Source organism: Salisediminibacterium halotolerans, from assembly GCF_003814815.1.
Taxonomy (GTDB): Bacteria; Bacillota; Bacilli; order Bacillales; family Salisediminibacteriaceae; genus Salisediminibacterium; species Salisediminibacterium halotolerans.
The window spans coordinates 1-230686 of the sequence record NZ_RKQQ01000002.1 but is presented as its reverse complement, the minus strand read 5'-3'; the positions used below and the strand labels follow the sequence as shown (position 1 = coordinate 230686).

226 protein-coding genes, 1 other RNA gene, 1 pseudogene, 1 riboswitch and 2 other annotated features are annotated in these 230686 nt (G+C 47.1%); of the genes and pseudogenes, 60 read left to right on the top strand and 168 right to left on the bottom strand.

Features of this window, described 5'->3' with window-relative positions; translation table 11 throughout:
• Window positions 1–35 precede the first annotated feature (35 nt).
• The 10 genes from EDD67_RS04035 to EDD67_RS03990 all read right to left on the bottom strand — a co-directional run bounded on the left by EDD67_RS04035 (window position 36) and on the right by EDD67_RS03990 (window position 6565).
• Window positions 36–605 (bottom strand): ComE operon protein 2, encoded by a 570-nt coding sequence (locus tag EDD67_RS04035; RefSeq protein ID WP_093072340.1) that lies wholly within the window; start codon window positions 603–605, stop codon window positions 36–38.
• Window positions 606–685: 80 nt separating this feature from the next.
• On the bottom strand, window positions 686–1342 hold the full coding sequence (locus tag EDD67_RS14145) for a helix-hairpin-helix domain-containing protein (protein WP_277872112.1): 657 nt from the start codon (window positions 1340–1342) through the stop codon (window positions 686–688).
• 161 nt (window positions 1343–1503) lie between these two features.
• The gene (locus EDD67_RS04025) at window positions 1504–2232 is read right to left on the bottom strand and encodes a class I SAM-dependent DNA methyltransferase (protein ID WP_242005928.1); all 729 of its coding nucleotides are present in this window, start codon (window positions 2230–2232) and stop codon (window positions 1504–1506) included.
• 16 nt (window positions 2233–2248) lie between these two features.
• Entirely contained in the window at window positions 2249–2611 is a 363-nt protein-coding gene (rsfS, locus tag EDD67_RS04020; protein WP_121439000.1) for a ribosome silencing factor, read from the bottom strand.
• A 20-nt stretch (window positions 2612–2631) separates the two neighbouring features.
• Window positions 2632–3201: a bis(5'-nucleosyl)-tetraphosphatase (symmetrical) YqeK gene (gene yqeK / locus EDD67_RS04015; protein WP_121439001.1), complete on the bottom strand. Its 570-nt coding sequence runs from the start codon at window positions 3199–3201 to the stop codon at window positions 2632–2634.
• Window positions 3194–3769: a nicotinate-nucleotide adenylyltransferase gene (nadD, locus tag EDD67_RS04010; protein WP_121439002.1), complete on the bottom strand. Its 576-nt coding sequence runs from the start codon at window positions 3767–3769 to the stop codon at window positions 3194–3196. Before nadD ends, yqeK begins: the two co-directional genes overlap by 8 nt.
• 11 nt (window positions 3770–3780) lie before the next feature.
• Window positions 3781–4077 (bottom strand): ribosome assembly RNA-binding protein YhbY, encoded by a 297-nt coding sequence (gene yhbY, locus EDD67_RS04005; RefSeq protein ID WP_093072335.1) that lies wholly within the window; start codon window positions 4075–4077, stop codon window positions 3781–3783.
• Complete coding sequence (gene aroE, locus EDD67_RS04000; RefSeq protein WP_093072334.1) at window positions 4077–4913, bottom strand: shikimate dehydrogenase; 837 nt, start codon at window positions 4911–4913, stop codon at window positions 4077–4079. The genes yhbY and aroE overlap by 1 nt, the downstream gene beginning before the upstream one ends.
• A gap of 30 nt (window positions 4914–4943) precedes the next feature.
• Window positions 4944–6062, bottom strand: coding sequence for a ribosome biogenesis GTPase YqeH (gene yqeH / locus EDD67_RS03995; RefSeq protein ID WP_121439003.1), 1119 nt, complete (start codon window positions 6060–6062; stop codon window positions 4944–4946).
• Entirely contained in the window at window positions 6035–6565 is a 531-nt protein-coding gene (locus EDD67_RS03990; protein WP_093072332.1) for a YqeG family HAD IIIA-type phosphatase, read from the bottom strand. Before EDD67_RS03990 ends, yqeH begins: the two co-directional genes overlap by 28 nt.
• 329 nt (window positions 6566–6894) lie before the next feature.
• On the opposite strand from EDD67_RS03990, the gene EDD67_RS03985 reads away from it, so the two are divergent.
• Genes EDD67_RS03985 through mnhG form a run of 7 tightly spaced genes read left to right on the top strand, consistent with a single transcriptional unit; the run spans window position 6895 to window position 12652 of the window.
• The gene (locus tag EDD67_RS03985) at window positions 6895–9318 is read left to right on the top strand and encodes a Na+/H+ antiporter subunit A (protein WP_121439004.1); all 2424 of its coding nucleotides are present in this window, start codon (window positions 6895–6897) and stop codon (window positions 9316–9318) included.
• Entirely contained in the window at window positions 9315–9740 is a 426-nt protein-coding gene (locus tag EDD67_RS03980; RefSeq protein WP_093072330.1) for a Na(+)/H(+) antiporter subunit B, read from the top strand. Before EDD67_RS03985 ends, EDD67_RS03980 begins: the two co-directional genes overlap by 4 nt.
• A complete protein-coding gene (locus EDD67_RS03975; protein WP_093072329.1) occupies window positions 9740–10078 on the top strand; it encodes a Na(+)/H(+) antiporter subunit C in 339 nt (112 codons plus the stop codon). The genes EDD67_RS03980 and EDD67_RS03975 overlap by 1 nt, the downstream gene beginning before the upstream one ends.
• Window positions 10071–11561 (top strand): Na+/H+ antiporter subunit D, encoded by a 1491-nt coding sequence (locus EDD67_RS03970; protein WP_093072328.1) that lies wholly within the window; start codon window positions 10071–10073, stop codon window positions 11559–11561. The genes EDD67_RS03975 and EDD67_RS03970 overlap by 8 nt, the downstream gene beginning before the upstream one ends.
• Before the next feature lie 5 nt (window positions 11562–11566).
• Window positions 11567–12043, top strand: a complete 477-nt coding sequence (locus EDD67_RS03965) for a Na+/H+ antiporter subunit E (RefSeq protein WP_121439005.1) — start codon at window positions 11567–11569, stop codon at window positions 12041–12043.
• Complete coding sequence (locus EDD67_RS03960; protein ID WP_121439006.1) at window positions 12043–12324, top strand: Na(+)/H(+) antiporter subunit F1; 282 nt, start codon at window positions 12043–12045, stop codon at window positions 12322–12324. Before EDD67_RS03965 ends, EDD67_RS03960 begins: the two co-directional genes overlap by 1 nt.
• Window positions 12305–12652 (top strand): monovalent cation/H(+) antiporter subunit G, encoded by a 348-nt coding sequence (gene mnhG, locus EDD67_RS03955; RefSeq protein WP_121439007.1) that lies wholly within the window; start codon window positions 12305–12307, stop codon window positions 12650–12652. The genes EDD67_RS03960 and mnhG overlap by 20 nt, the downstream gene beginning before the upstream one ends.
• Before the next feature lie 202 nt (window positions 12653–12854).
• Here the strand turns inward: mnhG and EDD67_RS13805 are convergent, their stop codons facing one another.
• The 5 genes from EDD67_RS13805 to asd all read right to left on the bottom strand — a co-directional run bounded on the left by EDD67_RS13805 (window position 12855) and on the right by asd (window position 17887).
• Complete coding sequence (locus EDD67_RS13805) at window positions 12855–13004, bottom strand: hypothetical protein (protein WP_154718742.1); 150 nt, start codon at window positions 13002–13004, stop codon at window positions 12855–12857.
• A 66-nt stretch (window positions 13005–13070) separates the two neighbouring features.
• On the bottom strand, window positions 13071–14420 hold the full coding sequence (locus EDD67_RS03950) for a (Fe-S)-binding protein (protein WP_093072324.1): 1350 nt from the start codon (window positions 14418–14420) through the stop codon (window positions 13071–13073).
• Window positions 14417–15829: an FAD-linked oxidase C-terminal domain-containing protein gene (locus EDD67_RS03945; RefSeq protein WP_121439008.1), complete on the bottom strand. Its 1413-nt coding sequence runs from the start codon at window positions 15827–15829 to the stop codon at window positions 14417–14419. Before EDD67_RS03945 ends, EDD67_RS03950 begins: the two co-directional genes overlap by 4 nt.
• A 130-nt stretch (window positions 15830–15959) precedes the next feature.
• Window positions 15960–17096 carry a CdaR family transcriptional regulator gene (locus tag EDD67_RS03940; protein ID WP_121439009.1) on the bottom strand — a complete coding sequence of 379 codons (1137 nt, stop codon included), beginning with the start codon at window positions 17094–17096 and terminating at the stop codon, window positions 15960–15962.
• Window positions 17093–17887: an archaetidylserine decarboxylase gene (gene asd / locus EDD67_RS03935; protein WP_121439010.1), complete on the bottom strand. Its 795-nt coding sequence runs from the start codon at window positions 17885–17887 to the stop codon at window positions 17093–17095. Before asd ends, EDD67_RS03940 begins: the two co-directional genes overlap by 4 nt.
• 121 nt (window positions 17888–18008) lie before the next feature.
• Between asd and pssA the strand changes: the two genes are divergently transcribed.
• The 5 genes from pssA to EDD67_RS03910 all read left to right on the top strand — a co-directional run bounded on the left by pssA (window position 18009) and on the right by EDD67_RS03910 (window position 22971).
• A complete protein-coding gene (pssA, locus tag EDD67_RS03930; protein ID WP_121439011.1) occupies window positions 18009–18551 on the top strand; it encodes a CDP-diacylglycerol--serine O-phosphatidyltransferase in 543 nt (180 codons plus the stop codon).
• 65 nt (window positions 18552–18616) lie between these two features.
• Entirely contained in the window at window positions 18617–21229 is a 2613-nt protein-coding gene (locus EDD67_RS03925) for a CBS domain-containing protein (protein ID WP_123875799.1), read from the top strand.
• Between the two features lie 28 nt (window positions 21230–21257).
• On the top strand, window positions 21258–21803 hold the full coding sequence (locus EDD67_RS03920; protein ID WP_093072318.1) for a peroxiredoxin: 546 nt from the start codon (window positions 21258–21260) through the stop codon (window positions 21801–21803).
• Between the two features lie 140 nt (window positions 21804–21943).
• Window positions 21944–22660: a purine-nucleoside phosphorylase gene (gene deoD / locus EDD67_RS03915; RefSeq protein WP_093072317.1), complete on the top strand. Its 717-nt coding sequence runs from the start codon at window positions 21944–21946 to the stop codon at window positions 22658–22660.
• 53 nt (window positions 22661–22713) lie between these two features.
• Window positions 22714–22971 carry a hypothetical protein gene (locus EDD67_RS03910; protein ID WP_123875798.1) on the top strand — a complete coding sequence of 86 codons (258 nt, stop codon included), beginning with the start codon at window positions 22714–22716 and terminating at the stop codon, window positions 22969–22971.
• Between the two features lie 132 nt (window positions 22972–23103).
• Here EDD67_RS03910 and lplA read toward each other — a convergent pair whose 3' ends face one another.
• Together lplA and EDD67_RS03900 are read right to left on the bottom strand one after the other, a co-directional pair.
• Window positions 23104–24096: a lipoate--protein ligase gene (gene lplA, locus EDD67_RS03905; protein ID WP_121439014.1), complete on the bottom strand. Its 993-nt coding sequence runs from the start codon at window positions 24094–24096 to the stop codon at window positions 23104–23106.
• Between the two features lie 61 nt (window positions 24097–24157).
• Complete coding sequence (locus tag EDD67_RS03900) at window positions 24158–24808, bottom strand: hypothetical protein (protein WP_121439015.1); 651 nt, start codon at window positions 24806–24808, stop codon at window positions 24158–24160.
• Between the two features lie 146 nt (window positions 24809–24954).
• On the opposite strand from EDD67_RS03900, the gene EDD67_RS03895 reads away from it, so the two are divergent.
• Complete coding sequence (locus EDD67_RS03895) at window positions 24955–25779, top strand: aldo/keto reductase (RefSeq protein WP_121439016.1); 825 nt, start codon at window positions 24955–24957, stop codon at window positions 25777–25779.
• Window positions 25780–25829: 50 nt separating this feature from the next.
• Here EDD67_RS03895 and dapF read toward each other — a convergent pair whose 3' ends face one another.
• From dapF to EDD67_RS03880, 3 genes and pseudogenes are all read right to left on the bottom strand, one after another.
• Entirely contained in the window at window positions 25830–26804 is a 975-nt protein-coding gene (dapF, locus tag EDD67_RS03890) for a diaminopimelate epimerase (RefSeq protein WP_121439017.1), read from the bottom strand.
• A gap of 19 nt (window positions 26805–26823) precedes the next feature.
• Window positions 26824–27249, bottom strand: a complete 426-nt coding sequence (locus EDD67_RS03885) for a (2Fe-2S) ferredoxin domain-containing protein (protein ID WP_121439018.1) — start codon at window positions 27247–27249, stop codon at window positions 26824–26826.
• A 302-nt stretch (window positions 27250–27551) separates the two neighbouring features.
• Window positions 27552–29387 (bottom strand): annotated as a pseudogene (locus tag EDD67_RS03880) (molybdopterin-dependent oxidoreductase); the annotation flags it as partial.
• A 199-nt stretch (window positions 29388–29586) separates the two neighbouring features.
• Here EDD67_RS03880 and EDD67_RS03875 point away from each other — a divergent pair.
• Entirely contained in the window at window positions 29587–29769 is a 183-nt protein-coding gene (locus EDD67_RS03875) for a hypothetical protein (RefSeq protein ID WP_121439020.1), read from the top strand.
• Between the two features lie 188 nt (window positions 29770–29957).
• On the opposite strand, the gene EDD67_RS03870 is transcribed toward EDD67_RS03875, so the two are convergent.
• From EDD67_RS03870 to EDD67_RS03715, 32 genes are all read right to left on the bottom strand, one after another.
• On the bottom strand, window positions 29958–30518 hold the full coding sequence (locus tag EDD67_RS03870; protein WP_277872113.1) for a Crp/Fnr family transcriptional regulator: 561 nt from the start codon (window positions 30516–30518) through the stop codon (window positions 29958–29960).
• A 288-nt stretch (window positions 30519–30806) separates the two neighbouring features.
• Entirely contained in the window at window positions 30807–32459 is a 1653-nt protein-coding gene (gene hcp / locus EDD67_RS03865) for a hydroxylamine reductase (RefSeq protein ID WP_121439021.1), read from the bottom strand.
• 720 nt (window positions 32460–33179) lie between these two features.
• Entirely contained in the window at window positions 33180–34124 is a 945-nt protein-coding gene (locus tag EDD67_RS03860; protein WP_121439022.1) for an NAD(P)H-dependent flavin oxidoreductase, read from the bottom strand.
• Window positions 34125–34349: 225 nt separating this feature from the next.
• Window positions 34350–35084, bottom strand: a complete 735-nt coding sequence (gene aroD, locus EDD67_RS03855; RefSeq protein ID WP_093072301.1) for a type I 3-dehydroquinate dehydratase — start codon at window positions 35082–35084, stop codon at window positions 34350–34352.
• A 45-nt stretch (window positions 35085–35129) separates the two neighbouring features.
• Complete coding sequence (locus EDD67_RS03850; protein ID WP_093072300.1) at window positions 35130–35678, bottom strand: shikimate kinase; 549 nt, start codon at window positions 35676–35678, stop codon at window positions 35130–35132.
• A 99-nt stretch (window positions 35679–35777) separates the two neighbouring features.
• The gene (locus EDD67_RS03845; RefSeq protein WP_121439023.1) at window positions 35778–36263 is read right to left on the bottom strand and encodes a GNAT family N-acetyltransferase; all 486 of its coding nucleotides are present in this window, start codon (window positions 36261–36263) and stop codon (window positions 35778–35780) included.
• Window positions 36264–36403: 140 nt separating this feature from the next.
• Window positions 36404–37381, bottom strand: coding sequence for a sensor domain-containing diguanylate cyclase (locus EDD67_RS03840; protein ID WP_158638145.1), 978 nt, complete (start codon window positions 37379–37381; stop codon window positions 36404–36406).
• Between the two features lie 272 nt (window positions 37382–37653).
• Complete coding sequence (gene rpmA / locus EDD67_RS03835; protein WP_093072034.1) at window positions 37654–37953, bottom strand: 50S ribosomal protein L27; 300 nt, start codon at window positions 37951–37953, stop codon at window positions 37654–37656.
• Window positions 37954–37969: 16 nt separating this feature from the next.
• Window positions 37970–38302, bottom strand: coding sequence for a ribosomal-processing cysteine protease Prp (locus EDD67_RS03830; protein ID WP_093072035.1), 333 nt, complete (start codon window positions 38300–38302; stop codon window positions 37970–37972).
• A gap of 12 nt (window positions 38303–38314) precedes the next feature.
• Window positions 38315–38623: a 50S ribosomal protein L21 gene (gene rplU, locus EDD67_RS03825; protein WP_093072036.1), complete on the bottom strand. Its 309-nt coding sequence runs from the start codon at window positions 38621–38623 to the stop codon at window positions 38315–38317.
• A 12-nt stretch (window positions 38624–38635) separates the two neighbouring features.
• Window positions 38636–38711, bottom strand: a sequence feature (ribosomal protein L21 leader region).
• Between the two features lie 52 nt (window positions 38712–38763).
• A complete protein-coding gene (locus EDD67_RS03820) occupies window positions 38764–40248 on the bottom strand; it encodes an Rne/Rng family ribonuclease (RefSeq protein ID WP_121439025.1) in 1485 nt (494 codons plus the stop codon).
• Window positions 40249–40275: 27 nt separating this feature from the next.
• Window positions 40276–41583: an extracellular solute-binding protein gene (locus EDD67_RS03815; protein ID WP_121439026.1), complete on the bottom strand. Its 1308-nt coding sequence runs from the start codon at window positions 41581–41583 to the stop codon at window positions 40276–40278.
• 85 nt (window positions 41584–41668) lie between these two features.
• Window positions 41669–42472, bottom strand: coding sequence for a septum site-determining protein MinD (gene minD, locus EDD67_RS03810; RefSeq protein ID WP_093072039.1), 804 nt, complete (start codon window positions 42470–42472; stop codon window positions 41669–41671).
• Between the two features lie 45 nt (window positions 42473–42517).
• Window positions 42518–43198: a septum site-determining protein MinC gene (minC, locus tag EDD67_RS03805; RefSeq protein WP_158638146.1), complete on the bottom strand. Its 681-nt coding sequence runs from the start codon at window positions 43196–43198 to the stop codon at window positions 42518–42520.
• Window positions 43199–43248: 50 nt separating this feature from the next.
• Window positions 43249–43770, bottom strand: a complete 522-nt coding sequence (gene mreD, locus EDD67_RS03800) for a rod shape-determining protein MreD (RefSeq protein WP_093072041.1) — start codon at window positions 43768–43770, stop codon at window positions 43249–43251.
• Window positions 43767–44654 (bottom strand): rod shape-determining protein MreC, encoded by an 888-nt coding sequence (gene mreC / locus EDD67_RS03795; RefSeq protein ID WP_093072042.1) that lies wholly within the window; start codon window positions 44652–44654, stop codon window positions 43767–43769. Before mreC ends, mreD begins: the two co-directional genes overlap by 4 nt.
• An 18-nt stretch (window positions 44655–44672) precedes the next feature.
• Window positions 44673–45707, bottom strand: a complete 1035-nt coding sequence (locus tag EDD67_RS03790; protein ID WP_093072043.1) for a rod shape-determining protein — start codon at window positions 45705–45707, stop codon at window positions 44673–44675.
• Between the two features lie 193 nt (window positions 45708–45900).
• Window positions 45901–46572 carry a RadC family protein gene (gene radC / locus EDD67_RS03785; protein ID WP_121439175.1) on the bottom strand — a complete coding sequence of 224 codons (672 nt, stop codon included), beginning with the start codon at window positions 46570–46572 and terminating at the stop codon, window positions 45901–45903.
• A gap of 56 nt (window positions 46573–46628) precedes the next feature.
• Window positions 46629–47192 carry a Maf family protein gene (locus EDD67_RS03780; protein WP_121439027.1) on the bottom strand — a complete coding sequence of 188 codons (564 nt, stop codon included), beginning with the start codon at window positions 47190–47192 and terminating at the stop codon, window positions 46629–46631.
• 100 nt (window positions 47193–47292) lie between these two features.
• Window positions 47293–48738 (bottom strand): aspartate ammonia-lyase, encoded by a 1446-nt coding sequence (locus EDD67_RS03775; RefSeq protein ID WP_121439028.1) that lies wholly within the window; start codon window positions 48736–48738, stop codon window positions 47293–47295.
• 84 nt (window positions 48739–48822) lie between these two features.
• Window positions 48823–49533 carry a hypothetical protein gene (locus EDD67_RS03770; protein ID WP_123875797.1) on the bottom strand — a complete coding sequence of 237 codons (711 nt, stop codon included), beginning with the start codon at window positions 49531–49533 and terminating at the stop codon, window positions 48823–48825.
• A complete protein-coding gene (locus EDD67_RS03765; protein ID WP_121439030.1) occupies window positions 49526–50281 on the bottom strand; it encodes a hypothetical protein in 756 nt (251 codons plus the stop codon). Before EDD67_RS03765 ends, EDD67_RS03770 begins: the two co-directional genes overlap by 8 nt.
• Window positions 50282–50283: 2 nt before the next feature.
• A complete protein-coding gene (gene pilM / locus EDD67_RS03760; RefSeq protein ID WP_158638147.1) occupies window positions 50284–51225 on the bottom strand; it encodes a type IV pilus biogenesis protein PilM in 942 nt (313 codons plus the stop codon).
• Between the two features lie 59 nt (window positions 51226–51284).
• Window positions 51285–52052, bottom strand: coding sequence for a prepilin peptidase (locus tag EDD67_RS03755; protein WP_121439032.1), 768 nt, complete (start codon window positions 52050–52052; stop codon window positions 51285–51287).
• Between the two features lie 156 nt (window positions 52053–52208).
• The gene (locus tag EDD67_RS03750) at window positions 52209–52673 is read right to left on the bottom strand and encodes a type II secretion system protein (RefSeq protein ID WP_121439033.1); all 465 of its coding nucleotides are present in this window, start codon (window positions 52671–52673) and stop codon (window positions 52209–52211) included.
• A 118-nt stretch (window positions 52674–52791) separates the two neighbouring features.
• Window positions 52792–52875, bottom strand: a riboswitch (cyclic di-GMP riboswitch).
• A 31-nt stretch (window positions 52876–52906) separates the two neighbouring features.
• Complete coding sequence (locus tag EDD67_RS03745) at window positions 52907–54115, bottom strand: type II secretion system F family protein (RefSeq protein ID WP_121439034.1); 1209 nt, start codon at window positions 54113–54115, stop codon at window positions 52907–52909.
• Window positions 54115–55155: a type IV pilus twitching motility protein PilT gene (locus tag EDD67_RS03740; RefSeq protein ID WP_121439035.1), complete on the bottom strand. Its 1041-nt coding sequence runs from the start codon at window positions 55153–55155 to the stop codon at window positions 54115–54117. The genes EDD67_RS03745 and EDD67_RS03740 overlap by 1 nt, the downstream gene beginning before the upstream one ends.
• Window positions 55156–55188: 33 nt before the next feature.
• A complete protein-coding gene (locus EDD67_RS03735; RefSeq protein WP_121439036.1) occupies window positions 55189–56847 on the bottom strand; it encodes a GspE/PulE family protein in 1659 nt (552 codons plus the stop codon).
• 18 nt (window positions 56848–56865) lie between these two features.
• Entirely contained in the window at window positions 56866–58326 is a 1461-nt protein-coding gene (locus EDD67_RS03730) for a VanW family protein (protein WP_158638148.1), read from the bottom strand.
• 13 nt (window positions 58327–58339) lie between these two features.
• Window positions 58340–58981 (bottom strand): hypothetical protein, encoded by a 642-nt coding sequence (locus EDD67_RS03725; protein ID WP_121439038.1) that lies wholly within the window; start codon window positions 58979–58981, stop codon window positions 58340–58342.
• A gap of 116 nt (window positions 58982–59097) precedes the next feature.
• Window positions 59098–60801, bottom strand: a complete 1704-nt coding sequence (locus EDD67_RS03720) for a sensor domain-containing diguanylate cyclase (RefSeq protein WP_121439039.1) — start codon at window positions 60799–60801, stop codon at window positions 59098–59100.
• A gap of 122 nt (window positions 60802–60923) precedes the next feature.
• Window positions 60924–62153 carry a bifunctional folylpolyglutamate synthase/dihydrofolate synthase gene (locus EDD67_RS03715; protein ID WP_242005941.1) on the bottom strand — a complete coding sequence of 410 codons (1230 nt, stop codon included), beginning with the start codon at window positions 62151–62153 and terminating at the stop codon, window positions 60924–60926.
• A 105-nt stretch (window positions 62154–62258) separates the two neighbouring features.
• Here EDD67_RS03715 and EDD67_RS03710 point away from each other — a divergent pair, with 105 nt between their 5' ends.
• The 5 genes from EDD67_RS03710 (at window position 62259) to EDD67_RS03690 (ending at window position 65926) form a co-directional block, all read left to right on the top strand.
• Window positions 62259–63179: an ATP-grasp domain-containing protein gene (locus EDD67_RS03710; protein WP_121439041.1), complete on the top strand. Its 921-nt coding sequence runs from the start codon at window positions 62259–62261 to the stop codon at window positions 63177–63179.
• Window positions 63176–64030, top strand: a complete 855-nt coding sequence (locus EDD67_RS03705; RefSeq protein WP_121439042.1) for an ATP-grasp domain-containing protein — start codon at window positions 63176–63178, stop codon at window positions 64028–64030. The genes EDD67_RS03710 and EDD67_RS03705 overlap by 4 nt, the downstream gene beginning before the upstream one ends.
• 109 nt (window positions 64031–64139) lie before the next feature.
• Complete coding sequence (locus EDD67_RS03700) at window positions 64140–64979, top strand: squalene/phytoene synthase family protein (protein WP_242005930.1); 840 nt, start codon at window positions 64140–64142, stop codon at window positions 64977–64979.
• 144 nt (window positions 64980–65123) lie between these two features.
• On the top strand, window positions 65124–65663 hold the full coding sequence (locus EDD67_RS03695) for a hypothetical protein (protein WP_121439043.1): 540 nt from the start codon (window positions 65124–65126) through the stop codon (window positions 65661–65663).
• A gap of 83 nt (window positions 65664–65746) precedes the next feature.
• Window positions 65747–65926: a hypothetical protein gene (locus EDD67_RS03690; protein WP_093072059.1), complete on the top strand. Its 180-nt coding sequence runs from the start codon at window positions 65747–65749 to the stop codon at window positions 65924–65926.
• A 30-nt stretch (window positions 65927–65956) separates the two neighbouring features.
• On the opposite strand, the gene EDD67_RS03685 is transcribed toward EDD67_RS03690, so the two are convergent.
• The 6 genes from EDD67_RS03685 to EDD67_RS03660 all read right to left on the bottom strand — a co-directional run bounded on the left by EDD67_RS03685 (window position 65957) and on the right by EDD67_RS03660 (window position 71297).
• Complete coding sequence (locus EDD67_RS03685) at window positions 65957–66469, bottom strand: hypothetical protein (protein WP_121439044.1); 513 nt, start codon at window positions 66467–66469, stop codon at window positions 65957–65959.
• A gap of 168 nt (window positions 66470–66637) precedes the next feature.
• Window positions 66638–67063 (bottom strand): OsmC family protein, encoded by a 426-nt coding sequence (locus EDD67_RS03680; RefSeq protein WP_121439045.1) that lies wholly within the window; start codon window positions 67061–67063, stop codon window positions 66638–66640.
• 45 nt (window positions 67064–67108) lie between these two features.
• Complete coding sequence (locus EDD67_RS03675; RefSeq protein WP_121439046.1) at window positions 67109–67552, bottom strand: hypothetical protein; 444 nt, start codon at window positions 67550–67552, stop codon at window positions 67109–67111.
• Between the two features lie 83 nt (window positions 67553–67635).
• The gene (locus EDD67_RS03670) at window positions 67636–68457 is read right to left on the bottom strand and encodes a carbohydrate ABC transporter permease (protein WP_121439047.1); all 822 of its coding nucleotides are present in this window, start codon (window positions 68455–68457) and stop codon (window positions 67636–67638) included.
• Between the two features lie 16 nt (window positions 68458–68473).
• On the bottom strand, window positions 68474–69808 hold the full coding sequence (locus EDD67_RS03665) for a carbohydrate ABC transporter permease (protein WP_121439048.1): 1335 nt from the start codon (window positions 69806–69808) through the stop codon (window positions 68474–68476).
• Window positions 69809–69923: 115 nt separating this feature from the next.
• Window positions 69924–71297 (bottom strand): ABC transporter substrate-binding protein, encoded by a 1374-nt coding sequence (locus EDD67_RS03660; protein ID WP_307723693.1) that lies wholly within the window; start codon window positions 71295–71297, stop codon window positions 69924–69926.
• Window positions 71298–71677: 380 nt separating this feature from the next.
• On the opposite strand from EDD67_RS03660, the gene EDD67_RS03655 reads away from it, so the two are divergent.
• A complete protein-coding gene (locus EDD67_RS03655) occupies window positions 71678–72502 on the top strand; it encodes an SDR family oxidoreductase (protein ID WP_121439049.1) in 825 nt (274 codons plus the stop codon).
• Window positions 72503–72514: 12 nt separating this feature from the next.
• On the opposite strand, the gene EDD67_RS03650 is transcribed toward EDD67_RS03655, so the two are convergent.
• Window positions 72515–73468: an SDR family NAD(P)-dependent oxidoreductase gene (locus EDD67_RS03650; protein ID WP_121439050.1), complete on the bottom strand. Its 954-nt coding sequence runs from the start codon at window positions 73466–73468 to the stop codon at window positions 72515–72517.
• A 172-nt stretch (window positions 73469–73640) separates the two neighbouring features.
• On the opposite strand from EDD67_RS03650, the gene liaF reads away from it, so the two are divergent.
• Window positions 73641–74483: a cell wall-active antibiotics response protein LiaF gene (gene liaF, locus EDD67_RS03645; protein WP_093072075.1), complete on the top strand. Its 843-nt coding sequence runs from the start codon at window positions 73641–73643 to the stop codon at window positions 74481–74483.
• A gap of 45 nt (window positions 74484–74528) precedes the next feature.
• Here the strand turns inward: liaF and ric are convergent, their stop codons facing one another.
• The 4 genes from ric to EDD67_RS03625 all read right to left on the bottom strand — a co-directional run bounded on the left by ric (window position 74529) and on the right by EDD67_RS03625 (window position 77332).
• A complete protein-coding gene (gene ric, locus EDD67_RS03640; RefSeq protein ID WP_121439051.1) occupies window positions 74529–75242 on the bottom strand; it encodes an iron-sulfur cluster repair di-iron protein in 714 nt (237 codons plus the stop codon).
• Window positions 75243–75284: 42 nt separating this feature from the next.
• On the bottom strand, window positions 75285–76523 hold the full coding sequence (locus EDD67_RS03635) for a DUF438 domain-containing protein (RefSeq protein ID WP_121439052.1): 1239 nt from the start codon (window positions 76521–76523) through the stop codon (window positions 75285–75287).
• Between the two features lie 154 nt (window positions 76524–76677).
• Complete coding sequence (locus tag EDD67_RS03630) at window positions 76678–77130, bottom strand: DUF6773 family protein (protein ID WP_121439053.1); 453 nt, start codon at window positions 77128–77130, stop codon at window positions 76678–76680.
• Between the two features lie 4 nt (window positions 77131–77134).
• Window positions 77135–77332, bottom strand: a complete 198-nt coding sequence (locus EDD67_RS03625) for a helix-turn-helix transcriptional regulator (RefSeq protein ID WP_242005943.1) — start codon at window positions 77330–77332, stop codon at window positions 77135–77137.
• 138 nt (window positions 77333–77470) lie between these two features.
• Here EDD67_RS03625 and EDD67_RS14140 point away from each other — a divergent pair, with 138 nt between their 5' ends.
• Window positions 77471–77605, top strand: coding sequence for a hypothetical protein (locus EDD67_RS14140; RefSeq protein ID WP_277872108.1), 135 nt, complete (start codon window positions 77471–77473; stop codon window positions 77603–77605).
• 249 nt (window positions 77606–77854) lie between these two features.
• Here EDD67_RS14140 and iadA (EDD67_RS03620) read toward each other — a convergent pair whose 3' ends face one another.
• Window positions 77855–79018: a beta-aspartyl-peptidase gene (gene iadA / locus EDD67_RS03620; RefSeq protein WP_121439055.1), complete on the bottom strand. Its 1164-nt coding sequence runs from the start codon at window positions 79016–79018 to the stop codon at window positions 77855–77857.
• A 117-nt stretch (window positions 79019–79135) separates the two neighbouring features.
• Between iadA (EDD67_RS03620) and EDD67_RS03615 the strand changes: the two genes are divergently transcribed.
• Window positions 79136–79687, top strand: a complete 552-nt coding sequence (locus tag EDD67_RS03615; protein ID WP_121439056.1) for a maltose acetyltransferase domain-containing protein — start codon at window positions 79136–79138, stop codon at window positions 79685–79687.
• A 24-nt stretch (window positions 79688–79711) separates the two neighbouring features.
• Here EDD67_RS03615 and EDD67_RS03610 read toward each other — a convergent pair whose 3' ends face one another.
• Complete coding sequence (locus EDD67_RS03610; RefSeq protein ID WP_121439057.1) at window positions 79712–80170, bottom strand: Hsp20/alpha crystallin family protein; 459 nt, start codon at window positions 80168–80170, stop codon at window positions 79712–79714.
• Window positions 80171–80282: 112 nt separating this feature from the next.
• The gene (locus EDD67_RS03605) at window positions 80283–80744 is read right to left on the bottom strand and encodes an Hsp20/alpha crystallin family protein (RefSeq protein WP_093072083.1); all 462 of its coding nucleotides are present in this window, start codon (window positions 80742–80744) and stop codon (window positions 80283–80285) included.
• Between the two features lie 127 nt (window positions 80745–80871).
• Here EDD67_RS03605 and EDD67_RS03600 point away from each other — a divergent pair, with 127 nt between their 5' ends.
• A complete protein-coding gene (locus EDD67_RS03600) occupies window positions 80872–81846 on the top strand; it encodes a 3'-5' exoribonuclease YhaM family protein (protein ID WP_093072084.1) in 975 nt (324 codons plus the stop codon).
• A gap of 82 nt (window positions 81847–81928) precedes the next feature.
• On the opposite strand, the gene EDD67_RS03595 is transcribed toward EDD67_RS03600, so the two are convergent.
• From EDD67_RS03595 to EDD67_RS03585, 3 genes are all read right to left on the bottom strand, one after another.
• Window positions 81929–83302 (bottom strand): PcsB-like coiled-coil domain-containing protein, encoded by a 1374-nt coding sequence (locus tag EDD67_RS03595; protein ID WP_121439058.1) that lies wholly within the window; start codon window positions 83300–83302, stop codon window positions 81929–81931.
• Window positions 83303–83540: 238 nt separating this feature from the next.
• Window positions 83541–84383, bottom strand: coding sequence for a hypothetical protein (locus tag EDD67_RS03590; protein ID WP_123875796.1), 843 nt, complete (start codon window positions 84381–84383; stop codon window positions 83541–83543).
• Between the two features lie 129 nt (window positions 84384–84512).
• On the bottom strand, window positions 84513–85304 hold the full coding sequence (locus EDD67_RS03585) for an SDR family NAD(P)-dependent oxidoreductase (protein ID WP_121439059.1): 792 nt from the start codon (window positions 85302–85304) through the stop codon (window positions 84513–84515).
• Between the two features lie 148 nt (window positions 85305–85452).
• Between EDD67_RS03585 and EDD67_RS03580 the strand changes: the two genes are divergently transcribed.
• Window positions 85453–85956 (top strand): hypothetical protein, encoded by a 504-nt coding sequence (locus tag EDD67_RS03580; RefSeq protein ID WP_121439060.1) that lies wholly within the window; start codon window positions 85453–85455, stop codon window positions 85954–85956.
• Between the two features lie 39 nt (window positions 85957–85995).
• Here EDD67_RS03580 and EDD67_RS03575 read toward each other — a convergent pair whose 3' ends face one another.
• On the bottom strand, window positions 85996–86439 hold the full coding sequence (locus tag EDD67_RS03575; RefSeq protein ID WP_093072089.1) for an OsmC family protein: 444 nt from the start codon (window positions 86437–86439) through the stop codon (window positions 85996–85998).
• 178 nt (window positions 86440–86617) lie between these two features.
• Here EDD67_RS03575 and EDD67_RS03570 point away from each other — a divergent pair, with 178 nt between their 5' ends.
• A complete protein-coding gene (locus EDD67_RS03570; protein ID WP_121439061.1) occupies window positions 86618–86839 on the top strand; it encodes a hypothetical protein in 222 nt (73 codons plus the stop codon).
• A gap of 5 nt (window positions 86840–86844) precedes the next feature.
• Here EDD67_RS03570 and EDD67_RS03565 read toward each other — a convergent pair whose 3' ends face one another.
• Complete coding sequence (locus tag EDD67_RS03565; RefSeq protein WP_121439062.1) at window positions 86845–87699, bottom strand: hypothetical protein; 855 nt, start codon at window positions 87697–87699, stop codon at window positions 86845–86847.
• A 145-nt stretch (window positions 87700–87844) separates the two neighbouring features.
• On the opposite strand from EDD67_RS03565, the gene EDD67_RS03560 reads away from it, so the two are divergent.
• Window positions 87845–88651, top strand: a complete 807-nt coding sequence (locus tag EDD67_RS03560) for an alpha/beta hydrolase (protein ID WP_121439063.1) — start codon at window positions 87845–87847, stop codon at window positions 88649–88651.
• A 60-nt stretch (window positions 88652–88711) separates the two neighbouring features.
• Here the strand turns inward: EDD67_RS03560 and EDD67_RS03555 are convergent, their stop codons facing one another.
• Window positions 88712–89524, bottom strand: coding sequence for an ion transporter (locus EDD67_RS03555; RefSeq protein WP_093072093.1), 813 nt, complete (start codon window positions 89522–89524; stop codon window positions 88712–88714).
• Window positions 89525–90243: 719 nt separating this feature from the next.
• Between EDD67_RS03555 and EDD67_RS14210 the strand changes: the two genes are divergently transcribed.
• Window positions 90244–91125 (top strand): nuclease-related domain-containing protein, encoded by an 882-nt coding sequence (locus EDD67_RS14210; RefSeq protein WP_121439064.1) that lies wholly within the window; start codon window positions 90244–90246, stop codon window positions 91123–91125.
• A 604-nt stretch (window positions 91126–91729) separates the two neighbouring features.
• Here the strand turns inward: EDD67_RS14210 and EDD67_RS03545 are convergent.
• The 8 genes from EDD67_RS03545 to EDD67_RS03510 form a co-directional block, all read right to left on the bottom strand.
• Window positions 91730–92350 (bottom strand): YesL family protein, encoded by a 621-nt coding sequence (locus EDD67_RS03545; protein ID WP_121439065.1) that lies wholly within the window; start codon window positions 92348–92350, stop codon window positions 91730–91732.
• 28 nt (window positions 92351–92378) lie between these two features.
• Window positions 92379–93866 (bottom strand): glycoside hydrolase family 32 protein, encoded by a 1488-nt coding sequence (locus EDD67_RS03540; protein WP_121439066.1) that lies wholly within the window; start codon window positions 93864–93866, stop codon window positions 92379–92381.
• 35 nt (window positions 93867–93901) lie between these two features.
• Window positions 93902–94756, bottom strand: a complete 855-nt coding sequence (locus EDD67_RS03535) for a carbohydrate ABC transporter permease (RefSeq protein WP_121439067.1) — start codon at window positions 94754–94756, stop codon at window positions 93902–93904.
• A gap of 1 nt (window position 94757) precedes the next feature.
• A complete protein-coding gene (locus EDD67_RS03530; protein WP_121439178.1) occupies window positions 94758–95657 on the bottom strand; it encodes a carbohydrate ABC transporter permease in 900 nt (299 codons plus the stop codon).
• A gap of 62 nt (window positions 95658–95719) precedes the next feature.
• Window positions 95720–97096: a sugar ABC transporter substrate-binding protein gene (locus EDD67_RS03525; protein ID WP_121439068.1), complete on the bottom strand. Its 1377-nt coding sequence runs from the start codon at window positions 97094–97096 to the stop codon at window positions 95720–95722.
• 81 nt (window positions 97097–97177) lie between these two features.
• On the bottom strand, window positions 97178–98179 hold the full coding sequence (locus EDD67_RS03520; protein WP_121439069.1) for a LacI family DNA-binding transcriptional regulator: 1002 nt from the start codon (window positions 98177–98179) through the stop codon (window positions 97178–97180).
• Window positions 98180–98653: 474 nt separating this feature from the next.
• Window positions 98654–99394, bottom strand: coding sequence for an SDR family NAD(P)-dependent oxidoreductase (locus tag EDD67_RS03515; RefSeq protein WP_121439070.1), 741 nt, complete (start codon window positions 99392–99394; stop codon window positions 98654–98656).
• 97 nt (window positions 99395–99491) lie between these two features.
• Window positions 99492–101012 (bottom strand): cryptochrome/photolyase family protein, encoded by a 1521-nt coding sequence (locus EDD67_RS03510; protein WP_121439179.1) that lies wholly within the window; start codon window positions 101010–101012, stop codon window positions 99492–99494.
• A 172-nt stretch (window positions 101013–101184) separates the two neighbouring features.
• Here EDD67_RS03510 and EDD67_RS03505 point away from each other — a divergent pair, with 172 nt between their 5' ends.
• From EDD67_RS03505 to EDD67_RS03495, 3 genes are all read left to right on the top strand, one after another.
• Window positions 101185–101562, top strand: a complete 378-nt coding sequence (locus EDD67_RS03505; RefSeq protein WP_121439071.1) for a hypothetical protein — start codon at window positions 101185–101187, stop codon at window positions 101560–101562.
• A gap of 15 nt (window positions 101563–101577) precedes the next feature.
• On the top strand, window positions 101578–101847 hold the full coding sequence (gene rpsN, locus EDD67_RS03500) for a 30S ribosomal protein S14 (RefSeq protein WP_121439072.1): 270 nt from the start codon (window positions 101578–101580) through the stop codon (window positions 101845–101847).
• Window positions 101848–101911: 64 nt separating this feature from the next.
• Window positions 101912–103093 carry an FAD/NAD(P)-binding protein gene (locus tag EDD67_RS03495; RefSeq protein ID WP_121439073.1) on the top strand — a complete coding sequence of 394 codons (1182 nt, stop codon included), beginning with the start codon at window positions 101912–101914 and terminating at the stop codon, window positions 103091–103093.
• A gap of 25 nt (window positions 103094–103118) precedes the next feature.
• On the opposite strand, the gene EDD67_RS03490 is transcribed toward EDD67_RS03495, so the two are convergent.
• Complete coding sequence (locus EDD67_RS03490) at window positions 103119–104120, bottom strand: D-cysteine desulfhydrase family protein (RefSeq protein ID WP_121439074.1); 1002 nt, start codon at window positions 104118–104120, stop codon at window positions 103119–103121.
• A 201-nt stretch (window positions 104121–104321) separates the two neighbouring features.
• Between EDD67_RS03490 and EDD67_RS13800 the strand changes: the two genes are divergently transcribed.
• Window positions 104322–104495 (top strand): hypothetical protein, encoded by a 174-nt coding sequence (locus EDD67_RS13800; protein WP_154718743.1) that lies wholly within the window; start codon window positions 104322–104324, stop codon window positions 104493–104495.
• Window positions 104496–104575: 80 nt separating this feature from the next.
• Here the strand turns inward: EDD67_RS13800 and iadA (EDD67_RS03485) are convergent, their stop codons facing one another.
• Both iadA (EDD67_RS03485) and yfcC read right to left on the bottom strand, forming a co-directional pair.
• Window positions 104576–105745 (bottom strand): beta-aspartyl-peptidase, encoded by a 1170-nt coding sequence (iadA, locus tag EDD67_RS03485; protein ID WP_121439075.1) that lies wholly within the window; start codon window positions 105743–105745, stop codon window positions 104576–104578.
• An 18-nt stretch (window positions 105746–105763) separates the two neighbouring features.
• Entirely contained in the window at window positions 105764–107263 is a 1500-nt protein-coding gene (gene yfcC / locus EDD67_RS03480) for a putative basic amino acid antiporter YfcC (protein ID WP_121439076.1), read from the bottom strand.
• A 161-nt stretch (window positions 107264–107424) separates the two neighbouring features.
• Here yfcC and EDD67_RS03475 point away from each other — a divergent pair, with 161 nt between their 5' ends.
• The 3 genes from EDD67_RS03475 (at window position 107425) to katG (ending at window position 112796) form a co-directional block, all read left to right on the top strand.
• Complete coding sequence (locus EDD67_RS03475) at window positions 107425–109437, top strand: sigma 54-interacting transcriptional regulator (RefSeq protein ID WP_121439077.1); 2013 nt, start codon at window positions 107425–107427, stop codon at window positions 109435–109437.
• 103 nt (window positions 109438–109540) lie between these two features.
• Window positions 109541–110281, top strand: coding sequence for a glycine/sarcosine/betaine reductase selenoprotein B family protein (locus tag EDD67_RS14095; RefSeq protein WP_244922834.1), 741 nt, complete (start codon window positions 109541–109543; stop codon window positions 110279–110281).
• A gap of 331 nt (window positions 110282–110612) precedes the next feature.
• Window positions 110613–112796: a catalase/peroxidase HPI gene (gene katG, locus EDD67_RS03460; protein WP_121439079.1), complete on the top strand. Its 2184-nt coding sequence runs from the start codon at window positions 110613–110615 to the stop codon at window positions 112794–112796.
• Window positions 112797–113145: 349 nt separating this feature from the next.
• On the opposite strand, the gene EDD67_RS03455 is transcribed toward katG, so the two are convergent.
• Together EDD67_RS03455 and EDD67_RS03450 are read right to left on the bottom strand one after the other, a co-directional pair.
• Window positions 113146–114057 carry an ROK family protein gene (locus EDD67_RS03455; RefSeq protein WP_158638150.1) on the bottom strand — a complete coding sequence of 304 codons (912 nt, stop codon included), beginning with the start codon at window positions 114055–114057 and terminating at the stop codon, window positions 113146–113148.
• Between the two features lies 1 nt (window position 114058).
• Window positions 114059–115513: a glycoside hydrolase family 1 protein gene (locus tag EDD67_RS03450; RefSeq protein ID WP_121439080.1), complete on the bottom strand. Its 1455-nt coding sequence runs from the start codon at window positions 115511–115513 to the stop codon at window positions 114059–114061.
• A 254-nt stretch (window positions 115514–115767) separates the two neighbouring features.
• Between EDD67_RS03450 and EDD67_RS03445 the strand changes: the two genes are divergently transcribed.
• The 7 genes from EDD67_RS03445 (at window position 115768) to EDD67_RS03415 (ending at window position 124862) form a co-directional block, all read left to right on the top strand.
• Window positions 115768–116811 (top strand): LacI family DNA-binding transcriptional regulator, encoded by a 1044-nt coding sequence (locus EDD67_RS03445; protein ID WP_121439081.1) that lies wholly within the window; start codon window positions 115768–115770, stop codon window positions 116809–116811.
• Window positions 116808–117410: a YesL family protein gene (locus EDD67_RS03440; protein WP_121439082.1), complete on the top strand. Its 603-nt coding sequence runs from the start codon at window positions 116808–116810 to the stop codon at window positions 117408–117410. Before EDD67_RS03445 ends, EDD67_RS03440 begins: the two co-directional genes overlap by 4 nt.
• Before the next feature lie 209 nt (window positions 117411–117619).
• Entirely contained in the window at window positions 117620–118990 is a 1371-nt protein-coding gene (locus tag EDD67_RS03435; protein WP_121439083.1) for an ABC transporter substrate-binding protein, read from the top strand.
• Between the two features lie 195 nt (window positions 118991–119185).
• Window positions 119186–120061 carry a carbohydrate ABC transporter permease gene (locus tag EDD67_RS03430; protein ID WP_242005944.1) on the top strand — a complete coding sequence of 292 codons (876 nt, stop codon included), beginning with the start codon at window positions 119186–119188 and terminating at the stop codon, window positions 120059–120061.
• Window positions 120058–120897: a carbohydrate ABC transporter permease gene (locus EDD67_RS03425; protein ID WP_093072113.1), complete on the top strand. Its 840-nt coding sequence runs from the start codon at window positions 120058–120060 to the stop codon at window positions 120895–120897. The genes EDD67_RS03430 and EDD67_RS03425 overlap by 4 nt, the downstream gene beginning before the upstream one ends.
• Window positions 120897–124070 (top strand): hypothetical protein, encoded by a 3174-nt coding sequence (locus tag EDD67_RS03420; RefSeq protein WP_121439085.1) that lies wholly within the window; start codon window positions 120897–120899, stop codon window positions 124068–124070. The genes EDD67_RS03425 and EDD67_RS03420 overlap by 1 nt, the downstream gene beginning before the upstream one ends.
• 159 nt (window positions 124071–124229) lie before the next feature.
• Window positions 124230–124862 carry a hypothetical protein gene (locus tag EDD67_RS03415; protein ID WP_121439086.1) on the top strand — a complete coding sequence of 211 codons (633 nt, stop codon included), beginning with the start codon at window positions 124230–124232 and terminating at the stop codon, window positions 124860–124862.
• A 51-nt stretch (window positions 124863–124913) separates the two neighbouring features.
• On the opposite strand, the gene EDD67_RS03410 is transcribed toward EDD67_RS03415, so the two are convergent.
• The 6 genes from EDD67_RS03410 to EDD67_RS03385 form a co-directional block, all read right to left on the bottom strand.
• Window positions 124914–126572 carry an FAD-dependent oxidoreductase gene (locus EDD67_RS03410; protein WP_121439087.1) on the bottom strand — a complete coding sequence of 553 codons (1659 nt, stop codon included), beginning with the start codon at window positions 126570–126572 and terminating at the stop codon, window positions 124914–124916.
• Window positions 126573–126637: 65 nt separating this feature from the next.
• Window positions 126638–127969: an arsenic transporter gene (locus EDD67_RS03405; RefSeq protein WP_121439088.1), complete on the bottom strand. Its 1332-nt coding sequence runs from the start codon at window positions 127967–127969 to the stop codon at window positions 126638–126640.
• A gap of 328 nt (window positions 127970–128297) precedes the next feature.
• On the bottom strand, window positions 128298–130058 hold the full coding sequence (gene arsA, locus EDD67_RS03400) for an arsenical pump-driving ATPase (protein WP_121439089.1): 1761 nt from the start codon (window positions 130056–130058) through the stop codon (window positions 128298–128300).
• An 11-nt stretch (window positions 130059–130069) separates the two neighbouring features.
• Complete coding sequence (arsD, locus tag EDD67_RS03395) at window positions 130070–130441, bottom strand: arsenite efflux transporter metallochaperone ArsD (protein WP_121439090.1); 372 nt, start codon at window positions 130439–130441, stop codon at window positions 130070–130072.
• A 107-nt stretch (window positions 130442–130548) separates the two neighbouring features.
• On the bottom strand, window positions 130549–130935 hold the full coding sequence (locus EDD67_RS03390) for an ArsR/SmtB family transcription factor (RefSeq protein ID WP_158638151.1): 387 nt from the start codon (window positions 130933–130935) through the stop codon (window positions 130549–130551).
• Window positions 130936–131005: 70 nt separating this feature from the next.
• A complete protein-coding gene (locus EDD67_RS03385; RefSeq protein WP_121439092.1) occupies window positions 131006–131737 on the bottom strand; it encodes a MurR/RpiR family transcriptional regulator in 732 nt (243 codons plus the stop codon).
• Window positions 131738–131923: 186 nt separating this feature from the next.
• On the opposite strand from EDD67_RS03385, the gene EDD67_RS03380 reads away from it, so the two are divergent.
• A complete protein-coding gene (locus tag EDD67_RS03380; RefSeq protein WP_121439093.1) occupies window positions 131924–133252 on the top strand; it encodes a 6-phospho-beta-glucosidase in 1329 nt (442 codons plus the stop codon).
• Window positions 133253–133696: 444 nt separating this feature from the next.
• Here the strand turns inward: EDD67_RS03380 and EDD67_RS03375 are convergent, their stop codons facing one another.
• Genes EDD67_RS03375 through EDD67_RS03365 form a run of 3 tightly spaced genes read right to left on the bottom strand, consistent with a single transcriptional unit; the run spans window position 133697 to window position 137391 of the window.
• A complete protein-coding gene (locus tag EDD67_RS03375) occupies window positions 133697–134569 on the bottom strand; it encodes an alpha/beta fold hydrolase (protein WP_121439094.1) in 873 nt (290 codons plus the stop codon).
• Entirely contained in the window at window positions 134566–136992 is a 2427-nt protein-coding gene (locus tag EDD67_RS03370; RefSeq protein WP_121439095.1) for a DEAD/DEAH box helicase family protein, read from the bottom strand. Before EDD67_RS03370 ends, EDD67_RS03375 begins: the two co-directional genes overlap by 4 nt.
• A 27-nt stretch (window positions 136993–137019) precedes the next feature.
• The gene (locus EDD67_RS03365) at window positions 137020–137391 is read right to left on the bottom strand and encodes an HIT family protein (RefSeq protein WP_121439096.1); all 372 of its coding nucleotides are present in this window, start codon (window positions 137389–137391) and stop codon (window positions 137020–137022) included.
• 172 nt (window positions 137392–137563) lie between these two features.
• Here EDD67_RS03365 and EDD67_RS03360 point away from each other — a divergent pair, with 172 nt between their 5' ends.
• Window positions 137564–138004, top strand: a complete 441-nt coding sequence (locus EDD67_RS03360) for a hypothetical protein (RefSeq protein WP_186805989.1) — start codon at window positions 137564–137566, stop codon at window positions 138002–138004.
• Window positions 138005–138036: 32 nt separating this feature from the next.
• Here EDD67_RS03360 and EDD67_RS03355 read toward each other — a convergent pair whose 3' ends face one another.
• Complete coding sequence (locus EDD67_RS03355; protein ID WP_121439097.1) at window positions 138037–138750, bottom strand: Crp/Fnr family transcriptional regulator; 714 nt, start codon at window positions 138748–138750, stop codon at window positions 138037–138039.
• Window positions 138751–138861: 111 nt separating this feature from the next.
• Complete coding sequence (locus EDD67_RS03350; protein ID WP_121439098.1) at window positions 138862–139194, bottom strand: hypothetical protein; 333 nt, start codon at window positions 139192–139194, stop codon at window positions 138862–138864.
• 204 nt (window positions 139195–139398) lie between these two features.
• Here EDD67_RS03350 and EDD67_RS03345 point away from each other — a divergent pair, with 204 nt between their 5' ends.
• Window positions 139399–139578: a hypothetical protein gene (locus EDD67_RS03345; RefSeq protein ID WP_121439099.1), complete on the top strand. Its 180-nt coding sequence runs from the start codon at window positions 139399–139401 to the stop codon at window positions 139576–139578.
• Between the two features lie 74 nt (window positions 139579–139652).
• On the opposite strand, the gene EDD67_RS03340 is transcribed toward EDD67_RS03345, so the two are convergent.
• From EDD67_RS03340 to EDD67_RS03320, 6 genes are all read right to left on the bottom strand, one after another.
• Entirely contained in the window at window positions 139653–140327 is a 675-nt protein-coding gene (locus EDD67_RS03340; protein WP_121439100.1) for a reverse transcriptase-like protein, read from the bottom strand.
• A gap of 20 nt (window positions 140328–140347) precedes the next feature.
• Window positions 140348–143230, bottom strand: coding sequence for a DEAD/DEAH box helicase (locus EDD67_RS03335; RefSeq protein WP_121439101.1), 2883 nt, complete (start codon window positions 143228–143230; stop codon window positions 140348–140350).
• A gap of 13 nt (window positions 143231–143243) precedes the next feature.
• Complete coding sequence (locus tag EDD67_RS03330; protein WP_121439102.1) at window positions 143244–143636, bottom strand: (deoxy)nucleoside triphosphate pyrophosphohydrolase; 393 nt, start codon at window positions 143634–143636, stop codon at window positions 143244–143246.
• Between the two features lie 197 nt (window positions 143637–143833).
• Window positions 143834–143998 carry a hypothetical protein gene (locus EDD67_RS13795; protein ID WP_154718744.1) on the bottom strand — a complete coding sequence of 55 codons (165 nt, stop codon included), beginning with the start codon at window positions 143996–143998 and terminating at the stop codon, window positions 143834–143836.
• 45 nt (window positions 143999–144043) lie between these two features.
• On the bottom strand, window positions 144044–144244 hold the full coding sequence (locus EDD67_RS03325) for a hypothetical protein (protein ID WP_121439103.1): 201 nt from the start codon (window positions 144242–144244) through the stop codon (window positions 144044–144046).
• 148 nt (window positions 144245–144392) lie between these two features.
• Entirely contained in the window at window positions 144393–144593 is a 201-nt protein-coding gene (locus EDD67_RS03320; RefSeq protein ID WP_162843779.1) for a YqaE/Pmp3 family membrane protein, read from the bottom strand.
• Between the two features lie 273 nt (window positions 144594–144866).
• Between EDD67_RS03320 and EDD67_RS03315 the strand changes: the two genes are divergently transcribed.
• Window positions 144867–145568 carry a hypothetical protein gene (locus tag EDD67_RS03315; protein WP_121439104.1) on the top strand — a complete coding sequence of 234 codons (702 nt, stop codon included), beginning with the start codon at window positions 144867–144869 and terminating at the stop codon, window positions 145566–145568.
• 74 nt (window positions 145569–145642) lie between these two features.
• On the opposite strand, the gene chbG is transcribed toward EDD67_RS03315, so the two are convergent.
• The gene (chbG, locus tag EDD67_RS03310) at window positions 145643–146341 is read right to left on the bottom strand and encodes a chitin disaccharide deacetylase (protein WP_158638152.1); all 699 of its coding nucleotides are present in this window, start codon (window positions 146339–146341) and stop codon (window positions 145643–145645) included.
• 387 nt (window positions 146342–146728) lie between these two features.
• Here chbG and EDD67_RS03305 point away from each other — a divergent pair, with 387 nt between their 5' ends.
• On the top strand, window positions 146729–147502 hold the full coding sequence (locus EDD67_RS03305) for an acetoin reductase (protein ID WP_121439106.1): 774 nt from the start codon (window positions 146729–146731) through the stop codon (window positions 147500–147502).
• A gap of 205 nt (window positions 147503–147707) precedes the next feature.
• Here the strand turns inward: EDD67_RS03305 and EDD67_RS13790 are convergent, their stop codons facing one another.
• Genes EDD67_RS13790 through EDD67_RS03295 form a run of 3 tightly spaced genes read right to left on the bottom strand, consistent with a single transcriptional unit; the run spans window position 147708 to window position 149383 of the window.
• Complete coding sequence (locus tag EDD67_RS13790) at window positions 147708–147881, bottom strand: hypothetical protein (RefSeq protein WP_154718745.1); 174 nt, start codon at window positions 147879–147881, stop codon at window positions 147708–147710.
• 43 nt (window positions 147882–147924) lie between these two features.
• The gene (locus EDD67_RS03300) at window positions 147925–148719 is read right to left on the bottom strand and encodes an ABC transporter permease (protein ID WP_121439107.1); all 795 of its coding nucleotides are present in this window, start codon (window positions 148717–148719) and stop codon (window positions 147925–147927) included.
• Window positions 148712–149383, bottom strand: coding sequence for an ABC transporter ATP-binding protein (locus EDD67_RS03295; protein ID WP_244922833.1), 672 nt, complete (start codon window positions 149381–149383; stop codon window positions 148712–148714). The genes EDD67_RS03300 and EDD67_RS03295 overlap by 8 nt, the downstream gene beginning before the upstream one ends.
• A 232-nt stretch (window positions 149384–149615) precedes the next feature.
• Between EDD67_RS03295 and EDD67_RS03290 the strand changes: the two genes are divergently transcribed.
• Window positions 149616–150407: a formate dehydrogenase accessory protein FdhE gene (locus EDD67_RS03290; RefSeq protein ID WP_158638153.1), complete on the top strand. Its 792-nt coding sequence runs from the start codon at window positions 149616–149618 to the stop codon at window positions 150405–150407.
• A gap of 58 nt (window positions 150408–150465) precedes the next feature.
• Here the strand turns inward: EDD67_RS03290 and fabG are convergent, their stop codons facing one another.
• The 5 genes from fabG to EDD67_RS03265 all read right to left on the bottom strand — a co-directional run bounded on the left by fabG (window position 150466) and on the right by EDD67_RS03265 (window position 158290).
• The gene (gene fabG / locus EDD67_RS03285) at window positions 150466–151209 is read right to left on the bottom strand and encodes a 3-oxoacyl-[acyl-carrier-protein] reductase (protein ID WP_093072145.1); all 744 of its coding nucleotides are present in this window, start codon (window positions 151207–151209) and stop codon (window positions 150466–150468) included.
• Between the two features lie 34 nt (window positions 151210–151243).
• Window positions 151244–152536: a GntP family permease gene (locus EDD67_RS03280; protein ID WP_093072146.1), complete on the bottom strand. Its 1293-nt coding sequence runs from the start codon at window positions 152534–152536 to the stop codon at window positions 151244–151246.
• Between the two features lie 50 nt (window positions 152537–152586).
• Window positions 152587–154158, bottom strand: a complete 1572-nt coding sequence (locus EDD67_RS03275) for an acyl CoA:acetate/3-ketoacid CoA transferase (RefSeq protein ID WP_121439109.1) — start codon at window positions 154156–154158, stop codon at window positions 152587–152589.
• A 789-nt stretch (window positions 154159–154947) separates the two neighbouring features.
• Complete coding sequence (locus EDD67_RS14190; RefSeq protein WP_121439111.1) at window positions 154948–157011, bottom strand: sigma-54-dependent Fis family transcriptional regulator; 2064 nt, start codon at window positions 157009–157011, stop codon at window positions 154948–154950.
• 91 nt (window positions 157012–157102) lie between these two features.
• Window positions 157103–158290, bottom strand: coding sequence for an acetyl-CoA C-acetyltransferase (locus EDD67_RS03265; protein WP_121439112.1), 1188 nt, complete (start codon window positions 158288–158290; stop codon window positions 157103–157105).
• 223 nt (window positions 158291–158513) lie between these two features.
• Between EDD67_RS03265 and EDD67_RS03260 the strand changes: the two genes are divergently transcribed.
• Window positions 158514–159491 (top strand): quinone oxidoreductase family protein, encoded by a 978-nt coding sequence (locus EDD67_RS03260; protein ID WP_093072150.1) that lies wholly within the window; start codon window positions 158514–158516, stop codon window positions 159489–159491.
• A gap of 166 nt (window positions 159492–159657) precedes the next feature.
• Window positions 159658–161649, top strand: a complete 1992-nt coding sequence (locus tag EDD67_RS03255) for a sensor domain-containing protein (RefSeq protein ID WP_121439113.1) — start codon at window positions 159658–159660, stop codon at window positions 161647–161649.
• Window positions 161650–161667: 18 nt separating this feature from the next.
• On the opposite strand, the gene EDD67_RS03250 is transcribed toward EDD67_RS03255, so the two are convergent.
• Window positions 161668–162216, bottom strand: coding sequence for a GNAT family N-acetyltransferase (locus tag EDD67_RS03250; protein ID WP_158638154.1), 549 nt, complete (start codon window positions 162214–162216; stop codon window positions 161668–161670).
• 251 nt (window positions 162217–162467) lie between these two features.
• Between EDD67_RS03250 and EDD67_RS03245 the strand changes: the two genes are divergently transcribed.
• Window positions 162468–164402, top strand: a complete 1935-nt coding sequence (locus EDD67_RS03245; protein ID WP_158638155.1) for a putative bifunctional diguanylate cyclase/phosphodiesterase — start codon at window positions 162468–162470, stop codon at window positions 164400–164402.
• Between the two features lie 18 nt (window positions 164403–164420).
• On the opposite strand, the gene sqr is transcribed toward EDD67_RS03245, so the two are convergent.
• Window positions 164421–165668: a type III sulfide quinone reductase, selenoprotein subtype gene (gene sqr / locus EDD67_RS03240; RefSeq protein WP_121439116.1), complete on the bottom strand. Its 1248-nt coding sequence runs from the start codon at window positions 165666–165668 to the stop codon at window positions 164421–164423.
• Window positions 165669–165817: 149 nt separating this feature from the next.
• Window positions 165818–166141 carry a hypothetical protein gene (locus tag EDD67_RS03235; protein ID WP_121439117.1) on the bottom strand — a complete coding sequence of 108 codons (324 nt, stop codon included), beginning with the start codon at window positions 166139–166141 and terminating at the stop codon, window positions 165818–165820.
• A gap of 180 nt (window positions 166142–166321) precedes the next feature.
• On the opposite strand from EDD67_RS03235, the gene EDD67_RS03230 reads away from it, so the two are divergent.
• From EDD67_RS03230 to EDD67_RS03205, 6 genes are all read left to right on the top strand, one after another.
• Complete coding sequence (locus tag EDD67_RS03230) at window positions 166322–166678, top strand: hypothetical protein (RefSeq protein ID WP_121439118.1); 357 nt, start codon at window positions 166322–166324, stop codon at window positions 166676–166678.
• A gap of 191 nt (window positions 166679–166869) precedes the next feature.
• Window positions 166870–167070, top strand: a complete 201-nt coding sequence (locus tag EDD67_RS03225) for a cold-shock protein (protein WP_093072157.1) — start codon at window positions 166870–166872, stop codon at window positions 167068–167070.
• 255 nt (window positions 167071–167325) lie between these two features.
• Window positions 167326–167526 carry a cold-shock protein gene (locus tag EDD67_RS03220; RefSeq protein WP_093072158.1) on the top strand — a complete coding sequence of 67 codons (201 nt, stop codon included), beginning with the start codon at window positions 167326–167328 and terminating at the stop codon, window positions 167524–167526.
• 255 nt (window positions 167527–167781) lie between these two features.
• Entirely contained in the window at window positions 167782–167982 is a 201-nt protein-coding gene (locus EDD67_RS03215; RefSeq protein ID WP_093072159.1) for a cold-shock protein, read from the top strand.
• Between the two features lie 149 nt (window positions 167983–168131).
• Window positions 168132–169550, top strand: a complete 1419-nt coding sequence (locus EDD67_RS03210) for an MBL fold metallo-hydrolase (RefSeq protein WP_158638156.1) — start codon at window positions 168132–168134, stop codon at window positions 169548–169550.
• Between the two features lie 649 nt (window positions 169551–170199).
• Window positions 170200–171204 (top strand): Gfo/Idh/MocA family protein, encoded by a 1005-nt coding sequence (locus EDD67_RS03205; protein WP_158638157.1) that lies wholly within the window; start codon window positions 170200–170202, stop codon window positions 171202–171204.
• Window positions 171205–171277: 73 nt separating this feature from the next.
• Here EDD67_RS03205 and EDD67_RS14205 read toward each other — a convergent pair whose 3' ends face one another.
• The 4 genes from EDD67_RS14205 to EDD67_RS03190 all read right to left on the bottom strand — a co-directional run bounded on the left by EDD67_RS14205 (window position 171278) and on the right by EDD67_RS03190 (window position 175884).
• A complete protein-coding gene (locus tag EDD67_RS14205; RefSeq protein ID WP_422396524.1) occupies window positions 171278–171562 on the bottom strand; it encodes a HesB/IscA family protein in 285 nt (94 codons plus the stop codon).
• A 104-nt stretch (window positions 171563–171666) separates the two neighbouring features.
• Entirely contained in the window at window positions 171667–172653 is a 987-nt protein-coding gene (locus tag EDD67_RS03200) for a metal ABC transporter solute-binding protein, Zn/Mn family (protein ID WP_121439122.1), read from the bottom strand.
• 132 nt (window positions 172654–172785) lie between these two features.
• Window positions 172786–173835 carry an FUSC family protein gene (locus EDD67_RS03195; protein WP_121439123.1) on the bottom strand — a complete coding sequence of 350 codons (1050 nt, stop codon included), beginning with the start codon at window positions 173833–173835 and terminating at the stop codon, window positions 172786–172788.
• Window positions 173836–174198: 363 nt separating this feature from the next.
• A complete protein-coding gene (locus EDD67_RS03190; RefSeq protein WP_121439124.1) occupies window positions 174199–175884 on the bottom strand; it encodes a glycoside hydrolase family 13 protein in 1686 nt (561 codons plus the stop codon).
• Window positions 175885–176022: 138 nt separating this feature from the next.
• On the opposite strand from EDD67_RS03190, the gene EDD67_RS03185 reads away from it, so the two are divergent.
• The gene (locus EDD67_RS03185; RefSeq protein ID WP_121439125.1) at window positions 176023–178053 is read left to right on the top strand and encodes a S9 family peptidase; all 2031 of its coding nucleotides are present in this window, start codon (window positions 176023–176025) and stop codon (window positions 178051–178053) included.
• Between the two features lie 44 nt (window positions 178054–178097).
• Here EDD67_RS03185 and EDD67_RS03180 read toward each other — a convergent pair whose 3' ends face one another.
• Window positions 178098–178337 carry an HPr family phosphocarrier protein gene (locus EDD67_RS03180; RefSeq protein ID WP_121439126.1) on the bottom strand — a complete coding sequence of 80 codons (240 nt, stop codon included), beginning with the start codon at window positions 178335–178337 and terminating at the stop codon, window positions 178098–178100.
• Window positions 178338–178458: 121 nt separating this feature from the next.
• Between EDD67_RS03180 and EDD67_RS03175 the strand changes: the two genes are divergently transcribed.
• Window positions 178459–179103 (top strand): NUDIX hydrolase, encoded by a 645-nt coding sequence (locus tag EDD67_RS03175; RefSeq protein WP_121439127.1) that lies wholly within the window; start codon window positions 178459–178461, stop codon window positions 179101–179103.
• 6 nt (window positions 179104–179109) lie between these two features.
• Here EDD67_RS03175 and mtnN read toward each other — a convergent pair whose 3' ends face one another.
• From mtnN to EDD67_RS03070, 21 genes are all read right to left on the bottom strand, one after another.
• The gene (gene mtnN / locus EDD67_RS03170) at window positions 179110–179811 is read right to left on the bottom strand and encodes a 5'-methylthioadenosine/S-adenosylhomocysteine nucleosidase (RefSeq protein ID WP_093073583.1); all 702 of its coding nucleotides are present in this window, start codon (window positions 179809–179811) and stop codon (window positions 179110–179112) included.
• 167 nt (window positions 179812–179978) lie between these two features.
• Window positions 179979–180725: a YrrS family protein gene (locus EDD67_RS03165; protein ID WP_121439128.1), complete on the bottom strand. Its 747-nt coding sequence runs from the start codon at window positions 180723–180725 to the stop codon at window positions 179979–179981.
• Window positions 180726–180916: 191 nt separating this feature from the next.
• Window positions 180917–181387 (bottom strand): transcription elongation factor GreA, encoded by a 471-nt coding sequence (gene greA, locus EDD67_RS03160; RefSeq protein WP_121439129.1) that lies wholly within the window; start codon window positions 181385–181387, stop codon window positions 180917–180919.
• Between the two features lie 280 nt (window positions 181388–181667).
• Complete coding sequence (gene udk, locus EDD67_RS03155; RefSeq protein ID WP_121439130.1) at window positions 181668–182327, bottom strand: uridine kinase; 660 nt, start codon at window positions 182325–182327, stop codon at window positions 181668–181670.
• 3 nt (window positions 182328–182330) lie between these two features.
• The gene (locus tag EDD67_RS03150; RefSeq protein WP_121439131.1) at window positions 182331–183605 is read right to left on the bottom strand and encodes a peptidase U32 family protein; all 1275 of its coding nucleotides are present in this window, start codon (window positions 183603–183605) and stop codon (window positions 182331–182333) included.
• Between the two features lie 12 nt (window positions 183606–183617).
• Entirely contained in the window at window positions 183618–184547 is a 930-nt protein-coding gene (locus EDD67_RS03145; protein WP_093073593.1) for a peptidase U32 family protein, read from the bottom strand.
• A gap of 6 nt (window positions 184548–184553) precedes the next feature.
• The gene (locus EDD67_RS03140; RefSeq protein WP_121439132.1) at window positions 184554–185207 is read right to left on the bottom strand and encodes an O-methyltransferase; all 654 of its coding nucleotides are present in this window, start codon (window positions 185205–185207) and stop codon (window positions 184554–184556) included.
• 118 nt (window positions 185208–185325) lie between these two features.
• Window positions 185326–186276 (bottom strand): 5-oxoprolinase subunit C family protein, encoded by a 951-nt coding sequence (locus EDD67_RS03135; RefSeq protein WP_121439133.1) that lies wholly within the window; start codon window positions 186274–186276, stop codon window positions 185326–185328.
• Window positions 186269–187042, bottom strand: coding sequence for a LamB/YcsF family protein (locus EDD67_RS03130; protein ID WP_121439134.1), 774 nt, complete (start codon window positions 187040–187042; stop codon window positions 186269–186271). The genes EDD67_RS03135 and EDD67_RS03130 overlap by 8 nt, the downstream gene beginning before the upstream one ends.
• 3 nt (window positions 187043–187045) lie before the next feature.
• Complete coding sequence (gene pxpB, locus EDD67_RS03125; RefSeq protein WP_121439135.1) at window positions 187046–187780, bottom strand: 5-oxoprolinase subunit PxpB; 735 nt, start codon at window positions 187778–187780, stop codon at window positions 187046–187048.
• Between the two features lie 70 nt (window positions 187781–187850).
• On the bottom strand, window positions 187851–189056 hold the full coding sequence (gene mltG / locus EDD67_RS03120) for an endolytic transglycosylase MltG (RefSeq protein WP_242005932.1): 1206 nt from the start codon (window positions 189054–189056) through the stop codon (window positions 187851–187853).
• Window positions 189057–189163: 107 nt separating this feature from the next.
• Window positions 189164–189481, bottom strand: coding sequence for a DUF1292 domain-containing protein (locus tag EDD67_RS03115; RefSeq protein ID WP_093073603.1), 318 nt, complete (start codon window positions 189479–189481; stop codon window positions 189164–189166).
• Window positions 189478–189906, bottom strand: a complete 429-nt coding sequence (gene ruvX, locus EDD67_RS03110) for a Holliday junction resolvase RuvX (RefSeq protein ID WP_121439136.1) — start codon at window positions 189904–189906, stop codon at window positions 189478–189480. The genes EDD67_RS03115 and ruvX overlap by 4 nt, the downstream gene beginning before the upstream one ends.
• A gap of 3 nt (window positions 189907–189909) precedes the next feature.
• Entirely contained in the window at window positions 189910–190176 is a 267-nt protein-coding gene (locus EDD67_RS03105) for an IreB family regulatory phosphoprotein (protein WP_093073607.1), read from the bottom strand.
• Window positions 190177–190270: 94 nt separating this feature from the next.
• On the bottom strand, window positions 190271–192910 hold the full coding sequence (gene alaS / locus EDD67_RS03100; RefSeq protein WP_121439137.1) for an alanine--tRNA ligase: 2640 nt from the start codon (window positions 192908–192910) through the stop codon (window positions 190271–190273).
• 335 nt (window positions 192911–193245) lie between these two features.
• Window positions 193246–195534 carry an SF1B family DNA helicase RecD2 gene (gene recD2 / locus EDD67_RS03095; protein ID WP_121439138.1) on the bottom strand — a complete coding sequence of 763 codons (2289 nt, stop codon included), beginning with the start codon at window positions 195532–195534 and terminating at the stop codon, window positions 193246–193248.
• Window positions 195535–195569: 35 nt separating this feature from the next.
• Window positions 195570–196238: a tetratricopeptide repeat protein gene (locus tag EDD67_RS03090; RefSeq protein WP_121439139.1), complete on the bottom strand. Its 669-nt coding sequence runs from the start codon at window positions 196236–196238 to the stop codon at window positions 195570–195572.
• Between the two features lie 93 nt (window positions 196239–196331).
• Window positions 196332–197450, bottom strand: coding sequence for a tRNA 2-thiouridine(34) synthase MnmA (gene mnmA, locus EDD67_RS03085; protein ID WP_280524546.1), 1119 nt, complete (start codon window positions 197448–197450; stop codon window positions 196332–196334).
• 31 nt (window positions 197451–197481) lie between these two features.
• Window positions 197482–198621 (bottom strand): cysteine desulfurase family protein, encoded by a 1140-nt coding sequence (locus EDD67_RS03080; RefSeq protein ID WP_121439140.1) that lies wholly within the window; start codon window positions 198619–198621, stop codon window positions 197482–197484.
• 19 nt (window positions 198622–198640) lie between these two features.
• Window positions 198641–199060, bottom strand: coding sequence for a cysteine metabolism transcriptional regulator CymR (gene cymR / locus EDD67_RS03075; RefSeq protein ID WP_093073619.1), 420 nt, complete (start codon window positions 199058–199060; stop codon window positions 198641–198643).
• Window positions 199044–199694, bottom strand: a complete 651-nt coding sequence (locus tag EDD67_RS03070) for a YczE/YyaS/YitT family protein (RefSeq protein WP_121439141.1) — start codon at window positions 199692–199694, stop codon at window positions 199044–199046. The genes cymR and EDD67_RS03070 overlap by 17 nt, the downstream gene beginning before the upstream one ends.
• A gap of 147 nt (window positions 199695–199841) precedes the next feature.
• On the opposite strand from EDD67_RS03070, the gene EDD67_RS03065 reads away from it, so the two are divergent.
• On the top strand, window positions 199842–201182 hold the full coding sequence (locus tag EDD67_RS03065; RefSeq protein ID WP_121439142.1) for an AAA family ATPase: 1341 nt from the start codon (window positions 199842–199844) through the stop codon (window positions 201180–201182).
• Between the two features lie 48 nt (window positions 201183–201230).
• On the opposite strand, the gene EDD67_RS03060 is transcribed toward EDD67_RS03065, so the two are convergent.
• The 28 genes from EDD67_RS03060 to EDD67_RS02925 form a co-directional block, all read right to left on the bottom strand.
• Entirely contained in the window at window positions 201231–201950 is a 720-nt protein-coding gene (locus EDD67_RS03060) for a LutC/YkgG family protein (RefSeq protein WP_093073624.1), read from the bottom strand.
• Window positions 201950–203386: a LutB/LldF family L-lactate oxidation iron-sulfur protein gene (locus EDD67_RS03055; RefSeq protein ID WP_121439143.1), complete on the bottom strand. Its 1437-nt coding sequence runs from the start codon at window positions 203384–203386 to the stop codon at window positions 201950–201952. The genes EDD67_RS03060 and EDD67_RS03055 overlap by 1 nt, the downstream gene beginning before the upstream one ends.
• Window positions 203383–204123, bottom strand: a complete 741-nt coding sequence (locus EDD67_RS03050; RefSeq protein ID WP_093073628.1) for a (Fe-S)-binding protein — start codon at window positions 204121–204123, stop codon at window positions 203383–203385. Before EDD67_RS03050 ends, EDD67_RS03055 begins: the two co-directional genes overlap by 4 nt.
• 172 nt (window positions 204124–204295) lie before the next feature.
• Window positions 204296–205888: an L-lactate permease gene (locus EDD67_RS03045; RefSeq protein WP_121439144.1), complete on the bottom strand. Its 1593-nt coding sequence runs from the start codon at window positions 205886–205888 to the stop codon at window positions 204296–204298.
• Between the two features lie 300 nt (window positions 205889–206188).
• Window positions 206189–207781: an L-lactate permease gene (locus EDD67_RS03040; RefSeq protein WP_093073680.1), complete on the bottom strand. Its 1593-nt coding sequence runs from the start codon at window positions 207779–207781 to the stop codon at window positions 206189–206191.
• Window positions 207782–208094: 313 nt separating this feature from the next.
• The gene (locus tag EDD67_RS03035) at window positions 208095–208865 is read right to left on the bottom strand and encodes a tRNA threonylcarbamoyladenosine dehydratase (RefSeq protein ID WP_121439145.1); all 771 of its coding nucleotides are present in this window, start codon (window positions 208863–208865) and stop codon (window positions 208095–208097) included.
• Window positions 208866–208970: 105 nt separating this feature from the next.
• Window positions 208971–209160: non-coding RNA, 6S RNA (gene ssrS / locus EDD67_RS03030), on the bottom strand.
• A 95-nt stretch (window positions 209161–209255) separates the two neighbouring features.
• The gene (gene aspS, locus EDD67_RS03025; RefSeq protein ID WP_093073636.1) at window positions 209256–211031 is read right to left on the bottom strand and encodes an aspartate--tRNA ligase; all 1776 of its coding nucleotides are present in this window, start codon (window positions 211029–211031) and stop codon (window positions 209256–209258) included.
• Window positions 211028–212320, bottom strand: coding sequence for a histidine--tRNA ligase (gene hisS / locus EDD67_RS03020; RefSeq protein ID WP_093073638.1), 1293 nt, complete (start codon window positions 212318–212320; stop codon window positions 211028–211030). The genes aspS and hisS overlap by 4 nt, the downstream gene beginning before the upstream one ends.
• Before the next feature lie 56 nt (window positions 212321–212376).
• Window positions 212377–212588, bottom strand: a binding site (T-box leader).
• A gap of 69 nt (window positions 212589–212657) precedes the next feature.
• Window positions 212658–213107 carry a D-aminoacyl-tRNA deacylase gene (gene dtd / locus EDD67_RS03015; RefSeq protein ID WP_093073640.1) on the bottom strand — a complete coding sequence of 150 codons (450 nt, stop codon included), beginning with the start codon at window positions 213105–213107 and terminating at the stop codon, window positions 212658–212660.
• A gap of 22 nt (window positions 213108–213129) precedes the next feature.
• Window positions 213130–215325 carry a RelA/SpoT family protein gene (locus EDD67_RS03010; RefSeq protein ID WP_093073642.1) on the bottom strand — a complete coding sequence of 732 codons (2196 nt, stop codon included), beginning with the start codon at window positions 215323–215325 and terminating at the stop codon, window positions 213130–213132.
• Between the two features lie 247 nt (window positions 215326–215572).
• Window positions 215573–216091 (bottom strand): adenine phosphoribosyltransferase, encoded by a 519-nt coding sequence (locus EDD67_RS03005; protein WP_093073644.1) that lies wholly within the window; start codon window positions 216089–216091, stop codon window positions 215573–215575.
• Window positions 216092–216185: 94 nt separating this feature from the next.
• On the bottom strand, window positions 216186–218558 hold the full coding sequence (gene recJ, locus EDD67_RS03000) for a single-stranded-DNA-specific exonuclease RecJ (protein WP_121439146.1): 2373 nt from the start codon (window positions 218556–218558) through the stop codon (window positions 216186–216188).
• Between the two features lie 66 nt (window positions 218559–218624).
• Window positions 218625–218942 (bottom strand): LapA family protein, encoded by a 318-nt coding sequence (locus EDD67_RS02995; RefSeq protein ID WP_121439147.1) that lies wholly within the window; start codon window positions 218940–218942, stop codon window positions 218625–218627.
• A gap of 1 nt (window position 218943) precedes the next feature.
• Window positions 218944–219852: a cation diffusion facilitator family transporter gene (locus EDD67_RS02990; protein WP_121439184.1), complete on the bottom strand. Its 909-nt coding sequence runs from the start codon at window positions 219850–219852 to the stop codon at window positions 218944–218946.
• Window positions 219853–219964: 112 nt separating this feature from the next.
• Window positions 219965–220918 carry a protein translocase subunit SecF gene (gene secF, locus EDD67_RS02985; RefSeq protein ID WP_121439148.1) on the bottom strand — a complete coding sequence of 318 codons (954 nt, stop codon included), beginning with the start codon at window positions 220916–220918 and terminating at the stop codon, window positions 219965–219967.
• Window positions 220908–222230 carry a protein translocase subunit SecD gene (secD, locus tag EDD67_RS02980; protein WP_121439149.1) on the bottom strand — a complete coding sequence of 441 codons (1323 nt, stop codon included), beginning with the start codon at window positions 222228–222230 and terminating at the stop codon, window positions 220908–220910. The genes secF and secD overlap by 11 nt, the downstream gene beginning before the upstream one ends.
• 124 nt (window positions 222231–222354) lie before the next feature.
• Window positions 222355–222690, bottom strand: a complete 336-nt coding sequence (locus EDD67_RS02975; RefSeq protein ID WP_121439150.1) for a post-transcriptional regulator — start codon at window positions 222688–222690, stop codon at window positions 222355–222357.
• The gene (locus EDD67_RS02970; protein ID WP_242005933.1) at window positions 222687–223520 is read right to left on the bottom strand and encodes a DUF368 domain-containing protein; all 834 of its coding nucleotides are present in this window, start codon (window positions 223518–223520) and stop codon (window positions 222687–222689) included. Before EDD67_RS02970 ends, EDD67_RS02975 begins: the two co-directional genes overlap by 4 nt.
• Before the next feature lie 66 nt (window positions 223521–223586).
• Window positions 223587–223850 (bottom strand): preprotein translocase subunit YajC, encoded by a 264-nt coding sequence (yajC, locus tag EDD67_RS02965; protein ID WP_093073684.1) that lies wholly within the window; start codon window positions 223848–223850, stop codon window positions 223587–223589.
• A gap of 164 nt (window positions 223851–224014) precedes the next feature.
• Window positions 224015–225154, bottom strand: a complete 1140-nt coding sequence (tgt, locus tag EDD67_RS02960; protein ID WP_093073658.1) for a tRNA guanosine(34) transglycosylase Tgt — start codon at window positions 225152–225154, stop codon at window positions 224015–224017.
• Window positions 225155–225179: 25 nt separating this feature from the next.
• Window positions 225180–226229, bottom strand: a complete 1050-nt coding sequence (gene queA / locus EDD67_RS02955; protein ID WP_121439151.1) for a tRNA preQ1(34) S-adenosylmethionine ribosyltransferase-isomerase QueA — start codon at window positions 226227–226229, stop codon at window positions 225180–225182.
• A 15-nt stretch (window positions 226230–226244) separates the two neighbouring features.
• The gene (locus EDD67_RS02950) at window positions 226245–226463 is read right to left on the bottom strand and encodes a DUF2905 domain-containing protein (protein WP_093073662.1); all 219 of its coding nucleotides are present in this window, start codon (window positions 226461–226463) and stop codon (window positions 226245–226247) included.
• The gene (ruvB, locus tag EDD67_RS02945) at window positions 226456–227460 is read right to left on the bottom strand and encodes a Holliday junction branch migration DNA helicase RuvB (protein ID WP_093073664.1); all 1005 of its coding nucleotides are present in this window, start codon (window positions 227458–227460) and stop codon (window positions 226456–226458) included. The genes EDD67_RS02950 and ruvB overlap by 8 nt, the downstream gene beginning before the upstream one ends.
• A gap of 34 nt (window positions 227461–227494) precedes the next feature.
• Window positions 227495–228115: a Holliday junction branch migration protein RuvA gene (gene ruvA, locus EDD67_RS02940; RefSeq protein WP_093073666.1), complete on the bottom strand. Its 621-nt coding sequence runs from the start codon at window positions 228113–228115 to the stop codon at window positions 227495–227497.
• A 63-nt stretch (window positions 228116–228178) separates the two neighbouring features.
• A complete protein-coding gene (locus EDD67_RS02935; RefSeq protein ID WP_093073668.1) occupies window positions 228179–228898 on the bottom strand; it encodes a YebC/PmpR family DNA-binding transcriptional regulator in 720 nt (239 codons plus the stop codon).
• A 118-nt stretch (window positions 228899–229016) separates the two neighbouring features.
• On the bottom strand, window positions 229017–229907 hold the full coding sequence (pheA, locus tag EDD67_RS02930) for a prephenate dehydratase (protein ID WP_121439152.1): 891 nt from the start codon (window positions 229905–229907) through the stop codon (window positions 229017–229019).
• Window positions 229908–229936: 29 nt separating this feature from the next.
• Entirely contained in the window at window positions 229937–230386 is a 450-nt protein-coding gene (locus EDD67_RS02925) for an ACT domain-containing protein (protein WP_277872110.1), read from the bottom strand.
• Window positions 230387–230686 lie beyond the last annotated feature (300 nt).

Genomic DNA, 230686 nt, shown 5'->3' with positions numbered 1-230686 from the left:
CCTCCGAGGCGGTTTAAAAGTAAGTATTTTGTTTATCAGTTAGATAAAGTAAATAATTTGTTCGCTTCATTTTTCAGTTCAGCTAAATCATTTTCTGCAGCGCCGTGAGCTTCAAGTTTTTGGAGCATTTTTGCAGCGAACGCCAACTTTTCTTGGTTGTTCGTATCTAAAATCATCTCTTCTAATTCAACTTGTTCGACATGTATGCCCGCTTCGGCAAACAACTCCAGAGCAAACGGATGATTTTTATAGTCCTCTGCGTAATACACGGCGCGAATGCCCGCTTGAATAATCGCCTTGCAGCAATTTAAGCACGGAAAGTGAGTCACATAAATTTCACTTCCTTCAGCCGGAACACCAAACTTTGCACATTGCAATATGGCATTTATTTCGGCATGAATCGTTCTGGCACAGCGGTCATCAATCAAATAACACCCTTCATCCTCACAGTGACTCCCGCCGGAAATCGAACCGTTATAACCGCCGGCAATAATCCGTTTATCTCTGACAATCGTCGCTCCTACCATCAGCCTTGTGCATGTGCTTCTTAATGCCAGCAAATGACTTTGCGCCATGAAATACTGATTCCACGAAATCCGTTCCATTCTTAACACGCATCCTTTCTTGCCTCATCTGTCTGTCATCAGTCTATGGTGTTCCGGTATTGACGTCAATCCCGGTTTTGTCAGCGGACACTTACCGATTCCGCCAGCGTTTCATACGTTTTCTCCCCGATCCCCGGCACTTCGGTTAAATCTTCAGTGACAGCAAAAGACCCGTTTTCCTCACGGTAAGTAACAATCGCCTCTGCTTTTGCCGGACCGATCCCCGGAAGCTCAGTTAACTCGCTCTCATCGGCTTGATTAAGATTAATCAAACCGTCTTGATCTTTAATTTGACCGCTGAAGTTTTCCGTTGAAACAGCCGGCGGATCATTCTCCATATCACTGACGGACGGGACGTGGACAACCATTTCATCAAAAGTCCGCTCGGCCAAATTCAGCTGTCCTTTATCAGCGTCATCGGATTTTCCGCCCGCTGCTTCGACAGCATCCAATACTCTTGTGTCCGGAGATAACGTGTATACTCCAGGCTGATGAACAGCACCCTTGACATCGACCATAATCGACTGTTGATCCGATTCTTCATGATCCGCTGAATTCTCTGCTTCATTGTTGTCAGCCGGTTCATTATCAGCTGTCCAATCAAACGGATCATCTTTTTCAGCTGCTTGCTCACGATCTCCGCCGAATAACAAAAAAGATCCGGCTGCTGTTAACAAAACCGTCCCTGCAATGATTGCAGCGACCTGACGTAAACTGAGCTGCCAATCTTTATTCATTTTCACAGCGATTCACCCTCTCTTCAAAGTGCAGGCTGAATCAATCCACTATGGGTAACGTTCGAAAAATACCGAAGAAAAATAAGCAATTGCGGGGAATAAAAGAAGAAGCCCGTTTTCGGGCTTCTTTCAGTATACTATAAAATGCGCCGGCAGGGCAGTTATTTTTTCACAGCTGAAAAAAATATCCGGTCTGACGCTTCATCCGGTTTCTCGCGGCCAAAATCAGCAGATATGTCCACATCGGTAAACCCGCAGTCCTCGAGCCATTTTCGATAATCGTCGATCAAAAAGGTGCGTTGGGTCAGTTCATGATCCACCCGTTCATAACGGCCGTCAAAAGCACGGACAAAAAACGTCAATGTATGCTCGACACTCAACGGTTTCTCTCCTTGTTCGCAAAACCACAAGTAAGAAATGTCTTCTCCGTTTTCCCCGAACAAGCCGTCAGCAAATACGTCCGTCATTTTATAAGGCGAATGAACATCAAAAACAAAGACGCCGCCTTCAGTCAATGAATCGTACACGCGGCGGAAGACTTCACACACATCCGCTTCATCTGTGAGATAATTCAAACCGTCGCAAAAAAGGGTCACCCCGTCAAGACGGTTAAAACCTGTCAATTCGCGCATATCCTGCTGGACAAATGTCACCGGCGCACGCTCATCTTGCGCTTTTTTTTGCGCAACAGCGAGCATGTCGCCCGAAAGGTCGAGACCTGTCACATTGTATCCTGAAAGTGCCAAATAAATGGTTAAGGTGCCTGTCCCGCACCCGAGATCAAGTACCCTGCCGTTCTGCGGAATCTTCTGTACGGCCAATTTTTCCCATTCTTTGTATGGTGCATCGGCCATCAAACGGTCATAAAGCAAGGCAAAATGATCACTCACGAGCGTCTCCTGCCTTTCATGACTTCGTCTCAACAATCCGATCCATCGCTATTTGCGGAGCATCAGACCAAAGTTTTTCTAAATTGTAATACGTCCGTTCATCTTTATGAAAAACATGAACAACTACCGCTTTTAAATCTACCAATACCCAGCGGGCGCTTTCAAGGCCTTCAATCCGGCCGGTCTCGATCCCGTTTTCTTGCGCTTTATCTTTTATTTCCCGGACGATCGCCTCTACTTGTGTTTCAGAATTGCCGTGACAAATCACGAAATAATCAGCGGTAGATGAAATGCCGGACATATCCAGCGTATTCACATCATGTCCGTTTTTATCGTCAATTGCTTTTACTGCCATTGCCAAAGTGTCCTGTACGTCCATCAGTATTACTTTCCCTCCGTTTATCGTTGTAGGTTTTGTTGAAGTTCATTATACGCTTCAAACGTATCCGGGTAAATCGATTCACCCTCGGACGCTAAAAATATAATCGTATTTTTCAACGCTTTAAAGCATCCTTTATCTAAATCCTCAGCGGCCGCTTCTCTTGCTTCAGCGGCTTCTTTAAACGTTCTTCCCGGCTCAATGTAATCCGCTAAAAAAACGATCTTTTCTTCCGTAGTCATCCCTTTTCGGCCGGTCGTGTGATAACGAACCGCGTCTAATATTAATTCATCTGTTATCCCCTGTTCCGAGCGTAAATACTCTGCACCGACGAACGCGTGCAAAAGTTCATCGCCGTATAACAGCAGATTTTTCGGAAGAACAGCGCTCTCTCGCACCGTTTCTCTCATTTGGTTAATATCCCGGTATTTCGCATAATCGTGAACGATCGCGGCATACTTTATCCGTTTTAAATCTCCGCCGAACTTTTCTTGCAGGCGCTCTGCTTCTTCAACGACACGTTTTGTATGTTCAAACCGCTTCGGCTTCAGCGCTTCGGCGATAAACATCCATGCTTGCTGTTCATCCATATAAACGATGCTCCTTTATATAGCGGTAAACCCCGGAAGTAAACAAAAACGGGTTCTCTTCTTGAGCTTTAATTTTTTTGCGCAAATACGACGAAGACAGCTCTAAACTCACTTCATCTAACATAAGCAACTCTTCCGGAACAGCAGATGACGGCCAATCGAAGCCGGGGCGGGGAAGCACAATAAACGGCAGCATCGAACCGAGGCGCTCCCAGTCATGCCATTTATGAAAATGAAGCAAACTGTCGCCGCCCATAATAAAGGAAAATTCGCTGTCAGCATGCGTGCTTTGCAGTTCAGCTATTGTGTCAACGGTATATGAAAGCCCTCCCCGATCGATTTCAACGCGGGACAATTTATAATCCTTATGCTCTTTCACCATCTCTTCGACCATTGCAACTCGATCTGCTTCGGATGAAGAAGCAGGCTGCGCTTTATGAGGCGGGATCCGATTCGGAATCCACCACACCTCGTCCAGGTTCCCTTGAATTCTTGCTTCCTCCGCCATGATTAAATGGCCGTAGTGCGGAGGGTCAAACGTCCCGCCGAGAAGACCGATTCGGCGCATTGAATCACCCCCTATGCTGACGGCAAGTCAATCGTTTTATTTTCTTGAGATTCTTTATACAAAATGATCGTCGAACCGATCACTTGAACGACATCTGCGTCTGCTTGACGGCTGATCGCATCAGCCGCTTCCGATTTATCCTCAGGACAATTTTGCAGCACACTGACTTTGATGAGCTCGCGCGCTTCAAGCGCTTCACCGATTTGCTGAATTAATTCCGGATTGACCCCGGCTTTGCCGACTTGAAAAATCGGTTTAATATGATGAGCTTTTTTTCTTAAATATCGCTTTTGTTTTCCTGAAAGCATTATGATCCTCCTAATTCTTGTATAACTCGCTGGCGCATCGCTTCACGCGGAGCTCTTTCATTCGTCCACCGTTCAAACGCGAGAGCCCCCTGGTTGACAAACATCGAAAGCCCGTTTTGTGTAAGGGCGCCTTGCTTTTTTGATTGAGCTAGAAATCTTGTTTCGAGCGGATGGTAAATTAAATCGCAAACAACACTGCGCTTACCGAGCATTTCAAGCGATATCGGAATCCGGTCTGTATCCGGCGACATCCCGACCGATGTCGTGTTGATGATTAAATCAAACTCAGTGAGACGGGCTTGCGCGAGCGTTAAGGTCAGCGAACGGGTATCCACATAAGAGCGGCAGGCTTTCGCAAGTTCAGCCGCTTTCGGTTCTGTGCGGTTGGTGATATACAACTCTCCCGCCCCGTGCTCAGCAAGTGTCATTGCTACAGCGCGGGCTGCACCGCCGGCTCCGATAATCAGTACACGCATTGATTCTACCGGTTTCGGCAATAAAGGTTCAAGCCCAGTATAAAAGCCTTCACCGTCTGTATTATACCCGATCAAACGCTCGTTTTCATTCACAACCGTATTGACCGCCCCGATTTTTTCGGCTAATGGATCAATCTCATCCAAATAATCCATTACCGTCACCTTATGCGGAATTGTTACATTGACACCGCCGAGACCGAGACCGCGGATGCCGGTCATCGCATCTTTCAGCCGTTCGGGGGAGACATGAAATTTATGATAAGCGCCATCAAATCCTGCTGCTTCAAAAGCAGCCTCGTGCATAACCGGCGACATGCTGTGCGCAATCGGATCCCCAATGACTCCAAACACTTTTTTCATTGCTTGCACCTCCTCAATTCGATTGTTTGCTTAAAAAATCGACGGCCGAATACTGACTTGGACACCTTTTGGAACATACGTACGCACAACGGCGCCTTTACCGTCAACAGTTACCCAGCCAAGCCCGGAAAAAACGACATCGTGTTTTCCTTCGGGAATTTTCCACTCTTTTTTCTCTAAAGCGGGAAAAAGATGAGCATTATTTTCAGACGGCGGAGCGAGCGTTGTACCTAAATGCTGTTTATATAATTCATCCGCTTTTTCTGTTTTTGTCCGGTGCAAATAAAGATCGTTCGCCATATAAACGATGAACGATTGATGTTCGCCTTGAACAAAATCGATTCGCCCTAAACCGCCGAAAAAAATCGTTTGTCCTTCGTTCAGCTGATAAACAGTCGGTTTAATCTCTTTTACAGGCGTCATTTTTTTCATTTCTTTTTGATCAAGCAAATGGACAATTTGATGGGAGTTCATCACCCCGGGCGTATCGAAAAGCGATGAACCGTCGTCCAAAGGTACATCAATCATATCCAGCGTCGTCCCGGGAATATTCGATGTCGTAATCATCATGTCATTCTCTGCGCCGAAGTCCGCCAACAGCCGGTTTATAAACGTCGATTTTCCGACGTTCGTTGAACCGATCACATAGACATCCTTTCCGTTTCTGTATTGATCGATTTTTTCTGCTGTTTCTTGAACAGACTCGCCCGAAGACGCACTCATTAAATGAACATCAACCGGTTTTAGTCCCCGATCTTTCGCTTCTTTTTTCATCCAGTGAATGACTTTCGAACGCTTGACGGATTTCGGCAGCAAATCGACTTTATTGCCGACGAGCAAGACGGGATTGCCGCCTGTATGCCGATGGATTCCGTCAATCCAACTTCCGTCAAAGTCAAAGATGTCAACGATTTTCACAATCAAACCTTTACGTTCGCCGAGCTGCTGGAGAACTTTAAAAAAATCGTCATCCGTTAACGAAACATCTTGTACCTCATTGTAATGTTTCAAACGAAAGCAGCGCTGACAGATCACAACGTCACGCTGCAAAGCTTGCGCCGGCGTATAACCCGGCTTCTCTTTATCTTCTGTTTGGATTGTGATCCCGCATCCGGCACAGATCACTTCGTCTTCTCGTTCTCTTTCCATTCCATCAAACCCTTTCGTTTCATAGCTTTAAATACTTTTCTTTCCATAAAACGGTTAAACTTTGTCGCTGCTCCATCGCTTTGTTTTACAGGAGCCACCAATATTGTATGAAATCCTCTCCGGTTGCCGCCCAAAATATCTGTAAGCAGCTGGTCGCCGATTACTGCCGTATCTTCTGTTGCTGCATCCATTAAAGATGCGGCTTTTTCAAAAGACCCGCCGAGCGGCTTCTTCGCTCTCGCAATGTAGGAAATGCCGAGCGGATCAGCAAACGTCCGTACACGGTGACGGCTGTTGTTGGAAACAATCGTAATTGAAAAACCTTCCTTATGTAACAGGTCAAACCAATTTTTCAATTCGGCGGTTGCTTCATCCATGTCCCAGCCGATTAAGGTATTATCTAAATCAATTATAATGGAAGTAATTCCTTTTTCTTTCAGTTGTGTAATAGAGATATCAAACACTGAAGGAAAATACTGGTTCGGAACAAATCGATCAATCACTTGCGTGTCCCCCGTTTCATTAACTCTTTTCTTTTCTATCATACCCGTTTCGGCAAAAGAATTTCAAACGACAATTAAAAAAGCAGCGGGGAAAATAAAAAAATTATATCCTGCAAGTTGAGTTTCTACATATTTATAGGTTAATAAATTTCAAAAGAGATCAATCTTTTACGGATGCAACATCATTTCTTTTATATTATAATTCTAGCTGTGTTTCTATACGTGTGACGGCAGAAGGAAAGCAGACGACAATCACAATATTAACATGCTTTGACTGATAACGTGACACTGCTGTCACGTTTACTAATTGAATAAGGAGGTTTTAACACTTGTCCACGCTTCATATAATTCCGTTGGCGCCATTTCTTTTTGCTTTTTTGATACCGCTCTTTTATAAGAAATTCCGCCATATCCATACAGGGTGGTTTGTCTTGCCGCTGCCGCTGATTATTTTTATTTACTTACTGCAGTTTTTGCCGCTCGGCGGAACGGCTTTTCAGCCGGTAGAAGTGACTGTTGCCTGGGTTGCTTCACTCGGGGTTGATTTCACCGTTTATCTGGACGGTCTGAGTCTGCTTTTCGCTCTGTTAATAAGCGGGATAGGAACGCTTGTTGTCTTGTACTCAATCTATTACATCGCGAATAAACGCGATGAACCGCTTAACAATTTTTACGTATACTTACTTATGTTTATGGGGGCTATGCTCGGTGTTGTTCTTTCAGACAATCTCATTGTCTTGTACGTTTTCTGGGAGCTCACCTCATTATCTTCCGCTCTTTTGATCGGTTACTGGTATCATAAAGAACGTTCCCGTTACGGCGCGCAAAAATCGATGCTGATCACCGTGACGGGCGGCTTCGCGATGCTCGCCGGTTTCACGCTGCTCTATTTAATGACCGGCACATTCAGTGTACAGGAAATTATCGCGATGTCTGATCAAATCGCCGCGAGTCCGTATTTCGTTCCTGCAATGATTTTAGTATTAGCCGGCGCTTTTACAAAATCAGCTCAGTTCCCTTTTCACATCTGGCTGCCGGATGCAATGGAGGCGCCTACACCTGTCAGTGCATACCTCCATTCAGCTACGATGGTAAAGGCCGGAATTTATCTCGTCGCACGTCTGACGCCGCTGTTCGGCGGTCAGGCAGAATGGTTTTGGATCGTCACCGGTTTCGGCCTGCTCACTTTGCTGTGGGGGTCTGTATCAGCCGTGCGGCAAAAAGACTTGAAAGGAATATTGGCGTTTTCTACCGTCAGTCAGCTCGGATTAATTATGAGCCTGCTTGGAATGGGGTCAGCCGCCTTTCATTACGATGTGATTGACGGGGAATCGCTTTACACTGTTGCCATTTTGGCAGCTGTTTTTCACTTGTTTAATCATGCGACGTTTAAAGGCAGTCTCTTTATGGTTGTAGGCATCATTGATCACGAAACCGGGACTCGCGATATTCGCAAGCTCGGAGGTTTAATGGCGATCATGCCGGTTACGTTTACGATTTCACTGATCGGTGTCGCCTCTATGGCCGGATTGCCTCCGTTTAACGGGTTTTTAAGCAAAGAGATTTTCTTTGAAGGCGCATTAAACATTACGACGCTTGACATGTTTAACGTTGAAACACTCGGCTTTTTAATTCCTGTTGTCGCATGGATCGCCAGTGTATTCACGTTTGTTTATTCGATGATGATGTTCTTTCAAACCTTCACCGGAAAGCATAAACCGGAAGAGCTGCCGAAACATGCCCACGAAGCGCCGGTCGGCATGCTGATTTCGCCTGCTGTATTAGGTTTAATGGTGATCGTTTTTGGCCTGTTTCCAAATATGCTCGCCTATACGGTTATCGAACCGGCCATGCAGTCTATTTTACCGGGCTTGCTTGGCGAAGGTGAACAATTCTATGTCAATATTTATCATTGGCACGGCTTAAACACTGAATTGCTGATGACGATGGGCGTTGTCCTGATTGGCACTGCCTTGTTTTTGAACTTCGACAAACTGCAGCAAACCGCTTTTTATTTAGGCGAACGCGATCCGCTTAACGGAGCGTACGATAACGGTTTAACCGGGTTAATCAGCGGCGCACAGTATGTTGACGGAGTGCAGATGACCGGAAAACTGCGGCATTACTTTACGTATATGTTTGTCTTTTTGGTCGCCGTTCTCAGTTACGCGCTTATTCGCACGAATGCATTTGCGATCGACCTTGCGAATACAGCGCAAATCTCTCCGTATATGTTCTTTATCATTCTTGCGCTGTCGCTTTCGACGATCGCTGTTCCGTTTATGACGAAGCGGGTTCCGGCGATTATACTTGTCGGGATTATCGGCTTTCTTGTCGCGCTTATCTTTGTTGTCATCCGGGCACCGGACCTTGCTTTGACGCAACTGCTTGTCGAAACCGTGATGGTCGTCTTGTTCCTTCTCGTGTTTTATCACTTGCCGGAACTGCGCAAAGAGTCGTTTAAGCCGGTGTTTAAATGGTCTAACTTGCTTATTTCATTAAGCGTCGGCGCTGTCGTGACAATTACAGGCCTCAGCGCCCACGCCTTCAGTCACGGACACGATATCAGTCCGATTTCTGATTATTTTGTAGAGAACGCTTATGCTCTTGCAGGGGGAGAAAACATTGTCAACGTGATCTTAGTTGACTTTCGCGGTCTCGATACACTGCTCGAAGTTTTTGTCCTCGGGATTGTCGCCCTCGGCGTTGTGGTCTTGATCAAGTATAAAGCTTCAGGGAGGGAGGAAGTATGAAGAATACACCGATTCAGCTGCACGTTGTCACACGAATCGTGGCGTTTATTATTCTGATTTTTTCGATCTTCCTCTTTTTCGCCGGACATAACAACCCGGGTGGAGGCTTTATCGGCGGGTTGATGACCGCTTCTGCCCTTGTGCTGCTGTATTTAAGTTTTGATCTCAAAACGATTAAACGGGTGTTGCCGTTTGATTATGCTTATGTGATCGGCGCCGGGCTGTTGCTCGCCACGTTGACAGGGGTAGCCGGGATGTTTTTCGGCTTTCCTTATTTAACGCAATTTTTCGAGTACTTTCAGCTGCCGATTTTGGGTGAAACAGAATTGACGACAGCGCTGCCGTTTGATTTAGGCATTTACCTTGTTGTTGTCGGTTTTACATTGCTAGTGATTTTAACGGTTGCGGAGGATGATAGCTGATGGAAGTATTAATGATTTTTGCAATCGGCATCCTCTTTACAGTTTCGACGTATTTAATACTGACGAAAAGTTTGTTGCGTGTCGTTCTTGGGGTGCTTATTCTCTCACATGGCGCACATTTGCTGTTTTTAACATTGTCCGGATTGAAAACAGGTGCCCCTCCTCTTTTAGGGGAGGAAGCCGGTTCGTATACAGACCCGCTGCCGCAAGCGCTAGTCTTGACAGCCATTGTTATCGGATTCGGGATCACCGCTTTTATGCTCGTATTGGCCTATCGAACATACAAAGTACACGAAACGGATAATTTTGATGAACTAAGGGGATCTGACGATGACTAACCTACTCATTCTGCCTATACTCATACCGCTCTTAGCAGGGGTCATTCTGATCTTTTTCAAAAATTCTAAAATGATTCAACGCGTAATCAGTGTCATCGCTTCAGCTGCAATGACCGGTATTTCCGGTTACTTGATATACGCCGTATACAATAACGGGATTCAAACGATCGCTCTTGGCGACTGGCAAGCGCCGTTTGGAATCGTGCTTGTTGCCGATTTGTTGTCCGTTTCCCTCGTGTTTCTCGCGGGAATTCTCGGGCTTGTGACGCTGTTTTTTGCTTACCAAACATTCTCAGCCGAACGGGAAGCCAATTATTTTCACACGTTTTATCTCTTTTTAATGGTTGGTGTAAACGGCTCGTTTATGACGGGTGACCTTTTTAATCTGTTCGTATTTTTTGAAGTCATGCTGATTTCGTCCTTTATACTTATCTCCATGGGCAGTCAGCGTTATCAGTTGCAAGAATCGTTAAAATACGTGATTATTAATACAGTCTCTTCGATGTTTTTTATCGCTGCGATTGCGTATATATACGGTGTAACCGGTACACTGAACATGGCGGATTTATCCGTAAAAATAGCGCAATTGTATGAACAGGAAAACAGCGGCATTTTAACGGTTATCGCATTAACGTTCTTATTTGTATTCGGGACGAAAAGTGCGATATTCCCATTGTATTTCTGGCTTCCGCATTCTTATTTTGCACCGCCGGCAGCGATTGCCGCCCTTTTCGGCGGATTGCTGACAAAAGTCGGCGTGTACACCGTTATGCGCATGTATACGCTCATCTTTAACAACGATCCGATCGTCTTTCAAATCTTGCTCTTATTCGGCGGACTGACGATGTTTATCGGTGTTTTGGGCGCAGTTGCGCAATTTGATTTCAAACGCATTCTGTCTGTGCACATCGTCAGTCAGGTCGGTTACATGATTATGGGAATCGGGATCGGCACTCCGCTGGCGATTGCCGGAACGTTTTATTTTCTCGCCCACAATATTATCGTCAAATCGGGCCTGTTTTTCTTTGCCGGCATCACCGAAAAAATTACCGGGACAACGCACTTGAAAAAAATGAGCGGGCTGTTAAAAACGCATCCGTATGTCGGCTGGCTCTTCTTTATTACAGCTATCTCACTGGCCGGTCTTCCCCCGCTCAGCGGATTTTTCGGTAAATTTGCGCTTGTTATTGCCGGTTTTGAAGCCGGGCATTACTTTGTTATTGCCGTCAGCTTAGCAACCGGTGTATTGACGCTGTTTTCAATGATGAAGATTTTTATGACTTCATTTTGGGGAGAAGAAAAACTGCCGGATCCATCAGCGAAAGAACGTAAAGTCGGAAAATTAATTTTGCCTGTTCTTCCGCTCGTTGCGTTAACGGTGATTCTCGGTGTCGCTGCTGAACCGTTCTTTCTTTTCTCGCTGGAAATGGGCGAGCAATTAACTGATCCGTCCTACTATGTCGAATCTGTGCTGGAGGAGTAGTTATTATGGCTTTTCAAATATTACTGAACATCGGATTAGCCTTTATTTGGATGTTACTGCAAAATGAATATACCTTCTTGAGCTTTTTCATCGGGTATATCGTCGGTGTAGCCCTGCTCTACTTCTTGCGCAGGTTTCTGCATTTCGACTTTTATTTCAGACGTGTCGTTGCTTTTTTCAAACTGATCTTACTGTTCGCTTACAAATTGATCCTCTCAAATATTGACATGATCCGCATCGTTTTGAGTCCGAGCATGAATATTAAACCGGGGATCATCGCGGTGCCGACAAAACTGAGAACAGATTGGGAAGTAACCTTGCTGGCTAATCTCATTTCTCTTACTCCGGGAACATTAACAATGAATTTTTCCGCCGGTGGCCGGATATTATACGTTCACTCGATTCATGTACCGGATAAAGAAAAAGCGATTCAAGAAATACACGAATCATTCGAAAAAGCAATCATGGAGGTGACGCACTGATGCTCTCTACTGTCGCTGCAATATCGCTGTTTCTAATGGCAGGATCGATTGTTATTTGCACAGTGCGTGCACTGATCGGCCCTTCTGCCCCTGACCGAATTGTCGCGCTTGATACGATCGGAATCATTTTAATCGGCTTTATTGCGATTTTGATGATCGTTCAAGACACGATTGCTTATGCAGAAGTAGCGCTCGTTATCGCTATATTGGCCTTTATCGGTTCTGTTGCTATCGCTAAGTTTGTCGAAGGAGGGATCGTCCTTGATCGAGATCGTCATTAGCATCTTTTTATTGACTGGGGCGGGCCTCAGCGTCTTAGGAAGCATCGGCATTATCCGCTTTCCCGATGTATACGGCCGGCTGCATGCGGCCACAAAATCCGCTACTCTAGGTGTGATCAGCATTATTACCGGAGTGTTTCTCTATTTCTTGATGAACGGCATCTTCGTCGGAAAATTGCTGCTTACTATCATATTCGTTTTTTTAACAGCGCCTGTAGCTGCGTTTATGATCGCGCGCTCAGCCTATAACACGCAAGTTAAAATGTCAGATCAGAGCAACCAAGATGATTTGGCCGAAGCCATTAAAGAACAAAACCGTGATCAGTAAAAAAAACCGGACCCCTATACAAGGGATCCGGTTTTCAGATTGTAGACAAATTATTATTTTGACGTAAGCCACGCAGCCGCTAACCTCCGCTTGCCCCGGGCAAGGACTCAGCTAGTATTCGGCGGCCTGAGGCTGCCGAATACGGATCTTCGTCTATTGCTTTCCCGGAGGCGTCGGAGGAGTGGATGCGTGGCTTCCTTTATTATGAAAACACTCGATTCAAAGAAGGAGGATGACCCAGCATCCCGGCTTTTTCCTGCGGGATAGCGAGACAGACGAGACCCTGCAGGGCATAAGCCCGAAGCGGCTCGGCGCTCGCCCGCAGGAAATAAGCCGGACGATGCGTCGTCATCCGGTCTTTAATCAGGATAACATATGACGATAACGTGACTTTGTCAACACTCTAAAAACCGGACCCCTATACAGGGGAACCGGTTTTTTCTTCTTTGTATCGGACTGCCTTCGCAAGTAAATCGACGATATGCACCGCTTCCATCGTACTCGTTTTATCTTCCCGCTCAACGCCGAGTTTCATTTGTAAAAGACATCCGGGATTGGCTGTGACGACTGTCGTCGCCGCTGTTCGGTCGATATTTTCCATTTTATGATCAAGAATTTGCATCGACATTTCCTCTTCGATCAAGTTGTACGTTCCGGCTGAGCCGCAGCAGCGGTCGGCTTCTGCCGTCTCGACAAATGTTACGCCTTCGATTTGGTGCAGCAGTTTTCTAGGCGCTGAAGCCGTTCCCATGACATTGCGCAAATGGCATGAATCTTGAAATGTCACGATTTGCGCGTCAAGCTCCATCGGCGGTAGACCGGCGTCGTAAAGTATTTCGCTGATGTCCATGACCCGGCCTGCAAATGCCTTAGCCCGTTCCGACCAGTCCGGATCATCTTTTAATAAGTGATCATATTCATCCAATACAGCGCCGCAGCCGCCGGCATTAGAAATAATATAATCATAATCGCCTTCTTCAAACGCGGCGATATTTTGCTTTGCCAGCTCTTTTGCCTGTTCTTTTTCTCCGCTGTGGGCATGAATCGCTCCGCAGCAATTTTGCTTCTCCGGTATAACTACATCACAGCCTGCCTTTTTCAACAGATAAAGCGTTTCATCATTCGTATCCATAAACATCGTATCCATCAGACAGCCGGAAAAGAACGCGACGGTTTTTTTACGTTCTCCTTCAGCCTCAACACGGCGCGGGCGCTGTTTCATTCGTCTGGGAGACGGGATCTCCGGAAGCACCCTTTCCATCTGTGCCATATGGCCTCCGGCTATTTTCGTTAAATTCATCGTTCGGGCTGCCTTTTGGATACCCGATTTTTGATAAAACCACATTAATCCGTTCAGCTGACGCATGCGTTCAGGCTTAGGAAATACATGGTCAAACAGGAAACTGCGGAACATTTTTACGGGCATAGAATGCTCTTTGTTTTGCTGTAAAATATCAACCGCTTCTTCGAGCAGATGACCGTACTTCACACCGGACGGACAGACGGGTTCACACGCTCGGCAGCCTAGACAAAGGCTGAGCTGCGCCTCAAAATCTTCATCCGGTTCCATCTTCCCGTCAACAACTGCTTTCATTAAGGCAATGCGTCCCCGCGGCGATGCTGCTTCATTGCCGTCTGTTTCGATATATGTCGGGCAATGCGGAAGGCAAAAACCGCATCTCATACAGTTTAACAGCTCGTCATAATCCATTTTTTCTTGAAATTGTTTCGTCACTTCCGCTCGGTATTGTTCTTTATTTGCTGTCATTTTTCCACCACCACACGGAATTTTTCATCTTTGGCAAACATTTTTCCCGGATTCATAATGTTATTCGGATCAAAAGCTTTTTTAATTTCTCGCATGACATTGACACCTGTATCCCCGACTTTCCAGGACAGATAAGGCGATTTCATTGCCCCGACCCCGTGTTCTCCGGTGATCGTGCCGCCCAGTTCAATCGCTTTTGCAAAGATATCTTCAAACGCTTGTTCGACGCGTTTCATTTCCTCCCGGTCGCGCGCGTCCGTCATGCAGGTAGGGTGAAGATTGCCGTCGCCGGCATGACCGAACGTGCAGATTTCCACATTGTTGTTTTCGGCAATCTCTTCAATTGCGCGGACCATTTCAGCTACTTTCGAGCGCGGAACCGTCGCATCTTCCAAAATCGTCGTCGGTTTCATTCGTGCAAGCGCGGAAAGAGCCGACCGCCGTGCAGCGGTTAAGGCCGCTCCTTCTTCCGGCGTTGCGGCAATGTCGGCGCTCATTGCTCCGGTTTGTTCGCAGATTTCTTTCATTTTCACCATATCGCGGTCAACAACTTCGGGCGGGCCGTCCTGCTCGATCAGCAAAATCGCTCCGACGTCGGTCGGCAAACCGATTTGCGCAAAATCTTCCACAACACGAATGGTCGGCTGATCAAGAAATTCCAACGTCGCGGGAATAATTTTGTTTGCAATAATCGTCGACACCGTATCACCGGCGGATTCTAAGTTGTGATAAAGGGCCAGCATCGTTTTCTTCGTCTCCGGTTTTGGAATCAGTTTCATCGTCGCTTCCGTTAAAACACCTAGTGTTCCTTCAGAGCCGATCATTAATCGCGTTAAATCATAACCGGCAACATCTTTCGCCAATTTCCCTCCGGTGCGGACAATATCGCCATTCGGCATGACGAATTCTAACCCCATGACATAGTCGCGCGTCACACCGTATTTCAATCCGCGCAGTCCCCCGGAACCTTCGTTAATATTGCCTCCGATCGTTGAAATCTTCATCGAAGAAGGATCGGGAGCATAAAAAAGACCGCGGGTTTCGACTTCAGTAATTAAATCTTGCGTGATAAGACCCGGCTGGACAGTCGCCGTTAAGTTTTCTTCATCAATTTCCAACAGTTTGTTCATATGATTGAAAATCATCACGACACCGCCCTCAAGCGGGGTTGTTCCCGCACAAAGGTTCGTCGCGTTTCCCCGGGGCACAAGCGGTAATTTCTCTTCGTTTAATACCTTCATGATCGCGGAAACATCTTCCGTATGACGCGGTTTGATCACCGCATCCGGCAATTCTTGAAAGTCCGGTGTGGAATCGTACGAATACGCGATCAGATCCTGCTGTGAATCGAGCAGATTTTCTTCCCCGACAATCGCTGTTAATTGGTCTCTTACATCCTGTTTAAGCATCTCTTTTCCCCCTGTATCTTTTTACTTACTATATTATACCTTATGAAAACGTTTACAAGTAGGTGTATATATACAATATATTTCGTTAATTAATTGTATGTTTTGTTTCTTAACACAAAACACGCTGATTTCATAAGTTTTCCCGCAAAAACAACAAAGCGAGATATAAAGAGACGAACGTGTCACTCTGTTTTACAGGACTGCCGGTCAATGTTTCTATTTTCTTTAACCGGTAATGCAGCGTATTGATGTGAATATGCAGACGCCGGGCGGTATTTTTTAAATGCTGATTTTCTTTAATATAAATCATCAGTGTTTCCAACAGCTCATCATCATGCCGCAGTGAACCTAAGACCCGGTTTACAAACGTTTCCTTTGCCGTATCGGACACTTCTGACAGCGCAATATCCAGCGTCAATTCTTCATAAAATGTCGGTTTCTGTGTCTTTTTCGCTGCCTGCATCGCACGTTTCGCTTCAAAATAAGAACGGTACAGTTTACTTGGCGATTCTGCCTCCTGACCGATCCCGACAGCAATATTCATATGATAACGGCGGAGGGTTTCCCGCTGACAGCGTTCCAGGCTTCCCCTCAGCGAAAAATAACTGCCGTCCTTTCGTTCCGTTGAATGTAAAAATATAAACCTTCCATTCCCCCACGGAACGATAAATTCTTGCGCAGACATATCCAGATGTTCCCGAAACAAGTCGGACAGTTCTTGGTCAAGCGGAACGACTTGTTCCGTCGCATCCGTCGTATTTAACACTTCGATCAGAACGCACTTTCTCTTCTCGCTCATCTGAATCCCGAGTATTTCCCCCCGCTCAATGAATTCCTCATCCAATACTTGAATATTGACCCATTCGTAAATGAACGTCTCAAGTCCGCGGTATTTCGAGTCAAGGCGTTCGCTGGAATAAGCTTCTTGGACGATCAGTTCAGTCATTCGTTGGATCAGCTGGCCGAACTGTAATACATTTTCAGGCTTACCGGTAATGCCGATGACACCGATGACACTGCCTTTCATCATGATCGGCAAGTTTAAACCGGGTTTGACCCCTTGTAATTTATGTACATCGTCTTCCGTTATAATGAGCTTCTCTTTATCTTGAACAGTAAGTTCAGCTCCTTCGTGAAACATATTTATCCGTGATTTATCACTCGCTGCCGCAATGATTCCGGATTCATCACAAACGATCACTTCCTCTTGTACAATATCAGTCACTTCTTGGACAATTCGCTGCGCGAGCGTCGTCAATAAATTCATCGCCACTCACCTTGAAATCTGGCAATTTCTTCTCCGACACGGCAAAAAGCATTTATATGCCCGCCTGAAGGACGAAAATTCCAGCCTGATGTTTCCGTCAAAATAATCACCGTTGATCCTAAAGAAAAGCGCGCCATCTCTTCGCCTTTTTCTAAGTTTAACGAGCGAGCCGAAATATCGACACTGTTCACATTCAATGCGCCGACCTTAATTACGGCCATTTTCCCGTACGCAGTCTCGTATTCACTGATGACGCGATGGTTAGTCACCAGCGGACTCTTGCCGAAGTGAAATCCTAAGTCGTTAACCGGTTCGGATTTTGACCCGAGAGCATAACGCTGACGAAGAGTTCCTGATAACGGCGTATGAACCCGGTGATAGTCTTTCGGCGATAAATAAATAACTGCAAACGAACCGTTTTGATACGTTTGATACACTTGCGGAAAACGAAGCAAATCTTGAATCGTTTGTTGTACTCCTTTGACAGTAAACTGTGAATTTTCTTCAATGTCACCTGCAGCAGTCAACTTTCCGTCCGCCGGTGAGACAAGTACATCTTCTTCATAGTTTACCGGACGAGTTCCAGGAGGAAGCTCCCGGGTAAACAATTGGCGCAACGTTTTATACCCGCCTTTCAGCCGACGGATTTCCGCTTCATTAATGCCGGAAAAATAAATAAACGGACGGATAAGCGGACGGCTCAGCACCGAGCCGGTGAACTGTTTATAGAGTTTTACGAACAAAGCGGATTGCATTACACCGGTTCCACCTTTATAGAGTAACTTTTTCATTATTTTCCTCCTCGATGTTAAATTCGCTCGCTTTTAATACTGCGGATGTGAGATAATATATGATATAATATTCCTTTATAATGAAGGTGTTTAAAAAAATACCTGCTTGGAGAGTGATGCCATGATTCTGCTTCAGCAGTTGATGGACAATAGTACAAGACGTGTACGAAGCCAAACTGCAAATATGCTGACGATCGTGAATTTAGGCCTTGGAAGCATGGCAATAATTTTTGTTTTGCAAGGACAATTCGGATTAACCGTTGCGCTTATTTGCATAGCAGCTGTTTTTGATCGAATGGACGGTAAAATAGCCCGAAAAATGAATATTGAATCTGAGCTCGGCAAACAATTGGACTCATTATGTGATCTTATATCGTTTGGTCTTGCCCCCGCATTGCTCATTTATCAATCAACATTGCAAGATTTCGGGATTGCCGGGTCGATGGCAGCCGTTATCTTTATTGCCTGCGGCGCCATCCGCCTTGCACGTTTTAACGTTTCCGAACAAGAAGGCTATTTTGTCGGTCTGCCGATTACCGGCGCCGGGTGTATTTTAACCGTGAGTCATTTACTGAACACGGCTGTTGAACCGCATATCTTTATGTTTATTATCTTAATCTTGTCAATTTTAATGATCAGCTCATTTACGATTCGCAAGTCTTAACTTGAAGGCATCTTCCCGCAGGAGGATGCTTGTTTCTGTTAACGCCGGTTGTCGGAGGGATATCATTGAAACTTATTTTATCACATACTAATCTTGACTTTGATGGTTTTTCATCTATGTTGGCAGCGCAAAAACTTTATCCTGAAGCTAAAATGGTCCTTCCTGATAAGCTTTCAGCAGAAGTGGAACATTTTTTTGCTATTTATAAGGATACATTCCCAACTATTTCGGCAAAAGAAGTATCTTTTCCTTCTGTGACTGAAATCATTCTTGTCGATACAAATTCATTCAACCGAATCGGCGATATTGCCGATAAACTCCCCTCTGCAGAATCGCTCACATTGAACGTGTACGACCACCATCCTGAAACGGCTGACACGCTGAAAAACGCAACAAAGCAAATTGAGCGAACCGGGGCTACGGTAACGATATTGGCGGAAAAACTGCAAGCCGAACAAATTGCAGTTACGCCGTTTGAAGCTACTGTTTTCGCTCTCGGCGTTTATTCGGACACAGGTTCATTTTCTTATCTGTCAACGACCGGACGCGATCTTCGCGCTGCGGCTTTTTTCGTCGAAAACGGCGCGAATTTACGAGTTGTCGATCAGTTCCGTGAACCGCCGTTAAAAGGCGAACAACAAAAACTTTTCCGAACGCTGCTGCAAAAAGCTGATATTCGCAGCATCGACGGTTTAGACATTTGTATCACCAGCCACCTGCAGTCTCATTTCACCGGCCATTTAGCCGATATTGCCGCAAAGCTGATTCAAATAACCGGTGCCGACGCCGTTATCGCAGCGGTCAAAATGGAAAATAAAACATTCATCACCGGAAGAGGGCAGTCAGAACGCGTCAATTTGCTTCCGCTGATGGCAGCTTTTAACGGCGGCGGGCATGAACAAGCTGCTTCTGCCAACGTTAAAGATGACCCGTTAAGCAACGTCCTTGAGCAAATTGAACAGAACATTTCTTCAATTGTCCGACCGGCTTTAACCGCAAAAGAGCTGATGAGTTCTCCCGTTCGTGTCATCGCTCCGGAAACGACGATTGAAACTGCATCAAAAATGCTCTATCGCTATGGTCATACCGGTTTCCCTATTGTTGAAAATGAGCAGGTCATCGGAATTATATCAAGACGGGATATCGACAAGGCGCTGCATCATCAGCTCGGTCATGCGCCTGTAAAAGGGTATATGACCCGGGAGCCGATAACGATCTCTGCTGATGAGACAATTGAAACAATTCGCGAGTACATGATTGATGATCAAGTCGGGCGCCTTCCGGTACTTGAAAACAAAGAGCTTGTAGGGATTGTTTCCCGCTCGGATGTCATTCGAGCCATGCACGGAAAGCGCAGCGTCCATTTGTCGCTATCGACCCGTTCGAAAATTCCCATGAAGCGTCAAGTGACGGAGACGATGAAAAAACAGCTCCCTCCCGTCATTTTTCAATTGTTGGAACTCATCGGCAAAGAAGCAGCCGAACGGGATATGAACGCTTTTTTAATCGGCGGCATGGTCAGGGACCTCCTGTTAAACCGGGATAACGTCGATATGGATATTGTCATTGAAGGCGACGGCATCTTGCTTGCCGAAGAGCTGCAAAAACTTTACGGGGGGTCGATCCGCACGCACAAACAATTCCGCACAGCTGTCTGGAAGCATCCGTCCGGATTTAAAGTCGATTTAACAAGCGCCCGGACAGAATATTATGACTTTCCCGCTGCACTTCCAAAAGTAGAAATGTCGACGATTAAAGAAGACCTTTTCCGCCGCGATTTTACGATCAATGCCATGGGTGTATGTATCAGCACGCAAGAATTCGGCGATCTGCTTGATTACTTTCACGGCTATGAAGATATTAACAAAGGGCGTATCCGCGTTTTATACAATTTAAGTTTTGTCGAAGATCCGACGAGAATTTTACGGGCCATTCGTTTTGAAACGCGGTTTTCGTTTCAGATGGATGCGCAAACACATGAACTCGCCCGTCAAGCTGCCAATAATCTCCGCTCCGTTTCCAAAGCGAGACTTGCCGGCGAGCTTTCAAAAATGTTTTATGAAGAAGATGCTCCCGCAGGCGCCAAACGAATGATCGATTTGTCCTGTTTGAATTATATCATTTCCACTTCGCTGTCTGAAAAAACAATTTTGCAAAGAATTCAGCTCCTTACAGATGTCAGAAAGGAATTCGAAGCAAATCATGTTAAAATGAAACCATCGTTTTGGATTGAATATTTATTTGTGATGTTTCAAGATCATCATCAAGCGTTGATTCATGCTGCGACGTTCGCTTTATCTAAAGATGACAAGCACATACTGAATACAACGCTGCACGCCGTAACATCGATGACGGATTCAGCGGCCATTTCAGCGTCTTCGCAAACCGGTGAGTGGCATCGCCAGCTGTCGCAAACGAAAAATGAATCTTTAGCAGGCGCTCTCGTTTTTGCCGATGCTGAATTGCGTCAAGCCGGAATTAATTATGTTATAAAACGAAATCAGCTCACCCCGCTTGTCGGCGGGAAGGAGCTCATTAATGCCGGTTTCAAGCCGGGGCCGCATTTCAAAGATATTTTATTTGAATTAGAAATTATCCAGCTCGAAAACCCGGACATTACAGCTGACGAACTGTTGCAATACGCTAACCGCGTCTTAGCATCCGGCAACGAGACGTAACGAAGTATTATTCACGGGAGGGAACATTATGTCGGAAAAACGAATGGTCGGCAAACAGGCGCCCCGTTTCGAAATGAATGCCGTTTTGCCGGATAAATCAATGCATAAAATCACGCTTGAAGAAATTATGAAGGAAGATAAATGGACGGTGTTGTTTTTTTACCCGATGGATTTCACGCCTGTTTGTCTTTCTGAAATCACCTCATTAAGCGACCGCTTTAAAGAATTTGAAAAACTCGATGTCGATATTATCGGAATCTCAACCGATTCGGTCCAAGCTCACTCTGCATGGATTAACACGCCGCGCACTGAGCAAGGTCTGGAAAAACTCGCATTTCCGTTGGCTTCCGATGCCAATCACCGGGTCTCTCATGAATATGGCGTGCTTATGGAAGATGAAGGGTTCGCTTTGCGCGGTTTGTTCATTATCAGTCCGGAAGGCGAGCTGCAGTATTCCGTCATTCATACGATCAATACCGGACGCAACGTTGATGAGATCCTTCGCGTTATTCAGGCGTTGCAAGCAGAAGGATTTTGTCCTGCCGATTGGTCTCCCGGCCAGGAAACCTTATAGTTTTTGATAATTCTTCGATTTCATCTGGCATAAAACGGTTTCATATGATACGTTAAGAAGTGAATATGCTAGCAAAAGAGAGGACAGATGTCAGACATCTTTCTCCGGCATTTAAAATCCACGTGAAAGGTTGATGTAAAATGAGTGTACATATTGGAGCGAACAAAGGAGATATTGCGGAGTCCATTTTACTGCCCGGCGATCCTTTGCGCGCAAAATTTATTGCTGACAATTTCCTCGAAGATGTCACCTGCTACAATGAAGTCCGCGGCATGTACGGTTATACAGGAACGTATAAAGGCAAGCGCGTCTCTGTACAAGGAACCGGCATGGGCGTACCGTCTATTTCCATTTATACGCACGAACTGATCAATGAATACGGTGTGAAAAACTTGATCCGCGTCGGCACATGCGGTGCGATTCAAAAAGATGTCAAAGTCCGCGATGTTATTATTGCGATGAGTGCGTCGACGGACAGCAGTGCAAATAACCACCATTTTAACGGGATTGATTTTGCTCCGACAGCTGATTTCGGTCTTTTGAAAAAAGCCTACGACGGCGCTGTGAAACAAAACTTAACCGCACAGGTTGGAAGCGTCTTTACGAGCGATATTTTCTACAATGAAGATAAAAATCTTGTTCCCGAATTAGCCCGCCATCAAGTTCTCGCTGTTGAGATGGAAACATCCGCCCTTTATACGATCGCAGCGCGCTTCAATGTCAACGCGCTGTCCGTATTAACAGTAAGCGACCACATATTAACCGGTGAAGAAACAACGTCGCAGGAGCGTCAAGAAACGTTTAACGATATGATTCACGTCGCGTTGGACGCAGCAGTAAACACTGAAGAAGCATAAAAATGATCCGCTCCTCTTTCGGGAGCGGATCATTTCAGATTGTTAACAAAGTCATGCTATCGTCAGATGTTAACTTGATTAAAGACCGGATGACGACGCATCGTCCGGCTTATTTCCTGCGGGCGGGCTCCGAGCCGCTTCGGGCTGACGCCCTGCAGGGTCTCGTCTGTCTCGCTTTCCCGCGGGAAAAAGCCGGGATGCTGGGTCATCCTCTTTTTAAAGCAAGCCTATTCATAAGAAAGAAGCCATGCATCCACTCCTCCGACGCCTCCGGGAAAGCAAGAGACGAAGATCCGGATTCGGCGGTCTAAGGCCGCCGAATACTAGCTGAGTCCTTGCCCGGGGCAAGCGGAGGGTAGTGGATTCATGGCTGACATCAAAAATAATCGTTTGTCGACAGTCTGAAATGATCCGCTCCTCTTTCGGGAGCGGATCATTTTTGCTCAGTATATTAATTCGATGAAATCTTCCCGGGAGATCCGGCCGAAATAATAGCTCATGTCCAGATCGCTCAAGGCTTCATGAATCGCATTTTTTTCATACGGTACATTTTTCAGCATCTCTTCCACCTCAGACACATCTCCGACGCCGAAGAAATCCCCGAAAATTTTCACATCCTGAATGACTTGCTTTTTAACATCAAGGCGAATGTCAATCGTTCCCGCATCAAAACGCTTTGAACGCTGCAAATCAAATTTCGGATTGCGCCCGTAATTCCAATCCCAATTCTGATAACGCGATTCCGAAATTTCATGAATACCTTCCCAATCCTCATCTGTCAGTTCATACGTCTCAACATCCCCTTCTGCGAATACGAACTCGAGGATCGCTTTTTTCAGATCTGCGACCGTTATTTTCTCTTCCAGAAATTCGTTGATGTTGGCAACCCGGCTGCGGATCGATTTAATCCCTTTTGAACGAATCTTTTCGTCACTGACGTTCAGCGCCTTGACAACGGTTTCTATCTCTGAATCAAGCATTAATGTTCCGTGGCTGAACATGCGCCCCCGAGTCGTATATTGGGCGTTGCCGGAAATTTTCCGTTCCCCGACATGAATATCGTTGCGGCCGCTCAGTTCCGCTTCAACCCCCATTTTATTCAATGTATCAACGACAGGCTGAGTGAACTTTTGAAAGTTTTGAAAACTGTTGCCGTCATCTTTCGTAATAAAACTGAAATTTAAATTGCCTAGGTCATGGTACACCGCGCCTCCGCCGGACAAACGGCGGACAACGTGAATGCCGTGTTCATCGACATAATCCTTATTGATTTCTTCCAGCGTATTTTGGTTCTTTCCGATAATAATGCTCGGTTCATTGACATAAAAAAGCAAATATGAATCGTCAATCGGCAAATTTTTCAACGCATACTCTTCAATAGCCAAATTGATCTTTGGGTTTGTAATGTTCTCGTTGTCTACCGCTATAAACTTCATGTAAAGAGCCTCCTCATCGCGTTCATTCCGCTTCTATAGTATCACATTCCAACTTCTTCCGCTACGGCTGCTGATCATCAGGCGCTCGTTCTTTAAGAAGCTTAAACTGGTCCATGGAACAATAAAGAACACCTGAATAACCGTCTTCTTCCGCTGAAACTTTCACAAACGGATCATATATCGTTGCATACGTTAACTGGGTCATCACCGGAATCGCTTCGCGGCCGTTTCCGCGGTCAATGTAGAGAAGGTCTAAGCGCCGGCCGCGCTTCACGCCGATCAGAGCATCATTGGCAAGGACCATTTCATCGTTATCGAGCGGTTCCATATCATCAGCATCCGGCATATTCAATTTTTCATAAACGGTCAATAAAAAAATAAATACGGCCGCACTGATAAAGAAAAGGGCCGATAGCAAAATCACAATGACCGGATGCATGCCGCTAACCATGATATACAACCCTGCAGCAGAGGCTAAACCGATCGCTAACAAACCGCCGCCTCTGTTTCCGGAACGGTCTGCTTCAACGTAAGCTGACACGTTTGGCCGATGCAAAGTGAAAAAATACCCTGCCGCAAAAACGGCCACGATGATTTGTGCGATATTATGTCCGTCTTGCGTAACAACATAGAAAAAACTGTGAATCGCTGCAACGATAAGCATAGCAACAATGAACCAGTTGCAGTTTCGTTTAAATTTATCAATTTTCATTTGACACACCTCACAACTAAATTCCCCCTATTACTTTACAAGAGCCCGGCGTAAAGGTCAATTTCCTTATCTATCAAATCGTGCATGCGTTTTCAATCAATGCTATACTGAAACTGGTTTCAAAATTAAGCTCAGAGGTGATACATATGGATATCGTTACATTGAATAATCAATTGAAAATGCCGCAAATCGGGTTTGGCGTATGGCAAGTCCCTGAAGAGGAAGCAGCGCCGGCAGTGAAAAAAGCTTTAGAAACCGGATACCGCTCAATTGACACGGCAATGATTTACCGCAATGAACGCGGGGTAGGACAAGCTATTGCAGAGTCAGGAATCCCGCGCGAGGAGCTTTTTATTACAACGAAAGTCTGGAACGCCGATCAAGGTTATGACAACACATTGCAAGCTATGGAAGACAGCCTTGAACGTCTCGGGCTGGATTACGTTGATCTTTATTTAATACACTGGCCGACACCAGAGTACGATGACTATGTCGACACGTACAAAGCGATGGAAAAGCTCTATCAAGACGGGAAAACAAAGGCGATCGGCGTTTGCAACTTCGATATCGATCACATTCAGCGCCTGCTCGATGAGTGCACTGTTACACCGGCAGTCAATCAAGTCGAATGCCATCCTTATTTGCAGCAAACAGAACTCAAACAATTTCTTGATCAACATAACATTTATCTCGAAGCTTGGAGCCCATTGATGCAAGGAAAAGAAGTGCTGCAAAATGAAACGATTCAGACGATTGCCAAAGCTCATAATAAAACTCCCGCACAGGTGATTATTCGCTGGCACCTGGAAAGAAACAGCATTGTGATTCCAAAATCCGTCACGCCGAAACGTATCGAAGAAAATTTCGACGTATTTGATTTTTCCTTATCCGAAAGTGAAATCGCTGAGATTAATCAGCTTGACAACGGTGAGCGTCAAGGTCCTGAACCAAAAGAGATGAACGTGCGCTAAACTTGATTGGCATGAGAAAAAAGAGACCCGGCTCTAAGGCCGGGTCTCTTTTACTGTGCACTGAGTTCTGCCGCTGCTTGCGCCAGTTTTTCGTATCCGGCGATTTCATCTTCATACACCGACATCTCGTTTAGTTCCGCAAACGTCATATCTTCAGGATCAATAGAAACAACTGCGGAGAACTCGTATGTCGCATTGCCCCTTAACCGAATCGTATAGCCGTCATCGCCTGTTTGACGGACGACACATTGGACCATGCCTCCAGGATTTAAAACAGTAATCACTTCGTTCAAATTGTTATGGCCTGCTAATATCGAAACGAGCGCGGACGCGGACATCGCTGTCCCGCAGGCAGATGTCAGTCCGACGCCCCGCTCGAACGTTCTGACAAATATTTTTTGCGATTCTATCGGCGAAAGGAAACTTACGTTTGTTCCATTTGGAAGCAAACGTTTATTCTCATTTGCCTGCTGGCCGACTTTTTCAACCTCTTCCGGCGAAAGCGCGTCTGTAATCGAAACTAAATGCGGATTAGGAACACTCAACGCTGTATAAGTGCGTTTTATATCCAGCTCTGGAATTGGTTTTTCGATATGCGGCGTATAATCAGTTGTTAACGGCAATGATGCCGGATCGAGCAACACAGGTTCAATCGCTACTTCAAAAGTGGGCACATCGGGAAAAATCGCCTCTGTTTCAGCAACGGCTAAGTTTGCCTGCATCGTCTCTATTACAGCCTCTTTTTTGCCGAATCGCTCAAGAATGTAGCGCGCCACGCACCTTAAACCGTTTCCGCACATTTCCGCTTCGCTTCCGTCCGAATTGAACATACGCATACGTGCATCCGCTTCGCTGCTCGTTTGAATAAACAATAAACCGTCCGATCCTGCCGGACCTTTTCTGTCTGCCAACACTTTCGTCAACGCAATGCGCGACGTTTCTGTCAAATGATAGCTGTCATCCATTTCATCAATAATGATGAAGTCATTGCCTGAACCATGGCATTTAATCATCTCAATTTCCATTACAGTCACCACTTCCAGCCTAGTTAGATTTTTTCTTCTTCTTGTTTTTCGTTTTCTTCTTTTCTTTTTCCGGTTTAGTTTTCCCTTCCGGATAAAAAACTTTAACGGACGAGGGCATCTCTTTGGAGAATCCCCTTTCATCACGAATGTAACTCGTTTTTTCCGGCCATACGTCGTTCGTTTCTATCATCTCTGCCAGCTTGGGAGCATCAGTTAGGTTGAGGTCTTTGTACCACACACCGGCCGGGTAGTCCACAGCTGTACACTTATCATTACACCGATCAAGGCATTCTGTTTTTGTGACGAGTACACTTTTTTTTAAGCCGCGTTCTTCAACGGCTTGTTTGAGGTTTTTTCGCAGCTGCTTAGCACCGTTTTTCTTGCACGTATCACCTTGACAGACAAACAAATGATGTTCCAAGGTTGAAAGGTCTCTTTTTCCCAAATCGATTCCCTCCTCTCCACTCAGTTTACCGGAGTAAAAACCGGCGCGTCAAAAAAACAAGCATAACACCGTAAAAAAACGCAGGATCAGGCATCCCGCGCTTTCTCATTTAATTCCTGAGCAGACCTGGCAACTTTATCCGACGCTGAACCGATTTCTTTAATAACTTCAACCAAGGAAGAAAATTCGGCGTCCACTTCCTTCACCGCTGCTTGATTATCTTCTAACGTCACTTTAATATGACGAAACATTTCAGCGGTTTCTTCCGTTTCATCATTTCCGGATTCGACAAAACCGGCCACTTCCTTACGCCATTGATCCGTAGCGAAATAGTAAAAAGAGGTGCCGTTTTGCAAGCGCGGCGGACCTTGCCAATCTTTCCCGCTCATTACGGTCTGCCAACCTTCAGCCGGACGCAATTTTTCCTGTCCGACATAATGGGCCCAGCCGCCGCCATTGACGCCTTGTGCGCCGACGAGCAAAATCAAATTCAGTACAGCGCGGTAAATCGTATCCGAGTTATACCAGTGATTGATACCCGCCCCCATAATAATCATCGAACGACCTTTCGTATCAGCTGCATTTTGCGCAAATTCTTTCGCAATCTGAATTACTTTTTCCCGTTCAACACCGGTTATTTTTTCTTGCCAAGCCGGTGTGAATGGCTGGAGATCATCGTAGTTTGCTCCTGCTTCGCCGCCGATACCGCGATCAATCGCATAATTAGCCATCATGACATCGAAGACGCTTGTCACATAAGTGCCTTCGCCGTTACGCTCAATCCGTTTAACCGGGATATTCCGTTGATTCACCCGATGCGTATCATCTGTAAAATTCGGCAGCGCAATTGTCTTGATCTCCTCTTCTTGCCCGAGAAGTGTCAATGCTGGTTCGATCGCTTTGCCGGTAACTTCATCGGTCATTTCCAGCGCCCAGCTTTGTTTTTCTTCCCAGCGTGAACCCATCGTCCCTTTAGGGATTTTAAATTCTTTGCTGTTTTCATCAAACACGAGCGGTTTCCAAGCATCGTTGTCAACATCAAGACCGAGATCGGCTGCATGTAAAAACCGGTCAGCCGTTAAGCCGTCTTTCGTTGCTTTTAAGGTCAGCATAAACGGCATATCGGTATATTCTTTTGCATATGCATGGAAATACGGTTCTTGATGTTTGTTGTAAAACTCATTCAAAATCACATGGCCCATCGCCATCGCGAGCGCCCCGTCACTGCCTTGCGTAACGGACAGCCATGTATCGGAAAACTTTGTCGATTCCGCATAATCCGGGCTGACGGAAACGACTTTTGTTCCCCGGTACCTTGCTTCCGACAAAAAGTGTGCGTCCGGTGTTCTTGTCAGCGGCACATTCGATCCCCAAGTCATAATGTAGCCGGAGTTAAACCAGTCTGAACTTTCCGGCACATCTGTCTGGTCTCCCCATACTTGCGGCGAAGCCGGCGGAAGATCAGCATACCAATCGTAAAAACTGAGCATCGGCCCGCCCATCAAGTTCATAAAACGCGCCCCTGCGGCATGTGAAACCATCGACATCGCCGGAATCGGAGAAAAGCCGGCATTTCGATCCGGTCCGTACGTCAGCGACGTATAGAGCATGGATGCAGCAATCATTTCCCGAACTTCGTCCCAGGTGCCGCGGACAAGACCGCCTTTCCCTCTTGCCTGTTTATATTCTTTCGCTTTCGCTGGATTCTCAACGATGCTTTTCCACGCTTCAAGCGGCATGCTGTGTTCTTCTCGGGCGCTTCGCCACATATCGAGCAAAATTTTCCTTACATACGGATATTTCACCCGCAGCGGACTGTAGATATACCAAGAAAAACTTGCTCCGCGCGGACATCCGCGCGGTTCATATTCCGGCATGTCCGGTCCGGTCGACGGATAGTCCAAACTTTGTCCTTCCCATGTCACAATGCCGTCTTTCACAAAAATGTTCCAGCTGCACGCCCCTGTACAGTTCACCCCATGCGTAGAGCGGATCACTTTATCGTGCTGCCAGCGGCGTTTATAAATCGCTTCCCAATCGCGGCTTTCTTCGGTTAATTCACTGTGATTGTTTGCATACGTTTCTTTCGGTTTCATGTATTTCCATTTGTCCCAAATGCGCGAGCGTTGATTTCTCACTGCACTCACCCCTGTCCTGTGATTAGTTATACATTTATTTAACCAAGCAAAGAGCGATAAATGAAGTGACAGAAATCACATAGAACAAGGTGTCACAAAGCAGTAACGAAACAGTTTGTTTTTGTGACAGTTATCACACGAAACATTCACAAAAATTAAAACACCCTGCATCGCAGGGTGTCAGAGTGTTGACAAAGTCATGACATCGTTAGATGTCATGTTAAAAGGAACGGATGACTACGCATCGTCCGACTTCTTTCCGCGGGCGAGCGCCGAGCCGCTTCGGGCTTATGCCCTGCAGGGTCTCGCCTGTCTCGCTATCCCGCAGGAGAAAGCCGGGATGCTGGGTCATCCTCCTTTTTTGAATGGAATGTATTCATAAAAAAAGAAGCCATGCATCCACTCCTCCGACGCCTCCGGGAAAGCAAGAGACGAAGATCCGGATTCGGCGGCCTCAGACCGCCGAATACTAGCTGAGTCCTTGCCCGGGGCAAGCGGAGGGCAGTGGATTCATGGCTGACATCAAAATATAGTTTGTCTACAGTCTAATACCCTGCATCGCAGGGTGTTTTAAAGTACACAGTTATGAACGCCGCATGTTTCACATGAGAGCATTTGCCGAAACGATTCAAGGTCTTTTATCAAATAATGCCGGTAACGTTTCTCGAGCATTTGCTCTTGTTTCCAACGGCTGATAATCCGGCTTGCCGTCTCGCGGGAAATCCCGAGATGTTTGGCAATATCTTGCACAGCGAACTGCTCTTTTATCAAAATGCCGTCCGGCATCTGTTTGCCGCTCGAATTGGCTGCGCGAATGAAAAACGAAGCGACCGCCCCTTCCGAACCAAACGATAAATAATCCCGCAGTTTCGCCTTGCTGGCTTCAAGCGATTCGGCAATCCAACGGGTGAAATGCAGGCCGATCCGGCCGTTTTCCGCCATAATTCGCTCCATCGTTTCACGTTCGATGACATAAAGAACCGTTTCTGTCATCGCTTGTGCTGAGTTCGAATACGTGTCGCCGCTGAAAATACCGATCTCGCCGACAGAGTCCATTTTTGAGCGGACGAAAACAGTAATTTCTTTTTCCGGTGTGATTTCTTTATACACACGTACGACACCTCGTAAAATAAAGAATATTTAGTTTGAAGGTTTGCCTTCAACAAAAACGTGACCGCCTTCTGCAACCTTTTTTTCTTTGGCATTCGCGGTGATAATATCGTAATCATGCTGATCAAAACGGTCGAGTAACGGTAGCATGGTATCACACCCTTTTTGAGATTTCTTCCTCTATTATACCTTTGATTCACCGACTGGAAATTGCTTTTCCATCATTGTCACCGTTTATTCATATCTAAATAGAAAGATCCCTGCTTCTGTACGCCGATGCATACAAAGCAGGGATTATAGTGCTGATTATTAAGCGTTCAACACGGCCATATCATCTTCAACATTTGTCATCCCGCTGATTCCGAATTTGTCAACGAGAACTTGCGCGACATTCGGGGACAGAAACGCCGGGAGCGTCGGTCCGAGTTTAATGTCTTTCACGCCGAGATGAAGAAGCGACAGCAAGACAATAACCGCTTTTTGTTCATACCAAGCAAGGTTGTACTCAATCGGCAATTCGTTAATGTCGTTTAGTTCAAAAATTTCTTTTAGTTTCATCGCTACAACAGCCAATGAATAGGAATCGTTGCATTGCCCGGCATCCAGAACGCGCGGAATGCCGTTAATATCACCGAGCGGGAGTTTGTTATACCGGTACTTTGCACAGCCGGCGGTTAAAATCACGGTGTCTTTCGGAAGCTGTTTAGCAAACTCTGTGTAATACTCGCGTGACATCATGCGTCCGTCACAGCCGGCCATCACAAAGAATTTGCGAATCGCTCCGGTTTTAACTGCATCGACAACTTGATCAGCAAGCTGCGTTACTTGGTTGTGGGCAAATCCGCCGACAATCGAACCTTCTTCAATTTGTGTCGGGCTTTCAAGCTGCTTCGCGTGTTGAATAATCTGCGTGAAATCTTTCTCTTCTCCGTCCTCACGATCCGGAATGTGCGGGAATCCCGGATAAGCCGTAGCGCCGGTTGTGTAAACACGGTCTGCATAGCCGGCTCTTGGCGGTACAATGCAATTGGTTGTAAACAGTACCGGACCGTTAAAACTGGAAAACTCTTCTTTCTGTTTCCACCAAGCATTGCCGTAATTGCCGACAAAATGATCGTACTTTTTAAACGCCGGGTAATAGTTCGCCGGGAGCATTTCCGAGTGCGTGTAAACATCGACACCTGTACCTTCTGTCTGTTTTAACAGTTCTTCAAAGTCTTTTAAATCGTGACCGCTGACGAGAATCGCCGGATTGTTGCGCACTTCAATCGAAACTTCTGTCATTTCCGGGTGACCGTAGGTCGTTGTGTTTGCCTCATCTAATAAAGCCATCACATCGACCCCGTACTTGCCTGTTTCCATTGCAAGAGCTGTCAAATCGTCAGCTGAGAGAGAATCATCTTCCGTTGCAACAAGCGCGCGTTCGATAAACCGGGAAATATCCGCTTTTTTATACCCGAGATTCAATGCATGCTCTGCGTATGCTGCCATTCCTTTCAGGCCGAATAGAACTAAAGAGCGAAGACTGCGAACATCTTCATTATCAGCCGAAAGCAATCCTACTTGCTTTTCTTCCGATTTTGCTTCGAATCCGTCTCTTCCCGTGCGCCACATGACATAGTCCGGTTCAAGCTGTTGTTCATACAAACCTTGCTTTTGTAAACGGCCTTTGATTTCATCACGCTCGTCAAGTGCTGTTTCAATTCGGTCAGCGACAGATTCAGGATCAAAGTTCGCATTCGTAATTGTTGTAAATAATCCGTCCATGATCAATCTGTCAGTAGCGGGATGATTTAAGTTGTGCTCACGCGCTTCTTGATTAAAAAAAGCGACACCTTTTAACGTATAAATCAACAAATCCTGCAAATTGGCTGTCTCGCTCGTTTTGCCGCACACACCGGCCATCGCATCACAACCGATATTTCTTAACGCTTCCTGGCATTGATTACAAAACATACTCATAAATGATTCCTCCCCCAGTTGGTTGCTTACCTGTTCACATGTCCTAGGGTAACGTGCGCCGGAACAACTTGATGTGACCTGAATCACTGAGAGCAAGATCGTCAAAATTCCGCCACAATTAAACAACAAGAACCGCCTTTTTTAAGAGCGGTTCTTGAGTGTAGACAAAGTCATGTTATCGTCATATGTTAACTTGATTAAAGACCGGATGAGGACGCATCGTCTTTTTTTTAAAGCGAGCCTATTCATAAAAAGAAGCCACGCAGCCACTCCTCCGACGCCTCCGGGAAAGCAAGGAGGCTGCTGAAAAAGTGCTGGATAAACAAATCAGGCGTTTATTTATGAGCCGCATAAAATAAAGAATATTATGAGCCCTCCGCAAACTCGCTTGCCGCGGGCAACGCCTCAGCCTCCTCAGAAGCGAACCGCTTCTTGCGGGGTCTTCGGCAGTTGCTTTTCCCGCAGGCGTCGAGTTTGCTCCAGTCTCATAAAACTTCTCAATCTATAAGGGAGAATAAATATGCAGTCACTCAATTGGTCATCTACTTTTTCAGCAGCCTTGAAAGCAAGAGACAAAGATCCGGATTCGGCGGTCTGAGGCCGCCGAATCCTAGCTGAGTCCTTTCCCGGGGCAAGCGGAGGGTAGTGGCTGCGTGGCTTGCATCAAAATAATCGTCTGAGAACTGCTCTTAAAAGAGCGGTTTTCAACTCGATAGAGCTCTATGAATAAGCAATTTCGTTTTGCAGATCAAGAAAAATCTCTTGGACTGACTTAATCGTATTCACACGGTCAACGCCTGCCCCGCTGAAAACCAGTCCGTTATCTGTGTCACCGTTCATCGATGACAAGAGAGCCTGATAAATGCAGTACTGGTGCGAACACTTCTTCAGACACGATACGCATTTGTTGATCGGCAGCTTCGCGTCGCCTTTTATACTTTCCGTAAAATTGTTCGCGATCGCTCTGCCTTTCAAACCGACAACTGAGTCCATGAGAACGGTCTCTTTCGCCTGAATGATCTTTTCCTTAAAACTTTGGGAAGCGTCGCACTCCGAACTGGCAGCAAAACGTGTGCCCATTTGCACCCCTGAAGCTCCGCAGTCAAGCGCACGTTTAACGTCTGTCCCGCTGGTAATTCCGCCTGCAGCAATAACAGGGATGTCAACGGCTTCAGCAATCTCCGGAAGCAAGTCAAACAGCGGTTCTTCCGTGCCGAGGTGCCCGCCGGCTTCATTTCCTTCAACCACAACAGCGGCAGCACCGAGTTTTTCTGACATCTTCGCAAGTTTTGCCGATGATACAATCGAGATTACCGGCGTGTCATAAGCTTTTCCCCAGTTATACATATCTCTTGAAATACCTGCTCCGGAAATGATGAAATCAACTTTCTCTTCCAAAGCGGCTTTCATCGTCACAGCGAAATCAGACATCGCGTAAAGGCAGTTCACCCCGATGTACCCGGCTCCCTGCGTTTTTTCGCGCGCTTTTCGTATATGGCTTCTCAGTTCATCAACCGGCAGCCCTGTGCCGGAAATAATTCCGATTCCGCCAGCATTGGAAACAGCAGAAGCTAAGTTGCTCAGTGAGATGCCGACACCCATTCCCCCCTGAATAATCGGCCATTTCGGTTTCATATGTGCAATTTTCAGCTCAGGCATTTTCATCGTTCATTCCCCCATCTTCCCTCAAATTACATCCGTTACTGCTAAATGTTCATTCATTCACGAATATAGATTCAGTCTATCAATCGAGACCTGGTCTTGCAAGCTGTTTTTGGTACCTGGTGTTAAAAATCTTTCTAATCTAGTTTTTTCACGTTAAAATTCTTTTCCTTTCACCAGCGATTAAATAAAAAAATCTGCAATGCATTAAACATTGCAGATTGACCATCAGACAAGTGTACGAATGTTATCAATTGATGTTCGCAATTCTTCGATCGTCATTTGGCCTGGCGCAGAACTCTTCCGCCCCTGAGCAAAAGTCACTTTTGATCCAAAAGTCCACGAGGCTGCCCGCGTCATTTTACCGTAAACGCCCATGGCCATTGAAATCGGCTGAATGGAATGCGAAACGTCTTCTGTCACACGAAACACTGTCAAAATATCATTTTTCACCGTTGACATGACGGCAAATTTAAAATAATCAGCTTCCAATCTCACAGCAACATCCGCGTTAATTTTCAATTGTTCTTCCGCCGGCGTTTGTTCAAAATCATGAAATGATAAGATGAAATTCACATTGTGTTTTTGCGTCTCATTTCTAAGCTTTTTTAATTGGTCATGATCATTGTTCAGCTCGGTATCGATGTAATCCGCATGTCCTGACCGGCAAACATCGAGATATAAAGAGAACCTCGCATGTTCGGTTAACTGATTAGGGTTTCCGCCTTCTGTTTCGTTACGCAGAGTAAATAAAACGGCTTGATTCGGAAGCGTTTGGCGCAATGATTGCAGCACTGCGATTACTTTGTCTTTATCGTCGACATCCTGAAAATAATCGGCTCGCCATTCCACTATATCCGGATCTTTGCTAAACGCAAATACTGCTTCAGCGTTTATTTCCTCCTGCGTTGTTCCGACAATCGGCATACAAATTAAGGGCATTGGAACCTTGTTTTCATCCATGAATGTTTTCCCCTTCGCACGTGGTAATCATAAAAAATTGGTCGCTTAATTTCTTAACGATTTGTTATGTTTTAATTCCTTTGTTACATAGTCGGCAATCTCCTCAGATGATTGTTCATCCGAATCAATTCGCAGATGATGTTCGGCATACACAGCTTTTCTGCGGTAAAATAAATCTTTAATTTCGTCATCTGTAGAATTTTGCAAGACCGGACGGGTATCGACAAGAGAATCCATCCGTTCACGCCAAGACTCCCAAGAGATGTCTAAAAATATCACAATTGCATGATCCATGCAGATTTTTCGGATCTCTTCGTTTTGGAAAGCGCCCCCGCCGATCGAGATGACTTTTAAACGGTCAAGACAGTGCTGACGCATCAATTCCCGTTCTTTTTCGCGAAATGCCGCCTCACCGTCCTCAGCAAAAATATCAGGAATCGATTTGTTAAATGCTTTTTCAATCTCATTATCGATATCGATAAACGGACGGGAAAGTTTTTCTGCGACTATTTGGCCGACAGTTGTTTTACCGACCCCCATAAATCCGATGAAGATAATGTTTTTCTCGTTGTAAGATTCCATTTTCTCCGCCATGTGTATTCCTCATTTCTTCTGTACAGCTGATGTCTTCGCTATCATAGGCAATTCTTCCGCCGATGTCAACGGTCTTCTGACGACGTAGAAAGACCGCTGTTATACCCGGCACTCCATAATGACATACGTGCGCTCATCATGAGACGCGTTCGTTTGCAGCAGCTGTACGGTAATAAAACCGCAGGATTTATATACGCGGATCGCCCGTTCATTAAACATCGCAACCGTTAAGCGGACGAGCGAAACCGATTGCATTTGTTCAATGTAATCAAGCACTTCGCGTAAAAAAACTGCTCCCTCGCCTTTACCGGTACGATCAGGTTTCAAGCCCAATCCGATATCCAGCACATTTGTGCCTGTGTACATTCCCTTCTTCTCGCCGTCCGGGATTCTTGCGTTGCGGCCGAAACAGACGTAACCCGCGAGGCCGCTTTCATCAAAAACGGCTAAATAAGAACCGTCCAACAGTTCCTTTTCGGCTCCGATTTCGTCTTTCATATCATAAAAATCGTACGGCGGTTCATACATCCACGCTGCAATTTCGCTTGCATGCGCTTCACTCATTGCTGCAAATTGATATACCATTAGATTCTCCTCTTCAAGGCCGTTTACTCAATTTAAAAATATTCATGCTGTGAATGCAAGAAGAAGTTTCTAATATGCGCACGAAAACAAGCCGGACCTCCAAAATTAGGTCCGGCTTGTTTTCACGTTTATGATCTAAACTAAGCAAACGGAACAGTCGTTTCGCCGTCGTGAAGAGAAACTTTATTCTGCCCGTCATCTTTAGACATATTCAGCGCCTTGTCTGCTCTTTGAATCAAACTCTCTTGCGTGTCTCCTTCGCGATACACCGTCACTCCGGCACTTACCGTAATATCTCCGTAGTTCCATGGAGTTTCTTCAACTTTTAAACGTATACAATCAACAGCGGCAGCCGCCTCTTCCAGTTCCATCGACGGCATAACAATAATAAATTCTTCACCTTCGACGCGAATAACGAGATCTTCACTCCGCGTTTCGGATGTACAAATGTTGCTGAATTGCTTTAAAATATCGTCCCCGATAACATGCCCGTGGGTTTCGTTGATCGATTTAAATTGATCAATATCCAGCATTGCCAAAGCAAAGGGGACGTTTTCCTTCGCGGCATGATCTAAAATAAAACTCATGCGCTGATCCATAAACCGGCGGTTTTTCAAATTAGTCAGCGGATCGGTAACTGACAGTTCGCTCAGTTTCAAATTCAATTCCGTTAATTCTTTCCGTTTTTGTTTATATTCATTCATCACTTCCAATAAATTTGTGTAAGCTTCATCTGTGTTTTGTAAAATTCGTTCAGCATTTTTCTTCTCGGCAATCATCTCTTGTTCGTACTGATTTTCCACATGCATCTCCATTGCAGCGCATTCAATTTTTTCTTCATGAACAGCCGCATTCAAAATGGCCGGCACAGGGCCGGAAGCCGTTTCAAACGTTGTGTAGAACTCATCGATTTGTTCTTTCATAGAAAAAATCGGGGAAAAGTATGTTTGAAAATAAACTTTTGCTGATTTTGTTAAAAGGCTGTACAACGGTTTCCCTTTAATTTCTGCCGCACTCACGTTTAACAACTTAAGAAATGCATCGTTAAAATTCTCAATGATATAATTTTTGTCCATCACAAAATAAGCGCAAGGGGCTCTTTGAAGCTGTTCGTCCATTATGGTTCCTCCTTTAGCCGTCCGGTCCATCGACGAAGACTAACGGATCGCCGTCAGAACTTCTGTACCTGTATGTAAATGAACAATCGTGTTAAGCGCATTATTCCGCGCACTATCCATGATCTTTTCAAAGGCTAATCGTCTTTACCCGAATTTATGCAAACTCAATCCGACGTTTCAGTCTTTTTTTCAATCTTTTTGTTATTATTACTGTCAATAAAACATAAAAAATACCCACTCTTAGTAAGAGTGGGTATTTTTTCATGCAAATGTTAAGCTTCGACCGGTTCTGCGACCGGATAAACGCTCACGCGCTTACGGTTTTTACCGACGCGTTCAAAACGGACAACACCGTCTGATTTTGCAAACAAAGTATCGTCACCGCCGATACCGACGTTAACACCTGGGTAAATTTTTGTGCCGCGCTGGCGGACAAGAATCGAACCGCCGGTAACTTCTTGCCCGTCGCCGGTTTTTGTACCGAGACGTTTAGCAATCGAATCACGGCCGTTCTTCGTGCTTCCTACACCTTTTTTCTGTGCGAAAAATTGAAGGTCCAAGTTCAAGAACATTGTCTTCACCTCCTGCTTAATTTGATTCCATGCGGAGAAATTGACGGTAATTCGCTTCAATGCTTTTCATCGAAACAATCATTCCTTCGAGCAGCCATTGAACCTTTTCTTCCGTATCGTGATCACTTATCTCAGGAACACGGCAGTGAAGATATCCGCCCTCATCTTGCATGTCAGTTTCTAAATAAATTCCGGCAAGCTCTGCAATCGCATTGACAGCTCCAAACGAGACAGCCGAAGCACCGGCGCAGACGATATCATAACCATAGGGCCCTGAATCAGCATGCCCGCTCATTGTGAAGGCTTCAATCGCCCCGTCCGCTCTGCGGTTAACTTCGAAAGAAATCATCAGCTGTCATCCTTATGCATTGATTTTATCAATCGTAACTTTCGTATACGGTTGACGGTGTCCAAGCTTGCGGTGATAGTTTTTCTTTGCTTTATAGTTGAAAACAGTCAACTTCTTTGCGCGGTCTTGTTTGTCAACTTTAGCTGTGACCGTTGCTCCGTCTACGACCGGGGAACCGACTTTCACGTTGTCTCCGCCGACAAAAAGGACACGGTCAAACGTGACGTTGCCGCCTTCTTCAGCATCAAGCTTTTCCACGTAAACCTCTTGACCTTCTTCAACTCGTACTTGTTTTCCGCCTGTTTCGATAATTGCGTACATATGCGCACCTCCTTCAATACTCAGACTCGCCTTAACGGGTGCAACTGCGTTGCTTATCAATACCCGATCCGTGCGGTTGTAGTTCTTTGGGTGCTCCAAACAACTGACAACCAACAGCATACCACGCGGGAAACAGTGTGTCAATTGCTGTAATGCCCTGGTTCTGCGTCAATTTTCGAACCGGTTTTGCGAATTTGGAAAGCTGGTTCGTTTTCAGCAACGGTAATTTGCAAATATTTCCCTGAATGTTCTTCTAAACGGTGCCACCGAGCCTTATCAGCTTGCGCAAAAAGAGCGTAAACACTCGGCGACGCTTCGATCCATAACGCTTCGTCAGCCATTTTTTTCATTGCCAAAACGGTTCGCTCCAGCCTCAGCGCGATTTCTTCTGCATCTTCAATACGGCCTGTTCCGCCGCAGCATGTGCATGCTGCCGAAACCCGTTCCGGCAGAGAATCGCGCACTTTTTTACGCGTCATTTCCAAGAGCCCCAAGCCAGTAAATCCGACCACGTTCGTCAAAGTCCGATCAGCTTGAACCGCTTCTTTCATAACAGCTAAAACCTGCGCTTCCGCCTCTTCGTCCATATCGATGAAATCAATCACAATCAAACCGCTGTAATCTCTCAGCCGCAGCATCCGGGCTGCCGTCTCAGCAGCTTCGATATTCGTCTTTACTGACGTCTCTTTTAGTCCGCGGCTGCCGGTGTATTTACCGCTATTGACATCGACTACCGTCAACGCTTCTGTCAGTTCGATTTTTAAAAACCCTCCGCTAGGAAGCGGAACGTTCGGGTTCATGACCTCAGCCATCTCAGGTTCAAGAGCATAGGTGCTAAAAAGGTTGTCATCACTTGAAAGCCGGACATTTGCTCCATGTTCAGGGTTCTCATGACCGGTCAGCTCTTTGAAATCGTTCAAATGATTGCAAATAATTTCTGTATTTGCCTTAGGCAGAAAGTCTCTTCTGACTCTTGCTACGACAGAAGACTCGCTAAAAAGAAGACGGATCTCGCCCGAATGACGCCGCCCTTGTGCAAGAATTCTTTCATATGCAGCCCGCAAAGCGCGGATTTCCTGTACAATCAAATCCGCTGAGACACTCTCTGCTTCCGTGCGGATAATCACTCCCTCGCGATTTTGAAGCCATTCGCGTGCACAGCTTCGCCAATGTTCCCGCACAGACTCGGCGGACATCTTTTTTGAAACCGCAATATAATCCCCGTTCGGCAAGAAGACACAATACTGGCCCGGCAAAGACAGCAATTCTGTCAATTTCGCCCCTTTCGTTTCGTCCGCTTCCTTTTTTACTTGCACAATAATCTCTTGTCCTTTTGAAAGATACGCGTGGATCGGTTTTTCTTTTTTCTTTGCAGCTGATTCGGACATCGCAGCCCAATGATAAGCCGCCAACTCTTTTTTGTATAAAAAACCGTTTTTACCTGTGCCGATATCGACGAAGGCTGCATCCATGCCCGGGAGAATATCTCTCACTTTCGCTTGGATCACCGAACCTGCTGCAGCTTTCTCCCTAAGCGGTTCAAGCAAAAATTCAGCCGCCCGGCCGTTTTCCAACACGGCTCCGCGCACATCTTCGATACTACGGTTAATGAGCACCTGATACATTTTCTAACGCTCCTTTACACGGGCCTGTTAATCAACTATTTCTTCGAGCATTTCCTGCAGATTAGCGCTCGTTTCCGCTGCCGTTTGTTCACCGGATACCGCCGCGTGAAGCTCCTCTTGTACGTTTTCAGATGTTTCATGATAGGATCTGCCGGTAAAACGCGGTCTCGCTTCTTCCAATGTATTGACGAAGTCTTCGTCAGCGAATAACGGTACCGCTTCGGTAACATCGCTGTCCTCGTAGAGCGTTTCTCGTGAAGGTGCGCGTCCGCCTTCTTCTGCGTTGATTTTTTGCCCTTCTTCTCCGGTCATAAACTCCAAAAACGTCCATGCTTCATCCGGGTATTCCGTATTTGCATAAATCATCGCCATCATACCGCCGAGAACAGCCGAACTTTCGCCTGATTCAGCTGGAAGCGGAGCTGTTTTTGTATACTCTTCTTCTGTTAATGACTGCATATACGGCCAGTTTCGTGCAAATACAGCGCTGCCGTTAATAAAAGCATAATGTGTATGAGATTCATCAAAATCGAGAATATTTTCCGGCGTGCTGTCGGCATTGACCAATTCGATTAACATCTCGATCGCTTTAATCGTCTCCTCTGAATCAGCTGTTACATCACCGTCTTCATCAATAAGTTCTCCGCCATAACCGCGGATGATTTCTAATGCGTTCACATTCAACCCTTCATAACGGCCGGCTTGAAACAAATATCCATACTGCGTCTCTTCTTCTCCTGCCAATTCTTCCGCATCGCTTAACAGATCTTCCCACGTTTCAGCCGGTTCATCGACGATATCTGATCGGTAATAGAGCAAGCCGATATCCATCGTTTGCGGCATCGCCCATTGAATCTCGGCATATTCCGCGGCATCTTGAGCGCCGTCAAAAAATTCGTTCATCGAAATGCCGTGTTCCTCAATGTACGGATCCAAATTCAAAACGAACCGCTCATCAGCGAATTCTTCCATCCAGATCATATCGGCTTCGAAAACATCGAGTTCTTTGTTATCGTCAGTGAAAACTTCAATGTACTGCTTTCTTGCTTCGTTCGTATCCGAAGGCATTTCCGTATAATCAATCCGAATGTTCGGATGACTCTCTTCAAACTCGTCGATCAGCTGCTCTGTTGCTCCCGTAGCATCATAACTGCGGGCATACGTAAGCGTCACTTCTTCTTCTGGCTCTTCTGCGTTTTCAGCATTCTCGTTTGCAAAGCCGAACCCGTTATCATCCGATACAGGACGAGCGGGTTCATCATCTGAACATGCTGACGTCAAACCGAATATAAACATCAGGATCAATCCTTTTTGATAAAGAGCGCGCTTGCTCATGCTTTTTCTCCCTGCCTCTCATAAAACAGCTCAATGAATAATGAAAATGCCCGCCGGAAATTAACCGAATGCGGGCTGTTGAGCGTTATCTTTTCATGCCGAACATTTTTTTCATTTTGCCGAACATGCCGCTGTCCTCTTCTTCAAGCGACATCAACGGGATGCTTTCACCATTAATTCTGCGGGCAATGTTTCGGTACGCAATCGACGGTTTTAATTTGGGATCCATCACAATCGGGTCCCCATTATTTGAAGATTTAATCACTTGGTCATCATCAGGCACGATTCCCAGCAAATCGATAGCGAGAATGGTGACAATCTCGTCAACATCCATCGCCTCGCCGCTTTCAACCATACGGTTGCGAATGCGGTTAACAACCATCCTTCTTGTATGAACGTGCGCTTCTTGTTCTAACAGTCCGATAATTCGATCTGCGTCACGAACAGAGGAAACTTCCGGCGTCGTAACAACAATGGCTTGATCGGCGCCGGCAACAGCATTTTTAAACCCTTGTTCAATTCCGGCGGGACAATCAATCAATATATAATCAAAATCGGCTTTCAGTTCAAAAATCAACGCCTTTAAATCTTCCGGATCTACAGCTGATTTGTCTTTTGTCTGAGCTGCAGGCAAGACATAAAGTTCATCAAAACGTTTATCTTTAATCAATGCTTGGTGTGTCTTACAATTTTTCTGCACAACATCGACTAAATCGTAAATTATTCGATTTTCCAGCCCCATAACAACATCAAGATTACGTAATCCGATATCCGTATCAATTAAGCACACTTTCTTTCCTGAAAGCGCCAGAGCTGTTCCAATATTCGCTGTCGTCGTTGTTTTTCCGACACCGCCTTTTCCAGATGTGACTACAATGGCTTCTCCCACTAGTCTCTCCCCTTTCATTCCCGCAATTCGCCGGGCGGTTCGTTTTTAAGACCGATGTTTCATCGGCACTTTTTGCAGCCGGTCAATGAGCATATTTCCTTTCTCATCGACATAAGCGCATTCCAGCTCTCCTTCTGAGATCGCTGGTTCTTCCGTATCTTCCTCTGCCCCTTTATCCGGCGCACGTCGAATGTAGGCTGCAATTCTTAATTGCGTCGGCTCCATTTTTGCCGCGCAGACAACTTTATCCGTTTTGCCGGTAACCCCGGCATGAGCCGTTCCGCGAAGCCAGCCGAGAATATAAATATTCCCCGTTGCTTTCACAGTAGCTCCAGGATTAACATCGCCAATTAAGTACAGATCGCCCTCTACATCCATCACTTGTCCGGAACGAATAACGCGAAACACTTTATTTACCTGCTGTTCACGCCGGATACTTTCGGCTTCTTCTTTCGTCATTACGTCGCTTTCAATCTCATAAATCTCAATGTTATGACGGTTCGAAAGTTCGTCTTTTAGCGTTTGCGCTTCGTCGTCAGAAAGGTAGCGCTTGCCAAGAACAATCTTAGCTTGGACGGCCGTGCGGGATGTCGGCTGTTTTTTTAATAATTCATGAAGTTCGTTTTTCACCTCTGTGAAACCCGCATTTTCATCAAAGTAAAAGGCCAGACCGTCGCGAGTTCCTTTCATAGACACCAGGTCAGACTGTTTTGCCTGCTTGTCCATCATTATTGCCCCTCTCGAGTATACTCATCTGTTTTAGCTGATACGGAATGTTAAAAATCGTTTTGATGCCGCTCGATATATTCAAACCAGAGCCTTAATGGGTGAGCTATCACCGTTATAAACAAGGCATTCATTACTGCAGAAGGCAGCAGCCTGTTATACAAGAACATGTTATGCGGCAATTCGGTAGACTCTGTCAAAATCATCATGCCGTAAACAAAATACTCCAGCAAGATGAATCCAACCATAATTAACGTGACCGTCAAGGGAAGACTTCGCTTTATCGCCGGGATCGGCATGGACAATATGTAGGCAAAAAACGCCATGCCGAATGTGTAGACACCTAATACTTGTGAATACACAATATCATAAACCGCTCCGAAAAGAATGCCGTAAAACAGAGCGTAGCCCCGGCCGCGATAAATACCGGCAAAAACGATCATGACAAACAAAAACCGCGGTATAAGCGAATAAGGAAACCCGTAAAAATCCGGAGCAAATACTTGATAAACGGTACCCTCAAAGACTAAAACAGCAAACAGGAGCAGAAAAAAACCGTAGCGAACAATCATGACTCATCGTCCTCCCCGGTCAAGGCCGGATCGATCTCCTCTTCAAGTGCAGAAGCGCTGCGATCAACAATCATGACGTGATCGAGATGATAAAATTCAGCTGACGGTTCAACAAACGCGGTTTTCGTCAATCCGTACTCGTCGTTTTCATAATCGACGATTTCACCGATTTCCAGACCTGCAGGAAACACACCTCCGAGCCCGGAGGTAGACACGGTTTGACCGTCTTCTAAGTCAGCTTCCATATCAATTTTACTGAATCGCAAATGACCGGTTTCTTCATCGATCCCTTCGATAAAACCTTGGATCGTTTCGTCACTTGAAACAATTGCTGAAATACGGTTTGTCACATCGGTATCACTTAACAGCTGTACCGTCGCCGAAAATTGTGAGACTTGATCAACTTTGCCGATCAAACCTTTCGATGTCATAACAGCCTGATTTTCTTCTATGCCGTTCTGTGAACCTTTGTTGATGCCGATTTGTTCATTCCAACGATCGGGAGAACGTTGAATAACAAGAGCCGAACGGGACGTATAATCAAATAAATCTTCTTCCAAATCGAGTTGACCCTGGAGCTCTTCGTTTTGACGGCGCAATTCTTCCAATTCTACCTGGGTTGATGCGTAATCATCCAATTGGCTTTTCAGAATCCGGTTTTCTTCATATACGTTTCGAATATCTTGAATATTCCCAAAGAAACCCGCCACAAGGTGAGCGGGTCTGGAGAAGGCTGATTGCACCGTCCCGACTGAGTCTTGAACGAGTTGTTCCGGCCAAGTCAACGTTTTACGGTCGCTCGTCGAATAACCGACGAGTGCGACGAGTAAAATAATGCATACTAGCAATACAATCAGCTTTTTGTTCGAAAAAAATGGGGACATGCTTTCACCTTCTTATGGTCATCGATTCGATCTTGCCGTAATCCCGGCTCTCGAGCGGAACAAGTGTAAGTTTTCCAACGCTTTTCCAGTACCAATTGCGACCGAATCGAGCGGGTCTTCTGCAACTAAAACCGGCATATTCGTTTCATCACTAAGAACCGTGTCAATATTTTTCAAAAGCGCACCGCCGCCGGTTAATACGATGCCGCGGTCCATAATGTCGGCCGCCAATTCCGGGGGAGACTGTTCCAACGTATTTTTCACAGTCGATACGATTTGTGAAACTGTATCTGACAGCGCACCGCAAATTTCTCCCGCGTTTATCGTAATCGTTTTTGGCAATCCGCTGACTAGATCACGTCCGCGAATTTCCATCTCTTCATCTATTTCCGGAGTCGACGCCGAGCCGATTTCAAACTTAACCGCTTCTGCCGTTCGTTCCCCGATCATCAGGCTGTATTTCTTCTTAATGTATTGGACAATTGCTTCATCCATTTCATCGCCGGCAATCCGTACAGATTCACTGGTGACAATGCCGCCGAGCGAAATGATCGCTACTTCTGTTGTTCCGCCGCCGATATCGACAACCATGCTGCCCGTCGGCTCCCAAACAGGAAGATCTGCACCGATCGCTGCCGCAAACGGTTCTTCAATCGTATAAGCTTCTTTTGCGCCCGCTTGTTTAGTGGCATCTTCAACCGCCCGTTTTTCAACAGCCGTAATGCCTGAAGGCACACAGACCATCACGTTTGGTTTGCGCGTTAAAATCGACCGGTTTCGCAATGCTTGCTGAATAAAATGCTTCATCATCGTTGAAGTCGTATCAAAATCAGCAATAACACCATCTTTCATCGGACGGATCGCAACAATATTGCCCGGTGTTCTGCCGATCATATTGCGCGCGTCGTTTCCGACCGCTTCGATGTTATTCGTGTCTCTGCGAATCGCCACAACAGACGGCTCCCGCAGAATCACCCCTTTACCCTTTACATAGACAAGTGTGTTCGCTGTTCCTAAATCAATTCCTAAATCTTTCGAGAAGCCTGAAAACATCTATCTGATTCTCCCTTCACTCCACATCCAATTGGTCATTTGGGTGGTTGATTGCCATTTAAAATGACCGTAACTATCATTATATACAAAGATTATCCGATTGAGTAGAGTTTTTATTTATCCCTTGAAAAATACTCAATTTATCCTAACATAACGGGGTGCGGTTGTATATGGAGGTGAGGGGAAACAAATGTTAAATATATCCTTTATCTTTTAACGAACAGTAACGGTTGTCGCCGATGATTAAATGATCGAGCACTTCGATCCCGATCGTCCTGCCGGCTTTTACGAGCCGTTTTGTAACGTCAATATCTTCAGGACTGGGAGCGGTGTCGCCGGATGGGTGGTTGTGTGCGCATATCATTGAAGCCGCAGAATACCGAAAGGCCTCTTTGAAAATTTCGCGGGGATGGACAATGGAGGAGTTAAGACTTCCTATAAAGATCGTCTGATAATGAATGATTTCGTTTTTCGTATTTAAATACATCACTACAAAGTGTTCCTGCGACAAATGCCGCATATCATTCATGACGTAATTCGAAGCATCCTCCGGGGAGCGGATAACGTATCTGTCCTCAGACGGCACGGCTTGAATCCTTTTGCCGAGTTCAAGGGCGGCACGAAGCTGAACAGCTTTCGCCTCGCCGATTCCGTGTATTTCCATCAGTTCATGGATCGTCGCTTCTTTCATGCGTTTCAGCCCGTCAAACGTCTGCAATATTCTGGCAGCAAGCTGCAGCACAGACTCCGTTTTCGAACCTGACCCTAATAAAATCGCCAGCAGGTCCTGATTCGTACACCCGTCCGGACCGCTGTTTAACATTCTCTCCCGCGGACGTTCTGATTTTGGTACATCTTTAATCATTAATGAGTTCAAGGTATTTGCTCCCTCCCGGTATTCAGCCCAATCGGCTGTAAAGTTCAGCGCGCGTTAAATGCGCGCAGCTCGCGAAACACTCTCGCCAGAGGAAGCCCCACAACAGCATAATAGTCGCCCGAAATCCCTTCGACCAGGGTCGCCCCCAATCCTTGAATCCCGTATGCACCTGCCTTATCGAACGGTTCACCGCTCTCAATATATTCGTTGATTTCATCGTCCGTTAACGGGAAAAATGTGACTTCTGTTCTTGCTGCAAACACCGTTTCTTTTGCAGCGGAAACAAGCGCAACTCCCGTAATCACGTCATGCGTTCTTCCCGAAAATCGTCGAAGCATCGCTTCTGCGTCGGCGCGATCGGCCGGTTTTCCGAGTATCTCGCCGTCAATCGCAATCACCGTGTCAGCACCGAGGACGATTTGATCTGGATATTTTTCGAGAATCGACCGCGCTTTATCACCGGCTAGCTGCGCAACAGCTTCTTCAGGAGAAACGTTTAAGTTGAAGTGCTCGTTCATTTGACTCGGAATGACTGTAAATGAAAGACCTGCCTGTTCGAGCAGCTGCTTTCGTCTTGGAGATTGTGAGGCTAAGATGAAAGGTTTCATGCGAGGACCGCTCCTTTTCGTATCAAACTCGTTTGTCAGAAAAGAAGAGGTTACAGTATTTATATTACTGGACCTCTTCGCTAATTACAATTCTTTTTCTTTATTTGTCATCTGTGTCTTTTTCATACAGACTCTTCCCGGCTATTCCCGGGTTGGTCATTTCCATCGGATCCATGATTCGATCAAGCTCGTCAGCTGTTAATATCCCGCGCTCAATACAAATTTCCCGGACAGGCCGGTTCGTTTCAATCGCCTCTTTAGCAATCCGGGCCGCCGTTTCATAGCCGACGTGCGGATTGATCGCCGTGATGATACCGACGCTGTTTTCGACCATTTCTTTCGTGCGTTCAGCATTGGCTTCGATGCCTTCGACAGCGTAATCGTTAAAAACACGGACCCCGTTTTGTAAAACCGTGAAGGACTGCAATAAATTAAAGACAAGCACCGGCCCCATCACATTCAGTTCAAGCTGACCGGCCTCTGAAGCCTGACTGATCGTCTGGTCATTACCCATAACTTGAAAGGACACTTGATTAAGCACTTCGCACATCACCGGATTAACCTTTCCGGGCATAATCGATGATCCGGCTTGACGGGGCGGGAGATTAATCTCATTAAATCCTGTGCGCGGTCCTGAGCTCATAAGGCGGAGGTCGTTTGCCATCTTTGATAAATTGATCGCCATAATTTTCATCGTTGCAGACAGCTGCGTGTACGAATCGGTATTTTGCGTTGCGTCAACCAGATGTTCCGCACGCTTAAACGGCATCCCTGTTATTTCTGACAAATTTTTCGTGACTTCGTCGATGTATTCAGGCATTGCGTTTAATCCGGTTCCGACAGCCGTCGCCCCCATGTTCACTTCGTAAAGCTGATCGACAGAACGCTGAATCCGTTTTAAGTCGCGTTCCATCAGCCGCCGGTAAGAGCCGAACGTCTGCCCGAGCCTGACCGGGACGGCATCTTGCAAGTGGGTGCGGCCCATTTTGATCACATCGTCAAAGGCGTCTTCCTTTTCCTTCAGCGCAAAAATTAACCGGCCCAATTCGTGAATCAAGCCGTTCGACAAGTTCAAACAAGCCAAATGAATTGCTGTCGGCAACGCATCGTTCGTTGACTGCGCCATATTAACGTGCGATGTCGGACTGACCATCAGATAATTTCCTTTTTCACCGCCGAGCAATTCGATCGCACGGTTGGCAATAACCTCGTTTGCGTTCATATTAAATGAAGTCCCTGCTCCGCCTTGAATGCTGTCGACAACGAAGTGGTCGTCCAGTTTGCCGGCGATTACTTCATCGGCTGCATCGATGACGGCTTCAGCAATATTGGAACTGAGCCCGCCGACGGAGTGGTTCGCCATCGCGGCCGCTTTTTTTACATAGCCGAGCGCTTTAATCAGTTCTTTATGCGGCGGATAACCGGTGATCGGAAAGTTTTCCTTCGCGCGGACGGTTTGAATCCCGTAATAAGCAGAAGCGGGAATTTTTTTCTCTCCCATTAAGTCCTTTTCAGTTCGGTACTTTTTTTCTTGATTGACGGTCATGATGGATCGTCCTTCCTTCCATAATAAATTTAAGTCTCTTTACATGTTCTAGTTACAGCCGATTAGCCGTTTCGTTCAATGCAGCTAAGGGAGAAACGGCTGCTCACGCTCGCCAGACGGCGCATAATCGCTCTGCGGCGCTTGATCCTCTAATTCATCAGCAAGCGCCGGGTAGTAATACGACGAGATGCTCACTTCAAAACGTATCGGGGAATTCCCGTCAAAAATCCACTCGTTTTCGCGGCTGTCTTCAGAAATATGCACCATTTCTATATTCGTCAGACGCTGGAGCGATTCAACCTCATTTAAAAACCGAAGCAATCCGCTGTAACGGCTGACGTATACATCAACGAGCGCTGTTTGCTTTTGAACCTCAGCACCTGCAGATAACTCCATTTCGGCTCCGGCATTTGCAGAAACATCGTCACGATCCTCAGCGTTGCCGCTTGCTTCAAAGGCAGGTTCACCATACGTCATATAAATATCCGCGATCCTTACACCCGCCAGCTCTTCGGCAGTGTGCAGCCCGGAAATAAATTGATCTGTTTGTCTGATGACCGGTAAAGACTGCTGAATATCCTGCGATTGACGATCGTCCGGCTGATCGTCTTTTGCGCTTGTCAGTTCCGCTTGAAGCAAATCAGCTAACTGCCGTTCTTCCTCCAATTGGTCTGCCGCTCTTTCGCGATCGTTTAACGCCGGCTGCAGCACGAGCAGAAACATGAGCACAAGAGAGATGAACGCCAAAGCCGCCAGGCCAAGCAATACCCAAGCTTTTTTTCGCCCTTCAGTCATCATCAGCCAGCTCCTCACCCGTTTCGCCGTTAAGTGCTTCTTGATCGTTGTTAAAATCCGCTATTCCCGGATCATCATCTGGAGGCAAGTCAACGATTTCTTCATCAGCTAATTCTTCGTTTGTCATCTTCGTATCCAGTTCGATCGTGTAAGAAGAAAAATAGTGCGGCAAATAGTCTTCAAACCAAAGCGGTCTGCTCGGTTCAATATCTTCCGTTTCCAATTCAGCGGTTAAACCTGTCTCTTCATCATTTTCCGTAACGACGTTTCCCGGCTCTTCTCCTTCGGCGTAATCCAAGCGCGCGTCATTCGTCCAGGAAAATGCATTCAGTCTGTGCTGGTAAGCAGCCGCATCTCCTATATCAAAAAGAACAACCTTCATATCGATCCGGTGCGGATAACTGTAATCGTAGGAATACAGCATACTTTCTTCCGGCAGAGCGCGGACGAGTTCTTGCAGGACAGGACTGTGCGGAACCGTGTTTGCCGTCAGCTCCTCTTCTGCTTCTTCGAGTTCCTTAACTCCGCCGTCCTGCAGATCTTGAAGCGAATTCTCCAGTTCGGCCGTATCCGCCCGCAAATGATCGAGCTCCTCTTTTTTATCCGCTGTTTCTTCGCGAATGTGACTTGCGTAGAGAACCGTTAACAGCAGTGCCAAAACGAGAAGAAGGACAAACAAAATGACGGCCGGCCGAAATGCGGCATCTGTTTTGTCTTTTGCAGAAATAAGATTGATTTCAACTGACATGCCTACACCTCTTTTTTCATCGTCAAGCCAATCACTTCCGCGTGAGACAGGGGAATAAACTGTCCGTTAAATTCAACCGCTGCGGTTTCTGACGTCATAAAGGGCAAATCGCTTTGCTCTTTCAGCATAGACTCAAATAATGCTAAATCAGGATGATCGCCGCCTAAAAGGATTTTCTCGACACCCTCTTCTCCGTCTTGATAATTATAACGATAATACGTGAACAGGCGGAAAATCTCTTTGATATTTTCTTGCCAAGCCGCCGTTAATTCTTCCGTCTCGCCTTGACGGATCATTAACTCTTCGCCGCCGTCGGCAAAGCGGCTCCATTTCGTCTTAGGCAGCTCCGTCATCAGGTGGCGCATTACGAGCGGACAATCATCCTGAAAAATACTCACGTTTACGGCGTGCGGATAACAGCGAATCATCGCGTACGTCCCGGACAGATCGGCAGTGTTCGTCGTTTCTAAGTAACGATGCAGCGACAAATCAGCCAAGTCTGCTGCCTGCGGTTTCAGTTTCAGCTGCCGAAATATTTGCAAATACTCTTCAAGCGCCGCTTCGGACATCGCAAATAACAGCACATCGTTTTGTGCGTCCGTTTGCCGGATCAAATGCCAGTCGATGACGGGATCGTCAATCGGAAGATGAATCGACGCGCCGAGTTCTTGATACAATTCGCCTGTAATGTCATCTGTTTTCACTTCACGCGGGAGCTGATGACGCCTGACAATACTTAACGAATCGGGCAAGATTAAAAACACCTTCCCCCGCTTAATCCGCCAGTTATGCAGGCATTCAGCCAAAATCGTCAATAACGTCTCCGACTCAATAATATTTCCGTTGCGAATCACATCCGGCGGCAAATAACGCTCATATACCGTTTGAAGCTGATCGGCTTTACCGCCTCTGGAAACGGCAAACCGGATCACATGATCATGCACAATAAATCCTCTTTTCAGATTCCCGGACAACGACAGCATGTTAAAACCCGCTTTCTATGTTATAAACGTGAATATAAAAATGTTTCGAGGTAAAACACGAGAAATTGCTCTCCCCAAAAATAAGCGATCAGTGCGCCGCAGGCGATAAACGGTCCAAATGGAACGGCGGTTTTCCGGGTCACTTTTCTGCCTAAAAACACTAAACTGACGGTTAAACCGATTAAAGCGGCAAAAAATAAGGAAAGAAGCGTTCCGGTCACGCCGAGAACAGGGCCGATCACAGCGTACAGCTTAATATCGCCGCCGCCCATGCCTCCGTTTGAAATCACCGCTAATATGTACAGAAGCGAAAAACCGATAACAGCTCCGGCAATGGCTAACCACCACGGATCTAGCGGCGCGATGACCAGCCGGACAGCCGCGACCGGCACGGCAAAAAAGATTAATACACGGTCGGGGATAACGTAATAGTACAGATCAGATACTGTAATGATCACTAACAGGGAGACGAATATCAGGGCTGCCGCCAGTTCCGCCGAAAACCCGAATACGTAATAACTGTAAGCAAACAAAAACGCTGTCACCGCTTCTGTCAGCGGGTACACAGGCGAAATGGCTCTGCCGCACGTACGGCACTTCCCGCGTAATAACAGCCAGGAAACGACCGGGATTAAATCCAGTCCGCTCAGCCGGCGCTGACAATGAGGGCAGTGAGAGCGCCCTGTTGTAAACGGCTCTCTGATCGGTGTCCTCATTCCAACCACGTTATAAAACGAACCTAAAACAGCGCCAACCGCCGCCATATAAATTACCCAAAACACATCCATCGCCGCCGCTCCATTCTCTTGCTATTATTACGATGCTAAGCATATGTATCTATTCCTTATTATAGAAGGTTTCCTGCTGATAATAAACCGATTTCCCGATTTTCGTGAAAAGAAAAGCCGCCGCTCACATTGAACGGCGGCTGATAAATATGTCATTTAATCAGCAGACGTAGTTTCAGCATCTCCGCTGCGGATGTCACTGATAGTTCCGGAAATATAATAATCCTCACCATCAAGTGTTATTGTATATTGACTCATGCTGTCACCTTCATCGCTCGGCGTGTATTCAACTTGAGCGGTCTCATACTCGTCATTATCCGATTCGGGATCGATCATATTGCTGTCCAGATACCCTTCTTCTACGAGATCGAAATGATCATCGCTGCCAACACCTGAAAATGTTTCCCCGTCCGTCAGGTTCTCACTTGTTACCGCCAAGCGTGCAGCGTTGTAAAGCGATTCCGCGTTTGATTCATGCGCATCTTCGCGGGCGTTGTCAATAATTCCGCCGATTGCCGGCACGGCGATCGCGGCAATAATGCCTAAGATGACAATGACGGCGAGCAGTTCGACCAGCGTCAACCCTTTTTGATTTTTCAATTGCTGTAAACGTTTTTTCATTCTTGTTCCCTCCAAAAAAATATCTTCTCGCGACACGGCTGCCTGCAACAAACGTCTTCGACCCGGTGTTCTTTTCACCGAACGATAAATTGAACAATAGAAAAACCGGCTGACATCTTAAACGCCGAGCCGGTTGCACTGCTCGCTCCAAAACAGTCAAGTGCCCACATACAACTGCTTTATCATAGCGTCTCTTAAGAAATCATTTGTTTTTCTGAGTGAACAGTTCAAGTTTAACCAATCGTATCAAAGATTTCAAACATCGGAATAGCGATCGATGCCACAATCACACCGACGACGACCGAAAGTATGACGATCAACAGCGGTTCAAGCAAACTTTTCAGCCTTTCTGCCGCCTGATCGACCTCTTCTTCGTAAAATTCAGCCACTTTTTCGAGCATCTGATCAAGCGCACCGGTTTTCTCCCCGACAGTGACCATTTGCGAAACAAGCGGCGGAAAGATCCAATGCGCGGCCATCGGTTCAGCGATTGATCTGCCGCGTTCAAGCGAGTTGCGCGAAGAACGGATCACACCGGCCAATACTTCATTGCCGACGATCCGCTCAACAATCGATGTGGCCTGCAGCACCGGGACAGAACTGGCAAACAGAGAACTCCACGTCCGGGCCATTCGCGCAAGGGCTGATTTCTGCAAGATCTTGCCGATAACCGGGGTTTTTAAGAGCAGATAATCACGATAATATTTCGTTTCCGGCCGGCGAGACATCCATTTCCACGCGATCAAAGCCGCCGCAAACAAAAGAACGATCAGCCAAAACCACGACTGCATCCATTCGCCGGCGCCGAGAACAACACGGGTAATGAGAGGCAGCTCCGCACCAAAGCCGGCAAACACCCCCGCAAAAGACGGGACGACAACCGCGAGCAAAAAGCTGACGACCGCAAGAGATACTGCAGCGAGCGTTGCCGGGTAGGCGACAGCTGAGATAACTTTTTGCTTTGTGCGGTGCTGCTTTTCAAAATATGCCGCTAAGCGTTCAAAAATCTCATCAAGGTTTCCCGCCGCTTCTCCGGCGCGAATCATGTTGACGATCATCGCTGAAAATACGGTCCGGTGTTTTTCACACGCTTGCGACAAACTCGTTCCTTGTCGTAAATCCTGTTCAACGTCAGTGAGTGTGCTTCGCAACACGTTGCTCGCGGATTGATTCGCCAATAACCGCACACTGTCCACTAAAGAGATCCCTGATTGAAGAAGCGTTGTCATTTGCCGCAAGAACATCACCATATCTTTTGATGTCACCCGCTTGAAAAAGTCAATATCTTGATAAAGAACCCCTTCCAGCTTGCTGACAGATTGAATGGACAGCTGCTTTTTTTGCGCCGCTTTTTCTTTTGCCTCTTCTTTTGTCGCGGCTTTCACTTTTCCTTCAACCAGCGCGCCGTCTCGCCTGCGTCCTTTGTACAAATAAAATGCCATTATATCCCCTGCTCAGCTGAAAAGTATGACGCCGTTTCCTCAGAAATCAAACCGTTTCGCAGCAGCTCTTTTACGGCCATTTCCAGCGTGTGCATTCCTTCTGCCTTCCCTGTCTGCATCACGTTCGGGATTTGATGAATTTTTTCATTGCGGATTAAATTGCGGACCGCAGGCGTATTCATCAACATTTCCGTCGCTGCTGTGCGGCTGTTTCCTTCAGCTGTCAGCAACAAGCGCTGTGAGATCACCGCAGACAACACCGAGGCAAGCTGAATGCGAATTTGATCTTGCTGTTCCGGCGGAAAAACATCGATTATCCGATCAATCGTTGACGGCGCATCCGTCGTATGCAGCGTGCCTAAAACAAGATGACCTGTTTCAGCCGCTGTTATCGCGGTAGCGATCGTCTCACGATCGCGCATTTCACCGACTAAAATCACATCCGGGTCTTGGCGCAAAGCTGCCCGCAGACCGTTGGCAAAGTTTCGCGTATCAAACCCGACCTCGCGCTGATCGACAATCGATGAGCGGTGTGTATGCAAATATTCAATCGGATCCTCAAGCGTGATAATGTGGCGTTTCAGATGCCTGTTCATATGGTCAATCATCGCTGCCAGTGTCGTCGACTTTCCCGAACCCGTCGGCCCGGTAACTAGCACAAGGCCCTGCGGTTTCTCTGCGATGGCCTTTAAGCGCTCCGGCATCCCGAGTTCCTTGATTGTCGGTACAGAAGTCGGCACAACCCGAACAGCCAAACTGATGCAGGACCGCTGAAAATACGCATTCACCCTGAAGCGCGAGACCCCGCGCAATCCGTAGGAAAAATCGAGCTCGCCTTTATTTTCAAACGACGACCAAAGTGCTTCCGGAATCAGCGTCTTCGCAATGCTTTCTGTTGTTTGCGGGGTAAGAACCGGTTCGTCCATCGTCTTCAATTCCCCATGCAGACGGCAGACAGGGGGCATTCCTACCGTTAAATGCAGGTCTGATGCCCCGTCGGTATAAGCTTGTCGCAGCAATTTCTCGATCGTCTCTTTCAATCTGAGTGTCCCCTTTTTCAGCCATGTTATGCTTTAATCGTCAATTGCAACCCGGAAAACTTCTTCCACTGTTGTTTCACCTTTTTTCGCTTTTAATAAACCGTCTTCGACGAGAAAAATCATTTCGTTTTCGTAAGCATAATCGCGGACATGGGCGATCGGCTCTTCATTGAGCACTTTTCGGCGGATTTCATCATCAACCAGAAGTATTTCATGCAGCGCCATCCGTCCTTTGTATCCGCTGTATCGGCATTCTTCGCAACCGGCACCGCGTTTTAAGCCATTCACAGTCATGCCGCGGTTTTCAAATGCCTCGCGCTCCATTTTTGTCGGTTCATACGTCTCGGCACACTGAGGGCACACCTTACGTACGAGCCGCTGGGCAACAATGCCCGATAGACTAGACATGACTAAAAAAGGTTCGATCCCCATATCGATCAGTCGCGGAATCGTCGCCACAGCGCTGTTCGTATGGATCGTTGAGAATACGAGGTGACCTGTCAGCGAGGCTCTTACAGCGATTTCCGCTGTGTCTTTGTCACGCACTTCGCCGACCATGACAACATTCGGATCTTGCCGCAAAATTGAACGGAGGCCATTCGCAAACGTTAAGCCGATATCGGGGTTAACCTGCACTTGATTAATGCCGGTCATTTGATATTCAACCGGGTCTTCGATCGTAATAATATTGACTTTTTCTGTGTTCAGCTGATTGATTGCGGCATACAGCGACGTCGTCTTGCCTGATCCTGTCGGTCCCGTCAGCAACACCATCCCGGACGGACGGCGGATCAACGCGCGGAACCGCTCAAGATTCAATGAGTTCAAATCCAATTCATCCAGCGCTTTGATCGCTTCACTCATATCAAGAATCCGAATCACAACTTTTTCCCCAAACACTGTCGGCATAATCGATATTCGTAAATCGACCGGTTTACCGTCCATCGTCACTTTGACCCGCCCGTCTTGCGGCAGACGAACTTCAGTAATATTTAAATTCGCCATAATTTTTATCCGGGCAATGATCTCGTTTTGATGCTGTTTGTTCAGTGCCCGGTCGGTTTGCAATACACCGTCGATCCGGTAACGGATTAAAACTTTCGTTTCTTGCGGATCGAGGTGAACGTCGCTTGCCTGTTTTCTTAAACCGGTCATAAGAAGCTGATTCACGGTGCGGATGATCGGCGCTTCTGTTTCATCATCGTCGGCTGCCATTAATTCCTTCACTGAGTCATCTGCAACTTCGACGTTTACTTCCGCTTCTTCTGCTGTACTGTAATGTCTTTCAATCGCTTCTTTAACATCGTTTCTTCCCGTAATCACCGGGTCAATGTCAAACCCTGTCGCCATCCGCAAATCTTCCAGGACGACATAATCCATCGGATCAACCATCGCAATTTGCAGCCGATTCCCCTTTTTCCCCAGCGGAAAAACTAAGTTCCGCCGGGCAAATTCTTCAGGGACAAGTTTCAGCGTTTGCTCATCGACGGGCTGTTCATTTAAATGAACACGGGGAATACCAAGCTGATATTCCAGCACATCGATCAGCTCTCCCTCGTTTATCAACCCTTGATCAAGCAGCGCATCCCCTAGTTTTTGCCGTCCTTTGGAAGCAACAGTATCTTCTGCTTGCTGAGCAGTTATAACCCCGGCTTCAACTAGCAGATCGCCGAGTCGCTTGCGAGTCTCCATCACAGACGCTCCCTTCTGTTAACGCCCTTTCAGCGGCCGTTCATCGGTTTCATCGATTCCGCTGCTGCCGGGTTGAAACGAACCGGACTCACGATTAAGCGTATCTTCTTCATCTGTATCGTCCGATTCATCACCTGCCGGTTCTTGATAAAACGAATTTTCCCCAGCATCACGGTCAGAGGCCGGCGGGCTGACTTCAGGGCGCTCGCCGCGATCAGGCTGGCCGTTTACCGGAGCATCTGTCTCCTGTTCTCCGCCCGCTTCACCTGTACCGCCGTTCAAACCTCGTTCGGCCGGCTCTTCTGCCGGCGGTTCTTCTGGTGCTTCCTCCGTGCTTCGCGCAATTAAAGCGTGCTGCGGAGCATAAAAATCTTCGCTGACAGTTTCTTCTCGAATCACTTCGTCTGCTTCATCAAGAAACGAACGGGTCAGGCGGATGAACTCTCCTTCTTTCCCGTCTTTTATTGATTCGGCAGTACCCGGAGGCAGCTGGTCATCAAAACGGACCCGCGTATCGTACTCAATCTGTTCTTCTGTCTTTGTACCCGTTTCAATCGCATACGGCCAGTCGTATCCTTCAAGTTCAACCGCAAAGCCTTCAGGGGTTGAATCAAAGCGAAGCGTATAGGACGTATCATTGACATTTTCCGCTTGAAGATCTTTGCCGTTGTCTGTCACAGCTGCATCGTAGCCGAGCGGAACAGCGTCAAAACGTTCATGACGTATGTGACGTTCAACAATATCAAAATTTGACTGCACGAATGTTTCAAAAACTGCTGAACTTAAAACCGCAGCGTTTTCGCCGCCGTGATAAACTATCCCCTGTTCATTTAACATGTCACGAAAAGAATAACTGCTGTTTGCTTCAATAGTGAATTCGCCAAGTTGACCGATCCACTCCGAAGCTTCACCGTCTAACGCTGCATCCCGCTCGGCCCGGGCTACGATCGTTTTGCCAGGTGCTGTTCCCGGATTCTTGTGATCGTGAAGCGAAATTTGTGCGCTTGCCGGAGCAGCGGACAGTTCAGCTTTTATTGCAGCTTTTAAGCTCGGTAAATCTACCCGCTCCGTAAAATTCGCAAGTCCGGTGAATCTGCTTACTTCTTCCGCCAGCGAATCTTCCTCCACGTGTGAAACGAGGCCTGATTGGGCGCCGTCGTTAGTTAGTGCTTCGTTTACAGTTTCTTCTGCATCAATATCAACGATAGTATCACTCACCGTTAACTGCTCATCGAACCATTGCAGCACTAAGTCCGACTCATTGATCCATGTCTGCGCTTGCTTTTCGATGTGTGTTTCCGCTTCTGAAACGGACATTCCGGAAACATCAGCTGATGCGATTTGACGGTCTTCAGAGAAATGTTCTTCACCGAACAAATGAGCGTAAGTCGCGCTCCCGGCGTATGTAAATAACGTTAAAAAGACGGCAATTCCTGTGATGGCAGCAAATACGCCGGCAAACCATTTTTGCTTTTCCATGTCCGACGCCCCCTCAGTCGTTTTCTTGAGCTGCATCCTCTTCTAAACGCGCCCACAGCTCCCGCCGTTTGTGATCACTGTAAGATTTTTCCTGATTTTGTCCGGATAAGTTATCAGCTGACGCAGCAATATTTTCTCTTTGTGTGTGCAACGTTTCATCAACTGTATAACCTCGCAGCGGCAAATCTTTATTTTCATCGTACTCACGGTTCTCATCTTCCGCTGAAAGGAGTGTTCGGCGTTTCGGTTCAAACCACTCTGAGAGTTCCAAATCTGACTCATCGTTCTGCTCGTTTATGCCTTTATTCATGTCAGCCTCTTTTCCGGCAGGATATGCTTTGTCACTGGCCGTTAATGAAAACTCTTGGTCATCAGCTGTTTTACCGCTATAAAGAGCGGTTTCCCCCTCCTTTGACCGACTGCTCTCGCGAAAACGTTCTGTCAGCCACAAAGCAGCCGCGGCGGCAAAAAGAAAACTTGCACCCGCAGCGAACCACGCGTTATACAGTTCCGTAAGTACAACCATAACAGCGGCGCTGCAAGCTCCCGCCGCAGTCGAAAGAGCCGTCATCTTCCGGGAACATACGGATGGAGCGAAACTGAGCGCAAGCGCCGCGATGATTAAGCCGGCTAAAAAAAAGACTGCGTGTGTCATGATTCTTTCACATCCTGTCATTTATACATCGCAATTTCATTTTAAATCACCCACGCATGATTTAAAAGTCATTCAGACGTATCTCCTATAAAAGAAAAACTATCTGGAAGGAAGTTTTAAGCCCCGAATGTGGAGACTTTATTACGGCCTTTATTTTTTGCGCCGAGATACATCGCTCTGTCAGCGTTTCGTAAAACCGATATCGGATGGTCATCTTCAGCTGTATTTCCAGCTATTCCAAAGCTTGCGGTGAGACGGACTGTTGCACCGTCATGAGCAGCAAGGTCTTCGGTCACAAAAAACAGCTGATTTGCCAGTTCTGCCCTGAGCTTTTCGGCAGCTGCGGCCGCTCTGTCAGTACGGCAATCCGGTATGAGAATGACGAACTCTTCTCCGCCATAGCGCGCAATTACGCCTTCGCTGCCGACATTATCTTCGAGAACATCGGCGACTTGCTTTAAAACAGCGTTGCCCGCGTGATGGCCGAATGAATCGTTGACTGATTTAAAATAATCTAAATCCAGCAATATAATCGCGTATGATTTGTCCGCTTGGTGAAAATCATTTAACAGCAGCTGTTCAAAGTAGCGGAAATTGTACAAATTCGTCAATCCGCAGCGCGTACTTTCTTCGCGGATATTTTTTAAGTGTCGGACATTTTGCACAGCGATGGTCAAATAATTTGCCAAAATCTCCAGCAGCATCAGATCAGAAGCTGAATACTGATTTTTTTTAACAGATAAGAGCGTGATCACGCCGGTAACTTGTTGATTGCGCACAGCAGGCACGCTGAGCACCGATTGAATATCAGTACGGAAAATATCTTTCCCTAAATGATCCCGTTCTGTTTTTGTCCCGAAACAAAGCGGCTCGCCTGCCCGGCAAACGTTTCTGCTGACGCTGTCGATCTCACACTCATTTCTCGCCGGCCGTTCAGCAAATTGTTGTATGTAAGTGATATGAAGTTTGCCGGATGCATCGTTCGCCGGATCATACATGATCATCTCATCGCAGCCGAACAGTTCCCGGCACGTGTCAGAAAAGCGCTGAACGATCACATCCTCGTCACCCAATGTGTTCATTTCTTGGCCGAATTCACTGATTTGTTTTAATAAATCATTCAATGTCCTGCTCGAATAATACGTTTTCGATACTGCTGCTGCCGATAAAAGCGGCAAACCGATAAGAACGATCGCGGTTACACCGACCGACGCGTATAATAACGCCAGAATCACGCCAAAAGGAAAAACAAATAAAACTGATATGGCTTCCCACTTCAATGCATCATCAAAAAAACGCGGCCTCGAATAGCCGACGAACAAACGTTTGATGAGATAAAGAATCAAATGGTTTAAAACGTAAAACGTGAAAACGTATAACAAGACCGGGAGCGCTTGTGCGGTAACTGCTGACGAAGCGACTTCTCCTGTCACACCGCCGCTTAAGTAAAATACCGCTGCAGCCGACGCCGATGTAATGCCGAACATAAGCGAATTTAACGGAAGACGAAACAAATCGCCCTTCGTTTTAATCGTCTTCAGCATAATAATCAATACAGCAAGCTGGGTAATTAAAAACTCCGAAAAAAAGCCGTAATGCAAAAAAACAGCCAAAGAAACTCCGTGAAACGGAACAAGCGTCGATTGGCGCATTTGAATCGGGAAAAGGCTGACTAAAGAAATTAACAAACTGAATAACAGCATAGAAACGTCATGTTCTCGCCATACTGCAGCAGTTTCTGCCAATGTATAAACTAAAAAAGGAAGGAAAACAATCAACCAGGAAAAATAGATCGAGTACTTTTTTCTGTTTTTGATCAAACTCCCCTCCTTTTATAAGCTGCGTTATGATATTTTATACCTCACATTACCATATTAAAGCAATTTTTTGAACCAAATGACCAGTAAATTTTTAGGACTGACTGAATTTCAGTACATAATACTCAGTTTTTCCAAACATTACGCATATAAGAGACAAATGCATGCGAACCGGTTATTAAAACAGCATCCTCTCTTTTTGCTTCACGAAGCAACTTTGTCAAAAGTTCTTTGCTGTCTCCCGATCCCACCGCGGCGTTAACTTCTCTCGCTTCATAATCATTAGGTTCTGCCGCACGATAATCATGAAATGAACACCAAAAAACCTGTTTATTGAACTTTGCTTCATTTAAAACAGCAAGCATCTCTTGATAGTTCTTGTCTTTCATCGCTGCAAACAAAACATAAACAAAGCGAAACGAGTCAGCATGTGTCAGTTTTTCTGTTAATGCTGTTATTGCTGCAGGATTGTGGGCTGTATCCACGATCACTGTCGGGTTTTGCTGCATCGTCTCCATTCGGCCCGGAAGCGACGTCGCAAGAATTGCGCGGCGGACTTCTGTTTCAGTCGGCATAACAGCATATACATGTGCGAGCATATAGCAGGCTGTTTCTGCTGCAAGCGCAGCATTGATCCGATCGACCGGTGCGATAATTTCTTCGTTCCATGAAGAAGGTTTAAAAGTTTCCGGTTCAACTAAGTACGTCCCTTTGCTTGCTGCCGTTTCGGCAATAACACTGAGTGCAGGCTCTGTTGCTCCAGTAAAAACCGGTGCTGAGTTTTTGATTATCCCTGCTTTTTCAAAAGCGATGTCCGCAAGCGCACTTCCCAAGTACACTTCATGATCAAAATCAACATTCGTAATCACCGTTGCTTTCGGCCGTTTCACAGCATTTGTCGCATCCAATCTGCCGCCCATACCTGCCTCAATAATAACAGCATCTGTCGGCAAAACATGTGCAAACATGTAATAAGCTAACGCTGTCATCACTTCAAACGGACTCACCAGCTCATTACGAACATTTTCGACCTTTTCAATCTCGGAGGCGATGCTCGACAGCGCCTCAGCGAATTGAGATGAATCGATCCCCTTCCCGTTATATTGAAGCTGCTCCCACACTTCCCCGAATGAAGGGGTTTCAAAACTGCCGACTCTTAATCCGTTCATAATTAACACATTAGATAAATATTGGCCGACCGTTCCTTTGCCGTTCGTTCCGGCAATATGAATCACGCTCAACTTGTTATCCGGGCGGTCAATCCGATCCAAAACGGCTTCGATCCGATCAAGCGAGTAACTGATTCCCGCCGCTTGTCGTTCTTGCAGCCAATCCGATGCTTCCATTACTGTCATCACTCTATCTCTCACCTCTTTCTTTATTGATTTTACACGACAAACATGACATGATCGATTCATATGACTAAAACGAAGAAAAGCTGCGGAAAGGAACGTTGACGAATGGCCGCATTACACGGATGGCTTCTTTATAACAGCCACTTACAAACTGAAAAATTCCTTGATTATCTCGCATGGTTTAAAGATCAGGCAGAAAAGCGCGGGATAATGGTTGATGCCGTTGCAAACACACAGCTGCTTGCGCAGTTTGACACGTTTTCTCCGCCGCTCAACGCTTCAAAAGATTTCCCCGCAACTTATCCGCCCGATTTTATTCATGCAGCGGATAAAGATTTAATCTTATTACGGCAATTAGAACAGCTCGGGATCCGAAGTTACAATTCCAGCGGCGCGATCGGGATTTGCGATGACAAACGTCTGATGCATGAAAAATTGACTCAGTTTGATCTCCCGCAGCCGAAGACGATTTGCGCGCCGATGATTTATCCGGGCATGCCCTTAACGGACCGCAGTCACCTAACACGGATCGCCTCTTTGCTCGGTTTTCCGCTCGTTGTTAAAGAAGCGTTCGGCTCATTCGGACAGCAAGTTTATCTCGTCCGATCAGAAAAAGAACTAGCCGACAAAGCCGAGGAACTTGCAGGCAAACCTCATCTGTATCAGCAGTTTATCAGCGAAAGTTCCGGTGAAGACAGGCGATTAAATGTCATCGGCGGAAAAGTCGCGGCTGCCATGCTCAGAACATCAGCAAACGATTTTCGCGCAAACGTAAGTTCCGGCGGAGAAACGGAACAATACGAGCCGACAGATGACGAAAAAAAGCTTGCTGTTGCTGCCGCAAAGGCGTGCAGAACGGATTTTGCCGGTGTAGATCTTTTAAAAACGACGAAGGGTTCTGTCGTCTGTGAAGTGAATTCAAACCCGCATATCCGAAGTATATACGAATGCACCGGTATCGATGTGGCTGAACCGATGCTGGATTGGATCGAAGCTACGTTGACAGTAAAGGGGTCTAAATCATGAACGGCCGCAAAGGGTGGCTCGTTTACCGCGAAAAGGATATTGCCCGCAATCGCCGTTTTATTGATTTGCTCGAGGATGCGGCAAAAAAATATGCTCTTGACCTGACAGTAAAACCGTATGAATCGATCGATTTCCAATTAACAGCCGGCAATGCCGGAACTGATTCGAACAGCGGCGTTTCCCCCCCGGCATTTATTATAAACCGTGCGGTCGCGCCTTGGTTAAATGAAGCGGCCGAAGTGATGGGAATCCGTTGTTACAATCGCGCAAATATTGCAAGAATAGCAAATGATAAACGGCTCGCTCACGCTCACCTGCATCAGCTCGGAGTTCCGATGCTTCCGACACGGGCCTGCTCTTTAACTCAAGTTCTCGATGAACGCACAAATCAATCGATCATTGCTAAAGACCCGCTCGGCCGCGGGGGCACCGGCGTTAAACTTTTAAATATCAGTGATTCGCCCGCATCCATCCGCGCCGCGTTGCCAAAGCAGGTGATCGAGCAGCCTGTCGGCGGACAGCCGGGCAAAGACTTGCGCGTTTATATTGTCGGCGGAAAAATCATCGCAGCTGTTTTACGCGAATCATCAACTGATTTCCGCGCAAACATTTCACAAGGCGGATCATCTAAACTTGTTGAATTGACTGCAGTCCAGCGCCAAATCGTTGAAAAAATCACCTCAGCGTTTCAGCTTGATTTCGTCGGCCTTGATTTTTTACTCGACAAAAACGGGCATCCGCTCTTTAATGAAATGGAAGATGCTGTCGGATGCCGCAGCCTCTACATCGCCGGACAAGATAATATTGCCGATGTTGTCATGGCGCATATTGCAAGTGATTTAGCCACTTGACTCGTTTGCAACAGAACATTCTGGAATTCCAATGACAACAAGCTCACCGTCATGTAAAATGAAATACAGATACGTGACGGAAAATACGAATTAAAGGAGAGACGCTCCCGTGAATGCGACTAAACAGCTTGAAAAAGATGCTATGCGGATGCTCAAGTTGACGAGCCGAACGTTTTACATCCCGATTACCCTGCTCGAAAAAGACATGAAACACGCCGTTGCGTCTGCTTACTTATGCATGCGTGCAGTTGATGAAATTGAAGATCACCCTGATTTAAACAATGATACGAAGGCCCACCTTTTGCGCGGTACAGCAGCGCTGTTATGTGAAGATACGTTTAACCGTTCGGCGTATGATGCTCTGACAGCCGGTTTTAAAGACTACCTTCCGCATGTCACCTTGCGCCTGGCAGATTGGCTTGACGTTTGTCCTGAAGGGGCGAAACCGAAAGTTAAAGAATCTACCTCGATTATGGCCGGCGGCATGGCATCGTGGACTGATAAAAATTGGCACATTGAGACCGAAGAAGACTTAGACGACTATACTTATTACGTAGCCGGCCTTGTCGGTGTGATGCTCTCAGACATTTGGGAATGGTACGACGGCACCAAAACGGATTACCAGCTCGCAATCGGCTATGGACGGGGGTTGCAGACAGTCAATATTCTCCGCAACCAAGATGAAGACGCCGAGCGCGGAGTCAGCTTTGTCCCTGACGGCTGGTCGCGCGCCGATCTGTTTCACTACGCAGAAACAAATCTCGCAAAAGGCGATGCCTATTTAAAAGACATTCAAAACCGCAGTATCACCCTCTTTTGCAACATCCCGCTTGCACTGGCAAAAAAAACACTGAAAGCTTTGCGTGACGGACGCGAAAAAATCTCCCGTGACGAAGTTGAACAAACCGTTGAAGACATTAAAAGCCGGACTGGTACTCATGACACATGAGCCGTTCCGGTTTTTTAGTTATTTAAAGATCGTCACCGAGTAAAACCAGCCGCATTTTGCTTGAAACGTCGACATAAAACGTTTAGGCTGCCTGAAAAAAAGGAATGAAACCTCCATAGGTTAGGATTACTTGGAGGGAGAAACATGAAGCGCGTTTTTATTTTAACCATTCTTGTTGTGGTTTTGAGTTTTATGACCGCTTATTCACTTATCGAATTCCGCGCCGTCGAAGGTGATTCCGATACACCGGCACATATGCCCGTAAGCAAATTCCAGTCAGCGGAAACGTTCGGTCAGGATGATTTAACGGCAGATGAGGCAAAAACAATTGGACGATCACTGACTGCGGATTACCTGCAAGCTGCTTTCCCGGCTGACGGGAAGCCGTCTGCAGAGACAGAGTATTTCTTTGCTGATACGCTTTACGGGGAAAGGTCAATCGAAGATTTCCGGAGCGGGAATCCGGGGATGCAAAATATCCGCTTGGATTTTCTAAAAGAACAGACAAGCTCGTTCAGTCACGATTCCTTTACATATCGGAGCGAATTTTCGTTGATTGCTTCATCTCAAGAAGCGGAGGGGCGAATCGAAAACAGCTTTATCCTTATCGCTGATTTAATCCGCGAAGACGGCCAGTTTCTCATTGATTATATAAACGTAGAAGAGCTTCCCGAAGACGACTGATGTCTTCGGGTTTTACTTTTGTTTTGCATGATCAATATATGGTATTATCAAAACGACTAAAAGTTAAGCGAAAGGATGATTATATGGACCGGACGAGCATTTTCAATATACTGCTCATTATTATTATTGCGATCAATGCCATCCGTCACGGAACACTGATGATTACGGACGGTTTCTCGATTTACAGCCTGGTTATTCTTGCTCTCTCAGCAGCAGCAATCGTCATCATCGTCTCCCTGTTGCGATCAGACAAACAGAAATGATTGAACGTCCCGCGGCAATTCGTGTTCTTTTTACATAGCGAGCCAATATACATAAAGAATGCCCGCAACTAAAAGCGGATCTATCTCTTGCGGCAAGCCGTTTAAAGCGGCTTCGTATTTCGTCGGAATATAACGCCCCGCCCGATATGTTTCACCGCAAACTTCTCCGTCGATTGCAATTTCCCCGCTGTTTTTCCCGCGCGCTTCTGCGGCAATTTCCGGGAGCGCCGGCACTTGCAGCTTGATCGCGTGCGGATCTTTCAACGATTCATTGTTTACAAGGAAGCCGGTAAAATTTCCCGCGATGCGAATCTCCCATTGCTTTCCTCTTGCAAACGAAGAGCGGTTTTCTGTAATTTCAATTTCATAATTTCTCGCAAATACCGAAACATGCACTTGATCTTTCGGATCATAGGCTTTATTAGCAGCTGTTTTGCGGTACCAGCGCTTAATATATCCGATATCATGCCCGTTCTGGCGAACCATCAAAGGCCGGGTCGAACTTAAAAATAAAGGTTTCTCAATCGACAGCGCTAAACTCACGTCCCATACACCTCCACTGTGCTCATTCGTTTAAAATCTTAGCACACCCTTTTCTTATTGCCTACCAATTATAAATGCAAAACGATCGAAGAAAACCAAGATCATGCTGACGAAATGAGAGGAATAATTTCACCTGTTTCGGTGCAACCTAAAAAAGCCGGCTGAGAGTTACTCAACCGGCTTTCGCTCTGCCCCGTTTAATGAATAAGTCGCCGTTATTTCAGCATTCAATGTGTGGGATACTGAGCAGTACTTATCCTTTGATAAACTGATCGCGCGGACAACTTTATCCTCAGGCAGATTGCCCTCCAGAATGTAATGAATGTTCAGTTTCGTAAAACGCTTAGGATGTTCCTCAGCGCGTTCGCCTTCTACCTCCGTTTGAAACAACGACGGTTCCAAACGCATTTTCGCTAAAATTGACACGATATCAATCGCCGTGCATCCCGCTACCGATTGCAACAAGACCTCCATCGGGCGCGAACCTGAATTTTCACCGCCGACTTCGGGGGCTGCGTCCATTCTTAATTCATGACCTGACGGGTTCATACCGTTAAAGGCCATTTTTCCTTCCCAGTTCAACGTCGTTTTCATCGATTTCCCACCTTTCCTCACATTTATCCTATATTTTTGCATAAATCAGTTCGATTGAACAGTCAATCGGCGGACATATGTTAAAATCGCATACCAAAAGAGTCCGTATCCGAGTGCGTATAAACTGGGAAATAGCATAACCCGCCCGTACAAAAATATATGACTGATATAAAATATTCCCGCCAGCAAAATGATTAAATAAAACGCAGGGATCGCTCTTTTTACTGTTTGCATACGCCTCGCCGTCATCCGGGGGGAAAAATAATAAACTAATATCAAACTGCATGCAGCAATAATGCCAATTTGTAAAAGCATAATCCCTGTCAAACCCGCGATTTCTCCGATAAAAAGCGGAAAGGACAAAATCAATAACGGGGTAACAATTCCCATTAACACAAGATTTAATCCGATCGCCGGCGGATAACTGTGTTGCTTTTTCGCTTCTTTTTTCGCCATTTCATCTAGCTTTTGCTGAATGCGTTTAAACATACACGACAACCCTCTCATTTTTTGCAAGTTTAGCTTTATCGTAGCACACGAAACAGCCTTCCGGTAATCGGAAGGCTTCGTGTTTATTCTTTTACTGAGCCAGATGTCAAGCCGGCGACGATTCGACGCTGGAATATGAGAACGAGCACAACAATAGGAATCGTCACAATCACCGTTGCCGCTGTAATATCTCCCCACGGAACTGTATATTGGCTTTGATACATGGAAATCCCGACCGGAATCGTTCGGGCCGAATCTTGCGTGTTAATTGTTAACGCAAATAAATATTCATTCCACGCAGCAATGAACACCAGAATAGCCGTCGTGAAAATCCCCGGCGCTGCAAGCGGAAAAATGATTTTTCGATACGTTTGAAACGGCGAGGCCCCGTCGAGTTTGGCTGATTCCTCCAATTCAAACGGAATCTTCTTGAAAAACGTCGACAAAATCCAGACCGCAAGCGGCATACTGATCGTCATGTAAGGAATAATCAATCCCGGATAACTGTTTCGAAGCCCGAGATCATTAATTAGATTAAAGATCGGCGATATAATCGCGATCGGCGGAAACATCGCCGATGCCAGTACGAGCCCGAGTATCGTGCCTTTAAATTTAATCGGCAGTCTGGTTAACGCATAAGCTGCCATGGACGCTACCGCGATCGCAATGATCGTTGTGAGCGACGAAACAATTATACTGTTCGCCATGTAAGTCATCAACGGCCTCGTTGTCAGTGCTGACACATAAGAATTTAAGGACGGATCAGTTGTGAACCATGCAAATGAGTAATAGATTTCATCCAACGGTTTGAGTGAAGTCAAAAATACCCAAATGAACGGAAACATGATCACGAATACGAATATGCCAAGAAAGATATAAAAGCCGAGGCCTGCTTTTTTGTTCATAGTAACCGCCCCTTTGCTAGGAATTGCCCGTTTTTCCTTCAAACAAGTCTGATCCGATTAATTTAATAAAGATTATGCTGATTAAGGCAATACAGAGGAAAACAATCACGGACAGTGCTGATCCTCCCCCGAAGTTTTGCTGAGAAAACAGCGTCGTATATGCATAAACGGATATCACTTCAGTTGCGTTCGCCGGACCTCCGCCGGTCAATACATAGATCAAGTCAAATACACGGAAGGCATCAAGCGTCCGGAAGAGAAGGGCCACAAGAATCGTCGACTTTAACATCGGAATTGTGATAAAGAAAAACCGCTGCAATTTATTCGCCCCGTCAACTTCAGCTGCTTCATAAAGGCCGTAATTAATCGTCTGCAACCCGGCTAAAATAAGCAAAGCCATATACGGCGTTGTTTTCCATACATCCGCTAGAATGACCGATGACATTCCTCCGATCGCTGTTGACAGCATCGTACTTGAATCGCCGATTAGATTCAGCTGTTCCAAATAATGAGCAATAACCCCGGATTGACCGTCAAGCAAATAACGCCACATCATCGCGGATACTGCTGTCGGTATCGCCCAAGGAATCAGCACCGCAGCTCGGACTACTCCCCGGCCGATAAAGGCGCGATGAATGACAAGGGCAATCATTAATCCGAGAAACAGTTCCAGGGCAACAGATATACCGGTAAAAATGAATGTATTCGCCAGTGACTGCCACATGCGGCTGTCCTGAAAATAATTTGTATAATGCGATAAACCGATAAAATTGGATGAAAGAAGCGCCCGGTCAACGGCCCCGATTTGACTCGAAGCATCCATAAAGAGCGACTCGTCCTCTTCATCTGCATCGACCGCCTGTTCATTCATTAAGTCTTGCGCATTGAGAAGAGCCTCTTCATAACTTTCTGATAAATCAGAGTCAATCGAAGCATATTTTAAATCTTGATCTGCTACCACTTCAAAACTGTTGACCATCTCTTCAACGGTTTCGTAACGTTCGGCCACCTCATCTTCATTTCTAAGCTGTTCATGGTATTCGCTGATCCCGCCGATTGCTGATTCAGCTTCCTCTTGCCAAGGTTCTCCTTCAGCTGTTTCCAGAACGTCTTCTAACGTCCCTTCCAGAAAAAAATGATTATCGATATAACGTTCTAAATCAACTTCAGAGCTGAGCATCGTCTGAGAGCGTTCCGGGTCATTTAAGCGATAATCGAACAAACTGTTGTACATCGATTGACCGATCGGCCAAATAATGACCGCGAGGATAATCAGAATTGCAGGAAGCACCATCAAATAACCCAATTGTTTTTCATTCACTTGAAAGGATTTCTTTCCTTTCCGGGGCATGCCATTCACCTGCCTTGCCGTTCGTTTGATAGTTCACATACTGAACACCGATCCGAAAAAAAAACAAACCGGTCTGCAAGTCATCTAACAGTACAGACCGGTTCACTGTGGTCGATTAATCTTCCATGGCTGCTTCCATATCTTCTTGCATGTTTTGCGCAGCCTCCTCTGGAGAAATATCTCCGGCCATCGCACGGGAAATCTCAATTTGCATAATATCTGAGAGTTCCGGATAAATCGGACTTACCGGACGCGGAACAGCATTTTGCAGTGTTTCAACAAACTCAGGGTCGGCAAAAAGCTCGCTCGCTTCTTGTACTTCGTCATCTTCATACAAGTGCTCGAGTGTTGGAGGGCTTCCGCCTTCAATCGCAGTAATTTTTTGTCCCTCTTCTCCGGTCATAAACTTCACCAGTTCCCACGCCTCTTCCGGGTGCTCAGAGTAACGGTTAATCATCGTTTGCCAGCCGCCAAGGGTAGCTGCCGCAGTTTCATCGCCTTCAGGCAGAGCTGCGATTTCAACATCACCGGCAACTTGAGATTGTTCTTCATCGTTAACGATCGACTGCATGTACGGCCAATTGCGCGCCATCACACTCTCCCCTTCAACAAACGCATTGTCTGTTTCAGGTTCTTGGAAACTGTTAATGTTGTTCGGCACAAAATCAGCTTGATAAATTTCAGCCATTACTTCCAATCCGCGGATCGTTTCATCGGATTCAATAACAACATTATTTTCGTCATCGACGACTTCCCCGCCGTAAGCAGCAATAAATTCAATTGCATTCGTCACGAGACCTTCGTACTGATCGCCTTGCATTAAATAGCTGTAACTAGTGTCTGCTTCGCCTTGGCTTTCTTCAGCTACTTCAATCAGCTCTTCCCAAGTAGCCGGAGCCTCATCTAAGATATCCGTACGGTAATACAAAACGCCTGCATCACTGAATTTCGGCATCGCCCACTGACGGCCGTCAAAGTTTCCGGCTTCTACGGTCCCCGGAAAATACTCATCCATATCGATGTCATCCTGTTCAATGAACCGGTCGAGTTCCATCACATAATCAGCTTGGGCAAATTCCGCCGGCCAGATGACATCGGCATCAAACACGTCGATTTCAGAATCCTGCGCGCTCAGCGATGTGACGTAATGGTCATGCTGATCACCAGTATCGTTCGGCAGATCCATCATGTCAATTTCTATGTTAGGGTGTTCTTCTTCAAACGCTTCAATTAATAATTCGTTCGCCGGTGTATCATCCGCTCCGCGAGCGTACGTCAATGTCACTGTTTCACCGTCATCATCTGCTGCTTCTTCGTTATGATTATCCTCTTCCTCATCAAGGTCATTATTCTCTTCGTTCATGTCGTTGTTATTCGTGTTATTCATTTCGTTATCTGCGTTCGTATCATTTTCCTCGACGTTATCGCCACAGGCAGCAAGTGTTGCTGTCAAAGCCAAAGCTGAAAGTAAATATAATGATTTCTTCATGTTCTTCACACCTTTCTTTCTCATAGTATGGTGCTGTAAAACAAGGTTGCCGGTTTACATTGACCTTCCTCTTTTTGCGAAACCGTTTGCACACAAGTCATTATCGCCAAATTCTGCTTGTCTCCTCACCCGACTTTAAAACTGAATGATTTGCAGCTTTACTGTTGGCCAGAAACGCCCCCTTTTTCTCTCTACTTTGGTAGAACGCTTACATGTAATATTTTAGTTTGTTTATCCATAAAAAGCAATTTATTTTTAAAAAATAATGAGACCTTCTAATTAGAACCACTAAACAGAAGGTCTCATTACTTGCGTAAAAGAGATGTAAAACGGGTATAATCAAATACTCCGTTTGGAAATTTTTACTTTGAGGTGATTGGATGGTTTCTGCTGATTCAAACTTCCAACGCAAACAGTTTCCGTTAAAAAACCAGACGATATTGATCACCGGTGCCAGCCGGTTAAACGGCATCGGCTGTGCCGCAGCGAAACAAGCTGCTGCCCTCGGTGCGACCGTTGTGATCCAGCATTTCCGTCCTCATGACGAAAACATGCCGTGGGGAGCCGACAGCCTTGAGACAGTCAAACAGTCGATCGAAGCTGAGCTTGTCGGCGAGGCTGCCCTCTATGATATCCACGCTGATTTCACCGACGTAAAAAGCGCTGAAGAAGTGATGCAATACGCCTGTGAGAAGGCCGGGACGATTAGCGGTCTCGTCTGCAACCACGCTTCCAGCGCCCCCGACGGTTCCATCGGTGAACTGAATGCCGCCATGCTCGATCACCACTGGCAAGTGAATGCGCGCTCTGTTTTATTGTTAACGCAAGCTTTTGCCGCACAATTTCCCCAATCAGCAACAAACGGGCGCATCATTTATTTAACCTCGGGTCAGCGCTCCGGTCCTATGCCGGGAGAAATCGCCTACAGCGCATCCAAAGGCGCGTTGGCCGACTTGACCTTAACGATCGCTGATCAATTGGCTGATAAGCAGATCACCGTCAATACAATCAATCCCGGACCTGTAGACACCGGCTACCTGTCAGAATCCGATAAAGCACAAGCGCTCAGCAAATTTCCTTTTGGCCGGTTCGGTAAGCCGGAAGACCCTGCCAGACTTATCGGCTGGCTTTTAACCGATGAATCCCGGTGGATAACCGGACAAATCATCCATTCAGAAGGAGGATTTGCCCGCTGGCGCCCGTAACCGCCGGCAAGTTTAAGAGGGAGGCTGCAAGGCGCCGGTAAATTCCTCACACAATCCGATTAAACGGGATTGGACCGCCTTATTCTCCGCATATGCCGGATAATACGCCGCACCGGAAACTTGTTTAACCCGCTCCCATGCATTCGGGTTATCTGGGGCCGAAATCATCTCTGCACGATCATGATTATACAATCGGCCTGTCTTGCCGCGGTATTCCTCTTCTGTCGTCAACACGACATAGTTCGCCGCCATCTCTTGCACCGGAGGGAGCATGGCATTTTGAATATTCGCTACAATCCGCCACGGGCGGGTGAATTTTTTAACCGTCGCCCGTGACATTTGCGCGCCGTTCACCTGCAGGGCATTAACGGCAATACCGTCAGCTGCTAACGAATCAGTTGATGCAAACGTCATCATCACTAACGCCATTTTCGAATCGCGGTATTGATCATACACCCTGAAACGTTTCTCAACCGGCCATTCCCCGCGCAAGACATTGAAATCCAATGATTTTTTTTCAGCGAAGAAATGCTTAATGATGTTGCTTGCCACATTCAATATCCGCGGATCCGCAGATTGTTTTAATAACCCGCGCAATTCTTCTGTCAGTAAAAACGGCCCGAAAACATTCGTTGCATACGTCAATTCAATCCCGTCGGGGCTTAATCGATGCGGCGCGCCGTGTTCAATATAAGCTGCATTATTAATTAAAATGTCGACATGGCCGAATTCTTCACGCATCGCCTCGCCAAAATCGCGAATCGATTGAAACGATGCCATATCAAGTAAACGCATGCGAACATCCGAAAACCCTGTCGCTTCAATCACCGCTTCAGACGCTGTTTTTCCCCGCTCAGGGTTGCGGCAAGCCATGACGACCGTATCCCCGATCGCGGCAAACATCACCGATGCCGCCAATCCGATACCAGAATTCGCCCCTGTAATTACTACTGTTCGTCCGCTCATAGTCCGCTCCTTCTATTCTGTATTTGTTTAACACTTGAATTTGTTTAATTATACCATTGAACGTTCAAAAGAGGGTGAATACTGATAAAACAAATTTGCAGCCGCAACGCATATTTTTGCATACATATTTGGTATACTATAAATAAAATCTTCTAGAAACAGGTGAGAAAATATGAAAAAAATACTAGCCGTGTTTTTTCTTATTCTTGGTGTTGTCTACTTGCTCGTAAACGTGGGATTAGCTGATGAACAGCTGCTCAGATGGCTTTCCACGTATTGGCCGCTGATTATTGTTATTTTCGGATTGAAAGTATTGCTCGAAGGCATCGGCTTCTTTCTTCGCAGTTTGCGGCGTGATCGGAAACATATCGGCAGAATCGTCTGGGGCATAGTCATTATCGGCGCCGGCTTAGTGATTTTCGGCGGAACAGCTGATTTCTTTGATTTTTCCGCTGCAGATCTTTGGGGATGGCTTTGGCCGCTGATACTGATTTATATCGCGTTTAAATTGCTTGTCGACCGTGACCGCGGCGAAGTTATTGAGCTTGACCCTGAAACAGCTGAACGCCATAAACAAAACGTACACCCGCGCGCCCCGGTATCAGAGTACCGTGAAAATCAAGATCGTCCGGATTTTCACACGAAAAAACAGCATACGATGTTCGGGGATATCAAAATCGGCAAAAATCCCTGGGAACCGGACGGCTTTGACGTGCATATCGGCATGGGGGATGTGAAAATCGATTTCGCAAAAGCATTGCTGTACGAAGGCGATAACGAAATAAAAATCGGCGCCTGGATCGGTGATATTAAATTAACGATCCCTGACGATATCCCGGTAAAAATTAATGCTGAGATCGGACTGGGCGATATGAAAATTTTCGGTGACAAACAAGGCGGCGTCAGCCGCAACACCGAATACAAAAGCCCGAATTTCGATACTGCTGACCGCAGACTCGTCTTATCGTGCAAACTCGGCATGGGGGATATCAAAATTCTCGAACCGCGGAAATAAAAGAACCTCCCGGTCACGTATTGTGATGACCGGGAGGTTCTTGTTTTAAGCTTTTTGTGCAGCTGCAGCGGCCACTCTGGCAAACAGAATATTATTTTCAAGATGAATATGCTGAAACAGATCGCTCTCTAATTGTTCAAGCCGGTTAAACGTCATCCGAAACGTCGTACATGCGGTTTCGGGTGCAGAATAATCCGATGTCAAAGCGCGCATACTGTGAAGCAGTTCGCCTGCCCCGCTGTGTTCAGACTCAAGTTCATCGAGGCGCGCCGCGGCTTTTGTCAGTGCTTCATCAGAGCGCTTCTCTTCAAACTCGATAATAGCCGGGAACAAGATTTCTTCCTCTTTTTTCAAATGATCAGTCAGTTCTTCTTTCAAATTCATAAAACGGTTATGAAGCTCGATTAAAAACGGCTGATCACCACCGTGAACCCGGGCGATTTTCGTTACATAAAACTCCAGCTCGGGGAGCTCTTTTTGTAAAAATGCGTGATGATGATAAACGATATGATCAATTAATTTTTCAGAGCGCAAATCCTGCCATTGAAAATCAACAAAATCTTTGCGGACTTGCGTCTGTTCGGCGATTCTATCCAGCTCAGCATCAATCTCCGCCTGATTCAACCCTTTCTCTTTAACGGCTTCTTCTAACGGACGGTTCCCGCCGCAGCAAAAATCGATCCGGTTTTGCTTAAATAGTTCATCCGATCCCGGCACTTCTAACACAATATCTTTGACCATTTGATTTTTATACGTCATATGATATTCCTCCTCAATATTTTTAAACATTTGACGCGCTTGTTATTGCGACATTAAGCGCTTTTCTCCTGTGATTTCTTGAATCGGCTGAATATTTTGCTTCATCTCCAGCGTTCCTTTGTAAACACCTGCATGATCCCGTACAGCAAAATAACGAATGTGAATATATTTTTCTTGAAACGGTATCCAAAAATCTTCCGTATCTTTGCGGCCGGATTTCAGTTCATCCAACAGTTCTTCCACCAAATGCGCGCTCTTGGGAGGGTGGCAATGCTGAACAGCGCGGCCGATAACTGATTTCGTCCGCTGAAAAATCGGTTCCTTGCCGAGGGAGAAAAAGCGGACAATGTCATTTTCATCGATATACGTAATATCGACCGGCAGATGCGACATCATCAGTTCAAGCTGATCTACGCGCAAAATTCCCGTTTCAAGCTGAATCGTTCCGTCTTGAAAAAACTCCTCCCCGCCGGATAAATCGGCCCGTTCCGGCTGCCACCTTGACGGAGACTCGATAAAGGCGTAGCCGATGACATCGCCTTCCCTTTCAACTTTCAGCCATTCATCTTCTGTTAAATGCTCATACGCCATCGGAAACAAAATATTCTCTTCTTTAAACACCATTTCTGTAACCTCTTTGATCACGTGCGAGACTCTTTCAAAAACATCGTTCACTTCCCAATCTTGCCCTTTAATCAAAGCAAGCGCATCTTTTATATCTGTACGAATTTGATCATCGCCCCCCCACATGACTTGGGTCGGTCCGTATATCCCGTATGTTTCTAAATAAGGAAAAAGCAAATTCTCTTTTCGGCTGTAATGGGCATCTAAACTTAACAGCTTTTTTAAATCGGCTAGAAGTGTTTCCGCGCTTTCAACAGACGGGTTCTTTGCAAACCGGTCCAAGTGCAGGCTGACATGAACTTGAACAAACTGCTCAATTTCCTGGTTCTCCCGTCTGAATGTTTCAAGCGGGTGATTCACCTCGCTGAAAGCATCCTTTGTTCCGTGAATATCTTCAATTGCCCCTTTAAACACTTCCGTATGCACACTGCATAGACGCTGCACATCTTCGACAGGTATATTTTCTTCTTCCATCAATGATTGTTCCATTTGGGAAATTTCTCTGACGCTGATTTCGCCTACAGCCTCTTCAAACTGACTGCGCACCTCTTCAACCGTTCTCCCGCTATGGAGTTCTTTTATAATTTGCTTTAATTTTTCTTGCCGTTCCGAACGCTCTACCGTCTTTGTTTCACGATTGTTCAGAACCTCACTCATAAGCTCCAGCCCCTTTATCTTGTCGTTGCTGACGTTTCTTGTTTAGAGTGTAACGAGAATAAATGATTGAGACAGTGACACACATCACCGAAGCACTGCTGACACGTGATTGTCACAAAAAAAGATGCCCTGTAAAAGGACATCGTCAAAGGAACTACTCTTCGATTTGTTTATTCGCTTGCCGAAGGGAAAAATGTTGCATCAGAGTCAGAATCAGATAAAAGAAAAATAAGAAACTTAACAGTTGAACCGCTAAATGCAAAAAGGACTCAATCCCGCCGGACAGCCATTGAAAAAGGATGAACAGCCCGGCGGAGAAAACGGCAACAAACAGGTTTTTCTTCCTTCTTGCTCCTCTGTCCTCATCCGCTTTATCAACAATTCCTTTTGATATCATTCGCACAACGACATAAAAGGCTGCGAGAATAAATAATAAGAAAAATTCCTGATACGCAGCACCGGCATGCCCTTGAATAACAATCCTGACGAATAATATCGCCAACAGACCGAAAAACATCAAATTGAACCCTTCGGACTGGACTTTTCTTAAATCAGCTTTTAAACGTTCGTCCAAATCATTTTTAAACAGCTTTTTTAAAAAACTCATGTGCTCACTCCTCATAAATGGCATTATCCGGCCAAAACAACTCATCAAGTGTTTTGCCGAGCGCGCGGCAAATAGCAATACATAAATTTAAGCTGGGATTGTATTTCCCTGATTCAATCAAACCAATCGTCTGCCTCGTTACGTCAACAATGTGCGCCAACTCAGCTTGGGTCAGTCCTATTTCCGTTCTGGCTGCCTTCATTTTTTTATTTGGCGGCACGGACATCCCTCCACCATTTAAGTTATTTGCCTTTATTGTAATATATATGTTGCATAATGTAAACTATATATGACAAAAACCGCATGATAAGTTTCATGCGGCAATGGTGTAGACAAAGTCATGACATCGATCGATGTCATATTAAAAGGAACGGATGACTACGCATCGTCCGGCTTCTTTCCGCGGGCGAGCGCCGAGCCGCTTCGGGCTGATGCCCTGCAGGGTCTCGCCTGTCTCGCTATCCCGCAGGATTAAGCCGGGATGCTGGGTCATCCTCCTTCTTTGAATCGAGCGTATTCATAATCAAGGAAGCCATGCATCCACTCCTCCGACGCCTCCGGGAAAGCAAGCGACGAAGATCTGGATTCGGCGGTATGAGGCCGCCGAATACTAGCTGAGTCCTTGCCCGGGGCAAGCGGAGGATAGTGGATTCATGGCTGACATAAAAATATAGTTTGTCTAAAGCCTGATCGCATGAAATCATTCATGCGGCAAGCCTTTCTGTTATTCAAAAGTTCCCTTAACAACAGCAGTTCCTTCGCGCATCATTAGTTTTCCGCGTGAAAAAACAGTATCGATTTGCCAATCTTTATTTGTTAAAACGAGATCAGCATCTTTTCCCGCAGCAATCTCGCCTTTTTGCGGAAGTTTCAACAGTTCTGCCGGTGTTTTTGTCACGGTGCGAAGTGCTGATTCCACCGAGATTTTCTCTGTAAGCATACAATCGACAAACGCTTCATACAATGAACCGATCCGGCCAATTCCGAGTCCGGTAAACGAACCGTCCTCATTGAATTTCGGCAGGCTTCCTTGACCGTCTGAGGTCATCGTTATTTGTGCTGAACTGACACCGTAGTCAAGAGCTCGCCGGACAGCTGTGCTTGCTTTCAATACTTGATCTTCTTTTGTTTGCGGAATAGTACTCGTTGTAAAATCAAGGAATCCGCCTTGATCAGCAAAATTCAACGCATCGAGGAACAATTCGTTCGAACGATTCAGATGCGTCGGACAAAACATGTTTATCGGTAAATCCGTATGTTCAACCAGATCAGTAAGCGGGCTTAATTTTCCTTCACCGGCTCCGACATGGACCGTAACGATACCGGATTTTCCGGACAGCATCCCGCCGATGCGCGCGGATGAAGCGAGTTTCGCCAGTTCATTTCTTGTCGGCTGTGAAGAGCGGTGATCACTGATGGCAATTTCGCCGACGCCGATCAAACGGTCGATAAGCATGAGGTCATCTTCGATTTTGCCTGTAACTGTGTTAACGGGTATATGGTAGTTTCCGACAAGCGCGTAACAACTGATCCCTTCATTTTCAAGCGCATGCGCTTTCGCAATCAAATCCGGGAGTGTCCGCGATGTGCCATCTGTGCCAAGCACTCCGACTACTGTTGTCACCCCGGCCGACACCGCTCTGCTAAGTTCCAGTTCGGGTGTTCGGGTGTGATAACCCCCTTCTCCTCCTCCGCCGGTGATGTGCACATGTCCATCGATCAGTCCAGGAATAAGCATGTTATTCCGCCCGTCAATGACATTTATGTCGACCGAGTCCGGCAAAGAAATATCGCCCAGCGCTAGAATTTTGTCATTGGCGATCAAGACATCTTGAACCCCTAGCGGTGCCGGGGCATAAACCTCGGCTTGTTCAATCAGTGTCAGCATCCGATCAGCTCCAAACGGTTAAGTATCCCTATCAGTGTAGCATATGGATAATTACTTGTGGAAAATACAAGTAAGTCAGGTACAATGGAGGGAAAGAAAAATATTGGAGGTAAACTTATGGCTAGTGAAAAAGAGAAGATGATCGCCGGAGAATTTTACCTGGCAGGTGATGAAGAGTTAGTTAACGACCGCCGTCATGCGCGGACAATTACTCGAAAAATTAACGATTCTTTACACGGGGAAGAAAACAAACCTGCAGTTTTAGAACTCTTTGGCTCCGCCGGTGAGGACATTTATATTGAGCCCCCGTTTCGCTGCGATTACGGATATAATATTCATGCCGGCGAAGGATTTTACGCGAATTTTGACTGTGTCATCTTAGATATTTGCCCGGTAACGTTCGGAGTCAATTGTCTCTTGGCCCCGGGCGTGCACATTTACGCAGCTTCTCACCCGCTCGATGCCGAAACCCGCAACAGCGGTCAAGAGTTTGGCAAACCGGTGACAATCGGCGACAATGTCTGGATCGGCGGAAAAGCTGTGATAAATCCAGGCGTCACGATTGGCGATGAGGCTGTGATTGCTTCCGGCGCTGTGGTGACAAAAGATGTACCGCCCCGCACAGTCGTCGGCGGCAATCCGGCGAGATGGCTTCGAAACATTGAATAACACAAAGAAAGAGCCCGATCGATGTCAGGCTCTTTCTTTCCTATCTATATCAATCCGCCGAGCAGCATCGTTCGGTTCGTCTCCTTCAGCAAACGGAACGGTCACAATGATCAGTCCGTCTTCGTAAACGGCTGAAATCTGACTGCTCGCCACCGCTCCGACATAAAAAGTCCTTTGGAACGAACCGAAGAGCCGCTCTTTGCGGGTGAATTTATCCACGTCTGCTTCCGTCTCTTCCTTTGCGTCGCCTTGAATCGCAATGTAACCGGCATCGTACATGACTTTAAGCTGGTCAAGACGAAAACCGGGAGTGTCTGTTGAAATTTCGTAACGGTCTTCTTTTTCGCGGATATTCGTGCGCGCCAATTGGGTATTATAAGCGAGTTCGAACTCAAACAAGTTTTCACGGCCATCATTGTCTTCGATAATATCTGTTAAAAGGGATTTTTTCTTATCGTCCTTATTTGGGAATAACCCTGCCATTCCGGCACCTCCAAGCCTGTCTTTCAGTAGTCATGTACCCGCTGACACCGCTCGGATAAACGTACAGACATAAAAAAGCCTCCCGTTTTTTCGGGAGGCTCCTGCTCTTCGATTATTCAAGTTCGATACGCTTGCCGCGCTTTTTCTCTTCTTCATCCGATTTAGGCACTGATACAAACAGCACACCGTCTTTGAATTTTCCCTTAATCTCTTCTTCATTAATATCACCGACGTAGAAGCTGCGCTGAAACGATCCGTACGAGCGCTCTTTGCGAATATAATGTTTCTCTTCATCTTTCGTCTCTTCACTGTGTTCTTGTTCACCTTTGATCGTAAGATAACCGCTGTCGAATTCGACGACAACTTGATCTTTGTTAAATCCCGGCAGATCGGCTGTCAATTCATAATGATCGCCCTTATCCTCAATATCGACTTGCGGCATCCCTGTCTTATTCATTAAATCCTTGTTAAAGAAATCACTTAAACTGTAATCATCAAAAATTTGCGGGAACATTGAACTTGGCGTGAACAGCGGACTTTCCTCTCTGCGTTTTCTAGGAAATAAATTAGCCATAAAACAACCCTCCTTCAATAATGATGATGCCTTAGTTCATTAATTTTTTACCACGCTTTCATTCAGTTTAAACATCCGTCCGTGCTAAAATAAGGATATTCATTGCCTCAGCAAAGGAGATAATAAAATGATTGATGATTTACTTGAACTGACAGAGGAAAACCAATCCTTTCAAGGACTCGGTTTAATTCGGAGCGCACAATTGGGCCAGACGAAAAAAGGCGATCCTTTCTACAATGTCAGTTTTGCAAAGGGAAAAAAGGAAATCCCGGTTAAAATATGGAGTGATCAAATTGAAGGGCGCGAAGAGGAAGTAAAAGAGATTTTGCAAGAAGGAAGCGTCATTTTCATAGAAGGTGACACGTCAAAGTTCCGCGATCAGCTGCAAATGACCGCCCGTGCTTTCCGAAAAGCGGACGATCATGAATATACATTGGGGGACTTTCTTGAAACCGCTCCCGAACCGATTGGTTCGATGCAGGAGGAACTTAATGAGTATCTTGAGGAAATTGTCGACCCGCTTGTAAAAGAAATCGTTTCGTCGATTTACGAACGGTATAAAAAACCTTTCTCCCAATACCCGGCTGCCGTTAAAAACCACCATTCGTTTATCGGCGGGCTCCTTTACCATACCGTCTGCATGATTCGCCTCGGTAAAGACATTTGCACGCGATATCCAACGATAAATCCGGATTTTATTATCGGAGGGATCGTGCTGCACGATGCAGCGAAAGTTCTTGAATATACAGATGCGATTGCCCCGCAATACAGTATGCCCGGCGAATTTATCGGGCACATTTCCATGTCGTCTATGCTCGTTGACCGAGAAAAAGAACGGATACTGCGTGAGCGCGAGGAAAAACTGACAGCGTTAGAACAAGAAGCCGTTTATCATTTACAGCACTGTATTTTAAGCCATCACGGCAAAACCGAATGGGGATCGCCTGTCGAGCCGAAATCACTCGAAGCGCATATCATTCATTTAATTGATATGATCGATTCGCGTGTCAATATGATCGACCGCGGATTAGCTGAAGCTGAAGAGGGCGCCTTCACGAACGTTTTTCCGCTCGGGAAACTGTATAAGCCTTACTCAAAATAATCCGAACCGGCGGAGCAATGCTGCCTAACGACAGAACAAGCCCGTCGCCAAGCTGGCGACGGGCTCTTTTCCCTGTTCAATTTTAATCAAGGACGCGAATCTCTACTGACCGGCGGCCAAATGACAGAGCGTCAGATTGGCTCGGCATGAAAATGTCAATTTTTCGCCCTTTGATCGCTCCGCCGGTATCTGCCGCTGTAAACGTGCCGTGACCTCGCACTTCAACGGTCGAACCCATCGGAATAACACTCGGGTCAACTGCGATGACGTTCGCATTCGGGTTGCTGTTAAGATCCACCCCGGTGCTTGTCACCCCGCTGCATCCTGTGCAGTTCGCTGTATAAGCTGTTGCCGAGAAGGTTTTCCATTCACCGCCGCCGCTATTCTCAGAAGAGCTGCTTCCGCCGCGGCTCGGCGTATTATTACTGTCATTCGAGCTGCTTCCAGCGTTTGAACTGTTGTTGGAACTTGAGCTGTTTGAGCTTGAGTTATTTGAGCTTGAGCTATTGGAATTCGAGCTGCTTGATTGATTTTGATCATTTGAATTTGATTGGCTGCTTTCGTTTGAGCTGTTGTTTGATGACGCTTGATTGGCTTCTGCCTGCGCCTCTTCTTCCGCTGCTGCTTCAGCTGCAGCTTCTTCCTCCGCTTCAGCACGGGCTTGTTCGGCTGCTTCGCGTTCAGCTGCTTCTTGGCGTTCGATTTCTGCTGCAATTTTATCGCGAATTTCAGATTCTTGTGAAGCCAAGTCGCCTTCTTCATCGACAAGGTCTTCGATCAATGATTGCTGAGACGCCTCATTTTCTTCCGCCTCTTCTTTTAAAGCTGCCGTTGCTTCACGCTGCTGATCAAGCTGATCATTAACTTCTTGCAGTTCGGCGCGCTGATCTTCAAGTTCAGCAAGTGTTGCTTCTTCTTCGTTTTGCAGCTCTTCCAGCTCTTGTTGACTTGCTTCGAGCTGTTCAATAAATTCATTATCTGCCTGGGCAATTTGGGTAATTGTTAATACCCGGCTGATAAAATCAGCAAAATCTTCTGCACCTAAAATGACTTCAATATATGATTCTGATGCGCTTCCGTTTTGCTGGTACGTATTAGCACGGTCTTTTAACAAATCAAAACGTTCTTCAATGTCCGCTTCGACCCGTTCAATATCTTCCTCGAGTTCAGCAATTTTTGCTTCATTGTCAGACATTTTTTCTTCCGTGTCTTCCAAACGCTCTTCATTAACAACGATCATCTCGTCTAATCCTTCCAAGTCATCATTTAATGCCTCTTGTTCAGCGATTAAATCCATCAGTTCCGCTTCCGCTTCTGACAACTCTTCCTGGACTTCATCCCGCTCTTCTTCAATTCTGTCCTGCTCATTTTCCAGGTTTTCCTGACCGAATACATGACCTGAAAAGCCGAACGGCACCAACACAAGAAGAAGAATGACCGATAATAATTTTTTCATCTTTTCATCTCCTAATTAATCTAAAAAATAGTAGTCTTATAGAATGATAGCAGTGTTTGACTATCCCACACTCTAACAGACAATGATGACGATTATGTAATAGAAATATTAATATCGTGTAACAATTAGGTCCTGCAACAGGTAAAACAGTCACATGATCTTGACAATTAACGCCAACTTAATGGAGCAAACATGAAAAAACCGCCGTTTAACCGGCGGTTTTTACGCTTACAAGGGGTTATAGTCCTGTTATCAGCAAAGAAATAATAAACATAATAACGAGCGGAACGGCTTTGCGTTTAGGATCATCGCGAAAGACGAGCGCCAGCACCCATAGAAGCAAAAAGCCGAATAGCAATAAAAAGACGACATTTTCAATCAATCCGAAAATTCCGCCTTGGTCGGCTCCGCTTCCCGGGGTTGCCATTAACGTAAAGAATCCCCCCGTACAAAGCGTCCACACAGCGTAGGGAATCGGTTCACCATCCATCACCCCTCTGCGTCGCTGCACGATTGCATATAGGAGCCAAAAAAGACCGAGAAATGATAGAATTGCACCGATCACATCCCATATTTGCATCATATAAGCGATAGCCACGACAATAACCACCGTTGTTCCCGCGATGAGATACTCTTTCTTTTTCTGCCGTTCAAGTTCCGGATCAATCGTGTGGACATCGGTATATTTTTCAAATTTCACTTTTCGCGCCAGATCGCCTGATTCAATTTTATCAAGCAATTTCGCCCGTCCTGTCTTCGGCATATCATAACGGTATATAACGGCTCCCCGTTCAAGCAGTTCTTCAGCTGCTGCTCTCTTTTGCCGAAAAACCGCATGTTCAAGCAACGTATCATATTCCGTCGTTGACATGTTAATATTCACGTCATCTTGGTCAAGCAGCTGAGCAAGACCGGCTCTGTCATTGGCTTCAATTCGTCCGATAGCTGCTGAACGGACTATCACTGTCCGATCGGCTTGGTCATGTTCGCTGCAGTAACCGACACCCGGATGGTTCGTGTCCGCTCCTGCCCGGTTTGTGCAGAATGCCCCGTTTTCGTTCTTCGCCTGACAGTACCGCATCAAAACCCCTCCCCCGTCTTCGAACATAGCCTTATTTCCTTCATTATATCACGGCACACCGAACGGTTGGAGAGAGAAAATCACTTTAAAAGATGAAAGCGTCCGGCCGGGAAAATCTTTCACAATTAGTCAGATCGACTGATAGATTCCGCCGTCTGCCCGCTGACAGGTTCCGTTAACGGCTGAAGCCCGCGGTGAAGCAAGAAACACGATTGCAAAGGCGATTTCTTCCGGTTCAGCAAAGCGCTCGAGCAATGACGTCGGTTCTTCCGTATGAAAGTGAGCCTGCAAAAATTCCTTCCGGCTCAGACCGCGCTCTTCCGCCGCTTCACAGATAAATGCTTCAACACCCTCAGATCGGGTCGGACCGGGCATGACGCTGTTGACAGTAACATTCGTGCCTTTCGTCAGCTCAGCAGCACCGCGTGTAAGGCTGATGACCGCTGATTTTGTCACACTGTAGGGAATCATTGTTGGATCCGGTTTCATTCCTGCTTCACTGGCGACATTAATAATCCGCCCCGTATTTCTCGCAAGCATGCCCGGCAAAAAGCGGCGCATTAAGCGCACGCAGCTGAACAAGTTTGTGTCGAGATAGTTCTGCCAATCGTTGTCATCAGCTGTGAAAAATTCATCTAAGCCGAAAAGCCCCGCATTGTTTATCACAACATCGGGTTCACCGATTTTTTCAACTTCTTTTACGAGCTCAGCGATCCCGTCTGCATGTGAAACATCAGCCGTGACACCGTAACACGCCCCCGTTGCGGCCAATTCGTTTACCGCACTGGCCACCTGATCGCGGTCCCGTCCGTTAATCATCACTTCCGCCCCTTCACGCAAAAACAATTCTGCCGTCTTTTTGCCGATGCCCCGTGCCGCTCCAGTAATTAAGATCCGCTTGCCTTCAAGCTCCATATCCATCTGCAGCCGCCTCCTTCAACTTTTTACCATATCATAGCACGCTGTGACACTTTCCGAAACAAAGATTCCATACCCCTGCCGGTAGAAAAAAAGCGTTGATGATGCTATCATGCAAGTATATTAATGCGAAGATGAAAGGATTTTTGTTATGACGAAAAAACTGCTTGTCTGCTTTTTTACCTTGTTTATTTTGGCGGGGTGCGCAAGCGAAGAAAATACATATGAAACGTACATGTTTGAACTTTACGGCGAAACGCTTGCCGTCATGGACGAGGCATCGTTCCCGCTCGGAACCGACGCAGATGCAGCTCTTCGCGCGTTTGAAGACGGCATCGCTCCGGAAGACGCAGCCGAAACCGCTGAGCAGCTCGATGAGCTCGTGGACGATTTTCAAAACGCCCCGGAACCGGAATCAGCGACTGAAGAACACATTCAAACCTACATCGGCGAAGGGTTCGCCGAAGGACCGTCGTTTATCGCTGCCCAACTGGAAAACAGCGTTGCCGCTGACAGCCCGGACGGTTTCATGGAACTGCAGACGACTGCCGGTTATTTCAGAGAGAATGCGCAGCGCCTGCTCGATTTTCTCGCTGAAGAAGACAGCGAAGCACACGAACACTTTATTGAAGTTTTAGAAAAAAATTTAGATTGAGCGCAGAAAAACCCTCCGGCCCGAGAGCCGGAGGGTTTGTTAATTTTCTCGCACGACGCCGTCAAGTTTCATGTTCACGGTGTGTTCTAATGAATCGCCGACAGGACATTTCGATTCGACAAAAGCGGCAAATTCATCCACTTTTTCTTTCGGCGCATCGGTTTTGATATGCATCGTATAGCGGATATCAGAAAAACCGGGGCGCACATCTGCTTTGTTCATAAAACCGTCCGGATCGAGATCGCCTTCGATTTCAACCCACAAATCATCAAGCTTCACGTCAAACTGCTGCGCATAGACACGCGCAACAATCGCCTGACAGCCGCCGAGCGCACAAAGCACCGCTTCGACCGGGTTCATCCCCGTATCCGTCCCGCCGAGACTTTCCGGCTCATCGATTGTCAATTCAAACCCCCGCGCCTTCGCTGTTACCTTCGTTCCCTCATGCAGCTTTGCTTCTGCTTTAAATGTTGCCTTTCCCATGCCAATCATCCTCTCTTATATTTTGAAGATATTGTCACATTCACTATACCCGAAACAAAACGAAAAAACCGGTTTAATTGTGAATATATTAAGACAAAAGAGTCACTGAAAAGGTATTATTTTCATCTAATAGTTTATTCTTGTAAATTTGCAATAAATTATAAACAAGGAGGTTATTATGCTAGGTCTCATTATTTTACTTACCGTAATGTTTATTGTGATCGGCGGCGGCCTTACGGGCTGGTACATTGTTGTTGAAAGTGAAGGCGACGCTTTTGACGCCGTTGATACATACGGAGAAACTGTTCTAAGCTGGGCCGTCGATTTCGTCATCATTTTGTTTGTGATCGGACTGATTTACTTAATCTTTCGAGTCACGAGAAGAATGAACCGGCAATAATTCGGTTATTTATCCCCTAATAAGACCGCTTCTGCATCCGAGTCTTCAAGGCTGTAAGCAAAACCGATCCGGTAATACAAATCGAGCAGCACGCGTTTATCCAACGGCTTGCGTCCGCCTTGTTCGTTCACTGTATAGACCGTTGCCTTCACCGGTCCAAGCTGACCCGGTGACAGGGCGCGGAGCTGACTGAGCTCACCGCTCAGTTGAATCGTCTCCCCTTTTGCCATCTTATCCGTCAAAACAGCGGCGAACGAGGACGGAACAAGCCAAACGGCGGGCGTTCCATCGGCCGGAACACTCTCGGCTTCATACATGCCCGAGCCGTCAGCAGCCGGCGCAAGCTGCTTAATTGTCAGCACGTTCAGCGCGGTTTTTCCCGCAGGCGGCTCTGATGTCTCTGCGTTGATCCGCTGCAACAGCGCAGCCGTTTTATCTGCTTGCTCGCCGGCATTTTTTTGCACATCTGACCAAAATTTCTCGAATTGACGTTTACGTGTTTTTTCCAACAGTTTATCAAGGACTTTTTGGGTTTGGTAATACATCGCAAAGATGATGATCGTTACACCGGCAACCGCTAAGCCGGCAAGCACCATCATTGATTCGGCGAACTGTTGAACGAGCCATATGTAAAAAAATGCGGGAAGCGCCATCATCAAGACGCCCGCCAAAAAAATTTGTGTTTGGCGCAATTTCACTTCATATTGATCGAGTTCCGATTCATCAGGAATCACCGTATCAAGCAATTCTTCCTCTGCGGCACTGTACGCGGGCAAATGATCCCGCTCTTTGACCGTTTGTTCGAGCCTGCGAACGAGCGTCTTTGCCGTATCCGCCGCCAGATTTCGTGTTGTTTCCATAACATTCACTCCCAGCATCAAAACTTTACTTATCGTATCACAGATTTTCTTTCGATGGCACCAAGGCTTTTTTCGTGCTAAAATAAAATGGAAATATTATCAAAATGGCTGCCGCACAATTCTGTTTATAAAAGGGGGAGTAAATATGGCTGAAGAACGTATGATCAAAAGCTTCGACGGGCTTAAGCTTTTTGGTAAAAAAGATGAAGCAGCTGAGCCGAAACGGGTCGTGGTCATTGTGCACGGTCTTGCCGAGCACCTCGGGCGTTATGAACCATTAACCGCGGAACTCACGCAAAGCAGAGCAACCGTTTACCGTTACGACCAGCGCGGGCATGCCCGGTCAGAAGGCAAGCGAGTTTTCATTGAGGACTACAATGAATTGATTAATGATCTGCTTGTACAAGTCGAGCTGGCAAAGTCTGAAAACCCCGGACTGCCCGTTTATGTCATCGGCCACAGTATGGGCGGTTACACTGCTGCTGTATTTGGGACGAAGTATCCCGGGACAGTGAACGGCTTCGTGCTCTCCGGTGCACTCACACGCTACAACCAGCCGATTTTCGGCGAGCTGCCGCTTCCGTATGAAGCCGACACGTATTTGCCGAATGAGCTGGGGGACGGCGTTTGCAGTGATCCAGCCGTGATTGAAGACTACATGAATGATCCGAATGTGGAAAAAGAGATTTCTGTCGGTCTGATCAATGCTCTTGCTCCCGGGGTCGAATTGTTAACTGGCGAGCCGCAACGTTTCACCGATCCGGTTCTCGTTTTACACGGGAATGACGACGGGCTTGTTTCCGAAAAAGACTCGCGCGATTTCTTTGGCGAAGTTGCTTCTAAAGACAAAACATTAAAAATATATTCCGGGCTTATGCATGAAATTTTTAATGAGGTATCCAAACAGGACGTTTACGATGACGTCATCGCCTGGCTGAATAAGCAGGAATAACAAAGATGTAAAAGCTGCTAAAAAAACGGCGGAGCGCCTAAGCGCTTCGCCGTTCATCTGTTATTCTCGATTGTTCAGCAAGATTGTTTTAATTTCGCGCACATCTTCCCGCAGTTCGGCATTTTCACGGTACAATCGTTCCATTTCAGCTTTATGCTCTTCTTCCGTACTTTGGCCGAGATAATCCAAAATGACCGCAACAACAAGGTTTAATACGACAAATGCTGCGATGACGATAAAGGAAATAAAATATACCCACGCCCAAGGCAGTTCGTTAATGACCGGGCGGGCGACTTGACTCGCCCATGACTCAAAGGTAATGACTTGCATCAGCGTAAACAGCGAAGTGTGAAAACTGCCAAAGTATTCGTACGGCAATACATCGCGGAAAAATGTCGTGCCGATGATCGCATAAATTGAAAAGATCAGCGTTGACAGGCCTAAAATCCCTGTTAATGCAGGAATTGAGCGCATGAGCGAATCAATGATCCGTTTAAGTGCGGGAATCGCCGGGATCAGGCGAATAAGCCGCAGCACCCGGACAAGCCGGAGGACACTGACTAGCGGCGTATTGTAAAAAATCAGACTCAGCGCGACGATGGAAAAATCAAAATGGTTCCACGGATCGCGGAAATAACCGCGGATACCAAAACCGGTCATTTTAATCAACAATTCAATCACAAAAATCCAGACGACGATATTATCAAGTGCTAATAACAGCGGCTGCCCCGGCAGATAAGACTCTGCAACGATCAGCACCCCGTTAAATAAAATCACGGCAATGATCAGCGGCTGGAAATATCGGTTCTCCGCTATCTGCCGCATGTTCTTGCGCAATCTTTCGAAAGCGCGGTTGTTCTCTATCTCATTCATCCTGCTCACCCTTTTATCTCATGCGAAGTTTATGTAACCTCTCACACTATATCATGACTTGTGCTCTTTTTTCACTGCCGCTGTGTGGTAAAATAAAAGAAAGAACGTTCGGAAGGAGGACGAGCGACGATGAACATGACGCAAGATGCTGCCGACTTCCTTATTCCGCTCATGCAAAAACAGCAAAAATCAGCAATCGTGATCGGATATCGCGCGAATAAGCGCTGAGGGACCTCCAATTTCCGGCTGACTCTGGAAGAGTCGCCCTCGTCCCTTGCCGATGAAACCCATTACGGCATCCCGGTCCGGTTCGAAACCGATGCCCGCGAGCACATTGACCGTCTCACGATCGATTATACAGACGGCCGTCTGATCCTTGTAGACAGTGCCGCTGAATACTGTTAAATCAACGTTATTCTGAGGATTTTTATTCACTCGACGATATTTTAGTGTTTGAGTGAACAATTCAAGTTAATTACTATTCACTCGAGATCATTTTTACAGCTGAGTGATTAAAATGTGTCGATTTTAATCACTCAGCTTTGTAAATCGTTATGAGTGAACAAAATATCTTTAAATTTGCGCACTCGGCAAAAATTTTATTCGTGAGTGATCAAGATGGGTTATAATATTAATGTTATCCTTAACACCCTCCCTCTTTCTTCGGCTTTCTTCTCCTAGAATCTCCTTAATCAATTCAATCGACTTTATAAAAGGACGTGGTTATTATCTCTTCTTCTTATCACCGGCCGTATAGTCAAGAACTCGAACTTCTCCGTATTCTTAACCGACGAAGCACACTTACTGAAAAACAAAGAAATAGACTCAAACAACTTGAAATTGGCTTGGCAGGAGAGGTTTTCGTTGATAATAAACTTAAGCCGTATAGTGAGATCTTAACCGTCATCCCAGATATTATTATGCAAATTAATCACACTCACATTCAAATTGACACACTAATACTTTCGCCTACCTCTATTTATCTGTTCGAAATTAAAAATTATTTCGGAAATTATGAAATTACTGAAGATGGATACTGGCTTAGCCCAAAGCATAACTATATTTTAAATCCATTAATTCAACTGGAACGTACACAATCTTTAGTAAGACAACTGCTTGCTGAAGCTCATGTATCAGTCGAACTTCTGCAAGGATATGTTCTCTTTCCTGATCCTTCATTCACACTCTACGGGGCAAAGCAAACCATGCCCATTATTTTCTCCTCTCAATTAGATTCATTTTTTAAACAAATCTCCTCAAAACTTCACAATCAATTTTCACAACAAAAAGTGATCGAACGCATAGATTATTATCGGCTCGTAAGTTCTCCGTTCACCAAACTCCCTGATATAAACACTATGATGATTCGACCGGGGGTACTTTGCTTTTTCTGCTTCTCACCAATGACTAAATCAAGTCAACGGACATTCAAGTGCACTGATTGTCAAAAAATTGAGAGCGCCCAAAACGCCCTTAAGCGAACTTATGATGAATACACCCGTATATATCAAGACCACAGCACCTCTTTACAATCATTTCATCAATATACGGATAAACAATTTTCTTACAGTACTATTCACCGATTCCTACGAAACTGCTAATAATTTTCCCTTCGTTTAACACCTCATTTATGGTATTTCCACCTAAAATTTTTCAAATTTCTTAAGCATTTCAAATTTCTGACGATAATATAATAAACACTATTACGGAATTAATTACTGTTTTGTTCAAGCTAAGAGGCTATCACAACTCAGAAATTTTTAACATTAACGATGTAACCAGGAGGCGCACTTAACGAATTTAATAGTAGAGCCTCTGGCGGCATCGTGAAATTGACCGTCGATGAAGACGTGTGGGAAGTACAATTTTCTTTGGGCAGGCAAGAAGCATCGTTTGCACCGAGAATAATTTCCCACCTTTTCCCTGTTACAGATTTTGAACGTCTAAAAAAGCAAGTCTCTGTTTGGGAGCAAATGAGGTGATTGCTGTCGCAGAGATTGCCAAAAACATCTCCAGTGACAAAGACAAAGAGAATTATATTCAATTTTTTGAGCTATTGTCGATTCTTGAATCAAATTAAAAAGCCGGTCTATTTGAGACCGGCTTCAAAGTGTTGAAAAACTCGAAATGATTCGGGAACCCGAAAGGACTTTCGCGGGTATCCCGGGATCGTTTTTTCAGAATTCAATGCCTTGATTATTTTTATTATGCTGCTGCTTTTCGAGAATCCGCAAAATAATTATGCCCACCGATTTCATAAACATAAACAAATGCCGCTATAATAAGATTAACTGAATAAAACGGGATTACTCCAGGCATCCAGCGAATAATCATATAAGTGATTACGATAGACACCATCACCGGAATCATTCGCGCCGGATAGAGCAGCAAAATCTGTCCTGCTTCTCTCATTACTTGCCATCCTTTTCGTCCATTCATTAACGACTGCGTTACCCCCGGAGTTAATAAAATAAGTAAAATCATCATCAGGAGTAAAGAAAATGAGAAGAAATAATAGGCAAAACCCGAAAACGAAGCAACGATCATCAGATTCAAGATCCCCAGCAAAAAAGCACCGAATATCATCATAAAGAATAAATTAGCTTGGATGAATACACTTTTGTATTTCATAAAGAAAAAACGAAATATCGGCGGGCGTGCGCCCGACATCCATTCTTTTACTAGCGAAGAGGCAGCCACGGTGGCTGGAAACAGTCCAAAGATACCCAGGCCGGCAAGTGAAAACAACCCCCATATGACATTAAGCAAGGCTAATCGCATGAGCCAATCACAAACAACGTAAATCCCGTTTTGAGTCCCGCTCAACGTCGCTTCCTCCTTCTAGATCAAATACTCAGCTGTCCCGCCAAACAGATTTTAACGGCTGGATTTCAGATGAATCAACTTGCAACAGATCTCCCTTTTTGCACGTTACACTTAATGAAAAATGTTCAATGTCAGGAGAAGGAAAGAACAAATTTGCTGCAGCTGCGTCGCCGTCATTGATAAACAATTCAATCGAAGAGGTATCGACAACGATTTTTAACGTCAGTACATCCGCGGTTTTTTTCACCGGGATATCAAATACACCCGGGAAGTCTTCTGAGAAACTGTGCACCCCGCATTGCGACCGATCAAAGCGCAGCTTATATTCCGATTGATCATAAATGAGCCGGACAGCCTTTCCGTTAAATTCAAACAGCGCCGCCTCAAAAGATTCACATTGTTTCACATTCATTTGTAAAAGCCATTCAAATGGCCCGTCAGGCTGCTCCTCCTTGCGTGTTTCACTGTTCATCAATGCGAAAGAAGTGCTGATTTTTTCTCCGGTTTTTAAAGCTTCATACTCTTTGACAGGGATTTGACAAATAACATAGTCATTCTTATCTGTTTTCTGCAGTGAAACTTCTCTCGGAAGACTCATCGCGCTTCGCCAAGGTGAGGTCGGCACTTCGTTGGCATAAAGCCAGTTGCTCATCCACGCCAGCCAAACCGTCCGGCGATTTCTGTCTATATTTGAAAAAGATTGCGCAGCATAAAAATCTTTCCCGTAATCTGCCCAGCGAACGTCTTTATGATCAGAAATGAACTGTTTGCCGTCAAAATTCCCGATAAAATATTGACCGCCAGAACCTCCTGCAGACGCGCCCTCATCGACATCCACTTGCAATATCCATTTCGTCTCATCAGAATTTTTCACCGGCATCTCAAGCAAGTCTGGACATTCCCAAACACCTTCATGAGCACCATGGCCTTTACCAAAAGCACTTAAATACGTCCAGACAAGTAAATTTTTTGATTCATAAAAAAGGACCTCTTGTCCCGCTGCCAGTACCATCAGCCATTTTTCTTCCGGTTCATACCACATAACCTTCGGATCCCGAAAATCCTCGATACCGGGATTTTCGATCACCGGGTTTTGGTCATATTTTTGCCATGTGCGCCCGGCATCCAAGCTGTAAGCAATACTTTGCTGCTGAACATTATCATCGGCATGGGTAAATACAGCGACAAGCCCTCCCTCATCTTCAAACAGCCCTGACGTATTGTTTTCATCGACAACACAGCTGCCTGAAAAAATCATCCCGATTTCATCAGGAAATAATGCAATCGGTAAATGTTCCCAATGCAAAAGATCTTTGCTGACGGCATGCCCCCAATGCATTGGTCCCCAGCGTTTGCTGAACGGATGGTATTGGTAAAATAAATGATATTCTCCTTGAAAGTAAACGAGACCATTCGGATCATTCATCCACATTTCTTCCGGTGTGAAGTGCAGTTGCGGACGATACATTTCTTGATACGTACTTTTTGCATTGAGTGTCTCAAAATCATTTTTCACATTTATTCCCCTCCTGGTTAAGTCTCAGCGCGTTTCTAATTTTTAGATCCTGTATGTGTTAACCCTTGAACGTAATAACGCTGCAAGAATCCAAAAACAAATAGCATCGGAATTGTCGCAACAGTCAATGCCGCCATCATAGGTCCCCATTCAACAGGTTCCTGGTTCATAAAATATTGCAGTCCAATTTGTATCGTTCGAATGCTTTCATCGGATGCGACAACCAGCGGCCATAGAAAATCATTCCAATGATTAATAAACAGTACAATCGCTACCGTTGCAAAGACCGGTTTGGATAGCGGCACAATTATTCTGAAAAACGTGCCGATCTGCGAACATCCGTCAATCCGCGCCGCTTCTTCCAATTCTTTTGGAAAATCAAGAAAAAACTGTCGAAATAGAAAGATTGCAAAAGCATTTGCAATAAACGGGATGATTAAACCTGAAAAAGTGTTGACCCATCCTAAATTAAAGACGAGCAAATACAACGGTAAAAATATACTTTCCGGCGGGATAATCAACGTCGCAATAATAATCCCGAGCCAAATTCCCATAAACGGGATGCGGAATCTTGCCAAGGCATAGCCGGCCAAGGAATTGACGAAAAGTCCGGTAACAATGATTCCGCCGGTGTAAATCAAGCTGTTGATGATATAACGAAACAAATCCGCTCGTTCAAAAGCAACAATATAGTTTTCTAAGTATCCGCCCTCAGCTTCTCCAGGCATCGGGGGAAGAAACGCTTGAATCGATGTCATATCGCGAAATATTTGTAAATCGTCTTTAAATGATGAAACAACCATCCACACTAAAGGAAAGAGAAAGATCACCGCCAGCACAAGAAGAGAGATATACAGCACGATTCGCTGAAAAGTCTTTTTCTTTTTCATATTAGGATCCCCTCTCTTCGGATGCGACTTTGCGTTGAATAATCGCTACGATTAAAACAATCAGTGTAAAAACAACAGCCATCGACGAGGCATAACCGACGTCCCGATAATTAAATCCGGTTTCATAAATTTCATACACAAGAGATTGCGTCGATCCGAGCGGTCCTCCTTGCGTCATGATCATTGGCTGTACCAGCAATTTGAACGCAGCGATTGTAATCGTGATGAAGATAAAAAGCGATACATTTTTCAATCCCGGCAATGTGACATGCAGGAATTTTTGCCACATCGAAGCACCGTCGATCTCTGCCGCTTCATATAAATGCTCCGGTATATTTTGCAGTCCGGCAAGAAAAATCAGCATCTGAAATCCGGCCCCTTGCCATATCGACATAACAATAATGGAGTTCATCGCCTGATCAGGACTCGTTAAAAACGGCTGCTCGGGAATGCCGACGGCACCGAGAATTTCGTTAAACAACCCTTCACTCGGGTTGTATAAAAACGTCCATAAAATCGAGACAACTACCAAAGACATCACGACTGGAGAGAAAAAAGCTGTTCGGAAAAACGTTCTTCCTTTGATATTTTTATTAACTAAGATCGCCAACCCTAATGCTACGCTCATTTGCACTGGGACAATAATCACAGCAAAATAGACAGTGTTGCCAAAAGCATTGAGAAATTGTGCATCAGAAAAAATACGAATAAAATTTTCAAACCCGACAAATGATCGATCATCAGGTGAAAGAATGTAAAAATCCGTCAAACTGTAGTAAAACATCGTTCCGATTGGATACAGCAAAAAAATACTGAGGAGAACCAATGCTGGCGCCAAAAATAAGTATCCGGTAAATGCTTCTTGGGATTTGTGGGATTTTAACAGTTTTTTTTGCTTCATGATCTCTTCACACCCCATTTGAAAAATTTAGAGAGGAAGTTTCCTTCCCCTCTAAAAATTTTCTAGTCTGCAAATCGTTCCAATTCTCTTTCCACTCGTTCCACTTCCTGATCGGCAATCTCTTGCATATCCACATCTTGAGCGGCTGCGCTGTAAATTTCGGAAAAAGCATCAGTCAAGACCGGGTAAGCTGGCGTTGCCGGACGTGCTTGGGCGGTTTCTGTTACTTGTTCGCGAATCACACTCCAAGGTTCATCGTCATATTTTTCCATGCTGTCAAAGACGGACTCTCGCGAAGGCGGCATTCCTGTAACTTCTGACAGACCTTCAGCCGATTCTTCATTTGTCATCCAAGCCAAAAGTTCATAAGCTTCATCCGGATTTTCTGAATCAGCCGTCATTCCGTAAGCCATACTTCCGGACGGAGAAACGGCCCGCTCTTTTTCAGGGTATGGAATAATTCCCCAATCCATGTCAGCATCTTCCGCCATGAGCCCCATCCATGGACCCGTCAAAGCCATCGCCGCTTCGCCTTCTTGGAACTGCGTTTCAGGCGGAGACTGGCTGACAACTTCTTCATCAAAGAGTGTTGAAACAAACTCAAATGCTTCTACCGACTCCGGTCCATTCAAATATCCGTCTGCTGTTGAACCATCTTCTGCAATTAACGCGCCATTGTTTGACCAGATAAATGGAGCACCTGTGAATGTCATAAATTCACCGACATCATCAAAGAATAAATTCAGTCCGTATCGTTCTTCGGTTGTCAGCTCTTTTGCGACATCGAGGAATTCGTCCCAGTCCCAAGCATCATCGATTGATGTCGGAGCTTCAATCCCTTCTTCTTCAAAAATTTCTTTATTGTAAAACAACCCTGCCGATCCTTCCATCGCACCCAATGTATACAATGACCCGTCATACGTACCTTGCTGAATAATCGAATCAACAAAATCATCTTGATCCTCATCAGAAATGTACTCATCAATCGACTGAATAACATCGGCATCAGCAAAACTCGCGGTATAAGGACCGTCAATCGCCAAAACATCCGGCAGCTCACCGGCAACGAGGGACGCATTTACGCTGTCGCTGTAAGCACTTGCCCCGTCATCAATAATGACTTCTGTGGTGACATGAATGTCATCTTCCGCTTCATTAAAAGCATCGATACGATCCACGTAAAACGCCGTCTCATCTTCATTTGTTTGATGAATCCAAATTTCCAGTTCAACTGATTCGTCTCCCGTTGCTTCTACATCCGTTTCAACCTCGCCTGTCTCGACTTCGTCATCATTGCTTTCATTGCTCTCATTACTTTCATTCGCGTTATTACCGGCAACTTCTCCAGCATTTTCTAAATTCTCTTCATCGCCGCCGTTACAAGCAGCCAAAGCGCCGGACAAAAACAGAACAGAACTTAGCATAAAGTACTTTTTCATAAATGATTCCCCCTGTTATAAAATAATAAATCGTTTACGTAATCGTTTACTTAAAAGGTATTTTTTTATTCGTTCACTCTTTCAATGAGAAGAACGAATAATTAAATCGGTTGGCAACAACGTAATATCAAACGGTGATTGATCACCTTCCATGCGTTCAAACAATCGTTCGACACTTTTTCTTCCCAATTCAAAAGCCGGTTGAGATACTGTTGACAGCGGCGGCTGGGTTATTTCCATCCATTCATAATTGTCGTAAGCGATAATCGCCATATCTTCAGGTATTTTTATGCCCGCGTTCTGCAATGCAGCCATTGCGCCGATCGCCATGACGTTATTCCCGACAAATATCGCGGTAATTCCTTCTTGAATCAATTGTTCCGTTAAACGGTAGCCCTCTTCAAAGCTTGGCGAACTGATTTTCGCCATCCCTTCAACATTTTCCTCTGCGTAATCACTGACAGCTTGATGAAAGCTTTCATACCGATCATCACTTGTCGTAATTCCTAAAGTTCCGCCAATCATGCCAATCCGTCGATGCCCGTTTTTAATAAATGCTGTAACGGCTTCATAGGTCCCCCCTTTGTTATCAACTAGAATCACATCCGCAATGTTTTCATCCAGCATCCGGTCAATAAAAACAACCGGGTAATAATCATTAAAAAGACGTTTATAATGATCTGCTTTTGAAAGAACCGGAGCGATAATCAGCCCATCGATCAATTGCGTGTTAAAATCTTGAATTTGTTGTTTTTCCGTTTTCACATCTTCATTTGAGTTGCTTAAGATCAGCTTATAGCCGCGCTTTTTTAATCCATCTTCAATCCCGTTAGCCACTGACATAAAAAAGTAATTTGTAATGTCTGTAGCCACAAAGGGAACAATCAAGCCGATCGTGTTCGTTTTTCGGCTCCTTAAACTTCTGGCAGCTGAATTAGGCTGATAATTTAATTCTCTCATTGCTTGATAAACTTTCTCTTGGGTACTTTCTGCAACAAACCTAGTTTGATTTATTACGTGAGATACCGTTGCTGTAGAAACGTTAGCTAATTTTGCAACATCTTTTATACTGTTTCGGTCCATTGTGTCTCACCCTTAAGTAAACGATTACGTAAACGATTAATTACATCGTACAAGAACATTTATCGTCTGTCAATAAAGCGTTTACATATTTATTTTAAAAATTCCCTTTTTTTTTGAATATCTTAATCCTTGCCCTCTGACAAAGTATACACCATATCGGATCTTTCAGTACAAATTTGAGAATAGAATTTCAGGCGATATATTAATTAAAACGGTTGGCGGAGCCGTTTGTATCAATCCCAATCTCATCCGAACCCATGCCGAATACCGGCTCCTTTTCCCCGCACACCCTTGTTCAACACTCGACCTTTACCACTTCGCCGGCAATTCCATCTCCTACGATACAATCCGCAGATTTCTCCAAACCATTAACGAAACATAACCCCGCTTCTAAAAACCACGTCCCAATTCACTGCATCAAAAAAGACCGGGCAAAAAACGCCCGGCCTGCTAATGATTTTGAGATATCTTTTTTTACTGTGAACCCCAGCCGCCGTCAACAATCATTGCCTGTCCTGTGATAAAATCAGATTCATCCGAACATAAAAATAACACCATGCTCGCAATTTCATCCGGACGTCCCAAACGGTTAGCAGGAGTAGCATCGGTAAATTGTTTCGTCACTTCCGGCGGATTGTTCGCCAAAATCGGCGTCTCAATAATCCCCGGCGAAACTGCGTTCACCTGAATGTTTCTCCCGGCATACTGCATAGCGACTTGGCGGCTCATCGATACGACACCGCCTTTAGAGGCCGAATAACTCGGCAGTCCGGTCAGGCCGACATGCGCGGCCAGTGAAGCGATATTAACAATTTTGCCGGAGCCGTTTTCGACGAAATGCGGTAAGACTGTCTTCATGCCAAAGAACACGCCTTTTAAATTTACATTCATCATCTTATCAAAATCTTTTTCTTCTAAATCAATAATATCAACGGCTTCGGAAATGCCCGCAACGTTTGCGAGTGCATGAATACCGCCAAACTCTTTAACAGCAAGATCGACAGCTTTTTTCCAGCTGTCCAGTTTCGAGACATCCAATTCGACACCGATCGCTTTTCCGCCCGCATCTCTTACTTCTTTTGCTGTTTCCTCAAAACCTTTAATATCCGCACACACAACCGCTGCCCCTTCTTTGCCAAACGTATGAGCAATCACTCTTCCAATCCCCGAGCCCGCCCCGGTAATCAAAGCTGTTTTGCCTGACAGACGATTCATAAAAAAATCCCTCCTGATAGCAAAATTTTGATACCTTACACATTTATTGTAATCGTTTCCATGAAAATAATCAATTTAACTTGCGTCATAAATTGCTTTACAATTCACCTTCCGCTAAGCGCTCAAAAATCCGCGCTGCCGACGTCCGCTGGGACTCCGCTGTTTCCTCTGTGCGGTTATCCAAATGCTTATACATCACCTTCATGCGTGGATGCGCGCGGAACTTATCACCGTGGCGTTCTAAAAAGTCCCAATACAGCGCATGGAACGGGCAGGCGTTGTCGCCGGTTTTCTCTTTGATGTTATAAACACACGACTGACAGTAATCGCTCATCTTATTAATGTAATTCCCGCTTGAAACATACGGTTTCGTCGACATTTGCCCGCCGTCGGCATAGAGAGCCATCCCGAGCACATTCGGCAGCACGACCCAATCATAAGCATCGATATACATTTCATTAAACCAATCCGACACTTGCTTCGGCTCAATCCCGGCGAGCGTTGCAAAATTACCGAGCACCATCAACCGCTGAATATGGTGACTGTACCCATGGTTTACGACCGCGCTGACCGATTCATGCAGACAGTTCATCTTCGTGTCTGCTGTCCAAAAAAATTCCGGCAAATCACGGTGATGTTCAAGCGCATTGACCTCTTGATAGGCAGGCATCCGCCGAATATATACGCCGCGGATAAACTCGCGCCAGCCCAGCACTTGGCGGATAAATCCTTCCACAGCGTTCAATGGCGCAAGCCCCTCTTCATACGCCCGCTCCACCCGCCGAATCACCGCGAGCGGATCGAGCAATTTCATATTGATCGATGTCGAAATCATGCTGTGCGACATAAACGGATCCCCCGCAACCATCGCATCTTGATAATCGCCAAACGTCAGCAAGCGCTGCTCGACAAAATGCTCAAAGAAACGTTCTGCTTCTTCGGCTGTCACCGGGCTGGAAAACTCGGCAGTCTCTCCGTAATTTTCCGGAAAATGCGCTTCCACCTCTTCAATCACCTCACGCGTGATTTCATCCGGTGCGATCCACTCCGGCTCAGGGAAACTGATGCCCTCTTTCGGCGGCTTACGATTTTCCGCATCCAAACTCCATTTCCCGCCGAAAGGCTTGCCCTCCTCAGTAATCAGCACGTTAAACCGTCTGCGCATCAACCGGTAAAACGAGTCCATCTGCCACTTTTTTTCGTCCGGCAATAACTCCGGCCACTCCGCGCGATCAACCAAAAAGCCGTACTCCTCTGCCATTCGCACGTCCAATTCCTGATTTTCATCAGCCCACTGCTCAATCTTCCGCCGCATCCGGTCATCCCCCGGCAACTGAAGCCGAAGCTCATCGACATGATACTCACGGATATGCGCTGCAAGCTCCTCGTCAAACCTCTCCCCCTGGCGATAATCCACGGTAATACCCTCATTTCGAAGTTCATCGCGAAAATGGCGCATGACCGAATACACAAGCACAAGCTTTTGTTTATGATAATTTTGCCACGATGAGCGGCTTCTCGCTTCAATCATCACAACCCGATCTTCACCCGGGTCAAAATTTTTAAGCCATGGCTGCTGCCAAGAACATTGATCGCCTAATAACCAAATCGTTGCCATCTGCACCACATCCTTCTCCTCCTCTATAACCTAAATAACCGTGAGTTATCCTCATTTTTTCCAAAAGTCTTTTAATCGTAATTATTACGGTTTACATTCTCGCGCGCCTATGCTACAATAAAGTTCCAAATCGTAATCATTTCGTTTTGTGGTGGAAGGGAGGGATTTTTCGGTGTCCGAAGCTCGCTATGAATTTTTCAGAAAACACACGATCCGGCAGCTTAACGCTGAGGATCAACGGTTTATCAAAACCTATGAAACGATGGAGAATAAACTCATCGACCTCGCCGCCAGCGAGGAAGAGCTGCTCGAATTGATGATCAACCAGCGTGTATTTGCTCGTCTCGGCCAGCGATTTAAGCTGTCTGCCGATCAAGCCTATCAACGATTGCAAGCGCTGGAAATGGCGATCGAGGATAAAACGGCTGCACTCATGAACCAGATGTCGTATAGAGACATTACGCACGTTTATAAAACAAAACGATCACAACCGGCAAACAGCAAACATTACCTGCTGACATCAGAAAGCAGCCCTTCTGCAAATACTTGAAAAGGAGACCATCACATGGCTAAAAAATCGAAAGTTGCTAAAGAGGAAAAACGTGAAGAACTCGTCGCCCGCTATGCTGAACGACGTCGTGAACTGAAAGAAAAAGGAGATTATGCAGCACTCGCGAAACTTCCGCGCGATTCATCGCCATCACGATTAACGCGCCGTTGTAAAGTCACCGGCAGACCGCGCGGAGTTTTACGAGACTTCAAACTATCCCGGATTAAGTTCCGCGAACTCGCGCATAAAGGACAGCTCCCGGGTGTGAAAAAAGCAAGCTGGTAAAAATCGTCTGGCCTCCGGACATGTTCCGGACGTCAGATGGATTTACATAAAAGGAGACGTTATGATGTACGATTGGATCATTATCGGCGGCGGGATTCACGGCTGCACCGTCGCAGCTTATCTTGTTAAAAGCGGTATGTGCGAGCCGGGAAGATTGTTGATTCTTGATCCGCATAATGAACCGTTGCGCAACTGGAAACAGCAAACAAAGCAAATCGGCATGAAGTACTTGCGCTCTCCCTCGGTTCATCATATTGCCCCTGATCCGTTCAGTCTGCAGCAATATGCGAAAAAAACAAATTCTGAAGACTTCTACGGACCGTACAAACGCCCGTCGCTCGATTTATTTAATGACCATTGCGACCAAATCCTTGCCGAAACCGGGATCAGTTCCAGATTTCAAACGGCAACAGTCGCCGGGCTCGACAAAACAACAAACGGCTGGAACATCCGCACCGAAAGCAACAACACATTCGCAGCTGCACATACGGTTATCGCCACCGGAATGGGGGATCACCTTGCTTACCCTGCCTGGTCCGAACCTTTCTTGCATCAAGAGAATAATATGTATCATGCCCTTGACGAACATGCACCGGATGCGAGCGGGCTTTCCCCCGCCGTTATGATCGTCGGCGGCGGGATTACCGCCGCCCACTTATCATTAAAAATGAGCCGGCTTTATCCCGGACAAACAACGCTTGTTAACCGCCATCCGTTCCGTGTGCATAAATTCGACAGCGATCCCGGCTGGCTCGGACCAAAACATTTAACAAAATTTTCAGCAATACAGGACTACAAAAAACGCCGCGAACAAATTCAGCAAGAACGCAATCGCGGTTCTGTAACACACGAACTTTTAGGGAAAGTGCGAAAAGCTGTACGCGAAGAAAAACTTCACCATATTCAAGACAATGTGGTATCAGCTGAAGACGCCAATAACCAATTTTGTCTGCACATGAACTCGCAGCAAGAAGTTAACGGTAAAACGCTGCTTTTAGCAACCGGCTATCAACGGCTCCGGCCGAAACCACCTTGGCTCGAGACGCTCTTAAATGACGAGCGATTGACGTGCGCCTCGTGCGGAAACCCGATTTTAACTCCGTCATTGGAGTGGGATAATCGCTTGTTTGTCACCGGTCCGCTTGCTGAACTGGAAATCGGCCCTGTGTCGCGAAATATTGCCGGCGCCCGCAAAGCTGCGGAACGAATCGTCAAACAAGCACAAAAACACCCGGTTCTTCAGTGAACCGGGGATTGCCTTTGAACTCAGATTATTTCTCATGAAAAAACGGCGCGTACGCATACAAAGCCGGTGTTCCGCCGGAATGAATAAACAGCACGCGGTCATTTTCCTGGAAGAAGCCGTCCCGAATCAACGCGTTTAGGCCTGCCATCGCCTTGCCGGAATAAACCGGATCGAGCAGAAGCGCTTCCGATTGCGCCGTCAGCTTCACCGCTTCTTTCATCGCATCAGACGGGAGCGCATACCCCGGAGCGAGACACTCATCAAAACATTGGATGCGCTCTCGGGAAATTTTTGCTCCAACACCGAGGTGCTCCGCCGTTTCATTAGCGAGCTTATGAACAAGCGCTTGCTGGTCTTTTTCCGGCTTAATGACACTCATACCGAGAACGTCCGGTCGCCGGTTCATACTTGCGAAACCGGCAACGAGTCCGGCCTGCATCCCTCCGCTTCCGCTGGCGCAAACGACGTAATCAAAGGGAGCGTCGAGCTCCTCGCTTTGACTGGCGATTTCCACAGCGCAAGCCGCGTACCCGGTCATCCCGACAGCATTCGAACCGCCGACCGGGATGATATACGGCACGCGTCCGCGGCTGCGTTCCTCTTCAGCAGCGCGTTCAAGCGCCGCTTCCATATCCGTTCCGTTAGCGACAATTTCGGTTGCATGTTCATCGAGAAGCTGATAAATCAAAAAGTTCCCGGTCGAGTAGGTATCGTATTGCGGTTCTTCGTTCTCTTCTAACACGAGTCGGCAGTTCAAACCTTCCTTCACGCAAGCCGACAGTGTCAGCCGGCAATGGTTCGACTGAATCGCCCCTGCGGTGATAACCGTATCCGCTCCCTTGGAAGCCGCATCCGCGATTAAAAACTCGAGTTTCCTCGTTTTATTACCTCCCTCAGTCAATCCCAGCTGATCATCGCGTTTAATAAAAAGTTCCGGACCGCCAAACACCTGAGATAAACGCTCGGCTTTCTCAATCGGCGTCGCCCCATCGGTATAAATTTTACGCGGCAAAGCATCTAAGTTCATCTTCTCCCTCCTTCTGTTCATGTGCGGGTGTAAGTATTTACAAAAACAGCAATAACAAAATCGGAATCGTTACAAACAATGTTAACAGACAACCGCAGCCCATCAAATTATTGCCGATCTTTTGCAGCTCCTTCCCTGTATCATCCATCCGTGAACCCCTCCCGCTCTCTTCTTCAACAAACAAGAAAAAAATTCCTTTAAATGTTTTTTTCGTTTTGGCGCGACAGCGGTTATGCGTTCGGCGCCTTATTTGCCGGATTGATTGCCGATGCCGTCAGCGTCAGCTGGTCAATCGGCGCTGTTGCCATTATTCCCTTTATCGCCGGCGTTCTCTCTTACGTACGAATGGATGAAACCCTGCCGGCCAAAAAGTAACGATTTTTTCTTCAAATAACAAAGCAAAAACCGGCGGACATTGCCGCCGGCTTCTTATCATAAACACAGCGTTTGAGTTGTTACGGTGTTTCAAACGTCCCTTTGACAACAGACGTTTTCTCCGCGACAACTCTTCGTCCTTTCGCCCAGACAGAATCAATTTCCCAGTCTTGATCAACCAAGACCAAATCCGCATCTTTATTCGTTTCAACCGCACCCTTCGCAGGTAACTTCAACGTATTTGCCGGCGTTGTCGTGACGGTTCGCAAAACACTTTCAGGATCGGCGCCTTCTTCTAAGATTGCTTCTTTTACCGCTTCATACAATGCTGAAACCCGCGCAACCTTCAAGCCGCTGAATTGACCGGACGCATCAAATGACGGCAGACTCCCTTGTCCGTCTGATGTCATCGTCATAGCCGCCGGACTGACGCCGGCTTCCAACGCCCGGCGAACGGCCCGGGGCGCTTTCACTTCCCCGTCTGCCAAAAACTCCGGGACCGTGCTCGCGGTAAAATCAATTACACCGCCATTTTTCGCAAACGTCAATCCTTCAGTGAATAAATTTTCGGTGCGGTTGATATGCGTCGGGTAAAAAGAGCTGATCGGAAGTTCCGTCTTCTCAACCACTTCCAACAGCGGCGACAACCCTTCGTGTCCGTCGCCGATATGGACGTTAACAATACCGGCTTTGCCGGAAAGCATCCCGCCGATTCGAGCTTCGGAGGCCACTTTCGCCAAGTCTTGAAAAGACGGCTGCGACGAGCGATGATCGCTGATTGCCACTTCGCCGACGCCGATAATCCGGTCAATCAGTAACAAGTCGTCTTCAATTTTCCCGGTCACGGTACGAACAGGGATATGATAGTTGCCGACGTGTGCATAGCAGGTCAGCCCTTCTTCTTCAAGGGCGCGGGCTTTCACAATTAGTTCTGCCATCGTTCTCGACGCGCCGTCCGTACCGATCACACCGACAACCGTCGTGATTCCGGAACCGAACGCGTCGGATAATTGAAGTTCCGGCGTCCGCGTCCGATAACCGCCTTCACCGCCGCCGCCGATAATATGGACGTGTCCGTCAATCAATCCCGGCAGCAAACGTTTATTCGTCCCATCAATCACTTCTGTCGCGTATCCTTCCGGAGCTTGCAAATCCCCCGCCGCCAATATGCGCCCATCAGCAAACAGGACATCTTGCTTTCCCTGCCATGCCGGGGAATACAGCTCCGCGCCTTTAATTAACGTAAACATGCAGCCAACCTCCCCGTCTTAGGAAAAATTAATCAATACAGAAATCATGATAAATACCAGTGCAACCGCTGCGATCAGAAGCTGGAATTTGAAAATAAACCGGAACCACGTTCCCCAGTCCACTCGCGCGGCACCGAGTGTGCCCATTAACGCTGCAGATGTCGGTACGATAATGTTTGTCAACCCGTCACCGAGCTGAAACCCGAGTACAGCGATTTGTCTTGAGACACCGGCAATATCAGACAACGGCGCGATCAAAGGCATCGTGAGTGCCGCTTGCCCTGACCCGGAGACAACAAAGAAATTAATCACAGACTGAAAGACGAAAATAAATCCGGCCGAGAGCATCTCCGGCAGATGATCAACAAGGCCGCCGGCTTGATGCAAAATCGTGTTTAACACCGAAGGCTCATCCGCTGCGTCACCGCCTAAAATGATAATGATTCCTTTCGCCATGCCGACGACAAGCGCGGCCGGCAACAGTTGCTGCGCCCCTTCCGAAAAGCCATCAGCGACATCGTTTAACGTCATACCATTTAATCTGAAGACAACCCCGATGATTCCGGCAACGAGTCCGATCGTAAAGAACTGCGTCGCAATTTCCGGAATGAAGTACGCATCACTGACTACGCCCCAAATAATCCAGCCGATGCCGAGCGCGAGTGCAGTGACGACGAGTGCATCGCCGAGCGTAAATTTGCCGTTAATCTCTTGAACGTTATTATGTTTTTTGAAATAGTCATTCGCTTCTTTGGAATAAGACGCACTCGGATCCCTGCGGACTTTATTCGCATAACGCATCGTGTAAATAATCCCTACGGCTGTAAAGACGGCCCACATAACAATCCGAAACGGCGCGCCCGAGAGTACCGGAACATCCGAGACACCCTGAGCAATCGCGACGCCAAACGGATTCATCCAAGATGTCGCAAACCCGATTTGCGTCGCTACATACGTAATCATGATCCCGGTTATCGCATCGTAACCCAGAGCGATAACTAACGGAACGAGAATAATTGCAAACGCAATCGCTTCTTCGCCCATTCCGAAGACAGCGCCTCCGAGCGAGAAAAAGAAAAACATCACCGGAACGAGCAGTCCTTCTTTTCCTTTCGTCTTATCAATGACCGAAAGAATGCCTTGGTCGATTGCTTTCGTCCGCATAATTATTCCGAAAGATCCGCCGATAATCAGTATAAATGCAACAACACCTACCGCCGATCCCCACTTATCTCCGGAGACAAGTCCTTCAAACATATAATTCAAAAACCCTGCTTCGCCGAAAGGTTCAAACAGGCTGACGCCGTCGCGCGCAGGTTCTCCGTCCGCGTCGGTTTCATAACTGAATGTTTCCGGATTAAGCACGGTGCGAGTTTCTTCCTCTCCTTGATAATCATACGTTACATCTTCAGTTTCAAAAGTTCCCATCGGAACCACGTACGTCATAATCGCGGCAAGTACGACGACAAAAAAGATGATGATGAACGTATGAGGCATTTTCCATTCTCTTTGCTGCATAGTAACTCCTCCTTAATCATTCTTACCAGGTTAAATTATGCAAAAATTATGCCAATTGCAAAAGCCCTTGAGGATGCAGGTGTTGATTTGTCTCAAACCAATGTATGCCGTTGTATGTTTTTTTGGTATAATCACACAACAACACAAAAAGGAGTGCGAGTATGTCAAACAACCTTCTTCTTGTCACAGGAAACAAAAAAACAAAAAGCACGCTCAAACAGCAACTTGCAATGCTTTTGGGGGATAGGCTCGAAATCGAATCTCTCGCAATAGATGAAGATCTATCGGCCGCTTCTTTAACACCGTATAAAGTAATCCTCTTCTCTTCGCAGTCTGTACGAACCGAGTTTACGCAGCGTTATAAGTTCCCGGATAATACCCTTTGCATCACAGGCAAGCGCACGATCGATCCGGAAGCGTTTCCGACGCTGCTCTCTTTACAAGAAGGAAAGGTATTGATTGTGAACGACGCCGATGAATCGATCCGCGAGACCGCCGAATCGATTTATCAACTGGGCATCACCCATCTTGAGTTCGTTCCGTATCATCCCGGAACGCTTTATTACGACGGAATCCGGACAGCTGTAACGCCGAGTGAAACCGAGCGCTGCCCCGCTTCTCTTACCAATGTCGTTGATATTGGAGTCCGTCCTTTCGATATGGCGACGGTATTAAAAATTGTCGATTACTTTCAGCTTGGTGAAGACACAGCAGCAAACATGTCTGAACGATACTTGCAGCGTCTTGTTACTTTGCACGACGATCTCTTGACCAAAGAAGATCACACACAAAAAATCAGCGACCATTACCATGAACTGTTAAACATGGTCGATGACGGGATTATTGCTTACGATCAAAAAGAAATTGTGACAGCCGCAAACCGAGGAGCAGAGAAAATTTTGCTGCAATCCGCGCAGGAATTGATCGATCAGCCTGTGAGCAGCTGCGTCACCCATCCAGAACTGCTGGAATTTCTAAAAAATAATGAAACGAGCGGATTTTTGAAAAACGGTGAGCAGGAATATGTGCTCTCCAAAACAACAACATCTTCGTTCCAATCAACGGTCGTTACGATGAAAAGTGTTGAAAAAGCTTTTGAAGTAGAACAAACGGCAAAAAATCAGAACAAAAAGAAAGGTCTGGCTTCAAAATACAGCTTCAGCGATATCATCGGCGAACACCCGGAAATCATTGACACAAAAGATACAGCACTCAAAATGGCGGCAGCGGAACAGCCAGTCTTGATATACGGTGAAACAGGGGTCGGCAAAGAGCTCTTCGCTCATGCAATTCATCTCAATTCTAAACGGCGGAACGGTCCGCTGTTCGCGATCAACTGCAGCGCGATGTCAGAAAACTTATTTCAAAGCGAATTGTTCGGTTACGAGGAAGGGACGTTTACCGGAGCTTTAAAAGGCGGAAAAAAAGGCTTATTCGAACTCGCCTCGGGCGGCACTTTATTTCTCGATGAGATCGGCGAATTAAGCACCGATATGCAAGCACAGCTCCTGCGCGTACTGCAAGAAAACGAAATACGAAAAATCGGCGGAAACAGCAACATTCCCGTCGACGTACGCATCATCGCAGCGACGAATAAATCGTTAGAAAACGAGGTCGCAAACAACTCGTTCCGCGCAGATTTATTTTACCGTCTTCATGTTTTGCACATGACCGTTCCGCCTCTTAAAGACAGACGTTCCGATTTACCGCGCTTAACAGACTCTTTTCTGCAAAAAGAAAAAACAGGGTACCAACTTGATGATGATGCATTGGAACTTTTAATGAACTATCACTGGCCGGGCAACATCCGTGAATTAAAAAACGCGCTCGATTACGCGAAAACACTGAGCAAAAGCTATACTTTGAAAGCGGAACACCTGCCGCCGTCTGTGCATAATCCTGACCGGCGAACCCAGTCAGAATCAGCTAAACAACCGCTGACACCGGAATTGATCGCAATCCTTAAAATGCTTGGGGAAGCCAGTAAAAAAGGCGAACGACTCAGTTTGCAACAGCTGGCCGACCAATCCGCTAAAAGAGGAATAAACTTCAGCAAACAGCAAATGCGCCGCCGCATTCAAACGCTTGCCGATCTAGGGCTCGTTGAAAAAGGCACCGGCCGGATCGGGTCTGCGATTACAGCTGACGGGGTAAAACAAATCAAAAACGGATAACCCCAACAAACGAGGGTGCATTTCTTAACCCCTTCAGACGAGACGAGCCGCTGCTTTTACGTTACAATAAGAGGAACCCATGATAAAAAAAGGATGTGAGAGGATGCTAGCTAACCTGAAACACCGCTTGTACCGGACGATGGCCCGGTTTACCGTGAAGAAAACGACGTCTTCTTCCGGGTTTACAGTGCTGAAAAAACCGCAGCAAGACTGGAATGTCGCGATCTTAACGACTGCCGGCGTTCATTTGCGTTCACAAGAGCCGTTTGACGTTGATGCCGGCGATCCGACAGTCCGGTTCATTCCGGGCGATACCGAAGATGCTGATTTGATGGTCACACACACGCATTACGACACAACCGATGCCGATGAAGATATTAACACTGTATTTCCGTTGTCGGTCTTGCGCGAGTTTGAAGCCGGCGGGGAGATCGGCCGCGTGGCCGCTGATCACTTTGGCATGATGGGCTATATTCCCGAGACAGAAAAGCTTGAAAATGAAACCATTCCAAAAATTATCGAACGTCTAAAACGAAATAAAACTGATGTGCTCCTCCTTTCTCCCGGCTGATACATTTGCCACCAATCCGTGGGATTGGTTCAGCGCGCTGTCGAAAGTGCCGGAATCGCTACAATATCGATCACTCACCTGAAAGACTTGACGGAAAAAGTGAATCCTCCCCGGGCGCTTTGGTTGAAATTTCCGCTCGGGAGAAGCTTTGGTCCGGCCGGGCGAAACGATCTGCAGCGTAAGATTGTCACAGACATGCTGGAAAAGCTCCCGGAATTCACAGAAGACGGCGAACGGATTGTTCAGCTGCCGTATCGCTGGCGCCGTGATTGACTTTTATCGCGGCGTCCCTTTCATAATTTTCGCAATCTTCAGGTCGTCACCCTTTTAAAATCTGGCAAATTCTTATATCATGGAAATGTCAGCGTGATGATTTTGACGTTTCGGAGGTGATGCTCTGCGGATGGCATAGGTGTATGACGATGCATGAAGCATCTTGATTGAAAGCGCAAACACATCATTCTGCGAATTTTTCTCAGCAAGAGCGTTTCACTTTCATTCGACCGAACAATTTAATATAATTATTAAATGATAATGATTATCAAAAAACGATAGCGTTTATCAACAATGCACGTCACTTTTTTTAGAAAGAAAGGGGTATTATATGGATCAGAAAGACAGCGGACAAGGTAAGTGCCCGGTAACACACGGAGGAGCAACAAGCCCGGAGACAAGCGGTCAATCGAACAGTCAGTGGTGGCCGAATCAGCTCAATTTGGGCATTCTCCATCAGCACGACAAAAAGACGAACCCTCTCGGGGAAGACTTTGACTATCAAAAAGAATTCCAAAAGCTCGATTTTAAAGCATTGAAAAAAGATCTTGAAGAATTGATGACAACTAGTCAAGATTGGTGGCCTGCCGATTACGGTCATTACGGACCGCTCTTTATCCGGATGTCCTGGCATGCAGCCGGTACATACCGGACTGGCGACGGCCGCGGCGGCGGCGGTACCGGCACGCAGCGCTTTGCCCCGCTGAACAGCTGGCCGGACAATGCGAACCTTGATAAAGCCCGCCGGCTCTTATGGCCGATTAAAGAAAAATACGGCAATAAAATTTCCTGGGCTGACCTGATCGTCCTCGCCGGAAACGTCGCGATTGAATCGATGGGCGGCAAAACAATCGGTTTCGGCGGCGGCCGAGAAGACGTCTGGCACCCGGAAGAAGATATTTACTGGGGTCCGGAAACGGAATGGCTCGGCGATGAACGTTCCACTGAAGACCGCAAATTTGAGGATCCGCTCGCAGCTGTACAGATGGGGCTTATTTACGTGAACCCGGAAGGTCCAAACGGCAATCCCGATCCTGTGCAAAGCGGAAAAGATATCCGGGAAACGTTTAAGAAGATGGGCATGAACGACGAAGAAACCGTCGCGCTCACAGCCGGCGGCCACACGTTTGGTAAATCCCACGGCGCAGGTGATGCGGCAAACGTCGGACCTGAACCGGAAGCAGCGCCGATGGAAGAAATGGGGCTTGGCTGGAAAAATGACTTCGGTTCCGGCAAAGGCCGCGACACGATTTCCAGCGGGATTGAAGGTGCTTGGACACCGACGCCGACAACATGGGATATGACGTACTTTGATCTGCTTCTCGGCTATGAATGGGAACTCATCACTAGTCCGGCCGGCGCGTATCAATGGCGGCCGATCAATCCGCGCGAAGATCACCTCGCACCGGATGCGGAAGATTCGACGCAAAAAGTCGAAACGATGATGACGACAGCGGACATGGCGATGAAGATGGATCCGGCGTACGAAAAAATTATGCGCCGCTTCCACGAAAATCCGCAGGAGTTTGAAGATACGTTTGCAAAAGCGTGGTTTAAACTGCTTCACCGTGATATGGGACCGAAAGACCGATATCTCGGCCCGGAAGTGCCGGAAGAAGACTTCATCTGGCAAGATCCCGTGCCAAAAGTCGATTACGACCTGACCGAGCAAGAAGTCGACGATCTGAAAAAACAAAGTCTCGATACAGATCTCAGCCGCAGCGAACTGATCAAAGTTGCCTGGGGCGCTGCGAGCACGTACCGCGATTCCGATAAGCGCGGCGGCGCTAACGGCGGACGCATCCGCCTGTCACCGCAAAAAGATTGGGAAGTCAATGAACCGCAAGAACTGAACAAAGTGCTTGAAGAGTTGAAGCGTATTCAACGCGACCATCCAAAAGGCATCAGCCTCGCGGATCTCATCGTTCTCGGCGGTACAGCAGCTGTTGAACAAGCAGCGAAAGATGCCGGCGTCGATGTAAAAGTTCCGTTCACGCCTGGACGCGGCGACGCAACGCAGGAACAGACGGACGAAGAAAACTTTGAAGTGCTTGAACCGATCGCGGACGGTTTCCGCAACTATGAGAAAAAACGCTACAGCGTAAGCCCGGAAGAATTAATGCTCGATAAAGCTCAGCTTCTCGGCCTTACCGCAACAGAAATGACCGCGCTTGTCGGCGGCATGCGTGTTCTTGGAACGAACTACCAAGGAAAGCCGCACGGCGTCTTCACTGAAAATGTCGGCGTTCTTTCCAGAGACTTCTTTAAGACGCTTCTTGATATGGGGATTGTCTGGACAGAAAAAGACTTCAGTGAATATGTCGGCCACGACCGCAACACGGGTGAATTTTATCACCATGCATCGCGCGCCGATCTTGCATTCGGCTCCAACTCAATGCTTCGCGCAATTGTTGAAGTTTACGCCCAAGAAGACAACCACGAGAAATTCGTGCACGACTTCGTCAACACATGGGTAAAAGTAATGGATGCAGACCGTTTCGATGTGAAAAACTAAAATAAATAAACAAAGCGCCATGACAACTTTTGTCATGGCGCTTTTAGACTGTCGACATACAATTATTTGGACGTAAGCCCTGAATCCACTACCCTCCGCTTGCCCCGGGCAAGGACTCAGCTAGTATTCGGCGGACTCTGACCGCCGAATCCGGATCTTCGTCTCTTGCTTTCCCGGAGGCGTCGGGGGAGTGGATGCATGGCTTCCTTTATGATCAACACTTGCTTCAAAAAAGAGGATGCCCCAACGTCATCCCTCCTTTAAACACAAATTGACACCTTTCGATACCATGACTTTGACCATAATTTGAAAGCGCCATGACAATGTTTGTCATGGCGCTTCATTGCGTTTATACGGTTCGTTTTTCTGACTCCAGCGGATGGATTGTAAAATAGTGCGCCAGAGCTCCGATCAAACCGGCATCGTTTTTAAAATGGCAGATGTCCACTTCAACATTAAAGACCATATCAACGTAGTCTAAATGCGTACGCAATTCGTCAATGAACGACGGCCGCCCTGTGATCCCGCCGCCAATGAGAACTTTTTGCGGGTTGATCACTGACGTGATGTTGAAAATCCCGATCGCAATCGACTCATAAAAACGCTGCACTGCTTTGATCGCGATTGGATCGTTTTGTTCATAAGCGGCAAAAACATCTTCTCCGCTTACATCTTCAAGCTTGAGTTTTTTATTGGCTGCGTATTTTTCACGCAACCCGTACGTCGAGGCAATCTTGCTGAGACTGTCATGCTCAGGAAGATCGGCGTGCAGACCGGCGGTAATCATAAATCCGCACTCCCCGGCTTGAAAAGAATGACCGCGGTAAAGCTGATCATTAATCACAAGCGCTCCGCCGATCCCGGTGCCGACGGTCATACAGAAAAAGTCGCTTAAATCTGACGCATTCCCTTGCCATTTTTCCGCCATCGCGACGCAATTGACGTCGTTTTCCACAGATACCGGCAGGCCGAATTTCTCCTCAAAATGCTTGCGAAAATGAAATTGATTAAACCCTTTAATCGCCCCGCCGTACTCGATAAACCCGTCAGGATTAATGAACCCCGGCAAGCAAACAGAAATTCCGTTAATCTCGCTTTTAAATTGTTCGATCGTCTCTTCCAGCTGCCGAACGAGTGTTTCTCTTCCCCAGCCGCCGGTCGGAAAGGAGTCTTTTTTCACGATCGTGCCGTCTTCTTTGAGCAGGCCCCATTTTATCGCCGTGCCGCCAATATCAAATGATAAGTACTGGTTTTCTGTCACATCATTCACCTGCTTTCGAATAAAGAGATGCCCCGTGTGTACGGATCACTTCCTGATACCAGAAAAAGCTTTGTTTTTTAATACGGCGAAGTTCTCTGACCTCTTCTTCGTCCCGGTCAATATAGACAAATCCGTATCGTTTTTGATAGCCGTTCAGCCAGCTTAACAGGTCGGTAAACGACCAAGTGCAGTAACCGATCACATCGACTCCGTCCGTCAACGCTTCTTGAATCGCTTTTAAGTGTGCAGAAAGGTAATCAATCCGGTACGGGTCATTGACCGTATCGCCGTTTTCGAGTTTATCGAATTCACCGAGACCGTTTTCTGAAATAAGGACCGGCAGCTCATAGCGGTTTTTAATTCGCCGCAGGCCGATGCGGAGGCCTTGCGGATCGATTTCCCAATCCCAGTTTGTTGCCTCAAGCGATGGGTTGCGGACTTCTTTGAACAATCCCGGAATACCTGATTCCTGCGTTGTGCCCTTTTTACCGGTTGTATTCATTTTTCCTTCGCCGACCCCGTCGAGCGGATTCGCGGCAACCGTCGTCGTTTGATAGTAATTCACACCCATAAAATCGGGGGCGCCTTTTTTCAGCAGTTCTGTATCGCCTTCAAGAACAGTCGGAGCCGTCCCTTGTTCCTTCAAGTAATTCATCATCGTTTGCGGATAAACGCCTTTTGCATAAACATCCATATACCAATGGTTATTTAGTTCTTCAGCATTTTCCGCTGCCAATATATTTTCCGGTTTGCAATCAACCGGATAGACCGGCCCGTAGGCGAAACTCGGCCCGACTTTACCGTCCGGAACGAGCTCACGAAATGAGGCGATCGCTTTGGCGTTTGCTAAAAAGGCGTTGTGGTTTGCCTCATTCTTCCGCTTCGCATCTTTGACGCCGGGCGGATGGATACCCTTCTCATAACCCAGGCCGATAAAAATATTTTGTTCATTTAATGTCACCCAATATTTCACCCGATCGCCGAAACGGCTGAAGAGCGTGCGGCTGTAGCGGTCGAAATCGTCAATAATTTTACGCGATTCCCAGCCGCCGTATTCGTCCATCAGCGCTTGCGGCAAATCCCAGTGATAAACGGTAACAACCGGCTCAATACCGGCGTCAATCAGCATATCAATCAACCGGTCATAAAAAGCAAGACCTTCTTCATTGACTTCTTTATTGCCTTCAGGAAAAATCCGCGGCCAAGAAATCGAAAAACGGTAAGCTTTTAAACCCATTTCTTTCATAAGCTGGACATCTTCTTCCACACGGTTGTAATGATCGACCGCGATGTCTCCGTTCGTATTTTTGTACGTTGTTCCTTCCTGTTTCGTGTAAATGTCCCAGACGGACGGTCCTTTGCCGTCTTGGTCCCACGCTCCCTCGATCTGATAAGCGGCGGATGCGGATCCCCAGAGAAATCCGTCGGGAAAAGGCTGTAATTGTGAATGAATCATTGTTATCACTCCTGTACGAATAGTATTCGGATGAATTGCGGAAAATTGATTTACAAAACATCCTTATCGGTTTAATATAAAGATAACGAAAACGGTTTCGTGAAAAGTGTATTCCAAAATCTCCGTTTTGTCAAAGTTCTTTTTAAAATTTTTCACCGCGCAACTCGCTCGTCCGTTGTTTCAACAAGGCGAAATTGGTATCATTAGCATAACGTTTTCAAGATTAACATTCGACTAAAGAGGAGCTCAGTACTATGAAACTGACGATCAAAGAAATTGCGAAACTGTCTGGTGTTTCCCAGTCCACTGTTTCTAAAATTATCAATAACTACGACGATGTCGGCGAAAAAACGAAAGCAAAAGTAAACGCTGTCATGGAAGAACACGGCTATCGCCCGACCTATTCGGCGCAGACGCTTGCCCGAAAATCAACGAAAATGATCGGCGTCATTTATGCCGGGGATATCAATGCAAACTTTGATCACCCGTTTTTCTCCGAAGTCGTCAGCTCGTTTAAAAAGACGATTGGCGCTCAAGGCTATGATCTGCTGTTTTTCTCAAACGAAAAATTTCATAAAGCTGACGAGGATTACCTTGCGCGCTGCCAGCACTACCACGTCGACGGGTGCATTATTATCGGCGGGGAAAAAGTCGAGCCGTCCGTTTATGCGTTGGATCAAAGCGAAATCCCGTGTGTCGGAATTGATATTGAACTGCAAGGTCCCCGCTCTGCCTATATTATGACCGATAATCACCAAGTTTCCGGTCTGGCTGTCGAGCACTTTTATCTGCTCGGCTGGCATGATGTCGCTTTTATCGGCGGGCAGCAAGAATCGCTCGTTTCCTCGCAGCGGGAAGAGGGCTTTAAAGACCATATCGCTACTTACGGCATGAAAACGAAAACAGAGTGGCTGATCTACGGCGACTTCTTCGAACAAAGCGGCTACGACGGGATGAAACAGCTGCTCTTATTAGAAGAAAGGCCGCATGCGATCTTTGCCGCCTCCGACTTGATGGCGCTCGGGGCAATGAAAGCGATCAAAGATCACGGCGCCGATATCGGTGAATTCGGGATTATCGGCTGTGATGACATCACCGCCGCCAAATATGTCGACCCGCCGCTGACGACCGTGCGGCAGGATAAAGAAAAAATCGGCAAGATGGCTGCCTTTATTCTGCAAGATTTAATGCACGACCGAATAAAAGGAACCGCCGTGAAAATTGATCCCGATTTAATTGTGAGAAAATCGTGCGGTTCAAAGCGCGAGTCCTCCAGATATAAGGAGAATGCAAAATGAAACAAGTTCATCTTTTTTCCGAATGGATTTACCGTTTAACAGCTTTGAACCTGCTATGGATCCTGTTTACCGTTGCCGGACTCGGTATTTTCGGGGCGGCTCCGGCAACAGCGGCAGCCTTTCGCGTCGTCTACAGCTGGCAACATGAAGAGCAGATCGATGTCTCGATGTTCCGGCTATTTCTCAATACGTTTAAACAGCGGTTTGTTTCTGCGAACATCTTATTTTTGCTTATTCTTGCCGGCGGCGCCTTTCTTTACAGCAATTTATATCTCGCGTTTCGGATTGATCATCCGGCGGCTTTCATCTCAATCGGAATCGCAATATTTCTGACTGTCCTGTATGCAACGATCGTCGTTTACAGTCTTCCGCTCATTGTTCACAGCAACATCGGTATCTTCCGGTCGATGAAGCTGGCTTTGATTTACGGCATCAGTTTTCCGTTCGATACGATTTCACTCTTTTTAAGCGGATTCATCCTTTTTTGGCTCGCGGGATTAACACCGGTTATCCATCTTTTCTTTACTGCCAGCATTCTGACCTACGTGATAATGGCGATCATTACGAAAAATAACAAGAAAATAACAGTCTCTGGATAAATAAGGTTAAAAATCTTTTAAGAAAGCGTTGACATTTTCGCGAAATGGTACTACACTTAGCTTAAGTTACGAAAACGGTTTAGTGACGGGTTTGTCAGTATTATAAAAAGATACAACATTTTTTAATCCTGATTTAACCTTTTATTTTTACCAATCACGAAACCGGTTTAGTAATTCAAATTTTAAAATTATATCGGGGGGAATGAAAGATGAAGAAGTATTTGAAGATTTCAGCCTTCACATTAGCGGCAGCGGCTTTAACTGCCTGCGGTGCTAATAATGAAGCGGCCGACAATAACGGCGCGGACGCAAATGAAGGCAATGGCAATAATGACAACAATGCCGCCAACGAAGTAGATGAAGATCTTGACGGTGCTGAAGACGCAGAAGTAGAAGAAATCGGTGACGCAGATGCTGAGGTTGAACTTACTTTCTGGCTGTTCGGCGCTACCGGCTACGATGAACTTGCCGAGGAATACGTAGAAGAAAACCCGGATGTCAATATTACATTCCAGGAAATCGAGATGGAAGACCATCACAACAACTTGTTCACGGCCCTTTCAGCGGGAAGCGGCGCACCTGACCTTGCTTTAATCGAAGAGAGTGACATTGACAATTACAAAGAAGCTGAAGACCGTTTCGTCGACCTTAACGAACTTGGCGCTGAGGAAATTGCAGATGATTACCTCGACTGGTCATGGGAAAACGCGCAAAACGTCGACGGTGATTTCCAATTCGGTATTCCGACAGACATCGGACCGACGGTGATGTATTACCGCCAAGATGTCTTTGAAGATGCCGGTCTCCCGACAGACCCAGATGAAGTCGAAGCTGAAATCGAAACTTGGGAGGATTACCGCGAAGTCGGGGCACAAGTTGTTGAAGAAACAGGCACGCCGATGGCCGACAACCCTGAGTCCGTTTTCAACGCAAAACGTGACCAAGCTGATGAAAGTTACTTTAACGAAGATGACGAGCTGATCATTGATGAGTCTCCAGTACGAGCTGCATTCTTTGACACAGCTGAAATGACGGAAGAAGACATTATCGGCGGCCTCGGACACTGGACGCCTGAGTGGAGCGACGGCATGAACACAGGCGCCTACGCGACACTGCTCGGACCTGCTTGGATGCAAGGAAACTTGAAAGATAATGCACCGGACGAGGAAAACTGGAGAATTGCCGCTATGCCTGAAGGGGCCGGAAACTGGGGCGGATCTTACTTGACGATCCCTGACCAAACGGAACATGCCGAAGAAGCGTACGACTTTGCTTCATGGCTTCTTGCTCCGGAACAGCAGCTGAAATCGTACGAAATGATGGGTCTCTTCCCGTCGACAGTAGATACGTACGAAATGGACGAATTCACGGATTCCTCTGACGACTACTTCGGCGGACAAAATACAGCAGAAATCTTTGCTGAAGCTGCCCAGAATGTCGACTACGTCTACAAAGGCCCTGACTACGGAGATGTGAACGAAGAAATTATTGAAGGTCTCTTCAACGTTTACGACGGAGTAGATCCTGAAGACGAGTGGGAAGATATTAAACAGCGTGTTGAACAGCGTATTTCAAGATAATTAAAAGCTAAGCTTTGTGGGTATGGTGTACTCACCATACCCGCATTTTATAAATAGTCGAGGAGGATCATTATGGCTGCTAAGGAACAAGAAGAACTCACAGCGATCGGAAGCCCGGATGAAAATGATAAGAAACCTTCGAAGGACCCAAATAAAAAGCCGAAAAAGCGGATATATTCGCAAAGACAGCGAAATATGATGTCCGGATATCTCTTCATTTCGCCTTTTTACCTGCTTTTTGCAGTCTTCGGAATTTTCCCGATCCTTTTCAGCTTCTATCTCGGATTTTTCAGCTGGGATGGACTGGGCCCAATGGAATTTGTCGGATTAAATAACTTTAATATCATTTTTAATGACCCGCTCTTTTGGAAGTCGATTTATAACACGATTATGATCGGGCTTATGGGGACGGCCCCGCAGCTGATCGCTGCCATCCTGATTGCATTTGCACTGAATTCCTTGTTAATTCGAATGAAAACCGTCTTCCGGCTGGCGATTTTTCTTCCTTACGTTACATCGATCGTTGCCGTAGCCATTGTCTTCTCGGTTATTTTCAGCAACCAAGAATCCGGGCTTGTCAACCAGGCGATTACGTTTTTCGGCGGCGACCCGGTGACGTGGACGCGTTCAGAATGGGGCACAAAGATTGCAATTTCGGTGATGGTTTTCTGGCGTTGGGTCGGTTATAACACGCTGATTTATTTGGCCGGGATGCAAAGTATTCCCAATGATTTATACGAAGCGGCCCGAATTGACGGCGCCAGCTTAAGACAGCAAATTCAATACATTACGATCCCGATGCTCAAACCTTTTATTCTTTTCACAGTTTTTACTGCAACTATCGGAGCGCTGCAATTATTCGCTGAACCGCAGATTTTCCAAGGCGGAGCTCGTCCTGAAGGGATGACGGTTGTACTTTACCTTTACCGCGATGCCTTCGGAAGTAATGCATTCGGAACAGCTTCTGCAGCAGCCCTTGTATTATTTTTCATCGTGATCATATTCTCATCGATGAATATGTACTTCACGAATAAAATCGGCCGTTCGTCGAAAGTGGGTGTTAAGAAATGAAGTCGGAAAAAAAGAAAATCAATACAGCGAAAGCATTGATCTATACAGCTCTTACGCTTGTTTCCTTAGCGTCCCTCTTCCCGTTTTATTGGATGTTTGTGATGGGCACAAATACGAACCAGGCGATCAACCAGACACCGCCGGTCGTTGTTCCAGGCGGGAACATGGGCGAAAACTTCCAAAATGTACTCAACAGCATTCCGTTTTTCCAAGCGATGCTCAACTCTTTAATCGTTTCATCAAGCATTACAATCGGCGTTTTGTTCTTATGTTCTCTCGCCGGCTTTGCATTTGCTAAATTTATTTTTCCGGGACGGACAATACTGTTTATCTTCATCCTTGCAACGATGATGATTCCGCCGCAGCTCAGTCTGATTCCGCAATATTTCATCATTACAGAACTCGGCTGGTTGAGTGATCTTCGCGCTGTTATCGTACCAGGATTAATGAACGCGTTCGGCATCTTCTGGATGAGACAATACATCGCAAGCGCCGTTCCCGACGATATTATCGAGTCCGCCCGCATCGACGGGTGCAGCAACTTCCGGATTTACTGGAACATCATTGTTCCGATCGTCCTGCCTGCGTTTGCAACGCTCGGCATCATCGTTTTCATGGCGATCTGGGGCGATTACCTCTGGCCGCTTGTTGTGTTGCAGGATCAATCGACACACACGATTCAAGTCGCACTCGCATCATTAATGGACGGCCGTGTCTTGGACTACGGGATGGTATTGGCAGGTACATTCTGGGCAACTGTTCCGTTAATCATTATCTTCTTGCTGTTTAACCGCTTGTTTATCCGCAGTATTACAGAAGGCGCGGTGAAAAGCTGATGAAAACGACGCATTCACAAAAACCGTATCAATTGCATGACGACCGTTCCTTTGAATTTCATCAATTCCCGTACCAACCGCCCTTTGCAAGCTTTCTCCCTGGGATTGCCGGCCCGACCGGCATTCCCATTTGGGCGTTTTATGTCAACCGCGGCCAAGGTATTGCCAGTTTCGGCGTTCAGGATAAAGACCATGCGTTAATGGAATTTTTCCCGGCCGATAAGTCGTACCAAAACGTGTATACGCAAGGATTTCGCACCTTTGTTAAATACAGCGAAAACGGGGAAACGGCTGTGATCGAACCGTTCTCCCCCGCTTCAGCTGCCGATCCAGATGTAACGGAGAACATGCGGGTATCGGAAAATCTGTTGCAGCTTGACTACCATCATCGCACCAAGGAACTGGCGATGACGGTCAAATATTTTGTCCTGCCGTCTTCGCCGGTCGGCGCGCTCGTACGCAAAGTGACGCTTGAGCACACCGGAAGCAAAAGCAAATCGCTTGAAGTGCTGGACGGTATTCCGTCCATCCTGCCTGCAGGCGTGCCAAACAGCGCCTATAAGGAGCTTGGCAATACATTGAAAAGCTGGTTTGACGTTCAATACACGAGCGAGGGTTTCCCGTTTTACACGCTGCGAGGAAGCATGGGCGACTCTGCCGAAGTGCACGACGTGCTTGACGGGCATTTTTATGCCTCCCTCGCTTGGCAAAAAGACACCGGTGAAAAACCGCTTCAGCCGATTGTCGATCGCGAACTGATTTTCGGTGCAGATACGTCGTTATCACAGCCGACTGTATTTCGAGCGGAATCACTGCAAGCCATACAGCAAAAATCTGAGCAAACCGTCAATCGCACATCGGCTGCGTTTTCAGCTGTTGAAGCTGAACTCACCGCCGATCAACCGTTGGAACTATGGTCTGTCGCGGGCTATGCCGCAAGAAAAGAAGTTTTCGAGACATTTGCTAATACGAGGGTGACCCGCTCCTTTTTTACAGATAAAGAAGCTGAAGCGGAAACGATTACCGATCCGTTGACGGAACCGGTTGAGACGAAGTCAGGTCAGCCGTACTTTGATGCCTACGCAAGACAGAGTTATCTCGATAACGGCTTGCGCGGCGGATTTCCCCATCGGTTTACCGATGGTGACAACCAGTCCGTTTACTATCTCTACTCACGCAAACACGGAGACTTAGAGCGCGATTATAATTTCTTCTCAATCAGCCCGGAATTTTATTCGCAAGGTAACGGCAATTACCGCGACATTAATCAAAACCGGCGCTGTGATATCTTTTTCGAGCCGGCTGTCTACGATGCCAATGTCGTGCAGTTTATGAATCTGATTCAACTGGACGGGTACAATCCGCTGGAAATCCGCGGCGTCCGCTTCCGGCTCTCAGATGACAACGCCCGTTTACATGCGGAAAAAGCAACGACGGACGGCAAAAGTCAGCAAAAACTTCAGCAGTATTTCACCGGCACGTTTACCCCGGGAGAACTGTACCGTTATGTGACCGACGAGAATATCGAACTGCTTCAACCATTTCATGCGTTTATATCTGCGGTCATGGCTGACGCTGAAGAAGAACATCAAGCGGCGCATAAAGAAGGATTTTGGACCGATCATTGGACGTACAATCTCGATCTGATTGAAAGCTTTCTCAATATTTATCCGGATCATGAAGAAACCTTCTTTTTCGAGCGAAAATATATGTATTACAACAGTCCGGCGCGTGTTTTGCCCCGCAGTGAAAGGCTTTCGCTTGAAAACGGTCACGTCCGGCAATACAAAGCGGTTGTCGAATCGGAAGAGCCGATGGAACAAGATTGGATCCATGATCAATTCGGCAGCGGGAAACCGTACCGTACAAATCTCTTTTCGAAGCTGCTTCATCTCGCGCTGTTAAAAACAGCGACGATGGCTCCATACGGACTCGGCATCGAAATGGAGGCCGGAAAACCGGGCTGGAATGATTCCTTAAACGGTTTGCCGGGGATGCTTGGCGCAGGAACATCTGAGCTGTTGGAACTGCGGCGGTTGATCGGCATTCTTGAGCCGGTCGCGCACAGCGGCGAGGCCGTTTTGCCGAAAGAAGCTGCCGTGCTGTCAAACGCGCTTCTTTCCGCGGTTAACGACCCGGCGCTGTCGGAAACAGAGCGTTGGGACAAGATAACAACCGCAAAAGAAAACTATCGCGAAACGATTATCGGCGGTATCTCCGGTGAGGAAATTGCCTTCTCCACCGAATCGCTTACAGAGCTCATTCACGTGATGAAAGTACGGGTAGAAAGAGGGATTGAACAAGCCGAAGCGTATAAGACACCGATTCCGACCTACTTCTATTTTGAAGCAGCCGAGAACGCAACGATCGACGAGATTATCTCGGGAAGTGCGCTTCAGCCTAAAGCCGTCCCGAATTTCTTGGAAGGTGCGGTCAAACAGCTGAAAATAACGTCGAATGAGCAGGAAGCGGAAACGATCTACAACGCCGTAAGAGAATCAGCGATCTACGATGAAAAACTCGGCATGTACCGTACATCCGAATCGCTGGCCAATGAACCTGCCGAACTCGGACGAGTGCGATCGTTCACGCCGGGCTGGCTGGAAAATGAATCGATCTTTCTCCACATGGAGTATAAGTATTTGCTTGAGATTTTGAAATCAGGCCTTACCGAGGCGTTTTATCGCGATATCGAAACGGCGTTGATTCCGTTTCTCGACCCGGCGGTTTACGGCCGAAGCACGCTGGAGAACTCGTCTTTCATTGCGAGTTCCGCCAATCCGGATCCTGATTCGCACGGCCGCGGTTTTGTCGCCCGCTTAAGCGGATCGACGGTTGAATTTTTGCAAATGCGTCAAGTCATGCTCACGGGCGAAAAACTGTTCAGCATTGAAAACGGTGAGCTGACCTTTCGCCTCGAGCCGAAGCTGATCGACTGGATGTTCACCGACGGCGGTAAGCTTCAATTTAAGCTTCTCGGTTCCTGCGAAGTGACGTATCTCAATCCTGCGCGTAAATCAACATTCGGCGCAAACGGCGCAGCGCCGGCAAGTTACGAACTGACGTATAAAAACGGCGAAACAGCTGTCTGCGAGCAAGACTTTCTGCCTGCTCAAGAAGCAAAAGCTTTGCGCAACGGCGATATCACGAAAATGAACATTACACTCGCTTAACGACTTCAGGGCTTCGGCGTCATATACGACGCACGGAGCCCTGTTATGTTTCGGCTGCTTCTTTTCCATATTTCAGGCTTTGATTGAAAAATGCCGACTCTTTTTGTACGATAAAGCTGGCGATTGATAAATTCATAAACTTGCCGACGGGGTGATACTGTGGATCCTTATGTAATCAATGAACTTCTAAATTTCCTGCTCATATTCAGCATTCCGCTGTTAATCAAAGGCTTCAAACTTATGAACGGCAACGGGATTGTTGGACCTATTTCCAAATCGAGGGCCGTTATTGCTGTCGCGATTGTGCTCGGTTTCATGTACATCGTGTCGGATTCAGGCGCGGCTTCCCTGCCGTGGTTTCTCCTCGCTTTTATTGTGCTCACTCTGTTAGTGACAACCTTGCGGATAAGAAAGTTCACGATTGAAGCGTATCAAATGACGTATCACGAAGCGGAACGGGAGCTTTTCGCTTGGCTCGAAGATGAAGGTCTTTCTTATAAAAAGACGATTCGCAGTGACGACGGGCTCACCGTGTTCGAAGTTGACGATGATGTTTCTTTTCATGCCGTCGTAGAAGAACGGCATCTGTTCGGCTCAAAAACAGATAAACGGACGATTATTGATATTGAACGCGACGGATTCACACATAAGCTTGCACCGCGGGCGGAAGAATTAATCGAACGGCTTCATCAAGTTAACTCTGCTACCGCGCCGGTAAAGCGGGCGATGTTTCACCTCATTCCCGGTGCGGTGCTGTTATTGCCGGGCGTAACGGCCTTTATTCTCGGCTGACTCGATTTAAAACCCTGGAGGAACAATGACGACTGTTCCTCCAGGTTTTTTTCAGCTGGTTTGCTTTTTCATCATTTGATAATTTTTATTTCCGCCGGACAAATTATACACTTCAGTAAAACCGTAATTGCGCAAAATATTTTGCGCTGCATTCCCGGTCGTTCCGCTGTTGCAGTAAGTCACCGTAGGAACATCGGGATTTAATAATGTTACCCGGCTCCGCAAATCTGCTAACGGGATATTCACCGCATCGTCAACGGCTGATTCAGCAAACTGTTTAGGTGAGCGTGTATCAATAATTTGAAAAGCTTCGCCAGAAGCCTTGCGCCGTTCAAGATCGTCCGGGGTAATTAATTGTGCCGTGCCGTTCACATCGTTATTCAGTGCCATGCCGGTGTACATGACCGGATCTTTCGTCGTTGCAAACGGCGGTGCATAGGCCAGGTCAAGGTGAAACAAATCTTCGGCCTTCGCTCCGAACGTGATCGCTGTCGCAAACACATCAATCCGTTTGTCGACACCTTGTTCGCCGACGATTTGCACTCCGAGCATCTTTCCGTCTACCCGGTTTGCGACCGCCTTAATAACCATTTCTTTCCCCCCTGCATACGGGGGCTTGTCCGGCTTCAGGTTGTGCAGGACGGCCGGATCGTAACCCTTTTCCCTCGCTTCCGCTTCGGTCAATCCGGTTTGGGCAACGGTTAAATCAAACATCTTAAAAATACCTGTCCCTAATATCCCCCGGTGATGCGCCTCTTCACCGGTAATCACGCTGCCGGCAATGCGACCCATTTTGTTTGCTGTCGAGCCGAGCGGCCGCCACATCGCTTCCCCGGTCGGCTGAAAAAAGCTTTCCGCTGCATCGCCGGCGGCATAGACATGCGGGACCGTCGTCTGCATCTTCGTATTCACTTTAATCGCGCCTGTAACGCCAATTTCTGCACCGATTTCTTCGGCTAACGCTGTATTCGGCTTGACGCCGGAGGCAAATATCACCGCATCACCGGCAATTTTTTCACCCGTATCGATCGTCACACCATCGGCTGCCTGTTTACCTGTGACTGCTTGTACCGATTGACCTAAGTAGACATCAACACCGTGTTCTTGCAGATGTTTATAAAGCCGAAAGGCCATATCCTCATCAAGCCCGGGCATGACTTGCGGAAGCCGTTCAACGAGCGAAACTTTAATGCCGCGGTAAGTGAGCTGTTCCGCCATTTCCAAACCGATAAATCCGCCTCCGACAATCACTGCTTTTTTTGCGGATGGTCCGTCTGCCCAGTTTCTGAGTGACTCTGCATCACGCATATTGCGGACTGTAAAGACATTGTCTTTTTCTGTCCCCGATACAGGCGGAATCGTGCTGACAGCTCCTGTCGCTAAGACAAGTTCATCATAGCTGTCTGTCCACTCATCGCCGCTTTGTAAATCTTTAACTGTGACCTCCTGGGTTGAGGGATCAACTGCCGTGACTTCACAGCCCGTTTGCACGTTCATTTCATAACGCTTCTTGAACCACTTAGGATCACGCGGAGCCAATTCATCGAGTTCATCGACTTCTCCGCCGACGTAATAAGGAATCCCGCAGCCCGAATATGAAATGTGTTCATCTCGGTCATATACCGTGATCTCAATATCTTCCCTGTTTCGTCGTGCTTTGGCGCCGACGGAGGTTCCCGCCGCTACTGAACCGATAATGATTACTTTCATGTAAGTTCCTCTCATTCAGGAAAATATATACTCTTCAAAATTTCTTTCCTTTATTTAAATGCTTTTTAGCCGATCACTAACAGCCAAAGAAACAACCCTGTCAGCGTAATAAACAGCGTCGGAATCGTTATAACAATGCCCACTTTGAAATAATAACCCCAAGAGATATGCACGCCTTTTAACGACAGTACGTGGAGCCAGAGAAGCGTCGCGAGTGAGCCGATCGGTGTAATCTTCGGACCGAGGTCGGAACCGATGACATTAGCATAAATTAACGCTTGCTGCATTGTTTCGCTCACATTCGCATCATTGATCGCGAGGGCGTTAATCATTACTGTTGGCATATTATTCATCACCGAGCTGAGACCTGCAGCGATAAAGCCCATCGACATCGTCCCGACAAACAGTCCTCCGTCAGCCGCGCTTTCAAATACACCGGCAAGTAAATCGGTTAAGCCGACATTGCGCAAGCCGAAGACGACGACGTACATCCCGATCGAAAAGACGACAATCCCCCACGGTGCGCCTTTCATGACTTTTCCCGTGTTCACCGCCGGACTGCGCCGTGCCATCGCGAGAAAGAACCCGGCAATCGTTAAGGCGACAAACGAGACGGGAAACGTCATCGCTTCATTCGTGACCGGATTCGTTATATATATAAATTCGCTGACAAAATAGCCGATTAACAAAAGCGCTAAGACGCCCCACGATAAACGAAACATTTTATGGTCTTGAATCGCTTCCTCCGGCTGACGGAGCATCGACATATCATATGACTTCGGAATGTCTTTGCGGAAATATATATATAAGACAAGTATACTCGCGGCTAACGAAAAGAAGTTCGGGATAATCATTACCGACGCGTATTCAATAAAGCCGATCCCAAAAAAGTCCGCCGAAACGATATTGACGAGGTTACTGACGATCAGCGGCAAACTCGTCGAATCGGCAATAAAGCCGCTCGCCATCACAAACGGCAAAATCATCGCTTCCTTAAAATTAAGGGCGCGAACCATCGCTAACACGATCGGGGTTAAAATCAGCGCTGCGCCGTCATTGGCAAACAAAGCTGCAACGATTGCGCCTAACAGCGAGACGTACACAAACATTTTCACCCCGTCGCCTTGTGCGACACGCGCCATATGTAGAGCGGCCCATTCAAAAAAGCCGATTTCGTCTAAAATAAGTGAAATAATAATAATACCAATAAATGTGAGCGTTGCATTCCAAACAATTCCGGTAACTTCGCCGACATCAGCGAACGTCACAACGCCGGCTAACAGTGCGAGTACAGCTCCGATCGTTGCCGCTGAACCAATGCCGATTTTTTTCGGCTGCCGGATGACTAAAAAAAGCGTGAAGACAAAAATCGAAACGGCAATAATAATCTGTGACATCGTTTTTCCTCCTCTAATACCTCAAATACATGTCTCTTTACACGTCGCTGAAAGAAAATCAATTATTTTTTGATAACTGACTCCGAATTCGGCAACGGTTTCTTCACTCATACTCGAAAAACGGAGTGAGTGACTAATTTTTATCAAAAAGTGGTCACTCGAGCACTCACAACACTGCCGAGTGACCACTTTCATCTAAATTTTTTGCACTCGGACTCTTCAAGAGAGCTGAGTGAACAAAACCTTGATAAAATCTCAAATCTGATTGTCAAAATTATAGTCAGTCAACAATCTGCGCGCCATCTATCGGGGCGCCATCACGTATTCGTTATACAGTCATCTCTTTTAATTTTTTCAAGCCGATCACATCGTCCGCTTGCCACGGAATAACTGCTGTCTTTGGCGAAGCTGCCAAAACGCTGGTAATCCATTCTTCCTCTGCGGCCGCCCGTCCGGCCAGGACCCGATCGGTCGTTCCGGCAGCCTGAAAGCTTTGGTTAATCAGCCACCATGCCGGTTCAATTCCTGCGCGCCGCAAATCATCTGCCAATCGCCCGGCTTCAAACACCGGCGTTGCTTCCGGCAGTGTGACAAGCGCGACAAACGTCTGTTCCGGATCGCGCAGGCGCGGCAATAAACGCTTCACCGCTTCCGGCATGTCGCCTTGGGTCCGTTCAACTTCACGGTGATACGATTCAGCATTATCTAACAGCAAGAGCGTGTGTCCTGTTGGTGCGGTATCAATCACGACAAACGAGCCGTCAGCCTGGTCGAACACATCCGCAAAGGCGTGAAACACAGCAATTTCTTCCGTGCAAGGTGATTCCAGATCTTCCTTAATGTATGCTAGTTCATCTTCAGACAAGTCATCTGTGACTTGACTGAGCACGTGCTGTTTATAAGCTTCTGTCACTTGTTTCGGATCAATCCGGCTCACTTCAAGCGATCCGTTCAGATCTTCGTCGCGCAGCACGTAGGTTAAATGCGCTGCCGGATCGGTCGTCGTTAAATGAACCCGGTGGCCTTTTTCCGCCAACCCGACGGCAACGGCCGCAGCCATCGTTGTTTTGCCGACACCACCTTTGCCCATCGTCATGCAGACGCCTTCCCCGCGGCCGGAAAGATCGTCAACGAGCGCGCCAACTGACGGCACCCCTTCAACTGCTTTCCCTGCTGGAATCTCTTCTGAATAAACCGGATCCGCGTCAAACAATCGGCGGAGTGCGTCGAGACCGGTTAAGTTATACGGCACGAGCGGGAGCTGATAGACAGGGACGTTTTCAAAGCTTCCCGGCATATTGTTAACCGCTTCCTGTTGTTTCGCTTCCAAACGGAGCGCAACGGTATCTGCTGAACTGCGCTGAAACAAGCCGTTCACGACGAGCATCTGATTATCGATCCCGAGTTCTTGCAGTTCGCCGCCTGCGTTCGCCGCTTCCTGTAAACTCGACGGATCAGGCCGGGCAACGAGGATCAGTTTCGTCGCTTCCCCGTCAGCAAGTGCTTCAACGGTTTTGGCATAGAGCGCTTTTTTATCTTCTAAACCGGCGAGCGGTCCGAGACATGATGCCCCGTTTTCGTTATTTTCCAGAAAATCATTCCAGGCGGTCGGAAGTTGTAACAGACGCAATGTATGCCCGGTCGGTGCGGTATCAAACAAAATATGATCAAACGACGCGGTTGTTTCGCCGTCTGCCAACAGATTTGAAAACTCATCAAATGCGGCGATTTCAACGGTACAAGCGCCGGAAAGCTGTTCTTCCATACTCGTAATCGCTGCCTGCGGCAATTTATCGCGGTAAGGGCCGACCATTTTTTCCCGGTACGCCGCGGCCGCTTCTTCCGGATCGAGATTCGCCGCATACAGATTCGGAACGGATTCAATCGGCGCCGGCTTATTTGCCAGTTCCATCCCGAAAACATCTTGCAAGTTCGAGGCCGGATCGGTGCTGACGATCAAGACTTTTTTTCCCGCTTCCGCCAGCGATACCGCCGCCGCACACGCGGTCGACGTTTTGCCGACGCCGCCTTTACCGGTAAAAAATAAGTGTTTCGTTGTCGCCAAGTCGTTTGGGGTCAGCTGTTTCATCGTGATCCTCCTTAAAGGGATGTTAAATTGATCGTCTGTTTCGGTTTCGCCGTTTTTTCTTCGAGCTCCGCTTCAGAAAGCTCAAGCCATTCGGCGAATTCTGCTTTTGTCGGATAACGCTGTTTGATAAGGAGTTCTCCGTCGACAACGACCGCCGGCAGTCCCTCCGGTCCGTCTTTTTCGAGCAAATCATGAATCGCTTGATACTTCGTAAAATATTCCGCTTCTTGAGCTAAGTTATAGCGTTTCACATCATAGCCGAGCCCTGTCAGTGCCGAAACCATCCGTGCAATCCGCGTCAGTTCCGGATCTACGCCGGGGCCGCACACCCCTGTCGGACAGCAAAGCGCCGGGTCAAAAATTTCAATTGTTTTTATACTCATTCATATCCCTCCATCACCTTTATATCACGATTGCATTATATAATTATATGATTATATAATCAATAGACGATTTACATCGTCAGTGATTGTTCATCTTGGTTCCGGTTTTAGCGCAGTTTGTTTGCAGATGTGAATTCAATCGGGCGTGCATTGATCGAGCAGCGCGAGCGCAAGCCGTTCTCTGTTAATTCATCGACATCTTGCTTCACTGACGGCAGCTGGCTGAGCGTTTCAGTTAACACCTCAATCAATGGATACGATTCATCGATTCTGTACACGTGCCACTGCTCGAACTTTCGCGACGTGACAATCCCTTCAGCGCGCATCCGTTTCAGTTGTTGACTTACAGACGGCTGGCTGATTCCGAGCAAAGCCTCAAAATCACAGACACACAATTCTTCTTCACGCATATACAACAGCATTTTCAGCCGATTTTCGTCCGCGAGCATTTTGAACATTCGCGTATATCCATCGAGCGGTTGATGATTGGTCATATCGACAGCTCCTTTGCGTTCGCATTTCATTCCGGTACCATTATATAATCATTTTGTTATATACACAACCTTAATCGGGATTTATCCGTTTTTGATACGCGCGGCGCGCGATGTCTTCCAAAATATAAACGACCGGTATTTGCGTTGTAATGTTCGTTGTGTTGTACTTTTCTTCCGTCACGTAGTATGAAATATTTTTGTCGGCGATTTTCGCGATCGTTGATTGGGCATTATTGGTGATCGACAAAATTTTGCTACCGCTCATTTTTAATTTATGAATATGTGAAATCGTAAATTCGTTTTCCCCGGATACCGACAGTGCGATCGTCAGACAGTCTTGCAAATCGGCATGAATCGGTACGTACCAGTCTTTCAAAAACGTTGAAAACGTCCGTAAATTTGAGAAATAACGCGAGCCGTATTCCGCGAGCGTCCCGGAGCTTCCGAGACCGATAAAATACACATGGTTCGCTTCAGAAACCTCTCTGGCCGCATCGTCCAATTTCAAGGTAAACTGCTCGTTTTCTGTCCGCTCAAAAAACTCCGTCAGCACGTGCCGCCCGGTTTTGATGTCGGGATCGCTGGCTGTATCAAGCAACAGCTTAAGCTTGACTTTAAACTCGGTAAAACCGTCACAGTCTAATTTGCGGCAAAACCTCATCACGGAAGACGTTGATACGTTCGCCCCCTCAGCGAGATCACGAATCCGCATGTAGACGACTTTGTCTTTATGCTGCATCACATAATGGTACAAATGCAGTTCCAACTCATTAAAGGACGCAATTACCTCAGTGGTAAACATCGACTTCCCCCTCCGTTCCATTTGTGTCTTTCTTTATTATACCTAAAACATAAAACACTGTGTTACAAAGATGAAACAAATACCTTTTCGCGTTACACGAATCTCATTTAGTGAAAGCGGTAGCAACAACTCCTCTGTTCTTCTAAAATAAATAGTGAAATCGCAGATTACGGAGGGGGATTAATCATGAGTGAAGGATTAAAAGTAGTTACAATTGGCGGCGGATCTAGTTATACGCCGGAATTGATTGAAGGATTTATTAACCGGTATGACGAATTGCCGGTAAAAGAATTATGGCTCGTTGATATTGAAGAAGGCAAAGAAAAATTAGACATCGTCGGCAACCTTGCGAAGCGGATGGTCGAAAAAGCCGGTTTTCCGATCGATGTGCATCTGACATTGGACCGGCAAACGGCGTTAAAAGATGCCGATTTTGTTACGACCCAGTTTCGTGTCGGCCTCTTGGATGCCCGCGCCAAAGATGAGCGGATCCCGTTAAGCCACGGTGTGATCGGCCAGGAAACAAACGGACCGGGCGGTTTATTTAAAGGTCTGCGCACCGTGCCGGTGATCTTAGATATCGTAAAAGACATGGAAGCGCTCTGTCCAAATGCGTGGCTGATCAACTTCACCAACCCGGCCGGTATGGTGACGGAAGCTGTTCTGCGTTACACGGACTTGCGCAAAGTCGTCGGGCTCTGCAACGTGCCGATCGGAATGGAAATGGGCATCGCCCGCCTGTTAGACGTGGATCACTCCCGCGTGCGAATCGACTTCGCCGGACTGAACCATATGGTGTACGGACTCGACATCTTCTTAGACGGCGTAAGTGTCAAAGAAGAGGTGATCGAGAAACTGTCGAGCCCGGAAAACAGCAGCTTCGTCAAAAATGTCGAAGGCAGCGGCTGGGAACCCGAATTTTTGCGCGCACTCAACGCATTGACTTGCCCGTATCATAACTACTATTACAAAACAGATGTCATGCTCGAAAAAGAACTGGACAACTACCGGGACGGCAAGGTCCGCGCGCAAGTCGTCCAAAAGCTTGAAAACGAATTGTTCGAACTTTACAAAGACCCGGATCTGTCGGAAAAACCGCAGCAATTGTCCGAACGCGGCGGCGCATATTACAGCGATGCAGCGATCCGGCTGATCTCATCGATTTACAACGATAAAAAAGACATTCAGCCCGTCAATACGATCAATAACGGCGCGATTCCAAGCATCCCGGCTGAATCGGCTGTGGAAATGAGCTGTGTGATCACAAAAGAAGGGCCGAAACCGGTCGCGATGGGCGATTTGCCGGTTGCCGCCCGCGGTCTTGTGCAGCAAATCAAGTCATTTGAACGGATCGGTGCCGAAGCTGCGGTGACAGGCAATTACGACACTGCTCTCTTAGCTATGACGATCAATCCACTCGTGCCGTCGGATAAAACGGGTAAAGTCATTTTAGACGAAATGCTCGAAGCGCATAAAGAACATTTGCCGAACTTTTTTCAGCCGACGAAAAACTAACGCGGTCTGATTCAGTCATTAAAAAAGACGAACCCGTCAAACGGTTCGTCTTTACTTGTTGACAATCGATTATTTTGACGCAAGCCATGCATCCCCTACCCTCCGCTTGCTTTCGAGGCTGCTGAAAAAGTGCTTGATAAACAAAGTCAGTGTTTATTTATGAGCCTTATAGAATGCAGAATATTATGAGCCCTCCGCAAACTCGCTTGCCGCGGGCAACGCCTCAGCCTCCTCAGAAGCGAAACCGCTTCTTGTGGGGTCTTCGGCAGTTGCTTTTCCCGCAGGCGTCGAGTTTGCTCCAGTCTCATAAAACTTCTCAATCTATAAGAGAAAATAAAAAAGAAGATCCGCAGTCAGCAGGTCCTTACACATTCGGACATCTACATACCTCATCGCTTTGTTTTAGAATAAGACGGAACCGCTATACGGTTCGTCTTTTTCTACTTATCCGGAGCGATTTGTGTATAAAAACGCTAGCCACGTTTCTCTTGCCGCTTCTGCGTCTGTGCCGAGCATGATCAAATGCCCCCAGCTATTAAGCATCACGAGATCGGCATGCGGGATCAATTCTTTCGCGTATTCGGCATGGGCTTTATTCACCGAGGCGTCGTAGCGGCTGTGTAAAATTAGTACCGGGGCCGTCACACGCTCCGCCATTTCCTTCGTTAACTCACGGTTATGCGCTAAATCGAGGAAAAAGCCGCTGCTCGATCGCTGCCTTGCCATCATTTGCTGAAAATAAGCGATATCGTTTTCCGTCATCACCGAAGAGGCGGTGTAATCGTCTAGCGTGCTGAACGCGGGAATCATCTGACGAAACAGGCCGTCAGGAAAGCGTTTATTAACAGCTTGAATAAGCGCCCACGTTGCCCGTTCCAATCGCGGGCGAAACATGATTCGAGCTCCGACAGCAAGGCCTGCGCCGTCAGCTTTTACCGGCCACGGTTTCGACACAGCAGACAGAAGCGAGAGCGACAACGTCCGCTCCGGACACGCGGCCGCAAACGCGATCCCCGCCGGTCCGGCGGCAGAAAAAGCGGCGATATGCGCGCGCTCTTCGCCGGCATGATGTAAAACCGCCCGGATCGTCTCCGACACCGCCGCCAAATCCTTCCCTGCTGCCTTTGAGGTCCGGCCGTAGCCCGGGCGCGACGGCACAATCACTTTATAGCCCGCTTCAACGAGCCAGCCGACCCCGAGTTCTTCCCGGCAGCTTGAATGCCCGCCGTGCAGCATCAGCACCGGCTCCCCCTCACCGCTTACCGTGTATTCGATTGGGATTCCCTGTTGCTCCAGCAATATGTGATCTCGTTTCATTTCTTCACACCTCCGTATTTTCGTTCAAAATACGTCTCTAAGCGAAATTCACAAATTTCTTCGGTCCAGCTGTAAACGAGCGGATTCGCCGTTTCGGAAAGCTGCACATCCATTGTCATCTTTTCACCGTCAAAGGCTGTCGGACCTCCAAATTTCGTCATCGGCATCTCCGCAATTCGTTTCGCTACTTTATCAAGGCTCTCGCGATTCCACGTGTCCTTATCGCCTGCACTGATGTCATTACGGCGATAAGGCGTACTGGAAAGAAATTCATAAAAACACGGAGCGATTTCTTCCGGCGTTGCCGGTTCGAGCCAACGGTCGATCCCCCGAGCGAGCATGCAACGAAGCACAACCATTTTGTAGCTTTTGCTCATCCCGGTTTTTTCTATATGATCCAGCCACGTCTTTCCTTCTGTTAATGCTTGTTCTTCTTTTGCTGACAATTCGCCGGCCCAGTCCAAAAACGACGGGAACGATCCGAATTCAGACCGAATCGCTGTCGCCGAATCCAGTTTATGACGGTACAGTTCAAGATAAGACGGTCTGCGGCCGAATTCCTCTTTTAGCTGTTCATATAAAGCTCTGATTTTCTGTTTGCGCGGCTGCGCCTTTTTCTTGATTTCCTTTAAAAGATCAATTACATCCGTATCAAACGAAATTGTGCACGATTCCGGCACTTGCGGCATTATAGTACTGCTTTTGCGCTGTTCTTCCAGCGGCCGGGTATCAAGAAGCGAGAGTTTCAAATCAGCGTTGCGGTAATTCCCGATCAAGTCAATAATCACGCAAGATTCTTTATGATCTGCGAGTCTCAATCCGCGCCCGACTTGCTGGGTAAACACGGTCAGCGATTCAGTCGGCCGTGTGAACAAGAGCGTGTCAACAGACGGGATATCTGTTCCTTCATTGAATAAATCTACGATGAAAATCACCTCAATCTCACCGTTTTCCAACAAGCGAATCGCTTCTTTGCGCGATACATTTGCCGTTTGCGAATGAAGACCGATAACCCGAACGCCTTGTTCTTGAAAATAAGCTGCCAGAAACTCGACTTGCTTTATCGAAGAACAAAACCCGAGTGTGCGCGTTTGTTTATACTTCTGCCATTCGTCGTAAATCCGTGCAGCCAAGTCTTCCCGAAGCAGATTCGCTTCCAGTTCTTGTTGATGATATTGCGTTCCTAACCACGTAATTTGTGAATAATCGGTATCATCATATACCCCGTAGTAACGAAACGGCGTGAGCCATTGAATTTGAATCGCTTCAATAAAGTGCATCTGAAAGGCTACATTTCCTTCACAAATCGCAAACACATCTTTGCCGTCCATCCGGTAAGGAGTCGCGGTTAAACCAAGCAAAAACGCGGGATTGAAATAATCGAGCACGCGGTTATATGTATCGGCAGCAGCGTGATGGAATTCATCAACAACGATCAGATCATAGGCATCAGGGGAAAAATCCTGCAGCTGCTTCTCGTTGGCAAGTGTAAAGACCGATGCAAATACCATTTCCCGGTCCGTTTCTTTTTGTTTTCCATTTACAATGCCGCTCGTCCGCTCCGGCATCACTTCTGCAAATGATTTTTCTGCCTGCAAAAGTATTTCTTCGCGGTGCGCAACAAATAAAATCCGTTCAAACTTTTGGGCGAAAAATCCCGCCAAGTACGTTTTGCCGAGTCCCGTTGCCAACACAGCCATCGCTTTGTCATACCCTTCAGCAAATGTATTTTCCAAGGCATGCAAAGCATCAATCTGCGGCCCGCGCGGTTCAATCGTTGTAATCCCGCTAGAATCGTAATCAGCCTTCGGATCGCGAATCACTTCCTGATTTCCCTGCTGATCAAACATGAGCGACGTTTCTTCTGTTTCCGTCCATCGTTTCACAAACTCCGGCAACGCTGCATGTTTCTCATTATATATTTTTTCGTAATTAGCAATCGTTTGTTCATTTAACGGAAACGTCTGACTGTCGTAAAAAAGGCGATGAAATTCATCGATTGCTTCAGCAACTGCCGGATCAGCCTCTTTACCGGAAACACCCAAGTTCCACTCAATCCCGTCAGTTAAAGCGGAGCGAGACATATTTGACGAGCCGACATACAGCGAGCGCGCCGAACCGTTTTCGAAAATGTAAACTTTCGGATGAAATGATTCGCCATTGCTTTGCCACATCCGCATACTGGCAGAACCGCCGATCTTTAATAAGGAACGCAACGCTTCCGGCTGAGTGACATACAAATAATCGCCGGTGCATATTTTAATATCCGCTCCCCGTTCAGCCGCCTCCTGTAAGGACGGCAGGAGCATTTCGACACCTGATTTCATCGCAAAAGAAACTAATATGTAAACCGTCTGAGCGGAAGAAATTTGTTCGTTTATTTCATCAATTAATTGCTTACGGATCAGTTTTACTTCATTCATTCAACCGCCCCCTATCTAATGACATCATTAATATTTCTGTCTTTCCGGGATCACGCCTCTGACTCCCCCGGATGGATCTTCAACATCTCCTTCGTAACGGGGAATTAAATGCATGTGAACATGAAAGATCGTCTGCCCGGCAGCCAAACCGCAGTTAATTCCGACATTAAAGGCATCCGGGCTTTTCTCCGCACTAAGACGCAGGCGAAGCTGTTCTAAAAGTTCGTGCATCGCTTCTTTCTCGGCAGGTGTTGTGTCAAAATAATCGGCAACATGCCGTTTAGGAATAATCAAAACATGACCGGGAGTAACCGGATATTTATCATAAACCGCAAATGCTTTTTCATTTTCAGCAATGACTTCGATATCGCTGCAGAATGGACAATACTGTGAATTCACTTTTATTCACGCCTATCATAAGTATTTTTTTAACAATACATTTATCTTATCAAATTTGTCCTTATATAGGGCGAAATTCACATCAATGCTCATAAAAAATTTCAAGAAAGTAAGCACCGATACATTTTTTTACGCAAACTTCGTTTACATTTAAGGTGAGGAGGTGGTTAGGATGGCACAAAAATGGTATGCAGGATTGGCGGGAGGTTTTTTAGGCGGACTGATTTTCGGGATTTATATGCAAGCTGCCGGAATGCTGGAATCGGTTGCGATGCTAGTCGGCAGTGATAATCCCGGCGTCGGATGGGGTATTCATTTGATCATCAGTTTACTATTTGGTTTGGCGTTTGCAGCTGGAAGTCAGTATGTGAAGAACAAAATCGTGTATGCAGTCACTTTTGGCGTGGCAATTTGGATCATCGGACCGCTTTTAATTATGCCGCTTATGCTCGGGATGGGACAGCTCCTCACAGCTGCGTTCGCCCCGGCACAGCTGATGAGTCTCGTCACTCACCTGGTCTTTGCCGGTATTACCGCAGTCACCTTCCATTACTTGAATTCGCCTAAGCTCCGCGTCATCAAGCGGGACAGAGGCGGTTCCTCCGCAGCATAAAAAATGCCTCTCCTGACCTTCAGGAGGGGCGTTTATTTATTTTCAGACCTTCTGTTCGTCTCGATTAAAACCTGGCTGACTTCTTCGAGCAACCGTTCCGCTTGCACCGAATAACAGCCTCGATTTTTCTGCACAAGTCCGTCCTTTTTCAATTCGCTCATGACAGCAGATACAGATTCGCGCGTCGAACCGGCCATCATTGCAAGATCGTAATGCGTCAAATGCATCGGGATCGGCTCCCAGCCACTGCCGAAACGCCCTGTTTTTTCAGTGAATTTCAGCAATAAAAAGATAATGCGGCAGCGCAGATCGTTTAAAGCGATCTGCTCGGCAATATCTGCCGCAAATTTCAGCTTTTCCGATAAAATCTTGATGAATTTTAACGCCGCATGCGGATGGTTTAACAGAAATAAATCAAATGTTTCTTTATTCATGACAAAAACGGCCGAGCGGACCATCGCTTCAACAAACATTTTTTCGTCAGTGATGACCAATCTGTCCGTTTGACCGAAAACACTCCCGCCAACGAGAATGTCGATGGTAAATTGCCTCCCTTCCTGGTTCATCCGATAGAGGCGAACTTGCCCTTCTTTCAGAAAGAACAGCTGATCGTTTTTCATTGCCGGCGAGGAAATCAATTCACCTTTCTCCAGTTTTCGTAAAGACGCCTTTAAAGAAATATATCCTGCCTCTTCTTCCGATAAAAAGTCCCAAAGGTTGATATCCGTCAGTTGGATCGATTTCATTTACCTTCCCTCCCGTTCCCGTTGAAACACAGTGACCGGCGCTATTGAAACCTTCAAGAACGGGGATAAAAAAGCCTGTCCGCTGATCATAACAGGGACAGGCAGCTGCATTTATTTTTCGATTAATTCCACCGGTCCGTGATCATCGATATGATCGCCATGCACGTGATGGAGCCTTCCGTTCACTAAGTAATCGTAATGATCGCCGTGCGGCACGAGTTCATGCCCGCAATCTTCGTTGTGCTGACAGTCAGACTCGACCGGAGCGCAACTGTCCGGGTTCACATCAGACACCTCAATTTTGCACTCATCCCAATGGTCATCATGCTTATGATGCAAGTGGCCGTCATGCACGTAATCGATGTGATCGTTGTGCTTGATCTTTGTGTGCCCGCAAGAGAGCGAATGTTCATGTTTGTGGTTTTTGTGCGTTTCACAAGCCATGGAAATACCTCCTTGTGCGTATTGTAAGCGCTAGTATAACATCTATACCCTTAACGGCGCTATTTTATTCCAAAGAAAAGCAAATGATTTTTGTGCTCATTTTTCACGAAGACCTGTTACAAGACAATTTAATATGTAAAATATTTCTTGACTGTGTCGTGCAAGAAGTAAATAATGTGTATAAACATAAGGGAGGTGAGCTGCATGGCAAAATCGGAAACGGTAAAAGAAATTACGATCGCCGTTCTGGACAAAATGAACTTAAACCCGCTGCATGAAGAACCTCCAGAAGAAACGAACGAAAGAATCAGGCAGGAAGTCAGTAAAACAATCATCGAAGTCAACAACACCTTGGATTCATTGAATAATAAAAAAGAGAAGTGATCTTGTCACTTCTCTTTTTTATGTACCTGTTACCAGGGTCTTCCTGCTAGTCAACGCGCTGTCTGTATCCTTAGTCACACGTCTTCTTCTCTCGGTTTCACTTCGCGTTCGCTTTCAATTTCGATCCCTTCGAGCGCCTGGGTTGCGAGTTTATCTGCTTCCTGGTTGTCTTTACGGTCAATCAGCTCGTACGTCGGCAGCAAGCCGAGATCAGCGAATTTTTCGTCGATCCGGTCCGCCCAGCGGTTCAGTTCCGGTTCGTAACTCGGCCATTCGCCGGCGAGCTGCTTAATCACGACGTGCGAGTCGCCTTTAACGTCAATCGGCAAATGATGCGCACCTAACGCTTCGAGCTCTTTCGCTGCCAAATGCAGCGCAGCGTACTCCGCTTCATTATTGGAATCGATCGCGGTAACGAGCGCATTTTTGCGGATCCGGTAATTGCGTCCGTGCTGCCGGTAGTAAATCGCGCAGCCGAGTCCGGCACGGCGGGTGTACTTTTCATACCCTCCGTCAAAATAGACCGTAATCGCGTGCGGCTCTGTCTGCACACCTTTAACGTAAGTTTCCAGCTCCTTCTTTTTCACACTCGTCCCCTGCTCATCAACGTAAACGAGGTGCTTAACCCGCCCGGTCATAAGCAAATCTTCCGCGACTTCAAGCGCCTCCTCCACCGTCATTTCCTCAGAGACAAACGTCGTTTCGGTATTTTGTTTTGTTTTGTAGGTCATCTCTAACCAAATTTTCATGACAGCCCTCCCAAATAAACTTATTCAACAATATATTGATACAATCGCGTATCAACGGGATGTTCCAGCTGAAATTGGATACTAACGCTAGGTAATTCTTCACCAGAATCTTCTTTAATTATTGTTTCAAACACTTGATCGTGCAAGATGAAAGCTCGACCTAAATAATAAGAATCTACACCTTCATCATCACTCTTTTTCACAAAAATATGAATATCCACCCCATTCTTATCTGCTTCTAATATGTCGCGAACCCTTTTAGTATTTAAAGTTTCGCGATTTCGCGAGTACCATTGCAGCAATGTAGGGCTTAACAATTCGTCTTCGTACTTAATACTAGCTTTGAGATCTTCTCCCTTTTTATAATTAATAAAAATTGGACACGTTTGATGCTTTGTTTTATGTCCAAATAAAACACCGGACTCATTATTTTCCCAGTTTAACAATCGTACGACGTCTTTACGCGTATATTTTTTATATAACGTTAATTCTGACGTACAATCAAATGCTTCATTTTTCAGTAAACCAACATCAAGCGCATCATAAACCAATGTTTGAAACCAATCGTTTTCGTTGAGCATACGTGCTAATTTTTCACCTAATTGATACCCATGAGCCGTTCGCTTAATCAAGGGAATATGTTGATATTTTCCGCGTTCGGTTTCGGTTAAGAATTCTAACGTAAGCATCCGTTCCACCGATCGTTTCGTCGCTTCGTTCCATTGACAACCATGCTCAAGTACGAGAGAAGCGAATTCCTCTTCCGTTATCCCTTGGGATGTTTGCAATAGTTTTTGCAGTAACAGCAACTCATGCTTTCGTTTGCCGGCGAGGAGTTCTTGCGAAACCATCGATAATACTCCGTTTTCATTAGCCGTCAACGTCTTCTCCGTTGCTTTAATTTGAACGAGAAAATCATGGTAATTCGATTTGTACTTATCGACGAGCACTTCCGGATCAATGGAATCGTAAGCGTAGAAATCTCTAAGTAATGGTTGGCGCCCAAGTCGAAACGTCAACTGTTGATACGCCTCTTTTAGCATCCGCTTTTCTTTAAATTTCCCGTCATCAATCGCACGATACACTTGCTCTTTAGCCACTTCCTCAAAATTGACGGTAGAAAGTCCTTGGATAAAATTCGCGTTGCGCATATAGCGACGAACGTTATCTTTATTCAACGTTTGATCCCCCGAAAGCGCGATCGGGATTAAATAGTTTTTCTTATAATTACCGATAAAATCAATCACGGTCACAAAATCTTTGTTGTTGCTTTTACGTAAACCTCTACCTAACTGCTGAATAAAAATAATGCTTGATTCCGTTTGACGCATCATTACAATTTGATTGACGGACGGAATATCGACCCCTTCATTAAAGACGTCGACTGTAATAATATAGTCTAATGCGCCGTTTTCTAAGCGATCCACTTGCTGTAACCGCACATCTTGAGAATCCTCACCTGTCAATGAGACAGTCTCATAACCTCGGTCGTTAAGAAAATCGCTCAACGTTTGCGCTTCTTTTTTACGCGAGGCAAAGATAAGTCCTTTTCGCTCTTCTCCAGAGTGGCCGTAATACTCGATTTTTTGTAACATATGCTTGGCGCGTTCTTCTATCGAAACGTGAGCGAGCGATTCCGCTTCCATCGACCCTTCCGTTTGCAAATCAATATCGGTCACACCGAAATATTGAAAGGGACACAGCATGTCTTCTTCCAAGGCATCTTGTAAGCGGATTTCATAAGCGATATTGTAATGAAACAGGTCAAAAATATTAAAGTCATCACTTCGCTCCGGTGTCGCAGTCATCCCCATTAAAAAGTCAGGGTCAAAATAATCGACCAATTTTTGATAGGTTGGTGCACCAGCCTTATGAACTTCATCAATTAAAATATAATCGAAATGATCTTTCTTAAACGAGTGCAATGTGTCATCGCGAGAAATTGACTGAATGGTCGCAAAAACATATTTCGCGTTCGAATCTGCCTGATTGCCAGATAAAATGCCGAAATCACGGTCTGGTCCACCTAAAATACGCTGAAACTCTTCTTTCGCTTTTTGTAAAATTTGTTCACGATGTGCAATAAATAAAAATTGGTTCGGTTGATAGCCTCTAACATCAAACGCGGATAAAAACGTCTTCCCTGTTCCGGTCGCGGAGACGATTAGACCTCGTTTGGCACCTTTTTCTCGAATCGTATGTAAGCCGTGTAAAGCCGCTTTCTGCATTTTATTCGGTTGAATCGATAAAGCCTCATGAATCGGATTGTTAGCGTAAACTTGTGGGAATTCCGCAACGTGTTGTTGTGATTGGCCGTATTCGTTGAAAAACGCTTCATAACGCGTGATCCAATCTTCGGTTAACGGTTCTGCTTCATCCCACACTTCAGCAAATTGTTGTTTGAAATGGTGAATGATTTCTCCTTCATGATAAGAAGTTACTTTCATATTCCACTCGTAATTCGTTTTTAACGCGTTAATGGTTAAATTAGAGCTACCAACAATTAGTGAAGAATAATCGGTATGCTCGAAAATATAACCTTTCGAATGAAAGCCGCTTAATGAGGTGGTCCGCACTTTCAAGTTCGGGATTTTCATTAATTCACGAAAGATTTTCGGTTGATTAAATGTTAAATAAGTTGAAGTTAAGATTTGTCCTTGAACTCCACGTAAATGAAGGTCCCACAATTTCGATTTCAGCGCGGTTAAGCCGCTTTCAGTAATGAACGCGACAGAAAATTGAAACCCTTGGCAGACGTGTAGTTCTTCGAGGATCGTATTGAGCATATGATCATCTTTTTGGTTCGAAATTAACCGCGGCTTCATATGCCCTATGTAAGGATGCGCTTCGTTAATAAAACTTCGCTCTAATGAATCACGAAGTTGCTTCGTAATGTCCGCCATTGAAAACTCACCTTTACGCCTTAGATTTTAATGCATCGATCGTTGGCAAATCAGCTGCGGCCCAATCCAATTCATCTAATTGATCAATCGAGCGCCAAACGAGTTGCGTGTGTTCTGTTGATTGTGGAAACCCTTCTTTAATTGAACATGCATACGTTGTTAAATGGACGATCGCAAAATCGTACTCATACGTCGCGTCTGCAATATGCTCATGGACTTTAATGTGACAGAGCATTTCTTCTTGGATCTCACGAATAAGCGCATCCACAGGCGTTTCATCTTTTTCAATCTTCCCACCCGGGAATTCCCATTTATACGGAAGAGATTTTGTGTTTCCTCGCTGTGCGCACAAAATTTGGTCTTCTTCGACAATAACGGCTCCAACCACGTTCACTTCTTTTTTCATTTCCTTTCACCATCTTTTCGCTAAGTTGTTAATTAAGGCCATGATACCATATAGCCGAAGTAAACAAATAAAGCAATCCAAATATCGGATTGCCTTTGTTATGTTTATTTTTTAGTGGCCTCAGTCTTGTCGGCCGGCATTTTGCGCTTTCATCAGTTTCTCAAGCTTATAAATGGCGGCGCTTGGCACTGCGCTTCCTATGCCAGAGGAATCGCTATGCCGTCAGGATTTTTAACCCGGCGTTCAATCGCACGAATCCCAGCTCCGATTAAAAAAAAAGCGCGATGCTGGTGATCAGTGTGATCGACAGGCCAAACACCATCAAGCGGGACGTGAGGCGTGTAACGCTGATAACTTAACACAATCTATTCCTTCTTTTGCCTCGGATATAAAATTCAGTCTTTTTATTAAATGAAGTAACTAAATAACACAAAAATGACAGCCAATATGGGGCCGACAACAAATACGCCGGCTGCCAGCGATTTGATAACAAGCCACAATAACGGCAAGGGTTTTTCTTCGTCATCTAAACGAGCTTCGATCCGGTCAATCTTTTGATTCAGCTGTTGCATTTCTTCAACCAGCTGCTGTTCTGTTTCCTTTTCCATCTTTACCTCCCCTGTAATTCTTTCTTTATTCTCAATCAATTAGGAAAAATGTAGCATAAATAACTGATTTTTAAAACATCACTATTTCGATAAATATAAAAAAGACACCCATCGCAAGCCGATAAGTGTCTGGGTTTCATAACGTTGATTACTTTCGCAGCTTTTTTTGCTGCTTGAAATACTTCTCGAACCGTTTATCATCTTTCTTTTCTTTCACGACGATATAAGCGTGAATAATTCCCGGCACCCAAAACGCAATCGTGAGGAACAGATTGAGCAGGGCCGTGATTGGTTTTCCTACTAAAAGCACTGCAAAAGGCGGTAAAAATATCACTAACAGCCAAATCATAAGATCATCCCCTTTTCATTTGACTATAACAAAAAAATACGCCTTAGTTATATATTACTTCTTATAAATAAAAAGTCTTTTTCGGATCATTTTATGGTAAAATGTAATAAACAAGGAGTTTTATGAGACTTTCATTTAAATGGTCCAATGTTCTTTTTTTATCTTGTTCGTAAGCGTTCCATGCACGCAATTTCATTTTTCACCGTCTTTCATTAATTGGATGTCAATTAACGCTGTTAAATGACATAAATTTTTTCGAAAGGAGGGATTTTGATGAAACGTATCTTGCTCGGCTTATCGGTCACGTCATTACTTGTGATTGCAGCATGCGGTGAAGCGAATAACGGTGAAGTGAGCGGAGATAATGCGAATGATGAAGTTGCCGCAAATGACGTCAACAATGAGACGAACCTCAACGAAAACATCGCGGACCCTGACAATGAACAAGAAGCTGCAAACAACCTCAATGATGCTGCTGATGAGTTCAATGAGGACGGTTGGGAGACGGAAGTCGGTGACACGGTTCAAAATGAAGCTGGCACGTTCACACTTCACGCCCGGGCGGATGACATCGATGCCGTTGATACCGGACCTGTTCTAATGGAGATCGAACAAGTGACGGCGCAATCCGGCGAACTGTCAGCCGAATATGCCCGGTTGATGGAGATGGATGAAGTTCAGCTGGTACAGATGGATATCGCGGTTGAAAACACCTCTGATGAAGATATCATCTTTTATTCCGCGCAGCCTCGTATCGCGACATCGACCGGCGAACAATTAGATCCGGATTTCTGGCTCTCCGATTACATTGAGGGTGACATGATGGCCGGAACAAAAGCTTACGGCACCTTGTTCTTTGTTTTGGAAAACTCAGAAGCAGAAGAGATTGAAAGCGTACGGGCAACCTGGTCGCCGCCGTATGATCAAGGTTTCGCACATATCGGTGACGAGGTCGATATCGAGATTGACTTATAACTAGGGCCCTCAGGGGCTTTTTTTTACGAAGATATCTCAATTGTCATACATACGTTCTGATCCGCCTTGTTCTGCTATAATGTCACATCATTCGGCACAGGCCAGTTCATTAATACATCTAATTCCTGCAGCCTGCCTTCTGTATAAGATGAACCGTTCATAATCGCGGTATCGAGGTACGCCGGATGCGTCATTATTTCTACAGTTTCGCCGTCTTTCGCGTTGGCTGCGATCGCATTCAATGTTTCAAACGAAGCTCCTGTACCGGAAAAATCAGCGGTAAAGGTATCGGATAAAGCTAACGACTCATCAATCCCTGCAAAAGTGCGCACTTTTAAATTGAATTCTCTCGCCAGTTTCATCACTGTATCTTTTGTTTCCGGAAAGGTATGCACATGATGGTGACTGTCGATGTGGCTCGGTTTTAATCCGTAAGCATAAAATAACTCCAGCTGAGCGCGCCACTCCCGTTCAATTTCGTTCAGATCGATATCTTTTTTCGCTGATAACTGCGACGGTTTGAGAAAATCGCCGTTTTCATCAATGATCGTCTTATGTTCCTTTATTACTGAAGGGCCGCAAGTTAAATTGAAATGAACTCCAACCCGTAAATCAGGATGATCGTGCGCGATCTTCATCGCGTGGTCTGTGCCCGGCATATTCATCATCACCGTTGCTGAATTGACAGCGCCGAACAAATACGCATCCAAAATCCCGTAATTGACCGCCCGGCTGTAGCCAAAATCATCTGCATTCACAATAAATGTAATCATCGCCGCCTCCTTAACCATTGGAAGGTAAACATTTACGTCCGTCTAGCGGACAAAAGCAATATTAATGATAAAAACGTTAAAATATGAAAAAATCACGCCGATAAAAATACCCATACTAACTGGCCTTCCGTATCTTTTTCCATACTTTCCCCTCCCGAACGAATATTGATGATTATTAACTTATATACATAAATCTATCACAAATCCTTTATTTAGGGAATCAACGTTAAAACGCGAACCGTTCCCGATTTATTCATCTTTTCTTCTAACAAATAAATCATCAAATAACTCATTACGTGGTAAAATAATGATAACGCTTAAGCGAGAGGGGGACCGCGCTCGTCAGGTATCGTCGGGGCTTTTTTCGTCAACCAAAAAGGAGGGACTATGACTACAAAAATTGCCGTCATTACCGGTGCTGGTCAGGGAATTGGTAAAGGGATTGCATTCAGGCTTGCAAAGGACGGGTTTACGGTTGTAATTAATGATCTTGACGGCGAACTTGCAGAAGAAACTGCAACAGAGCTAAAAGATCACGGGTATGATGCGCTCGCGGTTCCAGGCGACGTGAGTAAACAAACAGACGTCTTTAAACTGGCGAAAAAAACCGTCGATGCGTACGGCAGAATTGATGTTTTTATTAATAATGCCGGGATTGAGCAGGTAAAACCGCTCGAAGAAGTCACCGAAGAAGATATCAACACGATTTTTAATATTAACGTGTTCGGCGTCATTTACGGCATCCAGGCGGCTGCTCAACAGATGAAAAAGCAGGACGGCGTCGGAAAAATTATTAACGCCTGCAGCATTGCCGGGCATAAGGGCTTTGACATGCTGAGTGTTTACTCAGCGACAAAATTTTCTGTCCGCGCATTAACTCAGGCGGCCGCACAGGAACTGGCCCAATATCAAATCACGGTTAATTCTTATTGCCCGGGGATCGTCGGGACAAAAATGTGGGAGCGGATCGATAAAGAAATGGGCAAATACAGCGGCGCTGCCGAAGGGGAATCGTTTGAAGCCTTCTCTAAGGCGATTTCACTCGGCCGTACGCAAGAACCGGAAGATGTCGCAAATTTCGTCTCCTATTTAGCCTCGAGCGATTCCGATTACATGACCGGCCAATCGGTCATGATCGACGGCGGCGTTATTTTCTCTTAATCAGAAGCAAACAAACCTCACCGTTTTCCCGGTGAGGTTTCAGACTGTAGACAAACTATATTTTGATGTCAGCCATGAATCCACTACCCTCCGCTTGCCCCGGGCAAGGATCAGCTAGTATTCGGCGACTGAGGCCGCCGAATCCGGATCTTCGTCTCTTGCTTTCCCGGAGGCGTCGGAGGAGTGGATGCATGGCTTCTTTTTTTTATGAATACACTCCATTCAAAAAAAGAGGATGACCCAGCATCCCGGCTTTCTCCTGCGGGATAGCGAGACAGGCGAGACCCTGCAGGTCGTCAGCCCGAAGCGGCTCGGCGCTCGCCCGCGGAAAGAAGCCGGACGATGCGTAGTCATCCGTTCCTTTTAACTGAAACCTCACCGTTTTCGCGGTGAGGTTTGTTTGTTTTTTTATGACTCATATGTCACTTCGTTTTTTCTGACAATGTCAGCTGCTGCCTGTCATTAAAAAACACCCGGTAGCTGAGATGCAAATACAAGAGCACTGACAGCGAAACGCTCCCGGTCACACCGAGCATAATCGCGATTTGATAGTTGATCGCAACGAGCGGCGATGCGCCGGCGAGTATTTGCCCTGTCATCATGCCCGGCAAAAAGACGATTCCCATCCCGACCATCGAGTTGATCGTCGGGAGCATCGCCGCGTCAAACGCTTCGTTCAGCACTTGTTTCGACGCAGTTTTCGGCGCCGCGCCAAGCATGAGTGCGCCTTCGATCCGGTCTTTATACGCGTCCATTCCGTTATTTAAATTATTCACACCAAGCGTGATCCCGGTCATTGAGTTGCCGATAATCATCCCGGCAATCGGGATGAAATAACGCGGGTCGTACCACGGCGATAAGTTCATCACCGCGACGATAAAAAACATCAGACATGATAAAATCCCCGCGGCCATCGAAAGCGCAATGATTTTTTTCATCCGCGGCCCGATCAAAGCATTCGTGCGCTGGTAAACGTTATGCACGGCAAACGAAAACATCAGCACACCTGCGAGCACGGTCAGGAGCGGATGAATATTCTCAAACAAAAAAATTAAAATAAAGCCGACCAACACGAGCTGCAAGGTCATCCTTACGGTCGCAATAACGATTTCTTTTTCGCGCGGAATTCCTTTTAAGCGGACAATCAACAAAAGGATAAGCACGAATACATACGCCGCTAAGACTTGATAAAAACTGAGTTCAAGCGCTTCATCCATGAGCTGTCCCCTCCTCAATCGCCATCACCCGGCCGCCGGCGAGTTTGATCCGCCAATCGCCGAGCCGCTCCGCTAGCGCATTGTCGTGCGTAACGATCACCAACGTTTGCCCGTTCGCTTTCACGTGAGCGGCAAACGCATCAATCACACCGCGCGAGGTCTCGTCATCCAAGGCCGACGTCGGTTCGTCGAGCAAATACACATCCGGTTTCATTAACAGCGCCCGCGCCAGCGCGAGCCGCTGCTTTTCCCCGCCGGAGAGGACGTCTGCCGGTTCGTCCAGCGCTTGCTGTAAGTGAACACGGCTGAGCATCTCCTTTACCGCTGTATCCGGCGGCGGCTCCGTCCCGGCAAACGTGAAGCCGATCACGGCATTGTCGCGCACTGTCCCGTTGAACATGACCGGTGTTTGCGGAACCATCATCACGCGCCGTCTTAATTCCACCGGATCATACTCGTTTAGATCGGCGCCCATAAATGTCACCTCGCCTTGATCCGGGGTGATCATTTGATTAAACAGTTTTAACAGCGTAGATTTGCCTGAGCCGCTCGGTCCGGTAAGCGCCGTGACCGCTCCAGATTTAATCGTCAGTTCATCGATCGCTAAAATGTCTTTAAAGCGCACGTCATTTAAGCTGATCATTATTTCGTTCGTTTCTGCCACATCGATTCGCTCCCTTACCTTTCTCACATGCTCTAAGAATACCACTCCTCCATTAAGCGCGGCAATTTCGTCTGAAGGGAAAATTTTGCCCAAACGGTCTGTCACAGCAATCGTCACAACATTGTTGATTTATCAGCGGATTTTTTGGTGAAAGGTCATGCTACGATAAATGTGGAAACCTTTACATTTCGATCGCCGGCACTGCAGGCAGAAAAAAGGAGGAAATCAGTTTATGAAATCTGTTGTGACAAACGAATACAAAGAATTGCAGGAATCGATGATTGATCGGCAACAAGAACTGAAAACATGGTTAAAAGGGAAAACGAATGTCCATTTGTCGTCGCCGCTGATCGACCGCAAAAAACCGATCGTGAAACAAATCAGCCTTGCCTGGGTGCCGGCTGAGCTTTATATCGAGTCTGCCGGTTCGCTTTCCGCTGTCCTGAAACGAAAACGTCCTGATCTTGCCAAACAGTTGGACACGCTTCTCGATCAGTTAGATGCCGATACCGCATTATCGTTTATCGAAGAATCGCTCACATACAGCCAGCGCTTCTTTCGGCAGTGGGCATCTGAACACAATGTTTCTCCTTGGCTCGCGGAGTTCATCGCCGAGCAGTCGCTTCGCCCGTTTTTGTATTTGCTCGCTGACGGCTCTAAAAACCTGCTTGATTCCTTTGAATTGCAAGGGCTTTGCCCGTGCTGTGCCGAGCCTGTCCGGCTCGCCGCTTTAGACAGTGATGGTGAAAAAACGTTCCTTTGTCCGCGCTGTGAAGCAGCTTGGAAACTAGAGGCCCCCGCTTGCATCCATTGCGGTGAAAACCGGTCTGAACAGCTCGTTTCGCTTGATGTTGAAACCGGCGATGAGACAGAGATCGAAGTCTGTCAAACGTGCAGCCAGTACGTAAAACTCATCCGGATCAGCGAAGCTCCAGCTGAAAACGCGGTGCGTTATGATTTGGAGACGCTCCACTTGGACTACACCGCACAAGATGCCGGGTACGGCGAAAAACTCGAATTTTAATGAAAAACAGCCCGCCGCTGCGTTTGATCGCAGAAGCGGGCTGTTTTTTGCTGTTCAATTAAATAACGACGCCGCCGTCAACGGCAAGAATTTCACCGGTTATAAATTTCGCTTCATCTGAAGCGAGGAACAAATAGGCGTTTGCAATATCTTCCGTTGCGCCTAGTTGTTTCAGTACGGATTTATCGCGCATCATATCGAGCGCTTTATCGGGCATTTTTTCCGTCATCGGTGTCAAAATAAATCCTGGCGCGACAGCATTGACGCGGATGCCATGCTTGCCGAGTTCTTTCGACCACGTTTTCGTCATTCCGTTTACGCCCCACTTGGCGGCGGCGTAGTTCGTCTGGCCAAAGTTGCCGTAACTGCCGACAACAGACGAGGCGTTTAAAATCACGCCGCTTTGCTGTTCTTTCATTTTCGCAGCCGCAGCTTGGCTGACGTTAAAGACTCCCTTTAAATTGACATCGATCACTTGATCCCAGGCGTCTTCTTCCATTTTTAACAGCTGCGCGTCGGACGTGATCCCGGCGTTATTGACGACGATATCAACTTGCCCGTACGAAGCTGCGGTTTTTTCTAAAACGCTCTGGATTGCTTCGCGGTCGGTGACGTTGAGCTTTTCGGCGATCGCTGTGCCGCCGTTATCGGTGATCGCTTCTGCCGTGTCTTGAATATCGGTTTCGTTTAAGTCTGCGACGACGACGTTTGCGCCTTCTTCGGCGAACCTTTCGGCTGTTGCGCGGCCGATGCCGCGGCCTGCTCCGGTAATAACTGCTGTTTTTCCTTCTAATCGTTTCATAGTTTATTCTCTCCTTTGAAAGTTGGTTTTTATTTTATAGTACGCCGAATGTTGACACGAGAATGGCAACAAAGACGGAGATGACTGGGATGACTGCCCCGACGATAAAGATGTCTTTATAGCAGTCTTTATGTGTCATTCCGGTAACGGCAAGGAGTGTGAGCACGGCGCCGTTATGCGGCAGCACGTCAAGTCCCCCGGACGCAATTGACGCAACGCGGTGAAACGCTTCTGCCGGGATCCCGGTCATTTGCGAGATTTCTAAATACTGCGCGCCGAGCGCTTCGAGCGTGATTCCGAGTCCGCCCGAGGCTGAGCCGGTTGAACCGGCGAGGACGTTTATCGCAACGGCTTGCGAAATGAGCGGGTTGCCCGGTACGTCCATCACGAGCTGCGAGAGGCGTTCAAATCCGGGAACTGCCTGAACGACGGTGCCGAATCCGACAGCTGCGCTCGTGTTGACAATCGCAATGACGGAGCCGTTCGCTCCGGCGTTGATCGCTTTAACAAAACCTTTTATCTTCTCTAAATTAAACAGCATGATGGAAAGGATTCCGGTAATCAACGCGACGACAATATCCCAGCCGAGAATATTCAGTGTTGCGACGACGAGGATGAGCGGGACAAACGACAGCCAAATATTCGGAAGCTTCACCCCGTCGTCCTCATCGCGGGTTGTCTTTTTATCTTTCGGTTCGGTAAAAACTTCGCCCTTCGCGGTGAGTTTTTTCTCGCGCCAGCGCAGGTAAAAATATCCGCCGAACGCCATCACCGCGGCTGCTGAAAGCCCCATAAACGGCGCGGCCATCGCATTGGTGCCGTAATAACCGGTCGGAATGAGGTTTTGAATTTGCGGTGTGCCGGGAATCGCCGTCATCGTAAAGGTGAAGGCGCCGAGCGCGATCGTCGGCGGCAATAATCGCCGCGTTACGTTCGCCTCGCGAAATAGTGCGAGAGCGAGCGGATATACGGCGAAGACAACAACGAACAAGCTGATCCCGCCGTATGTAAGGACGGCTGCCGAGACGAGAACGCCTAAAATCGCGCGCTCCGTGCCGATCACTTTAATTAATCCCGACGCGACCGACCGCGCCATCCCCGTGTCTTCCATCAGCTTGCCGAAAATCGCCCCGAGCATGAAGACGGGAAACCATTCTTTTGCGAAACCGACGAATCCGTCCATATACGTGAAGCGGTACGCTTCCAGCAAATCGAGTCCGCCGGTTAACGCCACGACCCCTGCGGCGATCGGCGCGACCCAGATGATCGACCAGCCCATATAGGCCAGCACCATAATGACAAGTAATCCGAGTACAATTCCAAACATTTGTACTCCCCCTTAGTTTGTATAGTAGTGTGAATCCTGGTGTGTAGAGGTTACGTCAAAACCGCTTTGCCGTTTTTGCAGCCGAGCCCCATTTTTTCCTCGCGGAATATGCGCGCATCCATCGTTTTCAACTCGGCGGCGACTGCGGGGCGAAAGTTCATGTGCGCCATAATGTCACGTTCAAGATCAATCCCCGGAGCGATTTCGGTTAAGATCAGTCCGTCTTCAGACAGTTCAAACACAGCGCGCTCGGTCACGTACATAATCGGGCGTCCCTGTTCCGCGGCGTACGGACCGCTGAATGTGATTTGTTCAACGTCGGTCACAAATTTTTGGTGCTTTCCTTCCTGCTGAATGACCACGTTTTCCTCGTCAATCGCGACCTTAAGTCCGCCGGCGGTAAACGTGCCGCAGAAGACGACTTTTTGTGCATTTTGCGTAATATTAATGAATCCGCCGGCACCGGTGATTTTCTCGCCGAATTTACTGACGTTGACGCTTCCGTGTTCATCGAGCTGCGCGAGACCGAGAAATGCTAAGTCCAGCCCGCCGCCGTCGTAGAAATCGAATTGATACGGCTGATCGATAATGGAATCCGGATTCGTTGCTGCCCCGAAGCTCATTCCGCCGGCAGGAATCCCGCCGATCGGTCCGGATTCAAGTGTAAGCCGCATTTGATTGATGACTCCTTCTTCACTCGCGACAGTCGCAACTCCTTCCGGTACACCGATGCCGAGGTTTGTGACTGCATTGGGCACAAGTTCCATCGCTGCGCGCCGGGCGATAATTTTTCGTTCATCGAGCGCGAGCGGCTGCAAATTATCCATCGACATCCGCGCTTCGCCGGAATACGTCGGATTGTACTGTTCTTGAAACGTCTGCATATGGTTTTCCGGTGTTGATTCCACGACGGCGTCGACGAGGATGCCGGGAATCTTCACCATCCGCGGGTCAAGCGAGCCTTTTTCGACGACGTTTTCCACTTGCAAGATGACGATCCCGCCGTTATTTTTCGCAGCTTGCGCCATCGACAGCACTTCGAGCGTGGCGACTTCTTTTTCCATCGTCGCGTTGCCGAATTCATCGGCATACGTGCCGCGAATCAAGGCGACGTGAATCGGAAAGGCTTTGTAAAACAAATATTCCTGCCCGTTCATCGGCATCATTTCAACCATATCCTCTGTCGTTTTCTGATTGATTTTGCCGCCGTCGTTGCGCGGATCGACAAACGTCCGCAGCCCGACATGCGACATCGTCCCCGGTTTGCCGGCAGCGATATCGCGGAAAAGATGGGTAATCACTCCTTGCGGCAAATTGTACGCTTCGATTTCGTTATCGATCGCAAGCTTTTGCAGTTTCGGCGCCAGACCCCAGTGGCCGCCGATCACGCGTTTAATCAACCCGCTGTGCCCGAGATGATTTAAGCCCCGTTCCTTGCCGTCGCCTTGTCCGGCGGCATAGACGAGTGACAGATTTTCCGGTGCGTTCGTGTCGAGATACCGGTCTTCTAATGCTTTCGTTAATTCTTCCGGATGCCCGTTTCCGACAAACCCTCCGGTTGCAACCATTGAACCGCTTTCAATTTTTTCGACTGCTTCTCTTGCTGACATGCGTTTATTCATGTTCTTTCCCCCTGTAAAATAAATTGGCTTCCTTTCAAGTCGACTCTGCCTTACTTTATTGCAAAACCCGTGCCAACTTTTCGAGAAGACAAATGATTTTCGTGCTTGATTTATCAGGGGTTCGCTTCGCCGGCGATCTTATACTCCGGTGTAAATTGTAAATGAAACCGTACATTCCTGTAAGCGATTACATTCCATTTGTTAACTTTTCCTTACGGTTAAATGTCGAATCACCTTCTCCTGTGCACTTTACCGGACACGTTTGTAAGCGCTCTTATAACTGGCTGTCATAAGAAAAAACGCCCAAAAAAAATTCAGGCGTTTCAGACTGTAAGACAAACTATTATTTTGACGTAAGCCGCGCAGCCGCTAACCTCCGCTTGCCCCGGGCAAGGACTCAGCTAGTATTCGGCGGCCCGAGACCGCCGAATCCGGATCTTCGTCTCTTGCTTTCCCGGAGGCGTCGGAGGAAGAGGCTTGCGTGGCTTTCTTACTTTGCAGAACAACACAGAAATGGCACAGTTTTAAACAAGGAGGATGACCCAGCATCCCGGCTTTCTCCTGCGGGAAAGCGAGACAGGCGAGACCCTGCAGGAGAAAGCCCGAAGCGGCTCGGCGCTCGCCCGCGGACTAGTAAGACACGGCGAAGTCTTTTTGAGCCGATGTCGCAGTGATACCTTCAGGTGAAAGAAGCCGGACGATGCGTAGTCATCCGTTCCTTTTCACATGACATCGATCGATGTCATGACTTTGTCTGCCGTCTAAAACGCCTGAGAAAAATTCAGGCGTTTATTGCAGCGCATATTTCGTCAGTTTTTCGTAGAGAGCAGTGCGGCTGATCGCGAGCATTTTCGCCGCTTTGGACTTATTGCCGGACGCTGCACGCAAAGCTGATTTGATCGCTTCTTTCTCCGCTTGTTCCAACACATCGGCGAGCGGTTCAGGCGGTTCGAGCGCTTTCTCTCCTGTCAGCTTTTCCGGCAAGTGACGTTCTTGAATCACCGTTTCGCCGTGTTCGGCAAGATTCACCGCCCGTTCGATGACATTTTCCAGCTCCCTCGTATTGCCCGGCCAGCCGTAAGCAAGAAGTTTGCCCATTGCCTGTTCATCGGCAGAAGTTACTTGCTTTCTGTACCGTTTCGAGACTTTTTGAAGAAAATACGGCACGAGCGTCTGCAAGTCCTCAGTCCGTTTTCTAAGCGGCGGAATCACGAGCGAGAAGACATTCATCCGGTAATACAAATCGAGACGGAACTCGCCGTCGTCGATCATTCGTTCTAAATCCCGGTTCGTTGCGGCAATCACGCGTATATTCACTTTCTTTGCGCTTGTCGAGCCGACTTTTTCTACTTCGCGCTCCTGTAAAACACGCAAAAGTTTCACTTGCATGTGGAGCGGAAGTTCCCCGATCTCATCTAAAAATATCGTTCCGCCGTTCGCCGCTTCAAATTTGCCTTTTTTCCCGCCTTTTTTCGCGCCGGTAAATGACCCTTCCACGTAACCGAACAGTTCAGACTCGATTAAATCGCCCGGAATCGCTGCACAGTTCACTTTGATAAACGGACCCGGCGCCCGGGCGCTTTCATTATGAATCGCATGGGCAAACAGCTCTTTTCCGGTTCCGCTTTCGCCTAACAGCAGCACATTCGAATCGTTTGCGGAAGCTTTTTTTCCGAGATTAACGACTTCCTGCCACGATTTACTCGAACCGATTAATTCTTCGAAGCGGTAATTGGCGCGGTTTGATTCAAGAAATTCGCCGCGGTAGGAATCGAGTTCTTTTTCCATTCCTTCAATCCGGCTTTTTAACGCCTTAAAGCCGCCGAGGTTTTTAAAAAGCACTTTGCCGACCGCGCCTTCCAGTTTGCCGTCACGGTAAATCGGCATCCGTGAAGCGACCATATAATCACCTTTAATCGGCTGAATATCAGCGATCTCCGGTTTGCCGGTTTCCGCGACGATGTGCATCCGCGTACTCGGGATCACGTCTTTTACGTGCTGACCGATGACGTCTTCTCCATTCAGCTCCAAAAAGTCAGCGTATTCCTGACTCAGCATCGTAATCCGGCCGGAAGCATCGACCATCACGACGCCGTCATGGGTAAGTTCCATCATCGATTCCATCGTTTCGGCGCGCTGTTTCCAATGTTGCTGCTCTTCGTTCAGCGCCTCAGACGGATCGGAATAAAAAAAGTGAAACACCGCCTGCTTGCCGTTTTTGCCGCAGTTTGTCTTTTCCTGCGTGAACCGGTACGTCGCGCTGTTAATCGTTACGTAAGCATTCGTTTCTTCTTCGGTTAATACGCGCTTTAAATCGTCTTCGGCTAAATCGTATACAGACATTCCCGCACCTGTCACGGGCAGCTGAAAGCTAGCCGACGCCTTGTCGTTGATCACCTTGATCACAGCGTTTTCGTCTGTAATCAGCAAGGCCTGCTTGCAATGATCCGCCATCGCTTGCAAAAGCGCCCACGTATCGAGATGCGCCCGTTCTTTTGCACGGAGCCAGTCTCCCGGCGAGAACATCCCCAACAGTTGATTGTTCTCACTGACAACCGGGAGCTGCGCCGGTTTCCAGGCGATTTTTTGTTCCGGATGCTCGTCTTCATACAATATCGGGGAGTGTTGTTCGATGATTTCCGCAATGACCGTTTGCGTGGACAGCCCTTTAATCAGCGCGTTCATTAACGTTTCTTCCTGTAAAATGCCGCGCACCGATCCGTCATCACCTAATACGGGTGCCGCTGTATACGTCAAACCGTACAGTTTTCCCGCCGCAAATTGTATCGTATCCTCCGGATGCAAGGTAATTTGTGCCGGTTTCATAATATCCGTTGACCGTATGCCGTCCATTGTGCAGCCGCTCCTTTATTTGTGTCCTCTCTGCTTTACAGTATAGCAAAGAGGAAACCGCCGGAACAGCTTCCCCTCTCGCCGAATTTAGTTAGTCATTTTTGCGCGTCACGACAAGCGACGTTCCTTGACCGCCGCCGATACAAAGCGTCGCCAATCCGCTTTTCGCCTGACGTTTTTCCATTTCATACAAGAGCGTCACGAGCACGCGCGTTCCGCTGGCGCCGATCGGGTGGCCGAGAGCAATCGCCCCGCCGTTAACGTTCAGTTTCTCTGTGTCAATCCCGAGGTCGCGGCCGACCGCGAGCGCCTGAGCTGCGAACGCTTCGTTTGCCTCGATTAAATCGATATCATCGATTGTCATCCCGGCTTTTGCTAACGCTTTTTCTGTCGCCGGCACCGGCGCATAACCCATAATCTCCGGATCAAGCGCCGCATTGCCGTATGATGCAATCTCTGCCAGCGGTGTTAAGCCGAGCTCTTTGGCTTTTTCTTCGGCCATGACCACAACCATTGCTGCCCCGTCGTTGATGCCTGACGCGTTGCCGGCCGTCACCGACCCCTCTTTTGCAAACGCCGGTTTCAGTTTCCCGAGTTTTTCAGCGGTTACCCCGTGCTTGGGAAATTCATCTTCGCTTACGACAAGCGGATCTTTCTTACGCTGAGGAATTTCAATCGGTACAATTTCATCATGAAACCGTCCGCTTTCCTGCGCGGCTTGAGCCTTGTTTTGACTCGCGGCAGCGAACGCATCTTGGTCGGCGCGCGAGATATTCCAGCGCTCGGCGATATTTTCAGCGGTCACCCCCATATGAATATCGGAAAAGGCATCGGTCAGACCGTCTTTCAGCATCGTATCAACAAGCTTTGTATCGCCCATTTTCGAACCCCAACGGGCATCGTTCATAACATACGGCGCGTTGCTCATGCTTTCTGTTCCGCCGGCGAGCACGACATCGGCGTCGCCGAGGGCAATAAATTGCGCGGCCATGCTGACCGTCCGCAGACCCGATCCGCACAATTTGTTCACGCTTGTTGCCGGGGTGGTGTGCGGAATCCCGGACTTTATCGCGACTTGCCGTGCAACGTTTTGGCCGAGTCCTGCCGATAAAATATTGCCGATGTATACATCATTAATTTCTTCCGGGCTGACCCCCGCCCGCTTCATGGCCTCTTCTGCAGCCGCCGCGCCAAGTTCGACGGCGGATTTGGCTGCCAACGCACCGCCGAAACTTCCGATTGGTGTCCGTGCCGCGCTTACGATTACTGCTTTTCTCATGATCATGATCCCTCCTAGAATTTTCACTGACTCGTCTTACTTATATGCAAAAACAATGCCAACTTCCGGCGAAAAACTGTACGGATTGGTTGACAGGTTGATTTTTCTGTCGGCTTTTCGTTTAATTGTCCGGCAAAAGGGAATGATTGTAAGGAAGTCACTGACACCCGCTGCCTAACTCGGCTGCGGTTTTTCTTAAACTATCCTGAGGAGGGATTGATCGATGAAGGCGATTCAAATTGAACAGTTTGGCGGTACGGAAGTGCTCGAGTATAAGGACGTCGACACGCCGTCGCCGGGGCCGAACGATGTGCTTGTGCGCGTTGAAGCGATCGGCGTGAATTATGCAGATACGATGCGGCGCGAGGATCACTACGTCGTTGATACACCGCTTCCGTTTATTCCCGGGTCGGAAGTTGCCGGCGAAGTCGTCGAGGTCGGCTATGCGGTGCAGGATTCGATTTCACCGGGCACGAAAGTTGTCGCGCTGACAGGCGAAAATGCCTATGCAGAGTACATCTCAGTGAATGCGAAAACAGCGATTCCGATTCCGGAGGGAATTTCAATGAATGAAGCTGTTGCGATCCCGCTGCAAGGCTTAACGGCGTATCATGTGCTCAAGACGATGGGCCGTTTGATTCCCGGTGAATCGGTGCTTATCCACGCCGCGGCCGGCGGCGTCGGAACGCTCGCCGTGCAGCTTGCGCGTCATTTCGGAGCCGGAACGATTCTTGCAACGGCTTCGACGCCGCAAAAACGCGAGCTCGCAGTCAGACTCGGCGCCGATGTCGCGATTGATTATACGAACGAGGAATGGGTGAATGAAGTCTATGCCGCAACCGACGGCAAAGGCGCGGACGTCGCCTTGGAAATGGCCGGCGGAAAAATCTTTGACCAAACCGTCGATGCGCTCGCACCGTTCGGCCGGCTCGTCGTTTACGGCGCAGCCAGCGGCGAAATGCCCGAGCTGAATGCGTTCAAGCTGCTTGAACACAACAAATCGGTCAGCGGCTTCTTCTTGCCGACGATGATGCAAAAGCCGGATGAATTTCAAGCAAGCTTAAAAGAAATTATTGAGCTCGCTGCTGCCGGCAAATTAAAAATGATGATCGGCGACGTTTATCCTTTAGAAAACGCCGCGCAGGCACATGAGGATATGGAACACCGCCGCACGGTCGGAAAAATTATTTTGCAGCCGTAACGTGTGAAGACGATGCCCTTCTGTCAGCCGGCAGAAGGGCATTTTTTTGCTAAGTTTGTGTGAAGTGTTTTGTCGAAAAAACAGTGAAAAGGTCGTATTATCGCTACAGTTTATGTAAAATGGACTTGCACCACGATGTATCAACCTAATTGGAGGAAACGATTCTATGCAAGAAACGATCGACGCTCTCCCCTACCAAATCGCTGTAATCGATCAGAACGGTTTCATTCAATATGTCAATAAAGCTTGGCAGCAATTCACACTGGATAACGGCGGGACAGTTGAATCGACCGGCCCGGGCTTGAACTATTTAGCAGCACTTGAAAGCGGCAGCGCGAAAAACGATGCACAAGGGCTCCGAGCGATTTTAAACGGCGAAAAAACGTCTTATGAAAGTAAATATCCGTGCCACACGCCGGATGAGCTGCGCTGGTATTACTTTCATGCTCAGCCGCTCATACAGCACGGCGACATAACCGGCGCAGTGGTAAACCACCGCTTGATCGGCAGTGAGGAACTGAACAGCCGGGACATTTATCAAATTATCGAAAATATGAATGACGCGATGTATACCGTTGATGATAAGTACCGGTTCACTTATATAAATCAGCAAGCCGAATCAGAAATGCGATTTTCCCGTACCGAACTTTTAGGTGAAACGCTTTGGGAGATGTTCCCAGGGATGCCCGATTCTGATTTTGAGCAAAATTACGTACACGCGATGTCAAAACGTGTCCCGGTGCAGTTTGAGGCGCTCTATCCGCCGAGCGACAACTGGTATGAAGTGTCGATCTACCCGCACGATGACGGCGGTCTGATTACGTTTTTCCGTAACAAAAACAAAGAAAAACATGTTGATTCGCTCCTCTGGCAATCGCAGCATTTTGATCCGATGACAGGCTTGCCAAACCGCAGGCATATTTACCGTTATATGGAGGATTTAATCACCGCCGCGGAACCGTTCTGCCTGTTTTATTTTGATCTCGATCATTTTCAGCTCATTAACGACGTCTACGGCCACGATTTCGGCGACGAGGTAATGCAAGAAGCCGCGTCGCGCTTAAGGTGGAGCTTAACGGAGCAGATGTTTCTCGGCCGTCTCGGCGGCGATGAATTTATTATTATTGCCGAACCTGACGCTGCTGAACAGTTAACAGTCGCTCAAGGTGAAAAACTCTCCCGACTGTTCGACATGCCGTTTTATTCGCCCGACGGCAAACCGATTCAAATCCATGCAAGCATCAGCTCGGCTATTCACCCTGAAGATGGCAATTCGCCGTCTGCGATGATAACAGCGGTCGATACAGCGATGCACGAAGCGAAAAAACAGCGAAAAGATGAAACGATCGTCGCTTATCAAGCAACGATGAAAGAAATGATGGAACGGCGGATAACAATTGAGAGCGATTTATTTGACCATTTTGACAGCGGCGACTATTTCCTCGTCTATCAGCCGCAAGTTTCATTGATTACTGAAAAAATCTGCGGCGTCGAAGTTTTGTCGCGCTGGCACCACCCGCTTTACGGCGCCATTCCGCCGCCGGAATTTATCGCGATTGCTGAATCAGTTGGAAAAAGCAGCACATTAACAAAAAAAATTATTCATGCCGGGTTGCATGCCTATCAGACTTGGAAAAACGAATCCGGCTTTAACGGAAAAATTGCCTTTAATGTATCCGCTGCAATGCTCGCAAACGAAAGTTTCAACCATTTCTTGATCGACGTAAAAGAACGCTTCAACATTGCTGATGGGATCATTGAACTTGAAATCACTGAAGATGCACAGCTGACAGCGTCGGCAGGAATCAAGAATGTTTTAACGACGTTGCGGAGCGAAGGTTTTTTGATTGCTGTTGATGATTTCGGAACCGGCTTTTCTTCGATCGATTATTTGATCGACTTCCCGATCGACATTTTAAAAATCGACAAAACATTCATCGATCAAATCGGCGTTTCCAAACGCGGCGAAAGCGTATTACGTTCTTTAATATCACTCGCCGAAAACCTTGAAGTTGAAATTGTTGTTGAAGGACTTGAAACTGAGGAAGAACGGCGTTTTCTTATCGGGGAAGGCTGCACACTTGCTCAAGGGTACTACTTTGACAAACCGATGACGAACGACGATTTGACGCGCCGGTTTGCTGATTATCAACAGTAATGTAATAAAAGCGCCCGATCATCGAGTTGAATGATCCGGGCGCTTTTTGCTTGCAAACTGTTCCCTGGTCAAATTCATCCGCCAGACACCATGATAATCCCCGTATAAATAGCGGATATTTGGTACATATTCATACGTTTGAAAGCCGGCTCGCTCGTAACAGCGAATCGCTGGGTGGTTAAAATCGAATACGCCGAGGTACAATTCGCCGAGGTCCAATTCCTCAAAAGCGACGCGTGAAATTTCATGTATCAGCGGCTCACATATCCCCCGCCCTCTCGCTTGATCAGCAATCAGCACTTTGCCGATTTTCGCGCGGTTTTCCACCCGGTCGATTGAATTGATCGTGATAAATCCTGCTTTTTCATCCGTACCGGAAATAAAAACATTAAATGCGTGCGTTTCTGCATCCGGTTCGTTTGCTCCGGCTGTGAAGTCCGCCAGCTGCTCGCGGGTCAACGGAAACGTGAATGTCGGTCCGCCCCACATCATCATCATATCCGCATCAGTCACCCACGAAATTAACCGGTCAAAATCTTTTTCTTCAAAACGTGTTAAATAGATCATCTTATCCTCCATTCGTCTGTGCGCTTATCATTTTACAACACGGTATCGATGAAAAAAAGCATGAACTAAACGCATTTCTGGCAGTTAAGGCGTACAACATTTTCCTTTTTTTTACTTTAAACTAGGACAAATACAGAAAAAGTGCCTGCTCATTCTTTCTCTTTTGCTCCAGCCGTTTTTAACCGTCATGTTATCGGGTAGACGGCATGTACTATGCCGCTAAACCGTCCTGCATCAAACTCACATGGGGGGTGAGTCTTATCAACCGCTTAAAAAGTTCAGGTCAAAACCTTGCTGTGATCGACCGTTCCGGCAAGATTATCTTTTCCAATATTCACGGCCTCGCAGGCAACATCTTTGAGATGCTGGACAGTGAAGCCAAAGAAGAAGTTGTGTCGGTCCTTCGCGAAAATTCTCCAACCGGTCGAATCGCTTCGAGATTGGTTGAAGGTTTTACGGAAGTTGCAGCCGAACCGCTTGAAGGCGCCGGCGCGGTTGTTTATTTTCACCGGGATTCTGCCGTTTTTCAAGCAGAGAGCCGACACACGTTGCTCGAACAAATGTCGGAAGGGTTTTTTTCGCTCGACGCCGATTACCGCTTTACGTATATAAATGAAAAAGGAGCGAGAGAGCTTGATCTCGCATCCGCCACTATCAGCGGCAAAAAGCTCTGGGATGTATTCCCCGCCTTAGCCGAATCAGACTATGCCCGCTATTACATCCGAGCGTTGGAACAACGCCTGCAAGTTACATTTGAGGAATACTACCCTCCGCTCTCTGCATGGTTTCAAGTCAATCTCTACCCGCAGCTGGACGGCGGCCTGTCTGCATTTTTTTATAATTTAAATGCAGCGAAGCGGACGGAGCGCCGCCTCTGGGAGTCTGAGCACCTTGATTCGCTGACAAACTTGTTAAACCGTAAAGCGACGTACGATCATTTGCAAACCCTCACAGCAGCTGATGTGCCCTTTTCACTTTTTCATTTAAACATCAATAAATTTCAGTTAATCAATGACGTTTACGGCTACGAAACAGGCGATAAAATCATCACTGAACTTGCAGCGCGCCTGAATTCTATTCTGCCGGACAGCTATGTCTTCGGCCGGTTTGGCGGCGATGAATTTGTCATTGCCGCTGTTGAATCAATGGATGATGATAAAATGACCGATTACGCTTCACAACTTTTAGAGCAAGTTGATCAGCCGTTCGCATCGTTTAAAGACGATTCGATTGAACTGCGGGCAAGCATCGGTGTCGCCAAATTCCCCCGCGACAAACAGACGGCTGGCGAGATGTTAAAAGCTGCCGACACTGCGATGTATCAAGCGAAAAAAATTCACGGGGACGGTCCCGCGATCGTCATGTTCCAAGAAAGTTTGCAACAAGACATGCAGCGGCGAATGATGATTGACCGCGACTTGGCAGCCGCAATCCATAACGGATCTTTCTTCACGGTTTATCATCCGCAAATTTGTACAGACACCGGTTCGATCATCGGTGTTGAGGTTCTTTCCCGCTGGAACCATCCGAAGCTCGGTTTGATTCCTCCGCCGGAATTTATCTCGACAATCGAATCGCTTGGAAAAAGTTTGTTTTTTACCCTCGCTGTGATGAAGGCCGGACTGAACGATTACAGCAAATGGGTCGAGCAATCCGATTACAACGGCAGAATTTCGTTTAATGTTCCGCCTTCGATTATTGACAGTTCTCGTTTTTTTAAAGAAGTTTGCCGCCTGAAAGATATTTATCAAATCGCGGATGGAATCATCGAATTAGAACTGACAGAAACCGCGAATGTAACGTCTTCATCAGAGAAGAGAAATGCACTTGCAGCTTTAAGGGACGCAGGTTTTCGTATTTCCATTGATGACTTCGGCACCGGCTTTTCCTCGCTTGATTATTTGATCGATTTTCCGATCGATGAAATCAAAATCGATAAAACCTTTGTTGAACAAATTAATGCGAACAAAAAAGGCTGTGTAATTTTACAAAAAATGATCGAATTAGGAAACCATTTGAATCTGCAAGTTATCGCTGAAGGGGTTGAAAATGAAGATGAACTCCGTTATTTGAAACTCGCCGGATGCCGTTCTGTCCAAGGGTTTTTGTTCGACCGGCCAATGCCGAACGACCGTTTTGTTCTCCGGCTAAAAAAAGTCCGAGCACAAAAAAACACCGGGATTTAAAATCCCGGCGCCTATAAGTCATTTTTCTTGCAGATCCGGCATTCGTTTGCCGGATCGTTTCATGTTCGGCGGCACTGTCGGCATCGGGACTCCTTTTAAAAGCATGCGCCAATAAATCTGCTTAAAGGCCATTTTTCCGTAATGGTTGATCGTTGTCTCTTCCATCAATTTAAACGGTCCTGCTTTTGGCAAGGGGAATGTCCCCGGCATTGGATCGTGGTCATAGTTGAAGTCAATTAACAGCGCTTTATTGAACCCGGATTCAATGTAACAGTTCGCATGTCCGTCAAACGCTGCTGTCATCGGTGTGCCGTTGACCCAGTGCTCGATATTTTCAGCCAATATTTCTGCAGAAAAGTGTGCCGTTGAACCTGCTTTTGACGTCGGGATGTCCGAAGCGTCCCCGACAACAAAGATATTATCGTAGTTTTTCGCCTGAAGGGTGTGGGGGTCAGCTGCTACGTAATTGCGGGCATTGCCCATACCCGATCGGGCGATGACTTCGTTGCCTTTGTTCGGCGGAACAGTAACAAGCAAATCGTAGTCGAGACGCGATCCATCTTTTCCGACCATTTGATTGTTGGTTCCGTCGATTTCTGCCAAGGCAAAACCGGTCACAAGGCGAATATTTTTCTGTTCGTAGAGTTCATGAACTTTTTCTGCAAACGAAGGTTTCGGGAAAGCTTTCGGAAGCGACGTGACATATTCGATTTCGACCTGATCGCGAATTCCCTGTTTATGAAAAAATTCATCTGCCAATAAGGCAAATTCGATCGGCGCTACCGGACACTTGATCGGCATTTCAGTCATATGCACGACCATTTTCCCGCCTTTAAATGTTTTCAATTTGTTCCGTAGAGACACAGCGCCGTCAAACGTGTAAAAATCGAAAATATTTTCACGCCAGCCGTTATCAATGCCTTTTACAAGCTCAGGAGCAATATCATTGCCCGTCGCAATGATCAGCAGGTCATAGGTAAGAACTTTCCCGCCAGATAAATAAACTTCATTTTTTTCCGGAGAGATTTTATCGATTTTTGCCAAAATATACGCGACCGTTTTCGGTAGAAATTTCTCACGCTTTTTCACAACGTCTTTTTCTGAGTACTTCCCGAACGGTAAAAACAAAAATCCCGGCTGATAATAATGGTCATTCGTCTCATCTATTACCGTCAGCTGCCAAATTTTTTTATCAAGTTTTTTATTCAAATGATTCGCCATCATTGTCCCGGCGGTCCCTCCGCCTAAAATAACTGCTTGTTTCATGAAAAAGCCCTCCCTTTGGGTAATGAAACGTTTAATGAATTGCGATGTTATTTACATTATAAACCTTTTATACCCATTTGGGTATGTACAGTTTGTGAAATTTTGAAATCGATGTGAAAAAGCCGTTCGCTTTGAACGGCTTTGAGATATTATTGCGGCTTTCGAAGCAGCGCCATCAACCCGGCCGGAACGAGAAACAGAGCCGGTATAAATCCAAATAAACTGATCGATACTAAAATGGCAACGCCGCTGACAACCATCACCCAGCCAGCGAGCTTCGCTTTGAATTTAACGAGGATCCCGCCGATCACTCCTAGTGTGCTGAATAAAAAGGCACTCATACCAAGTCCCGTCAGCGTATTGTCACCGCCCGTTGCTTGGTCAATCTCTCCCATGAACAGTGCGAAAAATGCTCCGGCAAAACCAATAAGACCTCCTAAAATTCCAAGTACCATTTCTGTCGTTCTGTTCATAATGATCTCCCCTTTTTCTTAATATAACTACATAATAACGCTGAAACTGACAGGGATTGTCAGGGCATACATGTTCGTATAAAAAATTTTTCGTTTTTGCTTATTTTTGAATAGAATCAGGATCATTGGGGTATTGCGTTACCTAGCAGCAAATTGAGATTTATGAAAGGAGAATTTTTTATGCAAACAATCGTTGATGTTGACCGGCTCACCCACCGCGCTTTTCACATATACAAATTTTTGAATGAACACTACTTATTGACCGGCAATTCCTTTTTGTTGGGAGAACGGATTTTAAATTGGGCAGTAGTCATGAATAAAAACCAAGAAGTTGTCGAAGTCATGTATTTTCGTTCCTACAATCACCGAGTGAAAGAGCAGACTTTTTTAAACAATATCGGAGTATTTTTATCGTCGTACCCGATCCGGGAATTCGAGGAAGAAGGAAAAACGATTCCGCTGGAGCGCACATTTAACCCGGGGGAGCAAGTTCCTGTTCCGGAACTCGTCGGTCAAATGCTTGCTCAGCATAAATAAAGAAAAGAAATTTGGGCAAAAGGGTAGCTTTTTTTGCAGTTATGTACTATATTAAGTATTAGCTGATTGTTGTTCGGATAAGATTTGAGTAAGGAAACAAGCTTTTGCAAGTGAAATTCCTCTTGAATGGTTAAATGAAGAGCACAATAGTAATATTTTTGCAGGCAACCCCTGCGCAGGAGGAATAGTCTATGACTACAGGTACAGTAAAATGGTTTAACGCAGAAAAAGGTTTCGGCTTCATCGAGGTTGAAGGTGACAACGACGTATTCGTTCACTTCTCCGCGATCCAAGAAGAAGGTTACAAAACACTTGAAGAAGGCCAAACTGTTACTTTTGACGTTGAGCAAGGTTCACGCGGACCGCAAGCTGCGAACGTTCAAAAGCAGTAAAACCATCTGAACTTACCGAAAAACCCGCTCTTTATGAGCGGGTTTTTTTATTGCTTGCAATTCCTTTTAACTGTTTCTCATTTTGGGGTGGACATTTAAGTGAATATGTACTAACATAAGAAATAGCTGATTGTTGTTCGGATAAGATTTGAGTAAGGAAACAAGCTTTTGCAAGTGAAATTCCTCTTGAATGGTTAAATGAAGAGCACAATAGTAATATTTTTGCAGGCAATCCCTGCGCAGGAGGAATAGTCTATGACTACAGGTACAGTAAAATGGTTTAACGCAGAAAAAGGTTTCGGCTTCATCGAGGTTGAAGGTGACAACGACGTATTCGTTCACTTCTCCGCGATCCAAGAAGAAGGCTTCAAAACACTTGAAGAAGGCCAAACTGTCAACTTTGACGTTGAGCAAGGTTCACGCGGACCGCAAGCTGCGAACGTTCAAAAGCAGTAAAACCATCTGAACTTACCGAAACGCCCTGTTCATTTTTTGAACAGGGCGTTTTTTATTGCAAATGACTAGAAATTAATTTGAAAATAAAGGTAGACAATTTCCTATCTATGTATTAATATCGTAGGTAACTGATTGTTGTTCGGATAAGATTTGAGTAAGGAAACGAGCGTGAGCAAGTTTTCATCTTCTTGATGATTAAATGAAGAGCACAATAGTAATATTTTGCAGGCAACCCCTGCACAGGAGGAATAGTCTATGACTACAGGTACAGTAAAATGGTTTAACTCAGAAAAAGGTTTCGGCTTCATCGAGGTTGAAGGCGAGAACGACGTATTCGTTCACTTCTCCGCGATCCAAGAAGAAGGCTTCAAAACACTTGAAGAAGGCCAAACTGTTACTTTTGACGTTGAGCAAGGTTCACGCGGACCGCAAGCTGCGAACGTTCAAAAGCAGTAAAACCATCTGAACTTACCGAAAACCTCCGTTCTTTCGAGAACGGAGGTTTTTTATTGAACTCCTCGATCATATACGCCCTAAGGTATGTTTAACATCTGTTTAAAACGGTAAAAGGATTAATGTCACACCAATACCTAGGAGGTAATATAATGTTTTTAAAAACTTTTTTTGATCACGCCTTAGCTCAGCATTCATACATGGTCGGCTGCCAACAGACTGGTGAAGCCGCGGTCATCGATCCATCACGTAACGTTGATGAATACTTTGATGTCGCCGAAGAAGAGGAATTAACGATTACCCGCGTTTTGGAAACGCATATTCACGCGGACTATGTTTCCGGTTCAAGAGAAATGGCTGAACGGGCTTCAGCAACGATTTACTATTCGCGTGAAGGCGAAGGTGACCCAAGCGGTGAATACAATTGGGACAACAGCCTGTCTACCCACGGTCTTCGCGACGGTGACAAGATTCAGATGGGAAAGGTGTCGCTTGATGTCTTGCATACACCTGGACACACCCCTGAGCACATCAGCTTTATCTTAACCGACGGCGCGGCTTCGGATAAACCGATCGGTATGTTCACCGGCGACTTTTTATTCGTCGGCGATGTCGGCCGTCCCGATTTGTTAGAAAAAGCTGTCGGCGTCCAAGATTCGGCGAAAAAAGGTGCTAAGCAAATGTTTGCTTCACTGAAAAAGATTGCCGATATGGATCCGTCGCTGCAAATCTGGCCGGGACACGGCGCAGGCAGTGCATGCGGCAAGTCGCTCGGCGCTGTGCCGACCTCATCGCTCGGTTACGAACTGAAAACCAACCCTGCTCTGCAGCATGAAACAGAGGAATCCTTTGTCGACTTCTTATTAGCTGAACAGCCTACGCCCCCAGCCTACTTCGCTGTGATGAAACGGATTAATAAAACCGGTCCGCAGCTGTTAAGAGATGCGAAGTCTGCCTACCGGTACGGGGCAAATGTCAAGAAAATCGACGAACTTCTGCAGCGGGATGTGACAGTGATCGATGCGCGTTCCCGCGAATCTTATGCACAATCGCATATTCCCGGAACGATCAACATTCCATTTGATTCAACGTTTGCAAACTGGATGGGTTCACTCGTCTCTTATGAAAAACCGGTCTTCTTCATTGCTGAACCGCACACGTTCGATGAAATCAAACATGCGATGAATGCCATCGGCCTCGATCAAACCGAAGGATTTTTCTCTCCGATGATTTTAGACCAATACGAAGCCGCTTACGGTACTAGCGATTATCCAGTGCATACACCGAAAACGGCTTACGAAAAACAGCGCAGCAATGAACTGAACATTGTCGACGTCCGCGAAGAGTACGAATATGAAAAACTGCATGTCGACGGCGCTTACAACATGGTTATGAACGACATTTCCGAGCGTCACACGGAACTTCCTTCCGGACCGATTGCCGTCTATTGCGGCTCCGGCGCCCGCTCTGCAATTGCAGCCAGCCTGTTGAAAGAAAAAGGCTTCGATGTCCGCAACATTAAAGGCGGCTTTATGCGTTGGAGAAATGAAGAACTGCCGACATCTTCATAAAATTTTCGCTTAAAGAGACTGCTGATTGTTCAGCAGTCTTCTTTTATTGTCATTCAGTCCGTCAAAAATTTATCACAATTTTCTGTTTTATTTATGTTTACCTTTTTGGCTTGCGGGTATAGTTAAGTAACAACAGAATAGAATAAATCTCCTCTTCGGAGACTCAGCCATACGGTTGCTTCCGTACCTGAACCAGATGGATCCGAGCTGCATAAGTGAATGCAAAAGAATTGAATGGGTTTAATGGACAACAACAAGTCCAGCATTCATTTTCTCCCGCATCAACAAAGGATCCGCCAAACGGTTGCTGAGAGAAGCCTGACCGGAAGGATGAAACGACCGATGCACAACACCGGATCTCAATCGGTGATAAGCATCCTTCATCCGGAAAGCAGCTGTCAAAGCAATCAACCGAAATCGGAAACAACACTCAAGGTTACCGGATCTCACCGCGAAGGCAACGAAAATGTTGCAGGGGCGTACAATGCGCCAGCAAATATGACCGGTTTCCAGCGAGTACATGGTTGAGTCCCCAAAGAGGAGATTTTTTTGCCCGGCCGTTCAGAACGGCCGGGCATCTTCACGTTCAGCCGTAAGCGGCCGTATGTTACGATGAGTTCATCCTCGAAGATAAAGGAGCTGAATGCGCGTGAAAACAAAAAAACCTGTAACCTTAGCGCTCGTTGGCGCTTGGCATGTTCATACAAACGGCTTCATCAAAGAATTTCAAAAAACACGCTCAGAAGCAGCTGTTTTCAAACGTGTATGGGACACCGATCCTGAACGCGGGCAGCGTTTCGCGAAAATGCTCCAGGCAACATGGACGCCTGACTTTTCTGCGATATTCAATGATCCTGAGATTGACGGTGTAATGATCGAGGCGGAAACGTCCCGGCATAAGGAACTGATCCAACAAGCAGCAGCTGCGGGCAAGCATATTTTCACAGATAAAATTCTCGCTCCCTCCGTTTCGGAAGCTGAAGATATTCTCGCCCATACAAACAAAGCCGGGATTGTTTGCTGTGTATCTCACGAGTCATTAACACGCCCGGACTACCGTTACGCGAAAAGACTGATGGATGAAGGTTGGTTCGGTGATGTAGTGTCTTATTACTTTCGCCGTTCTCACGGTCATGCGAAAACAGATCGGCTTCCTTCCTCTTGGTTTGATCCGGCAACTGCTGGAGGCGGCGCACTGATCGACTTGGGTGTCCACGGCATTTCACTTGCCGTTTATTTATTCGGTGAACCGGATCATATTAACAGCCATTTGCGTTCACTCGTTAAAAAAAATGTTGAAGATACGGCAACTGTGAGTATGACCTATCAACATTTGCCTGTCATTGCTGTTTCACACACCAACCTCGTCTCTTCTGTCATGGATAATTATCTTGAAATTATCGGCACAGACGGAAGTTTATACGTGATTGGCGATCGCGACCCGGAGCTCACTTTATATGATAAACACGGCGAAAAAAGTTCGGTTTCTTCCGCTGATTTGACCGAAACTGACCTCATTCCCTTGATTCGCTGGATTGATGTACTGACAGGAACTGATACAGAAACATCCCTTCATGAAGCCGGGCTTTCGTTTTCTGCCGGAGTGTCTGTTGTCCGCACAGTGAGTGCCGCCTATCAAAACAGCCGCCCGTAAATCAAGACGCCTGCAAAAAAAACGGCCGGTTCTCCTTGATTGGAGAACCGGCCGCTAGTCTGCACAAGAATAATTAGCAGCAGTCACTTTCATTTCCTGTCATAATTAACCCGCTTCCTTGCGGCGTTTCTTGATAATCAAGCGCCATGCCGGAAGTTTGGCCATAAACATTTTGTTCATACGCTACTTTAATACCGTTTACTTCTTCAACAACATCCGATTCTGCCGGCTCATCCAGAGCCAGTCCAAGTTGAGGTCCTCCTCAACCCATGCCGGCAACAAAAACTTTAATGTTTTTGGCGCCGTTTTCATTCATAATTTCTTGAATGTAACCTTTAGCCTTATCCGTAATATTCATTGATCATGTCACCTCTTTGTTATAATACCTATAAGGGTATCTTAACAGAATCATTCTCTTATGGCAACATTGTAGCTTTTCATCACAAAAACGTCAATCTTCGCCTATTCGCTCAACCCTTCAGCGATCGTTTCCGCATTGTGTCTCATCATATCCACGTACGTTTCTTGACCGGAGCCTTCTTCACCGACGGCGTCTGTATAGAGTTCGCCTTTGATTTCAACATCTGCATCATCAGCCACTGTCTCCATGTAACGGCTGTCGACAGTTGTTTCGACAAATACACCCGGCACTTCCCGCTCTGATAACACATCGATTAGGCGGCTGATCTGACCGCTAGTGCCTTCTTCGTGCGAATTGATTTCCCAAACTCCCTCTGTGTCAAATCCGTAATCCTCACCGAAATATTTAAAGGCATTTTCACTCAGCGCAATCAGGCGGTGTTCTTCAGGAATATCAGCGGTTTGTTCTTCGACAAACTGATCTAATTCGTCAATTTCTTCTAAGTAGGCTTCGGCATTTGCTTCGTATTCTTCTTCTCCGTCAGGATCCAATTCAATCAGCATTTCTGTAATGTTATCAATATACGTATCTACATTTTTCGGACTGAGCCATGCATGCGGGTCCGGCGGCGGATTTTCCCCTTCTTCATCTAACGGAATCGGATCGATCCCCTCCGATATTTCTGTAATCGGTGTTTCTGAGGCGTTTTCTACAATTTGTTCCAACCATTCTTCCAAGTTCATTCCGTGCGTGATAAACATTTCGGAATCACTGACGTTTCTAAAATCGCTTGGAACCGGTTCGTATTCATGCGGTTCTTCGCCAATCGGGACAATGTAGTCCACTTCGCCTCTGTCGCCGAGCACTTGCTCGACAAAATCAGCTGTAATTGAAAATGTCGTCGTAAGGTATAAGCCGTCACCGGCGTCTCCCGTGTTTTCTTCACCAGTATTGTTTTCAACGTTGTTATGATTTTCTTTATCAACGTTTGCCGTGTCATTATTCTCTGCTTCATCTGCGTCCCCGCAAGCAGCAACAGTTAACAAGCCCGCTCCGGCAACAATACCTTTCAGCCAATGTTGTTTCATGTTTGCACTCCTCCTTTAAACATGCGCAAATCAATATATTTTTCTTCAAACTATAAAAGTTTCCTTAGTGCAACTTTTGTAGTTTAGAGTATATCCCCTTAGCTCACGAAAGTCAAGGGGATCGATGAACGTTTATTTTTCAACCATTTGTTCACGTTTCACCTGGATATCCTGAAGCATTTCAAATAAAGATAACAGTTCATATATAAAGTGTGTGTTCGGATTAATATAATGATCCTGATCTTTTAATTCCGGCGGATTTGTAAAACCGTAGCGCATTAAACCGTCAAGCTCATTTACAATCCGGAAATGAATATCCGGGGGCGTTCCGCTTTTATCATAGCGAAGATCCTCAGCATGATCCAAAATAAGCTGGAGCACATCGCGTTCCCGCTGAGATAAAGCAGGCGGATTCGGCAAATAGTATAAGTTTCCGAGGTGGAGTTCCGCTTGATGCAACAGACGCGTCATTTGTCTTAATTCGGCATAACGCCGGAATACATTGACATTGTAGCGGTGAAACCGGAGCTCTTTGCGCTGAAAACCGAGGAGTTCATCGGTTTTAGACAGCACTTGTTTTAAATGCAAATAGTTTTCTTCGTTCAGCGACTTTCCGCGAAAATGCAAAAAGTCGTATGCTATATCGTGAATTCGTTCTTGCAATTCCAGTAAATGCTCTCGGTGGCGCTTTTCAACGTCTGCCAAATAATTGGCCGGCAGCACCGTTACGTTCACAGCTGTCGCGACGGTAATACCGATCATTGTTGTCAATAGACGCGTTAAAAATTGATAAAAAAGCGGCCCGTCAAGATCCGGGATCATCGCCATTGCTGTGAGCGTTGCAACAAGCGTACCATCCTGAAGCTTCAGCTTCTGACAAAGGTAAATCGTTAATACTGCGGCCAACGCAAATGCAGGCGGTGTCGCGCCAAAAAAGAAGACAAGAACAGCAGCAAGTCCGGCTCCGATGGCCGAGGCGGGAAAACGAATTAATCCTTTGCGGATCGAATCATATGTATTCGGTTCAATGGAGACGATTGCGGTAATAACCGCAAAAATTTGCGGCAACCCGAGAAGATAGCAAATAAGCGAGGTCAAAAATACGGCAATGCCGGTTTTTATGATCCTTTCACCGCGAATTTTCGGTTTAAGCCGATTGGATAAACGAAAACGTCGTTTCATACATGACCGCCCGTCCTTACTGAATGATTAGTTTTATTTTATCACACTTGTATGAGAAAAAAACCGCCGAACGGCGGTCTTAGGGTATAGACAAAGTCATGACATCGATACATGTCATATTAAAAGAAGCGGATGACGACGCATCGTCTGGCTTCTTTCACCTGAAGTATCACTGCGACACCGGCGCAGGATTAAGCCGGGATGCTCGGTCGTCCTGCTTGTTTCAAACAGCGCAGTGTCAATGTTGTTCTGAAATTAAGAAAGCCACGCAAGCCGCTTCCTCCGACGCCTCCGGGAAAGCAAAAGACGAAGATCCGGATTCGGCGGTCTCTCGCAATGTATTTCCAAGGAAATAACCTCGTTTTAACGGATTCGGTAGACAACCGCTTCATACGGACGAAGCGTAAAGGTGTCCAAGTCTGTCGGCGCGTCTTCTCTGTTCGCCAAGAACAATTCCCGCTCCCGTCCGATCAGCTCTTTTGGCAGCGCCACGTCCGGTTCGCCGTTGTAAAAATTACAGTATACCAAAAGCATTTCATCCCCGAGTTCGCGTTTGTAGGCAAATACTTCCGGGTCGTCCTCCATAAGCAGATCAAAACTGCCGTAAACGACGGTTTCGTTGTTGTGGCGCAGCTCAATCAATTTTTGGTAGTAATAAAAGATCGATTTCGGATCGTTAAGCGCTGCCTCGGCGTTAACTTCCGGGTAGTTTGGATTTACTTTCAGCCAAGGTTCACCGCTCGTAAAACCGGCATGTTGCGAATCATCCCATTGCACCGGGGTTCGGGCATTATCGCGGCCTTTGATGTGAATTTTCTCCATCAATTCGTCATGAGGAACCCCTTCCGCCCGTTTTTCGTGATACATATTCAGCGTTTCAATATCGTTATAATCGGCGATATCCGTAAACGAAACGTTTGTCATCCCGAACTCTTCGCCTTGATAAATATACGGCGTGCCTTTCATCATGTGCAGAAGCGTCGCGAGCATCGTTGCGGATTGATAATGGTAATCACCGTCATTACCAAACCGCGAGACCACCCGCGGCTGATCGTGATTATTCCAATACAGACTGTTCCACCCGTTATGTTCAAGCGCCTTTTGCCATTTAACAAGGTTTTCGCGCAAAGCTTCAAGTTTCAGCGGGCGAATATCCCACTTCCCTTCCGGTCCGGAATCAAGATCGACGTGTTCAAACTGAAAGACCATGTTTAATTCTTCGCGCGTTTCATCCGTATACTTAATAGCTTCTTTTTCATCGACACCGGGCATCTCGCCGACTGTCATCACGTCGTAATGCCGAAGCACTTCGTTATACATTTCATGCAAAAATTCATGAATCCGCGGCCCGTTCATAAAATAATCGCCGCCAGGAACATATTTTCTCCCGTGCGGGTTCGGCGCATCGGGCAAACCCGGTTCTTTGGAAATAAAATTGATTACATCCATGCGAAACCCGTCGACACCTTTATCGAGCCACCACTTCATCATATCGTGCACTTCGCTGCGGACGGTCGGATTTTCCCAGTTGAGGTCCGGCTGCTTTTTGGAAAACAGATGCAAGTAATACTCACCTGTTTTCTCATCATACTCCCAGGCGCTGCCGCTGAAAGCAGACTCCCAGTTGTTCGGTTCGGATCCGTCCTCTTTTCCCGGACGCCAAATGTAATAATCGCGGTACGGATTGTCTTTCGCTTGGCGTGATTCCAGAAACCATGCATGTTCATCAGACGAATGATTGACGACAAGGTCCATAATGACTTTTAAGCCGCGCTTGTGTGCTTCAGCGAGCATCGTTTCCCAATCTGCCATCGTACCGAACTCATCCATAATATCTTTGTAATCGCTGATATCGTAGCCGTTATCATCGTTCGGCGACTTGTACACCGGTGACAGCCAGATCACGTCGATGCCCAGCGTTTTTAAGTAGTCGAGCTTCTCGGTAATCCCCGGAATATCACCGATTCCGTCGCCGTTTGAATCGTTAAAACTGCGCGGATAAATTTGATAAACTACGCTTTCTTTCCACCATCGTTTTGTCTCTGCCATCTTTATTCCTCCTTATGATCACGCTTTCACACTTAAACTTTACTACATCTGCGCAACCGTTTCCATAGAAAAGTTATTTCGGGTTGCGAATTGATTTGTTAGAATAGAGAAGACAGACTTTTCGGAAAGGATGAGAGGATGACAACAAAACATGCTTTAACTGCAGAAGATTTGCGGAATCTTAATATTATTGGCGATCCGCAGCTGTCTCCGGACGGACAAACGCTTGCAATGATCAGAACCCGGATTACAGACGAGGATGAATATGAAACGCATCTGTTCGTACAAAAACATACCGACAATGAGCCGAAGCAATGGACGTTTGGATCGGGGCGCGTCTTTTCACCGCGTTTTTCTCCGGACGGACAGACACTTGCTTACACACGCACGAAAGCGAAAGGTGAAAAACCGCAGCTTTACCTGCAATCGCTCGACGGCGGTGAAGCGAAACAAGTAACCGAATTGGACGGCGGTGCCGGTGAGCCTTTTTGGGCGCCGGACGGACGGCGCGTATTGTTTTCTACCAGCTTTGAGGGCGGGCAAGCCGTTCCGGCAGAGAATGAAGATACTGTTAACAACAACGGCAAAGATGAAAAATCAAAGCCTTTCGTCGTTGAACGTTTAAAGTATAAATCAGATGCCGCCGGGTTTCATGACGGGAAAACAAAACAGCTCGCCGTGTTAACCGTTTCAGACGGACAAGTCGAATTTTTCAGCGACGACGTTTATGACCATACGCCGAACGGCTGGTCGCCCGACGGCGAACAGATTGTTTACACTGCGAACAAAGCGCCTGATGACACATTGATTTCCGATATTTATACCGTCGATACAAAGACGAATGAACATACGTGTTTAACCGGCCAAGAAGGCATGTTCTCAAACGGAACTTTCAGTCCGGACGGAAAAACCATTGCCTGTTTCGGCCATGAAAAAGAATACCTCGGCGCCACGCAGGCAAAAGTTTGGCTGCTTGATCCCCTCTCGTCTAAGCGATCTGTGCTGACAGCTTCATGGGATGTGAATGTCGGCGATACGATGATCGGCGACAGCCGCGCCGGCGATGCAGAACCGGGACCAGTCTTTTCTAAAAACGGGGACGCCGTCTATGTCCGTGCCAGTACCAATGGCAATACCCAGCTGTATCATGTCAGCTTAAGGAACGGTGATGTTACGCAGCTGACACACGGCGAGCAGCATGTTTACAGCGCAAGCATTGATCCCGATCGGGGTGAAGCTGTCGTCGGCATCAGCACACCGCTCAATCCGGGGGAATTGTACCGCCTGTCGCTGACAGGGTCCGGTGAAACAACCCCGCTGACAGCACTGAATGCCGAATTCTTGCAGGAGATTCATGTGAGTGAAGCGGAAGAGATCCGCACCCGTTCAGCTGACGGAGGCGAAGTACAGGGATGGCTGTTGAAACCGTACCAATTTGATGATAATACGTCTTACCCGGGGGTGCTGGAAATTCACGGCGGACCTCACGCGATGTACGGCAACACTTTTTTCCATGAATTGCAGCTCTTAGCCGCTAAAGGGTTTGCCGTCTTCTACAGCAATCCGCGCGGCAGCCACGGGTACGGCCAGCAATTTGTCAATGCTGTGCGTGGCGATTACGGCGGGATGGATTACGAAGATTTAATGGCCTTTACAGACGCCGTTACAGCGCGTCACCCGTGGATTGACAGCAATCGGCTCGGCGTCACCGGCGGAAGTTACGGCGGGTTTATGACAAACTGGATTTTAGGACAGACAGACCGCTTTCAAGCCGGAGCGACACTGCGCTGCATCAGCAACTGGCTCTCCTTTTACGGGGTGAGCGACATCGGCTATTTCTTCACCGAATGGGAAGTGGGCGCCGATTTTCTGCAAGATACCGATACATTGTGGAATCATTCGCCGATTAAATACGTCAATAACATTACAGCTCCGCTGCTTATTTTGCACGGCGAAAAAGATTACCGCTGCCCTGTCGAACAGGCTGAACAGCTGTTTGTCGCCTTAAAGATGCGCGGACAGGATCCGCGGTTTGTCCGTTTCCCGGAAGCAAATCATGAGCTTTCCCGGAGCGGGCCGCCTCATTTGCGGATCGCGAGACTTGATGAGTTAACGTCATGGTTTGAGAAACATTTACTCGAAAGCGAGCCAACCAACACAGCCTTGTAATAAAAAGCAGCCTGCAATTTGCAGGCTGCTTTTTCATCCCGTTTTTAGGCAAACAAGCCTGTTTCGACAAACTCATCGATCACGTTGTTGTCAACATCGCCTTCCAGTTCCACTTCAACCGTATCCCCGGGCTGCAGCGCAAGCGCTAAGAGTCCAAGCAAACTTTTCGCTTCAACCACCCAGTGATCTTTTTTTACGAGTACTTTTCCGGGATACTTACCGGCAATTTCGGTTATTTTTGTCGCATTATCCCCGAATATCGGTGTTTTAACAGTTAATTGCATCCTCTCACCTCCATCGAATCTTACGTTATCTATTATACCCGAACGGGCAAATATTCACACAACGTTTCTGCTGATTTGATATACTGGAAGTTAACTTGCCCGCTTAAAGGAGACGATGTCAATGTCTGATCAATTCGCGCGCGCGTCGTGGCATACTCATTTTTCCGAACGAACACCGTCAATACTCGGTCACGATGCTTACCGGCACTTTGCTTTGTTTGTGCCGATCGTCATGTACCAAAATGAACCGCATGTTCTGTTTCAAGTCCGTTCGAACGGCATTCGCCAACCCGGAGAAATCAGTTTTCCCGGCGGTAAAGCGGAAAAAGAAGACCGCAGTTTTGCCCATACTGCCTTTCGCGAGATGCAAGAAGAAATCGGGGTCGCCTCCGAAAAAGCGCGAATCTTAGGTCCGCTCGATTATATGGTCACACCGTTTCAGCTGATTATTCATCCGTTTTTAGGTGAAATTGACGGTGATGCCGAACTGGAACTAAATGCGGCAGAAGTAGCCGAAGTGTTTACCGTGCCGCTTCACGAGCTGCGGAACATGACTCCGAAAGAGCATACGATTTATCTGGAAGTAACGCCGGAAGATAATTTCCCGTATCATTTGATCCCAAACGGCGAGAATTATTCCTGGCGGACAGGTTACGTAACCGAACAGTTTTACGAGTACAACGGCTATATCATTTGGGGGCTGACAGCGCGTATTTTAACGCATGCGCTCTACGAACTGACATTGGCTGAAAAGCGGATGACGTGATCGTTATTAACGAAGCTTTCGCAGCTCTTCTAACATTATCAGGACCATATTCGCTGAATTGACGGAAGCATCTTCTAAAAATTCATCGTAAGACATCTTCGCATCCCGCCCGGCAATATCCGAAAGCGATCGGATCACCACAAACGGGCATTGAAACTGATGGCAGACGTGCGCGATGGCTCCGGCTTCCATTTCCGCACAGTAAGGTTTATTAAAGGTTTTTTTCAGCTGTTCGACACGGTCGTGATTGCTCATAAACGAATCACCGCTGATGATCAATCCTTTTGCGGCGGGGATACCGGCCGCTTCAGCGGATTCCGCGGCAATGGAGATTAAGCGCTCATCGGGCGGATAGAATGCCGGCATGCGCGGAACTTGGCCGTATTCGTACCCGAAGACCGTCGCATCGACATCATTGTAGCGCACTTCGGTTGAGACGACGACATCCCCGACTTCAAGTTCCGGATTAAGTCCCCCTGCTGAGCCGGTATTAATAATATAATCCGGATGGTACAGCTGGTTCATCAGCGTCGTGCTGATGGCTGCATTAACCTTCCCGATGCCTGATTTCGCTAAAATAACTTCGACTCCTTCAAGTTTTCCGAGATGGAACTCACAGCCGGCGATCACTGCGCGGTCAAGTTTATCCATCTTCTCCCGGAGCATTTCCACTTCTTCTTCCATCGCTCCGATCACACCGACACGCATGCATAACACTCCTTTTATTTCGCATTCTGCCATCATCAAGCAGTTATTTTTTGTAAGACTAACATAATCACGTGTATATCATAGCGAAAATTGTCGACGGAGACAAGACACTCATCAAAAAAAACCGGCAGGTTCTATACCTGCCGGTTTCATTCTTTCCAGCTCATTTAGCCGCCGTACGGATTAGAAGAGAGCTGTTCCATCGATGCCGGCTCCCAGCCTTCACCTTCGACCCAGCTTAGTTCAACTTGATACGGTGTCGAGGTGTTCTCGTCGTCACTGACAGTGCCGACAACTGTGTTTTCACCGCCGGCATTTTCGATCCGCCAGACGGTCATTTCACTTTGACTGATGCCTGTTGCATATTCAAGCGCACGCTTCATCTCTTCCCAATTCACATGATCGCGGCTGAATTTCTCTTGCGTCAATTGAAACGGTTCTTCTTGAGCCGTTCCGATCGGTCCCCATTCATCTTCATCAGCAGGCCCGGGCTCTTCGTTGTTGCTGTTGTTCTCATTTGATTCGTTTTCATCGTTGGACTCATTATTTTGATTGTTATTATTGCTTTCATTCCCGTTGTTTTCGTTATTATTATTGTTCGCGTCGTTTACCGTGTCGCCCAAATTGCCGTCCAGTTCATTGTCAGCGTTATTGTTTTGCTCTGTCTCGTCATCGGAAATATTCGTATTTTCGTTAATACCTCCAGCGCCTTCGTTATTTTCTTCGGCTGTGTCATTGTCGTTGTTATTGTTCGGCGCAGCTTCATCATTGCCGCCCAACCCGAAAAAAAGTGTCCCGGAAATAAACACGATAATGACAGCAACGATACCGATCGAAATATTTAAAAAAGTGTTGATTCGTTTTTTCTTCCGGACTTCACGGCGCCCGATTCGATCATTTTCAAATTGGTTCATCGTTATAAGATCCTCCTTAGTAGCAGTACATTATTTCCATATTATAATGGATATTACCGCTGAATACGAGTGTCAAACTGAAAGTTTAACCTTATTTTTATAACTTGTCATCTGCGTGAAATAAACAAGAGCAGAAAAAAACCGTTCCGGCCTTGCCGGAAACAAGGTGAAACGGTTTTTCATCGATCCTGTTATTGAACGGCGGTAATTTCAACTTTCATATCGCCGCCCGGTGTTGTCACGGTAATTTCTTCACCGACAGCTTTGCCGAGCAAGCTTTGCGCCATTGGTGAATCATTGGAAATTTTCCCTTCGAGAGGATCCGCTTCAGCCCGTCCGACAATCGTATAAGCTTCCTCATCGCCGTTCGGAACTTCTTTAAACGAAACCGTTTTTCCAAGCGAAACGACGCTGTTATCTTCGTCTTCTTCAATAATCTCTGAGTTGCGAAGCATCGTCTCGAGCTGCTGAATGCGCCCTTCAACGAACGCCTGCTCTTCTTTGGCTGAATCGTATTCGGAGTTCTCAGATAGATCTCCGAAGCTTCGGGCGATTTTAATTCGTTCGACAACTTCCTTGCGCCGTTCTGTTTTTAAATAATCCAGTTCCTCCTGGACTTTTTGCTTGCCTTCTTCTGTCATATAGTGTTTCTCTTCTGCCATTTTTGTTCTCTCCTTCGCGTAATAGCTTACCGGGAACGCTTTCATATATTATTCCCGTGATTGTAATACCGCTTAGTTAATAAGACGTCTCATTATAAACGGCAAGCGCTCGGCTCGCCGTCAATCGTTCTGACTTAAGCCGCAGCGCTGGACAAATATTTTCTTATGAAATTTCCCGTATTTAGAAATCTTTTCCTAACAATCTGTTGATAATTATATACAAAAATCTTTCTGAATGCTATCAAAAAGATAATTTTTTTTCAGAAAATATCTGCATTTGTCATGAACGCGTCACATTTTCAGACCCGTCACGTGTTTTTTCTTCGATGACGGTTTTGATCTTCGTCGCCATTAAGTCAATCGCGACGACATTATCGCCGCCTTCTGGAATAATAATATCTGCATAGCGTTTTGTCGGCTCGATAAACTGCAAATGCATCGGTCTGACAACGGACGTATATTGATCGATCACTGAATCGATTGTTCGGCCGCGTTCTTGGATATCGCGGAGCAGCCGGCGAATGATCCGCAAATCTGAATCGGTATCGACAAACAGCTTAATATCCATTAAATCGCGGAGACGTTCATCATCAAGAATCAAAATGCCTTCTAAGATTACAACATCTCTAGGTTCGAGCGGCACTGTTTCATCTGAGCGGGTATGATTAGCGTAATCGTAGACAGGTTTTTCTACCGGTTCACGCTGGATTAATTTGCTGATCTGTTCAATCATCAAATCAATATCAAACGCAAGCGGATGATCGTAATTCGTTTTCAGCCGTTCTTCCATCGGAAGGTCCGTTTGATCTTTGTAATAAGCGTCCTGCTCGATCATCAGGATCGATTGTTCAGGAAATTGCCGGCAAATTTTGTTTGCTACTGTCGTTTTTCCAGAGCCGGATCCACCGGCAACACCGATAATGACGGGTTTGTTATCCATCTGCTAAAGTTCCTTTCTCATCATGTTATGAACATATACAGGCTGATCAGTCTTAAACGTCACAACTTGCAGCGGATGACGGGCAGCATCAATCTCATTGCCTTCATCATCCCAAATCGTGCCGACCGTCATTGAGAACCGTTCGATCTCCGGGCCGAAAAATTCGACTGTGTCTCCGGGACGGAAATGATTCCGCTGTTGGAGTGTGACCATCCCTGTATCTGCATCATAATCTAACACAAGTCCGCTAAAATCAAAAGGCGTTTTTTGTTTATGATTGCGAAACATCTGTTCTTCATAACCGGGGGTATTTTCGAAAAACGCCGGCGCTGTAGGACGATTCGCACATTTCTCCAGCTCTTTCAGCCATTCCGGATCAATCGTAAAGTTATCCGGGTCGGCGCAATAAGCATCAATTACTTTTCGATACACACTGACGACTGTCGCGACATAATGGATCGATTTCATCCGCCCTTCGACTTTCAAGCTGTCAATACCGGCATCGACGAGCTTCGGAATCGACTGTACCAAGTTTAAATCTTTCGGCGACATGGCAAACGGCGCGTCTTCCTCTGCAAAAAGGGCGTTGCCGCTCTCGGCATTCGCATCCTCTCTGTCTTCATACAAGAAATAATCCCAACGGCATGACTGGCAGCAGCCGCCGCGGTTTGAATCGCGCGCTGTCATATGATTGCTCAACGTACAGCGGCCGGAATAAGAAATACACATCGCGCCGTGAATGAACGTTTCAATTTCGATATCGACGTTGCGCTTCATTTCGAGCATTTCGTTCATGCCGACTTCGCGGGCTAGGACGACACGGTCTAAGCCTTCGTCTTTCCAAAATTGCACCGCTTGCCAGTTGGACAGCGACTGCTGGGTTGACAAATGAACTTCCAGCGTCGGCGCCACGCGTTTGCACGTCTCAATGATCATCGGATCAGCTACAATGATCCCGCGCACACCCGCGGCTTCGATTTCGCGCAGATAGACATCGAGCCCTTCCATATTCTCATTATGCGCAAAGATATTAGTCGTTACATAAATTTCCGCTCCGTAGCGGTCGGCAAATTCAACGGCTTCTTCCATCTCTTGAATCGAAAAGTTATCCGCATTGGAGCGCAAGCCAAAATCTCTCCCGCCGATAAAAACGGCATCGGCACCGTAATGGACTGCGATTTTAAGTTTTTCTAAATTGCCTGCCGGGGCGAGCAGTTCCGGTTTCTTTGTGATCACGCGCTTATCGGCGGCTGCTGTCTCTTTTACTTCCGTTCTCATCTGTGATCACTCCTAATAAACTGTTTCTTTAAAGAAAAATCCGGTATCGAGTTCTCGGTTATCGGGTTGCAAGGCTAACGCGCGATCGCGCCATGCCTCTTTTTCTTCGATATATTCCTCCGGTTTAGCCGCGTATTGATCGATCGCTTGCCGATACAATCCTGTCATGTCGCGGATATATGCTCCGTCTTTTAAGACACCGTCGATTTTAAACGAATCGATTTCCGCATCGATCAGTTCGTCCAGTTCATCGATAATGCACATATCTTTCGGGCTCATAATATGCGTTCCGTTCCAGTCTTCCCAAATCGGGTACTTCACATCCCGCTCCGGGTCGTGCAAGACGAGCGTGCGATCCTTGCTGCGTCCTTCGACACCGAGATCTTTGCCTTGAAATTCCATATAATTTCCGACGAGCGTGCGTTTTGACTGAAACATGCATGTCATCCCGTGCACTTGCACTTCAATCGCCACTTCGGCATTTTCCTTTATTTCAATCACGCTGTCCATATTCAACTCCCGTGCCAAAACAGCGCGCGCTGATCCTTTACGGCCCCAATAATTCGCCGTGTACCAATTCGTCGCGGTCGTCTCCGTATTCCAATGCAGCTCAACTTTCGGAGCGTATTGCTTCGCATTCATTAATACAGCCGGGTCGCCGAATACAACGGCATCGGCGCCGATTTTGTCCAAAAACGCTAAATAATCCGGCAGTTCGGGGAGAGTGTCATTGTGAAAGAGCGCGTTCATCGCAACATACACTTTCACGCCGCGTTCATGAGCAAGTTTGACAGCTTCATGAACAGCTGTCCGGTCAAATTCTCCTGCCAGGCGCAAGCCATAGCGCTCTTCACCGATCATTACAGCATCAGCGCCGGCATCAATCACTTCTTCTACGTTCTCAACGCTCGTCGGAGTGACGAGCAGTTCCGGTTTAATCATGAATCATCACGGTCCTTCCTTTCGTTTCGTAACAGCGAGACCGTCTCCTGCGTCCAAAATAACGGTGTGCCACTCGGGATCACTTGCAAGACGGCGGTTAAATTCATCCAGTTTTTTCGCTAATGCTTTCGTGCTTCGATTTAAATGATCACGGGAACCGGCAACGATCCCTTTAAAAAGAACATTATCAGCGTAGATCACACCGTCATCCGCTGTCATCGGCGCAAATGTGTCAAAAAACCGAGCGTATTGACCTTTGGCTGCATCGATAAATACAGCATCAAACGGAGCATAGGCTGAAATTTCCGGTGCTGAAGTGAGCGCTTCTCCGTTCAGCACGGTAAAACGGTCAGCCACACCGGCTCGTTCGGCATTTTTCCGTGCCGTTTCTGCCAAATCCGCATCCTGCTCGATAGAAATGACCGTTAATTCCGGAAGCGCATAAAGCATACGAATTGCTGAGTAGCCGATGGCTGTTCCAATCTCCAGCAATCTTAACGGCTTTTGTAAACGAAGCAGCTGGAGCAGTGTCTCGATTCCGGACGGTTCCATAATCGGAATCGAATGCTTCGCGGCATAATGCTCCATCTCGTTAAAAACCGCAGAAGGCGGCTGAATTATATCATCAATGTATCTCTTTGTTTGCTCTTTCCCGTCCATCAGAAAACTCCTTCATTCCTTCTATGACAAGTTTTCAACCCGTATATAGGACATACCTTGATTTTTGACCGATTCATTTTAACATAGTCCTAAACAGAATGCGATAAAAAAGGCTCATTCACACCGAACGGGCAATCGTTGTCAAACAGTATTCCTGCTTTTTCCGTAAGTTTTGCGCTTCCGTTACCGACACCGGCTGAAAACAGACGCGCTGTCCGGCGCTTAACTGACCGGCATACATCAGATCGGTTGAAATGACTGTGGCCAACCGGGGATATCCGCCTGTCGTTTGCCGGTCCGCCATTAACATGATCGGCTTGCCTGCACCGGGAACTTGGATCGTTCCCGGCAAGATCGCATCAGACAGAATATCCGCACTTTCAGTATGAGCCAAGAAAGCCCCGTCCAAATGCACACCCATGCGATCGGACTGTCTGTTAACCGTGTACTCAGTATTATAAAACGTCGCTTTGCTTTTTTCAGTGAACATTTCATCGTCAGGACCGGGGATCACGCGGCAGACCACCGGCGATTCGTAAGATGGAATAAGCGAAGGATGAAGCGATCTTGATTTCCCCGGAAGTGAACGTCCCCAAAATGCCTGCCCGATCAGCCGGTCACCTTTTTGCAGTTCACGCCCGTTTATCCCGCCGATTTCTGCTTTCATATCAGTTGACCTGCTGCCTAAAACTTCCGGAACATTTATGCCTCCGGAAAAAGCTAGGTACGTTCTGCTCCCGGTTTTCGGACGGCCGAAAGTCAATGTCATCCCTTTTTTAACCCGGAAAGCCGTCCACATCGGCACGGGACGGCCGTCGATTTCCGGTGATAAGTCCGCTCCGGTGAACGCGATCACCCGGTCTGTCATGATTTCCAGTTCAGGCCCCATTAAGGTTATTTCAAGCGCCGCCTCATTTCGGCTGTTGCCGACTAACAGATTGGCGACTTTCAAACTGAACGGATCCATCGCTCCTGAGGTTGTGATGCCGTATTGTTGATAACCGCTTCGGCCTAAATCCTGAATAGTCGTTAAAAGGCCGGGTTTGATTGTTTTAAATACTTCAGTCATGAATGTCACCGGCTTTTTTGATTTCAACACCCCGGGCGAGCAGCGTTTCATGCAGTTTTTGCACAAACAGCAGCGCATTTGGACCGTCACCGTGAATACAAATCGTATCCGCTTCAATCGCTATATCCGCCCCGTCGGCCGTCACGGTCTTGCTTTCAGTCAGCATGCGCATGATTCGCTCAGCAGCTTTCTCCGGATCCTCAATCAGCGCATCGGCATGCGAGCGGGGCGTAAGTGAGCCGTCAGCTCTGTATGTCCTGTCAGCGAATACCTCATTGGCGACAGACAGCCCGATGCTTTGGCCTGCTGCGGTCAATTCGCTTCCATATAAACCGAAAAGAATCAGCGATGAATCGGCAGTTTTCACCGCTTCGGCAACGGCATCGGCGATCGCACGGTCTTTTGAAGCCATGTTGTATAAAGCGCCGTGCGGTTTGACATGTTCGGCCCGGACGTTTTCTGAACGGGCGAACGCTTGCACCGCACCGATTTGATACAGCGTCATATTGTACACATCATTTGCGCTGACGTCCATTTGTCTTCTGCCGAACCCTTGCAGATCCGGCAAGCCGGGGTGAGCTCCGATTGCCGTATTGTGCCGGACCGCTTTGCGGACAGTCCGCGCCAGCACATTATAATCACCGGCGTGAAAACCGCAGGCGATGTTGGCGGATGTAATTAACGGCATGACCCCATCGTCTTCTCCGAGCGAATAAATGCCGTAACTTTCCCCGAGATCACAGTTCAAATCAATTGCTCTTTTCATTGATCAGCTCTCCTTTGTCGATTCATTATACGATTCGATAAGCAATTGATACGTCCCCTCGCTAACTGCAGTGACGATGCGGCTGTACTCGTCCGAGCTGACCGGATCAAACCGCAAATAATCGCCCGATTCCAAAAGTACCGGCGGATCTCTGTCAGGATCGTACAACCGAACAGGTGTATGGCCGATAATTTGCCATCCGCCCGGCGTTGTCAGCGAATATACCCCGGTTTGTTCGCCGGCTATTCCGACTGACCCTTGCGGCACTTTTTTGCGCGGAGCCGTCAACCTCGGAGCTGTAAGTGCTTTCGGCATTCCGCCGAGATAAGGAAATCCCGGCGTAAACCCGATCATGAAAATATAATAATCATGACTGCTGTGAAGTTTGACGGCCTCGTCAGGCGTAAGTCCGTTTATTTCCGCAACATTAGCCAGATCCGGTCCGCTCTCGCCGCCGTAATAGACAGGCAGACGGATTCGTTTGGCAGACGGAAGGTTTGTAGAGGCGATATATGACTGCAATTTTTCCAGTTCAGCACGGACGGATTCATACCGGGAAACAGCCGGATCATAAATGACTGTCACCGACGTATAGGCAGGTATCCATTCTTGAACAGCCGGGATATCTCTTTCGCGGATAAGTTGAACTAACGAACGGATGCGTTTGTTCACCGTCATCGATATTTGATCGCCAAAGCTGATTCGAATCGCCGTATCGCCAAACGGTTTTATTTCCATTGATCGACGCCCCTTTATAAATGAAGATGCGACAAAAGCCACTTCGAAACCGAAGTGACTTTTGCTCGTCTTATTCCAGCTCTTCTTCTTCTCCTTCATCAACATCTTCGGCATGATCAACGTCGTCTGCTTGATAGTCGTTCACTATCGTCTGATGTTCACTTAAACTCTCCGAAAAATACGTTTCGCCTTCTGGAGAATGGAAGAAGTATAAATAGCTGTGTTCTTCCGGGTTCATCGCTGCTGAAATCGATTGTTCGCCCGGATTATTAATCGGTCCGGCCGGCAACCCTCGATTGCGGTACGTATTGTACGGCGACTCGATTTCTAAATCTTCATAAAGCGTGCGTTCTTGCCGCTCACCGTGAGCGTAAACGACAGTCGGATCCATATCTAAGGACATATCGATCGCTAAACGGTTATCGATCACCCCGGAAATTTCTCCGCGTTCCTCGTCATCAATCGCTTCTCCTTCAATAATCGAAGCGGCGGCAAGCAGATTGTGATAAGACTCGAACTGCTCGTCTTCGCCGGCTGCAGCATTCACTTCATCCAACGTCGATGCCATCCGCTCCGCCATCGCATCAATCACTTCTGCAGCAGACACTTCTTCTTCAACAAAATCGTACCGCGCCGGGAACAAATACCCTTCCAGCGGGTGGCGCAAATCATCTTGCAAAATATCTTCTGTTATATAATCATACCGGTCAATCAGCGTTTCCAGAAATTCTTCGTCTTCGGCTGTCTCATGTAATTGCTCTTCTTCTAAATTGGTTTCTGAATCAATCCGTTCAAACGTTTCCTCCAGCCAAAATCCCTCGGGAATAATAAATGTCGTTTCGTATTCTTCAGCCACGGTGCCTTCCTGCAGCTCAGCTATAATCTCATCTGCATGCATCGCTGTATGGAGAACATAGTCCCCTGCTTGAAAGCCGTCTTCTCCTTGAAAGCGAATGTAATTTTGAAAGATCATCGCACTTTCAATCGCACCGGATTCTTCGAGAATATCTGCTATCGTATCCACGTTTGAACCTGCGGGGATCTCCACTTCGACCTCGCGGGCATCTTCTTCCTCATCTTGCGGTTCAATTGTCCCCATCACATAACGGTATGCGCCGAATCCGCCGGCGGCGATAACTATGATTAAGCCGATGCAGAGCCATAAAACAATTTTCCGCACAAGCGAGGCTTCACGCTTTTTTTCTTCCATTTTTTCGATATATTCCGCTCGGGCGGAATTTGTTTCTTTATTCGGGTTGTCCGTCACTTCCTTCACACTCCTTTACATCGCTCCCATTATACTATATCTGCAGAAAAATTCGAGAACGTTCTGTAAATTAAACGAAAAAAATCCTTGAGCACGGATGCTTCAAGGATTCTTTATTATTCGACTTCGTCTTCTTCAGCCGCGAATGTGCGGAGAAGTTCCTCAACCATTTCCCATTCCTCATCAGACTCGATCGGGAACAAGCTTAATTCATCGTTTTCATCTTCTGTATATATGAAAGCATGAACCTCTACTTCTTCTGATTCGTCATCTTCTTGGTCGCCTTCAGCTGCAACAACGATGTACGAACGGTCTTCGATTTCCGGGTGATCGAAAGTGAATAACACTTCATACAGGTGTTCATTCCCATTTTCGTCCGGGATAACAATTCTTTCTTCTTCTTCCGCCGGGCGAATATCCGGTTGATCACTCATAAATGATTGCCTCCTTTATTATCTAAGTAGCCTTGAAGTATCATCACGGCTGCCATTTTATCAATCACTTTTTTTCGTTTTTGACGGCTGACGTCCGCATCGACGAGCATACGCTCTGCGGCAACTGTCGTCAAGCGCTCATCCCACATTTCAACCGGGAGTTTTGTCCGCTCGCGCAGCTTTTCGGCAAACAGCTCGCACATTTCTCCGCTCCCGCCAATTGTTCCGTCCATGTTTTTCGGCAAACCGACAACAAGCTGTGTGACATCATTTTCGTTTATCAATGTCTCAAGCCGTTGAAAATCCGCCTTTTCGTTATGCGTTTTACGCCTGATCGTTTCGATCCCTTGAGCCGTCCAGCCAAAGGCGTCGCTGACTGCGACGCCAATGGTTTTCGTGCCCACATCCAAACCCATTGTTTTCATGCTTCACCCTTCTTTATGCTGCGCTAAATACGAACGAACCAACTCTTCGATCAGTTCATCCCGTTCAATTTTGCGAATCAATGTCCGCGCATCATTATGACGGGGAATATAAGCGGGATCTCCCGATAACAAATAACCGACGATCTGATTGATCGGATGATATCCTTTCTCTTCCAGCGCCTTATGCACTTGAAGAAGAATTTGCTTGACATCCTCATCAATAGAATCCTCATCAAAATTGAATTTCATTGTGTGATCTTGAGAATCCATGATACACCCACCTCTCTAATTTACCTAAACGAGCAGGTACCTCATTCGTACTTTCAGTTTACTTGTTCCAGCCTTCATTGTACATGATTTAATATTATTTCACATGTGTTTTTACGATTTCCGCCACATTTTGCAAGGCTTCATCCAGTTTAGCCGGATCTTTCCCGCCGGCCTGCGCCATGTCCGGGCGGCCGCCGCCGTTACCGCCGCAGGCTTGCGCCACTTCCTTCACGATCTGACCGGCATGCTGGCCTTGTTCGACTAAGTCTTTGGATACGCTTGCGACGATATTCACTTTGCCGCCGTTTACGGTGCCTAGAACAATCACAGCAGAGTCTGTTTGTTCTTTCAGTGAATCAACCATTTTTCGCAGGCCGTTCATATCAGCAGCGTCCACTTTTTTCGCCAATACGGGGACGCCGTCAGCATCTTCGAACTCATTAAGCAGCGAACCGGCTTCTAGACGGCTCAATTTTGCCTGGAGCGATTCGGTTTCTTTTTCTTTTTCGCGAAGCTGCTGCTGAAGCTGAGACACCCGGTACGGAACGTCATCCAAATTCGTTTTCAATAAGCCTGCGGCTTCGCGAAGCTTATCGACTTGCCCGTTCATAAACTGGTACGCTTCTTTGCCGGTAACAGCTTCGACACGGCGGATTCCCGCGCCGATCCCCGCCTCGGAAACGATCTTAAACAAGCCGATTTCCGCGGTATTATCGACATGACAGCCGCCGCACAATTCAAGGCTGTAGTCGCCGACCTGCACAGCACGGACATTTTGTCCGTATTTTTCTCCGAACAGCGCTGTCGCGCCCATCTCCTTTGCTTTGTCGAGCGTCGTGTTGATCGCTTCGACCGGTATGCTTTGCCATACTTTCTCGTTGACGAGCCGCTCGGCCTCTTCCAGTTCCGCTTCAGTCATCTGCCCGAAGTGGGAAAAGTCAAACCGCAGGCGTTCATCGCCGACATACGAACCGGATTGGCTCACATGATCGCCTAAAACATCTTTTAACGCTTGGTGCAATAAGTGCGTCGCGGTATGGTTTTTGACAATCGCTTTGCGCGATGATGACGCCACCGCTGCTTTGGCAGCCTCGCCTTCTTTCACTGAACCGGAAACGACGACAGCGCGATGCAGGTGCTGACCGTTCGGTGCTTTTTGTACGTCCGACACGTTTAACACGCCGCTGTCCGTCGCAATTGTACCGGTGTCGGCAACTTGGCCGCCGCTCTCAGCGTAAAACGGGGTCTCGTCGAGAATAACATGCAGCTCATCGCCTTCTGTCGCAAAATCTGCGCGGGCATTCTCTTTAATCAGCACCGCTGTCCGCGTTGCCGTCTCATGCTGATCATAGCCGACAAAGCGGCTTTCATCAAGAATTTGCCCTAATACATCGTCTTGCAGCTGCATCGAATCCGATTCTTGCCGGGCTGCGCGTGCGCGTTCGCGCTGCTTTGCCATCTCGCGGTCGAAACCTTCGCGGTCAATCGCTAAGCCCGCTTCTTCGACGTATTCTTCCGTCAAATCAACCGGAAAACCGTACGTATCGTAAAGTTTGAAGCTGTCTTCGCCGGTAATCGCTGTTTTTCCGGCCGCTTTCGCTTTACGAATCAATTCGTTCAGCATTTTCAACCCGTCATTTAACGTTTCGTGGAAGCGTTCTTCTTCTGTACGAATAACTTTGGCGATAAAATCGCTTTTTTCCGCAACTTCCGGATAAAATTCGTTCATAATTTCGCCGACTGTCGGAACGAGTCTGTACATAAACGGTTCATGAATATCAAGCTGTTTGGCGTAGCGCACAGCCCGGCGCAACAGCCGCCGGAGCACGTACCCGCGGCCTTCATTAGAAGGAAGCGCACCGTCTCCCGTTGCAAATGTTACCGTGCGGATATGGTCAGCCACGACTTTAAACGCGGTGTCCATTTCCGCCGTTTCATTGTAGGTTTTGCCGGATATCGATTCTGTTTGCCGAATCAGCGGTAAAAACAAGTCGGTATCAAAGTTCGTTTCTGCGTCCTGAATCACCGAAACGACACGTTCAAGCCCCATCCCCGTATCAATGTTTTTCTTCGGCAGCGGCGTATAACTGCCGTCCGGGTTGTGATTGAATTGCGAAAAGACGAGGTTCCAGATTTCCAAATGGCGTTCGTTTTCGCCGCCGGGATACATCTCCGGATCATCCGGGTCATCGCCAAATGCCGGACCGCGGTCGTAGAAGATTTCCGTGTTCGGTCCGCACGGGCCTTCACCGATATCCCAAAAGTTTTCTTCAAGGCGAATGATGCGTTCGTCCGGGAGCCCGACGTTCTCATGCCAAATCTTATACGCTTCTTCATCATCCGGATAAATCGTCACAGCCAGACGCTCCGGTTCAAAGCCGATCCAGCGTTTATCGGTAAGAAATTCCCAGCCCCATTCGATCGCTTCTTTTTTGAAATAATCGCCGATCGAGAAGTTGCCGAGCATTTCGAAAAACGTATGATGACGGGCTGTTTTGCCGACGTTTTCAATATCGTTTGTGCGAATCGACTTTTGCGCGTTGACAATCCGCGGATTATCGGGAACAACACGGCCGTCAAAATATTTTTTCAAGGTTGCTACCCCGCTGTTAATCCATAACAGCGACGGATCTTCGTGCGGAACGAGCGAGGCGCTCGGTTCTACCGCATGGCCTTTTTCTTTAAAGAAATCCAAATACTTTTGCCGGACTTCGGCGGATGTTAAACGTTTCATACTGCATTGTGCCCCCTTTATTTTTTCCAAACATTGCTTGTTTCTGCATAAAAAAACCCGTCCCTGCCAAAAGACAGGGACGAGACACAGATCTCGCGGTACCACCCTGGTTAACCCTGTACAAAGAGACAGCGTTCACCTTCGGCACATATTAACGGCTGTGCAGCCGGCAGGGTTTGCCTGCACTCCGGAACAGCAATCACCGATCTTCACAGAGAATCCCTTTCAGCCGCGGGGATTCTTCTCTGACTGCGGGCTTCGGCAACCATCTCCATCGTCGTGTTATCGGTCATCGTTTGAATACAGACTAATTATAGAAAGCAGGCTCGATTTTGTCAATCCTCTGCTTCGTTGTTTACAATCCCTTTCAGCCGTTCCTTAAGCGTTGTGTTTCGCACAATATCCCGGCCGCCGGTCACCGCCTTATCCAGCGAAGACCATTCGCCGCATAAAAGCAAAAAGGATTTCGCGCGGGTGATGCCGGTATAGATTAATTTTTTCCGAAGCATCCGGGCGTAACTCCAGACGACCGGCATAATAACGATCGGAAATTCGCTTCCTTGCGATTTATGAATCGAGCAGCAATAAGCATGCGTAATTTGCGTCAAATCCGTCTTTTTGTAGGAAACTTCTTCGCCGTCAAACGAGACAACAACGGTCAGCTGTTTCTCGGTCGTTTCATTTTCTTTAAATATCGCGACGATTTCACCGCGATCACCGTTAAAGACATTGCTTTCCGGGTTGTTGACGAGCTGCAGCACCATATCACCGGTGCGGTAAACCACATCGCCGAACGGGACTTCACGGCGCCCCTCCGCTTCAGGGTTGAACAGTTCTTGCAGCATGCTGTTTAAATTATTCACCCCGGCTGTGCCGCGGTACATCGGTGCAAGCACTTGAATATCCCGCGCGGAATAACCTTTCGCCCGCGCCCCTTCGCAAATTCGTTTCACCGCATCCGGCACTTGCTCAGGGCCGCACGGCAAAAAGCGCAAATCGCTGTTATTCGGGCGAATTGTATTCGGCAGCTGCCCGGTTTTCACTTCGTGCGAAAAGGAGATAATCTCGGAATCTTCCGCTTGCCGGTATATATCGGTAAGCGGCACTGCCGGAACCGCGCCGGAATCGATCATATCTGCCAGCACTTGACCGGGGCCGACGGATGGAAGCTGATCCTCATCGCCGACGAACAAGAGCTGCATTTTCATCGGCACCGCTTTGAGCAATTGGTTGCAAAGCCACGTATCAACCATCGACATTTCATCGACGATCAACACCGAACCTTCGAGCGGCGTCTCTTCATTGCGTTCAAAGTAGCCGTCGCTTTCGCCTTTATATCCGAGCATCCGGTGGATCGTTGACGCCGGCAGGCCGGTTGACTCGGTCATCCGTTTCGCCGCCCGTCCTGTCGGCGCAGCCATCAGAACAGGAAAAACAGCGTCTTCATCCGTATAATCATCCGGATCAATCGAAATGCTGTGCAGCTTGCTGTAAACGTGAATGACTCCTTGAATAACTGTCGTTTTCCCTGTCCCCGGACCGCCGGTTAAAATCATCATCGGTGAGTGGAGCGCCTTATAGATCGCTTCCCGCTGAGAGGGCGCATAAGTGATGCCGAGTTCATCTTCGGTTTCACCAAGCGCTTTGTAAAACTCCGCTTCCGGAAACGTATCGAGCTGATGCAGCTGATTGATCAGCCGATCCATATGCGAAGTGATGCCCTTTTCCGCGAAGTACAGCGAATGAACATACATCCGCCCGTTTTCAATCATCAGCTTATCTTCTTCGGCGAGCTGAAGCGCCTGATCTGCGACGGCTTGCGGATCAATCGTTTCGGGCACATCGCTTTCCAATAACTGAACCGCTTTTTCTACGGCCTTGTCTGTCGCTGCATACGTATGCCCTTCTGAGATCGTTTCTTCTGTTAACACATACATAATCCCGGCACGGAGCCGTTCCGGGTCTGACGGCGTCAACCCTTGCTTGCGTCCGATCGCGTCTGCTCGCTGGAATCCGACCCCGTCGACGTCTTCGACCATTTGATACGGATTGTTCTCAATCATATGTAAGGCTTCCATTTGATACGCCTGAAAAACTTTCAACGCAAGCTGCACGCCGAACCCGTATTGATAGAGTTTTGTCAGCACCGCTTCGATCCCTTGATCTTCAATCAGCTGTGAGTAAATTTTCGCAGCCTTTTCTTTTTTAACATTCGGAATATCATCTAACACCTTGCGATCAGCGAGTATTTTCGAAATCGCTTCCTCGCCGAGGTGATCAACGACTGCTTCCGCGGTTTTTTTGCCGATCCCTTCAAAACGGTCGCTCGACAAATACAGAACGATTCCCTGTTTCGTTTCCGGCATAACCGTTTCATACGTCGAAAATTTAAATTGCCGGCCGAACCGGGGATGTTCGGTGAATTGTCCGTCAAAACGGTACGTCACGTCGCTTTCCGGCGCACTCATTGCCCCGACGACGGTGACGTCCGGGTCGCCCGGGTTCAGCGACGCTTCGTGCACGCGGATTTTCGCAACGGTATAAAGCGAGTCTGCAGCATGGTAAATGAGGTGAAGCAGTTCGCCTTTAATATATTCTTGTTCGGTTTCAGTATGATTGGTCATACAGCCTCTGCCCCTCGCTTTATCCGTTCGTGTTTTTACGTGTTATCGCTTAACGCTTCATCCATTTTCGCCTTGCCGTTTGCTGCCAGCGCATGTTCGGGCTGAATTTCCAGCGCACGGTTGAATGCTGCCAAAGCGTCTTCAAACCGTTCGGTATACGCATAACAGACACCGAGGTTGAACCATCCGTCGGCATGCTCCGGATCCTGTTCGACCAAAACGAGGAATTGTTCCATCGCTTCATCGATCCGTTCGACTTGCGCCAAACACATCCCGTAATGAAAACGCGCGTCGGTATCATCATTATTCAGTTCAACCGCGCGGAGCAAACTCGGCATCGCGTGGATATAATCTCCGGCACTGTAGTAAGAAATACCGAGCATATAATAGACATCAGCTTGGTCGAGACCGTTGGCAATCGCATTTTGATACGCCTCGATCGCTTCAGCAAATTTTTCAAGCGTAAAGAGCGTATTGCCTTTGCCGTACTCTGCCGTGGCATTGGCCGGATCTAGCTCGAGCGCTTTTGTGAAAAAATTCAACGCCTTCTCTTCTTCGCCGACTGCTTGGAGCAAATTGCCGAAATTAACATACCCGATCGGATCATCCGGATTGGCTTCAATCGTTTCATTCAGTAAATTCGCGGCGTTTTCCAGGTTGCCTTCCTGCATCTCTTCAATCGCTTGCTGGTTTTTATCGCTCATTTGTTTAACCGCCTTTCCGTTGCTCGTAGTTTAACGTTCATGCGTCACTCAGTCAGAGGTGCGCAAAAAAATAGGAAAAGGACTGACAGATCATCAGTCCTTCAAGATGACATCGATCGTTCCGCCGCCAAGACATACCTCGCCGTCGTAAAAAACAACCGACTGCCCCGGCGTAACAGCACGCTCCGGTTCATCAAAGACAACCTCCACGCGCCCGTCTGCCTGCGGTTTCACATACACGCCGCGGTCTTCTTGCCGATAGCGCATCTTCGCCGTGCATGCGAACGGCTCTGCCGGCGCTTCGCCGGAAATCCAGTTGACCTCTTCGGCAATCAAGCCGTTTGAATATAAGCGCGGATGATGAAACCCTTGACCGACGACGAGGATGTTGTTTTCCAAATCTTTATCAAGAACGAACCACGGCTCGCCTGAACCGCCGATGCCGAGACCTTGGCGCTGACCGAGCGTGTAATACATCAAACCGTCATGCCCGCCTTTATCTTCGCCGTCCGGCGTGACCATCCGCCCCGGCTGCGCCGGTAAATATTCGCTTAAGAATTCTTTAAAATTCCGCTCGCCGATAAAGCAAATACCGGTGCTGTCCTTTTTGTCCGCTGTTGCCAAGTTTTTCTCTTTAGCAATTTCACGTACGCGCGGCTTGTCTATCTCGCCTAACGGAAACATCACGCGCTCCAGCTGTTGTTCGGTCAGCTGATTCAAAAAGTACGTCTGATCTTTATTCCGGTCTTTTCCGCGCACGAGCTGAACGCGGCCGTTTTCCCGGCGCACATTGGCGTAATGACCGGTCGCAACGTAGTCGGCTCCGAGCGTCATCGCATGATCGAGAAACGCGCGGAACTTGATTTCTTTATTGCAGACAACATCTGGATTCGGCGTGCGTCCGGCTTTGTACTCGTCGAGAAAATACGTGAACACTTTATCCCAATATTGTTTTTCGAAATTCACGGCATAATACGGAATCTCCAGCTGATTGCAAACGCGGATGACATCGTCGTAATCCGCCGTCGCGGTGCACACTCCTGATTCATCGGTGTCATCCCAGTTTTTCATAAAAATGCCGATCACTTCATAGCCTGCCTGCTTTAACAAATAGGCTGTCACCGACGAATCAACACCGCCTGACATCCCGACGATGACGCGCGTATCTTCCGGACGTTTTGTTTCGCTGTTCATTTTCACACCTTCTTTCATCTTTCCCTCTTTCATCGAGCACTGATTGACTTTATTGCAGCCGTTTGACCGTCCGTATGATCATTTCTGCCGCCGCGGCTGCATCTTCGTTTGTATTGCCGAGCCCGAAGCTGATCCGTAAACCGGTATGACTGATCGCTTCATCATCGGTCATCGCTGTTAAAACATGCGACGGATTGACCGAGCCGGCTGTGCATGCGGATCCGCTCGAAACGGCTAACCCGTCCATATCGAGATTCATTAATAAGGCTTCAATATTGACACCTGGGAAGCTGATGTTCAATATGTGCGGCAAACTGCGGTCCTGATCGCCATTGACAACGTAATGGACAGCTGATGCAGAAAAGCGCTGGAGCATATCTTCTTTTAGAGCAGCATAACGGCTCTTGCGCGTTTCTTTTTCCGCAGACACTTTGGCAACCGCCGCTGCGAATCCGACAATTGCCGGAACATTTTCCGTCCCCGGCCGCCGCTTTTTCTCCTGCTCGCCGCCGTGAAACATCGGCAATACCGGCGCGCCTTCTTTAACATAAAGAAGCCCGATCCCTTTCGGACCGTTGATCTTATGCGCGGAGAATGCTGCATAATCGATCGGCGACGCTGAAAGGTCAAATGACTCTGTACCGAGCGCCTGAACAGCATCTGTATGAAAAAGAATCCCTCTGTCGTTGAGAATTTCAGCAATATCTAATACCGGCTGGATCATGCCTGTTTCATTGTTTCCATACATCACACTCACTAAAGTTGTCTCCGCTGTAATCGCCTCTTCAACCGCTTTGGCGGAAACGATGCCGTATTCATCCGGTTTTAAATACGTCACGTCGAATCCTTGCGTTTCCAAATGATTAAAAGCATGCAAGACGGCATGATGTTCAATCGCCGTCGTGATTAAATGCTTCCCTTGATCGCGACGGCTGTATGCTGCGCTGAACACAGCCAAGTTATCCGCTTCTGTCCCGCCGCTTGTAAAAATCAATTCATTGTACCCGGCCCCGATCGCCGAAGCCATCGTTTCTTTTGCATCATCGACCGCCTTTCGTGTTTGGCGGCCGAATTGATGAATACTTGACGGGTTGCCGTACATCTCTGTCATATAAGGCTGCATCGCTTCGGCAACTTCTCTGTCGACAGGGGCGGTTGCCGCGTGGTCCATGTATATCGCACGCTTCATCTTGTCACCTTCTTACTGCTTAAATGTAAAACATATAATATTCCTGGTCTTCTCCGCCTTCATAATTGGCCAGATCGTCCAGCGTCGTTGAATCGAGCACATCTTTCACGGCATCGCGAATTTTAATCCATAAATCCCTTTTCGCCGGTTCTTCATCGTCTATGATTTCTACCGGCGTAATCGGTCCTTCCAACACACGGATAATATCACCGGCAGTAATATCTTCCGGCTGTTTAGCAAGCATATAGCCGCCGTAAGCGCCGCGGACACTTTTTACAAGCATCGCGTTCCGAAGCGGAGCGATCAGCTGTTCTAAATAATGTTCAGATAAATGATGTTCTTGCGCAATCGACTTAAGTGATATCGGTTTATCATCATGTCTTTTCGCAAGCGCGATCATAATCGTCAGTCCATAACGTCCTTTAGTAGATATTTTCAACCCGCATCCCTCTTTCTCTTAGTCGATCCATCCAGTTTTGGCAGATTGTTAATGATACTCCGCTCACATGACCGATTGTCACACTGAACAGAAGAGTGCCGATAAAAACCGGCCCGCCTAACAGCCAGCCGATAAATAACACAGAGACTTCCATCACGGCTCGCACACGCGCAACCGCCATCCCCGTTTTCTCCGATATTGCGAGCATTACGCTGTCGCGCGGGCCGGCGCCCATACGCGGAGAAATATAAACGCCGATGCCGAATCCCATCACGAGAATCCCTGCCAAAAGCATGATTGTCTGCCCTTGTATACTCGCCGGTGTCTCCAGCAATAGTAAAAAGATATCCACAAACACACCGACAAAGATCATATTAATATAAGCCCCCAATTTCGGGCGCTCTTTTGAAATAATAACGGAGGCCGTTAAAAGAACAAGCCCCATAATGATCGTCCATGTTCCGACGGTGAGTCCAAAATGCATTTGCAAACCGACATGGAGCACATCCCAAGGAGCGATACCCAGTTCCGCGCGGATCATCAGCGCGACACCGAAACTCATGATCACGACGCCGAGCGTAAAAATAAACCAACGAAAAATCGGCATTTCTGTTTTTGTCCATGGCCGTGTCATGCTTTCACTTCCTTTAGTGTGTACACTGACTGTCACTTATTATATCATACAATAAAGTGTATTAAACGGATGTAAACCACTCGAATTTTAACGGTCACAGCTAAAAAATGCAATCATTTTGCAGAACATCTATTCAGGAGGATGACAATGGATTTGTTTACAACATCAGCTGAACAAAACCCGGCACCGAAAGGGCCGCTTGCGGCGCGGATGCGGCCGCGGACGATTGATGAGGTCATCGGGCAAGAGGACATTTTAGCCCCCGGCACGCTGCTTCATCGGGCGATTACAGCTGACCGCCTTACGCCGATGATCTTTCACGGCCCGCCGGGCACCGGTAAAACGACGCTCGCCCGCGTGATTGCCAATACAACTGCTTCACACTTTGAACAGCTGAACGCAGTCACAGCAGGGATCAAGGATGTCCGTGAAGTCGTTGAAGCAGCGAAGGGCCGTTTGAAATACGAAGAACGGAAAACGGTGCTGTTTATCGATGAGATTCACCGTTTTAATAAAGGCCAGCAAGATGCGCTCCTTCCTTATGTCGAAGACGGGACAGTCGTTTTAATCGGAGCAACGACAGAAAACCCGATGTTTGAAGTCAATCCGGCGCTTCTTTCCCGCTCGCGGTTATTTAAGCTCGAACCGCTTACGGATGAAGAAGTCAAGCGGGTGATTGAAGAAGCTGTAACAGATCAAGAGCGGGGCTTTGGGGATTATGACATTCACATGCACGACGATGCCGTCCGTCATATTGTCGATATTGCCAACGGCGATGCCCGGACAGCGTTAAACGCCGTCGAACTCGCCGTGTTAACTACGGATCCGGACCCGGATGAAACGATCACGGTCGACCTGCAGACGGCGGAAGCTTCGATTCAGCAGCGGATGGTCCGTTACGACAAAGGCGGCGATAATCATTACGATACGATCTCCGCTTTTATTAAAAGCATTCGCGGATCCGATCCTGATGCGGTCTTGTACTGGCTGGCGAAAATGATCTATGCCGGGGAAGACCCCCGCTTTATTGCACGGAGACTTTACGTTCATGCAGCTGAGGATGTCGGCTTGGCCGACCCGAACGCTCTGTTGATTGCCGAGGCTGCTTTTCACGCCGTCGAATTTATCGGCATGCCGGAAGCGCGCATCCCGCTGGCTGAAGCGGCTTTATACCTTGCGACGGCCCCGAAGAGCAACGCGGTGATCACCGGCATCGATAACGCCTTGGCAACGGTGAAAAACGAACGGACCGGCGACGTACCCGTCCATTTACGCGATTCCCACTATAAAGGAGCCGGCAAGCTCGGTCACGGCGACGGCTACTTATACCCCCACCATTACGAAAATCATTATGTCGTTCAGCAGTACTTGCCGGATCATCTGCAGCACAAAACGTTTTACAGCCCTTCGGCGAACGGGTATGAAAAAACGGTGCAAAAACGCCTCGATTACTTTAACGAACGAATCCAAAACAATAAAAGAACGTAACAAAGCCGCCGGCTGTTGCCGGCGGCTTCTTTTTGTCAGATCGGCTGATCACTGGTCGTCAATGACAATGTACGTCGCTTGGACCGGTCCGTGCACCCCGACGACAAGCCGAAGCTCAATGTCGGCAGAGTTGCTCGGCCCGGAAATGAAATTCACGCAAGACGGTGTTCGTCCGTTCTCATCCGCCAGCTCATGAAGCTTCTCCGCAGCTTGCGTCATGCGCGGTACGAGCGTGCTCTTCGGAATAATCGCGATGTAACGCTGCGGAAGCAAACTGACAGATCGGCCCTTTCCGGCATTGCTGTGCAACACAACAGTGCCTGATTCAGCCAGCGTCGTATCCGAAAACGTCACGCCGATGTTCGCCTGCTCCGCTTTTTCGATGTTCTTATGCCCTAAATCCGGGTTCCATTCGAATACATCAACACCCGCGTCTTCCTGCTTTTTTAGCGTCTCTTTTAACCCGTATGTTTCAAATCGCGGGTCATTCCAATGCACAATCGAGCCGGAACCCATGTCGCTGACGACGCGCTCGAATGAAGATGCTAAATCTTTTTGCGGGATGACGACGACATTGGTATGAATTTTATCGCATTGCAAGACGAAACGATCGAGCATCTCATCTTGACTCATGCCTGCAAACACATCGTGCTGCGGGCTCTTTGACCACTGCGGCCGTTCGACACCTTCTGTTTTCCGTTTGCGTCCGAGCTGGTCGGCAATGTTGGTTAAAAACGTCTCTTTGTTTTGAATCGTTCCCCGGGCCATCAGGACTCCTCTCCTTTGCTGCGGTTTTCAAACCATTTTCGAAACGAATCGTCCTTGTCTTTTTCCGGCAGATCGCGAATGTTCGTCCACATTTTTGCCGGACCGAACCCTTTTCCTTTGCCGTCCTCATCGCTTTTGGAAATCGAACTGATATAGCCGGGCGCTTGGTTCTTTCCGAAACTGTAAAGCGACGGGTGGGTCGCGCCGTAAGCAAATCCTTTGTACGCCATCTTTTCGGCAAAGCCGACTTTTCCTGTTTTTTCGACGATATCTTTGCGGTGTTCCACTAACAACTCGTGGAGCGGAATCTTCACCGGACACGCATCGGTACAAGCGGCGCAAAGCGTTGAAGCATAAGGCAGTTCTTTATGCTCGTCGTACCCTTCTAAAAGCGGGGTCAAAACGGCGCCGATCGGCCCTGGATAAATCGACCCGTACGAATGACCGCCGATGTGCCGGTAAACCGGACAGACGTTAATGCAGGCTGCACAGCGGATACATTGAAGCGCGGACTGATACTTGGTCCCGAGAATTTTCGAGCGGCCGTTATCAATAATCACGACGTGAAATTCTTCCGGCCCGTCGACATCGCCGTCTTCTTTCGTTGCGGTCAGGCCGGTAATGTAGCTTGTCAGCTTTTGTCCGACCGCGCTGTTGCAAAGCATTGTCACTAAAACGTCGAGTTCTTCCCACGTCGGGACAATCCGCTCCATACCCATCACTGATATTTGCGTTTTCGGCAGTGTCGTCGCAAGGCGGGCATTGCCTTCGTTTGTCACGAGTGAAATCGATCCGGACTCTGCAACGGCAAAGTTGTTGCCGGTGATGCCGACGTCCGCAGCGAGAAAATCTTTGCGCAGTTCTTTACGCGCAAACAAGGCAAGCTCATTCGGATCCGACGTTTGATCGTACTGCCGCTTTTCTCTGAACGTCTCTTCAATCTGTTCTTTATTCTTATGCAAAGCAGGCACAACGATATGTGACGGCGGATCCTGGTCATCAAGCTGCAAGATCCACTCGCCTAAATCCGATTCCACAACATTCGCCCCGAGCTCTTCGAGTTTTTCGTTCATCCCGATCTCTTCAGTCACCATCGATTTCGATTTGATAACGTTTTTTGCATCTTTTTCTTTAATGATCCCGGAAATGTATTGATTCGCTTCTTCTGCCGTTTCGGCAAAGAAGACATGTCCGCCTTGGGCAGCAACGTTTTCGGCAAACTGCTCCAAATAGTAATCGAGGTTTTCCAATGTATGCTGTCTGATTTCTTCCGACAGTTCGCGCCAGTCTTCCCAATTGCCCATTTCTTCTTGAATTGCTGATTTTCTTCCTTCCAGCCGGCTCTGCGCCTCACGGACCGCTTTACGCATAAATTCATTATCGATTCCTTTTTCGACCCGGTCGAAAAATTTATCGTCGCCGATTTTTACACTCATGTGTTCACCTCCGCTTTAGCTTGCGTATTCAAAACATCTGCAATATGCATCACTTTGACCGGTTTTCCTTTTCGTTCAATCCGGCCGCCGATATTCATTAAACAGCCGAGATCGGCCCCGATTAAAATCTCCGCCCCGGTTTCCTCCACATGCTCAACCTTTTCATCGACCATCTGCTCAGAGATCGGCATCATCTTGACGCTGAAGGTGCCGCCAAAACCGCAGCACTGTTCTTTGTAAGGCAGTTCATACACCGTTAACCCTTTGACATTCTTAAGCAATTTCATCGGCGCTTCTTTTTCACCTAACAGCCGTGTCATATGACAAGATGTATGATACGTGGCATTCGCCGGCAGTTCTGCTCCGACGTCTTCAACGTTTAATACGTGAACCAAAAACTGTGTCAGTTCATACGATTTATTCTTCAATGCCTCAGCCCGATATAGCCAATCCGGATCATCTTCAAACAGTTTAGGATACTCATGGAGCATCGCCGTACAAGAGCCTGACGGAGAGACCACGTAAGATGCGTGCTCAAACGTCGCAATCATATGCTTCGCTACCTCGCGTGATTCTTTGTGAAATCCGCTGTTAAATGCCGGCTGTCCGCAACACGTTTGCTTCTTTGGAAAATCCACCTCACAGCCGAAACGCTCCAACAATTCTACTGAGCTCTTTCCCACCGATGCGGGATAAACAACATCGGCAAGACAGGTTAAAAACAGTGATACCTTCATAGGAATTCCTCCTCGTAACTCATATGGTCATCTGATGACTAAAACCAAAATATGTTTTAAAATAAATCCATTTACTAAGTATTGTAAATGAAACCGCTTCAAAATAATAGAGTTGACTCCGATTTTAGTCGATTTTTTCAAAAAGGGGGCTGAAGGCGCCCCCCTGTCATTTTTACATAATAAACAAATACAAAATTGAACCGGCTATTCCGAGCAGTAAACCGTATAGGAGCGCAGGCAAAATCGTTTTACGGATAATGTCGCCTTCACGGCCGACCATGCCGACGACAGCCGCGGCTGCCACAACGTTATGCACGCAAATCATATTTCCGGCAGCGGAGCCGCCAAGCTGCTGTGCGAGAACGAGGTTGCTGTCGAGCCCTGTCTGGGCTGCGACATTAAACTGGATCGGCGAGAACGTCAGCGTTGACACTGTTGCACTGCCGGTGATGAAAGAGCCTAATATGCCCAAATACGGAGCGACGAACAGCCAAACCCCGCCGAGCGATGCCGCCATCACTTCAGCAATGTATTCCGGCATGGAAGCCAAATGAGCCGTTGCGTTAAAATCCGAATTCGTAAATACTTGCACGAGCGCCAATGTCGGCAATAATGCCAGCGCTGCACCTTGAACGGTCGGCATCGATTGTTTAAACGCCTTGCCGAATGTTCCGATCGTTTGCCGTTGTGTGAAAACGGAAATCAGCGCTGCCAACAGAAGCACGGCCCCCGGTGAATAAAGCACTTCCCAGTTGGAGGTAATTCCTTCGACGCCAAAAATATTGTTCCATGTAAAATCGACCGCCGTTTGGGTAAACTCTTGAACCGGATCAACAATCCGTGTCAACAAAAGCAAAACGACAACGATAAAATACGGGCTCCAGGCAGAGAGCAAGCTCATGTCTGACTTTGCTTCTTTCACCTCGAAACCTTCTTCCAATGCGTCCTGCCAAGGTTCTTCCGGAAGCAAAAAGTTCTTTCTCGCTGTAATCGTCGCAACCGCCAGACCGGTAAGCGAGGCTAAAATCGCAATAAATTCCGGACCGAACAAAACGGCATACACATATGCGGAAACTGAATATGTAAACCCGATCATAAGTGACCACGGAAGCATCGACATCACCGAAGATAAACCTTTCTTTTTCCCAAAAGCGACCGTTAAGACGACAATCAGGATAAACGGTACAAGTGTCCCGACCAATAAGTCCATCATCGTCGTACGAATCGCCACTTCCTGAAACAATTCGCGCCCCGCATTCTCGACATTGCCGAGCCCGACAAGAACAGGCGTCCCGACAGCGCCGAATGATACCGATGTGCTGTCAGCAATTAACGCCGTTGTAGCAGCTGCAAGCGGTGTAAATCCGAGCGCGACCATCAGCGGTCCGGTTACTGCCGCAGGCGTTCCGAAACCGGCAGCTCCTTCAATCAGGCCGCCGAATAAAAACGCGACGATAATCACTTGAACGCGCATGTCCGAGGAAATATTGCGAAAACCTTCGTTAATCCGGTCAACAGCACCGGTTTGCCGCAGCGTGTTCAAAAGTACAATCGCTCCGAGCAGAATAAACAAGATCGTAAACGCTTGATGAAAACCTTCAAATATGGATGCAAAAAGCGGCATTCCTTCGACACCCCAGACAAAGTATGCCAATGTGATAAAAATAATCGCGCTGTAAAGCATCCCCTTCTTTGCCGGCATGCGCAGCAATACAAGAAAAATAAACGGTAAAATAATAGCACTGAAAGCTGTCAAAAATTCCATTTTCATTCCCCCTAAGACAATATCCTTTTTACGAGCGTCTTCCTGTCCCCCTGTACTGTTATATTTATCATCCGGTCATCAGATGACTGTATGTACAATACCTATTATAATCAAACAAGAAAGCGCTTTCAATAACGTTTGTTAATTTCCCCCACCTTCGTATATTTGTATATACAGGTGGATGTTGAAAAGGCTGGGCACACCGGCAAATCAAATCAAACTATAATACTCGTGTTATCTATTTCACATATTTTGTTTATAAAAAAACCTGCGGAGCAGATCCGCAGGTTTGACAGCTTTTTAAAGAATGATGAGATTGACTAACAGTCCCGCTACTCCGACTAAGAGTCCGTACAAAATAGCCGGTAATACCGTTTTTCGAATGATCGCCCCTTCACTGCCGACAATTCCGACGACAGCCGCAGCTGCAACGACATTATGCACACAAATCATGTTTCCGCCCGCTGCACCGGCTAATTGTTGAGCAAGAATTAAATTCTGATCAAATCCGGCCTCCAATGCTACGTTGTACTGAATTGGCGAGAACGTCAACGTCGACACAACGGCACTGCCGGTTACGAACGAACCTAACAGGCCGAGGAAAGGAGCGATAAAAAGCCACACGCTTCCGAGACCGGCCGCCATCACTTCGGCAATGTATTCCGGCATCGTGCCCAGTTCGCTCATTGTATTAAAGTCTGAGTTTACAAAAACATGGACGAGAGCCAACGTCGGGAAGAGAGCGAGAGCTGCTCCGACAACTGTGCTGCTCGATTGCTTGATTGCGGTGCCGAATGTTTTGATCTTCTTCCCTTGGATATAAACGGAAATAAACGCTGCTAATAACAGAACCGCTCCTGGGGAATAGAGGACTTCCCAACTCGAAGTAATCCCTTCAACACCGAAAATATCGGTCCATGTTGCGTCAAGAGCTTGCTGGGTAAATTGCTCCACCGGCTCAACAATCCGAGTAAAGAGAAGCAACACAACGACAATAAAATACGGGCTCCAAGCAGTGAACAGACTCATCTCGGATTTTTCTTCCTTCACTTGGAAATCTTCTTTCATCGCCTCTTGCCACGTATCTTTCGGAAGCAAAATGTTCTTTTTAGCTGTGATGGTTGCAAACGCTAAACCAGTTAGCGGAGCTAAAATACTGATAAACTCCGGTCCGAACAAAATGCCGTAAACCAATGCAGACACGGAATAAACCGCTCCGATTGTAAGTGTCCACGGAAGCATTGCCAAGACCGGCTTCAATCCTTTTGTTTTGCCAAAACCGGTCGTTAAAACGACGATTAATATCGTCGGAATCAAGGTTCCTACGAGCAAATCCATCATCGTAATATTTAAAGCAATCTCTTGAAACATTTCCGGTCCGGCTCCCTCAACATTACCCGTACCGATAATTAAAGGGGTTCCAACCGCCGCAAACGGTACTGGCGTACTGTTTGCGATCAAAGCAAGGGTTGCGGCGGCGATCGGCGAAAATCCGAGCGCAACCATAAGCGGACCTGTAACAGCCGCCGGTGTACCAAAGCCGGAGGCACCTTCAATTAATCCGCCAAACAAAAACGCAATGATGATAACTTGAATACGCATATCGGCCGAAATATTGCGAAACCCTTGATTAATCCGGTCGACAGCTCCTGTTTCGCGAAGCGCGTTTAACAAGGCAATTGCACCTAATAGAATGAACAAAATCGTCAACGCTTGATGAAATCCTTCAAAAATAGAAGCGATCAAAGGAAGACCCTCAACTCCCCAAACAAAATACGCAAGACTGATAAAGATAATGGCACTGTATAACATGCCTGTTTTTGCCGGAAAGCGCAAAAAGACAAGAAAAATAATTGGCAAGACTATTGCGCTGAATGCCGTAATTGTGATCATGAACATGAATGATTCCTCCTAGGGTGTCTGAACTAATTACTGATATTATAGCGGATATATCGCATTTAGACGACCCGTCTTTTCAGTTTATTACCCTTTCCATATTAGAAATATGTCAGCGTTTTCTTTCCTGTCTTTGCAACAATCAGGTGTAAATAGTTGCCACTAACAGCCGATGTAACCGCTTCATATGCGAAAGTGTTCACTTATTGTTCAATATTTGTTTCGATTTTTGTCATTTTTTCTTCACTTCGTTGTCATAGACATAAAACGCCCTGCATATACAGGAAGTTTTAGCTTAAATACTCGCTTCTTAGTTGCCGACGCGTTCAATATCGATATCACCAAGCAGCGCAGTCACCGCATGACCGGCCATGATTAAGCCGGCCACCGAAGGAACAAACGCATTGGAAGACGGCGGCAGTTTCGCTTTTCTGATCGCTCCTTGCTCCTGTTTTTCACTGACAATATCACGGCGGACATCTTCTCTTGTTACAATCGGTTTCTCTTTCGAATACACAACATTTACGCCGGTATGGATCCCTTCCTTACGCAGACGCGAGCGGATGATTTTCGCGAGCGGATCGTACGACGTTTCTGAAATATCGGCAATTTCTAATTGGGTCGGATCCATTTTATTCGCTGCGCCCATGCTGGAAATAAGTGGAATACGTCGGGCGATACACTCTTTCATGAGGTGAATTTTATAGCTCACCGTATCAGAGGCGTCAAGGACAAAGTCAGGGCTTTCAGCAAAAAACGTTTCAAACGTCTCTTCGTTATAAAACATATGCATCGCGACAACTTCGCATTCGGGGTTAATATCAGCAATGCGCGCTTTCATCATCGCCACTTTCGACTCGCCGACAGTTGATTGGAGCGCATGAATCTGCCGGTTAACGTTTGTAATATCAATATCATCTTTATCTACCAGTACCAGCCGTCCGACACCAGAGCGGGCCAACGCTTCGGCCGCGAAAGACCCGACCCCGCCGATTCCTAATACAGCAACGGTTTGATCTTTCAAGCGATCGAGACCTTCTTTTCCGATCGCCAGTTCGTTTCGTGAAAAAGCATGCATCATTTCAGTTTATCTCCTTCATTACATGAATAGTTGATAGTGAACTATAGCATAGTTAAACAATAAAAAACACTCCTGTAAATCAGGAGTGTTTTACATCAATCACTTAAGAGTCCCGTGTATGCCGTCTTGACCCTTTTGGTTTGAACCTGCATGGGCAGGTGGGTGCTCTGTTTATCTCCGCTAACGTCCTTCAGCTTAGCAAGGCATGTTATTGGGGATAAAACGTAACCGCGAGCTCCCTATGTTTAAGTGTTGGCTCAAAACGTTAAAGTTGAAACGGTCATCATAGGACTCTCAAAACATAACTAGTTATTGCTTACTTGTATTATACAAAAATTTCTGTAATTTTACAAGTCAGACTTGAGGCCTAATCCTGCGCTTATTGCGAGGTTATTCTTTTTTGGCTGTTACTTTCAGTTTAAGTTCTTGCAGCTGTTCATCACTGACGGTATCCGGCGCATTTGTCATCAGATCGCTCGCGCTTGCTGTTTTTGGAAACGCGATCGTGTCACGTAAATTCGTCCGTTCGGCGAGAATCATAACAAGCCGGTCAAGACCGAGCGCAATCCCGCCGTGCGGAGGTGTTCCATATTCAAACGCATCAAGCAAGAAGCCAAATTGGCTGACAGCTTCTTCATCTGAGAACCCGAGGGCGCGGAACATGTTTTCTTGCAGGTCGCGCTCAAAAATACGCTGTGATCCGCCGCCGAGTTCATAGCCGTTAAAGACAAGATCGTAAGCTTCGGCACGCACTTCTTCCGGCGCTTCTGTCAATTTTGGAATATCTTCTTCCACGGGGCGGGTGAACGGATGATGTTCCGCCACATAACGTCCGCTGTCTTCATCATAAGATAAAAGCGGAAATTCTGTTATCCACAAGAAATTAAACTCGCCGGAATCGATTAAATCGAGTTCTTTCGCAAACTTATTACGCAGATTACCGAGAACATCCCAAGCGACTCTTTGTTTGTCGGCGACAAACATTAAGACGTCGTCAGCTTCAGCATCGAACGCTTTTACAAGCTCAGCTGCTTTTGCCTCATCGAAAAACTTCGCAATCGGGCCTTTTAATGTGCCGCCATCTTCAACTTTCACCCAAGCCAAGCCTTTAGCTCCGTAAATTTCGGCAAATGAGCTTAAGTCATCGAGATCTTTGCGGGAATAACGCCCGGCGACGCCTTTAATATTGATTCCTTTCACAACATCGCCTCGTTCAACGGTTGAAGCGAATACTTTAAAACCGCTGTCTTTAACGATTTCCGACACATCGACAAGCTCCATGCCAAAGCGCAAGTCCGGTTTATCTGAGCCAAAACGCTCCATCGCTTCATAATACGTTAAACGCGGAAACGGTCTTTCAATTTCAGCGCCTTTGACTTCTTTGACGATTCTCGCCATCATTTCTTCCATCATCGCCAATAAATCTTCTTTGCCCATAAACGAAGCTTCGATGTCGACTTGCGTAAATTCCGGCTGGCGATCGGCGCGCAAATCTTCATCACGGAAACAGCGGGCAATTTGGTAATAACGTTCAAAGCCGGAAACCATCAACAGCTGCTTAAAAAGCTGCGGAGATTGCGGCAGCGCATAGAAACTGCCTTCATGAACCCGGGACGGCACAAGGTAATCACGCGCCCCCTCTGGCGTGCTCTTCGTCAAGATCGGCGTTTCAACTTCCATAAACCGTTGTTCGTCGAGAATATCGCGAATTAATTTCGTCGTCCGATGACGCAAGTACATTGTATCGGTCATATACGGCCGTCTAAGATCTAAGTAACGGTGTTTTAAACGGACATCTTCGGTAATTTCCACATCATCTTCAATTTGAAACGGAAGAGCTTTCGCCTTATTCAAGATCGTGAGCTCCTCAGCCACGACTTCAATTTTGCCGGTCGCAATTTTTTCATTCACATTTTCCTCATCACGCTTACGGACAACCCCGCGCACCTCAACAACAAATTCATTGCGCACATCTTCAGCTGCACGGTGCGCCTCGCGGCTGATTTCCGCGTTGAAAACCGTTTGAACATAACCCGAGCGGTCTCGGATATCTAAAAAAATCAGTTCACCTAAATCGCGGCGGCGCCGGACCCAACCTTGCAGGCGCACCTCCTCGTCAATATGAGCTTCGTTTAATTCTCCGCATACATGAGTTCGATCCGTCAACGTGATACCCCTTTCTCTTTTTCCAAATGCTTTTTTAAATTGGCTGCAAGTTCTTCAAGCGTCCATTCTTCTTGTGTGCCGTCGGCCATCTTTTTCACAACCGCCGTCCCCTTTGCGAGTTCTTCTTCACCTAAAATGACCGCATAAGCAGCGTTTTGCCGGCTTGCTGACTTCATTTGCGCTTTCATTTTCTTGCCCATGTAGTCACCGTCGACAGACAGACCCGCCGCTCGGAGCTCGTGAAGGATTCTCGGCCCTGCTTTTTTCGCCTCATCCCCCATTGTCACTAAATACGCATCCAGTCCTGTTTCAACCGGCAGCGTGACGCCTTGACTGTCCAAAGCCATTAACAGCCGTTCAATGCTTAACGCAAACCCGATCCCCGGGGTTTCCGGGCCGCCGATTTCTTCGACCAGCCCATTGTAACGTCCGCCGCCCATCAGCGTTGTAATGGCGCCGAAACCTTCGCCGTCAATCATAATTTCGAATGCGGTATTGTTGTAATAATCGAGACCGCGCACGAGGCCGGGATCGACTTCATACGGAATGTCCATCGCTGTTAAAAATGTTTTAACATCTTCAAAATACTGCCGGGATTCCGCATTTAAATAATCGAGAATCGATGGAGCCGAAGCCATCAGCTCGTGCTCGGCATCCTGCTTGCAGTCTAAAATACGCAGCGGATTCTTTTCGAGCCGTTCCTGACAATCGCTGCAGAACTCGCCGATTCGCGGTTTAAAATGATTAACGAGCGCATTGCGGTGCGCTGTGCGGCTTTCTTTGTCGCCGAGGCTGTTAATTACGAGTTTTAAACCTTTTAAGCCGAGCTCTTTATAAAAATCCATCGCCAAACCGATCACTTCAGCATCAACAGCCGGATCGGCGCTTCCCATCGCTTCAACTCCGAACTGAACGAACTGACGCATACGCCCTGATTGCGGCCGTTCATAGCGAAACATCGGACCGATATAATACAGCTTGACCGGCTGGTTCGCCCAGCCGTGCATTTTTTCATCGACAAAAGAACGGACCGTCGACGCCGTTCCTTCCGGACGCAAAGTTAAGTTGCGGCCCCCGCGGTCTTCAAACGTGTACATTTCTTTTTGTACGATATCGGTTGTATCACCGACGCTGCGGGAAAACAATTCCGTCTGTTCAAAAATCGGCGTGCGGATTTCCTGATAGTTATAACGCCGGCACAAATCGTGTGCTTTTGCTTCAATGTATTGCCACTTCGCGGACTCACCCGGTAATATATCCTGAGTGCCGCGCGGAATGGTGATGTTCATTTCTGATACCTCCTGTAAATGTCTTGCCAATACAAAAAACCCCCGTCCTGAATGAATTCAGGGACGAGAGTTTTCCCGTGGTGCCACCCTAATTGGAGCCGAAAAATCAGACTCCCGCTTTCACCGGTTAACGCCCGGCAGACGGCTTTTTAAAAGCACCTCCGGAGTGTTCTTTCAAAAAGGACCGAACCGGCATGCTTCCAGCCTTGCGGCAAGCCGTCTCTGTGATCGGTGTCCCTTTTCTACTGTGCTCCTTCGCAGGTTTTACATCTTCGTCCTGTGCAATTGTATACTATCTTACGAACGTTCAATTGTTCTGTCAAGCGCCTTTCCTTGCCTAGGAAGGCTTGCCTTCAACAATCAGCGTAACAGGCCCGTCATTCGTTAATGATACATCCATCATTTCCCCGAACCGTCCGGTTTCAACGTGCAAACCGTGTTCGCTTTCAAGACGTTGATTGAACATTTCGTAGATGTTTTCAGCATGTTCCGGCTTGCCCGCATCCATAAAGTTAGGCCGGCGCCCTTTTCGCGAATCGCCGTACAGTGTAAACTGCGATATCGATAAAATCTCGCCGCCGATATCTTTAACGGAGATGTTCATTTTGCCGTCATCGTCCTCAAACAGCCTGAGATTGGCAATTTTATCGGCTGTATACTTCACATCTTCTTCCGTATCATCATGGGTTACGCCGACGAGCAAAACATAGCCGCGGTTGATTTCTCCGGCTGTCTCGCTGCCGACTGTCACTTTGCCTGACGACACGCGCTGCACAACAACGCGCATGCAAGATTCACTCCTTTTACGATCAATGCATTACACGCCGAACGGAATAAATATCGGATATTTGCTTGATGCGGTCGACAACTTTTTGCAAATGCTGCAGATGCTGAATCGAAATTGTCATATCGATCGTCGCCATCTTATTTTTGTCCGACTTGCCTGAGACCGCATTGATGTTTGTTTTCGTTTCCGCCACCGCTTGAAGCACATCATTTAACAAATTCCGGCGGTCGTATCCGTTGATTTCAATATCGACGTTGAAGTTTTTCGGTTTTTTCGTATTCGATTCCCATTCAACAGGAAGCAAGCGGTTCTTCGCTTCTTCCGTTTTAACATTCGGACAGTCGTTGCGGTGGACAGATACGCCTCTGCCTTTTGTAATATAGCCGACAATTTCATCACCCGGCACTGGATTACAGCACTTCGATAACCTTACTAACAGGTTGTCGATCCCTTCAACCCTTACTCCGGCGTCAGTCGTTTTTGATTTTTCTTCGATCGGCTTTTCCGGTTTTTTTAAGTCGTCAACCGCTTCATTAAGTGTTTGTCCTTCAGCTTCTTCTTCTTTTTTGCGAATGTCTTCTGTCAAACGCGTAAAGATTTGCGCAGGTGTAATTCCGCCGTAGCCGACGGCGGCGTACATGTCTTCTTCTGAAGAAAAACTGAATTTATCGAGCGCTCGTTTAATGTTTTCGTCTTTCATGACCTTTTTGACGCTGTATCCTTTTTTCTCGATCTCTTTTTCGATCGCGTCGCGGCCTTTTTCGATGTTTTCTTCACGGCGTTCTTTTTTAAACCATTGGCGGATTTTATTTTTCGCATGTGAGCTTTGCGTAATTTTCAGCCAATCCTGACTCGGTCCGTAGGAATGCTTTGATGTTAGCACTTCAACGATATCGCCGGTTTTCAGCTGATGATCGAGCGGAACCATTTTTCCGTTGACTTTCGCTCCGATACAGCGGTTTCCTACTTCGGTATGAATTCGGTAAGCAAAATCGAGCGGAACAGATCCTTTCGGAAGTTCAACGACATCGCCTTTCGGCGTAAAGACAAAAACCATATCAGAAAAAAGATCGATTTTTAATGACTCCATAAATTCCTGCGCGTCGTCCGCATCATTTTGCCAATCGAGAATTTCGCGGAACCAGGAAAGCTTTTGTTCCATCGATTCTTGGTCGTCACTGACGTTGGTTCCTTCTTTATACGCCCAGTGGGCCGCTACACCGTATTCAGCGATTTTATGCATCTCTTCGGAACGGATCTGCACTTCCAACGGATCGCCTTTCGGCCCGATGACCGTTGTGTGAAGGGATTGATACATGTTTGCTTTCGGCATAGCGATGTAATCTTTAAAACGCCCGGGCATCGGCTTCCAATGCGTATGAATCGTGCCCAAAACCGCATAACAGTCTTTTATATTTTTAACGACGATACGAATTGCGAGTAAATCATAAATCTCGTTAAACTGTTTATTTTGCAGCACCATTTTCCGATAAATGCTGTAAATATGCTTTGCTCTGCCGTTAATCTCCGCTTCGATATTCATATCTTTTAACCGCTCGCGAATATCATTTTGCACTTGCTCAATATATTGTTCCCGTTCTGCCCGTTTCTTTTTCATCAAGTTGACAATCCGGTAATACTGCTGCGGATTAAGATAACGAAGCGATGTATCTTCGAGCTCCCATTTGATCGCAGAAATCCCTAAACGGTGCGCGAGCGGGGCAAAGATCTCCAGCGTTTCGTTGGCTATCCGCCGCTGTTTATCCGGCGGAAGGTGCTTTAACGTCCGCATATTATGCAAGCGGTCTGCCAGCTTAATCAAAATCACCCGAATATCTCTTGCCATCGCAACAAACATTTTACGATGATTTTCTGCTTGCTGTTCTTCTTTAGACTTATACTTAATCTTTCCGAGTTTCGTGACACCGTCAACGAGCATCGCGACCTCTTCATTAAATTCTTTCGCCAGCCGTTCGTAGGTCATTTCTGTATCTTCAATCACGTCATGCAAAAAAGCAGCTGCGATCGTATTCGTATCCATGCCCAATTCAACCAGAATTCCCGCGACTTGAACAGGATGCCAAATGTACGGTTCACCTGATTTTCGATACTGCTCACTGTGCGCATGTTCTGCTGCATGATAAGCCCGCCGTAAAAACGCGAGGTCATTTTCCGATAAATATTCACTTGCCAATTCGATTACCTGCTCATGGGTCATGGGATCACCTGTATCTTTGCATAATTCGTGAATGGCCATAATGCTCTTACCGCACGGCCGAAGCTGTTATTTGTTAAAAAAACGGACTCTTCCGCGGAAAAGCCGTCGCATTGAAATCGTACTTTCGTCTATGAGAAATGTGCATGATTTTTCTAATGATAACATAGATCGTGTCGAAATAGTAACGAATTCTGTCTATTATGTAAAGCTGTACACACAGTTAACGGTGTACAGCTTTATTGGCTGATCAATCGTCGTAACTGACGAGTGAATAAATATCATATCCTTTTAACTTTTCACGGCCATCCAGGAAGTTTAATTCAATTAAAAACGCAATCCCTGCAACAATACCGCCCAATTCCTCAATCATTTGCACCGTCGCTTCAATCGTTCCGCCTGTTGCAAGAAGATCATCCGTAATCAACACTTTTTGCCCCGGTTTGATCGACCCTTTATGAATGTTCAAAGAATCTTTGCCGTATTCAAGTCCGTAATCGATTTCTAAAACTTCACGCGGCAGTTTGCCTGCTTTTCGGACGGGAACAAACCCGATCCCGAGTGCGTAAGACACCGGACAGCCGACGATAAACCCGCGCGCTTCCGGTCCGACAATAACATCGATATCCCGGTTGCGGGCGAACGTTACCATTTCATCAATCGCTTTTTTATACGCTTCGCCGTCTTCCATCAATGTCGTGATGTCCTTAAAGCTGATGCCGTTTTGCGGGAAATCGTCTACTACTGTAATATACTGCTTGAAATCCATATCTTGTTTCCTCCTGTAAAATCATGGTTTGAACCAAACCTGTTATTTTTTTGACAGATGCTGCTCATTTATATGAATCATCATTGCACGAAACTTACGATGATGAATGAGAGAACACGGGTTTTTGTCCGGCCATTGCTTCGTCAATCCAGCGTTTAAGCGCCCTGTAAGAAGAGTAGTACAATTCGTTTTCCAGTTCGCTGTGCTCCACGCCTTTGCGGTATGTTTTGGACTCGGTTAAATCTCGTTTGTCCGGTTCTGGATGAACCGCGACAACACCGTTATCCATTTTAACAAATCCCAGCTCTGAAAACACCTGGCACATAAAACGGAGTGAATCCAATGTCCAGCCTTTATGATCAGCCAGTTTTTCTGCATGCTGTTTCATATCAATTTGCTCTTTTTTTCGGATAATGGCATAAAGCGATTTAAATTGATCCCGTGATGGGATCGATGCCGGCATTCGGTTCGCACCGTAAATGAAAGAAGCATAGACCCGTTCTGCATTCTCGCAGCATGCGAGCGCTGCAAAAAATTGATCTTTCGTCTCCGGAAGATCCAAGAGCAAAATCCGCACCGACTGACGAAGTTTAAATGCTGATTCTTCGGGGAGTTCGGCATCGTCAATACGGATGACTTCCCACGATTCAGGCAGTTTAGACAAATATTCGTCAGACTCTTTACGAAACTGAATGACCGTCATCATGTCTGTTTCAAATAATTTCTGATCGCGAAAAAGGCGCTGCCCTCCGCGGTAGTCAAACAGCTGCTGCTCATTCACTTTAATGTCTTCGATCATCAGCTGCGGTTTGCGGTTTCCGTTCCATTCATTGATCGATAATTTCCCGACAGCAGAGACTTTTGCCAATGGAGAGATTTCATCACACACCGCTCCAAAGCGAAACGCAATGCCGTCGACTTCTTTCGTTGCATCGTTATCAGTAAAAGAGATTTTCATGTGATCTTCATTGGCGCCGATTTTCTTCATCATTCCGACATTAACGTTGTCGAGCATAACTTTTGGGGCGGGGTTCCCGACACCAAAAGGCGCCATTTTCCCGAGTTCTTCAATCGCCGGTACGGAAATTTCGTCAATGCTTACCGGTAAATCAACAGTCAGCTTCCGCTCCCAGTCTTCGGGATTCATTGTTTTCTCCGCAATAGTGATCAAGTGTTTATGAACGGTGCCGACATCTTTGAGATTCATCGTCAGCCCGGCAGCCATCGGATGACCGCCGAAATGAGGCAGGTAATCCCGGCATTCTGACAAGGATGCGAACATATCGAATCCCTCAATGCTTCGCGCCGATCCCTTAGCAATCCCATTTTCCGGATCATAACTCAACACAATCGCCGGACGGTAATACATCTCTGTCAGACGGCTCGCAACGATTCCGATCACGCCGGGATTCCATCCCGGAGCGCCGACGACAATCACCGGCGGCAAACCGTCTTCTTCTGCTTGCAAAGACGCTTCTTCGGTGATTTCTTTTACGATTTGCTGTCTTTCTTTATTCAGATCATCAACCATTTGCGCCAATTCATGCGCTTCCTCGGGATCTTCACTCAAAAGCAGCGCAATCGCAGGATCCGCCGAATCAAGACGCCCGGCAGCATTAAGCCGAGGGCCGATCAGAAAGCCGACCGTCTCCTCATCGATTGCCGACGGATCAGCCCCTGCTTTATCAAGCAGAGCCTGAACACCGAGACGCGGTGTGTTCAGCATCGCTTCCAGACCTTTTTGCGCAAAATAACGGTTTTCTCCTTCGAGCGGGACAAGGTCGGCAATCGAGCCGATCGCAACGTAATCATAGTACGAATTGGGAGCCTCGCCTAAAAGAGCATGAGCCAATTTAAAAGCGACACCGACACCTGCGAGCGCGGGATTGGGATAGTCGCATTTTTCCTGCTTTGGATTAATGATCGCATACGCATCCGGAAGCGTCGGCGGCGGCTCATGATGATCGGTAATGATCAGATCTATTCCCCACTCTTTCGCCTTATCTGCAACTGCTCCTGCCGAGATGCCGGTATCGACAGTAATAATGACCGTGACACCTTCATCTTTTGCTTGACGAAACGCTTCCTCGTTCGGACCGTAACCTTCTGTAAAGCGGTTAGGCACATAATAAGCCGCTTCCGCTCCGAGTTCTCTTAACACGGAATACATTAGCGACGTGCTCGTTACACCGTCGGCGTCGTAATCTCCGAACACAAGCACGCGCTCATTGTCTGACACGGCCCGGTGGATCCGCTCTGCTGCTTCGTTCATCCCTTTCAATAAAAACGGATCATGAACAGCGTTCTCATCTATATGTATAAAATTTTCAACTGCGCTTTTAGTCGTTTTCCCCCGCTGAACAAAAAAACGCGCGGCGATTAATGACAAACCCGTTTCCCGGGCGAGTCGCGCCACGTCCTCTTCACTCCATGCGGGGACTGTCCAGCTTGCTTTTGCTTTCAGCACAATCAACCACCCCTGACCTTCTACATTATATCGAAGGTCAGAAGCGGCCGCAATGAGAATGTTCACTTATTCTTTCGATTTTGTCCGTTTCGGCGTTTCACGGTCGTTGTCATCGGCTGTTTCCTCGGTGTTTTCAGCGGGAGCCGCCTGCTGCGCTTTTTTCAGCTTTTTAATTTCCTGCTGCAGCCGAAAAATCCGGTACATTCCGACGCTTCCGACAATTAACCCGCCCATTAAAACCGATACTAAAATAACAAGGACGAGCGGCCAGTCGCCTGTGCCGACAATGTAATCGACCTCAACCGGGTCAACATTAACGACAGAAAACACGGCAATAATGACAACAATAATAATTCCCACAATCAGTCCCCATTGACCACGCATACTACTTTTCCTCCTCTGCTCCAGACGGATTGATGTGCACTCTGACATCTTTAATGTAATTTTCTTGCATGAGCGCTTTTTTGACTTGTTTACCGATTTGATGGCCTTCTTCGACGGTGATATACGGGTCTACAGCCACTTTGATATCGACAATTACGTAATGGCCGAGCTCACGCGCGAGCAATTCATCAATCGCTTCGACCCCTTCGACAGCTTCTGCCCGCCGATACAAAAACGCCGTATCCTCTTTATGCATCACGTGATCGAGCGTATTGTGGATCGCCTCTGATCCAAGCTTCCAGCCGATGCGCATGACGAGGAGCGAAACAAAAAGTCCTGCAGCAGAATCCATATAAGCGAGCCAGGCAATGTCCATCCTGCTCCCTAAGATCGACAGCGAAATACCGATTAAAGCAGCAGTCGAAGAAAACACATCAGAACGGTGATGCCATGCATCGGTAATTAATGCATCGCTATTGTATCTTTTACCCAAATAAATCTTATAGCGAAACATCAGTTCTTTAATCACAATGGAAATTAACACCGCGATGATCGCCGCCGTGCCCGGAACACGCACCGGTTCAAAAAACGATTGCCCTGCGTTCAGCGCCAGTTCGAACCCGACGATAAAGAGCAAAACGGCTACAATAATTGCCGTTACCGTCTCGGCTTTGCCGTGTCCGTATGGGTGATCCTCATCCGGCGGAAGCCTCGCGGCCCGCACGCCGATCAACACCGCGACAGAACCGATCACATCCGATGCTGAGTGAACCGCATCGGCGACAAGCGCCCGGCTGTTCGCTGTAACCCCGACGATCCCTTTCATGACGGCAAGAACAATGTTGCCGATTATACCGATCCATGCTCCGAAACGAACTTTTTTATAGCGTTGAATGTCTGAGCTGTTCATATGCTGCATCGCTGTCTTTCCTCCCTGGACATGTTCACTCTCATTTTACAGTAAAATACGTTCTTTGCCGATAAAAAAAAGCGGCCCTTAAAAGGCGCCGCTTTCTTATTAATTACAGTGTCGGCGGTGTCACGCCGTCTTCTTCTTGTTTTTCTTCTGCAGCTTTCTCCCGCTGCTTTCTTAGCTGCCGCGTTTTGAACTGCAGGAATACTTGTGCCGCAATAAAGAGCGAGGAATACGTTCCTGCCGCTAAACCGACAACGAGCGCAAATGAAAAGCTGCGCAGAGCTTCACCGCCTAAAATGAACAGCGCGCCGGCTGCAAACAATACAGTCAGCACTGTATTAATCGAGCGGGCAAGCGTTTGAACGAGTGATTTATTCACCACACGGGCAACATCAGCAAATTCTTCAACCTTCTCTTCTTTGGCCATGTTTTCCCTGATCCGGTCAAAGGTGACGATCGTATCATTAATCGAATAACCGACAATCGTCAGGACGGCCGCAATAAACGGAATATTCACTTCAAATTGAACGATACTGAAGACGATTAAAATAAACAGCGCATCATGAAACAACGCAATAATCGCAGACACTCCGTACATTAATTCAAAACGGAGTGTGACGTATAAAATAATCCCGATGGAAGCGATTAATACCGATATAACCGCATTTTGCGCCAATTCTTCACCGACAATCGGCGTCACGGTGCTGACCGTCGGCGTATTTCCATAAACATCTTCAAAGTGGCTTTGGATCTCCAGCGTTTCTTCTTGACCGAGATCACCGATAAACTGAACCCGGCCGACTTCGCCGTCATCACCGGCAAGGGTGATGTCATCCGGTTCATAGCCGACTTCGGCAAATTCAGAAGCAATTTCTTCTTCTGTCACCGGTTCTTCAGCCAAGATATCGATTGTCGTTCCGGCACTGAAGTCAATGCCGAGATTCAGTCCGACCGTGCTGAGGAGAATAATTCCCGCAAGCATGAAAACTCCGGAAAGCAGAAAGAACTTCTTCCGCTGGTTCACAAAATTTAGACGTGTATTTTCCGGATCAAAGTTCATTGATTTCACGCTCCTTTACGCCGAACAGGTGCTGCTTGCCGTTTAAAGCCCGGCTGTTGACCCATAATCCCAATAAAAGACGGGCGCCGAGCACGGCGGTTAAAAAGCTTGTCAAAATACTGACGATCAGCATAACAGCAAAACCTTGCACTGCGCTTGTTCCGAAATAAAACAGCACAGCGGCAGCAAGAATCGTCGTCACGTTCGCGTCCACAATCGTCGATAACGCCCGCCGGCTCCCGGCTTTAAAGGCGCTCATCACCGATCTTCCGTAACGCAGTTCATCTTTAATCCGCTCGAACGTGATAATGTTGGCATCTACGGCCATACCGACACCGAGGATCAGCGCTGCTATCCCCGGAAGCGTTAATACTGCGTTTAACCAATTAAAAATAAACAATACAAGGTAGATATACGTTGAAAGTGTGATAACGGCAATCACACCCATAAAGCGGTAATAAAGCAGCATATAGCCGAAAATAAGCGCGATACCGACCATCCCGGCATAAATCGCCAAATCCATTGACCTCTCGCCTAACGACGCGCCGACAGAGTTCGCATAAACTTCTTCCAGTTCTACCGGCAAAGCACCGGAATTCAATATGCCTGCTAATTCCTCCGCCTCTTCCGTATCGAAGCCGCCGCTGATTTCGACATTTTGCGTGTATAGAGGTTCATCTACTGCCGGGGCAGAAATAATTTTTGATTCATCTTCCGGTTTTTGAATCTCTTCTGCAAACGAATCGCCCTCGTCGTAATCAAGCCAAATAGCAAGCAAGTTTTCACCTTGCGGGCGCTGGGAAATTTCTTCGGTAATTTCACCAAATAAATTTCCGTCAGCAACTTCAACCGTTACGATCGGTTCATTCGTTGTTTCGCGAAAATCTTGACTCGCTCCGCCTTCCACGAGGTCGGAACCGTCCATTTTTAATTCATCGTCGACATCGCGAAATTCAAGCCGGGCTTCCGTGGATAACAGTTCCCGCGCCGTTTGCTGATCGTCAACCCCGGCTAACTGAACGCGGATGCGATTGTCGCCTTCTATGTTAATAATCGGTTCATTAACACCCAAAACGTCAATGCGGGCATTTAATGAATCGACCGTGTCCGTTAACGCCTCTCGGTCTACTTCGCTGTCTTCATCAACCGGTTCTGCTTCATACAAGACCTCAAACCCGCCTTGTAAATCCAAACCGAGACTGATATCTGCGATAGCATCCTCTGTTGTCGCGGCGATCAGTGCAGTTATCGCCGCGACAACAGCGAAAAACGCCAATATTAAGCTCTTCTTTACACTCCGGCGCTTATTCATAAGCGATTGTTCCTCCTTCATCTCCCCGCAAAACAAGGGATCAATCTGTCACAGGATATCAATTCATACAGGCCAATCTTTTACAAATCAACATTGCTATTATAGGCACCCTATAAGCAGCGTGTCAATCGTCCGCCGTATCTTCACTTGCGGCGCTTCGTTCCCTCTCAGAGCGGAGGTCGAGGGCTTCGCCGCTTTCGAACCAGTCAGGACTTTTATAAGCTGAGACCGTCAAAGACGTCATGTAATCATTTGGAGACAAACGCAGCAGTTTGGAAACCATCCAATGGGTCCGAATCGGATCAGGACGTTCAGGATCTTTTTCAATTTTATTAACAAACAGCTCCCAAATCCCTTCCGACGTTACAGTATCATAACCGAGCAGCTGCATTTCTTCTAATTTGCTCTCAATCAGCGGGGACAGTTTCAATTTCCAATAGCTCCATTGTTCGATTGTCATGATACCCTCTCCTTTTTATCTGCGGACCCTCCGCCTGTTTTAAATGCAAGAAAAAAACCGCCGGCCAGTGTAAACGCGCTCAGAATAAGTGTGCTTCGCTCCGCATCGATTCCCGGATAAACATGAAACAATGAACCGGCCAGCAATCCGAGAATAACAGCATACGTTGCGTACGGGTATGTATGAAGCACATAGCGGATCAGTTTGCTGCTTAATATGAAGCCGAGTGCAATCCCGAAAACGAGAATAAAGATAACAGGCAGGTTCAACGTATTCAGTGCGTGAATCGCCGGTTCATAAACGCCGAAAAGGATAAGCACGATCGCACCGCTGATTCCCGGCAATAAGAGCGAGACACTGGCCGCCGCGCCAGCAACAAAAAGCCATACGCCTGAAGCGGCCGTCAAGATGAACGTGGAACGGGCCCCCTCTTCCGGCAGAAATACCGCGAGCAACGCGAGCATAACCGCAACAGTAACCGTTAACAAAAAATGCGCCGGGCGAAACGCTGTTCTCATCTCTCCTTCTTTAAAAATAAGCGGAATGACCCCGATGATTAACCCGAGAAAAAAGAACTGCGTCGGCACCGCATGTTCAGCCAACAGCCAGCCGATCAGCCGTCCAAAAATGAGAATACCGCCGACAACTCCGATCCCGAGAGGAAGCAAAAACGGCAGCGCTTCTTTATACCGCTTACTGAAAAAATCGCTGATCGAGCTGATTAAGCGATCGTATATGCCAAGCACCAGCGCGATCGTCCCGGCGCTGACGCCGGGAATAATATTGCTCACACCCATTAAAGCGCCGCGGTAAATATTTTGCCAATTCACGTCCATTCAACTCCTTTGCTGCTGTTCCATAAACGAGAAAACATCGGCCCTCAGGCCGATGTTTAATCAGTCGGGATTAACCACTTCACGAACTGCGGAACGGTCAAACGTTAACTTGTTATCGCTTCCTGCGTCCACGACAATCCGGTCGTCATCAATCGCATCGATCTTCCCGTGCAAACCGCCGATCGTGATGACTTTATCACCTTTTTGCAGCGATTCGTGCATCTCTTTTACTTTCTTCTGCCGCTTCTGCTGCGGTCGAATCAGCAAGAAATAAAAGATCGCAAACATTAATAGTAATGGCAACAATGCGCCGAGCATTTCCATTTCCTTCACCCCTTTCCATCCGTTCTTCCCCGTAAGCATTATGTAACCTGCTGACAGACCATTCGTGATGCTTACCGGATGGCAATACAATAGATCTTTATTGTCTCCCGTACTATTGTAGCGAAATCATCCATGAAAAATCAACGAAAACCGTATGATCTCTTTTAGAAATTTTTCGCATCTGCACGGTTAAACCCGTAATTTTCAAAAAATTCTTCGCGGAAATCGAGCAAACGGTCCGTCCGGATCGCTTCGCGCACTTGCTCCATCAAATCAATCAAAAAGTGCAAATTGTGATACGAACAAAGTCGCAGACCGAACATTTCATTCGCTTTTATAAGATGGCGGATATACGCGCGCGTATAATTCCGGCATACATAGCACGAGCAATTTTCATCAAGCGGACGGAAATCCCGCTCGAATTTGGCATTGCGGACAACGAGGCGTCCTTTGCTCGTCATCAGCGTCCCGTTTCTGGCAATCCGCGTCGGCAAGACGCAATCGAACATATCGACGCCGCGGATCGCTCCGTCTATCAAAGAATCGGCAGACCCGACGCCCATTAAATAACGCGGTTTATTTTGCGGCAAGAGCGGTGTTGTGAATTCGAGCACTTCATTCATGACGCTTTTCGGTTCGCCGACAGACAGACCGCCGATCGCGTAACCGGGAAAATCGAGGGAAATTAAATCTTTCGCGCTTTGCCGGCGAAGGTCTTCGTATTCGCCCCCTTGAACAATTCCGAACAACCCTTGATCTTGCGGCCGTTTGTGCCCCTCGAGACACCGTTCAGCCCAGCGGCTTGTCCGTTCTACAGAAGCCTTCATGTAACTGTGCTCAGCGGGATACGGCGGACATTCATCAAAAGCCATCATAATATCCGGACCGAGCGCATTTTGAATGCCCATCGCTTTTTCCGGACTTAAAAACAGCTTTTCTCCGCTGATATGATTGCGAAAATGCACACCTTCTTCTTTTATATTGCGCAAATCGCTGAGACTGAAGACTTGAAAACCGCCGGAATCGGTTAAAATCGGCCGGTCCCAATTCATAAATGTATGCAATCCGCCGGCTTCTTGAATAATATCTTCCCCCGGCCGCAGCCAGAGATGATACGTATTGCTTAAAATAATTTGCGCGTTCATTTCTTTCAGTTCTTCCGGGCTCATCGTTTTCACCGTCGCAAGCGTCCCGACCGGCATAAATATCGGCGTGTCGATCGATCCGTGCGGCGTGTGAATTTTCCCAAGCCGCGCGCCGGACTGTTTACACGTTTTAATATGTTCGTAAGTTATCGCGCTCATCTTGTACCCTTCTTTCTGTATACGTTCATTGATATCCTTCAGCTAAACCGTCCGTTAAGAACATCGCATCGCCAAAACTGAAAAAGCGGTAGCGGTGATCGACAGCTTCCCGGTATGCATTCATGATCGCATCGCGGCCGGCAAAAGCACTGACGAGCATCATTAACGTCGATTTCGGCAAGTGAAAATTCGTTAACAAGCTGTCAACAGCCCGAAACGTAAAACCGGGATAGATAAAAATATCTGTCCAGCCGCTCGCAGCTTGAAACTTGCCGTAATCGCGAACGATCGTTTCCAGCGTCCGCGCTGAAGTTGTTCCGACGGCTACGATCCGCCCTTCACCGTTCGCCGTCGCATTCAGCGCTTTTGCAGTCTCTTCGCTCACTTCATAAAACTCCGCATGCATCGTGTGCGCTTCAACCGTATCCACCGCGACAGGACGGAATGTTCCAAGGCCCACATGCAAGGTAATGTAACTGATGCCCACGCCTTTTTCTTCCAGTTGTTTTAGCATCTCTTCGGTGAAATGCAGCCCGGCAGTCGGCGCTGCCGCTGAGCCGCGATGTTTTGCATAAACGGTTTGGTAGCGGTCCTGCTCATCGAGCGTCTCTTGGATGTAAGGCGGAAGCGGCATCTCGCCGAGACGGTCGAGAATTTCCTGAAAGATTCCTTCGAATTCGAAGCGGATTTTCCGGCGGCCTTCCGGAAGAATGTCCGTGCATTCACCGGTTAACAAGCCGCCGCCGAACGAAACTCTCGTGCCGACTTTAATTTTTTTCGCCGGTTTAACGAGCACTTCCCACGTATGATCGCTTTCTTCGTTTAACAAAAGCACTTCCGTTTTCGCTTTCGTTTCTTCTTTCACGCCAAAAAGCCGTGCCGGCAGCACCTTTGTATTATTAAGTACGAGCCGGTCGCCCGGCTGCAAAAATTCATGCAGTTCATGAAATACACGGTGGTCTGTTTGTCCGCTGTCTTTATCCATCACAAGAAGTCTAGAAGAAGACCGGTCTTTCAACGGTGTCTGTGCAATCAGCTCTTCAGGCAATTCATAATCAAAATATGATACGTCCATAATCTTTCTTCTCCTCTATCTGAATCGTCCAAACACAAAAAACAGCAGTGATAAAACGATGCTAATAATGATTGATGTCATGAGCGGAAAATAAAACGTCGTATTTTCTCCGCGAAATAAAAAATCGCCAGGCAGCCGCCCGAGTGATATGAAACGGCCGCCGACTTGCCATAACAGGCCTGCGATCACGAGTATAACACCGAGAAATATTAACAAGCGCGGAATATCATTCACGGCCGGGCACCTCCATCTGGAAATGTTCATACACTAGCGGCGTCACAACACGCCCGCGCGGCGTCCGTTGCAGAAAACCGATCTGCATCAAGTAAGGCTCATACACATCCTCGATTGTATCCGCTTCTTCGCCGACGGTCGCAGCGATCGTATCAATCCCGACCGGACCGCCGCGGAATTTTTCAATCATGTTCATCAACAGTTTATGATCAATATGGTCAAGCCCGAGTTTATCGACTTGTAAAAGATCGAGCGCCTCCGTTGTAATCGTCTGATCAATCATGCCGTTGCCTTTCACCTGCGCAAAATCTCTGATCCGGCGAAGAATCCGGTTCGCCACCCGCGGCGTTCCGCGTGAGCGCCGCGATACTTCCCGGGCTGCTTCTTGGCCGACTTCGACATCGAGCACACCGGCGGTTCGGACGACAATCTCCTCTAAATCTTCCGGCTGATAATATTCCAGCCGGCTCATCACGCCAAAACGGTCGCGCAGCGGCGCAGAGAGCAAACCGGCTCTCGTTGTCGCGCCGACAAGCGTAAACGGAGGCAAATCAAGTTTTACCGAACGGGCTGACGGCCCTTTACCGATCACGATATCGAGAAAGAAATCTTCCATCGCCGGATAGAGCACTTCTTCGACGGCGCGAGGAAGGCGGTGTATTTCATCGATGAACAGGACATCGCCCGGTTCAAGTGCCGTCAATACAGCAGCCAGATCTCCCGGCCGCTCAATCGCCGGGCCGGATGTTGTTTTTAAATGGACATCCATTTCATTGGCAATAATCGATGCAAGCGTGGTTTTACCGAGGCCGGGCGGACCGTAAAGCAGCACATGATCCAGCGCTTCCTCGCGCATTTTCGCCGCCTCAATAAATACCGTTAAATTCTCCTTAACCGAGGACTGGCCGATATACTGACTTAACACCTGCGGCCGAAGACTTTGTTCTTCTTGCTCCTCTGTTGCATATGCCTCGCCGCTGACCATTCGTTCTTCCATTCTTAACCGCCTCCGTGTTTCTCAGGCTTTTCTCTTATTGCTTCAACATTTCTTGCAGCGCCTGCTTAATGTAGGCATCCGTCGATAAAGACGGCTGCGCTTCTAAAACAGGTTTTATTTTTCGGATTTCTTTATCTACGTAACCGAGTGCCCGCAAGGCTTCCAAAGCTTCTTCCAATGCCTCGTTTTCTGCAGCAGCATGTTGATAAACAGGTTGATCTCCCTGCAATAAATCGCCGGTCAAAGACGGAAGCAGTTCGCCCAATTTTCCGCGCAAATCAAGAATCATTTGCTGAGCGGTCTTTTTGCCGACTCCGGGAAACTTCGTTAAAAACGATTCGTTCGCCTGTTCAATCGCATCAACCACAGAACCGGGCTGCTCCGACGTGACAATCGCAAGGGCCCCTTTCGGTCCGATCCCGCTCACTTGAAGCATTTTTTCAAATAAGCGCCTTTCTTCCCGCTGTTTAAATCCGTAAAGGCGGATGGCATCTTCTTTAACATGCTGGTATGTAAATACGGTCACTTCATTGTCGTAATACTCTTGAAAACGGTACGGATTGCCGCAATAAACGAGATAACCGACCCCGCCGACGTTGACAATGATCGTTTCCGTTTCGATGTGAATAAGTTTTCCCGTCAGACACTCAATCATTTTCGTCTCTCCTTTTCGCCAGGCGAACATACATTTCTATTTTAGCACAGCTTTGTTAAGATGTCAGACTAAGTTATGATAAACATTTTGTACGTCGTCCAAGTCTTCCAGCGCCTCAATCAGTTTATGCGCCTCTTCCGCCTGTTGATCATCCAGGTCGGCATAAATATCAGGAATTTGCGTGACTTCAGCGAATTCAAAGGCGTAACCGGCTTGCTCTAAGCTGTCTTTAACATCTTGAAAGGCATCCGGAACCGTTATAATCTGCACGTATTCATCTTCAACTTGAACATCATCAGCGCCCGCTTCAATCGCCTCAAGCATCAGCTGCTCTTCATCTGTCGCTTCATCTTTTTCAATCATCAGCTGACCTTTGCGGTGAAACATGAATGCCACGCAGCCGTCTTCGCCGAGATTGCCGCCGTTTTTGTTAAATTGAAGCCGCACTTCCGCTGCGGTCCGATTACGGTTCTCCGTCAAAGCTTCGACAAAAACAGCCACCCCGTGTGGTGCATAACCTTCATACGTAATTTCTTCGTAATCAATACCGTCAACATTTCCCGACGCTTTTTGAATCGTGCGCTCGATGTTTTCGTTCGGCAGATTGTTTTGCTTCGCTTTATCGATCGCTAACTTCAGCGGATAATTCGTATAAGGATCATCGCCGCCTTGGCGGACTGCCTGATGAATCTCTTTTGTCAGCTTCGTGAATATTTTCCCTTTCTTTTTATCCTGGTGAGCCTTGCGGTGTTTAATGTTATGCCATTTTGAATGTCCGGCCATCAGTCATGCCTCCCTTTTTCTCGGTGATTACCGTATTTAACTATAGCATATCGGCCGTGCACAGAAAAACGATGGAAGGCCTCCCTCCATCGTTTTTGTCCACCGGTTTTAAAGCGAATCAGTTTTTGCTGACTGGCGGGGTTTTGCCCGTCAGCGCCTCCCAAGTAAAGCAAGGGTAACTGCCGAGCACTTGAACATCACAGCCGAGCGCACGAAGCTCTTCACACACAGACGGCAGAAGCACTGTGTCATAATCCATATCGACATCGATGATAAAAAAGTAATTACCGAGACCTGTTTTCGTCGGACGCGATTCAATTTTCGTTAAGTTGATTTTGCGCCAGGCAAATGCCGCTAACACTTGATGAAGCGCGCCGGAAAAATCAGACGAGAGACCGATCATAAGCGTCGTCTTAAAGGAAAGACCCGCCGTCTCTTCTTCTGTGTAAACACGGTCTTCATTCGTTAATAATAAAAAACGGGTCTGATTGTTCGCATAATCATTAATCTTACGGTGCACAATCTCTGCACCGTAAGCAGCTGCTGCCACTTCATTGGCGATTGCCGCTGCGTTTTCTTCCGGGTGTTCCGCTACATATTTCGCCGCTTCTGCAGTTGAATTAACGTAAGCAACCTCCGCATCCGGCAGCATATTTCGCAAAAACTGGTGGCATTGAGCAATCGCCTGCGGATGCGAATAAACAATCTCGACATCCTGCCAGCTGTCGGCTTGCTCCCGCGCCGTTAATAAATGCTGTTCAATCGGCGCAATCACTTCCCCGGCCATATTCATCCGCTGGTAATGTATAAAGTAATCTAGCGTTATATTCACAGATCCTTCAATCGCATTTTCCATCGGCACGACGGTCCGGTCGACTTTCCCCAGTTTGACCGCATCGATTGCATCCGGTATCGACCGAAACGGAATCCGTTCATCATCCGGTAAAAAAGCTTTTGCGGCGGCGTCGGTAAACGACCCCGCCGGTCCTAAATATCCTGTTTTCGCCAAATCCGTTTCACTCCTTTACACATCTTCTGTCAGCCGCCGGAGCCGATCAGCTCGACCTTTACAACTGACTCCATCCTCTCAATACGGTTCAACAGAACTGTAACGTCCTGCGCCATAGCTGCCGTCTCTACCGTTAACGTGATCGTCGCCCTTCCTTGCAGAGGGATCGTTTGATTGATGGTCAAAACATTTGCCCCTGTTTCAGCAACCATCGACAACAGCTTCGAAAGAGCTCCGGATTGATCTTCAAGATGAATCGAGAGCGTTATAATTTTTTCTTTCACCATCGTATGGAACGGGAAAATGCCGTCTTTATATTTGTAAAATGCGCTGCGGCTTAAATCAACTTCCTCAACAGCCTCATTGACTTTATATCCTTTTCCGCTGTCAAGCAGCTTTTTCACTTCAACCGTTTTCAGCATGGCATCGGGCAGCATATCTTCTCGAACAAGGTAAAATTGATCCGTCTGTTTCCTCACAATGAACCATCCTTTGTCACAGCCTGTTTCATTATTATAAAAGAAGCGCGGTTTAATTCGCAACTGTGAAACGATTCTTGTCTGAATTTTCGCTGAACAGAAAATGCCGATATGTGATATCGGCATTTTAGAGTGTTGACAAAGTCATGACATCCTTAGATGTCATGTAAAAAGGGACGGATGACAACGCATCGTCCGGCTTCTTTCCGCGGGCGAGCGCCGAGCCGCTTCGGGCTGATGCCCTGCAGGGTCTCGCCTGTCTCGCTATCCCGCAGGAGAAAGCCGGGATGCTGGGTCATC

What these genes read in the sequence shown, in the direction of transcription:
- tgt (WP_093073658.1), bottom strand. Translation starts at nt 225,154, where the DNA reads ATGAGCGCGATAACTTACGAACATATTAAAACGTGTAAACAGTCCGGC.
- EDD67_RS03525 (WP_121439068.1), bottom strand. Translation starts at nt 97,096, where the DNA reads ATGAAAAAGTACTTTATGCTAAGTTCTGTTCTGTTTTTGTCCGGCGCT.
- EDD67_RS03190 (WP_121439124.1), bottom strand. Translation starts at nt 175,884, where the DNA reads ATGGCAGAGACAAAACGATGGTGGAAAGAAAGCGTAGTTTATCAAATT.
- EDD67_RS03625 (WP_242005943.1), bottom strand. Translation starts at nt 77,332, where the DNA reads ATGAAGGCAGCCAGAACGGAAATAGGACTGACCCAAGCTGAGTTGGCG.
- EDD67_RS03520 (WP_121439069.1), bottom strand. Translation starts at nt 98,179, where the DNA reads ATGGACCGAAACAGTATAAAAGATGTTGCAAAATTAGCTAACGTTTCT.
- EDD67_RS03605 (WP_093072083.1), bottom strand. Translation starts at nt 80,744, where the DNA reads ATGGCTAATTTATTTCCTAGAAAACGCAGAGAGGAAAGTCCGCTGTTC.
- EDD67_RS03410 (WP_121439087.1), bottom strand. Translation starts at nt 126,572, where the DNA reads ATGAAAGTAATCATTATCGGTTCAGTAGCGGCGGGAACCTCCGTCGGC.
- EDD67_RS03680 (WP_121439045.1), bottom strand. Translation starts at nt 67,063, where the DNA reads ATGAAAACGACGTTGAACTGGGAAGGAAAAATGGCCTTTAACGGTATG.
- iadA (WP_121439055.1), bottom strand. Translation starts at nt 79,018, where the DNA reads ATGCTGACACTGATTGAACAAGCCGAGGTTTATGCCCCGGCACCGCTA.
- EDD67_RS03255 (WP_121439113.1), top strand. Translation starts at nt 159,658, where the DNA reads ATGCAAGAAACGATCGACGCTCTCCCCTACCAAATCGCTGTAATCGAT.
- EDD67_RS03980 (WP_093072330.1), top strand. Translation starts at nt 9,315, where the DNA reads ATGAAGAATACACCGATTCAGCTGCACGTTGTCACACGAATCGTGGCG.
- yqeH (WP_121439003.1), bottom strand. Translation starts at nt 6,062, where the DNA reads ATGGAAAGAGAACGAGAAGACGAAGTGATCTGTGCCGGATGCGGGATC.
- greA (WP_121439129.1), bottom strand. Translation starts at nt 181,387, where the DNA reads ATGGCAGAAGAGAAACACTATATGACAGAAGAAGGCAAGCAAAAAGTC.
- EDD67_RS03580 (WP_121439060.1), top strand. Translation starts at nt 85,453, where the DNA reads ATGACGAAAAAACTGCTTGTCTGCTTTTTTACCTTGTTTATTTTGGCG.
- aroE (WP_093072334.1), bottom strand. Translation starts at nt 4,913, where the DNA reads ATGAAAAAAGTGTTTGGAGTCATTGGGGATCCGATTGCGCACAGCATG.
- EDD67_RS03080 (WP_121439140.1), bottom strand. Translation starts at nt 198,621, where the DNA reads ATGAAGCGTGCGATATACATGGACCACGCGGCAACCGCCCCTGTCGAC.
- EDD67_RS03450 (WP_121439080.1), bottom strand. Translation starts at nt 115,513, where the DNA reads ATGATTCATTCACAATTACAGCCTTTTCCCGACGGATTTCTCTGGGGA.
- EDD67_RS03875 (WP_121439020.1), top strand. Translation starts at nt 29,587, where the DNA reads ATGACATCGTTAGATGTCATGTTAAAAGGAACGGATGACTACGCATCG.
- EDD67_RS03445 (WP_121439081.1), top strand. Translation starts at nt 115,768, where the DNA reads ATGAAACTGACGATCAAAGAAATTGCGAAACTGTCTGGTGTTTCCCAG.
- recD2 (WP_121439138.1), bottom strand. Translation starts at nt 195,534, where the DNA reads ATGACCAATCATACTGAAACCGAACAAGAATATATTAAAGGCGAACTG.
- rpmA (WP_093072034.1), bottom strand. Translation starts at nt 37,953, where the DNA reads ATGTTCTTGAACTTGGACCTTCAATTTTTCGCACAGAAAAAAGGTGTA.
- dtd (WP_093073640.1), bottom strand. Translation starts at nt 213,107, where the DNA reads ATGCGCGTTGTTGTGCAGCGCGTGTCGTCAGGCAAAGTGACAGTCGGC.
- EDD67_RS03895 (WP_121439016.1), top strand. Translation starts at nt 24,955, where the DNA reads ATGGATATCGTTACATTGAATAATCAATTGAAAATGCCGCAAATCGGG.
- EDD67_RS03850 (WP_093072300.1), bottom strand. Translation starts at nt 35,678, where the DNA reads ATGGCGGAGAAAATGGAATCTTACAACGAGAAAAACATTATCTTCATC.
- EDD67_RS03600 (WP_093072084.1), top strand. Translation starts at nt 80,872, where the DNA reads ATGATTGATGATTTACTTGAACTGACAGAGGAAAACCAATCCTTTCAA.
- EDD67_RS03695 (WP_121439043.1), top strand. Translation starts at nt 65,124, where the DNA reads ATGAAGCGCGTTTTTATTTTAACCATTCTTGTTGTGGTTTTGAGTTTT.
- secD (WP_121439149.1), bottom strand. Translation starts at nt 222,230, where the DNA reads ATGAATAAGCGCCGGAGTGTAAAGAAGAGCTTAATATTGGCGTTTTTC.
- EDD67_RS03165 (WP_121439128.1), bottom strand. Translation starts at nt 180,725, where the DNA reads ATGAACCAATTTGAAAATGATCGAATCGGGCGCCGTGAAGTCCGGAAG.
- chbG (WP_158638152.1), bottom strand. Translation starts at nt 146,341, where the DNA reads ATGATTACATTTATTGTGAATGCAGATGATTTTGGCTACAGCCGGGCG.
- EDD67_RS03425 (WP_093072113.1), top strand. Translation starts at nt 120,058, where the DNA reads ATGAAGTCGGAAAAAAAGAAAATCAATACAGCGAAAGCATTGATCTAT.
- minC (WP_158638146.1), bottom strand. Translation starts at nt 43,198, where the DNA reads ATGGACAAGCAGGCAAAACAGTCTGACCTGGTGTCTATGAAAGGAACT.
- EDD67_RS03420 (WP_121439085.1), top strand. Translation starts at nt 120,897, where the DNA reads ATGAAAACGACGCATTCACAAAAACCGTATCAATTGCATGACGACCGT.
- EDD67_RS03220 (WP_093072158.1), top strand. Translation starts at nt 167,326, where the DNA reads ATGACTACAGGTACAGTAAAATGGTTTAACGCAGAAAAAGGTTTCGGC.
- yhbY (WP_093072335.1), bottom strand. Translation starts at nt 4,077, where the DNA reads ATGCTTTCAGGAAAACAAAAGCGATATTTAAGAAAAAAAGCTCATCAT.
- EDD67_RS03140 (WP_121439132.1), bottom strand. Translation starts at nt 185,207, where the DNA reads ATGGACGGGAAAGAGCAAACAAAGAGATACATTGATGATATAATTCAG.
- EDD67_RS03135 (WP_121439133.1), bottom strand. Translation starts at nt 186,276, where the DNA reads ATGACTGAAGTATTTAAAACAATCAAACCCGGCCTTTTAACGACTATT.
- katG (WP_121439079.1), top strand. Translation starts at nt 110,613, where the DNA reads ATGGATCAGAAAGACAGCGGACAAGGTAAGTGCCCGGTAACACACGGA.
- EDD67_RS03560 (WP_121439063.1), top strand. Translation starts at nt 87,845, where the DNA reads ATGGCTGAAGAACGTATGATCAAAAGCTTCGACGGGCTTAAGCTTTTT.
- EDD67_RS03150 (WP_121439131.1), bottom strand. Translation starts at nt 183,605, where the DNA reads ATGAGAACGGAAGTAAAAGAGACAGCAGCCGCCGATAAGCGCGTGATC.
- mnmA (WP_280524546.1), bottom strand. Translation starts at nt 197,450, where the DNA reads ATGAAAGAAGGTGTGAAAATGAACAGCGAAACAAAACGTCCGGAAGAT.
- EDD67_RS03200 (WP_121439122.1), bottom strand. Translation starts at nt 172,653, where the DNA reads ATGAAACAACATTGGCTGAAAGGTATTGTTGCCGGAGCGGGCTTGTTA.
- EDD67_RS03775 (WP_121439028.1), bottom strand. Translation starts at nt 48,738, where the DNA reads ATGACCGTCAATCAAGAAAAAAAGTACCGAACTGAAAAGGACTTAATG.
- EDD67_RS03330 (WP_121439102.1), bottom strand. Translation starts at nt 143,636, where the DNA reads ATGAAAAAAGAAGTGAACGTGGTTGGAGCCGTTATTGTCGAAGAAGAC.
- EDD67_RS03440 (WP_121439082.1), top strand. Translation starts at nt 116,808, where the DNA reads ATGAAACAAGTTCATCTTTTTTCCGAATGGATTTACCGTTTAACAGCT.
- liaF (WP_093072075.1), top strand. Translation starts at nt 73,641, where the DNA reads ATGAAAAAAATACTAGCCGTGTTTTTTCTTATTCTTGGTGTTGTCTAC.
- EDD67_RS03350 (WP_121439098.1), bottom strand. Translation starts at nt 139,194, where the DNA reads ATGGCTTGTGAAACGCACAAAAACCACAAACATGAACATTCGCTCTCT.
- EDD67_RS03710 (WP_121439041.1), top strand. Translation starts at nt 62,259, where the DNA reads ATGGCCGCATTACACGGATGGCTTCTTTATAACAGCCACTTACAAACT.
- EDD67_RS13805 (WP_154718742.1), bottom strand. Translation starts at nt 13,004, where the DNA reads ATGACGACGCATCGTCCGGCTTATTTCCTGCGGGCGAGCGCCGAGCCG.
- EDD67_RS03370 (WP_121439095.1), bottom strand. Translation starts at nt 136,992, where the DNA reads ATGAATGAAGTAAAACTGATCCGTAAGCAATTAATTGATGAAATAAAC.
- yfcC (WP_121439076.1), bottom strand. Translation starts at nt 107,263, where the DNA reads ATGCAGCAAAGAGAATGGAAAATGCCTCATACGTTCATCATCATCTTT.
- EDD67_RS03515 (WP_121439070.1), bottom strand. Translation starts at nt 99,394, where the DNA reads ATGAATCGTCTGTCAGGCAAAACAGCTTTGATTACCGGGGCGGGCTCG.
- EDD67_RS14190 (WP_121439111.1), bottom strand. Translation starts at nt 157,011, where the DNA reads ATGGACGGCATACGGTCAACGGATATTATGAAACCGGCACAAATTACC.
- sqr (WP_121439116.1), bottom strand. Translation starts at nt 165,668, where the DNA reads ATGAAACAAGCAGTTATTTTAGGCGGAGGGACCGCCGGGACAATGATG.
- EDD67_RS03920 (WP_093072318.1), top strand. Translation starts at nt 21,258, where the DNA reads ATGTCGGAAAAACGAATGGTCGGCAAACAGGCGCCCCGTTTCGAAATG.
- rpsN (WP_121439072.1), top strand. Translation starts at nt 101,578, where the DNA reads ATGGCTAAAAAATCGAAAGTTGCTAAAGAGGAAAAACGTGAAGAACTC.
- EDD67_RS03010 (WP_093073642.1), bottom strand. Translation starts at nt 215,325, where the DNA reads ATGACCCATGAGCAGGTAATCGAATTGGCAAGTGAATATTTATCGGAA.
- EDD67_RS03690 (WP_093072059.1), top strand. Translation starts at nt 65,747, where the DNA reads ATGGACCGGACGAGCATTTTCAATATACTGCTCATTATTATTATTGCG.
- EDD67_RS03005 (WP_093073644.1), bottom strand. Translation starts at nt 216,091, where the DNA reads ATGGATTTCAAGCAGTATATTACAGTAGTAGACGATTTCCCGCAAAAC.
- EDD67_RS03530 (WP_121439178.1), bottom strand. Translation starts at nt 95,657, where the DNA reads ATGAAGCAAAAAAAACTGTTAAAATCCCACAAATCCCAAGAAGCATTT.
- EDD67_RS03735 (WP_121439036.1), bottom strand. Translation starts at nt 56,847, where the DNA reads ATGGAGACTCGCAAGCGACTCGGCGATCTGCTAGTTGAAGCCGGGGTT.
- EDD67_RS03060 (WP_093073624.1), bottom strand. Translation starts at nt 201,950, where the DNA reads ATGGCCCGGGGAACGATTCAAAACAAAGAGACGTTTTTAACCAACATT.
- pxpB (WP_121439135.1), bottom strand. Translation starts at nt 187,780, where the DNA reads ATGGAAATAAAACCGTTTGGCGATACGGCGATTCGAATCAGCTTTGGC.
- secF (WP_121439148.1), bottom strand. Translation starts at nt 220,918, where the DNA reads ATGAACTTTGATCCGGAAAATACACGTCTAAATTTTGTGAACCAGCGG.
- EDD67_RS03210 (WP_158638156.1), top strand. Translation starts at nt 168,132, where the DNA reads ATGTTTTTAAAAACTTTTTTTGATCACGCCTTAGCTCAGCATTCATAC.
- EDD67_RS03675 (WP_121439046.1), bottom strand. Translation starts at nt 67,552, where the DNA reads ATGTTTAAACGCATTCAGCAAAAGCTAGATGAAATGGCGAAAAAAGAA.
- mreD (WP_093072041.1), bottom strand. Translation starts at nt 43,770, where the DNA reads ATGATTGTTCGCTACGGTTTTTTTCTGCTCCTGTTTGCTGTTTTAGTC.
- EDD67_RS03185 (WP_121439125.1), top strand. Translation starts at nt 176,023, where the DNA reads ATGACAACAAAACATGCTTTAACTGCAGAAGATTTGCGGAATCTTAAT.
- EDD67_RS03840 (WP_158638145.1), bottom strand. Translation starts at nt 37,381, where the DNA reads ATGGACGAACAGCTTCAAAGAGCCCCTTGCGCTTATTTTGTGATGGAC.
- rplU (WP_093072036.1), bottom strand. Translation starts at nt 38,623, where the DNA reads ATGTACGCAATTATCGAAACAGGCGGAAAACAAGTACGAGTTGAAGAA.
- EDD67_RS03615 (WP_121439056.1), top strand. Translation starts at nt 79,136, where the DNA reads ATGGCTAGTGAAAAAGAGAAGATGATCGCCGGAGAATTTTACCTGGCA.
- EDD67_RS03300 (WP_121439107.1), bottom strand. Translation starts at nt 148,719, where the DNA reads ATGGATGAAGCGCTTGAACTCAGTTTTTATCAAGTCTTAGCGGCGTAT.
- EDD67_RS03945 (WP_121439008.1), bottom strand. Translation starts at nt 15,829, where the DNA reads ATGCTTAAACAGGATGTAAGAGACCAATTAACAGCGATTGTCGGGGAA.
- EDD67_RS03215 (WP_093072159.1), top strand. Translation starts at nt 167,782, where the DNA reads ATGACTACAGGTACAGTAAAATGGTTTAACTCAGAAAAAGGTTTCGGC.
- EDD67_RS03940 (WP_121439009.1), bottom strand. Translation starts at nt 17,096, where the DNA reads ATGAATTTATTGACGACGCTCGCGCAGCGAATTGTCCAAGAAGTGACT.
- EDD67_RS03275 (WP_121439109.1), bottom strand. Translation starts at nt 154,158, where the DNA reads ATGAATAAACGCATGTCAGCAAGAGAAGCAGTCGAAAAAATTGAAAGC.
- udk (WP_121439130.1), bottom strand. Translation starts at nt 182,327, where the DNA reads ATGGATAACAAACCCGTCATTATCGGTGTTGCCGGTGGATCCGGCTCT.
- EDD67_RS03745 (WP_121439034.1), bottom strand. Translation starts at nt 54,115, where the DNA reads ATGGCATTTTATTTGTACAAAGGACGCAGGCGAGACGGCGCGCTGGTT.
- EDD67_RS03035 (WP_121439145.1), bottom strand. Translation starts at nt 208,865, where the DNA reads ATGATGCATGCTTTTTCACGAAACGAACTGGCGATCGGAAAAGAAGGT.
- alaS (WP_121439137.1), bottom strand. Translation starts at nt 192,910, where the DNA reads ATGAAACGTTTAACATCCGCCGAAGTCCGGCAAAAGTATTTGGATTTC.
- EDD67_RS03815 (WP_121439026.1), bottom strand. Translation starts at nt 41,583, where the DNA reads ATGAGCAAGCGCGCTCTTTATCAAAAAGGATTGATCCTGATGTTTATA.
- EDD67_RS03570 (WP_121439061.1), top strand. Translation starts at nt 86,618, where the DNA reads ATGCTAGGTCTCATTATTTTACTTACCGTAATGTTTATTGTGATCGGC.
- EDD67_RS03260 (WP_093072150.1), top strand. Translation starts at nt 158,514, where the DNA reads ATGAAGGCGATTCAAATTGAACAGTTTGGCGGTACGGAAGTGCTCGAG.
- EDD67_RS03325 (WP_121439103.1), bottom strand. Translation starts at nt 144,244, where the DNA reads ATGGAAAAGGAAACAGAACAGCAGCTGGTTGAAGAAATGCAACAGCTG.
- queA (WP_121439151.1), bottom strand. Translation starts at nt 226,229, where the DNA reads ATGGACGTATCATATTTTGATTATGAATTGCCTGAAGAGCTGATTGCA.
- EDD67_RS03250 (WP_158638154.1), bottom strand. Translation starts at nt 162,216, where the DNA reads ATGATCTATTTAACACGTTTTGAAGAAAAAGATTTTGACCGGTTAATT.
- EDD67_RS03650 (WP_121439050.1), bottom strand. Translation starts at nt 73,468, where the DNA reads ATGAGCGGACGAACAGTAGTAATTACAGGGGCGAATTCTGGTATCGGA.
- EDD67_RS03345 (WP_121439099.1), top strand. Translation starts at nt 139,399, where the DNA reads ATGGCAAAATCGGAAACGGTAAAAGAAATTACGATCGCCGTTCTGGAC.
- EDD67_RS03790 (WP_093072043.1), bottom strand. Translation starts at nt 45,707, where the DNA reads ATGTTTTCAGGCTTCTCGAAAGATTTAGGAATTGATTTAGGAACAGCG.
- EDD67_RS02995 (WP_121439147.1), bottom strand. Translation starts at nt 218,942, where the DNA reads ATGCGTGGTCAATGGGGACTGATTGTGGGAATTATTATTGTTGTCATT.
- EDD67_RS03050 (WP_093073628.1), bottom strand. Translation starts at nt 204,123, where the DNA reads ATGAAGGTATCACTGTTTTTAACCTGTCTTGCCGATGTTGTTTATCCC.
- EDD67_RS03340 (WP_121439100.1), bottom strand. Translation starts at nt 140,327, where the DNA reads ATGAAAATTTGGTTAGAGATGACCTACAAAACAAAACAAAATACCGAA.
- EDD67_RS03235 (WP_121439117.1), bottom strand. Translation starts at nt 166,141, where the DNA reads ATGAACAGAACGACAGAAATGGTACTTGGAATTTTAGGAGGTCTTATT.
- ruvX (WP_121439136.1), bottom strand. Translation starts at nt 189,906, where the DNA reads ATGAAAACAATGGGTTTGGATGTGGGCACGAAAACCATTGGCGTCGCA.
- EDD67_RS03590 (WP_123875796.1), bottom strand. Translation starts at nt 84,383, where the DNA reads ATGCGGTACTGTCAGGCGAAGAACGAAAACGGGGCATTCTGCACAAAC.
- pssA (WP_121439011.1), top strand. Translation starts at nt 18,009, where the DNA reads ATGATTCTGCTTCAGCAGTTGATGGACAATAGTACAAGACGTGTACGA.
- EDD67_RS04035 (WP_093072340.1), bottom strand. Translation starts at nt 605, where the DNA reads ATGGAACGGATTTCGTGGAATCAGTATTTCATGGCGCAAAGTCATTTG.
- EDD67_RS03610 (WP_121439057.1), bottom strand. Translation starts at nt 80,170, where the DNA reads ATGGCAGGGTTATTCCCAAATAAGGACGATAAGAAAAAATCCCTTTTA.
- EDD67_RS03490 (WP_121439074.1), bottom strand. Translation starts at nt 104,120, where the DNA reads ATGAACTTAGATGCTTTGCCGCGTAAAATTTATACCGATGGGGCGACG.
- EDD67_RS03390 (WP_158638151.1), bottom strand. Translation starts at nt 130,935, where the DNA reads ATGACCAATCATCAACCGCTCGATGGATATACGCGAATGTTCAAAATG.
- EDD67_RS03725 (WP_121439038.1), bottom strand. Translation starts at nt 58,981, where the DNA reads ATGACACACGCAGTCTTTTTTTTAGCCGGCTTAATCATCGCGGCGCTT.
- EDD67_RS03360 (WP_186805989.1), top strand. Translation starts at nt 137,564, where the DNA reads ATGGCACAAAAATGGTATGCAGGATTGGCGGGAGGTTTTTTAGGCGGA.
- EDD67_RS14140 (WP_277872108.1), top strand. Translation starts at nt 77,471, where the DNA reads ATGACATCGATCGATGTCATATTAAAAGGAACGGATGACTACGCATCG.
- EDD67_RS03495 (WP_121439073.1), top strand. Translation starts at nt 101,912, where the DNA reads ATGTACGATTGGATCATTATCGGCGGCGGGATTCACGGCTGCACCGTC.
- deoD (WP_093072317.1), top strand. Translation starts at nt 21,944, where the DNA reads ATGAGTGTACATATTGGAGCGAACAAAGGAGATATTGCGGAGTCCATT.
- EDD67_RS03670 (WP_121439047.1), bottom strand. Translation starts at nt 68,457, where the DNA reads ATGAACAAAAAAGCAGGCCTCGGCTTTTATATCTTTCTTGGCATATTC.
- EDD67_RS03705 (WP_121439042.1), top strand. Translation starts at nt 63,176, where the DNA reads ATGAACGGCCGCAAAGGGTGGCTCGTTTACCGCGAAAAGGATATTGCC.
- mtnN (WP_093073583.1), bottom strand. Translation starts at nt 179,811, where the DNA reads ATGCGTGTCGGTGTGATCGGAGCGATGGAAGAAGAAGTGGAAATGCTC.
- EDD67_RS03335 (WP_121439101.1), bottom strand. Translation starts at nt 143,230, where the DNA reads ATGGCGGACATTACGAAGCAACTTCGTGATTCATTAGAGCGAAGTTTT.
- EDD67_RS03750 (WP_121439033.1), bottom strand. Translation starts at nt 52,673, where the DNA reads ATGAAAAAACGTTTACAGCAATTGAAAAATCAAAAAGGGTTGACGCTG.
- EDD67_RS03045 (WP_121439144.1), bottom strand. Translation starts at nt 205,888, where the DNA reads ATGGAATTTTTGACAGCTTTCAGTGCTATTATTTTACCGTTTATTTTT.
- EDD67_RS03845 (WP_121439023.1), bottom strand. Translation starts at nt 36,263, where the DNA reads ATGGTATATCAATTTGCAGCAATGAGTGAAGCGCATGCAAGCGAAATT.
- EDD67_RS03765 (WP_121439030.1), bottom strand. Translation starts at nt 50,281, where the DNA reads ATGTCAGTTGAAATCAATCTTATTTCTGCAAAAGACAAAACAGATGCC.
- aroD (WP_093072301.1), bottom strand. Translation starts at nt 35,084, where the DNA reads ATGGATGAAAACAAGGTTCCAATGCCCTTAATTTGTATGCCGATTGTC.
- EDD67_RS03355 (WP_121439097.1), bottom strand. Translation starts at nt 138,750, where the DNA reads ATGAAATCGATCCAACTGACGGATATCAACCTTTGGGACTTTTTATCG.
- EDD67_RS03820 (WP_121439025.1), bottom strand. Translation starts at nt 40,248, where the DNA reads ATGTATCAGGTGCTCATTAACCGTAGTATCGAAGATGTGCGCGGAGCC.
- EDD67_RS14145 (WP_277872112.1), bottom strand. Translation starts at nt 1,342, where the DNA reads ATGAATAAAGATTGGCAGCTCAGTTTACGTCAGGTCGCTGCAATCATT.
- yqeK (WP_121439001.1), bottom strand. Translation starts at nt 3,201, where the DNA reads ATGGATGAACAGCAAGCATGGATGTTTATCGCCGAAGCGCTGAAGCCG.
- EDD67_RS03595 (WP_121439058.1), bottom strand. Translation starts at nt 83,302, where the DNA reads ATGAAAAAATTATTATCGGTCATTCTTCTTCTTGTGTTGGTGCCGTTC.
- EDD67_RS03950 (WP_093072324.1), bottom strand. Translation starts at nt 14,420, where the DNA reads ATGACAGCAAATAAAGAACAATACCGAGCGGAAGTGACGAAACAATTT.
- EDD67_RS03755 (WP_121439032.1), bottom strand. Translation starts at nt 52,052, where the DNA reads ATGGATGTGTTTTGGGTAATTTATATGGCGGCGGTTGGCGCTGTTTTA.
- EDD67_RS03065 (WP_121439142.1), top strand. Translation starts at nt 199,842, where the DNA reads ATGGATTTGTTTACAACATCAGCTGAACAAAACCCGGCACCGAAAGGG.
- asd (WP_121439010.1), bottom strand. Translation starts at nt 17,887, where the DNA reads ATGAAAAAGTTACTCTATAAAGGTGGAACCGGTGTAATGCAATCCGCT.
- EDD67_RS03960 (WP_121439006.1), top strand. Translation starts at nt 12,043, where the DNA reads ATGCTCTCTACTGTCGCTGCAATATCGCTGTTTCTAATGGCAGGATCG.
- EDD67_RS03280 (WP_093072146.1), bottom strand. Translation starts at nt 152,536, where the DNA reads ATGTTTGGAATTGTACTCGGATTACTTGTCATTATGGTGCTGGCCTAT.
- EDD67_RS03230 (WP_121439118.1), top strand. Translation starts at nt 166,322, where the DNA reads ATGCAAACAATCGTTGATGTTGACCGGCTCACCCACCGCGCTTTTCAC.
- EDD67_RS03055 (WP_121439143.1), bottom strand. Translation starts at nt 203,386, where the DNA reads ATGAGTGTAAAAATCGGCGACGATAAATTTTTCGACCGGGTCGAAAAA.
- radC (WP_121439175.1), bottom strand. Translation starts at nt 46,572, where the DNA reads ATGATTAAAGATGTACCAAAATCAGAACGTCCGCGGGAGAGAATGTTA.
- iadA (WP_121439075.1), bottom strand. Translation starts at nt 105,745, where the DNA reads ATGTTTACGTTAATTAAAGGCGCGGAGCTGTATTCCCCGGCATGGCAG.
- EDD67_RS03435 (WP_121439083.1), top strand. Translation starts at nt 117,620, where the DNA reads ATGAAGAAGTATTTGAAGATTTCAGCCTTCACATTAGCGGCAGCGGCT.
- hisS (WP_093073638.1), bottom strand. Translation starts at nt 212,320, where the DNA reads ATGAACATCACCATTCCGCGCGGCACTCAGGATATATTACCGGGTGAG.
- EDD67_RS03305 (WP_121439106.1), top strand. Translation starts at nt 146,729, where the DNA reads ATGACTACAAAAATTGCCGTCATTACCGGTGCTGGTCAGGGAATTGGT.
- ric (WP_121439051.1), bottom strand. Translation starts at nt 75,242, where the DNA reads ATGACGTATAAAAATCAAATGGTCAAAGATATTGTGTTAGAAGTGCCG.
- EDD67_RS03040 (WP_093073680.1), bottom strand. Translation starts at nt 207,781, where the DNA reads ATGATCACAATTACGGCATTCAGCGCAATAGTCTTGCCAATTATTTTT.
- EDD67_RS02990 (WP_121439184.1), bottom strand. Translation starts at nt 219,852, where the DNA reads ATGAACAGCTCAGACATTCAACGCTATAAAAAAGTTCGTTTCGGAGCA.
- EDD67_RS02935 (WP_093073668.1), bottom strand. Translation starts at nt 228,898, where the DNA reads ATGGCCGGACATTCAAAATGGCATAACATTAAACACCGCAAGGCTCAC.
- EDD67_RS03730 (WP_158638148.1), bottom strand. Translation starts at nt 58,326, where the DNA reads ATGGAAAAGCAAAAATGGTTTGCCGGCGTATTTGCTGCCATCACAGGA.
- EDD67_RS13800 (WP_154718743.1), top strand. Translation starts at nt 104,322, where the DNA reads ATGTTTTTTTCGTTTTGGCGCGACAGCGGTTATGCGTTCGGCGCCTTA.
- arsA (WP_121439089.1), bottom strand. Translation starts at nt 130,058, where the DNA reads ATGAAACAGCTGACCCCAAACGACTTGGCGACAACGAAACACTTATTT.
- EDD67_RS03430 (WP_242005944.1), top strand. Translation starts at nt 119,186, where the DNA reads ATGATGTCCGGATATCTCTTCATTTCGCCTTTTTACCTGCTTTTTGCA.
- EDD67_RS03145 (WP_093073593.1), bottom strand. Translation starts at nt 184,547, where the DNA reads ATGATTAAACCGGAACTGCTCGTCACTCCGACGAGCGTTGAGAACGTA.
- EDD67_RS03115 (WP_093073603.1), bottom strand. Translation starts at nt 189,481, where the DNA reads ATGAGTGATCAACCGGATATTCGCCCGGCGGAAGAAGAAGAAAGAATT.
- EDD67_RS03965 (WP_121439005.1), top strand. Translation starts at nt 11,567, where the DNA reads ATGGCTTTTCAAATATTACTGAACATCGGATTAGCCTTTATTTGGATG.
- EDD67_RS03900 (WP_121439015.1), bottom strand. Translation starts at nt 24,808, where the DNA reads ATGAAAATTGATAAATTTAAACGAAACTGCAACTGGTTCATTGTTGCT.
- ruvA (WP_093073666.1), bottom strand. Translation starts at nt 228,115, where the DNA reads ATGATTGAGTGTCTGACGGGAAAACTTATTCACATCGAAACGGAAACG.
- EDD67_RS03375 (WP_121439094.1), bottom strand. Translation starts at nt 134,569, where the DNA reads ATGAAACGAGATCACATATTGCTGGAGCAACAGGGAATCCCAATCGAA.
- EDD67_RS03180 (WP_121439126.1), bottom strand. Translation starts at nt 178,337, where the DNA reads ATGCAATTAACTGTTAAAACACCGATATTCGGGGATAATGCGACAAAA.
- arsD (WP_121439090.1), bottom strand. Translation starts at nt 130,441, where the DNA reads ATGAGTATAAAAACAATTGAAATTTTTGACCCGGCGCTTTGCTGTCCG.
- EDD67_RS03510 (WP_121439179.1), bottom strand. Translation starts at nt 101,012, where the DNA reads ATGGCAACGATTTGGTTATTAGGCGATCAATGTTCTTGGCAGCAGCCA.
- EDD67_RS03315 (WP_121439104.1), top strand. Translation starts at nt 144,867, where the DNA reads ATGAAACGTATCTTGCTCGGCTTATCGGTCACGTCATTACTTGTGATT.
- EDD67_RS02975 (WP_121439150.1), bottom strand. Translation starts at nt 222,690, where the DNA reads ATGACAATCGAACAATGGAGCTATTGGAAATTGAAACTGTCCCCGCTG.
- lplA (WP_121439014.1), bottom strand. Translation starts at nt 24,096, where the DNA reads ATGAAGTTTATAGCGGTAGACAACGAGAACATTACAAACCCAAAGATC.
- EDD67_RS03265 (WP_121439112.1), bottom strand. Translation starts at nt 158,290, where the DNA reads ATGAGAAAAGCAGTAATCGTAAGCGCGGCACGGACACCAATCGGAAGT.
- EDD67_RS03385 (WP_121439092.1), bottom strand. Translation starts at nt 131,737, where the DNA reads ATGTTTACCACTGAGGTAATTGCGTCCTTTAATGAGTTGGAACTGCAT.
- ruvB (WP_093073664.1), bottom strand. Translation starts at nt 227,460, where the DNA reads ATGGAAGAACGAATGGTCAGCGGCGAGGCATATGCAACAGAGGAGCAA.
- EDD67_RS03770 (WP_123875797.1), bottom strand. Translation starts at nt 49,533, where the DNA reads ATGACTGAAGGGCGAAAAAAAGCTTGGGTATTGCTTGGCCTGGCGGCT.
- dapF (WP_121439017.1), bottom strand. Translation starts at nt 26,804, where the DNA reads ATGGAAATTGAGATGATTAAATGCCATGGTTCAGGCAATGACTTCATC.
- EDD67_RS03715 (WP_242005941.1), bottom strand. Translation starts at nt 62,153, where the DNA reads ATGACAGTAATGGAAGCATCGGATTGGCTGCAAGAACGACAAGCGGCG.
- EDD67_RS03635 (WP_121439052.1), bottom strand. Translation starts at nt 76,523, where the DNA reads ATGAGTGAGGTTCTGAACAATCGTGAAACAAAGACGGTAGAGCGTTCG.
- EDD67_RS03660 (WP_307723693.1), bottom strand. Translation starts at nt 71,297, where the DNA reads ATGAAGAAATCATTATATTTACTTTCAGCTTTGGCTTTGACAGCAACA.
- EDD67_RS03105 (WP_093073607.1), bottom strand. Translation starts at nt 190,176, where the DNA reads ATGGATTCTCAAGATCACACAATGAAATTCAATTTTGATGAGGATTCT.
- mreC (WP_093072042.1), bottom strand. Translation starts at nt 44,654, where the DNA reads ATGTCCCCATTTTTTTCGAACAAAAAGCTGATTGTATTGCTAGTATGC.
- EDD67_RS03975 (WP_093072329.1), top strand. Translation starts at nt 9,740, where the DNA reads ATGGAAGTATTAATGATTTTTGCAATCGGCATCCTCTTTACAGTTTCG.
- EDD67_RS03565 (WP_121439062.1), bottom strand. Translation starts at nt 87,699, where the DNA reads ATGGAAACAACACGAAATCTGGCGGCGGATACGGCAAAGACGCTCGTT.
- EDD67_RS03780 (WP_121439027.1), bottom strand. Translation starts at nt 47,192, where the DNA reads ATGAAACCTTTCATCTTAGCCTCACAATCTCCAAGACGAAAGCAGCTG.
- EDD67_RS03860 (WP_121439022.1), bottom strand. Translation starts at nt 34,124, where the DNA reads ATGAAAATGCCTGAGCTGAAAATTGCACATATGAAACCGAAATGGCCG.
- EDD67_RS03070 (WP_121439141.1), bottom strand. Translation starts at nt 199,694, where the DNA reads ATGACACGGCCATGGACAAAAACAGAAATGCCGATTTTTCGTTGGTTT.
- EDD67_RS03195 (WP_121439123.1), bottom strand. Translation starts at nt 173,835, where the DNA reads ATGAAACGACGTTTTCGTTTATCCAATCGGCTTAAACCGAAAATTCGC.
- EDD67_RS03665 (WP_121439048.1), bottom strand. Translation starts at nt 69,808, where the DNA reads ATGCCCCGGAAAGGAAAGAAATCCTTTCAAGTGAATGAAAAACAATTG.
- EDD67_RS03535 (WP_121439067.1), bottom strand. Translation starts at nt 94,756, where the DNA reads ATGAAAAAGAAAAAGACTTTTCAGCGAATCGTGCTGTATATCTCTCTT.
- fabG (WP_093072145.1), bottom strand. Translation starts at nt 151,209, where the DNA reads ATGAAACGATTAGAAGGAAAAACAGCAGTTATTACCGGAGCAGGCCGC.
- EDD67_RS03380 (WP_121439093.1), top strand. Translation starts at nt 131,924, where the DNA reads ATGAGTGAAGGATTAAAAGTAGTTACAATTGGCGGCGGATCTAGTTAT.
- EDD67_RS03655 (WP_121439049.1), top strand. Translation starts at nt 71,678, where the DNA reads ATGGTTTCTGCTGATTCAAACTTCCAACGCAAACAGTTTCCGTTAAAA.
- EDD67_RS03585 (WP_121439059.1), bottom strand. Translation starts at nt 85,304, where the DNA reads ATGGATATGGAGCTTGAAGGCAAGCGGATCTTAATTACTGGAGCGGCA.
- EDD67_RS03405 (WP_121439088.1), bottom strand. Translation starts at nt 127,969, where the DNA reads ATGTCACAGATTATTATTGCCGTTTCGATTTTTGTCTTCACGCTTTTT.
- rsfS (WP_121439000.1), bottom strand. Translation starts at nt 2,611, where the DNA reads ATGGACGTACAGGACACTTTGGCAATGGCAGTAAAAGCAATTGACGAT.
- EDD67_RS03910 (WP_123875798.1), top strand. Translation starts at nt 22,714, where the DNA reads ATGCTATCGTCAGATGTTAACTTGATTAAAGACCGGATGACGACGCAT.
- EDD67_RS03830 (WP_093072035.1), bottom strand. Translation starts at nt 38,302, where the DNA reads ATGATTTCTTTCGAAGTTAACCGCAGAGCGGACGGGGCGATTGAAGCC.
- yajC (WP_093073684.1), bottom strand. Translation starts at nt 223,850, where the DNA reads ATGGAAATGCTCGGCGCATTGTTGCCATTACTATTAATGTTTGCGATC.
- EDD67_RS03575 (WP_093072089.1), bottom strand. Translation starts at nt 86,439, where the DNA reads ATGGGAAAGGCAACATTTAAAGCAGAAGCAAAGCTGCATGAGGGAACG.
- EDD67_RS03225 (WP_093072157.1), top strand. Translation starts at nt 166,870, where the DNA reads ATGACTACAGGTACAGTAAAATGGTTTAACGCAGAAAAAGGTTTCGGC.
- EDD67_RS03320 (WP_162843779.1), bottom strand. Translation starts at nt 144,593, where the DNA reads ATGATTTGGCTGTTAGTGATATTTTTACCGCCTTTTGCAGTGCTTTTA.
- EDD67_RS03970 (WP_093072328.1), top strand. Translation starts at nt 10,071, where the DNA reads ATGACTAACCTACTCATTCTGCCTATACTCATACCGCTCTTAGCAGGG.
- nadD (WP_121439002.1), bottom strand. Translation starts at nt 3,769, where the DNA reads ATGCGCCGAATCGGTCTTCTCGGCGGGACGTTTGACCCTCCGCACTAC.
- EDD67_RS03290 (WP_158638153.1), top strand. Translation starts at nt 149,616, where the DNA reads ATGAAATCTGTTGTGACAAACGAATACAAAGAATTGCAGGAATCGATG.
- EDD67_RS03555 (WP_093072093.1), bottom strand. Translation starts at nt 89,524, where the DNA reads ATGAATGAGATAGAGAACAACCGCGCTTTCGAAAGATTGCGCAAGAAC.
- EDD67_RS03090 (WP_121439139.1), bottom strand. Translation starts at nt 196,238, where the DNA reads ATGAGCGATAAAAACCAGCAAGCGATTGAAGAGATGCAGGAAGGCAAC.
- EDD67_RS03475 (WP_121439077.1), top strand. Translation starts at nt 107,425, where the DNA reads ATGTCAAACAACCTTCTTCTTGTCACAGGAAACAAAAAAACAAAAAGC.
- hcp (WP_121439021.1), bottom strand. Translation starts at nt 32,459, where the DNA reads ATGAGTATGTTTTGTAATCAATGCCAGGAAGCGTTAAGAAATATCGGT.
- EDD67_RS03630 (WP_121439053.1), bottom strand. Translation starts at nt 77,130, where the DNA reads ATGAGTTTTTTAAAAAAGCTGTTTAAAAATGATTTGGACGAACGTTTA.
- EDD67_RS03175 (WP_121439127.1), top strand. Translation starts at nt 178,459, where the DNA reads ATGTCTGATCAATTCGCGCGCGCGTCGTGGCATACTCATTTTTCCGAA.
- EDD67_RS03130 (WP_121439134.1), bottom strand. Translation starts at nt 187,042, where the DNA reads ATGAAAAGAGCAATTGATTTGAACTGTGATCTCGGGGAAAGTTACGGC.